179 protein-coding genes, 3 tRNA genes, 1 rRNA gene and 1 pseudogene (1 of these 184 cut by a window edge) are annotated in these 230686 nt (G+C 61.1%); 126 read left to right on the plus strand and 58 right to left on the minus strand.

Annotated elements, in window-relative coordinates:
- Positions 1–176: 176 nt before the first annotated feature.
- Positions 177–289 (plus strand): 5S ribosomal RNA (gene rrf / locus BLU39_RS19045).
- A 206-nt stretch (positions 290–495) separates the two neighbouring features.
- Here the strand turns inward: rrf and uraH are convergent.
- Positions 496–849: a hydroxyisourate hydrolase gene (gene uraH / locus BLU39_RS19050; protein ID WP_086140153.1), complete on the minus strand. Its 354-nt coding sequence runs from the start codon at positions 847–849 to the stop codon at positions 496–498.
- 121 nt (positions 850–970) lie between these two features.
- On the opposite strand from uraH, the gene puuE reads away from it, so the two are divergent.
- From puuE to BLU39_RS19100, 10 genes are all read left to right on the plus strand, one after another.
- Positions 971–1924 (plus strand): allantoinase PuuE, encoded by a 954-nt coding sequence (puuE, locus tag BLU39_RS19055; protein ID WP_092715793.1) that lies wholly within the window; start codon positions 971–973, stop codon positions 1922–1924.
- A gap of 99 nt (positions 1925–2023) precedes the next feature.
- A complete protein-coding gene (gene xdhA / locus BLU39_RS19060; protein ID WP_092715795.1) occupies positions 2024–3490 on the plus strand; it encodes a xanthine dehydrogenase small subunit in 1467 nt (488 codons plus the stop codon).
- A 10-nt stretch (positions 3491–3500) separates the two neighbouring features.
- A complete protein-coding gene (xdhB, locus tag BLU39_RS19065; RefSeq protein WP_092715797.1) occupies positions 3501–5846 on the plus strand; it encodes a xanthine dehydrogenase molybdopterin binding subunit in 2346 nt (781 codons plus the stop codon).
- 9 nt (positions 5847–5855) lie between these two features.
- On the plus strand, positions 5856–6923 hold the full coding sequence (xdhC, locus tag BLU39_RS19070; protein ID WP_092715799.1) for a xanthine dehydrogenase accessory protein XdhC: 1068 nt from the start codon (positions 5856–5858) through the stop codon (positions 6921–6923).
- A 9-nt stretch (positions 6924–6932) separates the two neighbouring features.
- Complete coding sequence (gene guaD / locus BLU39_RS19075) at positions 6933–8249, plus strand: guanine deaminase (protein WP_092715801.1); 1317 nt, start codon at positions 6933–6935, stop codon at positions 8247–8249.
- 43 nt (positions 8250–8292) lie between these two features.
- The gene (locus BLU39_RS19080; protein WP_092715803.1) at positions 8293–9795 is read left to right on the plus strand and encodes an adenosine deaminase family protein; all 1503 of its coding nucleotides are present in this window, start codon (positions 8293–8295) and stop codon (positions 9793–9795) included.
- A 790-nt stretch (positions 9796–10585) separates the two neighbouring features.
- Positions 10586–14020: a TonB-dependent receptor gene (locus BLU39_RS19085; RefSeq protein WP_034754504.1), complete on the plus strand. Its 3435-nt coding sequence runs from the start codon at positions 10586–10588 to the stop codon at positions 14018–14020.
- A 157-nt stretch (positions 14021–14177) separates the two neighbouring features.
- Positions 14178–15875, plus strand: a complete 1698-nt coding sequence (locus BLU39_RS19090; protein WP_254789014.1) for a bifunctional metallophosphatase/5'-nucleotidase — start codon at positions 14178–14180, stop codon at positions 15873–15875.
- 16 nt (positions 15876–15891) lie between these two features.
- On the plus strand, positions 15892–17121 hold the full coding sequence (locus BLU39_RS19095) for a phospholipase D-like domain-containing protein (RefSeq protein WP_092715805.1): 1230 nt from the start codon (positions 15892–15894) through the stop codon (positions 17119–17121).
- 8 nt (positions 17122–17129) lie between these two features.
- Positions 17130–18200: a S1/P1 nuclease gene (locus BLU39_RS19100; RefSeq protein ID WP_092716187.1), complete on the plus strand. Its 1071-nt coding sequence runs from the start codon at positions 17130–17132 to the stop codon at positions 18198–18200.
- A gap of 36 nt (positions 18201–18236) precedes the next feature.
- Here BLU39_RS19100 and BLU39_RS19105 read toward each other — a convergent pair whose 3' ends face one another.
- A complete protein-coding gene (locus BLU39_RS19105; RefSeq protein ID WP_092715807.1) occupies positions 18237–19001 on the minus strand; it encodes a DeoR/GlpR family DNA-binding transcription regulator in 765 nt (254 codons plus the stop codon).
- A 75-nt stretch (positions 19002–19076) separates the two neighbouring features.
- On the opposite strand from BLU39_RS19105, the pseudogene BLU39_RS29025 reads away from it, so the two are divergent.
- Positions 19077–19661 (plus strand): annotated as a pseudogene (locus BLU39_RS29025) (NUDIX domain-containing protein); the annotation flags it as partial.
- A gap of 420 nt (positions 19662–20081) precedes the next feature.
- Here BLU39_RS29025 and BLU39_RS19115 read toward each other — a convergent pair.
- From BLU39_RS19115 to BLU39_RS19145, 7 genes are all read right to left on the minus strand, one after another.
- A complete protein-coding gene (locus tag BLU39_RS19115) occupies positions 20082–21053 on the minus strand; it encodes an ABC transporter permease (RefSeq protein WP_034754516.1) in 972 nt (323 codons plus the stop codon).
- A gap of 4 nt (positions 21054–21057) precedes the next feature.
- A complete protein-coding gene (locus BLU39_RS19120) occupies positions 21058–22137 on the minus strand; it encodes an ABC transporter permease (RefSeq protein ID WP_046685488.1) in 1080 nt (359 codons plus the stop codon).
- Positions 22134–23663, minus strand: a complete 1530-nt coding sequence (locus BLU39_RS19125; protein ID WP_034754520.1) for an ABC transporter ATP-binding protein — start codon at positions 23661–23663, stop codon at positions 22134–22136. The genes BLU39_RS19120 and BLU39_RS19125 overlap by 4 nt, the downstream gene beginning before the upstream one ends.
- Before the next feature lie 81 nt (positions 23664–23744).
- Positions 23745–24740, minus strand: a complete 996-nt coding sequence (locus BLU39_RS19130; protein ID WP_092715811.1) for a BMP family lipoprotein — start codon at positions 24738–24740, stop codon at positions 23745–23747.
- A gap of 493 nt (positions 24741–25233) precedes the next feature.
- Complete coding sequence (locus BLU39_RS19135; protein ID WP_092715813.1) at positions 25234–26136, minus strand: LysR family transcriptional regulator; 903 nt, start codon at positions 26134–26136, stop codon at positions 25234–25236.
- 79 nt (positions 26137–26215) lie between these two features.
- Positions 26216–27145, minus strand: coding sequence for a pseudouridine-5'-phosphate glycosidase (locus BLU39_RS19140; RefSeq protein WP_092715816.1), 930 nt, complete (start codon positions 27143–27145; stop codon positions 26216–26218).
- A 1-nt stretch (position 27146) separates the two neighbouring features.
- Positions 27147–28304 carry a carbohydrate kinase gene (locus tag BLU39_RS19145; protein ID WP_092715818.1) on the minus strand — a complete coding sequence of 386 codons (1158 nt, stop codon included), beginning with the start codon at positions 28302–28304 and terminating at the stop codon, positions 27147–27149.
- Positions 28305–28667: 363 nt separating this feature from the next.
- Here BLU39_RS19145 and xapA point away from each other — a divergent pair, with 363 nt between their 5' ends.
- The 7 genes from xapA to BLU39_RS19180 all read left to right on the plus strand — a co-directional run bounded on the left by xapA (position 28668) and on the right by BLU39_RS19180 (position 37376).
- Positions 28668–29507 (plus strand): xanthosine phosphorylase, encoded by an 840-nt coding sequence (gene xapA / locus BLU39_RS19150; protein ID WP_046685483.1) that lies wholly within the window; start codon positions 28668–28670, stop codon positions 29505–29507.
- 118 nt (positions 29508–29625) lie between these two features.
- Entirely contained in the window at positions 29626–30819 is a 1194-nt protein-coding gene (locus BLU39_RS19155) for a phosphopentomutase (protein ID WP_092715820.1), read from the plus strand.
- On the plus strand, positions 30816–31775 hold the full coding sequence (gene deoC, locus BLU39_RS19160; RefSeq protein WP_092715822.1) for a deoxyribose-phosphate aldolase: 960 nt from the start codon (positions 30816–30818) through the stop codon (positions 31773–31775). The genes BLU39_RS19155 and deoC overlap by 4 nt, the downstream gene beginning before the upstream one ends.
- Positions 31776–31817: 42 nt before the next feature.
- Positions 31818–34169: an aldehyde dehydrogenase family protein gene (locus tag BLU39_RS19165; protein ID WP_092715824.1), complete on the plus strand. Its 2352-nt coding sequence runs from the start codon at positions 31818–31820 to the stop codon at positions 34167–34169.
- Between the two features lie 170 nt (positions 34170–34339).
- A complete protein-coding gene (gene deoA / locus BLU39_RS19170) occupies positions 34340–35662 on the plus strand; it encodes a thymidine phosphorylase (protein ID WP_092715826.1) in 1323 nt (440 codons plus the stop codon).
- Positions 35663–36154, plus strand: a complete 492-nt coding sequence (locus BLU39_RS19175) for a cytidine deaminase (protein WP_269800064.1) — start codon at positions 35663–35665, stop codon at positions 36152–36154.
- Positions 36155–36158: 4 nt separating this feature from the next.
- Positions 36159–37376, plus strand: a complete 1218-nt coding sequence (locus tag BLU39_RS19180) for a nucleoside deaminase (RefSeq protein ID WP_175539369.1) — start codon at positions 36159–36161, stop codon at positions 37374–37376.
- Here BLU39_RS19180 and BLU39_RS19185 read toward each other — a convergent pair.
- The 4 genes from BLU39_RS19185 to BLU39_RS19200 all read right to left on the minus strand — a co-directional run bounded on the left by BLU39_RS19185 (position 37373) and on the right by BLU39_RS19200 (position 40025).
- Entirely contained in the window at positions 37373–38536 is a 1164-nt protein-coding gene (locus BLU39_RS19185; RefSeq protein ID WP_092715830.1) for a dipeptidase, read from the minus strand. The two genes, BLU39_RS19180 and BLU39_RS19185, sit on opposite strands and share 4 nt — an antisense overlap.
- An 11-nt stretch (positions 38537–38547) precedes the next feature.
- Positions 38548–38970 (minus strand): VOC family protein, encoded by a 423-nt coding sequence (locus tag BLU39_RS19190; RefSeq protein WP_092715832.1) that lies wholly within the window; start codon positions 38968–38970, stop codon positions 38548–38550.
- Positions 38971–39130: 160 nt separating this feature from the next.
- The gene (locus BLU39_RS19195; RefSeq protein ID WP_092715834.1) at positions 39131–39400 is read right to left on the minus strand and encodes a hypothetical protein; all 270 of its coding nucleotides are present in this window, start codon (positions 39398–39400) and stop codon (positions 39131–39133) included.
- Positions 39401–39542: 142 nt separating this feature from the next.
- Positions 39543–40025: a hypothetical protein gene (locus tag BLU39_RS19200; RefSeq protein ID WP_092715836.1), complete on the minus strand. Its 483-nt coding sequence runs from the start codon at positions 40023–40025 to the stop codon at positions 39543–39545.
- 310 nt (positions 40026–40335) lie between these two features.
- On the opposite strand from BLU39_RS19200, the gene BLU39_RS19205 reads away from it, so the two are divergent.
- Positions 40336–41271, plus strand: a complete 936-nt coding sequence (locus BLU39_RS19205) for a choice-of-anchor A family protein (protein ID WP_175539362.1) — start codon at positions 40336–40338, stop codon at positions 41269–41271.
- A gap of 26 nt (positions 41272–41297) precedes the next feature.
- Here the strand turns inward: BLU39_RS19205 and BLU39_RS19210 are convergent, their stop codons facing one another.
- Both BLU39_RS19210 and BLU39_RS19215 read right to left on the minus strand, forming a co-directional pair.
- On the minus strand, positions 41298–41981 hold the full coding sequence (locus BLU39_RS19210) for a TetR/AcrR family transcriptional regulator (RefSeq protein WP_092715840.1): 684 nt from the start codon (positions 41979–41981) through the stop codon (positions 41298–41300).
- A 10-nt stretch (positions 41982–41991) separates the two neighbouring features.
- Entirely contained in the window at positions 41992–43449 is a 1458-nt protein-coding gene (locus BLU39_RS19215; protein WP_092715842.1) for an aminotransferase-like domain-containing protein, read from the minus strand.
- A 203-nt stretch (positions 43450–43652) separates the two neighbouring features.
- Here BLU39_RS19215 and BLU39_RS19220 point away from each other — a divergent pair, with 203 nt between their 5' ends.
- From BLU39_RS19220 to BLU39_RS19250, 7 genes are all read left to right on the plus strand, one after another.
- Positions 43653–44969 carry an omega-aminotransferase AptA gene (locus tag BLU39_RS19220; protein WP_092715844.1) on the plus strand — a complete coding sequence of 439 codons (1317 nt, stop codon included), beginning with the start codon at positions 43653–43655 and terminating at the stop codon, positions 44967–44969.
- Positions 44970–45093: 124 nt separating this feature from the next.
- Positions 45094–46596, plus strand: coding sequence for a CoA-acylating methylmalonate-semialdehyde dehydrogenase (locus BLU39_RS19225; RefSeq protein WP_092715846.1), 1503 nt, complete (start codon positions 45094–45096; stop codon positions 46594–46596).
- 46 nt (positions 46597–46642) lie between these two features.
- The gene (locus BLU39_RS19230) at positions 46643–48010 is read left to right on the plus strand and encodes an NAD(P)-dependent oxidoreductase (protein ID WP_092715849.1); all 1368 of its coding nucleotides are present in this window, start codon (positions 46643–46645) and stop codon (positions 48008–48010) included.
- On the plus strand, positions 48010–49290 hold the full coding sequence (preA, locus tag BLU39_RS19235) for an NAD-dependent dihydropyrimidine dehydrogenase subunit PreA (protein WP_198511254.1): 1281 nt from the start codon (positions 48010–48012) through the stop codon (positions 49288–49290). The genes BLU39_RS19230 and preA overlap by 1 nt, the downstream gene beginning before the upstream one ends.
- 122 nt (positions 49291–49412) lie before the next feature.
- A complete protein-coding gene (locus BLU39_RS19240; protein WP_092715853.1) occupies positions 49413–50897 on the plus strand; it encodes an NCS1 family nucleobase:cation symporter-1 in 1485 nt (494 codons plus the stop codon).
- A 17-nt stretch (positions 50898–50914) separates the two neighbouring features.
- A complete protein-coding gene (hydA, locus tag BLU39_RS19245) occupies positions 50915–52306 on the plus strand; it encodes a dihydropyrimidinase (protein ID WP_092715856.1) in 1392 nt (463 codons plus the stop codon).
- Positions 52307–52316: 10 nt separating this feature from the next.
- On the plus strand, positions 52317–53552 hold the full coding sequence (locus BLU39_RS19250) for a Zn-dependent hydrolase (protein WP_092715858.1): 1236 nt from the start codon (positions 52317–52319) through the stop codon (positions 53550–53552).
- A gap of 2 nt (positions 53553–53554) precedes the next feature.
- Here the strand turns inward: BLU39_RS19250 and BLU39_RS19255 are convergent, their stop codons facing one another.
- Both BLU39_RS19255 and BLU39_RS19260 read right to left on the minus strand, forming a co-directional pair.
- A complete protein-coding gene (locus BLU39_RS19255) occupies positions 53555–55309 on the minus strand; it encodes an allantoate amidohydrolase (RefSeq protein ID WP_092715860.1) in 1755 nt (584 codons plus the stop codon).
- Between the two features lie 72 nt (positions 55310–55381).
- Positions 55382–56320: a LysR family transcriptional regulator gene (locus tag BLU39_RS19260; RefSeq protein ID WP_034754583.1), complete on the minus strand. Its 939-nt coding sequence runs from the start codon at positions 56318–56320 to the stop codon at positions 55382–55384.
- A gap of 131 nt (positions 56321–56451) precedes the next feature.
- On the opposite strand from BLU39_RS19260, the gene BLU39_RS19265 reads away from it, so the two are divergent.
- The 14 genes from BLU39_RS19265 (at position 56452) to BLU39_RS19330 (ending at position 72388) form a co-directional block, all read left to right on the plus strand.
- Positions 56452–57684, plus strand: coding sequence for a urate hydroxylase PuuD (locus BLU39_RS19265; protein WP_092715862.1), 1233 nt, complete (start codon positions 56452–56454; stop codon positions 57682–57684).
- Positions 57681–58916: a M20/M25/M40 family metallo-hydrolase gene (locus tag BLU39_RS19270; protein WP_092715864.1), complete on the plus strand. Its 1236-nt coding sequence runs from the start codon at positions 57681–57683 to the stop codon at positions 58914–58916. Before BLU39_RS19265 ends, BLU39_RS19270 begins: the two co-directional genes overlap by 4 nt.
- 69 nt (positions 58917–58985) lie before the next feature.
- Positions 58986–59903: a LysR family transcriptional regulator gene (locus BLU39_RS19275; RefSeq protein ID WP_092715866.1), complete on the plus strand. Its 918-nt coding sequence runs from the start codon at positions 58986–58988 to the stop codon at positions 59901–59903.
- A 225-nt stretch (positions 59904–60128) separates the two neighbouring features.
- Positions 60129–60800 carry a DUF4286 family protein gene (locus BLU39_RS19280; protein ID WP_092715869.1) on the plus strand — a complete coding sequence of 224 codons (672 nt, stop codon included), beginning with the start codon at positions 60129–60131 and terminating at the stop codon, positions 60798–60800.
- A 108-nt stretch (positions 60801–60908) separates the two neighbouring features.
- Complete coding sequence (locus BLU39_RS19285; protein ID WP_092715871.1) at positions 60909–62237, plus strand: MFS transporter; 1329 nt, start codon at positions 60909–60911, stop codon at positions 62235–62237.
- A 4-nt stretch (positions 62238–62241) separates the two neighbouring features.
- Complete coding sequence (locus BLU39_RS19290) at positions 62242–62919, plus strand: DUF2848 domain-containing protein (protein WP_092715873.1); 678 nt, start codon at positions 62242–62244, stop codon at positions 62917–62919.
- Between the two features lie 3 nt (positions 62920–62922).
- Positions 62923–64272 carry an amidase gene (locus BLU39_RS19295; RefSeq protein ID WP_092715875.1) on the plus strand — a complete coding sequence of 450 codons (1350 nt, stop codon included), beginning with the start codon at positions 62923–62925 and terminating at the stop codon, positions 64270–64272.
- Positions 64273–64361: 89 nt separating this feature from the next.
- Entirely contained in the window at positions 64362–65693 is a 1332-nt protein-coding gene (locus tag BLU39_RS19300) for a paraquat-inducible protein A (protein ID WP_092715877.1), read from the plus strand.
- Entirely contained in the window at positions 65686–67317 is a 1632-nt protein-coding gene (locus BLU39_RS19305) for a PqiB family protein (RefSeq protein ID WP_070303398.1), read from the plus strand. The genes BLU39_RS19300 and BLU39_RS19305 overlap by 8 nt, the downstream gene beginning before the upstream one ends.
- Positions 67314–67910, plus strand: coding sequence for a PqiC family protein (locus BLU39_RS19310; protein WP_092715879.1), 597 nt, complete (start codon positions 67314–67316; stop codon positions 67908–67910). The genes BLU39_RS19305 and BLU39_RS19310 overlap by 4 nt, the downstream gene beginning before the upstream one ends.
- Before the next feature lie 47 nt (positions 67911–67957).
- Positions 67958–68365, plus strand: coding sequence for a DUF2946 domain-containing protein (locus BLU39_RS19315; RefSeq protein ID WP_254789015.1), 408 nt, complete (start codon positions 67958–67960; stop codon positions 68363–68365).
- Between the two features lie 77 nt (positions 68366–68442).
- Positions 68443–70566 carry a TonB-dependent receptor family protein gene (locus BLU39_RS19320; protein ID WP_254789016.1) on the plus strand — a complete coding sequence of 708 codons (2124 nt, stop codon included), beginning with the start codon at positions 68443–68445 and terminating at the stop codon, positions 70564–70566.
- 8 nt (positions 70567–70574) lie between these two features.
- Complete coding sequence (locus BLU39_RS19325; protein ID WP_092716192.1) at positions 70575–71906, plus strand: PepSY-associated TM helix domain-containing protein; 1332 nt, start codon at positions 70575–70577, stop codon at positions 71904–71906.
- An 89-nt stretch (positions 71907–71995) separates the two neighbouring features.
- Complete coding sequence (locus BLU39_RS19330; RefSeq protein ID WP_092715883.1) at positions 71996–72388, plus strand: hypothetical protein; 393 nt, start codon at positions 71996–71998, stop codon at positions 72386–72388.
- Positions 72389–72391: 3 nt separating this feature from the next.
- Here the strand turns inward: BLU39_RS19330 and BLU39_RS19335 are convergent, their stop codons facing one another.
- On the minus strand, positions 72392–73306 hold the full coding sequence (locus tag BLU39_RS19335; protein ID WP_092716194.1) for a LysR family transcriptional regulator: 915 nt from the start codon (positions 73304–73306) through the stop codon (positions 72392–72394).
- 102 nt (positions 73307–73408) lie between these two features.
- On the opposite strand from BLU39_RS19335, the gene BLU39_RS19340 reads away from it, so the two are divergent.
- The 4 genes from BLU39_RS19340 to BLU39_RS19355 all read left to right on the plus strand — a co-directional run bounded on the left by BLU39_RS19340 (position 73409) and on the right by BLU39_RS19355 (position 77162).
- The gene (locus BLU39_RS19340; RefSeq protein WP_092715885.1) at positions 73409–74518 is read left to right on the plus strand and encodes a muconate/chloromuconate family cycloisomerase; all 1110 of its coding nucleotides are present in this window, start codon (positions 73409–73411) and stop codon (positions 74516–74518) included.
- Between the two features lie 9 nt (positions 74519–74527).
- Positions 74528–74818 carry a muconolactone Delta-isomerase gene (catC, locus tag BLU39_RS19345; RefSeq protein ID WP_034754617.1) on the plus strand — a complete coding sequence of 97 codons (291 nt, stop codon included), beginning with the start codon at positions 74528–74530 and terminating at the stop codon, positions 74816–74818.
- Between the two features lie 11 nt (positions 74819–74829).
- Positions 74830–75633, plus strand: a complete 804-nt coding sequence (gene pcaD / locus BLU39_RS19350) for a 3-oxoadipate enol-lactonase (RefSeq protein ID WP_092715887.1) — start codon at positions 74830–74832, stop codon at positions 75631–75633.
- Between the two features lie 131 nt (positions 75634–75764).
- Positions 75765–77162 carry a sodium:solute symporter family protein gene (locus BLU39_RS19355; protein ID WP_092715889.1) on the plus strand — a complete coding sequence of 466 codons (1398 nt, stop codon included), beginning with the start codon at positions 75765–75767 and terminating at the stop codon, positions 77160–77162.
- A 2-nt stretch (positions 77163–77164) separates the two neighbouring features.
- Here the strand turns inward: BLU39_RS19355 and BLU39_RS19360 are convergent, their stop codons facing one another.
- The 4 genes from BLU39_RS19360 to BLU39_RS19375 all read right to left on the minus strand — a co-directional run bounded on the left by BLU39_RS19360 (position 77165) and on the right by BLU39_RS19375 (position 81885).
- Positions 77165–78088 (minus strand): Na/Pi cotransporter family protein, encoded by a 924-nt coding sequence (locus BLU39_RS19360; protein WP_092715891.1) that lies wholly within the window; start codon positions 78086–78088, stop codon positions 77165–77167.
- Positions 78089–78122: 34 nt separating this feature from the next.
- Positions 78123–79517: a GntP family permease gene (locus BLU39_RS19365; protein ID WP_092715894.1), complete on the minus strand. Its 1395-nt coding sequence runs from the start codon at positions 79515–79517 to the stop codon at positions 78123–78125.
- Positions 79518–79643: 126 nt separating this feature from the next.
- Positions 79644–79720, minus strand: a tRNA-Pro gene (locus tag BLU39_RS19370).
- Positions 79721–79833: 113 nt separating this feature from the next.
- The gene (locus BLU39_RS19375; RefSeq protein ID WP_092715896.1) at positions 79834–81885 is read right to left on the minus strand and encodes an AsmA family protein; all 2052 of its coding nucleotides are present in this window, start codon (positions 81883–81885) and stop codon (positions 79834–79836) included.
- A gap of 133 nt (positions 81886–82018) precedes the next feature.
- Here BLU39_RS19375 and BLU39_RS19380 point away from each other — a divergent pair, with 133 nt between their 5' ends.
- Together BLU39_RS19380 and arsC are read left to right on the plus strand one after the other, a co-directional pair.
- The gene (locus BLU39_RS19380) at positions 82019–82372 is read left to right on the plus strand and encodes an ArsR/SmtB family transcription factor (protein ID WP_175539363.1); all 354 of its coding nucleotides are present in this window, start codon (positions 82019–82021) and stop codon (positions 82370–82372) included.
- Positions 82373–82385: 13 nt separating this feature from the next.
- Positions 82386–82808, plus strand: a complete 423-nt coding sequence (gene arsC / locus BLU39_RS19385) for an arsenate reductase (glutaredoxin) (RefSeq protein WP_092715898.1) — start codon at positions 82386–82388, stop codon at positions 82806–82808.
- Between the two features lie 49 nt (positions 82809–82857).
- Here the strand turns inward: arsC and ispB are convergent, their stop codons facing one another.
- Positions 82858–83847: an octaprenyl diphosphate synthase gene (gene ispB, locus BLU39_RS19390; protein ID WP_092715900.1), complete on the minus strand. Its 990-nt coding sequence runs from the start codon at positions 83845–83847 to the stop codon at positions 82858–82860.
- 304 nt (positions 83848–84151) lie between these two features.
- Between ispB and rplU the strand changes: the two genes are divergently transcribed.
- The 5 genes from rplU to proB all read left to right on the plus strand — a co-directional run bounded on the left by rplU (position 84152) and on the right by proB (position 87564).
- Positions 84152–84463, plus strand: a complete 312-nt coding sequence (rplU, locus tag BLU39_RS19395) for a 50S ribosomal protein L21 (protein ID WP_034754730.1) — start codon at positions 84152–84154, stop codon at positions 84461–84463.
- A gap of 40 nt (positions 84464–84503) precedes the next feature.
- On the plus strand, positions 84504–84776 hold the full coding sequence (rpmA, locus tag BLU39_RS19400) for a 50S ribosomal protein L27 (RefSeq protein WP_070219281.1): 273 nt from the start codon (positions 84504–84506) through the stop codon (positions 84774–84776).
- Between the two features lie 108 nt (positions 84777–84884).
- Complete coding sequence (gene obgE / locus BLU39_RS19405) at positions 84885–85994, plus strand: GTPase ObgE (RefSeq protein WP_071325171.1); 1110 nt, start codon at positions 84885–84887, stop codon at positions 85992–85994.
- 13 nt (positions 85995–86007) lie between these two features.
- The gene (locus BLU39_RS19410) at positions 86008–86418 is read left to right on the plus strand and encodes a hypothetical protein (protein ID WP_092715902.1); all 411 of its coding nucleotides are present in this window, start codon (positions 86008–86010) and stop codon (positions 86416–86418) included.
- A gap of 27 nt (positions 86419–86445) precedes the next feature.
- Complete coding sequence (proB, locus tag BLU39_RS19415) at positions 86446–87564, plus strand: glutamate 5-kinase (RefSeq protein WP_092715905.1); 1119 nt, start codon at positions 86446–86448, stop codon at positions 87562–87564.
- Between the two features lie 139 nt (positions 87565–87703).
- Here the strand turns inward: proB and nth are convergent, their stop codons facing one another.
- The 3 genes from nth to BLU39_RS19430 are packed head-to-tail and all read right to left on the minus strand — an operon-like array spanning position 87704 to position 89399.
- Positions 87704–88351 carry an endonuclease III gene (gene nth, locus BLU39_RS19420; protein WP_092715907.1) on the minus strand — a complete coding sequence of 216 codons (648 nt, stop codon included), beginning with the start codon at positions 88349–88351 and terminating at the stop codon, positions 87704–87706.
- Positions 88348–89079, minus strand: a complete 732-nt coding sequence (gene rsxB, locus BLU39_RS19425) for an electron transport complex subunit RsxB (RefSeq protein WP_092715909.1) — start codon at positions 89077–89079, stop codon at positions 88348–88350. The genes nth and rsxB overlap by 4 nt, the downstream gene beginning before the upstream one ends.
- The gene (locus BLU39_RS19430) at positions 89076–89399 is read right to left on the minus strand and encodes a hypothetical protein (protein WP_139178374.1); all 324 of its coding nucleotides are present in this window, start codon (positions 89397–89399) and stop codon (positions 89076–89078) included. The genes rsxB and BLU39_RS19430 overlap by 4 nt, the downstream gene beginning before the upstream one ends.
- 43 nt (positions 89400–89442) lie before the next feature.
- On the opposite strand from BLU39_RS19430, the gene BLU39_RS19435 reads away from it, so the two are divergent.
- The 3 genes from BLU39_RS19435 to BLU39_RS19445 all read left to right on the plus strand — a co-directional run bounded on the left by BLU39_RS19435 (position 89443) and on the right by BLU39_RS19445 (position 93582).
- Positions 89443–90183 carry a substrate-binding periplasmic protein gene (locus tag BLU39_RS19435; protein ID WP_092715913.1) on the plus strand — a complete coding sequence of 247 codons (741 nt, stop codon included), beginning with the start codon at positions 89443–89445 and terminating at the stop codon, positions 90181–90183.
- Between the two features lie 126 nt (positions 90184–90309).
- Positions 90310–92856 carry a TonB-dependent receptor plug domain-containing protein gene (locus tag BLU39_RS19440; RefSeq protein WP_092715915.1) on the plus strand — a complete coding sequence of 849 codons (2547 nt, stop codon included), beginning with the start codon at positions 90310–90312 and terminating at the stop codon, positions 92854–92856.
- A gap of 42 nt (positions 92857–92898) precedes the next feature.
- Entirely contained in the window at positions 92899–93582 is a 684-nt protein-coding gene (locus BLU39_RS19445; protein ID WP_092715917.1) for a DOPA 4,5-dioxygenase family protein, read from the plus strand.
- Positions 93583–93647: 65 nt separating this feature from the next.
- Here the strand turns inward: BLU39_RS19445 and BLU39_RS19450 are convergent, their stop codons facing one another.
- The 4 genes from BLU39_RS19450 to BLU39_RS19465 form a co-directional block, all read right to left on the minus strand.
- A complete protein-coding gene (locus tag BLU39_RS19450) occupies positions 93648–94868 on the minus strand; it encodes a polyhydroxyalkanoate depolymerase (RefSeq protein ID WP_092715919.1) in 1221 nt (406 codons plus the stop codon).
- Positions 94869–95143: 275 nt separating this feature from the next.
- Positions 95144–95467, minus strand: coding sequence for a ferredoxin FdxA (gene fdxA / locus BLU39_RS19455; protein WP_010395176.1), 324 nt, complete (start codon positions 95465–95467; stop codon positions 95144–95146).
- Positions 95468–95800: 333 nt separating this feature from the next.
- Positions 95801–96088 (minus strand): protealysin inhibitor emfourin, encoded by a 288-nt coding sequence (locus BLU39_RS19460; RefSeq protein ID WP_092715921.1) that lies wholly within the window; start codon positions 96086–96088, stop codon positions 95801–95803.
- Positions 96089–96194: 106 nt separating this feature from the next.
- A complete protein-coding gene (locus tag BLU39_RS19465; RefSeq protein ID WP_092715923.1) occupies positions 96195–97592 on the minus strand; it encodes a gluzincin family metallopeptidase in 1398 nt (465 codons plus the stop codon).
- 200 nt (positions 97593–97792) lie between these two features.
- On the opposite strand from BLU39_RS19465, the gene BLU39_RS19470 reads away from it, so the two are divergent.
- The 4 genes from BLU39_RS19470 to proX all read left to right on the plus strand — a co-directional run bounded on the left by BLU39_RS19470 (position 97793) and on the right by proX (position 102061).
- A complete protein-coding gene (locus BLU39_RS19470; RefSeq protein ID WP_092715925.1) occupies positions 97793–98077 on the plus strand; it encodes a polyhydroxyalkanoic acid system family protein in 285 nt (94 codons plus the stop codon).
- A gap of 583 nt (positions 98078–98660) precedes the next feature.
- Positions 98661–99893, plus strand: coding sequence for a glycine betaine/L-proline ABC transporter ATP-binding protein ProV (proV, locus tag BLU39_RS19475; RefSeq protein WP_035828675.1), 1233 nt, complete (start codon positions 98661–98663; stop codon positions 99891–99893).
- Complete coding sequence (gene proW, locus BLU39_RS19480) at positions 99890–100993, plus strand: glycine betaine/L-proline ABC transporter permease ProW (RefSeq protein ID WP_092715927.1); 1104 nt, start codon at positions 99890–99892, stop codon at positions 100991–100993. Before proV ends, proW begins: the two co-directional genes overlap by 4 nt.
- Positions 100994–101002: 9 nt before the next feature.
- Positions 101003–102061 (plus strand): glycine betaine/L-proline ABC transporter substrate-binding protein ProX, encoded by a 1059-nt coding sequence (proX, locus tag BLU39_RS19485; RefSeq protein ID WP_092715929.1) that lies wholly within the window; start codon positions 101003–101005, stop codon positions 102059–102061.
- A 91-nt stretch (positions 102062–102152) separates the two neighbouring features.
- Here the strand turns inward: proX and BLU39_RS19490 are convergent, their stop codons facing one another.
- The 3 genes from BLU39_RS19490 to BLU39_RS19500 form a co-directional block, all read right to left on the minus strand.
- Entirely contained in the window at positions 102153–102623 is a 471-nt protein-coding gene (locus BLU39_RS19490) for a GNAT family N-acetyltransferase (RefSeq protein WP_092715930.1), read from the minus strand.
- A 46-nt stretch (positions 102624–102669) separates the two neighbouring features.
- Entirely contained in the window at positions 102670–102924 is a 255-nt protein-coding gene (locus tag BLU39_RS19495; protein ID WP_034760268.1) for an acyl-CoA-binding protein, read from the minus strand.
- A gap of 199 nt (positions 102925–103123) precedes the next feature.
- Positions 103124–103480 carry an FKBP-type peptidyl-prolyl cis-trans isomerase gene (locus tag BLU39_RS19500; RefSeq protein WP_034760263.1) on the minus strand — a complete coding sequence of 119 codons (357 nt, stop codon included), beginning with the start codon at positions 103478–103480 and terminating at the stop codon, positions 103124–103126.
- A gap of 196 nt (positions 103481–103676) precedes the next feature.
- Between BLU39_RS19500 and BLU39_RS19505 the strand changes: the two genes are divergently transcribed.
- The 6 genes from BLU39_RS19505 to BLU39_RS19530 all read left to right on the plus strand — a co-directional run bounded on the left by BLU39_RS19505 (position 103677) and on the right by BLU39_RS19530 (position 111663).
- Positions 103677–104648: a YVTN family beta-propeller repeat protein gene (locus BLU39_RS19505; protein WP_070312776.1), complete on the plus strand. Its 972-nt coding sequence runs from the start codon at positions 103677–103679 to the stop codon at positions 104646–104648.
- Positions 104649–104659: 11 nt separating this feature from the next.
- Positions 104660–105502 (plus strand): polysaccharide deacetylase family protein, encoded by an 843-nt coding sequence (locus tag BLU39_RS19510; RefSeq protein ID WP_232731310.1) that lies wholly within the window; start codon positions 104660–104662, stop codon positions 105500–105502.
- Complete coding sequence (locus tag BLU39_RS19515) at positions 105502–106539, plus strand: sterol desaturase family protein (RefSeq protein ID WP_092716201.1); 1038 nt, start codon at positions 105502–105504, stop codon at positions 106537–106539. The genes BLU39_RS19510 and BLU39_RS19515 overlap by 1 nt, the downstream gene beginning before the upstream one ends.
- Entirely contained in the window at positions 106539–107366 is an 828-nt protein-coding gene (locus BLU39_RS19520) for an EI24 domain-containing protein (protein ID WP_092715931.1), read from the plus strand. The genes BLU39_RS19515 and BLU39_RS19520 overlap by 1 nt, the downstream gene beginning before the upstream one ends.
- A 30-nt stretch (positions 107367–107396) precedes the next feature.
- The gene (locus BLU39_RS19525; RefSeq protein WP_092715933.1) at positions 107397–108182 is read left to right on the plus strand and encodes a competence/damage-inducible protein A; all 786 of its coding nucleotides are present in this window, start codon (positions 107397–107399) and stop codon (positions 108180–108182) included.
- Between the two features lie 364 nt (positions 108183–108546).
- The gene (locus BLU39_RS19530) at positions 108547–111663 is read left to right on the plus strand and encodes a transglycosylase domain-containing protein (RefSeq protein ID WP_092715935.1); all 3117 of its coding nucleotides are present in this window, start codon (positions 108547–108549) and stop codon (positions 111661–111663) included.
- A gap of 51 nt (positions 111664–111714) precedes the next feature.
- Here the strand turns inward: BLU39_RS19530 and BLU39_RS19535 are convergent, their stop codons facing one another.
- Positions 111715–112320, minus strand: coding sequence for a glutathione S-transferase family protein (locus BLU39_RS19535; RefSeq protein ID WP_092715937.1), 606 nt, complete (start codon positions 112318–112320; stop codon positions 111715–111717).
- Between the two features lie 131 nt (positions 112321–112451).
- On the opposite strand from BLU39_RS19535, the gene BLU39_RS19540 reads away from it, so the two are divergent.
- Entirely contained in the window at positions 112452–113789 is a 1338-nt protein-coding gene (locus BLU39_RS19540; RefSeq protein ID WP_092716203.1) for a TAXI family TRAP transporter solute-binding subunit, read from the plus strand.
- On the opposite strand, the gene BLU39_RS19545 is transcribed toward BLU39_RS19540, so the two are convergent.
- The 3 genes from BLU39_RS19545 to BLU39_RS19555 all read right to left on the minus strand — a co-directional run bounded on the left by BLU39_RS19545 (position 113786) and on the right by BLU39_RS19555 (position 115035).
- A complete protein-coding gene (locus BLU39_RS19545) occupies positions 113786–114070 on the minus strand; it encodes a helix-turn-helix domain-containing protein (protein ID WP_092715939.1) in 285 nt (94 codons plus the stop codon). The two genes, BLU39_RS19540 and BLU39_RS19545, sit on opposite strands and share 4 nt — an antisense overlap.
- Positions 114067–114351, minus strand: a complete 285-nt coding sequence (locus BLU39_RS19550) for a type II toxin-antitoxin system RelE/ParE family toxin (protein ID WP_232731311.1) — start codon at positions 114349–114351, stop codon at positions 114067–114069. Before BLU39_RS19550 ends, BLU39_RS19545 begins: the two co-directional genes overlap by 4 nt.
- Positions 114352–114573: 222 nt before the next feature.
- Entirely contained in the window at positions 114574–115035 is a 462-nt protein-coding gene (locus BLU39_RS19555) for a rhodanese-like domain-containing protein (RefSeq protein ID WP_092715943.1), read from the minus strand.
- Positions 115036–115420: 385 nt separating this feature from the next.
- On the opposite strand from BLU39_RS19555, the gene glnA reads away from it, so the two are divergent.
- From glnA to BLU39_RS19590, 7 genes are all read left to right on the plus strand, one after another.
- Positions 115421–116836 carry a type I glutamate--ammonia ligase gene (glnA, locus tag BLU39_RS19560; RefSeq protein WP_092715945.1) on the plus strand — a complete coding sequence of 472 codons (1416 nt, stop codon included), beginning with the start codon at positions 115421–115423 and terminating at the stop codon, positions 116834–116836.
- A 183-nt stretch (positions 116837–117019) separates the two neighbouring features.
- A complete protein-coding gene (locus tag BLU39_RS19565) occupies positions 117020–117502 on the plus strand; it encodes a DUF4124 domain-containing protein (protein WP_092716205.1) in 483 nt (160 codons plus the stop codon).
- Between the two features lie 5 nt (positions 117503–117507).
- Positions 117508–118596: a nitrogen regulation protein NR(II) gene (gene glnL / locus BLU39_RS19570; protein ID WP_034760227.1), complete on the plus strand. Its 1089-nt coding sequence runs from the start codon at positions 117508–117510 to the stop codon at positions 118594–118596.
- 48 nt (positions 118597–118644) lie between these two features.
- A complete protein-coding gene (ntrC, locus tag BLU39_RS19575) occupies positions 118645–120135 on the plus strand; it encodes a nitrogen regulation protein NR(I) (RefSeq protein ID WP_092715947.1) in 1491 nt (496 codons plus the stop codon).
- Between the two features lie 140 nt (positions 120136–120275).
- Positions 120276–121241: a magnesium/cobalt transporter CorA gene (gene corA / locus BLU39_RS19580; protein ID WP_034760218.1), complete on the plus strand. Its 966-nt coding sequence runs from the start codon at positions 120276–120278 to the stop codon at positions 121239–121241.
- Positions 121242–121375: 134 nt separating this feature from the next.
- On the plus strand, positions 121376–122749 hold the full coding sequence (locus BLU39_RS19585) for a GAF domain-containing sensor histidine kinase (protein WP_092715949.1): 1374 nt from the start codon (positions 121376–121378) through the stop codon (positions 122747–122749).
- A gap of 359 nt (positions 122750–123108) precedes the next feature.
- Positions 123109–125871 carry a TonB-dependent receptor plug domain-containing protein gene (locus BLU39_RS19590; protein ID WP_092715951.1) on the plus strand — a complete coding sequence of 921 codons (2763 nt, stop codon included), beginning with the start codon at positions 123109–123111 and terminating at the stop codon, positions 125869–125871.
- A 77-nt stretch (positions 125872–125948) separates the two neighbouring features.
- Here the strand turns inward: BLU39_RS19590 and BLU39_RS19595 are convergent, their stop codons facing one another.
- Positions 125949–127580: an NAD(P)/FAD-dependent oxidoreductase gene (locus BLU39_RS19595; RefSeq protein ID WP_092715953.1), complete on the minus strand. Its 1632-nt coding sequence runs from the start codon at positions 127578–127580 to the stop codon at positions 125949–125951.
- Between the two features lie 232 nt (positions 127581–127812).
- Positions 127813–130500 carry a TonB-dependent receptor gene (locus BLU39_RS19600; RefSeq protein WP_232731312.1) on the minus strand — a complete coding sequence of 896 codons (2688 nt, stop codon included), beginning with the start codon at positions 130498–130500 and terminating at the stop codon, positions 127813–127815.
- Positions 130501–131660: 1160 nt separating this feature from the next.
- Between BLU39_RS19600 and BLU39_RS19605 the strand changes: the two genes are divergently transcribed.
- The gene (locus tag BLU39_RS19605; RefSeq protein ID WP_232731313.1) at positions 131661–131945 is read left to right on the plus strand and encodes a TonB-dependent receptor; all 285 of its coding nucleotides are present in this window, start codon (positions 131661–131663) and stop codon (positions 131943–131945) included.
- Between the two features lie 127 nt (positions 131946–132072).
- On the opposite strand, the gene BLU39_RS19610 is transcribed toward BLU39_RS19605, so the two are convergent.
- Positions 132073–132798 (minus strand): 16S rRNA (uracil(1498)-N(3))-methyltransferase, encoded by a 726-nt coding sequence (locus BLU39_RS19610; protein ID WP_092715959.1) that lies wholly within the window; start codon positions 132796–132798, stop codon positions 132073–132075.
- 538 nt (positions 132799–133336) lie between these two features.
- Between BLU39_RS19610 and BLU39_RS19615 the strand changes: the two genes are divergently transcribed.
- The 3 genes from BLU39_RS19615 (at position 133337) to gap (ending at position 139405) form a co-directional block, all read left to right on the plus strand.
- Entirely contained in the window at positions 133337–136075 is a 2739-nt protein-coding gene (locus BLU39_RS19615; protein WP_092715961.1) for a TonB-dependent receptor, read from the plus strand.
- A 243-nt stretch (positions 136076–136318) separates the two neighbouring features.
- Positions 136319–138316, plus strand: a complete 1998-nt coding sequence (gene tkt / locus BLU39_RS19620) for a transketolase (protein WP_092715963.1) — start codon at positions 136319–136321, stop codon at positions 138314–138316.
- 78 nt (positions 138317–138394) lie between these two features.
- A complete protein-coding gene (gene gap / locus BLU39_RS19625; RefSeq protein ID WP_092715965.1) occupies positions 138395–139405 on the plus strand; it encodes a type I glyceraldehyde-3-phosphate dehydrogenase in 1011 nt (336 codons plus the stop codon).
- A gap of 195 nt (positions 139406–139600) precedes the next feature.
- Here the strand turns inward: gap and BLU39_RS19630 are convergent, their stop codons facing one another.
- Positions 139601–140365 carry a YoaK family protein gene (locus tag BLU39_RS19630; protein ID WP_092715968.1) on the minus strand — a complete coding sequence of 255 codons (765 nt, stop codon included), beginning with the start codon at positions 140363–140365 and terminating at the stop codon, positions 139601–139603.
- Positions 140366–140378: 13 nt separating this feature from the next.
- Positions 140379–143312: a bifunctional [glutamate--ammonia ligase]-adenylyl-L-tyrosine phosphorylase/[glutamate--ammonia-ligase] adenylyltransferase gene (gene glnE / locus BLU39_RS19635; RefSeq protein ID WP_368087030.1), complete on the minus strand. Its 2934-nt coding sequence runs from the start codon at positions 143310–143312 to the stop codon at positions 140379–140381.
- A gap of 79 nt (positions 143313–143391) precedes the next feature.
- Between glnE and BLU39_RS19640 the strand changes: the two genes are divergently transcribed.
- Genes BLU39_RS19640 through tldD form a run of 3 tightly spaced genes read left to right on the plus strand, consistent with a single transcriptional unit; the run spans position 143392 to position 149864 of the window.
- Complete coding sequence (locus BLU39_RS19640; RefSeq protein WP_368087031.1) at positions 143392–147552, plus strand: YhdP family protein; 4161 nt, start codon at positions 143392–143394, stop codon at positions 147550–147552.
- A 30-nt stretch (positions 147553–147582) separates the two neighbouring features.
- A complete protein-coding gene (locus tag BLU39_RS19645; protein ID WP_092715972.1) occupies positions 147583–148383 on the plus strand; it encodes a carbon-nitrogen hydrolase family protein in 801 nt (266 codons plus the stop codon).
- Between the two features lie 20 nt (positions 148384–148403).
- Positions 148404–149864: a metalloprotease TldD gene (tldD, locus tag BLU39_RS19650; protein ID WP_092715974.1), complete on the plus strand. Its 1461-nt coding sequence runs from the start codon at positions 148404–148406 to the stop codon at positions 149862–149864.
- A 140-nt stretch (positions 149865–150004) separates the two neighbouring features.
- On the opposite strand, the gene BLU39_RS19655 is transcribed toward tldD, so the two are convergent.
- The gene (locus tag BLU39_RS19655; RefSeq protein WP_092715976.1) at positions 150005–152848 is read right to left on the minus strand and encodes a TonB-dependent receptor; all 2844 of its coding nucleotides are present in this window, start codon (positions 152846–152848) and stop codon (positions 150005–150007) included.
- A 495-nt stretch (positions 152849–153343) separates the two neighbouring features.
- Here BLU39_RS19655 and aroG point away from each other — a divergent pair, with 495 nt between their 5' ends.
- Positions 153344–154408 (plus strand): 3-deoxy-7-phosphoheptulonate synthase AroG, encoded by a 1065-nt coding sequence (aroG, locus tag BLU39_RS19660; RefSeq protein WP_092715978.1) that lies wholly within the window; start codon positions 153344–153346, stop codon positions 154406–154408.
- A gap of 89 nt (positions 154409–154497) precedes the next feature.
- Here aroG and BLU39_RS19665 read toward each other — a convergent pair whose 3' ends face one another.
- The 3 genes from BLU39_RS19665 to BLU39_RS19675 all read right to left on the minus strand — a co-directional run bounded on the left by BLU39_RS19665 (position 154498) and on the right by BLU39_RS19675 (position 163494).
- On the minus strand, positions 154498–157344 hold the full coding sequence (locus BLU39_RS19665; protein WP_092715981.1) for a TonB-dependent receptor: 2847 nt from the start codon (positions 157342–157344) through the stop codon (positions 154498–154500).
- 357 nt (positions 157345–157701) lie between these two features.
- Positions 157702–160371 (minus strand): TonB-dependent receptor, encoded by a 2670-nt coding sequence (locus BLU39_RS19670; RefSeq protein ID WP_092715983.1) that lies wholly within the window; start codon positions 160369–160371, stop codon positions 157702–157704.
- Between the two features lie 342 nt (positions 160372–160713).
- Positions 160714–163494, minus strand: coding sequence for a TonB-dependent receptor (locus BLU39_RS19675; protein WP_092715985.1), 2781 nt, complete (start codon positions 163492–163494; stop codon positions 160714–160716).
- 194 nt (positions 163495–163688) lie between these two features.
- On the opposite strand from BLU39_RS19675, the gene BLU39_RS28305 reads away from it, so the two are divergent.
- The 21 genes from BLU39_RS28305 to BLU39_RS19775 all read left to right on the plus strand — a co-directional run bounded on the left by BLU39_RS28305 (position 163689) and on the right by BLU39_RS19775 (position 189737).
- Complete coding sequence (locus tag BLU39_RS28305; protein ID WP_139178380.1) at positions 163689–164009, plus strand: hypothetical protein; 321 nt, start codon at positions 163689–163691, stop codon at positions 164007–164009.
- Between the two features lie 108 nt (positions 164010–164117).
- Complete coding sequence (locus BLU39_RS19680; RefSeq protein WP_232731316.1) at positions 164118–165956, plus strand: ABC transporter substrate-binding protein; 1839 nt, start codon at positions 164118–164120, stop codon at positions 165954–165956.
- A 28-nt stretch (positions 165957–165984) separates the two neighbouring features.
- Positions 165985–166923 carry an ABC transporter permease gene (locus BLU39_RS19685; protein ID WP_070219240.1) on the plus strand — a complete coding sequence of 313 codons (939 nt, stop codon included), beginning with the start codon at positions 165985–165987 and terminating at the stop codon, positions 166921–166923.
- A gap of 9 nt (positions 166924–166932) precedes the next feature.
- On the plus strand, positions 166933–168042 hold the full coding sequence (locus tag BLU39_RS19690) for an ABC transporter permease (RefSeq protein WP_092715990.1): 1110 nt from the start codon (positions 166933–166935) through the stop codon (positions 168040–168042).
- Between the two features lie 9 nt (positions 168043–168051).
- On the plus strand, positions 168052–169743 hold the full coding sequence (locus BLU39_RS19695) for an ABC transporter ATP-binding protein (protein ID WP_092715992.1): 1692 nt from the start codon (positions 168052–168054) through the stop codon (positions 169741–169743).
- Between the two features lie 27 nt (positions 169744–169770).
- The gene (locus BLU39_RS19700) at positions 169771–170733 is read left to right on the plus strand and encodes a VTT domain-containing protein (RefSeq protein ID WP_092715994.1); all 963 of its coding nucleotides are present in this window, start codon (positions 169771–169773) and stop codon (positions 170731–170733) included.
- A gap of 376 nt (positions 170734–171109) precedes the next feature.
- Positions 171110–172129, plus strand: a complete 1020-nt coding sequence (locus BLU39_RS19705) for a glucokinase (protein WP_092715996.1) — start codon at positions 171110–171112, stop codon at positions 172127–172129.
- Positions 172130–172528: 399 nt separating this feature from the next.
- Positions 172529–173323, plus strand: coding sequence for an SMC-Scp complex subunit ScpB (gene scpB, locus BLU39_RS19710; protein ID WP_092715998.1), 795 nt, complete (start codon positions 172529–172531; stop codon positions 173321–173323).
- Positions 173316–175385, plus strand: coding sequence for a 23S rRNA pseudouridine(2605) synthase RluB (rluB, locus tag BLU39_RS19715; RefSeq protein ID WP_092716000.1), 2070 nt, complete (start codon positions 173316–173318; stop codon positions 175383–175385). The genes scpB and rluB overlap by 8 nt, the downstream gene beginning before the upstream one ends.
- A 345-nt stretch (positions 175386–175730) precedes the next feature.
- Positions 175731–176219 (plus strand): ribosome maturation factor RimP, encoded by a 489-nt coding sequence (gene rimP / locus BLU39_RS19720; protein WP_035828693.1) that lies wholly within the window; start codon positions 175731–175733, stop codon positions 176217–176219.
- The gene (nusA, locus tag BLU39_RS19725) at positions 176216–177781 is read left to right on the plus strand and encodes a transcription termination factor NusA (RefSeq protein WP_092716002.1); all 1566 of its coding nucleotides are present in this window, start codon (positions 176216–176218) and stop codon (positions 177779–177781) included. Before rimP ends, nusA begins: the two co-directional genes overlap by 4 nt.
- 46 nt (positions 177782–177827) lie before the next feature.
- Positions 177828–180686, plus strand: a complete 2859-nt coding sequence (gene infB / locus BLU39_RS19730; RefSeq protein ID WP_092716004.1) for a translation initiation factor IF-2 — start codon at positions 177828–177830, stop codon at positions 180684–180686.
- A 112-nt stretch (positions 180687–180798) separates the two neighbouring features.
- Positions 180799–181215, plus strand: a complete 417-nt coding sequence (gene rbfA, locus BLU39_RS19735; RefSeq protein ID WP_092716006.1) for a 30S ribosome-binding factor RbfA — start codon at positions 180799–180801, stop codon at positions 181213–181215.
- A gap of 2 nt (positions 181216–181217) precedes the next feature.
- The gene (truB, locus tag BLU39_RS19740) at positions 181218–182153 is read left to right on the plus strand and encodes a tRNA pseudouridine(55) synthase TruB (protein WP_092716008.1); all 936 of its coding nucleotides are present in this window, start codon (positions 181218–181220) and stop codon (positions 182151–182153) included.
- 207 nt (positions 182154–182360) lie between these two features.
- Positions 182361–184193, plus strand: a complete 1833-nt coding sequence (gene typA, locus BLU39_RS19745) for a translational GTPase TypA (protein WP_092716010.1) — start codon at positions 182361–182363, stop codon at positions 184191–184193.
- 119 nt (positions 184194–184312) lie between these two features.
- Positions 184313–185308: a tRNA dihydrouridine(20/20a) synthase DusA gene (gene dusA, locus BLU39_RS19750; protein WP_092716012.1), complete on the plus strand. Its 996-nt coding sequence runs from the start codon at positions 184313–184315 to the stop codon at positions 185306–185308.
- Positions 185308–185769, plus strand: coding sequence for a hypothetical protein (locus BLU39_RS19755; protein ID WP_092716014.1), 462 nt, complete (start codon positions 185308–185310; stop codon positions 185767–185769). Before dusA ends, BLU39_RS19755 begins: the two co-directional genes overlap by 1 nt.
- A 519-nt stretch (positions 185770–186288) precedes the next feature.
- A complete protein-coding gene (locus BLU39_RS19760; RefSeq protein WP_232731317.1) occupies positions 186289–188049 on the plus strand; it encodes a methyl-accepting chemotaxis protein in 1761 nt (586 codons plus the stop codon).
- An 81-nt stretch (positions 188050–188130) separates the two neighbouring features.
- Positions 188131–188457: an energy transducer TonB gene (locus tag BLU39_RS19765; RefSeq protein ID WP_092716018.1), complete on the plus strand. Its 327-nt coding sequence runs from the start codon at positions 188131–188133 to the stop codon at positions 188455–188457.
- Between the two features lie 168 nt (positions 188458–188625).
- Positions 188626–189198, plus strand: a complete 573-nt coding sequence (locus BLU39_RS19770; protein ID WP_092716021.1) for a hypothetical protein — start codon at positions 188626–188628, stop codon at positions 189196–189198.
- Positions 189199–189356: 158 nt separating this feature from the next.
- Positions 189357–189737: a hypothetical protein gene (locus BLU39_RS19775; protein ID WP_092716024.1), complete on the plus strand. Its 381-nt coding sequence runs from the start codon at positions 189357–189359 to the stop codon at positions 189735–189737.
- Between the two features lie 498 nt (positions 189738–190235).
- Here the strand turns inward: BLU39_RS19775 and BLU39_RS19780 are convergent, their stop codons facing one another.
- Together BLU39_RS19780 and BLU39_RS19785 are read right to left on the minus strand one after the other, a co-directional pair.
- Entirely contained in the window at positions 190236–190685 is a 450-nt protein-coding gene (locus BLU39_RS19780; RefSeq protein WP_092716026.1) for a hypothetical protein, read from the minus strand.
- A 282-nt stretch (positions 190686–190967) separates the two neighbouring features.
- Positions 190968–193073: a TonB-dependent receptor family protein gene (locus BLU39_RS19785; RefSeq protein WP_092716028.1), complete on the minus strand. Its 2106-nt coding sequence runs from the start codon at positions 193071–193073 to the stop codon at positions 190968–190970.
- Between the two features lie 288 nt (positions 193074–193361).
- Between BLU39_RS19785 and BLU39_RS19790 the strand changes: the two genes are divergently transcribed.
- On the plus strand, positions 193362–193805 hold the full coding sequence (locus BLU39_RS19790; protein WP_092716030.1) for a response regulator: 444 nt from the start codon (positions 193362–193364) through the stop codon (positions 193803–193805).
- A 9-nt stretch (positions 193806–193814) separates the two neighbouring features.
- Here BLU39_RS19790 and BLU39_RS19795 read toward each other — a convergent pair whose 3' ends face one another.
- From BLU39_RS19795 to BLU39_RS19815, 5 genes are all read right to left on the minus strand, one after another.
- Positions 193815–195173 carry a family 43 glycosylhydrolase gene (locus tag BLU39_RS19795; RefSeq protein WP_092716033.1) on the minus strand — a complete coding sequence of 453 codons (1359 nt, stop codon included), beginning with the start codon at positions 195171–195173 and terminating at the stop codon, positions 193815–193817.
- A 181-nt stretch (positions 195174–195354) separates the two neighbouring features.
- Positions 195355–195430 (minus strand) — tRNA-His (locus BLU39_RS19800).
- 133 nt (positions 195431–195563) lie between these two features.
- Complete coding sequence (murI, locus tag BLU39_RS19805; RefSeq protein ID WP_092716035.1) at positions 195564–196409, minus strand: glutamate racemase; 846 nt, start codon at positions 196407–196409, stop codon at positions 195564–195566.
- A gap of 64 nt (positions 196410–196473) precedes the next feature.
- Positions 196474–198015: a fumarate hydratase gene (locus BLU39_RS19810; protein WP_092716038.1), complete on the minus strand. Its 1542-nt coding sequence runs from the start codon at positions 198013–198015 to the stop codon at positions 196474–196476.
- 80 nt (positions 198016–198095) lie between these two features.
- The gene (locus BLU39_RS19815; RefSeq protein WP_034760097.1) at positions 198096–198716 is read right to left on the minus strand and encodes a YqhA family protein; all 621 of its coding nucleotides are present in this window, start codon (positions 198714–198716) and stop codon (positions 198096–198098) included.
- A gap of 309 nt (positions 198717–199025) precedes the next feature.
- On the opposite strand from BLU39_RS19815, the gene acs reads away from it, so the two are divergent.
- The 4 genes from acs (at position 199026) to BLU39_RS19835 (ending at position 203470) form a co-directional block, all read left to right on the plus strand.
- Positions 199026–201032: an acetate--CoA ligase gene (gene acs, locus BLU39_RS19820; RefSeq protein WP_092716040.1), complete on the plus strand. Its 2007-nt coding sequence runs from the start codon at positions 199026–199028 to the stop codon at positions 201030–201032.
- A 203-nt stretch (positions 201033–201235) separates the two neighbouring features.
- Positions 201236–201326 (plus strand) — tRNA-Ser (locus BLU39_RS19825).
- Between the two features lie 220 nt (positions 201327–201546).
- A complete protein-coding gene (locus BLU39_RS19830; RefSeq protein ID WP_092716042.1) occupies positions 201547–202836 on the plus strand; it encodes a tyrosine-type recombinase/integrase in 1290 nt (429 codons plus the stop codon).
- 10 nt (positions 202837–202846) lie between these two features.
- The gene (locus BLU39_RS19835; protein ID WP_175539367.1) at positions 202847–203470 is read left to right on the plus strand and encodes a DUF4102 domain-containing protein; all 624 of its coding nucleotides are present in this window, start codon (positions 202847–202849) and stop codon (positions 203468–203470) included.
- Positions 203471–203508: 38 nt separating this feature from the next.
- Here BLU39_RS19835 and BLU39_RS19840 read toward each other — a convergent pair whose 3' ends face one another.
- Positions 203509–203826 (minus strand): helix-turn-helix transcriptional regulator, encoded by a 318-nt coding sequence (locus BLU39_RS19840; RefSeq protein WP_217635092.1) that lies wholly within the window; start codon positions 203824–203826, stop codon positions 203509–203511.
- Between the two features lie 1241 nt (positions 203827–205067).
- On the opposite strand from BLU39_RS19840, the gene BLU39_RS19845 reads away from it, so the two are divergent.
- The 7 genes from BLU39_RS19845 to BLU39_RS19865 all read left to right on the plus strand — a co-directional run bounded on the left by BLU39_RS19845 (position 205068) and on the right by BLU39_RS19865 (position 213464).
- Complete coding sequence (locus tag BLU39_RS19845) at positions 205068–206294, plus strand: ABC-three component system protein (RefSeq protein ID WP_092716209.1); 1227 nt, start codon at positions 205068–205070, stop codon at positions 206292–206294.
- Positions 206287–206970: an ABC-three component system middle component 1 gene (locus BLU39_RS28310; protein ID WP_139178382.1), complete on the plus strand. Its 684-nt coding sequence runs from the start codon at positions 206287–206289 to the stop codon at positions 206968–206970. The genes BLU39_RS19845 and BLU39_RS28310 overlap by 8 nt, the downstream gene beginning before the upstream one ends.
- The gene (locus BLU39_RS19850; protein ID WP_092716048.1) at positions 206927–209269 is read left to right on the plus strand and encodes an AAA family ATPase; all 2343 of its coding nucleotides are present in this window, start codon (positions 206927–206929) and stop codon (positions 209267–209269) included. The genes BLU39_RS28310 and BLU39_RS19850 overlap by 44 nt, the downstream gene beginning before the upstream one ends.
- A gap of 530 nt (positions 209270–209799) precedes the next feature.
- Positions 209800–211173, plus strand: a complete 1374-nt coding sequence (locus BLU39_RS28315) for a hypothetical protein (protein WP_139178384.1) — start codon at positions 209800–209802, stop codon at positions 211171–211173.
- 509 nt (positions 211174–211682) lie between these two features.
- Complete coding sequence (locus BLU39_RS19855; protein ID WP_092716050.1) at positions 211683–212189, plus strand: hypothetical protein; 507 nt, start codon at positions 211683–211685, stop codon at positions 212187–212189.
- A 443-nt stretch (positions 212190–212632) separates the two neighbouring features.
- On the plus strand, positions 212633–213019 hold the full coding sequence (locus BLU39_RS19860; protein ID WP_092716052.1) for a BPSL0067 family protein: 387 nt from the start codon (positions 212633–212635) through the stop codon (positions 213017–213019).
- A gap of 10 nt (positions 213020–213029) precedes the next feature.
- On the plus strand, positions 213030–213464 hold the full coding sequence (locus tag BLU39_RS19865; protein ID WP_139178386.1) for an STY0301 family protein: 435 nt from the start codon (positions 213030–213032) through the stop codon (positions 213462–213464).
- Positions 213465–213509: 45 nt separating this feature from the next.
- On the opposite strand, the gene BLU39_RS19870 is transcribed toward BLU39_RS19865, so the two are convergent.
- From BLU39_RS19870 to BLU39_RS19880, 3 genes are all read right to left on the minus strand, one after another.
- Positions 213510–213695: a type II toxin-antitoxin system HicB family antitoxin gene (locus tag BLU39_RS19870; RefSeq protein ID WP_232731319.1), complete on the minus strand. Its 186-nt coding sequence runs from the start codon at positions 213693–213695 to the stop codon at positions 213510–213512.
- A gap of 351 nt (positions 213696–214046) precedes the next feature.
- Positions 214047–215627, minus strand: a complete 1581-nt coding sequence (locus BLU39_RS19875; protein WP_092716056.1) for an isocitrate lyase — start codon at positions 215625–215627, stop codon at positions 214047–214049.
- Positions 215628–215957: 330 nt separating this feature from the next.
- A complete protein-coding gene (locus BLU39_RS19880) occupies positions 215958–217262 on the minus strand; it encodes an MFS transporter (protein WP_092716058.1) in 1305 nt (434 codons plus the stop codon).
- A gap of 152 nt (positions 217263–217414) precedes the next feature.
- On the opposite strand from BLU39_RS19880, the gene BLU39_RS19885 reads away from it, so the two are divergent.
- Complete coding sequence (locus BLU39_RS19885) at positions 217415–218131, plus strand: SDR family oxidoreductase (protein ID WP_092716060.1); 717 nt, start codon at positions 217415–217417, stop codon at positions 218129–218131.
- Here BLU39_RS19885 and BLU39_RS19890 read toward each other — a convergent pair.
- Complete coding sequence (locus BLU39_RS19890) at positions 218069–218413, minus strand: DUF1993 family protein (RefSeq protein ID WP_092716062.1); 345 nt, start codon at positions 218411–218413, stop codon at positions 218069–218071. The genes BLU39_RS19885 and BLU39_RS19890 overlap by 63 nt on opposite strands.
- A 134-nt stretch (positions 218414–218547) precedes the next feature.
- Between BLU39_RS19890 and BLU39_RS19895 the strand changes: the two genes are divergently transcribed.
- From BLU39_RS19895 to BLU39_RS19945, 11 genes are all read left to right on the plus strand, one after another.
- Complete coding sequence (locus tag BLU39_RS19895) at positions 218548–218970, plus strand: hypothetical protein (RefSeq protein WP_092716064.1); 423 nt, start codon at positions 218548–218550, stop codon at positions 218968–218970.
- Between the two features lie 70 nt (positions 218971–219040).
- Complete coding sequence (locus BLU39_RS19900) at positions 219041–219997, plus strand: bifunctional helix-turn-helix transcriptional regulator/GNAT family N-acetyltransferase (protein ID WP_092716066.1); 957 nt, start codon at positions 219041–219043, stop codon at positions 219995–219997.
- A gap of 94 nt (positions 219998–220091) precedes the next feature.
- Positions 220092–220730, plus strand: a complete 639-nt coding sequence (locus BLU39_RS19905; protein ID WP_035825265.1) for a TetR/AcrR family transcriptional regulator — start codon at positions 220092–220094, stop codon at positions 220728–220730.
- A 116-nt stretch (positions 220731–220846) separates the two neighbouring features.
- Positions 220847–221668, plus strand: coding sequence for an alpha/beta fold hydrolase (locus BLU39_RS19910; protein ID WP_092716068.1), 822 nt, complete (start codon positions 220847–220849; stop codon positions 221666–221668).
- A 148-nt stretch (positions 221669–221816) separates the two neighbouring features.
- Positions 221817–224021: a TonB-dependent receptor gene (locus tag BLU39_RS19915; RefSeq protein ID WP_198511256.1), complete on the plus strand. Its 2205-nt coding sequence runs from the start codon at positions 221817–221819 to the stop codon at positions 224019–224021.
- 123 nt (positions 224022–224144) lie between these two features.
- On the plus strand, positions 224145–225140 hold the full coding sequence (locus BLU39_RS19920) for an extracellular catalytic domain type 1 short-chain-length polyhydroxyalkanoate depolymerase (RefSeq protein ID WP_092716070.1): 996 nt from the start codon (positions 224145–224147) through the stop codon (positions 225138–225140).
- A gap of 213 nt (positions 225141–225353) precedes the next feature.
- Positions 225354–228149 (plus strand): type VI secretion system Vgr family protein, encoded by a 2796-nt coding sequence (locus tag BLU39_RS19925; protein WP_092716072.1) that lies wholly within the window; start codon positions 225354–225356, stop codon positions 228147–228149.
- Between the two features lie 18 nt (positions 228150–228167).
- A complete protein-coding gene (locus BLU39_RS19930) occupies positions 228168–228656 on the plus strand; it encodes a T6SS effector phospholipase Tle3 domain-containing protein (protein ID WP_092716075.1) in 489 nt (162 codons plus the stop codon).
- An 11-nt stretch (positions 228657–228667) separates the two neighbouring features.
- Positions 228668–228817 carry an effector protein Tle3 domain-containing protein gene (locus tag BLU39_RS29265; RefSeq protein ID WP_157808890.1) on the plus strand — a complete coding sequence of 50 codons (150 nt, stop codon included), beginning with the start codon at positions 228668–228670 and terminating at the stop codon, positions 228815–228817.
- A complete protein-coding gene (locus tag BLU39_RS19940; protein WP_092716079.1) occupies positions 228818–230518 on the plus strand; it encodes a type VI lipase adapter Tla3 domain-containing protein in 1701 nt (566 codons plus the stop codon).
- A 12-nt stretch (positions 230519–230530) separates the two neighbouring features.
- Positions 230531–230686: the 5' portion of a PAAR domain-containing protein gene (locus tag BLU39_RS19945; protein WP_092716081.1), read on the plus strand. It continues 111 nt past the right edge of the window; the window shows 156 of its 267 coding nt (coding positions 1–156); its start codon is at positions 230531–230533; the stop codon falls past the right edge of the window.

Below are 230686 nucleotides of genomic sequence, written 5' to 3' on the forward strand. Positions count from 1 at the left end.
AAGCTAACCAGTACTAATTGCCCGTACGGCTTGTCCCTATAACCTTAGCAGGTACAGAGGATAAGACGGTACAACGTTGCGTGTGTGTTGATACTACCAGTCATTACCCCGATCTTTGCTTCTTCCAGATTCAGGCTTTGTCGCTCCATCGAGGACAAATGCCGGTACAAGTTATGCCTGATGACCATAGCAAGTTGGTCCCACCCCTTCCCATCCCGAACAGGACCGTGAAACAACTTTGCGCCGATGATAGTGCTGCAACCAGTGTGAAAGTAGGTTATCGTCAGGCTTGTTATTTGGAGAAACAGCCCCCGGCTGTTCCTCCTAGAAAAAAACCCGTCAAGCAATTGGCGGGTTTTTTTTCGTCTGCAGGTTTGTTGACGCCGGTGGTGTTGTCGGATTACGGCCTGCGGCCTAATCCGACCTACGCTCATGTAAAGTCCAGTAGGTCGGATTAGCGTAGCGTAATCCGACAACATTGTTGGCATCGCGGGATCAGCTACCGCGGTAAGTGGAATACGACCATGGCGACACCACCAGCGGCACGTGGTAATTCTCATCCGTATGCGCAATGCCAAATGAAAGCGTTACCAGGTCGATGAAGCGGGGCGAGGGCAGTTCCACGCCCTGGGCGGCGAAATAGTCGCCGGCATTGAACACCAGTTCATACTGGCCCGCTTTCATGCTGTCGCCTTCCAGTAAGGGCGTGCTGCAGCGGCCGTCGCTATTGGTCATATCCATCTTCAATAACACTTTGCCTTCCGGTGCGACCGAAAACAGGGCGACCTTGACGCCGGCTCCCGGCTTGCCATGGGCGATATCGAGTACATGCGTGCTGAGTTTTCCCATTTGCTATCCTGTATATAGGGTGAGTGAATGTGCTTATCGTGCAAATCATATACCGGTGACTGCGTCGGGCTATATGATTGGGCATATAGCCAACATTGTCCTCCTATAGGCGCGCCTCCGCATGAACAATTACGAACATTATCCACGCGACTTGATCGGCTATGGCCGCACGCCACCCCACCCGCAATGGCCGGGCAAGGCCCGCATCGCGCTGCAATTCGTCCTCAATTATGAAGAGGGCGCGGAAAACAGCGTGCTGCATGGCGATCCCGCCTCGGAAACGTTTTTATCGGAAATGATCGGTGCGGCCGCTTTTCCCGCGCGCCATCTGAGCATGGAGTCGATTTACGAATACGGCTCGCGTGCCGGCTTATGGCGCTTGCTGCGCATGTTCGAGGAGCGGCGCCTGCCGCTGACGGTGTTTGGCGTATCGATGGCCTTGAAACGCAATCCGGAGGCGGTGGCCGCCTTCCAGCAACTGGGACATGAAATCGCCTGCCACGGCTTGCGCTGGATTTCCTATCAAAACATGGATGAAGCGACGGAACGCGAACACATGCGCGAAGCCGTGCAGATCATCCGCGAATTGACGGGGTCCGCGCCGCAAGGCTGGTACACGGGGCGCGATTCTCCGAATACGCGCAAACTGGTGGTCGAGCATGGCGGTTTCCGCTATGACGCCGATTATTATGGCGACGACTTGCCATTCTGGGAAAAGGTGGCATGCACGGATGCCGCCGGCATGCCGGCCGTGCAGCCGCAATTGATCGTACCCTATACCCTGGACACGAACGACATGCGCTTTGCCGCCATGCAGGGCTTTAATTCGGGCACGCAGTTTTTCGATTATCTGAAGGATGCCTTCGACGTGCTGTATGCAGAAGGCGATCCGGACGGCTTGAATCAACCCAAGATGTTGTCCGTGGGCTTGCATTGTCGCCTGGTCGGGCGCCCAGGACGGGCCGCGGCACTGGCGCGCTTTCTCGACTATGTGCAGGGCCATGAGCAGGTGTGGATCACGCGCCGCATCGATATCGCCGAACACTGGCATGCGACGCATCCATTCCAGGCCTGAGTTCTATTGAAATGGGGTGATAAGTAAAATCAGTCTTTGCATATAGTTGTCCCATATGCCGGTGTTAATCTCCTATACTGGGACTATACCGAGGCCAGCATGTCAGAACCGATCCGTTTTTATTACCGTGGTGCCGTACAGGAAGTACGCGACGCCGCCCCTACGCAGACTGTGTTGCAGCACCTGCGCGAGGATTTGCATTGCACGGGCACCAAGGAAGGCTGCGCCGAAGGCGATTGCGGCGCCTGCACGGTGGTCATCGGCAGCCTGCTGGATGGCCAGGTCGAGATGAAGGCCGTCAACGCCTGCATCCAGCTCATCCCCACGCTCGATGGCAAGGCCCTGTTTTCCGTGGAAGACTTGCAACAGCCCGACGGCGCCCTGCACCCGGTGCAGCAGGCGATGGTCGAATGCCACGGTTCCCAGTGCGGTTTTTGCACACCCGGCTTTGTCATGTCCTTGTGGGGCATGTACCTGGAGAAAAACGGCGCGACGCCCACGCGCTGTGAAATCGACGACACCCTGTCCGGCAATCTGTGCCGCTGCACGGGTTACCGGCCCATCATCGATGCGGCCAGACGCATGACTGAATTACCGCACGTCACGTTTGATCGCGATACCCTGGCGCAGCAATTGCAGGCCCTGCAGCGCGGCAGCGTGACTACGTATGAACATGGCGGCCAGCACTTCCATGCGCCGCGCACTATTGACGAACTGGTGGCGCTGCGCGCGGAAAAGCCGCAAGCATGCTTGCTGGCCGGCTCCACCGACATTGGCCTGTGGGTGACCAAGCAACTGCGCGACCTGGGCGACATCATTTATCTCGGCAACGTGGCCGCACTGAAAACCATCGCCGTGGATGATGGCAAGCTGCACATTGGCGCCGGCGCCAGCCTCAACGATGCCTATGCGGCCCTGTGCCAGCATTATCCCGAAGAGCTGTCGGAACTGTGGCAGCGCTTTGCTTCCTTGCCGATCCGTAACGCGGGTACTTTGGGCGGCAATGTGGCCAATGGCTCGCCGATCGGCGATTCGATGCCATGGCTGATTGCGCTGGGCAGCGATATCGTGCTGCACGGTCCTGCCGGCCAGCGCAGCATGCCGCTGGAAGATTTTTATCTTGGATATCAAAAGAAGGATCTGCAGCCAGGCGAGTTCGTCGAAGCCGTGCGCGTGCCATTGCCCCGTGCCGACGTGCATTTCCGCACATATAAGCTAGCCAAGCGTTTCGACCAGGATATCTCTGCCGTGTGCGCCGCGTTCGCCTTCCAGCTCGACGGCGAGCGCATCATCGATGCGCGCATCGCCTTTGGCGGCATGGCGGCCACACCGCAGCGCGCCGCGCAAACGGAAGCGTTTTTGCGCGGACAGGCGTGGACGGAAGAGAACTTGCTCGTCGCCATGCGTCTGCTGGCCGACGATTACGCGCCGCTGTCGGACATGCGCGCGTCGAACACCTACCGCATGACGACGGCGCAAAACCTGTTGCGCCGCTTCTGGCTGGAAACACGCCCCGGTGCGCCGCTGCTGCGCACCGCCGTCAACGCCTACGCTTGCCGCGCCTGAAAGGACCAGCATGAACCATCCTGCCACGCCCGAACTGCAAGCGGCCGCCTGGGCCGCCGTGGGCAAGCCCAGTCCGCATGAATCGGCGCAATTGCATGTGCTGGGGCAAGCCACGTACACGGACGATATCGCCGAATTGCAAGGCACCTTGCACGCAGCCTTGGGCCTGTCGCAAAAGCCCCACGCGCGCATCACGGCCATGGACCTGTCCGCCGTGCGCGCCGCCACGGGTGTCGTCGCCGTCTACACGGCGCAAGACATTCCCGGCACCAATGATTGCGGTCCCATCATCCATGACGACCCCATCCTGACGGCGGAACTGGTGCAATACGTGGGCCAGCCCATCTTCATCGTGGTGGCCGATACGCATGACCATGCGCGCCGCGCCGCCCGCCTGGCGCAGGTATCGTACGATGAATTGCCCGCGATCATGACGCCGCAAGCGGCCAAGGCCGCGCAATCGTACGTGCTGCCGCCGATGCGGCTGACACGCGGCGATTACCAAGCCGCGTTCGAGGGCGCGCCGCACGTGGTCAAGGGCCAGCTGTATGTAGGCGGGCAGGAACAGTTTTATCTGGAAGGACAGATTTCCTACGCCATCCCGAAGGAAGCGCAGGGCATGCTGGTGCTGTGTTCGACCCAGCATCCGAGCGAGATGCAGCACGTGGTGGCGCATGCGCTGGGCGTGCACTCGCACAACATCACCGTCGAATGCCGGCGCATGGGCGGCGGTTTCGGCGGCAAGGAATCGCAGTCGGCCCTGTGGGCGGCGGCCGCATCGATTGCGGCGGCGAAACTGAAGCGCCCCGTCAAATTGCGCGCCGACCGTGACGACGATATGCTGGTAACAGGCAAGCGCCACTGTTTCTACTATGAGTACGAAGTAGGCTACGACGACGATGGCCGCATCCTTGCCGCCAAGGTCGACATGACCACGCGCGCCGGCTACTCGGCCGACCTGTCCGGCCCCGTCGCCACGCGCGCCGTCTGCCACTTCGACAATACCTATTACCTGTCCGACGTGGACATCCGCGCCGCCTGCGGCAAGACGAATACGCAGTCGAACACGGCGTTCCGGGGCTTTGGCGGGCCGCAGGGCGCCATTGCCATCGAGTACGTGATCGATGAAATTGCCCGCCATTTAAAACGCGATGCGCTCGATATCCGCCTGCTCAATTTCTATGGCCGCAACGATGCGGAAGGACGCAACGTCACGCCGTACGGGCAAAAAATCGTCGACAACGTGATCCACGAACTCGTCGCGGAACTGGAAGCGAGCAGCGATTATCGCGCGCGCCGCCGGGCAATCGATGCGTTCAACGAGGCCAGCCCCATCCTGAAGAAGGGCCTGGCGTTCACGCCGCTGAAATTCGGCATCGCCTTCAACGTCACGCATCTGAACCAGGCTGGTGCGCTAGTCCACGTGTACGTGGATGGCTCCGTGCTGGTCAACCATGGCGGCACGGAAATGGGGCAGGGCATCAATACCAAGGTCATGCAAGTGGTGGCGCATGAGCTTGGCCTGAACCTGGACAAAGTGCGCGCCACGGCCACCGATACGAGCAAGGTGGCGAACACGTCGGCCACGGCGGCGTCCACGGGCGCCGACCTGAACGGCAAGGCGGCGCAGGATGCGGCGCGCCAGATCCGTGAACGCCTGGCCGAGTACGCGGTCAAACTGTACGGCGGTGAGGCCGCTTCCGTGCGCTTCTTCGACAACCATATCCACGTCAATGGTCACGTCGTTGCGTTTGCCGAGCTGGTGCAGAAGGCGTATCTGGCTCGCGTACAACTGTGGTCGGACGGTTTTTATACCACGCCCGGGCTGTCGTGGGATGCGAAGACGATGACGGGCCATCCGTTTTCCTATTATGCGTACGGCGCGGCCGTGGCCGAAGTGGTGGTCGATACCCTGACGGGCGAATGGAAGCTGCTGCGCGCGGACGCCTTGTACGATGCGGGCCAATCTCTCAATCCTGCCATCGATCTGGGCCAGGTGGAAGGTGCATTTATCCAGGGCATGGGCTGGCTGACGACGGAGCAGTTGTGGTGGAATGCCGCAGGCAAGCTGATGACGCACGCGCCATCGACCTATAAAATTCCCGGCATTTCAGATTGTCCGGAAGATTTTCGCGTCCAGCTGTTCCAGAACCGTAACGTGGAAGACAGCATCCACCGTTCCAAGGCCGTGGGCGAGCCGCCGCTGCTGTTGCCGTTTTCCGTGTTCTTTGCCATCCGCGACGCCATTTCCAGCGTCGGTCATCACGCCGTGCAACCACCGCTGAATGCGCCTGCCACCAGCGAGGAAATCCTCAAGGCGGTGATGGCCGTGCAAGCGGCGCATGCCGGCGCATAGGGGCAGACGATGAGCGACTGGCTGACAGCAATCGAGAATGACACGCAGGCATCCGTGCTGGTGACGGTTGCGCTGGTGGAAGGTTCCGGACCGCGCGAGGCGGGTGCGAAGATGCGCGTCAGCCTCGATGGCCAAGTCGATACCATCGGTGGCGGCCACCTGGAGTTGCGCGCCGTGGAAATCGCCAAGACCATGCTGGCCACGGGTGATACCCATGCGCGGCTCGAGCGTTTCGCGCTGGGTCCCAGCCTGGGGCAATGCTGTGGCGGCGTCGTCCACCTGGCTTTTGAATACGTCGATGCCAGTTTGCAAGAATTGCTGGCCGCCTTGCGCGAACGCCGCCAGCACGACAGCTGGCGTTTGACGGCGCTCGATGGTGAACCCGCCTCGGCCCTGTTCGACGCCGCCGGTCGCTTGATCGCCGGCACTGGCGAACAGGCGCCTGACACGTTTTTGCGCGAGCGCACAACCCATGTCGCTCAGGATAGCAAAGGGCGGCGCTGGCTGGTCGACCCTTGCCTGGCGCCGCGCGCGCACCTGACCTTGTTCGGCGCCGGCCACGTGGGTGCCGCCATCGTGCGTGCGCTGGCCCACTTGCCCTGCAATATCACGTGGGTCGATGAGCGCGAGGACATGTTTCCTACGCAACTACCTGATAATGTCCGCATCGCCGCCACCGATACGCCCGAGGAATTTGTCGCCATGGCGCCGCCGGGCGGCAGTTTTCTCGTCATGACGCACAGCCATGCGCTCGATCAACGCTTGACGCAAGCCATCATGGAGCGCGAGGATGCTGGCTGGTTCGGCTTGATCGGTTCGCACACGAAACGCAAGCAGTTCGAGCACCGCCTGCGGGTGCGCGGCGTGCCGGATGAGCGCATTGCCGCCATGGTGTGTCCGATCGGCATGCCTGGCATCCGCAACAAGGCGCCGGCCGTGATCGCCGCGTCCGTTGCCTGTCAATTACTGATGGTGTGGGAAGAGGCGGCCGCTGCCGCCCTGGCCGCACCGCTGCGGCTGGTCTCTGCCAGCGCGCCGCTGCGGCGCCCAGCACGCGCCGCCATTCACCCCTTATAGAAAGAAGCCATGCCGATTGTTCCTGCCACATTGCAAGCTTACCGAGCCAGCTTGCTGCACTTCCACGCCGATCCCGCCTTCAGCGAGGAGGCGCATGCCTGGCATGCGGACGGCTTGCTGATCGTGGCCGATGGCAAGGTCGTGGCAGCCGGCGACTACGCTTCATTGCAGGCAACTCTGCCGCCCGGCACGCAGATCGTCGACTACCGCGGCAAGCTGATCGTGCCCGGTTTCATCGATACGCATCTGCACTTCCCGCAGACGGAAATGATCGCCTCGCCCGCACCCGGTTTGCTGCCGTGGCTGGAAACGTACACCTTTCCGACCGAGCGCGCGTTTGAGAATCCCGAGCATGCGCGCAACGTGGCTGAGTTTTTCCTCGATGAACTGCTGCGCTGCGGCACCACCACGGCCATGGTGTATGGCAGCGTGCATCCGCAATCGGTCGATGCCTTCTTTGGCGCCAGCGAGGCGCGCGGCATGCGCATGGTGGCGGGCAAGGTCATGATGGACCGCAATTGTCCCGAGTTCCTGCGCGACACGGCCGAGTCGGGTGCGCGCGACAGCGAGGCGCTGATCCAGCGCTGGCACAAGCACGGCCGCTCGCTGTACGCGATCACGCCCCGTTTCGTGCCCACGTCCACGAATGAACAGATGCACCTGGCGGGCGAGCTGGCCCGCGCCTATCCGGATACGTATTTGCAGACCCACGTATCGGAAAACGAGGATGAGTGCCGCTGGGTGCGCGCACTGCACCCGCAGGCGCGCAGTTACCTCGACGTGTACGACCAGTACGGCATGCTGCGCCCGCGCGCCATGTTCGGCCATTGCATCTGGCTCGACGAGCGCGACCGCGCGCGCATGGCGGAAACATCGTCGGCGGCCGCCATTTGTCCTACGTCCAACCTGTTCCTCGGTAGCGGCCTGTTCGATTTCGAGCGGGCCGATGCGGCGAAAGTGCTGCTGTCGCTGGCCACCGACGTGGGCGGCGGGACCTCGTTCTCAATGTTGCAAACAATGAACGAAGCCTATAAAGTAGCACGCTTGAAAGGCAGCTATCTGCCCGCCTTGCGCATGTTTTACCTGGCGACTCTGGGCGCCGCGCGCGCCATGCAGCTGGAAGGCACCCTGGGCAATTTCACGGCTGGCACGGAAGCGGATTTTATTGTGCTCGACAAGCAATCGACGCCGCTGCTCGAGCGCCGCACGGCCGGCTGTCAAAGCCTTGAGGAATTGCTGTTTGCCTTTGCGCTGCTGGGCGACGACCGCGCCGTGGCCGCCACCTATTCGGGCGGGCAATGCGTGCATGTGCGGGGGCAGGGCTGACCTACCCGTTGTTCAACACGAATTATCCTGAGCGAGAACGCGAATGCACAAGAAACTCACTGGCCTGGCGCTTGGCGCCGCGCTGGCATTGACCGGAACGGCGCAGGCCGCCAAGGCCGTGCCCACCCCGTCTTCCAACGAAGCGGCCACCGCGCGCCATTTTGCCGCCCTGCTTGCAGGTGCGCAGCCGAAGACAGCCGAGCTGAGCCTGTTCTTTTCCATGATGCCCAAGGGCGGCGACTTGCATCACCATTACTCGGGCGCCATTTACGCCGAGCAATTCCTCGACTGGGTCGACAAGGAAAACTATTGCGTCAACAAGACGACTTACCGCATCGAAAGCAACAAGGATGTCGTGGCGGCCGAGCGCGCCAAGCCGGCCGCGCAGCGTGGCTGCCTGTCGTCCACGGAAGTGTTTGCCGATGCGGGCTTGTATGCGGATTTGCTGCAGCGCTGGTCGACCAAGGATTTCTATAACCACGGCGCCATCCAGACGCCGCCGGACCGCACTTTTTTTGACACCTTCGGCTACTTCGGCCCTGTCGCGTCGAGCAATACGGCCGACGGCCTGAAAACCCTGAAGCAGCGCGCCATCGCGGAAAACCTCAGCTATATCGAGACGATTTTCGAATTGTCGCCATTCGTGCAAAACACGCAGTTCGACCAGCAGGTGCTGGCGCCGGGCTTGCAGCCGGCAGCGTTGCAAGCCGTGCTGGCCAACTGGTCGCAGAATCTGGAGCAGGATGCCAGCTTTCAGAAAAGCATCACCGCCTACAATGACAACGTCAACGCCAGCAGCGCCGGCATCGACGATGCGAACTTCACCATGCGCTACCAGGCATATGTGCTGCGCTTCTTGTCGCCATCGCAAGTGTTTTCCTCGATGGTGGCCGCGTTCAAGGCGGCGAGCGTGAATCCGCTGCTGGTGGGCGTGAACATCGTGGGCCAGGAAAGCGTGAATGTGTCCATGCGCGACTACAGCCTGCACATGGAAATGTTCAAGTTCCTCAAGGCCAAATATCCGAACGTCAAGATCGCCCTGCACGCCGGCGAGCTGGCGCTGGGCATGGTGCCGCCGGAAGGCATGGCATTCCATATCGCCGAAGCCGTCGATGTGGCGGGCGCCGACCGTATCGGCCACGGCATGGATATCGCGTACGAGCACAATGCGCTGGCGACCATGCAAAAGATGCGCGAGCGGGGTATCCCCGTGGAAGTGAATCTGACCAGCAACGATTACATACTCGGTATCAAGGGCCAGGCCCATCCGATCACCCTGTATCGCAAGTACGGCGTGCCGTTCGTGATCTCGACGGACGATGCGGGCGTGTCACGCAATACCCTGTCGAATGAATACGTGCTGTTTGCCAGCCAGTACAAGACCGACTATGCGGAAATCAAAAAGCTGTCCTATAACAGCCTGCGCTATTCCTTCCTGGCGGAAGCGGACAAACAGCGTTTGCTCAAAGCGCTCGATGCCCGCTTCACACGTTTTGAGGCGCAAATTGCCGCGGCCGACCAGACTGGCAAGCGTAATAAACCGTAAGTTGCGCGACGTTCGCAACCGATATTCTCTGACGGCCGGATATTCCGGCCGTTTTCCATTTCTCCCCTCAAATCCCCGCAATATCGTTTTGTTAATTTTGTGGCGGCCATGCGACACAATTAACGGCAGATACACGACTTTATCCGATTTCGTGGATGAATCAATTTCAAGTACATATTGCTCATTTATAATCTCGCGCCATAAGCCCGGACGCTGTCAGCACGATATCAATCCAGCTAGTTACCCTATGCTATTTATATTTTAAATATATAAATATGTAAAAAAAATCGTATTTGTCATCCATTTTTCGATGATGCATAGTGAGATGAAGATGATATTAAAAAGTCACAATTCATCTGAGCGATATCGTATGAAGATGGGTATTTGCAGTAAATAAAGGTGAGATGCAGAATGAAACAAACAGTCGCGCGCTTAAATGACGACATTCTTCTGTATTTTGCCGCCGTGTCACAGTCTTGAAATATTTAACAATTACACTCGCGGCTTGCCATGTTAGCCGGGTAAGCATGTGGGATGAATGACACAGGTGCTAGCGCCCTGGGTCGTACGGATCGGACGCAGTTTTTCCGCCGTTATTGTCTGGATATGAATAGTTGTGATGTGTGGAACGGCGTTTTGTGATGGTCTTGTCAGGACCGCAGCCAGTCCAGCCGGCGTAACAGTTGCAGCATCGTAAAGAGGAAATGTTGTGTTTGTGTTGCTGTGCGGCGCAGCCGGATGGTGGGCAATCCAGGATTTTCAAAAATAATAGTCTTTTCTGGGGTTAAAGATGATCAATCACAAGCGACTTCGGCTAACGCAAATCGCGTTAAGCCTGTCTATTGCACTGGCAGCGGCACCATCGTTCGCACAGAACACTACGTCTTCCATCGGCGGCCGTATCTCGGCCAATGACGGCAAGCCGGCAGCTGGTGCCACCGTTACCATCGTGCACACCGAGTCGGGTTCCGTCAGCAATGTAACGACCGATGCGGAAGGCCGTTACGTCGCGCGCGGCCTGCGTGCCGGCGGTCCATACACCATCACCATCACCAAGAATGGTGAAGTGGAAAAACGCGAAGGCGTGTACGTGCAATTGGCTGAAACGGCCAATGTGGACGCCACCCTGGGCGCACAGATGCAAACCGTGAACGTCACGGGCACGGGCGCACGCGCACAGATCTTTAACCGCAGCAATATGGGCGCCGGCACCAACATTGGTGCCAATGAGCTGGCCATGCAAGCGTCGATCCAGCGCAATCTGCAAGATTACGCCCGTTCCGATCCGCGTGTTTCGCAAACGGACAAAGAGCGCGGCGAATTGTCCGTTGCCGGTCAAAACTCGCGCTATAACTCGATGACCATCGATGGCGTGGCCGTGAACGACACCTTCGGCCTGGAATCGAACGGCAGCCCGACGGCCAAGCAGCCGATCTCGATCGATGCGATCCAGTCCGTGCAAGTGAACGTCGCCAACTACGACGTGACGCAAAAAGGCTACACGGGCGCCAACATCAACGCCGTGACCAAGTCCGGTACCAATGATGTCAAGGGCAGTGTCTATTACGTGTTCCGTAATGACAGTATGGCGGGTGACCGTTACGACAACGTCAAAGACAGCTATTACGCACCAGCACCATTCCGCGAAACGACCAAGGGCATTTCCGTTGGCGGCCCGCTGATCCAAGACAAGCTGTTCTTCTTTGCAAACAAAGAAAAGCTGGAAAGTACCCGCACGGCACCAAACTTTGGTCCGCTGGGCAGCTCGATGACGAACGTCGGCGTTACCGAATCCGCTATTGCGGGTTTACAGACGATTGCCAAAGAAAAGTACAACTTGCCAGTCGGCACCACCACCGTGCCTGCCGGTACGAAGTTGACGGTTGATGATGTCTTGCTGAAACTGGACTGGAACATCAACGACAACCATCGCGCGATGGTTCGCTATTCCAAAACCGATCAGTCCGAGCCGATGTTTACCGGCGTAACGTCAAGCGGTATCGCCTTGAACTCGGCTTGGCGTTCGCAGGAAAAGTCGATCGAAACCATCGTCGGCCAGTGGTTTGCCGACTGGACGCCAAATTTCTCGACGGAATTCAAAGTATCGTCGCGCGACTATGAAAGTCTGCCGAAGAACAATTCCACCCTGCCAACCATGTCGCTCAAGTTTACGGGGGCCTTACCGGCGGGATCGCCTGCAGGCGTGTCGACCAACGACCGTTTCCTGAACTTCGGTACCGATCAGTCGTATCAGTTTAACGTCTTGCGCACCAAGACCAAGGATGCCTACCTGGGCGCGAACTGGGCCCTGGGCGATCATGAAGTCAAGTTCGGCGGCGACTTCAGCAAGAACGATGTCTACAATGCGTTCCTGCAGAACATCAATGGCAACTACACCTTCGGCTGTATCAATAATGTCGGATACTCGTTTGTCAAACCAAACGCGGACGGCAGCACTACTTTCAATTGCAACAGTTCAGCCGCTCTTCAGGAACAAGCCGTACTGGAAAATTTCCGTACCGGACGCCCGAGCTCTTACCAAGTGCAAGTACCATTGGCAGGCGGTTCCCTGGAAAACGCCATTGCTGATTTCAGCCTGAAAAACTATGGCTTCTTCGCCCAAGACGTATGGACCGTCAACAAACAGTTGACCGTGCAGTATGGCGTGCGTGTCGACAAGGCCGCCATCAGCGACCGCCCGCTGTATAACGCTGCCGCGGCGGCACCTATGGTTGCTGGCAACCCGCAGACCGGCAAGGTACAAAGCGGTGGTTTTGGCCTGAACAATACGCAAACCATCGATGGACAGACACTGTGGCAACCACGCGTGGGCTTCAACTACAAGTTCGACAGTGCCCGTCCAACCCAATTGCGCGGTGGTTTCGGCCTGTTCCAGGGCGCGGCGGCCACGGTATGGATGTCGAACCCGTTCGCTAATCCTGGCGTGGCAACCCGTATCGTTGGTTGCGGCACCAGTGGCTTCAAGGCTTGCCCATCGGTAGGTGGCTTGTTCAATCCTGATCCGAACGCTCAGCCGACGAACTTCGCTGATGCCGCACCTGCAGCCAACGTCGACTTCCTGTCGCCTAACCTGCGCCAGCCATCGATCTGGAAGGGCAACCTGGCGTTCGAACATGAGCTGCCATGGATGGGTCTGGTTTTCGGCGCGGAATATCTGCGTACCCAAAACAAGGATGCCATTTACTACGAGCATCTGAACCTGGGTGCAGCGACGCGTACCGGTACCGATGGCCGTGAGCTGTATTACTCGAATACTGCCTACAATACGAATTGCTGGACTTCGACCGGTGGCTTGTCGTCGACCAATGCGGGTTGCTCGGGTTCCTTCGCCAAGGCACTCAAGAACCCTGCGTTCAACAACGTCATGGTTGCGCAGAAAACGGACAAAGGCGCAGGCAATCTGGTGACCCTGTCGGTCAGCCAGCCGATGACCAAAGGCTTTGGCTGGTCGGTTGCCTACACCTATACAGATGCAACGGAAGTGTCGCCGCTGACCTCGTCGGTATCGACGTCGAACTTCAACGCCCGTTCGATTTTCAATCCGAATGAAAACGTCGCCGCCAATTCCGGCTACCTGGTGAAAGACCGCTTCAATGCTGTGTTGAACTTCCAGAAGCGCTTCTTTGATAACTACAAAACCAGCTTCGGCCTGTTCTATGAAGGTCGCAAGGGTAAGCCATACAGCTGGACCTACAGCAATGACTTGAACGGTGACGGCGTCAGCGGCAACGACTTGATGTACATCCCATCGAAACCAGGTTCGGGCGAAGTGGTATTCCGTGGCGACACGGCAACCAACCACGCTAACGAAGACCGTTTCTGGTCCTTGGTCAATGCCAATGGCGACCTGCGCAGTTCGAAAGGCGGCGTGGTGAAGCGTAACGACAGCTTCTCGCCTTGGACCAACAGCTTCGACATGCGTGTCAGCCAGGAAGTCCCAGGCTTCTTCAAAGGCAACAAAGGCGTGTTCACGATGGACTTCTTCAACGTGGGCAACATGATCAACCGCAAGTGGGGCCGTATCAATGAAATGGCTTTCCGCTCGGCTGGTGGTCAAACCCGCAGCTTTGTTGATTTTGCCGGCCTCGATGCTCAAGGCCGTTATATCTACCAAGTGCGTGACAAGGTAGAGGACTACACCGTGCGTCAACAAAAGGGTGAATCCCAATGGGCGATCCAAGCTACGGTCAAGTACGAGTTCTAATCTCGGCGTCTGACTGAAGTTGCAAACGGCTGGTGGCGACACCGGCCGTTTTTTCGTTTTATGTTGTGCTTTCTTGTCATACTCTGATGGGCTTGCGGCGCACGGCGTCCCCCCGGATGAGATAGTCTTTTTGAATACTGATAACCATGTGGGGACCATGAAACATCATCTGACACCATTCGCCGCCGCAGCGGCCCTGACCTTGCTGCTGGCCGCCTGTGCCGCACCTACCGCGCCTTTCGCGAAGTCCGTCGATATCAACCTGGTCGCCCTGAACGATTTTCACGGCAACCTCGACCGCAGCAAATTCACCTATATGAGTGCCGCCGATGCCGAGCGCAAGACGGTGCAGGCCGGCGGCATCGATACCTTGTCTGGTGCATTGACGGCGTGGCGGCGCGAAGATGCGCAGCTGATTTTTGTCGGCAATGGCGACCTGGTCGGCGCCAGCCCCGCCATGTCGGCGCTGTGGGCGGACGAACCGAGCATCGTCGCCATGAACATGCTGGGCATGAGGGCCAGCTCCGTCGGCAACCATGAATTTGACCAGGGCAAGGCGGAATTGCTGCGCCAGCAGCGCGGCGGTTGCGAGTCCTCGCGCGCGGACAAGGCGTGCAAGTTCACGCCTGACTTCAAGGGCGCCAGCTATACGTATATGGCCGCCAATGTCATCGACACGCAAACGGGCAAGTCCCTGCTGCCCGCCTACCGTATTGAAGAGGCGCATGGCGTCAAGGTGGGCCTGATCGGCGCCGTGCTGAAAGATACGCCGTCCGTGGTGACGGCCGCCGGCATTGCGGGCCTGCAGTTCGGCGACGAGGCGGACGCCATCAACGCCACCTTGCCGCAGCTGCGCGCGCAGGGCGTGGGCGTGTTCGTCGTGCTGCTGCACCAGGGCGGCGAGACGAAGGAAGCCGTCGACCAGCCCGATTGCAGCCACTTGAAGGGCGAAGTGGTCGACGTGGTGAAACGCCTCGATCCGGCGATTCAGCTGGTCGTCAGCGGCCATTCGCACCAGGGCTATCTGTGCCGTGTCGATGGCCGCCTGGTGACGCAGGCGCAGATGGGCGGACATATGCTCACGCGCATCAAGCTCAAGGTCGATCCCGTCAAGAATGCGCTGATCGATGCCAGCGCGCAAAACGTCGTCATGTTGCCGGGCATGTATGAGCCGGACCCGGCCGTGGCAGCCTACCTGGAATCGGTCAAGCAGCGCAGCGCGGCGGAACTGTCGCGTCCCGTGGCCGCCATCGCCGTGCCGAACGTGGGCCGCAGCACCAAGGGCAGCGGCGCTTCCCCGCTGGGCGACCTGGTGGCCGACAGCACCCTGTTCGGCGCGCGTGCTGCCGGTGCGCAAATCGGCCTGATGAACAATGGCGGCATCCGCAAGGACCTGGAAGCGGGCGCCGATCTGATGACGAACGTGGGCCAGAATCAGGCCGTGGTGCCATTCGGCAATACCTTGATCGTCGTCAGCCTGTCCGGTGCGCAAATCCGCGCCTTGCTCGAACAGCAATGGCCGGGCGCCGAAGCGGAAGAGGGCAACTTGCTGCAAGTATCCGAAGGTTTCAGCTACCGCTGGGACAGCACGCGGCCGCAAGGCCAGCGCGTGCTGCCGGGCAGCATCATGCTCAATGGCATTCCTCTTGAAGACAATCAACAATACCGAGTCGCCGCCAACAGTTTCCTTGCTGGCGGCGGTGACCGCTTCACCGTGCTGGCGGCCGGCACGCGCCGCCTGGACACGGGCGTGCGCGACATCGACGCCTTCAGCGACTACCTGATCGCCCGCGCCCGCGCCGGCAAGCCCGCTGGCAGCGCCACGGCGGCCGGCCGCATCGTGCGCGTCAAATAATTTACAAGGAATAACCATGCGTCGCTTATTTGTTTCCGTTCTTCTCTCCACCCTGTTCGCGGGCACGGCCCACGCCGATTTCGCCATTCCCGGCTTCGAGCTGGTGCACACCTCGCCCGTGGAAACCACGTTGACGAATCCCGACTTGCGCGAGCCCGTCGCCGTATGGACCGAGCTGTTCGATGGGGCAAAAAAAGAAATCGTCATCGCCCAGTTTTATGCCGTCAGCAAGCCGGGTACGGCTTTTGAAAAAGTGCTGGCCAGCCTGACGGCGGCCGGCCAGCGCGGCGTAAAGATCCGTTTCCTGCTGGACCAGAAAGGCGTGGGCCTGTCGGAAGCGGCGACCATCGCGCAGATCAAGGCGATTCCGAACCTGGACTTGCGCCTCATCGATTTCAACAAGGTGACGGGCAACGGTATCGTGCATGCGAAATACCTGGCCGTCGATGGCCAGGTGGCGTACATTGGCAGCCAGAATTTCGACTGGCGCTCATTCGAGCACATCCATGAAACGGGCTTGAAGATCACGGAACCGGCCATGGTGAACCAGGTGCAAGCCATCTTCGAACAGGATTGGCAGGCTCAGGCCTTGACGTCGCAAGGCAGCCGCGCCACGGTGCTCAACAGCAAGGTAGTGCCCGCCAACTATGCGCAAAATGCCTTCCTGCTGGCCAGCCCGAACGCCTACAACCCGGCCGGCGTGGGCGACTCGGAAACGGGCTTGCCCGCCTTGCTGGCGCAAGCGCAAAGCGAGGTGCGCATCCAGCTGCTCGATTACGCGCCGTTGTCCTATGGCCCGAACCGCACGCGGCCGTATTACGCCGTGATCGACAACGCCGTGCGCGCGGCCGCCCAGCGCGGCGTGAAGATCAAGCTGATGGTGTCCGCCTGGAATACGGAAGCGCCCGCCATCGCCTACCTGAAGAGTCTGGCCCTGGTGCCGAACGTGGAAATCCGCATCGTGACGATTCCTGCGGCGTCGACCGGTTTCATTCCGTTCGCGCGCGTGATCCACAGCAAGACCATGACCATCGACGGCAAGCTGGCCTGGGTCGGCACGAGCAACTGGGCCGGCGGCTATTTCGACTTGTCGCGCAACCTGGAAGTGGTGCTGCGCAACGAACAGATGGCACAGCGTATTGCCGCGCTGCATGAGCAGACGTGGAGCTCGGCGTATGCGCAGCCCATCGATATCAACAAGCAGTATCCGAAGCCGGCCAAGGCCGCGCCGCAAGGCAAGGAGTAAGGGTGAACATGCAAAAACTGTTGGGCGTGCTGGCGCTGGGCGCCGCTTTTGCCTCCGGCAATGTGCTGGCCTGGGGCAACGATGGCCACCGGGCCGTAGGTGCCATCGCGGATCAATTGCTCAAGGGCAGCGCGGCGCAGGCAAAGGTGACGGCCTTGCTGCTGCCGGGCGAAAGCCTGGAAAAGATCGCCAACTGGCCCGATTGCGTGAAGGGCACGTATTGCGGTCCGCAATCGCCGGAAATGCTGAGCTATGTGGCGGCGAACCCGAAGCATGGCGAATACCACTACACGAATGTGCCGTTCCAGAATGAGCATTACCACGATCATGGCGTGGGCACGGCCGACGACGATATCGTGCAAACCTTGAAGCAGGCGATCCTCGTGTTGCAGGGCAAGGCTGATGCGGGCAGCAATCCGCACGGCTTCAGCCAGCGCGAAGCGCTGATCCTGATCACGCACCTGGTGGGCGATATCCACCAGCCGCTGCACGTGGGCAATGCTTTCGTTGGCAAGGATGGCCAGTTTTTCGCGCCCGCCACGCAGGCGCAGATCGATGACGTCGCCATCTTCAATGCACGCGGCGGCAACGATTTGCTGCTCGACGATGCGAAGATGACGGCGCTGTCCGATGCCGTGATCCCCGCGCCGCTGCCGGCCGAGGATGGTGCGGCCAAGCCGGCAAGCAGCTATCCGAAGTCGCCCACCAAGCCCCTGCATTCGTACTGGGATACGACCGTGGTCGATTACGCCATGCGCCGCCTGAGCACGCGCACGCCGCAGCAGTTCGCGCGCACCGTGATCGCCAGCGCGCCACAAGTGAGCAGCAATAGCGGCGATCCCGCCACCTGGCCGTATCAATGGGCCGATGCCGCGCTGGCGGCGTCAAAGATTGCTTTCGCGGATGTGGTGGCCGGCCCGGCCACGCAGCAGACCAGCCGCAAGGGCGAGGTCTACAACGTGTGGAATTTGAACGTGCCCGACAATTATCCCGTGCCCAGCTCGGCGCTGGCGAAGCGGCAACTGACCGAGGCGGGTTATCACCTGGCAGCCGTGCTGCAGGCGATCTGGCCGCAATAAAGACGTCATTCGAAAGCGGCCTGCGGGCCGCTTTTTTCATGCCAGGGTGACGGCAATTCCGATTTCGCGGTAGGGCGCGACCAGGGTGTCATCCACGTCGCGATGCACGATGATATCGTTGACCTGGCTCAAGGGCACGATTTGAAACGGCGAAGCCGTATTGAACTTTTCCGGCGACGCTAGCACGACGGTGCGGGCCGACGCGTCGCTCAGGGCGCGCTTCACGCACGCTTCTTCATAATCCCCCGTGGTGATGCCCGCTTGCGGATGCAGGCTGGACACGCCCATGAAATACAGGTCGGCGCGGATGCGGCCGATCGCTTCCACGGTGGCCGCGCCGAGGCCGACAATCGAGTGCTTGTACAAACGCCCGCCCAGCATCAGCACTTCGATGCCAGGATGATTCACCAGTTCGACGGCAACCGACGGGCTGTGCGTGACGATGGTGGCGCGCAAGTCGCGCGGCAGCTGGCGCGCCAGTTGCACGGCGGTCGTGCCGCCGTCGAGGAACACCACTTGCCCCGTTTGTATCATGGCGCCCGCCGCGCGGCCGATGGCAGGCTTGGCTTCCGGCGAAATCTGTTCGCGGGCCGCAAACGGCGCCAGCGCGGGCGAACTTGGCAACAAGGGCAGGGCGCCGCCGTGCACGCGCTCCAATAAGCCTTCTTTCGCCAGTTCGCGCAGGTCGCGCCGTATCGTGTCTTCCGACAAGCCCAGGCTATCGCTGACTGCCTTGGCGACGAGCTGTCCTTCGCGCTGGAGCAAGTCCAGCAGGTATTGTTTGCGTTGATGTGTAAGCATGATTTTTCTTGTATTTTCTTGATATTGCACGAGTTTGCATGATAAAGTCGATCCGTGCAAGCACAAGGAGACACTATGCGCGAAGAAAATAGCAAGCAGCAACGGGTCCGCATCCAGGGCGTGCAAACCCTGTCGCACGACTGGTATCTGCTGCAAAAAACGACGTTCGACTATCTGCGCCGCGATGGCCAGTGGCAGACGCAGACGCGGGAAACCTATGACCGTGGCGATGGGGCCACCATCCTGCTCTACAACAAAGTCAAACGCACGGTGATCCTGATCCGCCAGTTCCGCTTTCCCACCTACCGCGAAGGCCACGATGGTTTCCTGATCGAATCAGCGGCCGGATTGCTGGAAGAGGCCAGCGCGGAGCAGCGCATCCGCGCCGAGGTGGAAGAGGAAACCGGTTACCGGGTGGGGCAGGTGCAGAAGATATTCCAGGCTTTCATGAGTCCCGGCTCCGTGACGGAGCGTTTGCATTTCTTTGTCGCCGAATACGACCCGGCCAGCCGTATCGGTGATGGCGGCGGCCTGGCGCACGAAGGCGAGGATATCGAAGTGCTGGAACTGCCCCTGGCGCAGGCGCTACAAATGGTGGCGGACGGGCGCATCTGCGACGGCAAGACCATCATGCTGCTGCAGCATGCGCAGCTGCAACTGATGCCGGTGAAGCGGGGCATGCAGATCCTCGTTGCCGGCCCGTATCGCTCCGGCACGGGCGACGATCCCGCCCTGATGGCGGCGAATGTGGCAGCCATGGAAGCCGCCTGCCTGCCGCTGTATGCCAAGGGACACATGCCCGTGCTCGGTGAATGGCTGGCCTTGCCCATGCTGGCGCTGGCCGGTTCCACCCAGGTGGGCGACGCCGTGTATGAGCAGCTGTTCCACGCGCATGCGACGCGTTTATTGGGCCATTGCGATGCCGTGCTGCGCCTCGGCGGCGCATCCGAGGGCGCCGACCAGATGGTGGCGGTGGCGCGTGGCTTGGGCCTGGCTGTGTTTTTCTCGCTGGACGAGATTGCACAGGCATAAAAAAAGCGAAGCCCGCAGGCTTCGCTTTTAGTTGGCGCAGGCTGAAACTTAGCGCGATTTGACGAAGGGGATACCAATTGCTTTTGGCGCGATGGATTTCGCCATCAAGCCCGCCAGCACGATCACCGTGACGACGTACGGCACCATCTGGATCAGCGAGCCGGGGATACGGCCCACGACCGGCAAGTCCACGCCTTCGATCTGGATCTGGATGGCGGCGAAGAAGCCGAACATCAGGCAGCCGAGGAAGGTGTAGACGGGACGCCAGTTACCGAACACCATGGCCGTCAAGGCCAGGTAGCCGGCGCCGGCCGACATGTCGCGCAGGAAGAAGCCGCTTTGCACGATGGCCAGGTAGGCGCCAGAGAACGAGCACAAAATGCCGGCCACCAGCATGGCCAGGTAGCGCGTCGCTTCCACGCTCACGCCGGCCGAGTCGGCCGCATGGGGGTTTTCGCCGCAGGCGCGCAGGCGCAGGCCGAAACGCGTGTGGTACAGCAGCCAGTGCACGAGCGGAATCAGCAGGAAGGCCACGTAGACGAGGATGGAATGGCCGCCGATCAGATGTGCATATACCCAGCCGATGAACGGGATGTGCTCCACGTATTGCGTGCCCGGCAAGACGACGTCGAACAGACGCGCCGAACCGAGGTCGGGCGTGCGGCCGCCTTGCTGGAAGAAGAATTGCGCCAGCACAAACGTCAGTCCGCTCATGGCGATGTTGATCGCCATGCCGGCCACCAGCTGGTTGCCCTTTTGCGTGATGCTGACGTAGGCCTGCAGCAGGGCCAGGGCGACGCACACGAGCATGCCGGCGGCCATGCCGTAATACGGGTTTTGCGTCGTGTAGGCCACGGCGGCGGAAGCGAAGGCGCTGGCCAGGATCTTGCCTTCCAGGCCGATGTCGATCATGCCGCTGCGTTCGGCAAACAGACCGGCCATGGCGGCAAAGATCAGGACGGGCGCATTGCGCACGGTCGATACCAGGATGCTGGCGAATTGAAAGTCGTCGAGTGTCATGGTGTTAGCCTTTGGTGCGCTTGAGCAGGGCGGAAATGGCCGGTGCGTAGAAGTTTTCCATGGCGCCGCAGAACAGGATGATCAAGCCCTGGATGAAAATGAAGGTTTCCGTCGGGATATTCGGTTTTTCCAGCGACAGGTCGAAGCCGCCCTGGATCAGCGCGCCGAACAGCACGGCCGACAGGAAGATGCCGACCGGATGCTGGCGGCCCATCAGGGCGATGGCGATGCCGATGAAACCGGCGCCGCCAACGAAATTGAGCGACAGATAATGCGTCGAACCCATGATGGAATTGACGGAACCGAGGCCCGCCAGCGCGCCCGAGATCAGCATGACGATGATGATCATCTTGCTGATCGACACGCCCGCATAGTGGGCCGCGTGCTTGTTCAAGCCCGTGGCGCGCAGCTTGAAGCCCCACGACGAGCGCCAGACCATCACGCCGTAGATGACCAGCGCGGCGATTGCTAGCAGGAAACTGATGTTCAGCGGCGTGTCGCCCAAGGACGGGAACCAGGTAGAGAGGCGCGGCATTTCGCCGCTTTCCGCAAACACGCGGCTGGCCGTGTTCTGCTCGCCCGGCGGAATCAGATACTTCACGATGATGAAGTTCATCAGGCTGGCGGCGATGAAGTTGAACATGATGGTGGTCACGACGATGTGGCTGCCGCGCTTGGCTTGCAGGTAGCCGGGCAAAAAGCCCCACAGCGCGCCGAACAGGGCCGCGCCGATCATGGCCGCCGGTATCAATAACCAGGCGGGCAGGGTCTGGTCGAAGGCCAGCATGGCCACCGTCAAGCCCAGGCCGCCGATATACATCTGGCCTTCGGAACCGATATTGAACAGGCCGGCCTGCATCGCCACGGACACGGACAGGCCCGTGAAAATGAAGGTGCTGGCGTAGAACAGGGTGTAGCTCAAGCCTTCCGGATTGAGGATGGCGCTGTGGACGAGGATGGATAGCGATTCGGCCGGGTCTTCGCCCAGCATATAAATGACCAGGGCTGCGACCAGCAAGGCCGACAGCAGGTTTAACATGGGCATGACAAAGGCTGTCGCCCAGCGTGGCAAGTCGTTATTCATGATTTATGCATTCCCCCCATCAACAGACCGATGCGGGTGGTATCGAATTCTTCAATTTTCAGTTCGCCGGTGATGCGTCCGCCGCACATGACGAGGATGCGGTCGGCCAGCGCCCGCACTTCTTCCAGTTCGACGGACACCAGCAGGATCGCCACGCCCGCGTCGCGCAGGGCCAGCAATTGCGTATGGATGCTTTCGATGGTGCCGATGTCGACGCCGCGCGTGGGCTGGCCCACCAGCATCAGTTTCGGCTTGGCCAGCACTTCGCGCGCGATCACCACTTTTTGCTGGTTACCGCCCGACAGCAAGCCGATGCGCAGGTCCGGATTGGCCGGACGCACGTCGAACGTCTTCAGCAGTTCCGCGCAGCGCGCGCCGATGGCCTTGAAGTTGAACAGGCCCCAGCGGTTTTTCAGGTGGTCCTGGTAACCGAGGATGGTGTTTTGCATGACGGAGAAATTCTTTACCACGCCGTCGCGCAAGCGGTCTTCCGGAATGTGGGCGATGCCCAGGTCGCGGAAGGCCAGCGGCAAGCCGTCGGCATCGTGGCGCTTGGCAAACGGCAAGTCCTTGTCCAGGAAACGCAGCTTGCCCGACGTCGGCAAGCGCATGCCGGACAGAATTTCCAGCAGCTCGCTCTGGCCATTGCCCGACACGCCCGCGATGGCGACGATTTCGCCGGCGCGCAAGTTGAAACCTATGTCGGCCAGCAATTTGACTTGCTGATCGTCGGCCAATTGCAAGCCGTCCACTTCCAGCACCGTGGCGCCCGGATTGTACGGTGCACGGGGCAAGTGGCTCTGGATGGGGCGGCCGACCATCATGTTGGCCAGTTCCTCTTTCGAGGTGCCGGCGGTCGCCACGGCGCCCACCACCGTGCCGCCGCGCATGACGGTGACGTTGTCGGTGATTTCCAGGATCTCTTGCAGCTTGTGCGTGATCAGGATGATGGTCTTGCCCTGCTCCTTGAACAGGCGCAGGATTTCAAACAGCGAGGCCGTTTCCTGGGCCGTCAGCACGGCCGTCGGCTCATCGAGGATCAGGATATTGGCGCTGCGGTAAATCTGCTTGAGGATTTCCACGCGCTGCTGCGCGCCCACGGACAAGTCTTCGATCTTCGCCAGCGGGTCGACGTCGAGGCGGTAGCGCGCGCAAATCTCGCGCAATTTCGCTTCCGCTTCCGTGCGGTGGCTGGCCAGGCGAAAACCGCCTTCCGTGCCCAGCATGATATTGTCCAGAACGGTGAAGTTCTCGACCAGCATGAAGTGCTGGTGCACCATGCCGATGCCGAGGTTGATCGCCTCCTGGCTGTTGCGGATAGGCTGTACTTTTCCGTCGAGCAGGATTTCTCCGCCGTCGGCACGGTAGTACCCGTACAGGATGCTCATCAAGGTCGATTTGCCGGCGCCATTTTCCCCCACCAGGCCATGGATACTGCCCTTGGCGATGGAGAAACTGACGTCGGCGTTCGCCTTCACATGTCCAAAATGCTTGGAAATGCTGCGAAATTCTACTGCTGGCTGCATAGGTTCATAACTGGATAGTTTCATGGAAACGCGCCGCGCGGAGACTGGCCCCGGCGGCGCGCTAAAAGATACGGAGAAAAATTAAACCGGGCAGCTGCTGCCGACGCGGTAATCGATCACTTTGATCTTGCCATCGATAATGTCCTTACGCGCACCCAACACGCGCTTTTCGATTTCCGGCGTAATCAGCTTGCGGTTGTTCTCATCGAGAGCCCAATCCACGCCGCCTTCTTTCAAGCCTTTATAGCTGACGCCGCCCTTCCAGGTGCCGTTCTTGACTTGCATGAAGCTGTCATAGACCGTGTTGTCGACGCGCTTGACCATCGAGGTCAGGATGCTGCCTGGATACAAATGGTTCTGGTTCGAATCGACGCCAATGGCCAACTTGCCTTTTTCCTTGGCCATCTGCAGGGTACCCATGCCGCTGCCGCCAGCGACGGCGAAGACGACATCGACGCCGCGCTCGAATTGCGAGCGGGCCAGTTCGCCGCCCTTGGCCGGGTCATTCCAGGCGCCGGACGTGGTGCCGACCATGTTTTGCGTGATTTCCGTTTTCGGATTGACGGCCTTCGCGCCTTGCGCGTAGCCGCAGGCGAAGTTGCGGATCAGGGGAATATCGATGCCGCCGATGAAGCCGACCTTCTTGCTCTTGCTGGCCATGGCCGCCGCCACGCCCACCAGGTAGGAGCCTTCTTCTTCCTTGAAGACGACGGAATTGACGTTGCTGCCGGCGGCCTGGCCGTCGATCAGCACGAATTTCACGTTCGGGAATTCCTTGGCGACCTTTTGCACGGCTTGCGTTTGCGCAAAGCCGATGGCGGCGATCATGTCGAGTTTCTTGCGGGCCAGGCCGCGCATGACTTGCTCGGCTTGCGTATCGCTCGATGCCTGCACTTCGATGAAGGAAATGCCCGTGTCTTTTTTGAAGCGCGATGCGCCTTCGAAAGCGGATTGGTTGAACGACTTGTCGAACTTGCCGCCCGCGTCATACACGACACCCAGTTTTGGGGTAGCCGCGGACGCTTGAGCAGTCAACAATACGGCTGCGATCGTCAAACTAAATTGTGTAAGTTTCATGAATTGGCTCCTGGAAGATCGATATTGTATATTTTTTATAGGTGAAACATATAATTTGGGGCCGATTTAGCCTGTTTTTGATGCACGAGCTGATACTTCCTTATCAACATTGCACTGTATCGCACAAGATCATTGCTAGCCTCGTGTGCTTTTATGTTGTCAGTGTGATGCTCATGCAACAGTCGTGCCCCGTCTCTTTTATAGGTACAACATCGAATGCGGTTGCCGGAGCGGGCTGGGATGCGCCGTCAGTGGACGGGCAGGGCAAGCACGGAACCGGCGCCACGATGGGCGTCCGAATCACTATGCATCATGCCAGATATGTATGACAAATACGTTTTTGTTTAGCTATTTATATGATAGCCATATAAATTGGAATGCAAACCCAAAACGAAGGGCTGGGGTCGGACGGGGGCGCCGAGTCCCTGAGGGGCCGACCCCGGTCTTGCTGCTTTTCGGGTTAGCGTTGCTTGGTAATGCTTGAGGCTTGGCCTCAATTAGATGGGGGATTGATGATATTGAGGAAAGCCCGCACGACGGGAGCGTCGTCCAGCGTCGTGTAGCTGATGTACAGATTGGCCGAGGGCGGATTCGTCTTGATCGGCAGAAACACGACGCCGGGCCAGCCGATGCGGCTTGTCGTTTCCGGCACCAGGGTCACGCCCAGGCCCGCGCCCACCATGGCCAGCAGGGTTTGCGGCTCGCTCGCTTCCTGGAAGATCACGGGCTCGAAACCGGCGTTGATGCAGCATTGCACCAGATAGCGGGGAAACGCGGATTTGTCGAGGTTCAGGGTCAGCATCGGCTCATGGGCGATGTCGATCAGCTCGATGGCCGTGTTTTTCGCCAGCGGGTGGTGTTCATTGACGGCCACGCAGACGTTTTCGCGGAAGCACAGTTCCTGGCGCAGATTATCGTGACGCAGGTCGTCGTCGTTGAGCTTGGGTTCGCGCCAGAAGCCCACGTCGATCTGCTTGGCGCGCAAGGCTTCGTATTGCACCGTGGGACCGAATTCGTGGATGGTCCAGGTGACGCGGGGAAATTTGGTCTGGAATTCTTCCAGCAGGCTGGGGATGGGGCCCCACATGGCCGAGCCGACGATGCCTACGCGCAAGCGGCCCACTTCGCCGCGGTCGATCTGGCGGATGGTGTCGATGGTCATGCGCATCTTGGCCAGCAGGTCGGCCGCCTCGTTCATCAGCGCCTTGCCCGCCACGGTCAGCTCGAAGGTGCGCGTGGTGCGCGCAAACAGGCGTACGCCCAGTTCGCTTTCCAGTTTCATGATCTGCTGGCTCAGGGGCGGCTGCGAGATATGCAGGCGCTCCGCGGCGCGGCTGAAGCTTTTCTCCTCGGCGACGGCAAGAAAATACTTTAACTGTTTCAGATCGATGGACATGCTTTCCTTGCATTACCTGACGCTAAACGGGAACGGCGCGCAGCCCCGAAAGGCCGCGCGCTTCTTTGCAGCAGTCCTATTATCGTGCCACGACCGCCTGCATGGCAATGGCCAGTGCCGTGCCGACTTGCGCATTGTGCTTGACGAGGGCGATATTCGTCGCCAGGCTGCGGCCATCCGTCAGTTGCTTGATGCGCGACAGCAGGAATGGCGTGACCTGCTTGCCCTTCACGCCGCCCGCGTCCGCTTCCTGCAGCGCTTGCGCGGTGATGGCATCGATCTCTTCCTTCGGCATGGCTTGCGCGGCCGGCACGGGGTTGCTGACGACCACGCCGCCTTTCAAGCCCAGCTGCCATTTGGTGCCGATGAAGGCGGCTTGCTCGGCGGCCGTATCGAGGCGGAAATCGGCCTTGAAGCCGCTTTCGCGCGTGAAGAAGGCGGGGAAACCTTCCTGGCCCACGCTGATGACGGGCACGCCGTGGGTTTCCAGGTATTCCAGGGTCAGGCCGATGTCGAGGATGGATTTGACGCCCGCGCAGACGACGGCGACTGAAGTTTGCGCCAGCTCCTGCAAGTCGGCGGAAATGTCGAAGCTCGTTTCCGCGCCGCGGTGCACGCCGCCGATGCCGCCCGTGACGAACACGGAAATACCGGCCAGTTCCGCGCAGATCATGGTGGCGGCCACGGTGGTGGCGCCCAGCTTGCCTTGCGACAGTACGAACGGCAAGTCGCGGCGGCTGACCTTCATGGCGTCGGGCGAGGTGCCCAGCAATTCCAGTTGTTCGGGCGACAGGCCCACGCAGATCTTGCCGCCGATGATGGCGATGGTGGCCGGTACGGCGCCGCCGTCACGGATGATCTGTTCCACTTCGCGCGCCATTTCCACGTTTTGCGGATATGGCATGCCGTGCGAAATGATGGTCGATTCCAGCGCCACGATGGCCTTGCCGGCCGCGCGCGCGTCGAGCACTTCTTGCGAGAACAAGAGGAAATTCTGTAATTGGGTCATGTCAGTCCTGTTGAAAGAGGGTAGGGGGAGGCGGCGCCAGGTCGGCGTCGTCGATATCGTCGAGCGCGCCGGCGGAAATCTGTGGGGAAACGGTGGCGGCCGATTCCAGGGTCATGGCGGCCAGCTTCAGGCCGCGCCGGCAAGCCAGTTTCAGATCGCTGCTGTCGTGGTACAGCGACCAGCAGACGGCGGCGGAAAATGCGTCGCCGGCGCCCGTCACGTCGACGGCGTCCACTTCGCGCGCGGCCAGGTGGACGATGGGCGCATCCAGGCTGTCGCCGTCCGTGAAATACACGCCTTCGCTGCCGCAGGTGACGACCACCTGGCGCGCGCCCTGGCGCTGCACTTCGCGGCAGGCGGTGCGCAGGTCCGCTGCCGTGGGCAAGGCCCGCGCCACGCGCGTTTCCAGCTCGCCCCGGTTCAGGATCAGCAAATGCAAGCCCGTCAGGTCTTGCGGCAAATGCGCCATCTTCGGCTGCGAGACGGCGACGATGACGAGCGGCGTCGCATGGGCCCCATCCTGGCGGGCATCGTCCAGCAGGGCCTGCACGCTGTCGTGGCCCAGGTTCAGGTCGCAGACGGTGAGGGCGGCGGCGGCGCGCTGCGGCTGGCGGCTGTGCAGAAAGGCGGGAGTCAGCTGTTCGTACAGTTGCATGTTGGCCATCGCCAGCAGCATTTCGCCATGTTCGTCGAGCACGGCCGTGTAGGTGCCGCTGCTGGTGTTGCTCAGATGCAGGCTGCCGCGCATGTCGATGCCCGCGTCTTCCGCGTGCGTCTGCAGGGCGTGGCCGGCCGCATCGTCGCCCAGCGCCGTCAGCAGCGCCACGGGGATCGACAATCGGGCCAGGTTTTCCGCGATGTTGCGGCCCACGCCGCCAAACACTTCTTCCGAACGCACGGGATTCGAGGTGCCCATCTGCAAGGTGGCCAGGGTGCGCATCTTGCGGTCGAGGTTGGCGGCGCCTATGCACAGCACGGGACGGCTGTCGGGCAGCACGTAGGCGCGTCCCAGCAGGCGGCGCTCGCGTATGAGCCCGGCGATGTGGCCGGCGACGGCCGAGCGCGACAAGCCCAGCTCGCTTGCCAGGTCTTGCTGCGAGATGAAGGGGTTGTTGCGGATCAGCGTGTACAGCTGGTCTTTTTTATTGGTATCGGTCACAGGGTTTTCGCTGGGGTTTAAACATTTGTCTGTGACTGTAAACATTTGTCTTTGCAGTGTCAAGCCCGTGTCAAGTGTGCATGAAAAACCGACGTATGGAGCTTGTATGCATGCATTTTCCGGGGATGGCGGGCCTGGGCTTGCCTCGACTATAATGTCGGCCATTTATATTTGAATTGTATAAATGGGCAAGAAAAATGGTATTTGCCATACATATTCCGTTTGATGCATAGTGGCGGCAAATAGAAGCAATACGCATTTCGATATACCAGTAACACCATACATACCCGATACCTGGGCCGCAGCATCTTGCACTGCCGCGCAGGCAGCAACCCATCATCAATAGTCAATCAGAGGATAACCATGTCGAACAACACCCCTTTCCACGCCGCCGAAATCATCCGTGCCCGCGCTCCTGAAAATTTCAAGCCGCGCGTGGCGATGATCCTCGGTTCCGGCCTGGGCGTGTTGGCCGAGCAGATGACGGACGCCGTCAGCATCAGCTTTGACGAATTGCCGGGCTTCCCGATCAGCACCGTGCACGGCCATGCCGGCGAACTGGTGATCGGCACCCTGTCGGGCGTCGCCGTCGTCTGCATGAAGGGCCGTGGCCACTTCTACGAAGGCTATGGCATGGGCGTGATGACGAGCGCCATCCGTACCCTGAAACTGCTGGGCTGCGAAATGCTGTTCGTCACCAACGCCGCCGGTTCCCTGCGCCCTGAAGTGGACGCCGGCAGCCTGGTGGCCATCAGCGACCACATCAACCTGCTGCCAGGCACGCCGATGGTCGGCCCGAACGACGACCGCTTCGGCCCGCGCTTCTTCAGCATGGCCAACGCCTACGATGCGGACCTGCGCAATCTGGTCAAGGAAACGGCTGCTTCGAACGGCATCACCCTGCACGAAGGCGTGTTCGTCGCCTACCCTGGCCCGAACTTCGAGACGGCCGCTGAAATCCGCATGATGGCCCGCCTGGGCGCCGACACGGTCGGCATGTCCGTGGTGCCGGAAGTGGTGTCGGCCCGTCATTGCGACCTGAAAGTGGTGGGCGTATCGGTGATTACCAACCTGGCCGAAGGCATGTCGCCATTCGCCCTGTCGCACGAGCAAACCCTGAAGTACGCGGCCATCGGCGCCAAAGACCTGGTCAAGCTGATCCTGGCGTTCCTGGCCACCGTGGCCACCAAACCGCAAGCCTAAGCACTTTTTTACGCAGTAGCGGCGCGCCGGCCACCGGCGCTGCCGCGCGGCAGGCCGGGAAAATCCGGCCTACACTGTCCGCATCATCTTTGCATCACTCCATAAAGCGAGCCTTATCATGTCACGCGCATTTATCCTCCTGCTTGATTCCTTCGGCCTTGGCGCGACGCCAGACGCCGCCAAGTATGGCGACGCAGGTGCCAATACCTTTGGCCACATTGCCAGCACTGTCGCCAAAAGCGGCAAGACCTTGAAACTCCCGAACATGGAACGCCTGGGACTGGGCGCCGCGGCGCACCTGGCCAGCGGCGAATGGGCCACGGGCTTCGACCAGCGCGACGGTTTCACCGGCGCCTACGGCGCGGCGCGCGAGCGTTCCACCGGCAAGGACACGCAGAGCGGCCACTGGGAAATCGCCGGCGTGCCCGTCGAATTCGACTGGGGATATTTTCCCCGCACCACGCCGTCGTTCCCGGCCGACCTGACCGACAAGCTCAAGGCCATGTCCGGCGTGCCGGGCTTCCTCGGCGACTGCCACGCCTCGGGCACGGACATCATCAACAAGCATGGCGACGAGCACGTCGCCACCGGCAAGCTGATTATCTATACGTCGGGCGACTCGGTGATGCAGATCGCCGCGCACGAAGAATCGTTCGGCCTCGAGCGCCTGTACGAAGTGTGCGAAATGGCCTTCAAGCTGGTCGAACCGTACAACATCGGCCGCGTCATCGCCCGTCCGTTCACTGGCAGCAACGGCAACTACACGCGCACGTCCAACCGCCACGACTACGCCGTCGCGCCACCCGCGCCGACCCTGCTCGACCACGTCAAGAACGCGGGCGGCGAAGTCGTCGGCCTGGGCAAGATCAGCGACATTTTCGCCACCCAGGGCATCTCCAGAGTCGTCAAGGGCGTCGACAACATGGCCCTGTTCGAAGCGCTGTTGAAGACGGCCGATGAAGTCCAGGACAAGTCGCTCACCTTCGTGAACTTCGTCGATTTCGACCAGGCTTTCGGCCACCGCCGCAACACCGAGGGCTATGCCGACGCGCTGCGCGAAATGGATGCGCGCCTGCCGGAATTCATGGACAAGCTCAAGGAAGGCGACCTGGTCGTGATCACCGCCGACCATGGCTGCGACCCGACCTGGCACGGCTCCGACCACACCCGCGAACACATACCGATGATCTTCTTCGGCCCCGGCGTCGCCCCGCGCGCACTGGGTATTTCCGAGACCTTCTCCGATATTGGCCAAACCCTCGCCAAGCACCTTGGCGTACCACCACTTGCTAATGGAACCAGCTTGTTATGACACTCATGCACCCCGAATTCAAGCGTAACGAGGCCGTTGGCCTCGACCTGGGCTGGATCAACCAGATCCGCGTCAACCGCGCCGCGACAGACCGCCGCGCGGCCAGCCTGGCGAACCGCCGTACGGTGAAAAAGGAATACCAAGCCGCCTGGCTGGTGAAAGCCATCCAGATGATCGACCTGACCACCCTGGGCGGCGACGATACGCCGGGCAGAGTCGAACGCCTGTGCATGAAGGCCATGCGCCCGTTGCGCGCCGACCTGATGGCAGCGTTGGGCCTGACCGACTTGAGCACCGGCGCCGTGTGCGTGTACCACGAGATGATTCAGCCGGCCGTGAAAGTCATCCAGGGCCGCTTGCCCATCGCCGCCGTGTCGACGGGCTTCCCGGCCGGCCTGACGAGCATGGAAACGAAGCTGCGCGAGATCGAACTGTCGGTCGCCGCCGGCGCTTCCGAGATCGATATCGTCATCACGCGCCAGCACGTCCTGAACGGCAACTGGCAAGTGCTGTACGACGAAATGCTCGCTTACCGCAAGGCGTGCGGCGAAGCGCACGTGAAGGCGATTCTCGCCACGGGCGACTTGCTGACCATGGAAAACGTGGCCAAGGCGTCGTGGGTCTGCATGATGGCCGGCGCCGATTTCATCAAGACCTCCACCGGTAAAGAGGGCGTGAACGCCACTATTCCCGTGGCCCTGACGATGGTGCGCACGATCCGCGAATACCACGAGCAGACGGGCTTCAAGGTGGGCTTCAAGCCGGCCGGCGGCGTCAGCTCGGCCAAGAGCGCGCTGCAATACCTGACCCTGATGAAGGAAGAACTGGGCAACGAATGGCTGCAGCCGCACCTGTTCCGCATCGGCGCTTCCAGCCTGCTGACCGACATCGAGCGCCAGCTCGAGCACTACGTCACCGGCAGCTACTCGGCCAATCATCGTCACGCACAACCTTAAAGCACATTCGTCATGACTACAATTAACGAGATTCTCAATACTATGGACTACGGCCCTGCTCCCGAAAGTCAAAAAGAAGCGCAGGCGTGGCTCGATGGCCACCAGCGCACATTCGGTTTGTTCATCGACAATGCCTGGAGCGCGCCGGCGGAACTGTTCGCCTCGACCAATCCTGCCGACGGCACGCAGCTGGCCGAACTGACGCAAGCGAGCGACGCCGACGTGGAACGCGCCGTGGAAGCGGCGCGCCGCGCGCTGCCCGTCTGGCAAGGCATGGGCGGCCACGGCCGCGCGAAAGTCATGTACGCACTGGCCCGTTTGCTGCAAAAGCACTCGCGCCTGTTCGCCGTGCTGGAAACCCTGGACAACGGCAAGACCATCCGCGAGACGCGCGATATCGACCTGCCGCTGGCCGCGCGCCATTTCTACCATCACGCCGGCTGGGCGCAGTTGCAGTCGGAAGAATTCGCCGACTACCGCGCCGTGGGCGTGGTAGGCCAGATCGTGCCGTGGAATTTCCCCCTGCTGATGCTGTCGTGGAAAATCGCCCCGGCCCTGGCGGCCGGTAACACGGTGGTCTTCAAGCCGGCAGAATTCACGTCGCTGACCGCCATGCTGTTCGCCGAACTGTGCGTGCAGGCAGGCGTGCCGGCCGGCGTCGTCAACATCGTCACCGGCGACGGACGCGTGGGCTCGGCCATCGTCAACCATCCTGGCGTCGACAAGATCGCCTTTACGGGTTCGACGGAAGTGGGCCGTTTGATCCGCGAGGCGACGGCCGGCAGCGGCAAGAAGCTCTCCTTGGAATTGGGCGGCAAGTCGCCGTTCATCGTCTTTGAAGACGCGGACCTCGATGGCGCCGTGGAAGGCCTGGTCGATTCGATCTGGTTCAACCAGGGACAAGTCTGCTGCGCCGGATCGCGCCTGCTGGTGCAGGAATCGGTCCAGGAGCGCTTCCTGAACAAGGTACGCGCCCGCATGGAAAACCTGCGTCTGGGCTCGCCGCTGGACAAATCGATGGACGTGGGCGCGCTGGTCGATCCGGTACAGCGCCAGCGCATCGCCGCGCTCGTCGATTCGGCCCGTGCCGAAGGCTGCGACGTGTGGCAACCGGCGTGCGAATTGCCGGCCGACGGTTCGTGGTTCCCGCCGACCCTGATCACGGGCGCGTCGACGTCGGCCGCCGTGGCGCAGGCAGAAATCTTCGGCCCCGTGCTGGTGGCCATGAGCTTCCGCACGCCGCCAGAAGCGGTGCAACTGGCGAACAACACGGTGTACGGCCTGGCCGCCAGCGTGTGGACCGAGTCGATCAGCCTGGCGCTGGACATTGCGCCCGCCATCAAGGCTGGCGTGGTATGGATCAACAGCGCCAACCAGTTCGATGCGGCCTGCGGCTTCGGCGGCTACCGCGAATCGGGATTTGGCCGTGAAGGCGGCCGCGAAGGCATGCTGGAATACATGACGGCCCTGGCCGAAGATGCGCGTCCGGCCCTGCCGGTGGTGGAAGCGAAAGCCAAGGCCAATGTGAAGCCGGCGCCAGCCGATCCGTTCGCCATCGACCGCACGGCCAAGATGTACATCGGCGGCAAGCAGGCGCGCCCTGACAGCGCCTACAGCGCGCCAGTGTTTGGTGCAAATGGCGCCCTGCTGGCCGAAGTGGGCGTGGGCAGCCGCAAGGACATCCGCAACGCCGTCGAAGCGGCCCACAAAGCGTCCGGCTGGACCAGCGCCACGGCGCACAACCGCGCGCAAGTGCTGTTCTACATCGCCGAAAACCTGGCAGCGCGCGCCGACGAATTCGCCGCCCGCATCGCCGCCATGACGGGCAGTAAAAATCCCGAGAAGGAAGTGCAGGCATCGATCGAACGCCTGTTCTACTACGCCGCCTGGGCCGACAAGTACGACGGCCTGGCGCACCAGCCGCCAACCAAGGGCATCACCGTGGCGCTGAACGAAGCGGTCGGCGTGATCGGCATCGTCTGCCCGAACGAAGCGCCGTTGCTGGGCTTTATTTCGCTCGTGGCCCCTGCCATCGCGCTGGGCAACCGCGTGGTGGTGGTGCCGTCGGAAGCGCACCCGCTCTCCGCGCTGGACCTGTACCAGGTCTTCGACACGTCCGACTTGCCGGGCGGCGTCGTCAACATCATCAGCGGCAATGCCGATGAACTGGCGCGCACCCTGGCCACGCACGCCGACATCGACGCCGTCTGGCGCCATGACGGATCCGCTGACGGTTGCGCGGAAGTCGAGCGCCTGTCGGCCGGCACCCTGAAGCGCACCTGGGTCGGCGGCGCCAAGGGCCGCGACTGGTACAGCGCCGCCCAAAGCGGCGGTCGCGCCGTGCTGGCGCATGCGTCGCAAGTGAAAAACGTGTGGATTCCTTACGGCGTCTAAGTTTGTAAAGCAGGATAGTGGGGCCGGTTCTTCCGCGCAGCGATGCGCCGGGGCGCCGGCCCCAAATTGCTTTCGCCAGCAAGCTGCGTAGGTCGGATTAGCCCGCAGGGCGTAATCCGACAAGGCCGCTGGATCGACATCAGCATTTGAATAGGACATCGGGAGCTATCATGTTTCTAACTCAGGAAATCATTCGCAAGAAGCGCGACAAGGGCGTATTGAGCGCCGAGGAAATCCAGTTTTTCGTGCGTGGCATCACTGACGGCAGCGTCAGCGAAGGCCAGATCGCGGCGCTGGGCATGGCCGTCTATTTCAACGACATGAACATGGACGAGCGCGTGGCGTTCACGCTGGCCATGCGCGATTCCGGCCACGTGCTGGACTGGCGCTCGCTGAACCTGCCGGGCCCCATCGTCGACAAGCATTCGACGGGCGGCGTGGGCGACGTGGTCTCCCTGCTGCTGGGCCCCATGGTCGCCGCGTGCGGCGGCTACGTGCCGATGATCTCGGGCCGCGGCCTGGGCCACACGGGCGGCACCCTCGACAAGTTCGACGCCATTCCAGGTTACTGCACCGTGCCGGACAATGAACTGTTCCGCAAGGTGGTGCAGGATATCGGCGTGGCCATCATCGGCCAGACGGCGCAGCTGGCGCCGGCCGACAAGCGTTTCTACAGCATCCGCGACGTCACCGCCACGGTGGAATCGGTGGCCATGATCACCGGCTCCATCCTGTCGAAGAAACTGTCGGCGGGGCTGGACGCGCTGGTGATGGACGTGAAAGTGGGTACGGGCGCCTTCATGCCGACCTACGACAAGTCGGTGGAACTGGCCGAGAGCATCGTCGCCGTCGGCAATGGCGCGGGCATGCAGACGTCGGCCATTCTGACGGACATGAACGAATCGCTGGCGCCGTACGCGGGCAATGCGCTGGAAGTGCGCGGCGCCATGGATTACCTGACGGGCCGTTCGCGTCCCGCGCGCCTGCATGAAGTGACCCTGGCGCTGTGCGCCGAGATGCTGGTGCTGGGCGGCCTGGCCGCGACCGAAGAGGAGGCGCGCGTGAAATTGATGGCGGCCCTCGATTCGGGCGAGGCGGCCGAGCGCTTTGCGCGCATGGTGTCGGCACTGGGCGGCCCGGCCGACCTCGTCGACAATCCGGACAAGCACCTGGAGCAGGCGCCGTTCATCGTGCCGGCGCCAGCGTTGTCGGCCGGCTTTGCCAACGTGCGCGATTGCCGCGCCATCGGCCTGGCCGTCGTGGCCCTGGGCGGTGGCCGCCGCCGTCCGACCGACAGCATCGATTTCGCCGTCGGCCTGACGGACCTCGTGGGCCTGGGCGAGCAAGTGGCCGTGGGCCAGCCGCTGGCCATGGTGCACGCGCGCACGGAAGCGGCGGCGCAGCAAGCCGTCAGGGAAATCCAGGAAGCGTATGCCATCAGCGCCGTGGCGTTGACGGCCAATCCCGTGATTTATCGTACGATACGACCTTAAATTAAACCCAGAGGCAAAGTCTGGGGTCGTACCCTCAGGGTACGACCCCGGCATCTCGCTGCTGGGGTTGAAAAGAAAAATCAAATGAACAACCAAGAACTGATCGCCGAAGCCAATGCCGGCCGTGAACTGGCCTACGCGCCATACTCGCGCTTTAAAGTGGGCGCGGCGCTGCTGTGCAAGGATGGCCGCGTCTTCCGCGGCTGTAACGTGGAAAACGCCGCCTATGGCCTGTGCAACTGCGCCGAGCGCACGGCGTTTTTCAGTGCCATCGCGCATGGCTGCAAGCCGGGCGACTTCGCCAGGCTGGCCGTCACGGGCGATACGGCCGAACCGATCTCGCCGTGCGGCGCCTGCCGCCAGGTGATCTTCGAGATGGGCGGCGCCGATTTGCCGGTGATCCTGACGAACCTGAAAAACGATGTCATGGAAGTGACGGCGGGCTGGCTGCTGCCGCACGGCTTCGGCAATTCCGACCTGGACATGAAGTAACAGGATCCGCTTGAACAAGACGATAGACATCCAGGCCGCCGTGGCGATTGCGGCGGCCGAAGCCATGGCGGCCAAGACGCAAGGTACATTTGGCGTGGGCGGCGTGCTGCTCGATGGCGCCGGCAACGTGCTGCAATCGATGCACAACAACGTCGTGCGCCAGGGTCTGGTGTTCGACCCCACGGCGCATGGCGAGCGCCAGCTGGTGGACTGGTATTTCGCCGAGCGGGCCAAGGGCGTGCCCTTGCCGCCGCCGGGGGAACTGACCATCGTCACCTCGCTCGACCCCTGCTGCATGTGCACGGGGGCGATATTGGCCGCCGGTTTCAACGTGGTGGTGGCCGCGCCCGACGTCAAGGCGGGCATCAATTATGATGGCAGCGCCACGTTCAAGGCCTTGCCGGCGCCGCTGCGGGCGCAGGCCGGCCGCAGCTTTTACTACCCGGCCGTGCGCGGCGCCACCGAATATGCGCGCCTGCCTTCCGGCGCCGCACCCAAATCTTTTTTCATCGGCAAGAGCATCCACGAGGCGACGCAGGCTCTGTGTTCGCTCGTGTTCGAGGCCACATCGGCGCAGGTGATGCAGCTGCTGAACGCGGGCGACGACGTCCCCCTGCGCGATCCGGCCGCCTTGCCGTCCGAACATGCCGTGGTGCGCGCCCTGCGCCGCCGCTATCCCGACGCCCTGACTTACCGCTGCGAGCCGCACGCGCCCGATGCGGGCCTGGCGCCCTTCCTGCAGGCGGCCATGGAGCAGGATATGCGCGATGGCGGCCAGGGCGACGCTGCCGCCTTGCTCGACTCCTTCGGCAACCTGCTGCTGTGCATGCCGGGCAAGGTGAGCCAGTCCGCCATCCGCACCCCGTTCATGGAGTGCACGCGCCAGTACGCGCAATTGCGCTTCGAGTTGATGGCGAGCGCCGATCCTGCGCTGCAGGAAGAATTCAAGAGTTACCTGGGCCACCCCAAGCACGGCACCTTCGTGCTGGCCATCGGCCCGGATGACGGCGCCGCCAGTTTCATGACCCTGGGCGCCTACGGCTCCACCATGGAAGGGGCGCTGCCGGAGAATAATCCCGCACAGCTCCAGTACGTGCGCCCGGCCATGGAGGAAGACGCGCTGCTGGCGCTGTGCGAGTCGATGCCGCCGCTGTACCGCAAGCTGATACGCATCCGCCCGCGTCAGGTGGCGAGCCAGGACTTGATCAGCGCCTTGGCCTAGGCGTCATCATCCGGCAGGTTTTTCAGCAAGAAGTCGCGCACGTTTTCACCGGCCACGCGGCGGATCTGCGCTTCCGACAGGCCCGCGTCGAGCAGCGCCTGCGTCAAGCGTGGCAAGCCGGCCGCATCGATGGCCGTGGTGACGGCGCCGTCGAAGTCCGAGCCATAGGCCACGTGTTCGGCGCCGATCAGCTTTACCGTGTACTGGATGGCGCGCGCGATGGACGCCACGTCCTTGCCGCAGACGGCCGTATTCCAGAAGCCGATGCCCACCAGGCCACCCTGGGCGGCGATGCGTTTCAGTTGTGCGTCGCTCAGGTTGCGGCCGTTGGCGCACGTGCCGCGCACGCCCGTGTGCGACACCATCACGGGGCGTTTCGCCATCGTCAACACGTCGTCGATGGTGGCCGGCGAGGCGTGCGCCAGGTCGACGATCATCTTGCGCTGCTCCATGGCGCGCAGCCATTGCTTGCCCAGCGGCGTCAGGCCGCCTTTCTTCAAGCCATGCTGGGAGCCGGAGATTTCCGTGTCGAAGAAATGCGTGGGCGCGGCCATGCGGTAGCCGGCCTGGTACAGGGTATCGAGGTTGTCCAGTTTTCCTTCCAGCGCATGCGCGCCTTCCAGGGTCAGCCAGCCGGCCAGCAAGGCGGGGTCTTTTTCGCGCGCGGCGATGAAGCTGCGCAGCTGGGCGCGGCTGCCGATGACCCGCACCTTGCCATCGCTTTTGGCCGCTTGCTGGCGCAGCTCGTCGGCCTGGTAAGTGGCGCGCGCCAGCAGGCTGTTCCAGGTGGCGGGCGGCAAGCCTTGCGCCACCACCAGCGCCGTGATGTTGTCCGTGTCGCTGCCATTGCGCTCGATATTCATCTTGCGCGGCGTCTTGGTGACGACGGAAAACGCTTGCAACGCCACGTTGGCCCGCCGCAGGCGGGGGAAGTCGACATGCCCGCGCTGGCTGTCGCGGTTCAGATTGCGTTGCCACAGCAGGCTGTCGGCGTGCAGGTCGGCGATCCACAGGCTCTCGTGCAGGGCCGTAGTGGCTGCCGATGGCGCCTTGCCGGACGGGGGATGGACGCGGTTGAGATGTTCGTCGACGAGGACGGGAGCGGACAGGAAACCGCCGATCAGCGCAAGGCTGGCGGCGGTGAGGCTACTGATAATCATTGTTCTCCGTTTTACCATGGATCGTAGGTGCCCAGACTCCAGATATGGCCTTCCGGGTCGCGGCAGGTAAAGCCCCGTCCGCCGTAATCTTCATCCTTGATGTCGAGCACGATCTCTGCGCCCGCTTCGCGCGCGCTGCGGTAGACGGCGTCGGCATCGTTGACGACCAGGTAGCAGCTTTGCGTATTGGCGCCGCCGATGTCGCCAGGCAGTTTCATCAGGCGGCCATAGTCGCTGTCGATGGCTGGCGCCACCATGACCATGCCATTGCCAAAGCTCAGTTGCGCATGGGCGACGCCACCGTTGCCATCAGGCACGATCAATTGTTTTTCAAAACCGAGCGCCTTGCATAGCCATTCGATGGCGGCGGGCGCGTCGCGGTAACGCAGGCAAGGAATGGTTGTGTTTGCTGTCGCTTTTGCTGTCGTGATCATCAGAAAACTCCTATGGCTGTGGGGGAGTAGCTTCGATCATGGATACCGTCTGGCGTTCCATATCCCTGCCATCCATGGGGATAGGCTTGATGCCCGTCAGTGCTACGCCCATCCATAGTGCCATAGAACAATCAATGCACTCTTGCCACGACGCAAATTTTTATTGCGGCGACTGCTGCGAGCCCGGTACTTTTTCGTCTGCGCCGGCATCGTCGCCGTTGCTTGCCCATTTCAGCAGCATGACGAGGGCAAACAGCATGATGGCCAGCGGCAAGATGGTGATCACGAACGCCATGCCCAGGCAGCATGCCAGCAGCATGGGCCAGGACATGGCGCGCAAGGCGGCCATGCCCTGGCGCGTGTAAGCGCACAGCTCGTTCCAGAAAGCGCTGAAGGAAGTGCTGCCCGGTGCCGAATTGATGTCTTTCATGCCGTTCTCCTGTCGTGTTGGTGCCGCTGCCGTATGCATGCTGGCGATGAAGCCACTATAGGCAAAACGGTGCTGCCAGGTATCGCGTATGCGACGAATGGCAGGAATGGCGGAGCGAACGGCGACAAAACGGGACAAGCGGTTAGTCGAATACCTTGAGTTTCAGCTGGAAACTGAGGGCGCCATACAGGCGGTCCTTGTAGGACGGCACGATGGCGATATTCACGCCCACGCGCTGGTATTCATAGCTGATGGTGGGGACCAGGGCCGGGAACCAGCCGCCATCGCGCATCTTCGGATAGCCGCTGAAGCCGCCAACGACGGCGCCCACGCGCAGCGGACCCACCTTGATGGGCTGGTAGTACACGCCCAGGTAGTTCGAGTAGGCGCGGTCGCTATTGTAGAAGCGGCCAGCCGTGACCGACGCGACCGTGGAAAAGCGGTATTCGGCGCCCAGGCCCGGATTGCTGTCGTTCAAATTCTTGTCGCGCTGAAAGTGATACGAATAGAAGCCCGCGTTGAGCCAGGTTTCGCTGAGGGGCTGGTTGTCGATCATGTTAAACACATCGGCGTGCGCGCCGCAGGCATATGCCAGCATCAGTGCGCCTAGGGACAATCGTTTCATGCGTGCTTCATCCTTATGATTTCATACTCGGTGGGCTGGCCTCGTCTGGCGCTGCCGCGATCGTATCACCAAGTTGGCTGTGCTTCTATGCAATATTGAAAGGGCGGAACAGACGGCTGTTTGCCCGTCTGTTGGCAGCGTCATCCCCATGGCTTGCGCGTTCTCGGGGCAGCGACAGGGGAGTGATTCTCATTTTGCAACTAAGTTTGCATTAATATTACAAAAGTTGTTGGTTTGAGACATGTCAAAGTCGATGGATATGATATTCTGGCGTCAAGTTAATTTTCTTTTTGGAAATAAAATGTCAATCATGCCTAAATCATCATTCGTACTCGTTCTGTCGACCGTGTTTGCCGCCAGCGCCGCGCAAGCCGGTGTTGTCGATTTGGGCATCGGTGGCGCCAATTTGTATTCCCTGAGCAACTTCAGCGCGTCCGGCAGCGATGTCGAAGGCGGCGTGCTGGTGGCCGGTAACCTGACGGCGTCGAACTATTCTGTCAATGACAAGAACAAGGACGCCTATGTCACGCACGGCAATACCGGCTATGCGCTGGTCGTTGGCGGTAACCTGAACTACAGCTCCGGTTCTATCAAGAACGGCAATTACTTTGTCGGCGGCAGCACGACGACGAGCAGCGTGGGCCTGAACACGGCGACCAGGACGACGACGTCGCCCGTATCGTTTGCCTCCACCTCGGCCCAGCTGAAAAACACCTCGACGTCGCTGGCGAACGTGGCGTCCACGGGCAGCAGTTCCGTAGCCTACGGCGGCATGACGCTCACGGGTGGCACGGGCGGCGTGCAAGTGTTCGACCTGACTTCCGCGACGCTGGGCTCGGTGAACAACTTTAAGTTCAGCAACCTGCACACGAACGACACCCTGATCCTCAATATCAGCGGCACGAACGTGAACCTGTCCGGCGGCTACGGCGATTTCAGCAAATACAATGTGCTGTACAACTTCTATGAAGCGCAGACGATCACCTTGAACGGCGTGGGCCTGTACGGCAGCATCCTGGCGCCGCTGGCGACCATGGCCGGTGGCAATGGCCAGATCAACGGCGACGTGGTGGTGGGTAACTGGGCTTCGAACATCCAGGTCAACGCCAGCCATTCTTTCAACGCCACCAACGTGGCCGGCTATGTCTCGGCCGTGCCGGAACCGGAAACCTATGCGATGCTGCTGGCAGGCCTGGGCCTGGTCGGCTTCATGGCGCGCCGCCGCAAGAGCAAGACGGCAGCGTAACGTTCCGCTGTTCTAGAAACCGCCTTTCAAGGCGGTTTTTTTTCGCCTGCCGGCGGCATGGAGACGGCCGCCAATACCATGTGCGCGATCAGGGTTTCCGCATCCTCGTAATCCTTGCGCGTGAGCTGCCTGCGCTCCAGCACCAGTGCCATCTGCGCCGAAAAATCCGCATACGATTGCGTCATGGCCCAGATGGCGAACATCAGGTGCGTGGCATTGACGGGCGCGATCCTGCCGGCCGCGATCCACGCTTCGAAGACGGCGATATCCTTGCGCAGCAGGGGCACGACTCTTTCTCGTATCTGCGCGCCGTACAGGGGCGCGCCATTGATCACTTCCAGCGCATACACGCGCGAAGCCCACGGCTGTTCGCGCGAAAAACGCAGCTTGGCGCCGATGTAGGCGCGCAGCACGTCGCGCGGCTCGTCGTGTGCATTGGCCAGCATGTCCATGCGTGCCAGCCAGTCGTCGAGCACGTCGTCGAGCACGCGCTGGTACAGCAGCTGCTTGGACGGGAAGTAATACATCAGGTTCTGCTTCGACAGGCCGGCCCGCTCGGCGATGGTGGCGATCGATGCGCCTTCGTAGCCGCTTTCCGCGAACGCGCGCACGGCTTGCTCGAGGATGTCCGCTTCCAGGCGGTCGCGGTTTTGCAGGCGCCGGCCGCCGGCATTTTTCACGGGAAGGGCTGGGGATTTGTCGCTGGCCATGGCGGGTTCTTTAGCGTGGACGGATCGATTGCAGGAATGCCTGCAGCACGGGGGTATCGGTGTAGGCCACGTTGAAGCGGAACCACACCGTCTCGGGCGCGCGCAGCATGAAAAATTCGTTCGGCGACAGCAGGATGCCCGCCTTCAAGGCCATGTCGGCGATGATCTTGCCATTCCATTCCGGCGTCTGGATAGTGGGCCAGCCGGCGCTGACGAACATGCCGCCGCGCGGACGCGCCACGGGCGCCATGCCCGCTTGCGCCAGGCAGTCGATGCTGCGCTCGCGGGCCGCATCGAGCTGCGCCACCAGCCGTTCCACCATGCGCTTGTAGGGCCGCGCGGACACGGCGTGGTAGACGGCGCGCTCGTTGATTTCCGACGTCGTCAGTCCCGCCAGCATTTTTACGCGCACCAGTTCGGCCACCAGCGACGGCGAGGCGCAGATCGAGCCCACGCGCAGCACGGGCGACAGGGTCTTGGAAAAACTGCCCACGCGGATCACGCGGCGCAAGCCATCCATGGCCGCCAGCGATGCTTCGCCGCGCGCCGCCAGTTCGCGGTAGATATCGTCTTCCACCAGCCAGAAATCGAATTGCTCGGCCAGTGCCAGCAGGCGGTGCGTTTGCGCCTGGCTGAGCGACGTGCCGAGCGGATTTTGCAGCACCGTGTTGACGAACATCAGCTTGGGCTGCGTGCGCGCGGCCTCGCTGGCCAGCGCATCGAGGTCGAGGCCCGCCTCGCCGCGTGCAATGCCCACGGGGATGCAGCCGTGGTGGCGGATCAGCGACTGCAGATTGCTGTAGCCGGGATCTTCCACCAGCACCGTGTCGCCCGGCTTGGTCAGGCTGCGCAGGATCAGATCGAAGGCGTGGGTGGCGCCATGCGTCAGCAAGACCTGGTCCGGCTCCACCTGGAACAGCTCTTCCGACAGGCTGGTGGCCAGGTGTTGGCGCAACGAAGGAAATCCGAGCGGGTGGCCATAGCCGCGCAAGCGGCTGGCGGGTATGCGCATGGCCTGGCGCACGGCGTCGAGCACGGTCGCCTCGCCATACATCTCGGGCGGCAGCCAGCCCGCACCCACGGGCAGGGCCTCGGACACGCCAGAATACAGGTCCGGCGTGAGGGCGTCGATGGCGGTGGGACTCGCATGTACGGTGCTCTGTGGCGTAGCGGCGATATCGTGGCGCGCGACAAAATAGCCGGAACCGCGGCGCGACGACAGCAGGCCCAGATTGACCAGGCGGTCGTACGATTCGACGACGGTAAACGTCGACACCCCATTGCAGCGGGCGAACTGGCGCACGGACGGCATGCGCGTGCCGATGCGCAGGGCGCGGCTGCCCACCATGACGCTGATGGCGATGACGATCTGCTCGACGAGGCCGCCCTTCTTCTGGCGGTCGATGTCCAGCACGGGCCAGCCGGTAGATTGCTCGGGGGCATCGTCTGTGCTGTCGCTGTGCTTCACGGTGGCTCCTTATGCTGCCTTGCACAAAAAAAACTGTAGTGGTTTTTCGACCTGTACGGTTGGGATACTTTGCCGTTTGTGTATCTGTGCCATTGGGGATGGCCTGTCTATTATTACATCAGCTTTTTGCCAACTGGTAAATTATTTTACGCTTCGTCAAAAACGATCCTGGCGCCGCGCCAGCCCATCCCAAGGAGAAGGTCATGAACGAAACAAGGCCGGAATCGATGTCGGCATTCTGGATGCCGTTTACGAATAACCGCGATTTCAAGGCCAACCCGCGCTTGCTCGTGTCGGCTGAAGGCATGTATTACAAGGACGTCGACGGCAACGCCATTCTCGATGGCACGGCCGGCCTGTGGTGCGTGCCCTGCGGCCATGCGCAGCCGAAGATCGTCGGCGCCATCCGCGAGATGGTGGGCCAGCTCGACTTCGCGCCCACGTTCCAGATGGGCCATCCGGCCGCCTTCGACCTGGCGGAAAAACTGATGGATTACACGGGGCATAAATTTGGCCACGTGTTTTATACGAATTCCGGTTCCGAAGCCGTCGACACGGCGTTGAAGATCGCGCTGGCCTATCACCGGGCGCGCGGCGAGGGCGCACGCACCCGATTGATCGGGCGCGAACGCGGTTATCACGGCGTGGGCTTCGGCGGCATTTCCGTGGGCGGCATCGGCGGCAACCGCAAGACCTTCGGCCCCCTGCTGCCTGGCGTGGACCACTTGCCGCACACGCATAACCTCGACAAGAATGCTTATACGGTGGGCGAGCCCGAATACGGCACCCACCTGGCCGATGAGCTGGAACGCATCGTCGCCCTGCACGACGCCTCGACGATTGCCGCCGTCATCGTCGAACCGGTGGCCGGTTCCACGGGTGTGCTGATCCCGCCAAAAGGCTATCTGAAACGCTTGCGCGAGCTGTGCACCAAGCACGGCATCCTGCTCATCTTTGATGAAGTGATCACGGGTTTCGGCCGCATGACGACGCCGTTCGCCGCCGATTATTTCGACGTCGAGCCTGACCTGATGACGACGGCCAAAGGCCTGACCAACGGCATGGTGCCGATGGGCGCCGTGTTCAGCAAAAAACATATCCACGACGCCTTCATGGACGCGCCAGCCGGCATCGAGCTATTCCACGGTTACACGTATTCCGGCCACCCGCTGGCCTGCGCCGCCTCGCTGGCAACCCTGCAAGTATTCGAGGAACAGGACATCCTTGGTCACGCGAAAAACATGCAGGCGTATTGGAGCGACGCCGTGCACTCCTTGAAAGGCTTGCCGCACGTGATCGACTTGCGCAGCATCGGCCTGATCGCCGGCATCGAGCTCGACCCCATCGCCGGCAAGCCCGGCACGCGCGCCTTCAACGCCTTCAAGCAGGCCTTCGCCGACGGCGTGCTGATACGCACGACGGGCGACATCATCGCCCTGTCGCCACCGCTGGTGCTGGAAAAACAGCATATCGACGAGCTGTTCGGCAAGCTGGCCAAGGTACTCAAAAATCTCGATTGAACTGCGACCCCAAAACAACATCCGGGGTCAGACCCGCCGGGGTTATGCGTCCCAATGGGGCGCATAACAATCTCGAAGAGACTGACCCGGCGCTTGATTCGGGTTTAACAAAAGAAAGTGCATCATGACTGATCTCGACACCATCACCCACTACATCAACGGCGCCAAAGTCGACACCCAGAGTGGCCGCTACGGCGACGTCTACAACCCCGCCCTCGGCGCACCCGTGGCCAGGGTGGCGCTGGGCACCGTGGAAGATGTCGACGCGGCCGTGCAGGCGGCCGCCGCCGCCTTCCCCTCGTGGTCCGCCACGCCGCCCTTGACGCGTGCCCGTGTCCTGTTCCGCTACCTGCAACTGTGCCAGCAGCATACGGACGAATTTGCCGCCATGCTCACGCGCGAGCATGGCAAGACCTTTGCCGATGCGCAGGGCGAGGTGGCGCGCGGCATCGAGATGGTGGAATTTGCCGTCGGCATCCCGCAGTTGCTGAAAGGCGAATTCACGGACCAGATTTCGCGCGGCATCGACGCCTGGTCCATGCGCCAGGCGCTCGGCGTGGTGGCCGGCATCACGCCATTCAACTTCCCCGTGATGGTGCCGATGTGGATGTTCCCCGTCGCCATCGCCTGCGGCAATACCTTTGTCCTGAAACCGTCCGAGCGCGATCCATCGGCCTCTTTGCTGCACGCGAAACTGCTGAAGGAAGCGGGCTTGCCCGACGGCGTCTTCAACGTGGTACAGGGCGACAAGGTCACTGTCGACGCCCTGCTCGACCATCCTGTCGTGCAGGCGGTCAGCTTTGTCGGCTCGACGCCGATTGCCGAATACATCTATGCGCGCGGCAGCGCCAGCGGCAAGCGCGTCCAAGCCTTGGGCGGCGCAAAAAATCACATGGTGGTGATGCCCGACGCGGACATGGACATGACGGTCGATGCGCTGATCGGCGCGGCCTACGGTTCGGCGGGCGAACGCTGCATGGCCATCTCCGTCGTGGTGGCCGTGGGCGACGCGGGCGACAAATTGATCGATGCACTGGCAACGCGCACGGCCGCACTGAAAGTGCGCGACGGCATGGAAAATGGTGCGGAAATGGGCCCCGTCGTGTCCTTGGCCGCCAAGCAGCGCATCGAAAAACTCATCGCCTCGGGCGTGGAGCAGGGCGCGACCCTGGTGGTCGATGGCCGCAACCACGTGGTGCCGGGCCGCGAGAACGGCTTCTTTGTCGGCGGTACCTTGTTCGACCACGTCACGCGCGACATGAGCATCTACAAGGAAGAAATTTTCGGCCCCGTGCTGTGCGTGCTGCGCTGTCCAGACGTGGTGCACGCGGTGGAACTGATCAACGCCAACGAGTATGGCAACGGCGTGGCCATCTACACGCGCGATGGCGGCGTGGCGCGCGAATTCGTGCGCCAGATCCAGGTCGGCATGGTGGGCGTCAATATCCCCTTGCCCGTGCCGATGGCCTTCAACAGTTTCGGCGGCTGGAAGCGCAGCATGTTCGGCGACCACCACGCCTATGGCCCCGAAGGCGTGCGTTTCTACACGCGCCACAAGGCCGTGATGCAGCGCTGGCCGAACACGGCAAGCGCTGGTGTGGAATTTGCTTTTCCCCAGATGAAGTAAGGGTTTCAAATCACAAGCCGGCCGCACATAACAAGAGGAATACGCGATGATCGAGTCTTTGAACTATTTGCCCCATCCCGCCCTGCCCAACGAAGAACTGGCGGGCCACTTCACGGACCTGGCGCCGCCGCTCACGGCGCGCCAGGCCGCCATCGAAAGCGCCCGCTGCCTGTATTGCTACGACGCGCCGTGCAGCCGCATCTGCCCGTCCGAAATCGACGTGGCCAGCTTCATCCGCAACATCCACGACAAGAACATCAACGGCGCCGCCGCCGGCATCCTGAAACAGAACATCCTGGGCGGCAGCTGCGCCAGGGTCTGTCCGACGGAAATCCTGTGCGAAGACGTCTGCGTGCGCAACCACGACGCGGAAGGCCAGCCCGTCAAGATCGGCCTCTTGCAGCGCTACGCCGTCGACCACATGCACTTCGCCAGCCACCCGTTCAAGCGGGCGGCCGCCACGGGCAAGACGATTGCCATCGTCGGCGCAGGGCCGGCCGGTTTGTCGTGCGCGCACCGCCTGGCCATGCTGGGCCACGATGTGGTGATCTTTGAAAAGGAAGACAAGGCGGGTGGTTTGAATGAATACGGCATCGCCAAGTACAAGCTGACGGACGACTTCGCCCAAAAGGAAATCGACTTCCTGCTCGATATCGGCGGCATCGAGATCCGATGTCGCCACGCGCTGGGCGAGAACGTGCAGCTGCGCGACTTGCACGCGCAGTACGACGCCGTCTTCCTGGGACTGGGCCTGGGCGCCAGCCGCAAGCTGGGCTTGACGGGCGAAGATGCGCCGGGCTTGCTGGCCGCCGTCGATTATATTAGCGCGCTGCGCCAGGCGGACGACCTGGCCGCGCTGCCCGTGCCGAAACGCGCGATTGTGATCGGCGCCGGCAATACGGCCATCGACATGGCCGTGCAGATTCAGCGCTTGGGCGCCGAGGAAGTCACCCTCGTCTACCGGCGCGGTTTCGACGCCATGACGGCCACCCACCATGAACAGGAAATCGCCAAGGCGAACCAGGTGCGCATGCTGACGTGGGCCCAGCCGCAGCAAGTGCTGCTCGACGCTGGCGGCAAGGTGGCCGGCATGCGTTTCGAAAAAACGGCCATGCAGGGCACGCGTCTGGCGGGCACGGGGGAAACGTTCGACGTGGCGGCCGATGCCATCTTCAAGGCCATCGGCCAGAGCCTCGACACGCAAGTGCTGATTGACCCGATGGCGTCGCTGCTGAAACGCGAAGGCGACAAGATCGCCGTAGATGGGGGCTTTCGCACGGTGCTGCCGGGGATCTATGCGGGCGGCGATTGCGTGGCGCCGGGGCAGGACTTGACGGTGCAAGCCGTCCAGCATGGCAAGCTGGCCGCACTGGCCATCCATTCCGATTTGTTCAATAAAGTGGAGGCTGCATAATGGCTGATCTCAGCATCGAATTTTGCGGCATCAAGGCGCCGAATCCCTTCTGGCTGGCGTCCGCACCGCCGACCGACAAGGCCTACAACGTGGTGCGCGCCTTCGAGGCGGGGTGGGGCGGCGTCGTGTGGAAAACCCTGGGTGAAGACCCGGCCGCCGTCAACGTTTCGTCGCGTTATTCCGCGCTGTACGGCAAGAACCGTGAAGTGGTGGGCTTCAACAATATTGAGTTGATCACCGACCGCTCTTTGGCAATCAACCTGCGCGAAATCACGCAGGTGAAAAAGGACTGGCCCGACCGCGCCATGATCGTCTCGCTGATGCTGCCCTGCGAAGAACACTACTGGGCCGATATCCTGCCCAAGGTCGAGGCGACGGGGGCGGACGGCATCGAACTCAATTTCGGTTGCCCGCACGGCATGCCGGAGCGGGGCATGGGCGCGGCCGTGGGCCAGGTGCCCGAGTACGTGCAGATGGTCACCGCCTGGTGCAAGAAGCACAGCAAGTTGCCTGTCATCGTCAAGCTCACGCCCAACATCACGGACGTGCGCATGCCGGCGCGCGCGGCCAAGGCGGGCGGCGCGGATGCCGTCTCGCTGATCAACACCATCAATTCGATTACCTCGCTGGACCTGGACCGGATGGTGGCCTTGCCTATCGTGGGCGGCGCCAGCACGCACGGCGGGTATTGCGGCGCGGCCGTCAAACCGATCGCCCTGAACATGGTGGCGGAAATCGCCCGCGATCCGCAGACGCGCGGCTTGCCCATATCCGGCATCGGCGGCATCGGAAACTGGCGCGACGCGGCCGAATTCATCGCCCTGGGCGCGGGCTGCGTGCAGGTGTGCACGGCCGCCATGCTGCATGGTTTCCGCATCGTCGAAGAGATGAAGGATGGCCTGTCGCGCTGGATGGATGAAAAGGGCTATGAACGCATCAGCGACTTTTCCGGCAAGGCCGTGGCCAACACGACGGACTGGAAATACCTGGACATGAATTACCAGGTCATCGCGCAGATCAACCAGGACGACTGCATCAAATGCGGCAAGTGCTACGTGGCTTGCGAAGACACCTCGCACCAGTCGATTGCGCAACTGATCGACTCTGCCGGCACGCGCACGTATGAGGTGATCAAGGAGGAATGCGTGGGCTGCAACCTGTGCGAAATCACCTGTCCGGTGCAGGGCTGCATCACGATGGTGCCGCAGACGACAGGCAAGCCATACATGAACTGGACGCAGGATCCGCGCAACCCTCGGGCGTTGGCGGAGTCGGCATAGGGCACGGTTATTGCGTGCGTTTTATTTGTAAACAGCGGCCGGCCTTTGCGGTAAGCTAGATCGACTTAAAGGTCGCGCCGTTTCTATAAAACCGATTCCCTCCCAACCGATGGAGCATACCTGTGAACCACGACTATTCAGGCAACACGCAACTCTGGAATGAAGACCTGGCGCCCACCACGGCGGCGCAGCGCACCTGGCGCTGGTATCACTTTGCCGCGCTGTGGGTCGGCATGGTGATGTGCATTCCCGCCTACACCCTGTCGGCCAGCCTGATCGACAGCGGCATGTCCGGTTACCAGGCCGTGCTCACGGTATTTCTCGCCAACGCCATCGTGCTCCTGCCCATGCTGCTGATCGGCCATGCGGGCACCAAGTACGGCATTCCGTATGCGGTGCTGGCGCGCGCCTCGTTCGGCACCATGGGGGCGCGCCTGCCCGCCCTGATGCGCGCCATCGTCGCCTGCGGCTGGTACGGCATCCAGACCTGGTTCGGGGGCCAGATGATCTACACCCTGATGGGCGTGCTGATGGGGCATGAGCTGGGCGGCGAGAAGATCGCGGGCCTGGGCATCAACGGCAGCCAGTTGCTGTGCTTTTTGGCTTTCTGGGCCATCCAGTTCTATTACATCCTGCATGGCATGGAATCGATCCGCAAACTGGAAACCTATACGGCGCCGCTGAAAATCCTCATTTGCTTCGTGCTGCTGTACTGGGTGCACAGCAAGGCCGGCGGCGTGGCCAGCCTGCTGGACCAGCCATCACAGTTCATCCCCGGCGGTAAAAAGGCGGGCCAGTTCTGGAGCGTCTTCTGGCCATCGTTGACGGCCATGGTGGGTTTCTGGGCCACCCTGGCATTGAACATCCCCGACTTCACGCGCTTTGCCAAGACGCAGCGCGACCAGGTGATCGGCCAGTCGATCGGCTTGCCCGTGCCCATGGGTTTGCTGGCCATGCTGGCCGTGATCGTCACGGCGGGTTCCGTTGTCATGTACGGCAAGGCCATCTGGGACCCTGTCGACCTGGCCAGCCGCATGACGGGCGCCGCCGTGCTGATCGCCCTGATCATCCTGCTGATCGATACGGTCAGCGTCAACCTGGCGGCCAACCTCGTGGGCCCGGCGTACGACTTTTCATCGCTGGCGCCGAAGCAGATTTCGTACAAGATGGGCGGCTACATCACGGCCTTCATCGCCATCGTCATGATGCCGTGGAAGGTGCTCGAGTCGACGCAGGGCTATATCTTCACGTGGCTGATCGGCTACTCGGCCCTGCTGGGGCCCATCGCCGGCATCCTCATCGTCGACTATTATTTTGTGCGCAAGACGCAGCTTGATGTGAAGCAGCTGTACCGCGACGACGGCGTCTACTCGTATGGCAATGGCTGGAACATGGCGGCGCTGATCGCCTTTGTCATCGCCGTGCTGCCGAATATCCCGGGCTTTTTGAACGCGGCTTTTCCCACGGCGTTTCCCGGCGTGGCCGAAGGCTTTAAAACCATTTACACCTACGCCTGGTTCGTGGGCGTGGCCATCGCCGCCGTCGTGTACGGCGCCATGATGAAGGGCAAGGCCGTGGCGCACGTGCAGCAGGCGCCGCAGTCGTAATCACTGAAGGAGACAAGATGACTACACTGATATGTGGCGGTACCGTCGTCAACGCCGACCGCGCGTTTCGCGCCGATGTGCTGATCGAGGGCGACACTATTGCCGCCGTCGGCGAGAACCTGGCCGTACCGGCAGGGGCTACCGTGATCGACGCGGGCGGCCTGTACGTGATGCCGGGCGGAATCGACACGCACACGCACATGAACTTGCCCTTCATGGGCACCGTGACGTCCGACGATTTTTTCACGGGCACGGCGGCGGGGCTGGCGGGCGGCACCACCACCATCATGGACTTTGTCATCCCCGCGCCGAAGCAATCCTTGATCGAGGCCTATCACCAGTGGCGCGAGTGGTCGGCCAAGGCGGCCGGCGACTATACCTTCCATGTGGCGATCACCTGGTGGAGCGAGCAGGTGCATGCAGAGATGGGCACCCTCGTGCGCGAGCATGGCGTGAACAGCTTCAAGCATTTCATGGCCTACAAAAACGCCATCATGGCCGACGATGAAACCCTGGTGAAAAGCTTTACCCGTTCGCTGGAGTTGGGCGCCCTTCCTACCGTGCATGCGGAAAATGGCGAGCTGGTTTTTCAACTGCAGCAAGCCTTGCTCAAGAAGGGGATCACCGGACCGCAGGCGCATCCGCTGTCGCGCCCACCGGCCGTGGAAGCGGAGGCGGCCAACCGCGCCATCGCGATTGCGAATGTCCTCAATACCCCCGTGTACATCGTGCACGTCTCGTGCGCCGAGTCGCTCGATGCCATCACACGGGCGCGCGCCAACGGCCAGCGCGTGTATGGCGAAGCGCTGGCGGGCCATCTGGTGATCGACGACAGCGTCTACCAGAGCGATGATTTCGATTACGTGGCCGGCCACGTCATGAGCCCGCCATTCCGCGGCAAGCACCATCAATCGGCCCTGTGGCATGGTCTGCAAAGCGGCAACCTGCACACGACGGCCACCGACCACTGTACCTTCTGCGCCGAGCAGAAGGCGGCCGGCAAGGATGATTTCACGCGCATCCCGAACGGCTGCGGTGGTGTCGAGGAACGCATGGCCGTCGTGTGGGACGCCGGTGTCAATTCCGGCATGCTGACGCCTTCCGAATTCGTCAAGGTATCGTCCACGAATGCGGCGCAGATTTTCAATATGTATCCGCGCAAGGGTGTCATCGCCGTGGGCAGCGACGCCGACATCGTGCTGTGGGACCCGCAGGGCACGCGCACCATTTCCGCCGCCACGCAGTTCGCCAAAGGGGGCTTCAATGTCTTCGAAGGGCGCACCGTGCGCGGCATCCCCAGCACCACGATTGCCGCCGGCAAGGTGGTGTTCCACCAGGGTGAACTGATGGCCGTCGAAGGGGCGGGGCGCTATATCGAACGGCCCGCTTTTTCCACCACCACCGCATAAGGAGTTGACGATGGATGCATTGCGTATCAATGGCGAACGCCTGTGGGCGGCGCTGATGGAACTGGCGCAGATCGGTGCGACAGCGAAGGGCGGCGTCAAGCGCCTGGCCCTGACGGACCTCGACAAAAAAGGCCGCGACCTCGTGGTGGGCTGGGGCCGGGAAGCGGGCATGAGCATCACGATCGACCAGATCGGCAACGTCTTCATGCGCCGCGACGGCGTGGATAACACCTTGCCGCCCGTGATGACGGGCAGCCATATCGACACGCAGCCCACGGGCGGCAAGTTCGATGGCAATTACGGCGTGCTGGCGGGCCTGGAAGTGGTGCGCACGCTGAACGATTTACAAATCAAGACGCGGGCGCCCATCGAGGTGGCGTTCTGGACCAACGAGGAAGGCTCGCGCTTCGTACCCGTGATGATGGGCTCGGGCGTGTTCTGCGGCGCCTTCTCGCTCGAAACCGCGTATGCGGCCAAGGACACGGAAGGAAAAACCGTGGGCGAGGAGCTGGCGCGCATCGGGTACAAGGGCGAGCAGGTGCCGGGCGACCATCCGATCGGCGCTTATTTTGAGACGCATATCGAGCAGGGCCCCGTGCTGGAAGACGCCGATAAAGTGATCGGCGTGGTGCCGGCCGTGATGGGCTTGTCGTGGTACGACTGCGTGGTGACGGGCATGGAAGCGCATGCGGGTCCCACGCCCATGGGACTGCGCAAGGATGCGCTGCAGGTGGCCGCCACCATCATGCAGGAAGTCGTCGCCATTGCCAACCGCTACCCGCCGTACGGGCGCGGCACGGTGGGCATGGTGCAGGTGTTCCCGAACAGTCGCAACGTGATTCCCGGTGAAGTCAAGTTCAGCATCGACCTGCGCAATGTGAACGATGAACTGCTCAACACCATGCATGGGGAGATCACGGCCTTCATCGACGCCACGCGCGACAGGACGGGCCTGGGCATTTCACTGGAACGGGTGTCCTACTACCCGCCATGCCCGTTCCACCCCGACTGTGTGGGTGCCGTGCGCAACGCCACGGAAAAACTGGGCTATTCCGTGATGGACGTGGTGTCCGGCGCCGGCCACGACGCGATCTACGCGGCCCGGCTGGCGCCGGCCGGCATGATCTTCGTGCCGTGCAAGGACGGCATCAGCCACAATGAAATCGAAGACGCCAAGCCCGAGCACCTGGAAGCTGGCTGCAACGTGCTGCTGCACGCGATGCTGGAGCGGGCCGTGGCGGTATAGTCTTACGGCTTCGGCTGGAAGTTGCGTAAAAACGCCAGCAGCGCGCGCGCCGCGATGTCGGCGTCGTCGGCCGTCATGGTTTCCAGCGGGTTGTGGCTGATGCCGCCATTGCCGCAGCGGGTAAACAGCATCGCCACGTCGGTGATGGCGGCCATGGCCATGGCGTCGTGGCCGGCGCCCGACAGCAGCGCATACGGTTCGATGCCGACTGATTCCACGGCTTGCGCCAGCTGCGCCATCAGCCATGGCGCGCACGGCGCCGCACGCGCCGACAGCAGCAGTTCCAGCTGATAGTCGATCTGGCGCCGCGCGCAGATGGAGGCGATGCCATCGAGAATATCGTCGACGGCACTCTGGCGCACGGCGTCAACAGCTGCGCGGATATCGAGCGACAGGGTGCAGGCGCCGGCGATCACGTTGACGGAACCGTTGGGCACGTGCAGCTGGCCCACGGTGCCTACCAGCGCTTCGCCCTGCCTGCAGCGCTGCTCCACCAGCAGGATGATTTCGGCGGCCGCGCTGGCCGCGTCCTTGCGCATGGTCATGGGCGTGGTGCCCGCGTGGCTGGCCACGCCGCCCAGATTGACCAGGTAGCGCGAGCTGCCTGCAATCGCCGTGACGATCCCCAGCGGCAGGTCGCGCTCGAGCAGCACGGGTCCCTGTTCGATATGCACTTCCACATAGCCAAGCAAGTCGGCGGGATCGCGCGCGATGGCGCCGATGGCGCCCGCTTCGTGGCCGGCGGCGGCCAGCGCGTCGCGCATGCTCACGCCGTCCGTGTCACGCTGCTCCAGCAGCGATACGTCGAACTTGCCCGTGACGGCCGTGCTGCCCAAAAACGTGCTCTTGAAGCGTACGCCTTCCTCTTCGGCGAAGCCGACGACCTCGAAATGAAACGGCAGCTTTTCGCCCCGTTCGTGCAGGTGGCGCACGACGGCGATCGGCAGCACGATCCCCAGGCGGCCATCGTACTTGCCGCCGTTGCGCACCGTGTCGTAATGCGATCCCGTCATCAGGGTCTTCGCGCCGGGGGTATCGGACAGATAGCGGCCGACGACATTGCCGACGGCGTCGACGTGCACCTGCATGCCGGCTTCCCGCATCCAGTCGGCCAGCTGCGCAGCCGTTTTTTGGTGCGCCGGCGTCAGGTAGGCGCAGGTCAGGTTGTAGTCGCTGTCGCTCCAGCCGGCCAGGGTTTCGGCCTGCTGCATGATGGTCGGGCCGAAGTCCAGGCGCACGTCGAACAGCTCGTTCAGGCGCAGCTCGGCGATGCGCTTGATCTGCCGCAGCGATTCGGCCAGTTCATCGGCGTGGCGGTTTTTCAGGCGGCGCGCAAACGTGGAGATGATGTCCTGGCGCGTCAAGCCTTCGCCCGTCGGGCCCTTGACGGCCAGGATGAAGGGAAAGCCGAATTTGGCGTTGTAGTCGCTATTGAGGCGCTGCAGGGTGGCGAATTCGTCGGCACTGCACAGGTTCAGGCCGGACTTGGCCTGCTCGCGCGTCGATTCCGCCGTCAGCTGCCCGGCGATGGCGGCCTTGCCGGCCAGCTCGGGGTGGGCGCGTATCAGCCCCAGCTGCTCTTCGGGCGAGGCTTGCGCCAGCACGCGCTGCAGCTCCGTCTTGAGTGCCGTCAGGCTGGCAAACGGCCGGGCGGCGGCCGCGCGCTGGGCGATCCAGGGCGAATGTTCGTAGATGCCATGCAGGCGCGCGATAAAATCGGCCGGGCTGCCGGCGTTCAGGTCTGAAAGGGTGGTCATGGTTTTCCGATCATGCAAGCGGTGATGATAGCGCCCAGTTCTGCGTCCATTATATGCGCGCGCTGATAGCGGCTATCGCTGCACCAGCGCCTTGGCGGCCGCGCTGACCTGATCGCGCAGCCATTTGTGCTCGGGCGCCTGGTGCACGCGCTGGTGCCACAGCTGGTAAAAGCGCATGGGCGGGAATTTCAGGGGCACGGTGTACGTTTTCAGCGGCAGGGTCTTTTCATAGAAGCGCATGAATTGCCGGCCCGTGGTCAGTACCAGGTCCGTCTGCGTCAGCATGTAGGGGATCAGGCCGAAATACGCCGACTCCACCACCACGTTGCGCTGCAGGTTTTGCCGCTCGAGGAAGGAATCGATCACGCCGTGGTAGCCGGGCATCATCTGCGACGGCGCCACGTGGGGCAGGCTCAGATAATCGTCGAGCGTCATGGCGTCGCTGGCCGTGCGCCGCGCATAGGCGTTTTCCGCATGCATGGCGCAGATGATGGGGTCTTCGAACAGCTTCGAGATGTGCAGGTGGGCGGGCGGCTCGTCCCAGTTGGCGATCACCAGGTCCAGGCCGCCATCGGACAGCTGGCGGATATGGTCGATGCCCGGCCCCAGGCTGTGCAGCACGACGCGGCTTTTCGGCGAGCCACGGCGCAGCAGGGCCACGACGTTGGGCAAGAACTGGCTGTCCAGGTAGTCGGGTGCGGCGATGTGGAAGGTGCGCGCCTCTTCCTGCGCCACGAACGGCGTCTTCTTGACGAACAGGCTTTCCGTCTGGTCGAGGATGCGCTTGGCGGGATTGAGCAGGCTTTCGCCATGCTGGGTGGGCACCATGCCGCGCGCACCGCGCACGAGCAGCGGGTCGCCCGTGAGTTCGCGCAGCTTGCGCAAGGAGGCGGAAATCGAGGGCTGCGGCTGGTTGAGCTTCAATGCCACGCGCGAGACATTCTTTTCCACCAGCAGCAGGTAAAGGATGCGGATCAGGTGCAGGTCGAGGTGTTGCGGCAGGCTGGACATGTGGCGGCGGCTCTGTTGTATATCGATTTGAATATGTCAAATATACGATATTTTTCATGTGATGGGCGGTAAATCCGTTTATCTTGTGTAGATTGGCACGAATATTGGTTCGGTCTGACTAGAGGAAATTTATGGAAGTATTTGCCTACCTGATCCCGTACGGCCTTGAGTGGCTGAACCTGATCGTCCGCTGGCTGCACGTCATCACGGGCATCGCCTGGATCGGTGCTTCCTTTTATTTCGTCTGGCTCGATAATTCGATCCGCCCGCCCGCGCCCGGCTCAGAGCTGGCGAAGAAGGGCGTGTCGGGAGAACTGTGGGCCGTGCATGGCGGCGGCTTCTATAACCCGCAAAAATACCTGGTGGCGCCGGCCGAACTGCCGAAGGAACTGCACTGGTTCAAGTGGGAAGCGTATTCCACGTGGCTGTCCGGCTTTGCGCTGCTGACGATTGCCTACTACTTCAATGCCCAGGCCATGATGATCGACAAGGCTGTGGCGGACATCTCCAGTGGCCAGGCCGTCGGCATCGGCATCGCCACCCTCGTCATCGGCTGGACCGTGTACGACCTGCTGTGCCGCTCGAAGCTGGCGCAATATGAACTGTGGTTCGGCGTGACGGTGTTCGCGCTGATCGTCGGCGCCGCCTACGTGCTCACGCATCTGCTCAGCGGGCGTGCCGCCTACATCCACGTGGGCGCCATGATCGGCACCATCATGGTGGCCAATGTGCTGATGCTGATCATTCCCGGCCAACGCAAGATGGTCGAGGCCATGGCCGCCGGCAAGCTGCCCGACCCGAAGCATGGCTTGAAGGCCAAGCAGCGCAGCGTGCATAACAATTATTTCACGTTGCCCGTGCTGTTCATCATGATCAGCAACCACTACGCGATGACTTACCGGAACGACCACGCGTGGCTGGTGCTGGCGCTGATCATGGCGGCCGGCGTCTTCATCCGCCATTTCTTCAACCTGCGCCACAAGGGGCGTGTCGAGTGGCGCTATCCGGCTCTCGGCGTGGCGCTGCTGCTGGCCGTGGCCGTGGCCATCGCACCGAAGGCACCAGCGCCGGTAGCTGCCGTGGCCGCGGTGGACCCGGCCGCGCAGTTCAAGGCCGTGCATGCCATCATCGCCCAGCGCTGCGCCACCTGCCATTCGGCCCAGCCCACGCAACCGGGTTTTGCCACGGCGCCGGCCGGCATGATGCTCGATAATGAAACTCAAATCCGCCAGCACGCGGCGCAAATCTACAAGCAGGCCATCGAATTGAAGGCCATGCCGATCGGGAACCTGACCAATATGACGGAGGCCGAGCGCAGCGAATTGGGCGCCTGGCTGCAACAGACCATGCAAGGAGCAAAATGACAACGCACGCAGAAAAAATCACGGCCTGGATCGACGACCACTTCGACGAAGAAATCGCCTTTTTACAGCAGGTGGTGCAGCAGCCGACGGATACGCCGCCCGGCAATAACGCGCCCCATGCGGACCTGGTGGCGCAGCTGCTGCAGGCGTATGGCTGGCAGGCCGAAAAGCACGCCGTCCCAAAGGACCAGGTCGAGGCGTACGGCATGCAGAGCATCACCAACCTGATCGTGCGCCGCCCATACGCGGCGGGCGGGCCGACCGTGGCCCTGAATGCGCATGGCGACGTGGTGCCGCCCGGCGACAACTGGACCTATCCGCCGTATGGTGGCCAGATCGACGGCGGTTATATGTATGGCCGCGCGACGGCCGTCTCGAAAGGCGATTTCGCGACCTATGTGTTTGCCGCGCGCGCGCTCGAGGCGCTGGGCATTCCGCTCAAAGGCCAGCTGGAACTACATTTTACGTATGACGAGGAATTCGGCGGCTTGCTGGGGCCGGGCTGGCTGCTGGAACAGCAGCTGACGAAGCCCGATTTCGTCATCGCCGCCGGTTTCAGCTACGGTATCGTCACGGCGCACAACGCCTGTTTGCAACTGGAAATCACCGTGCACGGCAAGTCGGGCCATGGCTCGATGCCTGAGACGGGGCACGACGCGCTGCAGGCGGCCAACAAGATCCTCAACGCCATCTACGGCCAGCTGCCGGAGCTGAAAAAAATCAAATCCAAAGTGGCCGGAATCGACTCGCCCACCATGCTGGTGGGCCGCATCGATGGCGGCACGAATACCAATGTGGTGCCGGGCAAGGTAGTCATGAAGATGGACCGCCGCATGATACCGGAAGAAGACCCGGTGGCGGTGGAAGCGCAGGTGCGCGCGCTGATCGAGGACGCCGTGCGCGGCGAGCCTGGCATCCGCATCGAGATCCGCCGCCTGCTGCTGTCGCACGCGCTGCGGCCCTTGCCCGGTTCCGAGCAGCTGGTGGGCAGCCTGCAGAAAAATGCGCAAGCGATCCTGGGCGAGACGATTCCCGCCGTCGGCACGCCTTTGTATGCGGATGCGCGCCTGTATGGCGAGCGGGGCATTCCTGCCGTGCTGTATGGCGCCGGCCCGCGCACGGTGCCTGAGTCGAATGCGAAGAAGGCCGACGAGCGCCTGGCGCTCGACGATTTGCGCAAGGCCAGCAAGATCGTCGCTCTGACCTTGCTCGACTTCCTGGGCGAGAAATAGGGGCGAGAAATAGAACGGGCGCTTTGGCTTACAATGGGGCGGACACTCAACCTGTGAAGAAGAGCCCCATTGAATACCCGTTTTCTCGAAGCGTTTGTCTGGGCTGCGCGGCTGGGCAGTTTTCGCACGGCGGCCGACAAGCTGCACATCACGCAGGCGGCCATCTCGAACCGCATCGCCTCGCTGGAGCAGGATTTCGGCACGCGTTTGTTCGACCGCGACGCGCGTGAAATCCGCCTGACCTTTGCCGGGCGCAATCTGCTCGTGTACGCCGAACGCATGCTGGAACTGTGCCGCGACATGTATGCGGCCAATTCCTCGCCCGCGCAGATCACGGGCGAAGTGCGCATCGGCGTCATCGAAACCATCGTGCATACCTGGCTGATCCCGTTCCTGCAGCGCGTGCAGGAGCGCTATCCCGGTATCGAGATTCAATTGACGTCGGAATCGACGCGCCGCCTGCACGAACAGCTGCAGCAGGGCGAGCTCGATATCGCGCTGCAGACGGACATGCTGACGGGCGACCATATCCGCAGCACGGGCAGCGGCGTCATCGCCATGGGCTGGGCCGGCAGGGCCGCCGACTGGCCCGATACGGGCGCGCCATTCAGCGTGGCGCAACTGGCGCAGCATCCGATCATCACCATGAACCGCGGTTCGCAGCCGCATTCGGCCTTGAAGGCGCTGTGCCAGGACGAGGGCGTGCAGCTGGGAAGAGTCCACTGCGTCAGTTCGATCTCCGCCATCGTGCGCCTGGTCAAAGCGGGCTTCGGTATCGCCGTGCTGCCGCTGGCGCCCCTGCGCGAGGAAATCGAGCAGGGCCACATCGCCCTGATCCCCTGCACCAGCAGCCTGGCGCCGCAGCGCATCGTCATCAGCTACAGCGAAGACATCACCACGGAAGCGATCCAATTGGTCGCCATGCTGGCGTGCGAAGAGGCGGCCAGATTCACCCTGGGATTGGGCGCGGAGTACGGTGCGGGCTGACGTCGGCTTACGCTGACGCTAAGCCGACCTACGATGCTGTGGATAGAGAGACGCTGTGACGTAGGTCGGATTAGCGCCCAGGCGCGTAATCCGACAACATTGTTGGCCTCATCCTCACCCACAAGAAAAACTTATCAGTCGCGTTCAGAATAACCCGTTTGCCAAGTGATGGCGTGCCACCTATTCTGGGTTGGCACACCATCCATAACGCAGAACGGAACCATCATGACGACGTCCCCCACCTTGCCAGGCATCCTGTTTGTCTGGACCAGCGCCGACCCCGAACACGAACGCGATTTCAACCGCTGGTACGACCGCGAGCACGTGGAAGAGCGCGTGCGCATTCCCGGCTTCGTCAGCGGCACGCGCTACCAGAGCGTGCGCGGTCCGCGCAAATACCTGGGCCTGTATCGCACCGATTCGCTGGGCGCCTTCCAGACCCCCGACTACTTCAAGGCCTTTGGCCAGCAGACGCCATGGTCGCTGACGAACTTGCAGCGCATGGTCGACCCGATGCGCCGCGTTTGCGCCATCGAGGCGGAAACGGGCATGGGCACGGGCGCCTGGCTGGCCGTGCTGCGCCTGGGCGCGCCAGCCATCGGCCAGGATGCGCAAGCCGTGGACGCCATGGCCACGCTGGGAACGAAGCTGCTGCAGATTGACGGCGTCATCGCCACGCGTCTGCTGACACCTGACGCGAACCTGTCCGGCCCCCTGCCGGCGGAGCGGAAGGAAGGCCGCGTGCTCGACCCGATTTTCCTGATCGATGCGTCCTCCGAAAGCGCCGCCGTGGCGGCCGCCAATGCCGCCAGCGCGGCGCTGGAACTGGATGTGGAACAGGCAGCCATCCTGCAACTGTCCTGGCAATTGCGCGAGGCGGACCTGCGCGCTGCCTGACACGGCCGCGCGCATCTTGCCGGCACCGATAACACGAGACACGGGCCACGGCGCAGGGCAAAGCATCCTGCGCCGGGCCTGCAATAAAACTGACGAGAGAGGTAGGCTATGACCACATATACGAACGCTGCGCATCCGGCAGCCCGGGCACCGGGCGAGAAGGCCACGACGGCCAAGACGGGCCGCCTGGCCACGGCCAGCATGGTCGGCACGACCCTGGAATGGTATGACTTCACCGTCTACAACACCATGGCCGCGCTGATCTTCAACCACCTGTTCTTTCCCTCGTTCGACCCGCTGACGGGCACCATCCTGGCCTTTTCCACGTATGCGGTCGGCTACATCTCGCGCCCCATCGGCGGCGTGATCTTCGGCCACCTGGGCGACAAGCTGGGACGGCGCTGGGTGCTGGTCGTGACCCTGATGCTGATGGGCGTGACGACGGGCCTCATGGGCCTCTTGCCGACTTACGCGACGGCGGGCATCTGGAGCCCCGTCCTGCTGGTGGCGCTGCGCTTCGTGCAAGGCATCGCTTTGGGCGGCGAATGGGCGGGCGCCGTGCTGATCTCCGTCGAACACGGGGCGCCTGACAAGCGGGGCCGCAACGCGTCGTGGACGCAGGTGGGACCGTCGTTCGGCACCTTGCTGGCCACCGGTTGCATCGGCCTGATCACCTATCTGCTGCCGCATGAAGCCTTCATGGACTGGGGCTGGCGCATGCCGTTCATCGCCAGCCTGCTGCTGGTGGCCTTCGGCATGTGGATACGCAGCGGCATCGAGGAAACCCCGCTGTTCAAGGAACTCGACCAGCAGGATGCGAAAGCGGAAGCGCCGATCGGCGACGTGCTGCGCCTCTATTGGCGCCGTCTGCTGATCGCCGGCGGCGTGCGCATCGGCTCGGACGTGCTGTATGCGCTGGTGGTGGTGTTCACCCTGACGTATGTGACGACGGTGCTGCACCTGTCGTCGACCCTGGCGCTGACCGCCATCATGATCGGCACGGCGTGCAATGCGCTGTCGGTGCCCGTGTTTGGCGCGCTGTCGGACAGGATCGGCCGCCGTCCCGTGTATGCGCTGGGCGCCATCCTGGGCCTCGTGTGGGCGTTTGCCTTCTTCACCTTGTTAGACACGGCCAGCCCGGCCGCCATCGTCACGGCCGTCGTCGTGGGCCTGGTCATCCACGCCATCATGTACGGCCCGCAGGCGGCCTTTGTCATCGAGCAATTTCCCACCAAGGTACGCTATGCGGGTTCTTCGCTGGCCTACACCCTGGCCGGCGTCATCGGCGGCGGTTTCGCCCCGCTCGTCATTGCCAGCCTGTACCGCTCGTACAACAGCACCATGGCCGTCTCGCTATACGTGGCGGCGGCCTTGCTGATCACCGGCGCCGCCGTTTTTGCGGCACGCGAAACGGGCCGCGGCCCTCTTGAGGAATAACATCATGACGACATTGCATTTTCAACTGGCAGGCCACGGCCCCGTCACCTTCGACATCGATCACCTGATCATCGCCGGCTGGACGGGGCGCGACATGGCGATGGTGGAGCACCATATCGCCGAACTGGAAGCCATCGGCGTGGCGCGCCCGAAAAGCGTGCCGACGTTTTACCGGGTCTCGGCATCGCTGCTCTCCAGCGACGGGGCCATCGAAGTGCCGGGCGGCGATTCGTCGGGCGAAGCGGAATTCGTGCTGTTCTCCACGGAATACGGCCTGCTGGTGGGCATCGGCTCGGACCACACGGACCGCAAGGTGGAAAGCTATGGCGTGACGGTGTCGAAGCAGATGTGCGGCAAGCCCGTGGGCGATACCTTGTGGCGCCATGCCGACGTGGCCGGCCACTGGGGCCAGCTGCAGATGCGCTCCTGGCGCGAGCGCGCCGGCGTGCCGGCCCTGTACCAGGATGGCCCCGTGACGCGCATGCTGTCGCCGGAAGACCTGATTCAGCGCTACACGGGGCAGGCCAGCCTGCCCGTGGGCAGCGCCATGTTTTGCGGCACGCAGCCGATCATCGGCGAGATGGGCCATGGCGACGCTTTCGCGCTGGAGCTGTATGATCCAGCCTTGCAACGCCGCCTGCGGCACCGCTATGCCGTGCAAACCCTGCCCGTGGAAGGATAAACAATGACCAAGACCATCCGTGAACTGGCGGCCGACCTGGCCGCCGGCCGCATCACCAGCGTGGCGCTGACACAGCAGATGCTGGCGCGCGCCGAGGCGCACCGGGCGCAGGGCGGCCATGCCTATGTCAGCCTCGATGGCGAACAGGCGCTGATGGAGGCGCGGGCCAGCGATGCGGCGCGCGCCGCCGGCATCGTTGCCTCGCCGCTGGCCGGCGTGCCCATCTCGATCAAGGACCTGTTCGACGTCAAAGGGCAAACCAGCAGCGCCGCCTCGCTGGCGCTGGCCGATGCACCGCCTGCCGAGGCAGACGCGGGCGCCGTGGCGCGCCTGCGCGCGGCCGGCGCCGTCCTGCTGGGCCGCACCAACATGAGCGAATTCGCGTTTTCCGGCCTGGGCCTGAATCCCCATCACGGCACGCCGCGCAATCCGCACGACGGCGGGCGCGTGGCGGGAGGCTCCACCTCGGGCGGCGCCGTGACGGTGGCGCTGGACATGGCGGCCGGAGCGCTGGGCACGGACACGGGCGGCTCGATCCGCATCCCGTCCGCCTTTTGCGGCCTGACGGGCTTCAAGCCGACGGCCGCTTCCGTGTCGCTGGCCGGCACGGTGCCCTTGTCGCGTTCCCTCGATTCGGCCGGCCCCATCGCGCACAGCGTCGACTGCTGCGCCATTTTGTACGCGGCGCTGTCGGGCCATGACGTCGACGCGCAGGCGCCGGCATTGAAAGGCTTGCGCTTCGGTTTTACCCTGGACTACGTCGGTACGCACGTGGAGCCGCAGGTGCAGCAGGCTTTCGACGCGGCGCTGGACCAGCTGCGGCAAGCGGGCGCCCTGGTGGAGCAGTTCGATTTTCCTGAGTTGCTGGAACTGCCGGGTATCAATGGCGGTGGCGGCCTGGTGGCGGCGGAAGCCTGGCACTGGCACAGGGCGCTCCTGGAAGAGAAGGGCGCGCAATACGACCAGCGCGTGGCGGCGCGCATCCGCCGCGGCCAGCAGCAGGGCGCGTTTGACTACATCGATTTGCTCGATGCGCGCGCGCGCCTGATCGCCACCGCGAAGCAGCGTCTGGCGCCATTCGACGCCTGGCTGATGCCCAGCGTGGCCATACTCGCGCCGGAAGTCGCGCCGCTGGAAGCCGATGACGCCACCTTCTTTGCCACGAATGGCCTGGTGCTGCGCAACGCCAGCGTGATCAACTTCCTCGATGGCTGCGCGCTGTCCTTGCCATGCCATGCCGAGGGCGAGCTGCCCGTGGGACTGGGCATTTGCGGTCTGGCCGGCGCCGACGATCAAGTGCTCCAAATCGGCCGCGCCGTGGAGGCGCTGCTACGGGGGAGTGCAAAAGAATAATGCCGTAGTGCAGGAAAATGCCAACTCTGTCATGATGGCTGGCATTAACATGGGAAAGTCGCGCTTCGGGCGCCGGCAAACTTCACACTGTGCACCGATACGACCTGATTAGCTGTCATGACTGCGGCGTGTTGTACCGCAAGCGTCCGCTGCGTCCACGCGACAAGGCGCGCTGCATCCGTTGCCGCTCGGTGTTGTATCGGGGCGCCCACGCGCGCGGCGCATCGGCCGAATTGAGCAAGGTGGTGGCGCTCACCCTGGGCGCCGCCTTCGTCTTCCTGATCGCCCAGTTTTTCCCCATCGTCGAACTCGACGTCAATGGCCTGACTTCCAGCGCCACCTTGCTCGGTTCCATCCGCGTGCTGTGGTACGAGCAGATGCACATCGTGGCGACGATGGTCTTCCTGTTTACCATACTCTTTCCCGCCATCGAACTCGGTTCACTGCTGTATGTGGCGCTGGGCCTGCGCTGCGGCGTCAAGGTGCCGGGCTTTAACCGCGTGCTGCGCGCCGTACAGACGGCGCGCGAATGGGGCATGACGGAGGTGCTGATGATAGGCATCCTGATCACCGTCGTCAAGATGACCAGCCTGGCCACGGTGCTGCCGCAACCGGGGCTGTTCGCGTTCGGCGCGCTGACGCTGATGCTGGCCATCGTCGTCTCGTTCGACCCCAAGGCCCTGTGGAACCTGGGCGACGACCTGACCCGCCAGGCGCTGCCCGGCATGCGCTACAAGGCTTTCGCTCCGGGCGAGAAGGTTGTTCCCTGCCATGCCTGCGGCCTGGTGGCGCCGCCCCTGCGCAAGGGCAGGCACCTGGCCTGCGTGCGTTGCGGCACGGCCCTGCACGTGCGCAAACCGGACAGCATCAACCGCACCTGGGCCTTGCTGATCGCCGCCATGATCCTCTACATTCCCGCCAACCTGCTGCCCGTGATGGTGACGCAATCGCTGTTCGGCGCGCAGGACGACACCATCATGAGCGGCGTCGTGCTGTTCTGGACCAGCGGCTCGAAGGGCCTGGCCATCATCATCTTCATCGCCAGCGTGGTCGTGCCGATGCTGAAACTGGGCGTGCTGGCGCTGCTGGCGTTCACGGCGCAGCGGCGTTCGCGCTGGCGGCCGCGCCAGCGCACCATTTTGTACCGCATGGTTGAATTCATCGGCCGCTGGTCCATGCTCGACATCTTTGTCGTCACCCTGACGGTGGCGCTGGTGCGCTTCAAGTCGCTGGCCGTGATTACGGCCGGACCCGGCGCGCTGGCCTTTGGCGCCGTGGTGGTGCTGACCATGCTGGCGGCGATGCAGTTCGACCCGCGCCTGATCTGGGACCCTGTCGACGACAAGGCGGCCGAGGATGAAAAACGCAGCAGTGCGGCAAATACCGGAAACAATACAGTGATTGGAGAACAGCATGGCTGACAAAGAAACGGGCGACCTTGCCGAAACCGGCGCACGGCCTCTGCCCGAACCCGACGTGGACCCGGCCAGCCGCTGGCTGCCGTCGCTGGTGTGGCTCATTCCGCTGCTGGCCGCGCTGATCGGCGCCGGCCTGGCCGCCAAGTCCATCCTCGACCAGGGACCCACGGTGACGGTCAGCTTCAAGAGCGCCGAAGGCCTGGAGCCGGGCAAGACCAAGGTCAAATACAAGGATGTCGATATCGGCCAGGTGCGCGCCATCACCCTGGGCGACGACTTGAGCAAGGTGCTGGTGACGATCGACATGAGCAAGGAAGCGCGCCGCTTCGCCACCGCCGATTCGCGCTTCTGGGTGGTGCGCCCGCAGATCGGCGCCAGCGGCGTGACGGGCCTGGGCACCTTGCTGTCGGGCGCCTACATCGGCGTTGACACGGGAAAGTCGGAAGCCAAAAAAGAGAACTTCATCGGCATGGAAAGCCCGCCCGCCGTGGCGGGAGACCAGAAGGGCAAGCTGTACACCCTGCATGCGGACAGCCTTGGCTCCGTCGACGTGGGCTCGCCCCTGTTCTTCCACCGCCTGCGCGTGGGCAAGGTGGTCAGCTTCGCGCTGGACAAGGATGGCAACGGCATCACCATGTCGGTCTTCGTCAATGCACCGTACGACCAGTTTGTCGGCAAGGATGCGCGCTGGTGGCATGCCAGCGGCGTCGACGTGCGCCTCGATTCGAACGGCTTCAAATTGAATACGCAATCGCTGGCCGCCATGCTGGTGGGCGGTATCGCCTTCGAGGCGGAAAACGGCCGCAAACCCGTCGAACCGGCGCCGGCCGGCACCAACTACCGCCTGGCGGCCGACGAGGCCAGCGCCATGCGCGAGCCCGATGGCGAGGCGATCACCACCGTGTTCTATTTCGACCAGTCCCTGCGCGGCTTGCAGCCCGGCGCCACGGTGGACTTCCGCGGCATCGTGCTGGGCGAAGTGCGTTCGGTGGGCATCGAGTTCGATCCCGTGAAGAAGAACTTCCGCATGCCCGTCACCGTCAACCTGTACCCGGCCCGCCTGGGCATGCGTTTCAAGGCCGCCGTCGACGATGAGGAAGGCTCTGCCGGCCACCAGCTGCTCGAACGCATGGTCAGCCGTGGTTTGCGCGCCCAGCTACGCACGGGCAATCTGCTGACCAGCCAGCTGTACATCGCGCTCGACTTCTTCCCGAAAGCGCCGAAGGTGGCGCTCGATCCGAACCGGTATCCGCTGGAAGTGCCGACCGTGCCGAATACCCTCGACGAATTGCAGACGCAGATCGCCAGCATCGCCCGCAAGCTCGATCAGGTGCCGTACGCCGAGATCGGCAACAACCTGAACGCCACCATCAAGCAGGCCAATACCTTGTTCAAGCAGCTCGATGGCCAGGTGGTGCCGGAAATGCGCGATACCTTGACGGCGGCGAAACAGACTTTTGGTTCGGCCGAACAGGTGCTGCAAAAGGATTCGCCGCTGCAGTCGGACGTGCGCCAGGCCTTGCAGCAGTTGACGCAAACCCTGCAGTCGCTCAATGCCCTGTCGGATTACCTGGAACGTCATCCCGAGTCCCTGATCCGCGGTAAAAAAGGAGATGAAAAAAAATGATGAAAGCGATTTTTTCCGCGCTGCTGGCGGCCAGCCTGCTGGGCGCCTGCTCCACGCCCCAGCCCGAGCATTTCTATACGCTCAGCGGCGGCGCCGACGCGCAGCCGGCCAAGCCCGTCAAATACTATGTCGAGGTGCTGGCCGTCAGCGTGCCGCAGCAGGTGAGCCGCAACCAGTTCGTCGTGACGGCGCCGTCGGGCCGCATCGAATTGCTGGAGCAGCAGCGCTGGGCGGGGCCGCTGGCCGGCGAGATCGGCCAGGCCCTGTCGACGGCCGTGACGAACGACCTGGGCGCCATCGACGTGTTCCGCACGCCATACCCGGACAAGCTGCCCGTGTACCGCATCAGCACCAATGTGCAGCGTTTCGAGTCCGTGATGGGCCAGTATGCGCTGATCGACGCCGTGTGGAGCGTACGCCAGCTGGCCAGCAACAAGGTGGTTACTTGCCGCACGATCGCCAATGAAAAGGTGGGCGCCGGCTACGATGAACTGGTGCTCGGCCATCGCCGCGCCGTGAACCGCATCGCCGCCGATACGGCAAGCGTCGTGCGCGCTTTTGACAACGGCAACGCCGCCTGTCCGGCATCCTGAGCCGCTTTCCGCTACCCAGTCCCGGCGGCCGCTGGTAAAATGCGGCCATGGGAATGACCTTGTTCACGCGCCGCTTTGCCGCCTGGATCGCCTGTTTCGCGATCCTGCTGGCGGCGCTCGCGCCATCGATTTCCCGGGCCGTCGCCAATGCCAAGCAGGAGTCCGGCTCCGGCTGGGCGGAAATCTGCTCGGTGGCCGGCATCCGTTTTGTCCAGCTTGTGCAGGCCGATGACGGCGCCGCCGATGAGAAATCCGGCGGCAAGGCCATGCAGATGGAGCATTGCGCCTTCTGCTCCACGCATGCGGGTTCCGTCGGCCTGCCGCCCGCCAGCCCCGTGCTGCCGCTGCCCGTCGCCCTGGGCTCGGCCATTTTCCCGTCCCTGTACTACCAGTCTCCATCCCCACTGTTCATCTGGTCCACGGCGCAATCGCGCGCGCCGCCCGCTCTCGTCTGAGTTTTTGCATTTTCAATGCTGGCGCCGTCCACCTTGCGGTGTGATGCGCCGCATCCGCACACTTAGACGAGAATCACATGAACAAGAAATTATTGGTGCTGGCCGCGGCCATCACCGTGGCTTACCCGTGCGCACAGGCGCAGCAACCTGACCAAACCGACCACGCCATCGACACCGTCGTCGTTTCCGGCTCGCGCGCGCAATCGTGGCTGTCCGAAACGCCGCAGGCGATTGGCGTCGTCAATGCCAAAACGCTGGAACGCGACAAGCCCAGGACCATGGGCGATATCCTCAATCGCATCGCCGGCGTGTACTGGAATGACCTGGGCAATGAACAGCACAGCATGAGCATCCGCCAGCCCATCGGCACGAACGCCGTCTACCAGTACCTGGAAGACGGCATTCCCATCCGTCCGCTGGGCGTCTTCAACCACAATTCTCTCAACGAGATGAACATGGCGGGCGCCGGCGGGGTGGAAGTGGTGAAGGGCGCCGCCTCGTCGCTGTACGGCAGCAATGCCGTCGGCGGCGCCGTCAATTTCCTCACGGCCGGCGCCAGCGCGACACCGACGGCAAGCGTGGGCGTGCGGCGCGATAACGTGGGCGGATTCATCCGCTACGACACGGCCGCCAGCGATACCTGGGGCCCGCTGGGACTGCGCTTTTCCCATTACAGCTCGCGCCGTTCGCGCGACAACTGGCAAGAGTACAGCTATGGCGACAAGGATTCGTTCTCGCTGCGCGCCGACTATGCGCTCAGTCCCACGTCCCAGCTGCGCGCCACTATCGTCCATACGGATCTCGATGCGGCCATGACGGGCAGCTTGTTCGAGAACGATTACCGCCGCAATCCCGGCAAGAGCCTGAACACGTTCACCTACCGCAAGGACAAGACCACGCGCGTGAATCTGGCGTGGGAAGGACAGACGACGGCCAATGGCACGAGCACCGTCACCGTGTTTACGCGCAAGAACGATCATGGGCAGCTTCCCGCGTACTCCATCGGCAGTTGCGCGGGACTGTTGTGCAAGGGCGTCATCAACAACAACCACGTCGATTCGCTGGGACTGGACGTGAAGCACCAGCAGGAGTTCGCCTGGCTGCGCTCGCGCCTGGTCGCCGGCGTCTACGTGGACAAGAGCGACAACCCTTTCGTCAGCGACAACCTGTCCATCGTGCGCGATGCGGCCACGGGCCGCTACCTGCGCTATACCCTGGCCAATGCGAGCAATCCGCAGGGCGTGCGCGACTACCAGACGGACATCCTCAACACGGCCGTCTTCGCGCAATGGGAATTTACGCCGCTGGCGGGCACGCGCGTGGTGCTGGGCGGCCGCTCGGACGCCATCCGCTACGACTACCATAACAATCTGGCGCCAGGCGGCAGCGCCAATTACGGCGCGCCCGACGAGTCGCGCAGCTTTTCGCATGTGAGCCCGAAGCTGGGCGCCACCTACGCCATCGCTCCTGCGGGCAGCGTGTATGCGAACGTCAGCCAGGGTTTCACGCCGCCCGAAGTGAGCCAGCTGTATGGCAAGACGGGCATCGCCGACCTGCAACCGTCCGTCTACAACAATTATGAACTGGGCTTGCGCTGGGCTTTTTTGCAGGGCCGCTTGAAACTCGACACGGCCCTGTACCGGCTCGACGGGCGCGACACCATCGTCAGCTATACCGTGTCACCGGGGAATAGCGAAAACCGCAATGCGGGGCGCACGCGCAGCGAAGGGCTGGAGCTGGGCCTGAACTACGACAGCGGCCCGTTCGACGCGCGCTTCGCCACGGCCATCGCGCGCCACCGCTACCTGCGCTACCAGGTGTCCTCCACCCTCGATTACAGCGGCCGCGCCATGCCGCAGGCGCCGCGCGACATCACCTCGTTCGAGATCGGCTACAAGCCCGTGGCGGGCGCGCGCATCGCGCTCGAAGCCGTGCACCAGGGCCGCTACTGGATGAACAACGCCAACACGGTGGAGTACAAGGGCCATGCGCTGCTGAATGTGCGCGCCAGCTACCTGATCGCGCGCGGGCTGGAAGCCTGGGCGCAGGTGCGCAACCTCGCCGACAAGCGCTATGCCGATTCGGCCAGCAGCAGTTACTCGGGCACAGGCAGCTACGCGGCCAATACGCAGAACCAGTACACGCCCGGCGCGCCGCGCAGCGTGATGCTGGGCCTGTCCTATACCTACAGCGCACTGTGAGGATGGCCATGGACGACGCAACTTTTCTCATCGCACGGCGCAAAAGCCTGTACTGGCGCATCCACTTCTGGGCCGCGCTGATCGCTTCGCCCTTCGCGCTGGTGGCCACCCTGACGGGCATCCTGTACGTGTTCACGCCGCAGATCGAAACAAGGCTGTACCAGCACCTCGACCACGTGGCGCCGCAAGCGTCCATGCTGCCGCTGGACGCCGCCGTGGCGGCCGCCGAACGGGCCGCGCCGCGTGGCTGGACGGTGCAGCACGTGGTGCCGCCGTTCCAGGCGAACGACGCGGTGCAGGTGGCGTTCGCGCCGCCCGGCGGCGCGCACGATGAACATGCTGGACATGGGATGCCGGTGAAAGCCAGGCCGAAGTTCGGCCTGCCCGCGCAAGCCATCGTCGTCTACGTGAACCCTTACGATGCGCGCGTGCTGGGCAGCCTGGCCAGCAGCGAGCGCTTTGGCAACTGGGCCAAGAAACTGCATTCGCGCCTGCTGCAAAACGATGGCTGGCGCTGGATGATCGAGCTGGCGGCCAGCTGGCTGATGGTGATGCTGGTGACGGGCGTGGTGCTGTGGTGGCCGCGCGGCGCGCAATCGGGCTTGCCGAAGCGAGGCGCGCGGGGCCGCAACGGCTGGCGCCAGTGGCATGCGTTTCTTGGCGTGGCGCTCGGCATCGTCAGCGTCGTGATCCTGACGACGGGACTGACGTGGAGCCAGCAGGCAGGCGGCCGCATCCGCGCGCTGCGCGACGTCAGCGGCCAGGCGCCGCCGCCCGTGCCGCGCGGCCTGCATTCGCGCGAGGAGGGCGCTCCGCTCGACTGGCAGGATGCGTGGCAGGTGGCGCGCAGCCATGCGCCCGCCATCGCCGTGCAGCTGACGGCGCCGGCCAGCCAGGACGACGTGTGGCGCGCCACCATGGCCGACCGCAGCCAGCCCAGCTTGCGCTTCGACCTGCAGTTCGACGCCTACAGCGGCAAGCCCCTGTATTACGCGGGGTGGGAGGCGCAGACGGCGTTCGGCAAGGCGACCGCCATCGGCATCCCGTTCCATCGCGGCGAATTCGGCTGGTGGAACCAGGCCTTGCTGCTGCTGTTCGGCGCCAGCGTGCTGTTCTCGCTGGTGTCGGGCTGGGTGATGTTTTTCAAACGGCGCTTGCCAGGCTCGCTGGGCTTGCCCAAGCTGCTGCCGGGCGCCTGGACGTCGCCTTCCATGCTGGCCTGGCTGACGGCGGCCGCCATGTGTGCGCTGATGCCCTTGCTGCTCGTTTCCGGCGGCATGCTGATGCTGCTCGAACTGGGGCTGGCACGGGCCATGCGCTGGCGCCGGGCTGCGCGATGAAGGCATACATGGCCAGGCGCTTGCTGGGCTAGAATGAGGGGGCGCGGCCAGGCTCGTTGCCATGGGCCGCACCTTTGCAATGGCCGAACATGATATTCATCGATTTCCCCGCCTTGTCCGCACTGGCCGCCACGTCGGCGCTGGTGACAAAAAAATGCAGCTGCTGCGCCGTGCCGCTCGATGCCTGGCAGCGCCTGCCCACTTCGCTGGAACTGGACCGCTTTGAAGAAATCGGCACCCTGCGCGAAGACCCGTACGAGGAACCGACGTTTGCCGAGCATCACCCGTACGGCACGCGCTACGACAGCGTCGATGCGCCCATCGCGCCGCGCTACTATCCCGCGAACCTGAGCCAGGTGGCCCGCTGCCTGGACTGCGGCCGCCACTACCTGCGCTACAACGAGGCGGGCGGCTATTTCACGGAACTGCGCATCCGCGCGTTGCGCCCGGAATTGCTGGCCGACGCGCCGCTGTCAACGTGAGGGCTACAGGCTTTCCTTGACGTGCGCGATGCCGTGTTCATCGTAGATCGAGTACACGGCAGCGAGGATGTTTTCCAGCTCGGGCGAGCGGTCCCTATGCCGCATGCTGAATAAGATGGGCGAGAACGCATGCTTGTCGTCCAGCTTGCGGTACACGACGTTCCGGTGATGCATGGCCTGCACGCTTTCGGGCACGATGGAAATGCCCTGGCCGGCGGCCACCAGTCCCATGGAAATTTGCAGTTCGCGCACTTCCGTCACGGGGCCGGGCGTGACATTGCCTTCGCTGAACATGGCCAGCACCTGGTCGGCAAAGCTGGGGCGGGGCGCTTTCGGATACACGAGCAGGGTTTCGTGGATCAGGTCAATCAGGCGCAAGCCGCCTTCGCCCTTGGCCAGCCGGTGGCCGGGCGGCAGGGCCACCACCAGCCGCTCCTCGCGCAGCAGGATGCGGCGGATGCTGGGGTCTTCACTTTTCAGGCGTCCGAAACCCACGTCGATGCGGCCTTCCTTCAGGGCCTTCAACTGCTGCACCGTCGTCATCTCATGCAGGGTCACGTCGACCTCGGGATGGCGCTCGCAAAAGCGGTGCACGATGTCGGGCAATTCTCCATACAGGGTCGAGGCGACGAAGCCGATCGACAGCGTGCGTTCCAGCTTGCCCACGCGCTGCGTCATCGCCTGCAGGTCGCGCACCTGGTCGAGCAGGGGGCGCGCATGGGCGAGAAAAAACTCGCCCGCTTCCGTCAGCCGCAAGGGGCGCGACCCTTTTTCGATCAGCGCCACGCCCAAGGTTTCTTCCAGCTGCTGCATCTGCCGGCTCAGCGGCGGCTGCGCGATGTGCAGGCGCGCGGCGGCCCGCGTGAAGTTCCTTTCCTCTGCGACCGCAACGAAGTAGCGCAAGTGCCGTAATTCCATCTTCATACCTTTCAGGTATAGGTTTGATACCAACTCGGTGTTGGACGTGGGGATATTTGGGGAATATCGTGTCACCACTCCACAGAATTATACGGAATAAATATGATTCAAAATATCGAGACCTACCTGGTCGATGTGCCTACCATCCGTCCTCACCGCATGTCGGTCGCCACCATGAATACGCAAACCCTGGTGCTGGTGCGGCTGCGCTGCGCCGACGGCATCACGGGCTGGGGCGAAGCGACCACCATCGGCGGCCTGGGCTACGGCGGCGAAAGCCCGGAAAGCATCAAGACGAATATCGACACCTATATCGCGCCGCTGCTGGTCGGCATGGAAGCGAGTGCAGTGGCCAAGGCCATGGCCAGGGTGCGCAAGCTTATCCAGGGCAACCGCTTCGCCAAGTGCGCGATCGAGACGGCCCTGCTGGACGCGCAGGCGCGCCGCCTGGGCGTGCCGCTGTCGGAATTGCTGGGCGGGCGCGTGCGCGATGCGCTGCCCGTGGCCTGGGTACTGGCCAGCGGCGACACGGCGCGCGATATCGCCGAAGGGGAAAAAATGCTGGACTTGCGCCGCCACCGCATCTTCAAGCTGAAGATCGGTTTGCGCGACGTGATGGACGACGTGGCCCACGTGCTGGAAATCAAGCGGGCGCTGGGCGAACGGGCCAGCGTGCGCGTCGACGTCAACCAGGCCTGGAGCGAGACGGACGCCGTGCGCGGCATCGCCGCACTGGAAGCGGGCGGCGTCGACCTGATCGAGCAACCGGTCAAGGCCGGCAACCGCGCCGCGCTGGCGCGCCTGAAGCAGCGCTTCGACGTGGCCATCATGGCCGACGAAGCCCTGCATGGCCCGGCCGACGCGCTGGCGCTGGCGCAAGCCGATGCGGCCGACGTGTACGCGGTAAAAATCACGCAGTCGGGCGGATTGATGCCGGCGCTGGAAGTGGCCACCGTCGCGCGCCTGGCGGGCGTGGGCCTGTACGGCGGCACCATGCTCGAAGGCGGCGTCGGCACGGCCGCCACGGCCCACGTGTGCTCCACGTTCGCGGAGCTGGCCTGGGGCACGGAGCTGTTCGGGCCACTGCTGCTGACGCAGGAAGTCTTGCGCGAGCCGCTCGTCTACCGCGACTTCATGCTGCAGGTGCCGACAGGCCCGGGCCTGGGCGTCGAGATCGATATGGACAAGCTGCGTTCCATGCAGCGTCAATAAGGAGAAACCATGTTATTCCATGTACGCATGAACGTGAACCTGCCCTTGAGCATGCCCGCCGAACAGGCGGCGCAGCTCAAGCAAACGGAAAAGGAACTGGCGCAGCGCCTGCAGCACGAGGGCAAGTGGCGCCACCTGTGGCGCATCGCCGGCCAGTACGCCAACGTCAGCGTCTTCGACGTGGACAGCGTGGACGAGCTGCATCATTTGCTCACTTCCCTGCCGCTGTTTCCCTACATGCAGATCGACGTGATGCCGCTGTGCCGCCATCCCTCGTCGGTGCGCGACGACGATTCCTGAGGAGGCATGCCATGACGCAGATAGGCAATGACACCGTCGGGCAGACGTGCGACGTGGACGGTATCGGCCTGCATTACCGCACGGATGGCGCGCGCCGCAAGCCTTGCCTGGTCCTGTCGAATTCCCTGGGCACGGATTTGTCCATGTGGGACGCGCAAGCGTCCGCGCTGGCCGGCGACTTTTTCGTCGTGCGCTACGACACGCGCGGCCATGGCCAGTCGGCCAGCGGTAGCGCGCCGTTCGGCATCGAGCGGCTGGGGCTGGACGTGGTGGCGCTGCTCGACCACCTCGATGTGGAGCGCGCCGCCTTCTGCGGCATTTCCATGGGCGGCTTGACGGGCCAATGGCTGGGCATACACCAGCCGCGGCGTTTGACGCACCTTGTGCTGGCGAATACGGCGGCGCGCATCGGCGGCGCCGCGCCGTGGCAGCTGCGGGCGGAGCAGGTGCGCCGCGACGGCATGGCTGCCGTGGCCGAGAGCGCCGCCACGCGCTGGTTCACGCCGCGGTTCATCGCGCGCGAAGCGGACACGGTGGCGCGCCTGGCCGGCATTTTGCGCGGCCAGGATGCGGGCGGCTATGCGGCCTGCTGCGACATGCTGGCCCAGGCGGACTTGCACACCGGCGTCGGCACGATCACCGCGCCGACCCTGATCATCGCGGGCGAGCACGATCCCGTGACCACCGTCGACGACGGGCGCTGGCTGCAACAGCAGATCGCGGGCGCCCGCCTGGCAAGCCTGCCGGCCTCGCATATCTCGAACATCGAGGCGGCGGACATGTTTACGGCGCAGTTGCGGACTTTTTTAGTGTGAGGCTTGCTGTACCGTATCGGTATGGCGGGAATGCGGCTTTCTCCTGAGCACCGCCGCCGGCTGGTCCGGCATGCGGCAGGGGAAGCTTTCTTGAAAAATAATAATAAGAAAAGCAGACTTGGAGTAGACGGATGGAAAACAGATTGATCATCATCGCAGCGGTCACGGTGGGCTATTTCGCCCTCATGTCGTACATTACCTATAGCGTGCGCAAGCATGCCAACAGTGCCGAGGGCATGACGGCGGGCGGGCGCAATTATCCCGCCTTCCTGATCGGCGCCTTGCTGCTGTCGGAATTCATCGGCAGTTCCGTCAGCATCGGCACGGCCCAGAAGGGCTATGAACTGGGCATTTCCGCCGCGTGGAACCTGGTGGCGCTGTCGCTGGGCTTTTTCCTGCTGGCCATCGTGCTGGTGAAAAAATACAAGGAAAGCGGGCAGTCGACGATTTCCGGCATCCTCGCGCAAACGTATGGCGAGCCCGTGCGCTATGCGGCGTCCATCCTCACCATCGTCGCGCTGAGCATCGTTGCCGTGGCCCTGTATGCGAGCGGCGGCGCCGTGCTGGCGGCCGTGCTGCACATCAACAAGACGGTGGCCATCTTGCTGGTGGGCGCCATCACCGTGATCTACGTCAGCCTGGGCGGCATGCGCTCGGTCGTGTACACCAATTTCGCCCATTCCATCGTCAAATACCTGGGCGTGATCCTGGCGCTGGCGTATGCGCTGGAAGCAACGGGCGGCATCGGCGCGCTGCAGGCGCAGCTGCCGGCCAAGATGTTCAACTGGGTCGAGATCGGCTGGGGCCAGATCATCGCCTGGATGATCGGCGGCATCGGTTCCATCTTTGCCACGCAATACGTGATCCAGGCCCTGGTCAGCACGGACAACCCGGCCGTGGCCAAGCGCGCCTGCTATTACGTGTCGTCGCTGATGATCCCGTTCGGCCTGATGGCGGCCTTGATCGGCATGTGCAGCGCCGTGCTGTATCCGGGCATGAAGTCGATCGACGCCTTCCCCACCCTGATCGCCCACATGCCGGCGTTTTCCGCCAGCATCATGATCGTGGGACTGGCCGGCGCCCTGTTCGGCGGCATTTCCGCCACCACGCTGGCATCGGCCACCCTGGCCATGAAGGATTTTTATGATCCCTGGTACAACAAGGCGAAGAACGACGCGAAATCGCTGATGTTCCTGCGCATCGCCATCGTCGTGGCCGGCCTGCTGCCGCTGGTGCTGGCGCTGTATGCGGAAAAACTGCTGATGATCGCCTTCCTCGGCAAGGCCCTGCGCGCCACCCTGGCCGTGCTGGTGCTGATGGCCTTCTATGCGCCGAAATTCGGCACGCCGCGCGGCGCCTTTGTCGGCGTGATCGTTTCCGTGATCGCCACCATCGGCTGGTTCCTGGCGGGTAATCCGTATGGCGTGGACAGTTCCTACCTGGCGCTGGCCGGTCCGCTGCTGACCATGGGCATCAGCCATGTGTTCAAGCCGGCGCAGCCGGTGGGTACCGCGCCGGCCGTGAAATAGCATCAGGCTGGCGCGGCCTTCAGCCAGCGCATCAGGCGTGGCTGGAGGTAGGGCAGGAACACGAGGAAACACAGGCCCACACACAGGTTGAAAATCAGGTGGGCGGCCGCCACGGCCGTGCCGGCCAGAGGCAGCAAAGCGTCCGACAGGGCGGGGATGAAAGGGAAGAAGGCCAGCGCGCCAGCCAGGTTGAACAGGAAGTTGGCCTTGGCCGTGGCTTGCGCGTTGGCGCTCATCTGCAGGCTCGACAGCAGCGCCGTCGAGGTGGAGCCGACATTCGCGCCCACCACGATGGCGATGGCCGCCTCGGCCGGGATCAACTGGTGCTGCGTCAGCACGATGGCCAGGCCGGTGGAGACGCTGCTCGATTGCACCAGCGCCGTAAATAGCGCACCCATCAGCAAGGCGATCCACGGTTCGCGCGCCTGCGCCAAGGTATCGACAAACCACGGCTGCGCCTGCAGCGGCTTGAGTTCGCTTGAAATCAGGTCCAGAGCGAAAAAGATCAGGCCAAAGTAAAACACCGCCTTGCCCAGCGCCTGTATCTTGCTGGGCAGGCTGGAGACGAGGGCGCCGGCGATGATGAACAGGGGGCCGATGCCCGTTAGCTTCATCGACACCAGCCAGGCCGTGGCCGTCGTGCCGACATTCGCACCCAGGAGGATTGCCAGGCTGCCCGCAAAGCTGATCACTTGCGCGTCGACGAGGGCCACGGCCAGCGCCGTCGTGGCGCTGCTCGACTGCACCAGCGCCGTGGCGATGGCACCGACGAGAAAGCCATACCAGCGGTTGGTAGTGACCCGGGCCAGCCAGGCTTGCATGCCGGCGCCGCCCATCGCTTGCAGCTCGCGGCTGAAGGCTTGCAAGCTGTACAAAAACAGCACCACGGCCGAGACGGCCGCGATCAATACCTGGAAATGATTCATGGAGCGGTGCGAGTGAGCGTCGGGGAAGACGCGATCATACCAGTCCCGTCAGGTAGTAAATGCCGATCACTAAAAACACGGCCACCGTCTTGATGACGGTGATGCCGAAAATGTCGCGGTAGGACTGGCGGTGCGTGAGGCCCGTGACGGCCAGCAGGGTGATCACGGCGCCGTTGTGCGGCAAGGTATCCATGCCGCCGCTGGCCATGGCCACCACGCGATGCATGACTTCGAGCGGAATATGGGCCTGCTGCGCGGCCTGGATGAAACTGTCCGACATGGCCGCTAGTGCGATGCTCATGCCGCCCGAGGCCGAGCCCGTGATGCCGGCCAGGGTCGTCACGGATACGGCCGCGTTGACGAGCGGATCGGGCACGCTGCGCAAGGTATTGCTGACGGCAAGAAAACCGGGCATGGCCGCGATGACGCCGCCAAAACCATATTCGGACGCCGTGTTCATGGCCGCCAGCAAGGCGCCGCCCACGGCCGCCTTGGTGCCGTCGGCAAAGGCGGCGCGGATGCGCCCGAAGGCCGTCACGCAGACGAGCAAAATTCCCAGCAACAAGGCGCCTTCCACGGCCCAGATACCGGTTACGGAACCTATCGACGTCGACACGGGCGCATGCAGGCCGGGCAGGGCCTCGGCGGTGAGCACGTAACTGGCGCCATACCAGTGCGGAATCAGCTTGGTCAGCGCAAAGTTGGCCACGCCCACCAGCACCAAAGGCGCCACCGACAGCAACGGATGGGGCAGGTCGCCCACGCCGGCCGTGGCCTTGTCGGCCTCGGCGCCATAACCTTCGCCCGTCGCCATGACGGAACGGCGGCGCCATTCGAGGAAGGCCAGTCCCATGATCACCGTCAGCACGGCGCCGATGGTGCCCAGCCACGGCGCGGCCCAGCCGGTGGTGTTGAAAAAAGTGGTCGGAATGATGTTCTGGATCTGCGGCGTGCCCGGCAAAGTATCCATGGTGAAGGAAAACGCGCCCAGGGCGATGGCGCCCGGCATCAGCCGCTTGGGAATATTACTCTGGCGGTACAGCTCGGCCGCAAACGGGTAGACGGCAAACACCACGACGAACAGCGACACGCCGCCGTACGTCAGCGCCGCGCACACGGCAACGATCACGGCATTGGCGCGCGCACTGCCGATATAGCGAATGGCGGCCACGACGATGGACTGGGAAAAGCCGGACAGCTCGATCAGCTTGCCGAACACGGCGCCAAGCAAAAAGACGGGAAAATACAGCTTGATAAAGCCCACCATCTTTTCCATGAAGATGCCGCTGAACACGGCCGGCACGGCCGACGGATCGGTCAGCAGCACGGCGCCGAGCGCAGCGACGGGTGCAAACAGGATCACGCTGTAGCCGCGGTAGGCGGCCAGCATCAGGAAGGCCAGAGCGGCCAGAACTATCAGGAAAGACATCGGTCAGGCCCTTGCGAGAGAAGTGGTTAAGATGTTAATGGCGAAATTAATATCATACTTCCCGGCGGCACACCAACGCGCAGGTCAAGGTGCAAGCAGTTCAAGCTGGCGCGTGAGGGGCGAGGCTGGTCGGGGTGAGAGGATTCGAACCTCCGGCCTCTGCGTCCCGAACGCAGCGCTCTACCAGGCTGAGCCACACCCCGCTTTTCTTCATTACAGCAGATGGCGGGGCGGGTTTCAAGCGGCTGCATCAAGCCTGTTTGCTGCAAGCCTGCTTATTTCTTTTCTTGCTGGGCCTTCTTGATTTCCGCTTCGCTCACTTTTTTCGCTGGCGCATTCGTTGCCGGTGCGGTGGGGTTCTTGCGGGTGCGTTGGCTTGGGCCATGACGGCGGCGCAGTCCGTGTCTGGCGCTTTGTCGACGTTGACCAGCGGCAGCAGGGCGGCCAACGGCGTGACGGCGGTGGCCAGGGCCACGGCGGCGCCGGCTTTCAGGGCCAATGGGCCTTTTTGCGGACCCACGTCCGGGTTCTTGAACGTGCCTTTTGCGTACAGTGGCGTGCGCAGGGTGATGATGCGGGCGCCTTTGGTACGGGGGCGCACGTCCAGGTCCAGGGTTTCGGTGGCCAGGTTGACGTTGCCCGTGACATTTACCACGGCCGTGTCCGTGTCGAGCACGAAGCGGCGCACGTCGGCCTGGCCATTCGTGACGGCGAAGTCGCTGGCCAGGCAGTTCAGGTGGACTTGCTTGTCGCCAAAGATTTTCACGAAGACGGCATTGGCCAGGTTCAGGCCCGCCAGTTCCAGCATGAACTGGCTGACGGAGCCTTCGCTGACGGTGGCCGCCAGTTCGCCATTCGCGCTGGCCAGCATGGCCGAGACGGAATTGCCGTGGCCCGTGAGTGCCGCGTCGCCATACACTTCGCCGAAACTCGCTTGCATCGATTGCAGCTTGGGAAACAGCTCGCGTATCTTGAGGTGGCGCGCCGCCACCTTGGCTTGCGCGGCGATGGTCTTTTGACGGCCGTCGAGCGTGATGTTCGAAGTGATGTCGCCGCCCGCCATGCCGAAGTTGAGCGGCGTCAAACTCAGCACCTTGTCTTTCATGCGGATGTTGGCGACGATGTCGTTGAGCGGGATATCATGCGTGCGCACCAGTTTCTTGCCCGTGAACTTCACGTCGGCGTCGAGCGCATCCCATTTGGCCGTATTGAACTGTTCCACGGGCAAGGCTTTGTTGTCGGGCTGCACGGGCGCCTTGCCGCGCGCCTGTTTCCGCGCATTGCTGTCGGCGCCGATGGTGGGGCCCAGGTCTTCCAGGCGTAATTGCTGCGACGTCACTTCGCCGCGCAGCAGGGCGCGCGGTTGGCGCGGCAGGTATTGCAGGGTGCCGGCCAGGTCGCTCTGGCCCACCGTGCCCTTGAAGTTTTGATAGGTCCAGTTCCAGCTGGCGCCGTCCTTCTTGCCCAGCAGGCGGCCCTTGGTGGCGTAGTCCGGTGTTTCCGGCAGCAGCACGCCCGTCAGCGGATACAGGTCGGCCATGCTGGCGCCGGCCAGGCTCAGCTGCAAATCGATGCCGGATAGCGAGCGCGGATCCGTCAGGGTGCCATCGATGCTGGCCTTGTTCTTGCCCAGCACGGCATGCGCCTGCACGGGATACACGGTGTTGTTGTCGGTCAATGACAGCACGGCGCCCGCCTTGCCGCCGCCCGTGACGGGCGCCTTGCGGTAGCTGCCGCCCAGGGTGAAGGCGATGCCGTATTTTTGCATGGGCGCGCTGCCTGGCGCATCGCCGGGCGTGGCGTCGGGCGCCGTCGAGCTGACCTTGGCGTGCACGTCGAGGGCGATGCCCTCGTCCAGATAACGGATGGCGCCGTCGCCGAAGGCCATGCGCTGGATTTCCACGTCCCATGCCGAAGGGCCGTTGTCTTTCAGTGTCCAGCTGTTGCTGCCGTCGGCGCGGCGCTGCAGGGCAATGTTGGGCGCCTCGAGCGCCAGGTCCGTCAGCACCACGCGATGCTGCAACAGGGGCAAGGGATGGATGGCCACGTCGATGCGTTTCGCGCTGGCCAGTTGCGGGCCGGCCGTCGCCCAGTCCGGGTTGCTCATGCGCACGTCCTGCGCGCTGATGACGGGGCGCGGCACGTAGCGGCGCCAGCCCGGCTCCGTCTTCCGCCCTTGCTGCCATTTCACCTGCAAATCGCCGCCGATGACGAAGCTGCGACCCGTGCTTTCCGACACCTTCTCGTTGATGTAGGGGCGGGCGCGGTTCCAGTCGAAGGTCAGCACGAAGATGACGACGATGGCGATCAGGGCCAGCAGGGCGGCCAGGCTCCAGCCGAGGATTTTGAGCGGGGTTGAGCGTGTCATGGTAAGCCAGTCGCAATGATTTTTTCATCAAGGTAGACCGATAGGCCATGACAGTCGGTGCGCTGGGTTACGTAAAATATGTAGCCAAGGCGTGTCGCTTGAAATGATTCAATAATTCGACTATTATTGAATTATGGAAAATGAAAACCCAAATACGGCGCAAGCCGGGCCGCTGACGAGTACGGCCGCCATCGCAGCCCTGGCCGCTTTGGCGCAGGAATCGCGGCTGGCCGTGTTCCGCCTGCTGGTGCAAGCGGGGCCGGACGGCATGGCCGCGACGAAAATCGCCGAAGCGCTGGCGATTGCGCCCTCGTCGCTGTCGTTTCACCTGAAAGAACTGGCGCATGCCAATCTGGTGACGGCAAGCAAGGCGGGGCGCTCCATCATCTATGCCGCCAATTATGCGGGCATGAACGGCTTGCTGGCTTTTTTGACCGAAAACTGCTGCGCGGGCGCGCCTTGCTGCGTCAGCGAACCCACCAACTGAAGGACATCACGACATGACGATCACGATTTATCACAACACGGCGTGCGGCACGTCGCGCAATACCCTGGCCCTGATCCGCAACACGGGCGTCGAGCCCGTCATCATCGATTACGTCAAGCATCCGCCTTCGCGCGAAGCGCTGGTCGACCTGATCAAGCGCGCGGGCCTGTCCGTGCGCGCCGTCATGCGCGACAAGGGCGACCTGTACGATGAGCTGGGCCTGGCCAATCCCGAGCTCAGCGATGCGGCCCTGCTGGACGCCATGCAAGCCCATCCTATTTTGATCAACCGCCCCATCGTCGTCACGGAACTGGGCGTGCGCCTGTGCCGGCCGTCGGAAAAGGTGCTGGAAATCCTGCCGCTGCCGCAGCAAGGGGCATTTGCAAAGGAAGATGGCCAGGCCGTGATCGGCGCCGACGGCAAGCCGGTGAAATAAAAAAACGGCGCCAGTGGCGCCGTTTTGTATGATTGAGAGTGAAACGCGATCAGTGATTGCGGTCCACGGCAAACGAGCACAGTTGCAGCATCGATTGCTTGTAGACGCTGTCGGGCCAGCCGGCGATGGCATCGGCGGCGCGCTGGCCGGCGATTTCCGCCTGCTTGCGCGTGTAGTCGAGGGCGCCGCTGCTGGTGATGGCCGTCAGGACGGTATCGAAATGCTGTTCGTCGCCTTGCTCGATGCAGCTGCGCACCAGTTCGCGCTGTTCCGGCGTGCCGTTTTCCATCAGCCAGATCAGCGGCATCGTCGGTTTGCCTTCGCGCAGGTCGTCGCCCACGTTCTTGCCGATTTCGGCGGCGTCGCCCGCATAGTCGAGCACGTCGTCGATCAGCTGGAAAGCCGTGCCCAGCGAGCGGCCGTATTCGGCGGCCGCTTCGATATCGTCTTCGCTGGCGCCGGCGATCAGGGCGCCCAGTTGCGCCGACGCTTCGAACAGCTTGGCTGTCTTCGAGCGGATGACGTTCAAATAGCTCTCTTGCGTCACGTCAGGATCGTGCATGTTCAGCAACTGCAGCACTTCGCCTTCGGCGATCACGTTGGTGGCGTCGGACAGGATTTGCATGACGCGCATATTATTGAGCGACACCATCAGCTGGAACGAGCGCGAGTGCAGGAAGTCGCCCACCAGCACCGACGCGGAATTGCCGAACAGGGCATTGGCCGTCTGGCGTCCGCGGCGCATCGACGATTCGTCGACGACGTCGTCGTGCAGCAGGGTGGCGGTGTGGATGAATTCGACCACGGCGGCCAGTTCATGGTGCGCCGTGCCGCGATAGGCGTGGGCATTGGCCACCAGCAAAATCAGCACGGGACGGATGCGCTTGCCCCCTGCGCTGATGATGTATTCAGCGATCTGGTTGATCAGAATCACATCGGAGTGCAACTTTTGGCGGATCACCGTATTGACTGCGTCCATATCGGCGGCAATCGTTTGCACGATGGTGTTTTGGTTAACGTGTTTGTTAGCGTCAGACAAGGCGAACCTGCATTAGATTGTGGGTGCCGCGATTATACGACAAGGCTTGCGCGTGCGTGACGTTTGCCTATGACTGTAGGGCAATTGATTGATCTTGTTGGCACTGCCGCGCGTTTTCCTGTCCCCCTGGCGCAAGCCTGACATGATGGTCGGGTTGTCGACATACCACGAACATTCGCCTTTGTGAATAGTTTTTGACGCAATTTCTCAGTCCGTGTATAATCGCTGGTTCCCCCTGTTGTGTACGGCTTGCTTTGCACGGCAATGGGACAAATTCTTTCAACATTTGATGAGGTTTCAAATCATGTACGCGGTCATAAAAACCGGTGGCAAACAATACAAAGTTGTCGCTGGCGAAAAACTTAAAGTAGAACAGATACCGGCAGACATTGGTTCCGAAATCACCATCGATCAAGTTCTCGCAGTAGGCGCGGGCGACAGCATCAAGTTTGGTGCTCCATTGGTCGAAGGTGCAACGGTACTGGTTACGGTTGTGGCGCATGGTCGCCATGATAAGGTCAAAATTTTCAAGATGCGTCGTCGTAAGCACTACCAAAAGCATCAAGGCCATCGCCAGAATTTTACCGAAATCCAAATCGTTTCGATCAACGGCTAATCGCCGCTGTTTGAATTAATCAGCTATCAAGGAGTCTTAAATGGCACATAAAAAAGGCGGCGGCACAACGCGAAACGGCCGTGATTCAGAATCAAAACGTCTGGGCGTTAAAGTCTACGGCGGCCAAGCTATCAATGCTGGCGGCATCATCATTCGTCAACGCGGCACCCCAGTGCGCGCCGGCGAAGGCGTAGGCATGGGCAAGGACCACACGCTGTTCGCGCTGATCGCGGGCAAAGTGAAGTTCGTTGTCAAAGGTGCTGGCTCGAAGCAATTCGTGACCGTTGTACCAAACGAAGCAGTACCAGCGTAATTCATCGCGGAGCGCGTGCTCCGCATGATCGCATGATGTAAGGCGCAAGCCTTCAATCGAAAGGCTCTGCCCAAGGTAGAGCCTTTTTAGTTTTATGGCGGCAAAATTATGAAGTTTATCGACGAAGCAAAAATCGAAGTCATCGCGGGCGATGGCGGCAACGGCTGCGCATCTTTCTGCCGTGAAAAATTCCGGCCTTTCGGCGGCCCCGATGGCGGCGATGGCGGCAAGGGCGGGTCCATCTGGGCCGTGGCCGACCGCAATATCAACACGCTCGTCGATTTCCGCTTTTCCAAAATGCACAAGGCTCGCAATGGCGAGCCTGGCCGTGGCGCAGATTGCTATGGCAAGGGCGCCGATGACATCCATCTGCGCATGCCGGTCGGCACCTTGATCATCGACAACGCGAGCGGCGAAATCCTGGCCGACCTGACCGAACACGGCCAGATCGAACTGCTGGCCAAGGGCGGCGAAGGCGGCTGGGGCAACATCCACTTCAAGTCCTCGACCAACCGCGCGCCACGCCAAAAAGGCGAGGGCAAGGAAGGCGAACGCCGCGAACTGCGCCTGGAACTGAAAGTGCTGGCTGACGTTGGCCTGCTGGGCATGCCGAACGCCGGCAAATCGACCTTCATTTCGGCTGTCTCGAACGCGCGTCCGAAAATCGCCGATTACCCATTTACCACTCTGCACCCGAACCTGGGCGTGGTGCGCGTGTCGCACGAGAAGAGCTTTGTGATCGCCGACATTCCGGGCTTGATCGAAGGCGCTTCCGAAGGCGCGGGCCTGGGCCATCAATTCCTGCGTCACTTGCAGCGCACGGGTCTGCTGTTGCACATCGTCGACCTGGCGCCGTTTGAAACCAACGTCGATCCTGTCAAGGAAGCCAAGGCGCTGGTCAAGGAATTGAAGAAGTACGACGAGTCGCTGGTCGACAAGCCGCGCTGGCTGGTGTTGAACAAGCTCGACATGGTGCCGGAAGAAGAGCGCAAGAAGATCGTCAAGGACTTCCTCAAGCGTTTCGCCTGGAAAGGTCCCGTGTTCGAGATCTCCGCGCTGAACCATCAAGGTTGCCCGGAACTGGTGAATGCGATTTACCAGCATCTGGAAGAGAAGAAACACAGCGAAAGCCGTGCCGAAGAAACGCAGATGACCGAAGAAGCGCGTGGTATCTCGTCGATCGACCCGGATGATCCGCGTTTCAAGATCCTCGACTAAGAGCCTTGCCCTGATGTCGGTACGGATGGCTGCTGCCGCGCCCGCACGCAAGCAAGCGTGGCAGCGCCGAGTATTGCATCTGATCGCGTATGCTTACGGGCTGAGCGCGGTCGCCTGTCTGCTGTTCGCCGATGACATGGCGGCCGGCATGGGCATCTTCCTCAATGGCGTCAACGGCTACAGCCAGTTCTACGCTACTCATGTCGGTGTCTGGGGCGCTACCGCGCTCCTGGCGCTGTTCGCGGCACGGCAGGGCGAACCGCCTGTCCTCGGCGATATCACTGCAATGTTGGTCCTGGCGCAGCCCGCCGGCCGTCTGTTCGCGGCCATCAGCTTCGGCTTGCCCCAGGGTTTTGTGTTGTTCTTGTGCGCAATGGAGCTGACGGCGGGGCTGGTCTTGCTGCTGCTGCGTCCTGCGCGCTGACGTCTATTAAGTGAAGAGCGCCGCCCCATGGATTCCGTGATTCAAAAAGCTACCCGCATCATCATCAAAGTCGGCTCCTCGCTGGTCACCAACGATGGCCGCGGACTCGACCATGCCGCCATCGCGCGCTGGGCCGCGCAGATTTCCGGCTTGCGCGCCCTGGGCAAGGAAGTCGTGCTCGTCAGCTCCGGCGCCATCGCCGAAGGCATGCTGCGCCTCGGTTTCGAGCAGCGCCCCACCGATATCCACGAATTGCAGGCGTGCGCCGCCGTCGGCCAGATGGGCCTGGCGCAAATCTATGAAAGCAGCTTCCGCGCCCACAGCCTGGGCACGGCGCAAGTGCTGCTCACGCACGCCGACCTGGCCGACCGCGAACGCTATCTCAACGCCCGCTCCACCCTGACGACCCTGCTGCGCCTGGGCGTGGTGCCGATCATCAATGAAAACGACACGGTCGTCACCGATGAAATCAAGTTCGGCGACAACGACACCCTGGGCGCCCTGGTCGCCAACCTGATCGAAGCCGATGCGCTCGTCATCCTGACGGACCAGCACGGTCTGTTCTCGGCCGACCCGCGCAAGGACCCGAACGCCTACCTGATCACGCAAGGCATCGCCGGCGATCCGGCCCTGGAAGCGATGGCGGGCGGCGCCGGCAGCAGCCTGGGACGCGGCGGCATGCTGACGAAAATCCTCGCCGCCAAGCGCGCCGCCAAGTCCGGCGCGCATACGATCATCGCCTGGGGCCGCGACAGCGACGTGCTCAGCCGTCTCGCCCAGGGCGAAGCGATCGGCACGCAGTTGCGGGCGCAAACAGGGCAATTGACGGCGCGCAAGCAGTGGATGGCCGATCACTTGCACACGGCCGGCGCCGTCGTGCTGGACGCGGGCGCCGTGCAAAAGCTGCGCCAGGAAGGCAAATCATTGTTGCCGATCGGCGTGACGGGCGTGAACGGCGAATTCGGCCGCGGCGCCGTCATCACCTGCGTCGACGCGGACGGCGCGCCCGTGGCGCGCGGCCTGTCGAACTACACGAGCGGCGAAGCGCGCCGCATCATGCGCAAGCCGTCCACCGAGATCGAGTCCATCCTCGGCTACGTGGAAGGCCACGAGCTGATTCACCGCGACAATATGGTGTTGCTGTAGGTCGGATTAGGTGGAGCCGCCGAGGCCCGAAGGGCCGTAATCCGACAACATTGTTGTCGCGTCCTGTCGGATTACGCGCTGCGCGCTAATCCGACCTACGCAACAACGACAGCGGCCCTTTCGGGCCGTTTTTTTTGGGCTACACCACGGCCGGCATCGGCGACTTGTCCTTGTAGTCGCACAGGTCGGCGATCATGCAATTCCAGCACTGCGGCTTGCGTGCCGTGCACGTGTAGCGGCCGTGCAGGATGAGCCAGTGGTGGGCGTCGTGCAGGAATTCTTTCGGTACGAACTTCAATAACTTTTGCTCGACGATATCGACATTCTTGCCTGGCGCGATGCCGGTGCGGTTCGAGACGCGGAAGATGTGCGTGTCGACGGCCATGGTCGGTTCGCCAAACGCCGTGTTCATGACCACGTTGGCCGTCTTGCGGCCCACGCCGGGCAAGGCTTCCAGCGAGGCGCGGTCGCGCGGCACTTCGCCGCCGTGCTGATCGAGCAGGATCTGGCAGGTGGCGATGACGTTCTTGGCCTTGGTGCGGAACAGGCCGATGGTGCGGATGTAGCTGCTCAGTTCATCGACGCCCAGCGCCAGTATCTTGGCCGGCGTATTGGCGACCGGATACAGCAAACGGGTCGCCTTGTTGACGGACACGTCCGTCGCCTGCGCCGACAGCAGTACGGCGATCAGCAGCTCGAACGGTGTCGTGTATTCGAGTTCCGTTTTCGGGGAAGGATTGGCGGCGCGAAAGCGCGTAAAGATTTCCAGGCGTTTGGCGGCGTTCATGCGTCTTTTTTCGGGCTAGTGGGGGCTGGCGGGGCGGTATCCGTGCTGGCGGCCGCGGCCTTGGCGCGCGCGCGCTCCATGGCGGCGGCGATGATGGCGCGCTTGCGCTCTTTTTCCGCCTGTTCATCTGGCGTCACAGGCACTTCCTGCGTCACTTCGCGCATCTTGGCGACCGCCTTGGCGGCCAGGCGCGCTTCGTTTTCTTCCGTTTCGCGGCGCAAGCGCTGCGTGCGGAAGTCGTGGCGCGCGCGCGCGTCGTCGGCCTCTGCCTGGCTCCAGGCATTCCAGCCCGTGGCGTCGCCGCTGACGGGGTACATGACGATGCAGTCGACGGGGCAGGGCGCCACGCACAGGTCGCAGCCCGTACACAGATCAGTGACCACCGTATGCATCTGCTTGGCGGCGCCGACGATGGCGTCCACCGGGCAGGCCTGGATGCACAGGGTACAGCCGATACACAGCGATTCGTCGATATAGGCGACAGATCGCGGACGTTCGAGGCCGTTGACGGGATTGAGCGGAATGACTTTTTTTCCCAGCAAGCCGGCCAGGCGCGCGATGCCTTGCGCGCCGCCCGGCGGGCACTGGTTGATGTCGGCGCTGCCCGCGGCTATCGCTTCCGCATACGGGCGGCAGCCGTTGTAGCCGCATTTGGTGCATTGCGTTTGCGGCAGCAAGTCTTCGATCTGGTCGGCAAGTGAGGGAGAGGCGGGATGCGGCACGGTCATCTTCGATACGGTAAAACGCCATTATCGGCCATCTGGGGCGCGCACAAGTAAAAACCTGTTTCGTGAGAGGGATTAGATGTGTCGTGGCCGCTTGTTGCAGGCGTGCCGCAATCGTATTTTATTTCCTTTGGGAATGTCAAAGTGCAAATAAACAACTTTGCAATTTCTTTTTTTTGTGGGAGCATGATTTTATCAAGCTCGTTATCAAAAAAAGCCGACCGCCAGTCCTGTTGCCGCATCTGCATTGCAATGCGCGCCAGGCCATAGGAGCCAAACATGCGTTTCCTCCGGACAGTTGGTTTGCCCTTCTGTTTGTTCATGCACGCTGCGCTTGCCCTTGCACACGGGCAGGCGACGTCCCCCATGGCGGCGCCGGGCGCTGCCAGCTCGCGCATCGTCCGCTTCGCGGCGGAAGACTGGCCGCCCTTCATTACCCGCAGCCTGCCTGCCGACGGCATGTCGGGCGCCATGGTCAGCACCGTCTTCGAGCGCCTCGGCTATACGGTCAGGTATGAATATTTTCCCTGGAAGCGCGCCATGCAGTTTGGCCTGGCCAGTCCCCGCTACGCCGGGCTGCTGGCCGTCTGGCGCACGCCCGAACGGGAAAAACTCTGCCACTTTTCTGTGCCGGTTGGTAACACGCAAGGGGTGCTGGCCTACTTGAAGGAAGACGGCGTGCCCGGCGCCACCCTGGCCGAACTGGGCAAGTTGCGCATCGGTACCGTGGCCGGCTATTCGAATGGGGAACAATTCGATGGCATGGTGGCGCGCGGCGAGCTGAAGACGGAAGAGGGCTTGAACGATGCGACGAACCTGAAGAAACTGTTAATCAAGCGCTACCGCGTGATCGTCATCGAGCGCCATGTCCTGCAGCATTTGCTGATGGGGCATAATTTCAGCAAGGCGGAACGGGAACGCATCGGCATCATCGATTCCGTCTTCAAGGAGCGGTCCGTGCATGTGTGCTTCCAGCGCGATGCCGAGGGCGCGCTATGGCAAAAGCGTTTCAACGAGGCAGCACGGGATATTGACACGGCCCGGCTCGAACGCGATTACTGGAAGCGGCTCGACCAGAGCCTGGCGACAGGCCCGGTCCATCCCTGACCTGCCGCGCCGCTGTTGTTCGTTGCCAAAACGAAATATCTAAACACGAAACCATTCGTTCTTGTTTGTTTGTCCATCCTTTAGTCTGCAGCCACTGTGTTGACGACTTTGAAAGGATGTTTTCGTATGCCGCAACTGATGCACAAGCAAGACCCCGCCCCCCGTTTGCGGCAGCTGGCGCACGCCGTCTTGGTAGCCGTGCTCGTGCTGGGAGCGCCCGGCGTGGCCCATGCGCAAGCCACGCCGGCCACCGCCCCGCTCGACACCGTCATCGTCACGGGCGCGCGCGGCACGGGCCGCACGGTGGCCAACAGCGCCGCGCCGATCGACGTGATCAGCGCGCAGCAATTGCAGGCCACGGGCAAGTTGAATTTGCTCGACGCGCTCGATACGGCCTTGCCATCGTTTAACTTGCCGGCCCGCGTGCAGCCTGACCTGGGCAGCATCGTGCGCGCCGGGCAGCTGCGCAACCTCGATCCCTCGCATACCCTGGTGCTGGTCAATGGCAAGCGACGCCATACGACGGCCATCGTCAACGAGGACGGCTTTCCCGGTTCCGTCGCCACCGACCTGGCCCTGATCCCCACGGGCGCCATTGCCCGCGTGGAAATCCTGCGCGACGGCGCTTCGGCCATCTACGGTTCCGACGCCATCGCCGGCGTCATCAACATCATCCTGAAAGCGGACGACAAGGGCAGCTTCGGCACGCAGCTCGGTTCCACCTACGAGGGTGATGGCACGAACGGTTCCGCACGCATCGATGGCGGCACGCGCCTTGGCGAACACGGCTTCGCCCACTTCGGCGCCGAGGTCCAGCGCCAGGGCATCGCCGTGCGCAATTTTGGACTCAATCCCGCTTATCTGTCGTATCCGGCCGTGCGCAACAGCGATGGCCAGCTGGTGAAATTGGGACCGAACAACAGCTTGCCAACCGGTGCGTCGCCGAACCCGGCCGAAGCGAAGCGCAACAGCAATCCGTGGCGCAATACGGGCGTGCCGCAAAGCACGACCGCCTCGCTCAGCGCCAACCTCGGCTATGACCTGTCGAACGAGGTGCAGCTGTACGGCTTTGGCACGTATGCGCACCGCAATGCCCGCTCGGCGCAGAATTTCCGCCTGCCCAATACCATTTTCAATAACAACAAAGGCTTGCTGGCCGTGTATCCGGACGGCTTCACGCCATATGAAACGACGAGCGAAAACGATTTCTCCTTGAGCGGTGGCATCAAGGGCGAGACGGCAGGCTGGAGCTGGGACCTGAGCACGACCTATGGCCGCGATGATATCGACGTGGGCGTGGAGCACTCGGCCAACTACTCGCTCACTTATCCCGGCGGCAAGACCGATTTCGACATCGGCAATCAGCGCTACAGCCGCTCGACGACGAATGCCGACGTGCGCCGTCCCGTGCCGCTGGGCTTGAGCGAGCCGGTGGACCTGAGCCTGGGCCTCGAGTATTCGCATGAAACGCAGCAGCGCCGCGCCGGCGAGCCCGCTTCCTGGCAGGGCAGCGGCTCGTCGGCCCTGGCTGGCTACTTGCCCGTCGACGCGTCCGACACGGCGCGCCACAGCTATGCCGCGTACATCGGCCTGGGCGCGAAATTGACGCCGCAATGGCTGCTCGACACGGCCTTGCGCGCCGAGAAATATTCCGATTTCGGCAGTAAGACGACGGGCCGCCTGTCCGCCCGCTATGACCTCACGCCCGCAGTCGCCGTGCGCGGCACGGTCAGCAACGGTTTCCACGCGCCCAGCCTCGTGACGCAATCGTATTCGAACACCTCCGACCATGCGGGCGTGCCCTATACCCTGGCGCAACCGAATTCCGCCGCCGCAAGGGCCCTGGGCGCGCAAGCGTTAAAACCGGAAAAATCGACGAATCTGTCGGCCGGGCTGACCTTCAATCCCTCGTCCACCCTGCGCCTGGCCGTTGACGCGTATCAAATCAAGGTCAGCGACCGCCTGGGCGTGTCGTCGAATATCGGCATCGACCGCAGCTCGGGCGTGGCGCTCGACGGCAGTGGCCGGCCACTGACGGCGGCGCAAGCGAACGTCATTGAAAACCTGCTGCGCTCGGCGGGGCTGACGGTGGGCAATGGCCTCGTCGCGCATTACTTTGCCAACGTGGGCGACACGCGCACGCGCGGCGTCGATGTCACCGCCGAGGATGTCTTGCGCCTGGCCGATGGCAAGCTGCGCTGGACGGCGGCCGCGAATATCAACCACACGAGCCTGGTTGGCAAGGCGGAACTCCCCGTCGTGCTGCAAGGCTTGCCGAACATCGGCACCCTGAGCAAGTCGGCCGAGTACGATTTGCTCTACCGCGCGCCGCGCGACAAGGAAATCGTCACCCTCGCGTATGAAAAAGCCGGCTGGACATTCAACCTGCGCGAGACGCGTTACGGCAAGCTCAGGCGCCTGAACGTCATCACGGGTGGCGACTACCAGCTGAAAGCCGCTTTCGTGACGGACGTGAGTGTGGGTTACGACATCAGCAAGCGCATCAACGTGACGGTGGGCGCCAACAATGTCTTCAACCAGAAACCGGGCCAGGTGCCGCGCGAGGCGCGCAGCGCCCCGAATCTGGCGCAGTACACGGGCGCCTACGACAACTCTGGCCCATTGGGCGTACTGGGCGGCTATTACTACGCCCGCGCTACCGTCTCATTCTGATTTGCCGTATCCCTCTATCGATCATCAAGAACAGGAAAACCTATGTCTGACAACAATCAACACGCGGCCATCGATCTGGAATGGGCCAATCTTCTTTCGCCGCAACGCCGCACGGTCTTGCGCGGCGGCGGCCTGGTGGCGGCGCTGGCCGCTTCCGGCCTGGCTGGTTCGGCCTTGGCGCAGGAAGCCAAACCGTCGCGTGTAAAACCTGCACCCGGCAAGAGTCCATGGGGCGAGCATACGGACACGGCGCCCACGCCGCGCCCCGTCAGCGTGCGGCCCGGCGAGGAAACCTTGCCGTCGACACCGCGCGCCTACACGGATATCGAGAGCTATCACGCGCACATCTATTTTGACGAAGACAGCTACCTGAAGGCGGCGCTGATACGCAAGTGGGCGGCCGAACGCTTCCAGATCGAACTGGGCGACTGGAACCTGGAGCCGCGCGGCCCGCACGTGACGCCGTCGTTTTATTTCGGTTTCACCAATGACTTGCTGCCCGTGATCGTGCCGTGGCTGCAATTGAACAGCCTGGGGCTGACGATACTGATCCACCCGAACACGGAAGACCCGCGCGCCGATCATCTGTATTACGCGCTGTGGGTGAACCGCTCGCAGCCTGTGAATGGCTATGCGATGAAGAAGCCGGGGCCGGGCGAGCCGCGGGTCGAGCAGATTTTTGTCAATACGCGCCCGACGGTGAAAATCGAAACGTCGCGCGCATGAGGCGGGCATAAAAAAACGCCACGCCGGTGTGAGCCGGCGTGGCGTGTTGGATGGAACTATCCGGATCAGGAATGCTTCTGGATGAATTCACCGATTTTCGGGCAAATGATTTCGCGCCAGCGGCGGCCCGAGAAGATGCCGTAGTGGCCGCATTTCGGCGCCACGAAGTCTTGCTGCATGTCGGCAGGGATGCCGGAGCACAGGTCGTGCGCCGCCTGCGTCTGGCCGGCGCCGGAAATGTCGTCCAGCTCGCCTTCCACCGTGAACAGTGCCACGTTCGTGATGTCTTGCGGACGCACCAGCTGGCCGCCCACTTTCCACGTGCCCTTGGGCAGGCTGAATTCCTGGAATACCGTTTTAATCGTTTCCAGGTAGTACTCGGCCGGCATGTCCAGCACGGCGTTGTACTCGTTGTAGAACTGGCGATGGCCTTCCGCCGGTTCGTCGTCGCCCGTCACCAGGTGCATATAGAACTCGCGGTGGCTTTGCGCGTGGCGGCCCGGGTTCATGGCGATGAAGCCGGCGTGCTGCAGGAAGCCCGGATAGACCTTGCGGCCAAAGCCCGGATAGTTTGGCGGCACCGCGTAGATCACGGTGTTTTCAAACCACGAGAATTTCTTTTCCGTCGCCAGGTTGTTCACTTGCGTGGGCGAGCGGCGCGGGTCGATCGGACCACCCATCATCGTCATGGTTTTCGGCATGTGCGGATCCTTTGCCGTCGCCATCAGCGAGATGGCGGCCAGCACGGGCACGGTCGGTTGACAGACGGAAATCACGTGCAAGTCAGGCGCCAGCAGGCGGATGAATTCCTGCACATAATAAATGTAGTCATCGAGGTGGAACGGGCCTTCCGTCAGCGGTACCATGCGCGCGTCCGTCCAGTCGGTGATGTAGACATCGTGCTCGGCCAGCAAGCCGCGCACGGTGTCGCGCAGCAGGGTCGAGTGGTGACCGGACAGGGGGGCAACCAGCAAAATTTTGGGCTGTTGCAAGCCAGTGCTTTCTTTTTTGAAGTGAATCAGGCGGCAAAACGGTTTTGTCACGACAACGTGTTCGCGGATGTCGACGCTCTCGCCTTGGACGAGAACGGATTTGATGTCGAATTGTGGTTTTTCGTAGTCTTTGCCAAGGCGGTACATCAGCTCGTAGCCGGCTGCGATGCGTTGCGAAAACGGGGTGTGGGCCAGTGGAGAAACCGGGTTGGTAAATAACTTGGAGGACATGTCTGCCCATTGCATCACCGGAGTGAGGAAAGAGCGTTGCAGTTCGTGCAGTTGGTAAAGCATATAGAGTCCTTGTTTGATTCCAAGCGCCAATATCGGCTCAAATATCATAATCCAATTTTACGATATTTGTTGAGGACAAAATGTGCTTTACCGCGCATAGATTCACAGTTTGCGCATAGTTGTGACAGCGCGCCACACTTGCGTGGATAGACCTGCAACGATGCCTTAAAAGCAAAAAAAGCAGCGTTTCCGCTGCTTTCTGTGTATTTTTTTGCCGCCACGCCGCTGCAGGGAAGTATCTCCCCGCAAGAAGCGCCGCCGCAGCTGCCGTGCGCTTAGCGCACCAGCATGTCCAGCTTGTCCTTGACGTCCTTGTATTGCTCGGCTTCCGGCAAGGCAGCCTTCGTCTTGGTGATCGAAGGCCAGTTACGGGCCAGATCGACGTTGATCTTGATGAAGGCTTGCTGGTCGCCCGGCACGTCTTCTTCCGCGAAAATCGCGTTCACCGGGCACTCTGCCACGCAGACGGCGCAGTCAATACATTCGTCCGGATCGATCGCCAGGAAGTTCGGGCCTTCCCGGAAACAATCTACCGGGCAGACATCGACGCAGTCGGTATAGCGACAGGCGATGCAGGATTCGGTGACAACGTGGGTCATAACAGTCCTATCAATTTTTGGGGGAGGTGCTGTAGCGCCTGCAGGAACCTCGACGGCGCATACTAAAGCAAAGCATTGTATTTTAAGGCAATTCGCTATTTCTCACAAATCCCGCTTATATACAATACATATAAGCAAATTCATTTTTTGGCAGTGCCGTTGCCGCGCAGAGCGGGCAATTCAGCGACTATCGGGGACGTTGCCATGAAGAACGCGGCAAGAAAGCGACAGTCGCCCGATGCGGCAAGGGCAGGGCGGGCGGCGTGCCGGCTTGCCGTGTGGTGTTTTTGTTTTACCCAAATCAAGATCGGCACACAATATGTGCCGGAACCGTCAGGCGCTGGCGCGTATCTGCGTCAGCAGTTGCTGCCAACGTGCATTTTCAGGGCTGCCATCCTCGGCGAACGTGATGGTGCGCCGCGCGGTGGGCGCGTCGACGGTGATCTGCCAGTGGGGAATATCGGCACCCACCTGTTCTCCTGTGGCCTGCGGCTGCGTGAAAAAGCCACTGCTGGCCAGTGCCGCTTCCAGTCGGGAGCCAGCCGGATGGGCTTGCGTATCGATCTCATACTGTTCGCTCAGGCCGGCAAAGCCGCCGCTGCTGCGGGCTGAAATTTTCATGTTGCTCCTTGCTGTGGGTGGTGGTGGGACGCGCCACGGCCTGCCGCAGCTGCGGCTGGCATGACGCGGGCGCGCTGGTGCGCTGTTGTATTCGCCGCTGTATTGTTTAGCGGGGACCGTAATCGCGGCACCAGGCGGCCAGCGCTTCGCGCTCCGCTTCGAGCAATTGATCCGACTCGCTGTATTCCGCATGGTTCATGGTACCGCAGCAGGCACGCCTGTCTTGTACGGCGTCGTCTGCGTCGACGACATCGGGGGCGAATGTCATTTGTCCATCTTCCGTCATGGCATTGGCTTTCAATACTTCGCGCACGGTAAAGCTGTTGCGGATGAAGTCCAGGTAGGCGCCGTTGCCGTCAGCCTGGGCGATCGTCAGCATGTGGCCGGCTACGTCGGCATAGGTGGCGGCCTGGTCGGGCGATGCCACCAGGGCGCGCAGGACGAGGCTGCGCAGGTAGTCGCCGCAGCGGTGCAGCACGGCCGCGTCGTCTTCCAGCTGCGGCTGGCGTTCGCGGGCAAAGATGTCGGCCAGGATGTCGTAGATGGCGCCCGTAAACACTTGCGAGATGGCGTGCACTTCCGTGCCCGCTTCCGATAATTTGATGTCGTTGTCGGCATTGCGCAAGCCGTTGGGACGGCCCAGGGCGAGGCCGAACTGTTCGGCCAGGTCGGCCAGGAACGTTTTATCGTGCAAGTCGGATTTCGTTTGCGCGATCACCGCTTCCACCTGGTCCAGCTGCGACAGGGCCAGGAAGATGGCCGTCAGGTCGCCGAACGATTCGTGCAGGCCGCCCGTTTGTGGCGGGTTGTTGCTGAGCAGCCAATTCGGCTTCAAGCCATCGAGCACGGCGTGCCCCGTTTCATGCGAGACGATGTCGAGCGAGCGGCAGGTATAGACGCGCTCGGTGGCGCCGCTGGGGATGAAGTCGCCGAATTTCAGGGCCTTGTCGCTGCGGCTGTAATAGGCATTCATGACATTGGGCAAGCCGTGCGGGAACACGCGCAGCGGTGCCGTGTTGCTGGCGCTGTTCCATTGCCAGGGCAGGGGCGGCGCCGTGTCGTTGCTGGCCAGCGCGCGCTGGTACATGGTGAGCGTCATGCGCACGATGGCGAACGTGTGCACGGCGTCGAACTGGTCGGTGTTGGGCGAAACGATGAAGTCGCCGAAGGCGTTCGGGCTGACCTGCGCGATGCCCGGTTCGCCAAACGTGATGCGCGCGTCGCGCGGACCTTGCAAGATCAGCCCGGGCAAAAAGCTCTTGCGCGTGCCCAGTTCGCTGACGGACGGGTCTTGCTTCCAGATCAGCACGCGCGAACCGACGGGCACGGCGGCCACGTTGCGCACCGTGGCCTCGGTCAGGCGGGGCGGGCCCGGCTGCAGGGTCAGTTGCGCATTCTTGCGGTGCAAACGGTACGGCGCCGAAGGGGTAGGGACATAGCCGACGGGCAGGGACACGCATTTGGTCAGTACGGCTTCGACCGGCACGATGACTTTCTGGTCCATGGTGGTTCTCCAAGACACGCGCAGCTGGAATTGGAATAGTCGTCCCGCTTCGGCGCATCCGGTTTGATACGGCGCAAGCGATGCGTGGAAAGGACGGGCTTTTTTAGCCGTCTGGCGCTCGCTGCCGCCGTGCCAGCCGCATGGCGGCTGGTATGATGCTGGCCGTATTGCACCCGTTTTTATAATAAAAGGATCGTTTGATGGCGGATATAAATATAGTTCAGCAACATAAGCTGACAGCAGCAAGGGCGCGCGAAGCGGCGCAGCAAGTGGCCGACAAGCTGGCCCAGGAATATGACCTGGCGTGCGCCTGGGATGGCGATGTGCTGCGCTTCGAGCGCAGCGGCGTCGATGGGTCGCTGACCCTGGAAAAAGAGCAGGCGCAACTGCAAATCAAGCTGGGTTTCATGCTCAGCGCCTTCGCTTCCACCATCGAAGGCAAGATTGCCGAGAAGATGCGCAAGGTGTTTGCCGAGCCAGCCTGATGGCGTTTTATCCGCTTGTCTGGCGCTCCATTTGGTGGTAAAAAATGAAGCTGCGGCGGAAGGCGAAAAGACGACGAAAACACGTCGCTTTTCGCCTTTTTACCATCTGACTGTACGCTGGCGAACATTGCTAGCACATTTCTATTTGGAAAGCCATTGGACTTTGCTGGCTTTTTGCGTTATACTTGAGTCATATTTACAACAGCTACACCGCGTTTCACCTTCTGCTTCGCAGTACTCCCCACTCGCTGAGTGGTGAATAATTCTTCGGGTTTTACACCCGCATCCAGTTAAAGTAGCTTGGTCGATTTTTTCTTCGGTCAAATACATTTGGTGCCATGTATTTGCATGGCGCTAGCGTTGTTAAAAGTCCTGAACCACAGCCTCTTTTAGCACGCACACGGCACCCCGGCACCGGCCTTGGCCATCCGCTGGTCACACGCGTGTCACCCCCTGTTTCCTGTCGCTCCCGTGCGCTTGTGCGCCGTGGCGTAGCCGACGCAACAGGGTTTGTCGATTCCCGCCGCAAGCTGGCAGCTTGCTGGGTTTCATTCCATTCGTCAAATCGAGGGAGAACCACATCGTGGCAAAACAAATCATTATCGACCATGTGTTCAAAGTGTTCGGCGACAAGCCAGAAGAAGCACTTGAACTCGTTCATCAAGGCGCCAGCAAGCAGGACATCCTGGCCAAGACCGATTGCACCATCGGCGTTTTCGACGCCACCTTTACCATTGAAGCGGGCGAAATCTTCGTCATCATGGGCCTGTCCGGTTCGGGCAAGTCGACCCTGGTGCGCATGCTGAACCGTTTGATCGAGCCGACCGCCGGCCGCATCCTGATCGACGGCAACGACATCAATACCTTGCCGGACGCCCAGCTGCGCGCCCTGCGCCGCAAGGACATCAGCATGGTGTTCCAGTCGTTCGCGCTGCTGCCGCAAATTACCGTGCTCGACAACACTGCCTTCGGCATGGAACTGGCCGGCATGCCAAAAGCCGAGCGCCATGCGCTGGCCCAGCAAGCGCTGGAGCAGGTTGGCCTGGACGGCTACGGCGCCAGCTATCCCGACGAATTGTCGGGCGGCATGCAGCAGCGCGTGGGCCTGGCCCGTGCGCTGGCTTGCGATCCATCGATTTTGCTGATGGACGAAGCGTTTTCCGCGCTCGATCCGATTATCCGTACGGAAATGCAATCGGAACTGCTGCGCCTGCAGCAAATCAAGCGCCGCACCATCGTCTTCATTTCGCATGACCTCGACGAAGCCATGCGCATCGGCGACCGCGTCGCCATCATGAAAGACGGCCACGTGGTGCAAGTGGGCACGCCGGAAGAAATCCTGCGCAAACCGGCCAACGATTACGTGCGCAACTTCGTGCGCGGCGTCGATGCGGCGGCCGTGTTCAAGGCCAGCGATATTGCCCGCAAGAGCCAGATCGTCGTGTCCGAGTCGCCGAGCCGCGGCTCGCGCGCCGCGCTGTCGATGCTGGAAGAGCAGGATCGCGCGTTTGCCTATGTCGTCAATCCGCAGCGCAAGTTCCTCGGCGTCGTGTCGGCCGATTCGCTGCGCAGCGCGCTCGACGGCCATGTTGGTCCGCTGGGCCTGGCGCATGCCTACCTGCCCGACGTGCAGACCATCAATGCGGACGAACCGGTCGCCGGCCTGTTCGGCCAGGTGGCGCAGCTGCCTTACGCCGTCCCCGTGGTGGCCGATGACGGCAGCTTCCGCGGCGCCATCAGCAAGACAACCTTGCTGAAGTTCCTCGACCGCGATACGCCAGCCATTGCCGAACAACAACAGAAAGGACAAGCATGAATCCAAGCACCGTTTCCACAGTAGAAGCTGTTGTTGAACAGCCGGCCGCGCAAATCAATCCCTGGGCGCTGACGCCGCCGGGCGACACGTCCTGGCTGGATGCGGCCGGACCGGCCGTGCAGCCCGAACACGCGGCCTCCGGTTTTCACCTGACGCAGATTTTCGATGGCTCGCTGCCGCTGGAAAGCTGGATCAACCAGGGCCTGGGCTGGGTTGTCGCCCATTTCCGCCCATTCTTCCAGGCCGTGCGCGCGCCGATCGACAGCGTGCTGTCCGGCGTGGAAGGCTTGCTGCTGGCGGCCCCGTCGCTGACGGTCATCGCCATCATCGGCTTGCTGGCGTGGCAATTTACCAGCCGCACCTTGGCCATCGGCACCGTGCTGGCGCTGCTGCTCGTATCGATGCTGGGCATCTGGCCGGAAGCCATGACGACCTTGTCGCTGGTATTGACGTCGCTCGCGTTCTGCCTGGCCATCGGTTTGCCGCTCGGTATTTTCCTTGCCAGCAGCGACCGCGCGCAGAATATCCTGCGTCCCTTGCTCGACGCCATGCAGACGACGCCTGCGTTTGTTTATCTGGTGCCGGTGGTGATGCTGTTTGGTATCGGTAATGCGCCAGGCGTGATCGTGACGATCATCTTTGCCTTGCCGCCGCTCGTGCGTTTGACCAACCTCGGTATCCGCCAGGTGCGTCCCGACCTGATCGAAGCGGCCCGCGCGTATGGCGCCTCGCCGTGGCAGTTGCTGACCCGCGTGCAGTTTCCGCTGGCCATGCCGTCCATCATGGCTGGTATCAACCAGTCGCTGATGCTGTCGCTGTCGATGGTTGTGATCGCCTCGATGATCGCCGTTGGCGGCCTGGGCCAGATGGTATTGCGCGGCATCGGCCGCCTGGACATGGGCCTGGCAACCGTCGGTGGCCTCGGTATCGTGCTGCTGGCCATCACCCTGGACCGCTTGACGCAAGCGATGGGCCAGCCACGCCGCGGCGTGCGCCATTGGTACCAGACGGGGCCTGCCGGTTTCGTGCTGCGCCTGGTGCGCGGCAATACGGAGAAAAATAATGTTGAACAGCAAGCTACGCTGGCCAACGCACAATAAAGGAACCACATGCATCAAATTGACAATTTTAAAGTGACGCAAAAATCGCAACGCAAGTTCCAGCTGTTTTCCGCCCTGGCAATCGCCGCCATGGCCCTGACCACGAGCCTGGCCATGGCGCAGACGTCGGCCGCGTCCGCCGATGCGCTGCCCGGCAAGGGCATCAAGGTGCAGCCGCTGCAAAGCTCGATCGCGGAAGAAACCTTCCAGACCATGCTGGTCGACAAGGCCCTGGAAAAGCTCGGCTACGAAGTGCAGCCGATCAAGGAAGTGGAATATCCGACCGCGCATATCGCGATCGCCAACGGCGACGCCACCTTCATGGCCGTGCATTGGGATCCGATGCACAAGGATTTCTATAACAACGCGGGCGGCGACGCCAAGCTGTTGCGCACGGGCCAGTATGCCGGTCCTGCCGCACAAGGTTATCTGATCGACAAAGCGACGGCCGAGAAGTACAACATCACGAATATCGACCAGTTGCGCGACCCGAACCTGGCCAAGCTGTTCGATCACGATGGCGACGGCAAGGCCGACTTGACGGGCTGCAACCCTGGCTGGGGCTGCGAAGCGCTGATCGAAAACCACATGGATGCGTATAAATTGCGCGAAACGGTAACGCACGTGCAGGGCAGCTATGCGGCCCTGATCGCCGACACCCTGGGCCGCTACAAGCGCGGCGAACCGATTTTGTACTACACGTGGACGCCGTACTGGGTCAGCGGCGTGCTGGTGCCGGGCAAGGACGTGGTCTGGCTGAAAGTGCCGTTCTCGGCCAATCCGGAGAAAGTAAACACGCGTCTGGACAATGGCAGCGATTACGGCTTTGCCGTCAACACGGCGCGCATCGTGTCGAACAAGGCCTGGGCCGAGAAAAACCCGGCGGCAGCCAAGCTGTTCGAAGTGATGCAGCTGCCCGTGGCCGACATCAATGCGCAGAACGAGCGCATGCGCCGCGGCGAAAACACGCAAGCCGATATCGCACGCCATACGGCTGGCTGGATCAAGTTCCACCAGCAAAAGTTTGACGGCTGGATCGCGCAAGCGCTGGCGGCGGCGAAAAAGTAAGTTCTAGCACCGTTTCAACATGAAAAAGTGGCTACCATTTTGGTAGCCACTTTTGCGTTAACGGCCTGTTTTGGTGGTTTTTGGTGAGTTTTTAGCCGTTTTCGGCCAGTTTCAGGTGCAAAATGGGGAAAGGCTGGCCGAACGGGTCGCGTTCGGAGCGGCTTTCCCCGATAAAGCCCAGGTGGCTGTAAAAGCCATGCGCTTGCGTGTTGTGTTCATTGACGTCGACGGCCGTGGCGCCCAGGGCGGCGATGGCGTGCCGTACCAGCGCGCGGCCGGCGCCGCTGCCGCGCTGGTCGGGATGCACGAACAGCATCTCGATCCTGGCGTGTTCGACGCACAGGAAGGCATAGGCGACGCCGTCATCGGCGCGCAGCACGTGCAGCAGGCGTTCGGCCATCACCCTGGCCAGCTCGTCGCGGACGAAGGGCTCCAGGAAGGCGATATCGCTATCGGCGAGGAAATCGTGGGTGGCGCGTACGGACAGGTGCCAGACATCGAACAAGCGGGGCAGGTCGGTGGCATGGGCCACGGAAACCAGGGAATTCGGTGATGGTGTCATGCAGAAATTATACTGCCCCGGAAGGCGCCGGGGCAGGGAGGGACGATCAGTCCTTCAAGTCTTCGATCAGGTCGATGTATTGTTGCTGCGCATCTTCCTTCGAAGTGCCGGCCAGGGCCGCCCAGGCGTCGAACTTGGCGCGATTGACGAAGTCGGTCATGCCAGGACGCTCGCCCGTGGCGTCACCGCTCGACGCTTGCTTGAACAAGGCGTAGATTTTCAACAAGGTCATATTGTCCGGACGCTCGGACAGGGTCTTGGAATCGAGCTGCGCTTGTTCGAATTGCTCTTGTAAACTCATGATGGCTCCTGTGTGCTGATGGAATCGCTGGAAAAGTGCGGCAGGCCCGGCGGAGTGGCCACCGTGCGTGCTGCAGTGCCTGACATCATAGTGAAAAAAGGGCGCCGTGCATTAGAGGACACCCTCAAAACAAAAACGCCGCCGCTGAGTGAACAGGGGCGGCGCCTGGCGCGGTCGTTGGAGCGCAGCCTTCAGCTTCTTATACGCCCAGCAGTTCGACGTCGAAAATCAGGGTGGCGTTCGGTGGAATCACGCCGCCGGCGCCGCGCGCGCCATAGCCCAGTGCCGCAGGGATGATCAGCTGGCGCTTGCCGCCCACTTTCATGCCCTGCACGCCTTCGTCCCAACCCTGGATGACGCGGCCGGCGCCCAGCGGGAATTCGAATGGATCGTTGCGGTCCTTGCTCGAGTCAAATTTTGAACCGGCGCTGCCGTCGTCGTTTTGCAGCCAGCCCGTGTAATGCACGACAACATTGTTGCCGGCTTGCGCTTCAGCGCCTTCGCCAACGACGGTATCGATGTATTGCAGGCCGGAAGCGGTAGTGGTGGTGGTCATGATAATCCTTGTGTAGGCGATGAAAGCTTCAGATTGTAGAGCAATGAGTTGCAAAGCGCCATTCCAGGCCCGGTGCGGGAAAAAGGGATAATTTCGGCGATGTGTGGCTGCCGCTCGCATTTAAGGGGGGATTTCACACAATAAATACAGTGTTCCACGTAAAATGCATGTTTTGTATTTAACAGTGATTTCTTCCATGTTCCGCAGTCTACGCCGCCTTGTTTTTTCCTCGCTGTGCCTGGTTTCCGCAATATCGACGGCGCAAGCCGAAGTGGTGGTGGTGCTCAATTCCCGTGATGCTACGGTGCAACTGCTGGACCAGAAAACCTATGCTCCCCTGTCCACCTTTGCCGTCGGCAAGGAACCGCACCATCTGATGGAAACGCCCGATGGCAAGTCGCTGATCGTCGCCAGTTCCGTCGGCAATGAGCTGATTTTCCTCGACCCCGTGTCGGGCCAGATCCAGCGCCGCATCAGCAACATCCTCGACCCGTACCAGATCGGCTTTTCGCCGGACCAGAAGTGGTTCATCTCGAATTCGCTGCGCCTGGACCGCATCGACCTGTACCGCTACGACGGCAAGAACCTGACCCTGGCCAAGCGCATCGCGCTGCCGAAACTGCCCAGCCACATGGCGTTCACGGCCGACAGCACCATGGCTTTCATTACGCAGCAGGGCAGCAACCAGGTCAGCGCCATCGACCTGGCCACGCAAACCGTCAAATGGACGATGCCCGTCGGCCCCGCGCCGGCCGGCATCACGATGACGCCCGATGGCAAGCATTTGCTCGTCGGTATCATGGGCAGCGATTACGTGGAAGTGATCGACTGGCGCACGCAAAAGACCGTCAAGCGCATCAAGGCGGGCGCCGGCACGCACAATTTCCGCGCGCTCGGAGACAACCGCATGACGTTCGTCTCGAACCGCGTGTCGAACACGATCAACATCATCGACCAGCAAACCCTGGAAAACGTGGGCACCATCAATGTGCCGGGCGGCCCCGATTGCATGGAAATCACGCCGGACGGCAAGACCATGTGGGTGACCCTGCGCTGGATCAAGAAAGTGGCCGTGATCGACCTGACCACGCGCAAGGTCATCAAGACGATACCGGTGGGCCGCTCGCCCCATGGCGTGTATTTCGCCACCCACTCGCCGCGCATGTAATGGCGGGTGTGATGATGAAACGCTTCATTTTCGCGGGCCATGCGCCCGCCATGCTGCTGTGCGCCAGCGCCATGCTGTCGCCCGCGCATGCCGCCGCGCCGGCACCGGCAGCACAGCCCCCAACCGCATCTTCCGCCCCGGCCGCCTGCAAGGGCACCATCTACATGACCTTCGACACGGGCAGCCAGTCGCAAGCGCAACTGATCGCCGACGTGCTCAATCGACGCCATGTGAAGGCGACCTTCTTCCTGGCCAACGAAAAGACGACGCGCGGCGACTATTCGCTCGACCCCTCTTGGGCGCAGTACTGGAAAGCCCGGGTCGCCGAAGGCCATGCGTTCGGCACGCATACGTTCGACCACGTGTACTGGAAGAAGGATCTGGCCAACGGCTTGATCCAGGTCAAGCCCCAGTTCGGCAAGGATGGCGGCAAGCTGGCCTCGTTTAGCGATAAACAGTTCTGCGAGGAATTGCGCCGCGTCGATACGCGCTTCCAGGAGCTGACCGGCCGCAAGCTCGACCCATTCTGGCGCGCGCCGGGCGGCTACACGTCGCCGCGCACCCTGGCGGCCGGCAGCGCTTGCGGCTACCAGCACGCGGGCTGGGCGCCAGCGGGCTACTCGGGTGATGAGCTGCCCAGCGACAAGTATCCGAACGCCATGCTGCTGAGAAAAGCGCTGGCGAACTTGCGCAGCGGCGACATTTTCATTTCGCACATGGGCATCTGGTCGCGCAAGGATGCGTGGGCACCGGCCAACCTCGATGCCTTGATTTCCGGCTTGCAAGACAAAGGATTCTGCTTTGCCACCCTGCGCGAGCATCCTGCCTACGCGCAAAAGAAGGGCCAGCCATGATGGCCGCCGACATCCTCGGCTTCGTCACGCCCGTGATCGATGCCGTGGTCGACGCCTTTGGCGTGGCGCAAGGCTGGCTGTTCCAGACTATCGTCAATCCGCTCGTGTATCACCTGGGCTTTGGCGAATTCACGGAAGAAGCGTTCGAGGGCACGGAATGGCTGCTGATCGGCTTGTGCGAACTGGTGCTGCTGTTTCTCGTACTGCGCCCGCTCGAGGCCCTGATTCCCGCGCAAAAGATCACGGATCCGCGCGCCCGCTGGAACGATTTCATTTACACGGTGCTGCACCGGATCGGCCTGTTTTCCGTGCTGGTGTTTTTCACGCTCGATCCGCTGATGGATGCGCTGGCGGGCGCCTTGCGTTTCGATGACATCCATCCCTTGAACCTGGAATCGCTGTTGCCCGGCATCAGCCCCTTGCTCAGTTTTATCATTTATTTTGTGATACTGGACTTCGTCGATTATTGCTACCATCGGGCTTCGCACCACTTCGGCTGGTGGTGGGGCTTGCACAGCCTGCACCACAGTCAGCAAAACATGAATCTGTGGAGCGACGACCGCAACCACCTGCTCGACGACTTTCTGCGCGACGTGGTGATGGCCCTGGTGGCGCTCGGCATCGGCGTGCCGCCGGGCCAGTACGTGTTGCTGGTGTCGATTTCGCGCATCCTGCAAAGCTTGCAGCATGCGAATGTGAGGATACACTTCGGCCGCATCGGCGAGCGGCTGTTGATCTCGCCCCGTTTCCACCGCACGCACCATGCGATCGGCGTGGGGCACGAATCGAAAGGCAAGGGCAGCATGGGCGGTTGCAACTTCGGCGTCGTCTTGCCGATTTGGGATATGCTGCTGGGCACCGCGAATTTCTCGGCCGGCTATGCGCGCACGGGCGTGCGCGACCAGCTGGCCCGCATCGACAGCAAGGGCATGGGCCGGCCGGGACGCAACTATGGCCGCGGCTTCTGGCAGCAGCAATGGCTGGGCCTGCGCCGCATGGTGGAATTTGCAAGAATCAAACGAAAAGGACGCCGTTGATGCGTAATGTGTTGAATTCGTATGGCCGCGCCTTGCTGTCGCAATTGCATGGCCGGATATTGCTGCTGAGCGTGGCGCCATTCATCCTGTCGCTGGTGCTGTGGGGCGGCCTGTTGTACGTGGGCCTGCAGCCGCTGATCGACAGCCTGCATGCGCTGTTCACGCAATACGATTTCTTCCGCACCAGCGGCCAGGTGCTGTCCACCTTTGGCCTGGGCACGCTGAAGGCCGTCATCGTGCCGCTGATCGCCATGTTCATGCTGCTGCCGCTGATGATCCTGACGGCGCTGATCTTCATGGGCCTGTTTGCTATGCCGGCCATCGCCCGCCACGTGGGCGGGCGGCACTATCCGCAACTGGACAAGAAGCATGGCGGCAGCCTGCTCGGCAGCGTCGGCACCTCGCTGGCCACCTTTTTGCTGTTTATTATCGCCTGGGTCATCCTGCTGCCCCTGTACGCGTTTCCGCCTGCCGCCCTGGTGGGGCAAGCCGTGCTGTGGGGCTGGCTGACCTATCGCGTAATGGCGTATGACGCCATGGCCGACTACGCCAGCGCGGAAGAGCGCCACGCCATCATGCGCGAACAGCGCTGGCCCCTGCTGGCCATCGGCATGGTGTCCGGCGTGGCTGGCGCCGTGCCGGGCATGCTGTGGATGGGCGGCGTCATGGCCGTGGTGTTCTTTCCCTTCCTGGCGGCGTTCGCCATCTGGCTGTATGTGCTGATCTTTATTTTTACGGGTCTGTGGTTCCAGTATTACTGCCTGGAAGCACTGTCGCGTTTGCGGGGCGTACGCGGCATGACCGACGTGGCGCCAGCGGACGCTTGAGTATTTTATCGAATTCTACGAGGGAGCTTCATGGCTATCGGATTGATTATCATCGGCGACGAAATCCTGTCGGGCAAGCGCACGGACCAGCATTTCCCGAAAGTGGTAAGCATGCTCAAGGCGCGGGGCTTGCAGCTGAGCTGGGCGGAATACGTGGGCGACGAACCGGCCCGCCTGGTGGCCTTGCTCAAGCGCAGCTTTGCCAGCGGCGACATCGTCTTCAGCTTTGGCGGCATCGGCGCCACGCCGGACGACCATACGCGCCAGGCGGCGGCCGATGCGCTGGGCTTGCCGCTGGTGCTGCATCCGCAGGGCAAGCTCAATATCCAGCAGCGCATCACGGAAATGGGCGAGGAAGCTGGCGTGCCGGCCGATTTGAACTCGCCGGAAAACCTGCACCGCCTGAAAATGGCGGAATTTGTCGAAGGTGCCGAGCTGATTCCGAATCCGTACAACAAGATTGCCGGCTTTGCCGTGCGCGAGCATTATTTCGTGCCCGGCTTTCCCGTCATGTCCTGGCCCATGATCGAATGGGTGCTCGACACGCATTATGCCCACCTGTTCAACCAGGTGCCGCATGCGGAACATGCCTTGCTCGTGTATGAAACGGCCGAATCCCTGCTGACGCCGCTGATGGTGCGCCTGGAAGCGGAGTTTCCGCTGATCAAAGTGTTCAGCCTGCCCAGCGTGGGCGATGCGCAGACGCGCCGGCATATCGAACTGGGCGTCAAGGGCGAGCCTGAGCAGGCGGCAGCCGCCTTCGCGCAGATGTGCGCCGCACTCGATACCTTGCGGGCGGAATACACCACCATCTGAGATGCGGCCAGCCCGGCGCCGGCAGCATTTTTGCTGGCGTCCAGCCCGCCTTGCGCCTATGTACGCAAGCGCACACTCCAAGACGTTGTTTTTTTGCGAAAATCTTCAATGAAGCAAGATTTTTGTGCGCGCTCGTCAGTCGTTTTCATGCCGATGTGGTGGAATGGTGAACAGGGGCCTTGCGTGTCGAACGCGGGGCCGCCTGCCTGTGCAGCAACGTGTTTTTTTGATTCACCGGTATGGACATCATGTTAAGCAAGCTTTGTTGTGACCGGCCCTGGCTGGCCCTCGTCTTATCCCGCGCGGAGCGGTATCGCTGCCGCATTTTCCGCGCCGTCCAAACCCAACCTTACCCCAGCATCCCATGAAAGACACAGGCGTCAATCTGGCCGCGCAAGAGCGGCCCCCCTCTGATCCAGCCCCCGAGGCGCCGCCGCCGACGAGCCCGCCGAAGAAGCGCCGTTCGCGCATCTGGCCCATCTTTGCCATCATCGTGCTGGCGCTGATTGCCGGCGTGGCCTGGTTCGTCATGCGCGAAGTGCGCACGTCGGCCCTGCAGGCGGAATTCTTCACGCGCCTGGACCGCCAACTGACGTACAAGGTCGAGCCTGGCCCGGCACCGGCCGGCGCCATCCGCTATCCGCAGCACGGCCCGTATGACGAGCGCCTTGGCTATGCCAGCTTGCCGGATTTTATTAGCAAGCTCAATGCGCGCGACTATGCCGTCACGGCGCAGGCGCGCATGTCGCCGAAGATGGTGCAACTGGTCGACCGGGGTATCTTTGCCACGTATCACGAGAAAAACCGCGCGGGATTGTCCATCCTCGATTGCCGCGCCGCACCCCTGTTCGCGGCCAGCTACCCCGAGCGCATGTTCGACGGCTTCGCCGAAGCGCCGCCCGCGCTCGTGCAAAGCCTGCTGTTCATTGAAAACCGCGAATTGCTCGACCCGGGCACGCCCGAGCGCAATCCGGCCGTGGAATGGGACCGCCTGAGCAAAGCCGTCCTCGACAAGGCGCTGAACCTGTTCGGCGGCCACCGCGGCGGTGGCGGCAGCACCCTGGCCACGCAGATCGAAAAATACCGGCATTCGGAAGACGGCCGCACCAGCTCCATGCAGGACAAGCTGCTGCAGATGATTTCGGCCAGCCTGCGCTCCTACCAGGATGGCGAAAACACCATGGAAGCGCGGCGCAAGATCGTCGTCAATTACCTGAATACCGTGCCGCTGTCGGCCAAGAGCGGTTTTGGCGAAGTCAACGGCATCGGCGACGGCATGTGGGTCTGGTATGGCCGCCCATTTTCCGAAGTGAAAACTTTGCTCAAAGGTAAGATGGACCAGCCGGGCAGTGCCCTGGCCTACAAGCAGGCGCTGAGCCTGCTGATCGCACAGCGCCGTCCCTCGCATTACCTGGTGGCCGGCGGCGCAGACCTGGAAGCGCTGGCGAACAGCCATCTGCGCCTGCTGGCGCAGGCGGGCGTGATTTCGCCGCAGCTGCGCGATGCGGCCATCGCCGAAAAGCTGCGCCCATCGACGGCCTCGGGCGTGCAATCGGAAGCGTCGACCTCGTTCGTCACGCGCAAGGCCTCGAATGCCGTGCGCAACCACCTGGCCAGCATGCTCGGTGATCCGCGCTTGTACAACCTCGACCGCCTCGACCTGAAAGTGGTCAGCACGCTCGATGCGCAGGCGCAAAACGCCGTCACCAAGGTCTTGCGCGAGCTGCGCGACCCGGAAGTGGCGAAGGCGGCCGGCTTGACGGGCAAGGGCATGCTGGGCAATGGCGACCCCGCCAACGTGGTCTACAGCTTTACCTTGCTGCAAAAGGGCGAGCAAGCCAACTTGCTGCGCGTGCAGACGGACAATTTCGACCAGCCGCTCGACATCAACGAAGGCGCCAAGCTGGACTTGGGTTCCACGGCCAAGCTGCGCACGCTGGTGACGTATATGGACATCATCGACCAGCTGCACCAGCGCTACAGTGGCATGGGCGCCGCCGAGCTGGGCAAGGCGGCCGTCGATCCCAAGGACATGCTGTCGCAGTGGGCAATTGCCTATCTGCAGCCATTGCCACTCGGCGAGGCGCGCAACCTGCCAGCCATGCTGGCGGCCGCCATGGAACGCAAGTATTCGGGCAACCCGGCGGAAGGCTTCTTCACGGGTGGCGGCTTGCACCATTTCGGCAACTTCTCCAAGCTTGACGACAGCCGCATCATGACGGTCCAGCAGGCGCTGCGCCAGTCGACCAACCTGGTGTTCGTGCGCCTGATGCGCGACGTGGCCCGCTACTACATGTTCTCGCGCCCGGATTCCTCGGCTTCCTTGCTGGCGGATGCGGACGATCCGCGCCGCGCCCAGTACCTGAGCCGTTTTGCCGACAAGGAAGGGCGCGAGTTCCTGCACCGCTTCTACCAGAAGTATCGCGGCAAGAGCGTCGACGAGCAGGAGAAGATCCTGCTGGCCAGCATCCGCCCGACGCCAGTGCGCCTGGCCAATATCTTCCGCACCGTCAATCCGAAGGGGACCGTGGCGGAATTCGGCGATTTCCTCAACGCCAACTTGACGTCGCAAAACGAAGTGCCGCCCGAGCGCGTGGCCAAGATGTATCAGCAATATGCGATGGAAAACTGGTCCTTGGCCGACCGTGGCTATCTGGCCAATGTGCATCCGCTGGAACTGTGGATGGTGGCATATCTGCGCCAGCACGAAGGTTCCACCCTGTCGCAGATGGTGGCGGCCAGCGAAAAGGAACGCCAGGAAGTCTATAAATGGCTGTTCAATACGCACCGCAAGCATGCGCAGGACCGCCGCATCGCCAACTTGCTGGAAGTGGAAGGTTTCCTGGAAATCCACCGCCAGTGGAAGAAGATGGGCTATCCATTCGACTCGCTCGTGCCGTCCTATGCGACGACCCTGGGCGCGTCGGCCGACCGTCCCGCCGCGCTGGCCGAGTTGATGGGCATCATCATTAACGATGGCGTGCGCAAGCCGAGCGTGCGCATCGATTCCATGCATTTCGCGGCCAACACGCCATACGACACCATGGTCAAGCGGGGCAGCAAGGTGGAAGCGGAGCAAGTGCTGTCGCCGGACGTGGCGAAAGCGGTCGCCAAGGCCATCCGCGAAGTGGTGTCGGACGGCACGGCCAAGCGGGCGAAGACGGCATTCGTCGGCGCCGACGGCGTGCCCATCCCGATGGGCGGCAAGACGGGTACGGGCGACCAGCGCTTCGACGTGTATGGCGCCGGTGGCCGCCTGATCGAGTCGCGCTATGTGAACCGTTCGGCCACGTTCGTGTTCAATATCGGCGAGCGCTTCTATGGCAGCATGACGGCGTACGTGCGGGGACCGGAATCGAAAAACTACGATTTCACGAGCGCCTTGCCCGTGCAATTGCTGGTCTCGCTGGCGCCTAGCCTGATGCCGTTGATCGAGCCGCCTGCGCCGGCCGACGGCGTGGCCAAGCAGTGCAGTAATTAGCAGCTGGCAGGCAGTTGTGGCAAAACGCCGGCGTTCACGCCGGCGTTTTTTTTAACCGGCAAACACGGCCGTCTTGTCCGCCAGCCGCGCATGGTAGGCGGCGATGGCCGGATACGCGGGACGTTGCATGGGCGCCATCAGCCAGCGCTTGACGGACAGGCCCAGCACGATATCGGCCAAGGTAAATTGTTCGCCGCAGACGAAGGCGCCCGTGCGCTGCAGTTGCTGTTCCAGCACGCCCATCATCTTGTTCCATCCGGCAATGCCGGCCGCCAGTTGCGCCGCGTCCTGATGCGCCGGGCTCTGGCGCACGAGCGACATGAAGGCGTAGCGCCAGCTGTTGTTCAAATCGCCCATTTGCCAGTCCATCCATTTTTCCACTTCCGCGCGGGCGCGGGGCGTGCTTGGCAGCAAGTCGTCGCGGCCCGCCTGGGCGCACAGGTAGCGGCAAATCGTGTTCGATTCCCACAGCACCAGGTCGCCATCGAGCAGCACGGGCACCATGGCGTTCGGGTTCAAGGCCAGGAAGGCGGGGTCGTCGGTGCTGCGAAAGCCGCTGCCCCAGTCTTCGCGTTCGTAGGGCAGGTCGATTTCCTCGCACGTCCACAGGACTTTGCGGACATTGATCGAGGCGGCTTTTCCAAGAATTTTCAGCATGCGGGGCTCCGGAGGGCAGGTGGTTGATCTGCCACTGTAGCGGATTTGGCCACGCCGCGCTTGCGAAAGTGCCTTGCATAGTTGAGCTTTTCTTGGCATCGTAGCCACCCATGAAACCTATGCGCCACCACATGTCCAAAATCCTCGCGTTCAGCCGCTTTTCCGTGCGCGATTTCCTCGCCACCGCCGGTCCCACCTTGCTGCTGGTCGGCGCCGTTTGCGCGCTCGCTTACTGGCTGGTCGACCCGGCGCCGCCGCGCCAGGTGAGCCTGTCGACGGGGCAGGACAATAGCGCCTATGAAGAGTTCGGTAAAAAATATGCGGCCACCTTGGCCAAGCACGGCATCAAGGTGACCTTGCAGCCATCGCTGGGGTCGCAGGAAAACCTGCAGCGCCTGAACGCGGGCAAGACCGATATCGCCTTCGTGCAAAGCGGCTCGACGGAACACGCCGATGCCGAGCGGCATGGCCTGATTTCGCTGGGCAGCCTGTTTACGGAACCCGTCTGGCTGTTCATGCGCGAAGACAAGATGGTGACGGAAATGACGCAGTTGAAGGGCATGAAGATCAACCTGGGGCCGGAAGGCACGGGCGTGCCCAGCCTGTTCCGACAGTTGCTGTCCGTCAATGGCGTGGAAGCGAAGGACTTGACGGTGAGCGACCTGCAAAATACGCCCGCCACGGTGGAGCTGCTGGAAGGACGCATCGACGGCCTCGTGTTCAGCTCGGCGCCGGAAGCGCCGCTGATCCAGATGCTGCTGCAAACGCCGGGTATCAAGCTGTTTGATTTTTCGCAGGCGGAAGCCTACACGCGGCGCCTGCCTTTCCTCACGCACGTCGTCTTGCCGCGCGGCATAGTCGACCTGGGGCAGAACATTCCCGCGCAGGATTATCATTTGATCGCGCCGACGGCCACCCTGGTTGCGCGCGAAGACTTGCATCCGGCCCTCGTCGACCTGTTCGTGCAGGCAGCGGCCCGCATCCACGGCGGCACCGGCTGGTTCCAGCAGCAGGGGCAATTCCCGTCCGCGCGCTACACGGAAATTCCCGTGGCGCCCGAAGCGTTGAAATTCTACAAGGATGGCGCACCCGTGCTGCAGCGCTACATGAGCTTCTGGCTGGCCAATTTCTTTGACCGCATGTGGGTGCTGGTGGTGGCGCTCGGTGCCTTGATCTTGCCCCTGTCGCGCGTCGTGCCGCCGCTCTACGTGTGGCGTATCCGCTCGCGCGTGTACCGCTGGTATGGCCAGTTGCGCACGGTGGAGCAGGCGCTGGAAGACGTGCCGCCAGAGCAGCGCGCGCAAGTGTATGCGGAACAACTGAAGCGGCTGGACCAGATCGAGGAGATGGTCAACCAGATCTCGATTCCATTGTCGTTTGCCGATGGTTTATATGGCTTGCGCAGCCATATCAATTTCGTGCGCAAGCGCATCCTGACCCTGATGGGCGAACACCCCGAGGTGGCTTAAACGAGGGTAACGGACAGCTTGCGCCCCAGCAGCGCCGCTGCCCGCTCCAGCGTGGACAGTGTTACGTCGCTGCCGGGATCAAGCAGGCGGTCGAGCTGCGAGCGGCTCGTCTGCAGCAGAGCCGCCATGCGCGTCTTCGACATCGATTGTTCCTGCATCGCCTGCGTCAGTTGCCAGGCGATCACTTCCTTGATGGCGCGGTTTTGCGTTTGCTCGAAAATGCCTTCTTCCTTGAGGAAGTCGTCGAGACTGCTGCCTAGGTGCGAAGCGGTGGCGTTCATGTCAATTCCTTGTAGCGTTTGCGGGCCAGCGCCAGGTCATCGTCGGGCGTGGCGCGGGTTTTCTTGATAAAGCCGTGCAGCGCCACCAGGCAGTCGCCGTGATGGCAGATCAGCACGCGCGCGATGCGGTTGCCGGGCAGGCTGCTGCGTACCTCCGACAAGCCTTGCCCCAGATGGCGGCACAAGGGCATGCCCACGGGCCAGCGCCATTGCGCATGCATCAAGTCTTGTCCGATCACATGGCGCTCTTCGATGGGCAACGATTTGAGCCAGTCGCGCACGGGTTCGCCGCCATTGCCGTTCGCATAGAACGCAGGGTAATCTGCCGCAAGCCGGAAGCATCCATGACGCACCTCTGCGTTGTACTATATAAGGTACATATTCGCAAGGAGAATTTGCGCCGCAATTGAAAAAATCGGGCGCGCATGGATGGTTGTAGCCGATGGCGGACCGCAGGGTGGTCCGCCAGATCAAACACGGTTCAGATAATCAGGCTGCCAGCGTCAGGCGCCCAGCCACGGCAGCCCCGCCTTGCACCAGCCGCCGATCTGCTTGCGGTGGCCGTCGGCATCCTTGTCGCCTTCAAAACCTTCGAGGATGTCGAAGCAGTTCAGGTAGCCGTGCTCGGTCGCCAGCTTGGCCGCGTGGCGCGAACGCACGCCGGAGCGGCACAGGAACAGCAGCACCTCGTTCTTGCCGGCCTGGGCGGCCAGCTGCGCGAGGAAGTCGGGATTGGGCACGCCACCCGGATAGGTGGCCCATTGCACCGCGCCATGCTGGGTATCGGCGATATCGACCCGGCCGACCCAGTCGCGCTCGGCATTCGTGCGCACATCGATGAGCTTGACGGCGGGATCGCCCTGCAGCAAGTCATACGCTTCCTGCGGCGTGACGGCGCCGGCATACGGCGTACCTTCATTGGCCCGGCTGCGGGCGGTGGTCAGGATGTCGGCGGCGGTGGTCATGGCGTCCTCGATGAAAGTGGGCAGGTATGGTCGATTATAGTGCGCCGTCCGCGCCCCGCAAACGGGAAACCACGGTGCGCGGCACATGCACCACAACGAGGCGTTTTTCAGGAATGCGCATAAAATGCACGATAATGGTGCGTTATTCGTTTTTTGCACTTGCATAGTGCATTCTTGATTTGACGCAAACGCAGCAGGAAAATCGCAGGCATGAAAACTTACACTGGGATGGCCGGGTTTTGACCTTGGAGTCCACATCCCTCCAGAAGCTGGCATGGAATCTGCTATGATCCTTATGAGTTTTGGTGGCACGCAATGTTTGCTTCGCTTCATCAGCCCAGACGCACTAAGGTCGGCTCACCCCACATTCATTTAGGAGATACGCATGGCAATGACAGCCGCAGAAGTCTTGAAGATGGTAGAAGAAAACGAAGTCAAATTCGTTGATTTCCGCTTTGCTGATACCCGTGGTAAAGAGCAGCACGTGACGGTACCCGTGTCGCACTTCGACATGGACAAATTCGAGTCGGGCCACGCCTTTGACGGTTCTTCGATCGCTGGCTGGAAAGGTATCGAAGCGTCCGACATGATCTTGCTGCCGGATCCAAACACGGCCAATATCGACCCGTTCATGGAAGAAACGACCTTGTTCATGCAGTGCGACGTGATCGAACCGTCGGACGGCAAGGGCTACGACCGCGACCCGCGCTCGATCGCGAAACGCGCCGAAGCCTACCTGAAATCGTCGGGCATGGGCGACACCGCCTACTTCGGCCCTGAGCCAGAATTCTTCATCTTCGACAACGTGCGCTGGAAGATCGACATGTCGGGCTGCTTCGTCAAGATCGGTTCGGACGAAGGTTCGTGGTCGACCGGCAAGGACATCGAAGGCGGCAACAGCGGCCACCGTCCTACCGTCAAGGGCGGCTACTTCCCCGTGCCACCAGTGGACAGCTTCCAGGACATGCGTTCGGAAATGTGCCTGATCCTGGAATCGCTGGGCATCCCGGTTGAGGTACATCACCACGAAGTGGCCGGCGCCGGCCAGAATGAAATCGGCACCAAGTTCTCGACCCTGGTCGAGCGCGCCGACTGGACGCAAAACCTGAAATACGTGGTGTGGAACGTGGCGCACAGCTACGGCAAGACCGCCACCTTCATGCCGAAACCTATCGTTGGCGACAACGGTTCGGGCATGCACGTGCATCAATCCGTATGGAAAGATGGCAAAAACCTGTTCGCCGGCGACGGCTATGCCGGCCTGTCCGATTTCGCCCTGTACTACATCGGCGGCATCATCAAGCACGCAAAGGCATTGAACGCGATCACCAACCCGGGCACCAACTCGTACAAGCGTCTGGTACCAGGCTACGAAGCGCCGGTGAAACTGGCGTACTCGGCGAAAAACCGTTCCGCCTCGATCCGTATCCCGCACGTGGCCAATCCAAAAGGCCGCCGCGTCGAAGCGCGCTTCCCGGATCCACTGGCAAACCCGTACCTGTGCTTCGCCGCACTGCTGATGGCTGGCCTGGACGGCGTTGCCAACAAGATCCATCCGGGCGAAGCCGCCTCGAAAGATCTGTACCATCTGCCACCGGAAGAAGACGCACTGATCCCGACCGTGTGCGCTTCGCTGGAAGAAGCACTGGACGCCCTGGACAAGGACCGCGAGTTCCTGACCCGCGGCGGCGTGTTCAGCGATTCCATGATCGATGCTTACCTGGAACTGAAAATGCAGGACGTACAGCGCATGCGCATGACCACGCATCCTGCCGAGTTCGACATGTACTACTCGCTGTAATGGCGCCACGCCGGCAATGTGCCGGTAGTGAATAAGAAACGCGGGTGAGGCGATGGTCTTGCCCGCGTTTTTTTATGCCATGCGCCAATGCGGTGATACTGCGGTGTTGTATAGTCGGCCCAGGAACGATGCGGCACGCGCCGACAGGAGTGAAGATTGACCAAGCATTACAGAATGGCGCTGATGGCAGGATTGCTGGGCGCGGCGGCACAGGCGCACGGGCAGTTGTATGTGTGCGCCGATGCGCAAGGACACAAGACGTACACGGACAAGCGGGCTGGCGCGCATTGCCAGCTGCTCGATTTGCCTGGCGCCATGACGGAGCCGCCACGCAAGACGGCGCCGCTGGCCGGCACACCGGCCCGACCGGCCACGCAGGCTGCGGCCACGGCGGGGCCTGCCGCCGGCGCATTTCCCAAGGTCGATGGCGCCGAGCAGCGCGCGCGCGACCTGGACCGGCGCCAGATCCTGCAGGACGAATTGCGCAGCGAAGAACAGAAGCTGGCGGCGCAGCGCCTGGAATTCAATGGCGGCCAGCCCGAGCGCCTGGGCAACGAGCGCAATTACGCGAAATACCAGGAAAGAGTGGCGCAGTTGAAGGACAACATTAGCCGGACACAGCAGAACGTCGAGGCCCTGAAACGCGAGATCGCGAATATTCGATAAAGCATATGACACTAGACAACCATTCCAGCCGTCCCGCCCACCTGGCCGGCCTTGATTTGCTCGCTTCGGCCGTGATCCTGCTCGACGGCGACGGCCGCATCAGCTATGCCAACGCGGCGGCGGAAAACCTGCTGGAAAGCTCATTGAAGGCCCTGTCGCGGCAAAAGCTGACGGCGCTATTCCTCAATCCCGACGAGCTGGCCGGCATTTGCGCGCAGGCGCTCGAACATAAATTTTCCGACTTGCGCCAGGACCTGACTCTGGAGCGCCTGGGGCGCGAGCCGCTGCGCGTGCACAGCATCATCAGCGCGCTCGACGCGCCGCGTGACGGCGTGCTGATCGAGTTGCGCGAAAACGTGCAGCAGCTCAAACTCGACCGCGAGGAGCGCATCCTCGACCAGAGCCAGGTCAACAAGGAGCTGATCCGCAACCTGGCGCATGAAATCAAGAATCCGCTGGGCGGCATCCGCGGCGCGGCCCAGCTGCTGGAGCTGGAATTGCCGGCCCTGCACCTGAGCGAGCTGCGCGAGTACACGCAAGTGATCATCAAGGAGGCGGACCGCCTGCAAACCCTGGTCGACCGGCTGCTGGCGCCGCACCGCCGCCCGCACATCGTGGGCGACGTGAATATCCATGAAGTGTGCGAACGGGTGCGCAGCCTGATCCTGGCCGAGTTTCCCAGCGGCCTGACCATCTCACGCGATTACGATGCGTCGATTCCCGAGTTTCGCGGCGACAAGGAGCAACTGATACAGACCGTGCTCAACATCGCGCACAATGCGGCGCAGGCGCTGGCCGAGCGCATCGAGGCGGGCGATGCGGAGCTCATTTTCAAGACCCGCGTGGCGCGCCAGGTGACTTTGGCCAAGGTCCGCTACAACCTGGCATTAGACTTGCATATCATTGACAATGGACCGGGCATCGCACCCCAGATCCGCGACCGGATTTTCTACCCGCTGGTGTCGGGCAGGGAAGGCGGCAGCGGACTGGGACTGACCTTGGCGCAAACCTTCGTGCAACAGCACCTGGGCGTGATCGAGTGCGAAAGCCGGCCTGGATACACCGATTTCAGGATCGTTCTACCCTTGCCATAAGCGAGGCGGTATCCCACCCATGAAATCCATTGCGGGACGCACACACTAATGAAGCCAATCTGGATAGTTGACGACGACGAATCAATCCGCTGGGTGCTGGAAAAAGCCCTGGCGCGGGAAAATCTCGCCACCAAGAGTTTTGCCAATGCGCGCGACGCCATCGCCGCGCTGGAATTTGACACGCCGCAAGTGCTCGTGTCCGATATCCGCATGCCGGGCGCGTCCGGCCTGGAATTGCTGCAGACGGTCAAGTCGCGCTTTCCCGGCTTGCCAGTCATCATCATCACGGCCTTTTCCGACCTCGATTCGGCCGTCGCGGCCTTCCAGGGCGGCGCCTTCGAATACCTGGCCAAGCCTTTCGACATCGACAAAGCTGTCGAGCTGATCCGCCGCGCGCTGGAAGAAAGCCTGCGCGAGACGAGCGTCGAGTCGGGCCCGTCGGAAACGCCGGAAATCCTCGGCCAGGCGCCGGCCATGCAGGAAGTCTTCCGCGCCATCGGCCGTTTGTCGCAATCGAACGTGACGGTGCTGATCACGGGCGAATCCGGTTCCGGCAAGGAACTCGTGGCGCGCGCGCTGCACAAACACAGCCCGCGCGCGGCGCAGCCTTTCATTGCGCTGAATACGGCGGCGATCCCGAAGGATTTGCTCGAATCCGAACTGTTCGGCCATGAACGCGGTGCGTTTACGGGCGCGCAAACGACGCGCCGGGGCCGCTTCGAGCAAGCCGAGAACGGCACTTTGTTCCTCGATGAAATCGGCGACATGCCGTTCGACTTGCAGACGCGCTTGCTGCGCGTGCTGTCCGACGGCCATTTCTATCGCGTCGGCGGCCATCAGCCCATGAAGGCGAACGTGCGCGTCATTACGGCCACGCACCAGAACCTCGAACAGCGCGTACGCGACGGCCTGTTCCGCGAAGACTTGTACCACCGCCTGAACGTGATCCGGCTGCGCCTGCCCAGTTTGAGGGAGCGGCGCGAGGATATTCCCATCCTGGTGCGCCACTTCCTGGTGCAAAGCGCGCGCCAGCTGGGCGTGGAAGCCAAGCGCATGAGCGAACCGACGATGCAGTTCTTGAGCAGCCTCGACTTGCCCGGCAATGTGCGCCAGCTGGAAAACCTGTGCAACTGGATTACCGTCATGGCGCCGGGCCAGACGGTGGAAATCAAGGATTTGCCGCTGGAATTGACGCAGGGGCAGGGCGATGGCGCGGCCACGGCGGCGGCGAGCGAGGCTGCGCCGGCGGCCGTTGCCCAGCCGCACGGCGGCCAGGTCTTCGAAGCGGCCGCGCCCGCCAACGGCGCGCCGCCGGGCTGGATCGGCTTGCTGGAACTGCAGGCGGCCGGCATGCTGGGCGCGGGGCAGCAGGAAGTCATGGCCGTGCTGGGTCGGCAATTCGAGTCGGCCCTGATCAAGACGGCGCTCAAGCATACGCATGGGCGCAAGAACGACGCCGCCGTGCGCCTGGGCATCGGCCGCAACACCATCACCCGCAAGATATCGGAACTGGGCATCGACGGCGCCAAGGACGACTGATTCGCGTCCGGACGGGGCTTGGTCCCGTCCGCTTCCCCTCCTGGCGTTTCTCGCACGCCACACCACCCACAGCAGGCGATAAGGTAAGCTAGCGCCTGCCGGACTGTTTCGTCCGGTGTTAACTTGAACTGTGGAATAGCATGCTCATAAACTGCGTGGCCTACCAGGATGGCAAAAAACTGGCCGACTTGCCGATCGACGATATCAGCGATTATGTCGAACGCCCCGATTGTTTCGTCTGGGTGGCCCTGCTCGACGCCACGCCGGACGAGCTGAAACAGATGCAGCACGAGTTTTGCCTGCACGAATTGGCTGTCGAGGATGCCCAGCGGGGCCACCAGCGCCCGAAGATCGAGGAATATGGCGATTCCCTGTTTGCCGTCGTGAAAACCGTGGAAATGGTCGAGAACGAACTGGTGCTGGGCGAAGTCGACATTTTTGTCGGCGCCAATTACGTGCTTTCGTCGCGCAGCAACAGCTCGCAAGGCTTCCTCGGCGTGCGCGCGCGTGCCGAGCGCGAACCGCATCTGCTGCGCCAGGGCTCGGCCTTCGTGCTGTACGCGCTGATGGACGCCGTCGTCGACCGCTACTTCCCCGTGCTCGACGCGCTCGAATCGGAACTGGAATTGATCGAGGACCGCATCTTCGACCGTGGCACCGAGCGCGACAATATCGAACGGCTGTATCAATTGAAACGCAAGGTCATGGTCTTGCGCCACGTGGTGGCACCCCTGATGGAAGCGGTGGGCAAGCTGCACGGCGGGCGGGTGCCGCCGCTGTGCCACGATACCCAGGAGTATTTCCGCGACGTGCACGACCACCTGGCGCGCATCAACGGCACGCTCGACACCATCCGCGACACGATCAGCACGGCCATCCAGGTCAATCTGTCGATGGTGGCCATCGACGAGAGCGAAGTGAACAAGCAACTGGCGGCCTGGGCCGCCATCTTCGCCGTGTTCACGGCGTTTGCCGGCATCTGGGGCATGAACTTCAAGTTCATGCCGGAATTGGACTGGCATTATGGCTATCCGGCCGCCGTGGCAGTGATGAGCTGTGTCTGCGGCTATATGTATTACTTGTTCAAGCGTTCCGGCTGGCTATAAAAAATTCCTGTGTATCTGTATTATTAAACAATAGCCAGGGGTACAATCGCGGCAAGTCCGTTAACCCGGACCTTTGCTGAGGATCGCCGCGCCGGCAGCCGTGCCTGCGCTTTCCGTGCCGCGCAGGAGCATTCATGAGTATTCCGTTGTTTGATGTGAATTCGCAAGAACCCCTGTTCGATGCCGAGCAGCGTCGCACCCTGGCGGAGGCGGCCCTGCGCTCGATCACCGCCTCGACGGCGCACGCCCGCGGCGACGACTTCCTGCGCATCCTCGTCAAGGACCTGGCCGAAGCGCTCGACGTGCACTATGTGATCGCCGGGCGGCTGGTGCGCATGGACGATGGCAGCGAAGGCATCCGCACCCTGGCCCTGTGGGGCGGCGGCGACTACCAGCCGAATATCGAATACAGCCTGCAGCACACGCCTTGCCAGGACGTGACCTGCCAGAGCATGTGTTTTCACGGCAGCGATATCCAGCGTCGCTTTCCATTCGATAGCCTCCTCGTCGACATGCAGGCGGAAAGTTATGTCGGCATGCCGCTGATCGATACCGATGGCAAGACCCTGGGCATCCTGTCGGCCATCGACACGCGGCCCATCGATGAAAACAAGCGCTTGCTGGCGCTGTTGCTTCTGTCGATCTTCTCGGCCCGCGGCGCAGCCGAGCTGCAGCACCAGGAGCGTACCCAGCAGCTGGAAGAGATCGTGCGCGTGCGCACCGAGTCGCTGCTGGCGGCGCAGGCCAACCTGATCGAGCAGGAGCAGATGGCGGCCCTCGGTTCGCTCGTGGCCGGTGTCTCGCATGAAGTCAATACACCCATCGGCGTGGCGCTGACGGCGGCGTCGAGCATGGGCAGCTATGCAGACCAGCTGGTGCAACTGCTGGGCGGCGCCAAGGTCAGCCGCGCCGAACTGGTCGACATTGCCGAATCCTTGAAAGGCGCGGCCGCCCTGATCGAACGCAACCTGGCGCGCGCCGCCGACCTGATCGGCAACTTCAAGCAGCTGGCCGTAGACCAGGTCAGCGAATACGTGGCCGATCTGGCGTTGCACGACTATGTGCACGGCCTGGTATCGGCGCACAGCCCGGAACTGCGCAAGGCGGCGCTGGGCGTGGAACTCGATATCGCGCCCGATTGCCAGGTGCGCCTGGCGGCCGGCAAGCTGTCGCAGATCCTCTCGAACCTCTTGATGAACAGTGCTCGCCACGGCTATCCGCAGGGCGGACCAGGGCGCATCACGATACGCGCGCGCATCGAGGCGGATGGCGATGACGCGCAAGCGCGCTGGCTGCTGCTGGATTTTGCCGACGACGGCATCGGCCTGGCACCGGCCGTGCGCGAACACATGTTTGAACCGTTTTTCACCACCAAGCGTGGCCAGGGCGGCTCCGGCCTGGGCATGCACATCGTCTACACCATCGTGCAGCAACTGGGCGGCCAGGTGTGCGCCATCGACTGCACTCCCGGCTGTCATATACAGATCAGGTTGCCGCTGGCGCATTGATCTCACCTGCTGCTGCACAATATTTGGTGGAATACCTACCTGGATTTATCTTTTTATTTTCACAATGTTGTATGGACGCCATACACCTCGTGAGTTCTGTTGACACCTGGAATGTCCCCGTGATTCTATGCAGTTGTCTAGCTAACTTTCAGTTAGCTGGCATCCGTCTTTTTTGCCATGCGACCATTGCAATGTCATTTCTGGATTCTCGACCTTAAAACCTGCAGTGCAACACCTTGATTGAATGATTGAAGTCCGGATAGTTGATCCGATACTTAATAAATTACAACTTAAAAGGGTTCACTATGCTTAAAGAAACCGTCATCTCCCGTGCCGTTCGCGTTGTCTGTGCCGGCGGCATGGCAGCGGCCTTGTCCGTCGCTTCGCAGTCCGCAGTGGCACAAGATGCACAAGATGCGCAGATACAGCGCGTGGAAGTGACTGGCTCGTCGATCAAGCGCATCGCCGCCGAAGGTGCCTTGCCTGTCACCGTGCTGACAGCCGAAGCCATCCGCACTTCGGGCGCCACATCGGTCACCGATCTGGTCAAAAAACTGTCTTCCGCCCAGGGGGCCACGACGGAAAGTTCTTCAGTTGGCGGTAGCACCTTTGGTTTTTCCGGTATTTCTGTGCACAACGTGGGTGAGACGCGCACTTTGGTCTTGCTGAACGGCAAGCGCCTGGCCCAGTTCGGCGGACAGACGCTGACGGGTTTTGCGGCCGGCTTCGATTTGAATTCCATTCCCATCTCGGCCATCGAACGTGTGGAACTGTTGACCGACGGCGCCTCCGCCCTGTACGGCGCCGATGCCATCGCTGGCGTGGTCAACTTCATTACCAAACACGATACGACAATGGGCGATGTGACCATCGGCTATTCCGCGCCGAAAAATGGTGCACGCGAGAAACGCCTCAGCGCCACCAAGGGCTTCGGCAACCTGGAAGACGATGGCTACAACGTGGTGCTGACCTTTGGTCACGATGAGCGTGACAAGCTGAGCTCGGTTGACCGCTCGTTCGCCAGTACGGGCCAGGTACAGTTCTCGGCCAACGGCAAACGCTATCAGAAGCAGCAGTCCTCGGTCAGCCCGATTCCCGCCAACGCCGTCGATGACAATGGCCAGCTGATCAGTCCATATCAAAAAACCACCGGCTCCTGCCCCGCCAAGACTTTCCGCGTGCTGGAACCGTATGCAGACCCGGATGGCACCCCGCGGTTGAATGACTACTGCGGTTATGATTTTGTAAAAGACTTGGAGATCTATCCGGAACGCAAGCGCGACAATTTCATGGCATCGGGCACGTTCAAGATCGCCGGACAGGAAGTGTATGCCGACGTTCTGTTGTCGCGCACCAAGCAGACTTCGCGTATCGCCCCCGTGCCGGGCGAGATATCCATCGATAAGGGGACGCCGCTGCATGACAAATATTTGTTGCCAATCGGTATTGCCGATAACAGCGTGGCGACCTATCGCCTGTTCGACATGGGACAGCGCACCTCGAAGGATACGGCCGACTTCGCCAGCGTGGTGGTGGGGACGCGCGGCATGGCTGCCGGTTGGGATTACAACGCATCCTACAACTTTTCGGAAAGCCGCGTAAAAGGCAGTATTTCCGGTTATCCTGGCGCGCTCGCCGTCAGCAACCTCACGGCGAGCGGTTTGCTCGATCCCTTCGTCGGTCCGGGCAAGCAGTCCACCGCGGCGCAGGACGCCATCAAGGCGGCCACGTTTACCGGCTATTGGGACGGCGGCACGTCGCGCCTGCAAACGATTAACCTGAATGGCTCGACGGAACTGCGGCGCCTGGCGGGCGGTGCGATGATGTTGGGCATGGGCGCGAACATCAACCGCGAGGAATTCTCCTCGAAACCGAGTCCGTTTGCGCAAGGCATCCTGGCAGACCCTGTGAAGGGCACCTTGTGCGGCGGCACGACGGGGCTGGAGTGTGATCAGCGTTTCGGCGACGCGGCCAGCAGCAAGCCGTACAGCGCCAGCCGCACCTCGAAGGGCATCTTTGGCGAAGTCATCGCGCCCGTGTTGAAGGAACTGGAACTGGGTGCGGCCCTGCGTTTCGACGAGTTCTCGGACTTCGGCGGCGCCACCACGGCCAAGGCCAGCTTCAAGTGGACGCCAGCGTCTACCTTGCTGATCCGCGGCTCCGTCGGCAATGGTTTCCATGCACCAACGGTGCCACAGGTCAATGCCCTGCAACGCGGCTATGGCGTCACCAGCGACAATTACACGTGTACGCCAGCCCTGCAAGCCATCGCCACGCGCCTCAATGCGCAATGCCAGCCTGGCAACCACCAGTACGACCAGCTGGCCGGCGGTAACCGCAACCTGCAGCCGGAAAAGTCGAAACAGGCCACACTGGGTTTCCGCTATGAGCCGATCAGCGCTATCACCCTGGGCGCCGACCTGTGGCATGTGCAGATCCGCGATTCCTTCGGCCAGTTAACCGAGCAGCTGGTGTTCGCCAATCCCGCCGCATATCCGAAATCGTGGGGGGTCAATACGGACGTCGGCACGGGCAAGACGTATCTGGCCTTCCTGGCCGATAACCAGAACTTGGGCAAGTCGTTCGCCACCGGTGTCGATATCGATATCAGCGCCCGTTACCGCTCGGGCATCGGACTGTTCACTTCGCAGCTGAACGCGACGCAGATGCTGCGCGAAGATATACAGCTGGAGCGCGGTGGTCAGTATTATTCTGCGCTGGGTAACTTCGCCGAGCTCGGTACTGTCACCTTCCGCACGCGCGGCCAGTGGACGAATACCCTGAAAACGGACAACTGGGCCAATTCGCTGACGGTCAACTTCCTGTCCGGCTACAAGGACCAGGAAACGACGGTCGACGTGCTTGATGCTTCCGGCGCCGTGACGGGCCAGGAAGATATCCGCATGCGTGTCGGCTTCTATTCAACGCTCGACTGGCAGACGGTATGGACGCCGAGCAAGAGCTGGGTTCTTACCGCAGGCGTGCTGAACCTGACCGACAAGAGTCCGCCATTCGTACCATCGACATCCGGTGCGAACCGCGGCCAGCAATTCGGCTATGACGATCGCTACTACGATCCGCGCGGCCGTACCGGCTACCTGAACGCTTCGTACAAGTTTTAAGCGCAGCGCAGGCGTAAAAAAACCGGCACGGAGTGCCGGTTTTTTTACGTTCCGCCGCAGGGCGAGGAGCGCCAGGCCTATCGCCGTGCCGCCATCGACAGGGCCACCGCCTCGGCCACCTTGATGCCGTCGACGGCCGCCGACAGGATGCCGCCCGCATAGCCGGCGCCTTCGCCGGCGGGGAATAGTCCCCGCGTATTCAGGCTTTGCAGGTCGTCGTCGCGGCGCTTGATGCGGATCGGCGACGAAGTGCGCGTTTCCACGCCCGTCAGCACGGCATCGGCCTTGTAGTAGCCCTTGATTTGCTTGTTGAACGCCGGAAATGCTTCGCGCAAAGCCGTGATCGCGTATTCGGGCAAGGATGGCGCCAGGTCCGTCAGGTGCACGGCCGGTTTGTACGACGGCACCACGCTGCCAAATTCCGTCGAGGCGCGGCCGGCCACGAAGTCGCCGACCAATTGTCCTGGGGCATCGTAGTTGCCGCCACCCAAGGCAAATGCGCGCTCTTCCAGTTCGCGCTGCAGGGCGATGCCGGCCAGCGGGTCGCCCGGGTAGTCGGCCGGCGTGATGCCGACGACGATGGCGCTGTTGGCGTTGCGCTCGTTGCGCGAGTACTGGCTCATGCCGTTCGTCACCAGGCGGCCCGGTTCCGAGGCGGCCGCCACTACCGTGCCGCCCGGGCACATGCAGAAGCTGTACACGGAGCGGCCATTGCTGGCGTGGTGCACGAGCTTGTAGTCGGCCGCGCCCAGGATCGGGTGGCCGGCGCTGGGGCCGAAGCGGCAGCTGTCGATCAGCGATTGCGGGTGTTCCACGCGGAAGCCGATCGAGAACGGTTTCGCTTCGATGTACACGCCGCGGCGGTGCAGCATCTCGAAGGTGTCGCGCGCGCTGTGGCCGATGGCCAGCACGACGTGGTTGCTGGCGATGATTTCGCCATTGTCCAGCACCACGCCGCGCACCTGGCCGCCATCGCTGCCAGGCTCGATGTCGAGATCGACCACTTTGCTGCTGAAGCGGTATTCGCCGCCCAGCCGTTCGATATTGGCGCGCATTTCTTCCACCATCTTGACCAGGCGGAAGGTACCGATGTGTGGCTTGCTCACATACATGATTTCTTCAGGCGCGCCGGCCTTGACGAATTCCGTCAGTACCTTGCGGCCGTAGTGCTTGGGATCCTTGATTTGGCTATACAGCTTGCCGTCCGAGAAGGTGCCGGCGCCGCCTTCGCCGAATTGCACGTTCGATTCCGGGTTCAGCTCGCGCTTGCGCCAGAAGCCGAAGGTGTCGACCGTGCGTTCGCGCACCTGTTTGCCCCGCTCCAGAATGAGGGGGCGCAAGCCCATCTGCGCCAGGATCAGCGCCACGAACAGGCCGCACGGGCCGGTGCCGATGACGATGGGGCGCGGTTCATTGCTGTGGCCGGCCAGCTGTTCGCCGCCGGCAACGAATTTATAGTCGGTGTCGGGCGCGGGCATCAGGTGGATATCGTGGACCAGGCGTGCCAGCACGGCCGCTTCATTCTTGACGTCCACGTGCAGCGAGTAAATCAACACCACGGCACTGCGCTTGCGCGCGTCATAGCTGCGCTTGAAGACGGTAAAGCCGAGCAGCTCATCGGCGGCGATGCCGAGGCGGGCCAGGATGGCGGCCGGCAGGGCGGCATCGTCGTGTTCGAGGGGGAGTTTTACTTCGTTGAGTCGCAACATGGTGTGTATTTTCAAAAATTGCCGGGCTCCGTATCTAGCGGAGAGTATGTGGTGCCGCGTGAGGGCATCAAGGCGCTATTTTACCTGCATGTCCGGCTGCGGGCCATCTGCAGGGTATCGGCGAGGGAGAGGGGGCGCCACAGGAAAGAGGCGGCTGAAAAGAAAAAATCCGGCGGCCAATACATGGCCGCCGGATTTTCTTGCTAACTAGCTGTTATATCTTGCCTGGCGATTAGAACGTGTAGCGGCCGCCCAGCGTGAAGTAACGGCCCACAGCGCCCGACTGGTGCAGCGATGGGTTGTAGTTGATGCGGCCGTAGGTTTGCACGTCCAGCGGTGCCATCTTGTCGAACAGATTCGTGATCGACGCGGTGAGTTCCCATTGTTTCGTGACATTCCACTTGGCAAACAGATCCGTCGTGGTGAACGAAGCGATGCGGCAGTTTTTGTACGGCACCTCGTTGGCATCGACGTCCAGGCAATCGCCGTTGACTTCGTTCTTGTTGCTGATGCTGCTGACGTAGTTCATGTTGGCCGTGACGTTGACCGGACCTTGATCCCAGCCCAGCGTCAGGCGGACTTTGGTCTTCGGCGTACCGCCGTTACCGGACAGGTTGACGTCACCGTGGGTGCCTGCAAATTGCAGTACCGTGCCATCGGCATTGGTACGGGTGAATTCCTTCATGTACGTCACCGTCACGCCCGAGTTGAAGCGGCCGTATTCGCCGGCGTTGTACTTGCCGCGCAGATCCAGGTCGATACCGGAGGTCTTGGTCTTGCCTGCGTTCAGGTAAGGCGCTTTGACCATCAGGATAGGACCAGCCAGGCCTGGGAAGTTGCTCGTAGGTTCGCCACGAACGATTTCCGCATCTGGGTAGCCAGCTGGATTGGCGACCACTGCGCCAGGATCGGAGCCGTTGATTTCGCCATCGCGGACGATTTTCCACCAGTCGATCGACAGGCTGATGTTCTTGATCGGCTCAAGCACCATGCCCAGGCTGTAGCTCTTCGATGTTTCCGGCTTGATGTTCTTGTTGCCGATGGTGATCGCGCCAACTTGTTGCGACGAGCAATCGATAGGCAGTTTCGTCACGGCGCAACGCACTGGATCGCTGGCGATGCTGGTGAACGCCGCCACGGCGCTGTTGCCGTTTTCCGCTGCGCTAGGCGCGCGGAAACCTTCCGCATACGTACCGCGGAAAGCCACAGCCGATGCTGGCGTGAACTTGAAGCCGACTTTTGGCGTGGTCGAGCGGCCATAGTCCGAGTAATCATCGCTGCGCAGCGCGAATTGCAGTTCCAGCTCTTTCATGACTGGAGCGGCGAGCTCGGCGTACAGAGCCTTGACGTTGCGCGAACCTTGCGAAGCGGAATAGCCCAGGCCAACGATATCGTTGATGTCGGTGTATGGCGTCGACTGGCTGTTCGTTTCTTCCTTGCGGTACTCGGCGCCCAGCGCGAGGCCCATCATGCCGCCTGGCAATTGGAACAGTTCGCGCGAAGCCTTGAAGTCCAGCGAGGTGCTCTTCGTCGTGCCCGAGTTGCTCAGCGTAGGCGATACCAGTGCCAGTACTTCAGGGCTGTTGATCACGCCCTTGCCGATGCGGAAGGTGCCGTTGTTCAGCGCCGTGCGCAGGGCGCTGGTACGGTAGTAGCCCGTTTGCGTACGGTCGGTTTTGCTTTCCGCGTACATCAGGCCCGTATCGTAATCCCAGTTGGCGTACGTACCCTTGACGCCGGCCAGGACACGCGTGACGGTCGTTTCGAGGTTCGATACGCGTGGACGCGATGCGTCGACCCAGCGCGGACGTGCATCGACGCCCAGGATGTTGTCCGGGTGGTTTGCTGGCATCAGCAGCTGATCCGGGCCGGTGCCGGTGTTGTTGACACGGGCGTTGACCAGGTCAAAGCCGGCGCCGGTCAGGCCGGACGGGGTGGTGTAGGTGTCGGCCTTCGACTTGAAGATGCCCACTTCCGTGTAGCCTTGCGCATTGGCGCCCAGCGCCAGGGTGCCGCGCATGAACAGGTTGACGTTTTCGGTCTTTGGCTGGATGGTCGCGAACTGGACCGGATCCCACAGGCAACCGCCGCGCGAGTTGTCGTTCGAGCTGCCGCCAGTTGGATCGAGGTTGATCGGATCGCACGAACCTGGCAAGTTGGTTACATTGCCGAGCTTTGGCGAGATTGGACGCAGGGTGCCCAGGAAGGAGCTGCCGCCGCCGTTGCCTGCGGTCGTCTGGCCGGCACGCTGGTCGCGGCCGCCCCATGGACGCGCATCGGCTTGGCCGATCCACTTGTCGCGGTTGCTTTGCTTGATTTCGCCCGATTTTTTCGCATCGAGGGTGGCGAAGACGTTGAATTTGTCGGTGTCCATGTCACCGAAGCCGATGGCGCCGGAGATGCTGGTGACGGTGCCGTCGCCGTGGCCGCTCTGGCCGACGTTGGCGGAGATGGTCTTGCCGACATAGTTCTGGCGCAAGATGATGTTGACCACGCCGGCGATCGCGTCGGAACCATAAATGGCGGAAGCGCCGTCTTTCAGGATGTCGATGCGGTCCACGGCATCGAGGGGAATCGAGTTCAAGTCGACGAAGCTGCGCTGGCCGTCATCGCCGAAGCCGTATGGCGCCGTGCGGCGGCCATTGATCAGCACGAGGGTCGAGCTGACGCTCAAACCGCGCAGCGAAACGCCTGAGGCGCTACCGGCGAAACCGTTGGTGAAGGAGCCGCTGATACTGCCGTTGTTGTCAGCGGAGATGCTGCGCACGACGTCGGCGATCGATGCCTTACCGGTTTGCTCGATGTCCTTGCGGGTCAGCGTTTGAATGACCGAAATGGTTTCGGCTTCCGCGCGCTTGATGCTCGAACCGGTCACTTCGACCTTTTGAATGTTTTCGCCAGTGGTTTGTGCGTTGGCCATGTGCATGCCGAACGCTATGCTGCCGATAAACATCAAACGTATAGAACGCGATAATCCTGTTTCCACCATCATTGCAAAACTCCTCACTTTATGAATATGCAGCTTGTGATCGCCTTGTATTGGCAATGCCGGCCGTATATGTATCTATTATTTTATCGATCGTCTCATGGACGGTTTCTTTGAAACGTTTGAGTATTCAAAATTTCAAGACGTTAATGAAACCATCGCAGCTGCTTGGCTGTCAATTTTTATAGTGGAAATACATATAAAAAAACAACACAAGGCTCAGTTTGGCATGTCCGTTTTGCTGCAGTGCAGCGTCGCGGCTAGCCTGAAGGCCGCATGTTTGCAGGCTTGATGGGGAGGCGCAGGCGGATGATAGTGCAACAAAAGCGTTGTTTTTTTGTGCTAAGTCGGAGAACGATAGACGTAAGCGCCATCATGGTGCAATATTAGGTTTCCGCATCAAATGAGTGCGGCGCCGTACCATATTGGTGCTTAATCGTCGATGCTTGGTCGTTTTATTTATTTCTATATCTGAAAATATAATAGCGGGTCCGCCATTTTATGAATGCGCGGATTATCTTTGTTTGTTGTCTTATTTGTGATGCTTGTGCGATAAAGATGGTGCGGTGATATTCTGCATTGCGGCCAGGCCGGTATTATCGGCGGCGAATTGAGACGCGCGGCATTTTCCGCTCAATGGCAGCGCCGTGGGGCGCTGCGCCCTACCAAGACCGGCCGATGGCGCTGGCGGCCAGGGCTGCCTTTTCTTCTGTTTCTGAAATCCTCTTCCTGCCCCATCATCACGATGACCGCGTGCGGCCGCTGCTAATCCAGCGAGCGCTGCTGGCCGCTTCTTTATCCCGGGACTTGCATACACGTTCTATAGCTGCGCGGCACGATCGCTGATGGTTTCCGTGCCCCGAACATTCCAGAGACGCTGGGTAAAGTGGGCCTGACCGGTTTCTACAACCGTCAGATCGATCTTAAGCGTTGTGCCACGGCTAGCGTCCTGCGCAATGTATTGAAACCGGCAATGCCACTATATCGATGCCAATAAATACCGTCCTAACCTGATTGGCAAGCTGGGCAACCCGCACCTGGTGTCGGTACAGAGTGCCGCATGGCGCAAGAGCCCATTGAGCGCCGGCGTGTGCGTGAATTATGTCTCGAAGCAGGAACTGATCAAGAACGAGACCGCCACCGAAGCCACAAGCTTGGGCGAGGCTGGTTGCCGTGCCGCACTCAAGGGTGCCGATCTGCCATGCGAAGTGGCCAGCGATGTACGTACGGATTTGAACTTTGCATACACGGGCTTCAACAACCTGCGTTTGCTGGCAAATATCAATAACGTCTTCGATCAGCTGCGTCCTATCAACGTGCGTGACGGCTACGCCATGCGTCCACGTACCCTGAAACTGGGCGCCGAGTACACGTTCTAATAGGAAAGAACAGGGCGGCGCCGTAATGGGCCGCCTGATGATGTGCTTGTGCTTGTGCGTAGCTGCTACGCGCAAGCTCTGGCGCAGTGCGGGAAACCGCGCTGCGCTTTTTTATTGTTTTTGCGTATTACATGCCGCCCCACAATGCACTCAGCGTCGCCAGCGCCGTCAGTCCCGCCGTTTCCGTGCGCAGGATGCGCGGCCCCATGGACAGGCCGATGGCGCCAGCGGCGATGGCAGCTTTTTCTTCTGCCTCGGTAAAGCCGCCTTCCGGTCCCACCATCACCGTGATCGCCTGCGGCGGCTGGTGACGGGCCCAGTCGGCCAGCGACTGCTGCGCGCGCGGTGTCAGGATGATGCTTTTATGTAAATCTTGCTGGCCGCTCCAGCTATTGAAGTCTTGCAATGGCGCCAGCTGCGCCAGGCGGTTGCGTCCGCATTGTTCCGAGGCGGACACGATAATGCCTTGCCAATGAGCCAGTTTTTTCTCGGCCCGCTCGGCGGACAGGCGCACGACGCAGCGCTGCGCCGACAGCGGCACGATGCCGGCCGCGCCCAGTTCGATGGCTTTTTCGATGATCCAGTCCATTTTGGATGCTTCCGGCAGCGCTTGCGCCAGGGTCACGGCGTAGGGCAGTTCCGCTTCGCGCGCCGTGTGGGACTTCAGCTCGGCGTTGGCGCGTTTTTTCTCGACGTTGCACAAGACAGCCGTGTACTCGCCGCCCTCGCCGTTGAAGACGGTGATGGCCTCGCCCGGCATAAGGCGCACTACATTGACGTGGTGGGCTACGGCGTCGGGCAGAGAGATGGTGGCGCCTATGGCGAGTGGCTGGGGACAGAAAAAACGCGGCATGCAACATCCTGGCGGAGAGAAACAATGGGAGGTGCCGCGCCGCGCGCGGGTAGGGCGCGCGCGGCTGCGACTCGAGGGTGCAATTTTAGTGCCGCTGCGCGCGGCCGGGTGAAATTCTTGCCGCTGGGCCTACGCGCGGCGCATCCGGGGCGGGAAATTGCGTGGAGATAACAAGCTGGCTAAAAACGAAATGTTGTTTTTTGATTTCAGAAATCATTGCATTATTGACAGTGATACTTTTAGCGTGGTTTGATGACTATACAAGTTGTGTTGAACGGCATCAATTGTTTCCAGCAATGTCGTCCGTGATGTGATTCGGTCTGGTATGGGGAGACGCCGCACGTTTCAATGCCTGGGCCTATGACCCCGGGCGCGTTGCGGCCAGCTTAAATTGGTTGGAAAAGCATGACACTGTAGTTGTAGTTGTAGCGGGAGGGGCCTTGCAGTTTTTCGCAAGACCATGAGAGATTTAAGTGATTATAAAAATACAAACTAATCGCTTATCAAGTGATATCAGGGATCAGAAAAGGAATAAGTTATGATGTTTCGCGAAAAAAAGAGTGTGCAGGTGGTGAGATTGGCGTTGGCCGCGTTCGCCGGCGTCGCAACGATGAGCGTGCACGCGCAGGAAGCGATCGATGCGCCTGTGCCTAAGGTGCAGCGCGTCGAAATCACCGGTTCGAGTATCAAACGCATCGAAGCCGAAGGTATTTCCCCGATCACCGTGATGACGCGCGAATCGATTGCCCGTTCGGGCGCGACGTCGGTGCTGGATCTGATGCGCAACCTGACTTCTGCGGGCGGTAACGGCGGTGAGCTGGCGACGTCGGGTTCCTTCCGAAACGGCGCCACCAGCGTCTCGCTGCGCGGTCTGCCGACCCTCATCCTGTTGAACGGCTATCGCCTGCCGGCGTCCGGTTCGGACGAGTACAGCGGCCAGACCTCGGTCGATCTGAACGCCATTCCGCTGTCGGCCATCGAGCGCATCGATGTGCTCAAGGACGGCGCCTCGGCCATTTACGGCACCGATGCCGTTGGCGGCGTCATCAACTTCATCCTGCGCAAGGATTACCAGGGATTGACCCTCGACGCCAGCACCGGTTCGACCACCTATGGCGACGGGCAGAACCATAAGGTGTCCGTGTCCGGCGGTTTCGGCGACCGTGACGCTCAGAAATTCAACGTGACCTATTCGGCCTCGTACGAAAAAACCGAGGCCATCCACGGCGTCGGCCGCGATTGGGCGAACAGTACCGATTTCACTGGCCACAAGGGCGGCCTGTATCAGGGTGGCGTCTACGGCGCCAAGGGCCGCGATCCCGGCACCATATCGCTGGGTGGTTCGCAGCGCATGCCCGATCCGGAGTGCGACGCGGCCCACAGCAAGCCCTATCCGGATGCGCCGGAATGGGTGGCTGCGCCGAATCGCAGTTCCTGCATGTATTCCGCCGCTGAGTCGATAGACCTGGTGCGTCCGTCCACACGCTACGGCGGGGCGGTCACGGCGAACTGGGATTTGACGCCGGATGTGTCGCTGTTCGCCAATCTGTTTTACAACCACTTCGACACGCGCATCCAAGGTTCGCCGGCCTGGATCCAAAATGCCGACCGCTCCGGCGTGCTCCGTGTGGCGGCGAACAACCCCTTCAATACCTACGGCGTGCCGGTCAATATCCGCCGCCTCTTCCCTGCTGCCGAGGGTGGTACGGGCACCAATGTTGACACCACCTGGCTGGTTGGCGGCGCCACCGGCCGCGCAGCCAACTGGGATTGGACCGTGTCCGTGGGCCACAGCGAAGAGAAGGGCGAAACGCGCGTGTACGGCTCCTTCATGCACGATAAATTGCAGAGTTACCTGGCGCAGGGCAAATTCAACCCCTTCGGCGGCAACCATAATTCGGAGCAGATCATCAACGAACTGACGGCCGACCAGTACACCAAGACCAAGTCCTCGACGGACTTTGCCAAGGTGACCGCTTCCAGCGAATTTGGCCAACTGCCCGGCGGCAAGATCGGTGTGGCCGTCGGTGCCGAGTACAAGCGCGAGAAGCTCACCTACGATCCGTCGCAGGCCTGGCGCGATGGCGCGATCGGCATCTATTCGACCCTGCGCGGCATCGACGGCTCTGAGTCGCTCGGCGCCGTGTTCGGCGAGTTGGCCCTGCCGCTGCTGAAAAACCTGGAAGCGCAGGCGGCCGTCCGCTATGACCGCTACCAGTTGGCTGGCGGTACCACCAACCCGAAGCTTGGCCTGCGCTGGACCGCCTTGCCGACCTTGATGTTCCGCACCAGCTACAGCACCGGTTTCCGTGCGCCGACGCTGTCGCAGCGCTTTAACGAAGGCCGCGGCGGTTTCGTCGCGACCAAGGATCCGAAGCGCTGCATCGTGGGTGACGCTTATTTTGACACCGCTTGCAGCGGTTCGGCGCTATCCTTGCTGTCCGGCACGAAGGATTTGAAGCCCGAAAAATCGAAGCAGTTCAACCTGGGCGTGGTCGCCGAACCGATCAAGAACCTGACGCTGGGTTTAACCTACTGGAATATCAAGTGGAACGATCGGGTCGAGAATCTTGACAACGAAACCGTGTTGGCGGGCGAGGATGGTCAGTACAAGAACGCCGTCACGCGCTACGACGTGACGGCGGAAGACCAAGAGAAGTATAACGCGCTGAGCGCCGCCCAGCGCGCGACGCTGGGCCCGTTGGTAGGTCGCCTGAAGCAGCTGCAGGTTGGCCTGATCAACCGCAGCAAAGTCGTCACCGACGGTCTGGATGTCGACGCGTCGTACACGCTGCGCACGGCCGAGATGGGGCGTTTCAAGGTGTTCGGCGAGGCCAGCTACACGCTGTCCTACAACCGCGTGCTGCTGCCTGACGATCCGGCGATCAATTGCGGCAACAACACGGCGTGCGAGGCCGGTGAATACGGCTATCCTAAGCTGCTGGCCAAGCTGGGTGTCAACTGGGACCGCGGTGCTTGGGCGGCGACGACGAGCGCCAACTTCACCTCGCATTATCACGTGGACCGGACACCGTCGGCGACGATCAACCTTTACTACGACGAGTACGCGAGCGGCCTGATGATCCCGAGCGCGACCCTGGTTGACGCCTCGCTGTCCTACAGCGGGTTCAAGAACCTGGTGCTGCGCGGTGGCGTCAATAACGTGTTCGATCGTGCGCCGGCGTTCGATCCATCGTCGAACATCGGCTACGATACCGCCTACGGCAATCCGCGTGGCCGCTACATCTACATGTCGGCGTCGTACTCCTTCAAATGACGTGAGGGTAGACTGACGGGTGGGGCGGGCCGATTTGCGGCGCGCTCCGCAGCGGCGTACGTCGCGAAAAACCGGGCTTGGCCCGGTTTTTTTTCGTCCCTGTCGGGCGCAAGGGGCACAAGCTGCAGCGGCGGCGTTGCGCGGTTTGATTTTTCCCCTTGCTGGTCTGGTAAAATACATAGCTCTGACTGCGCCCAGCTGCGCTGCAAACGAATTCCAAACTCGCGACTGACCCACACCATCATGACAACTACGCTCCCGACTACCAAAATGGCCAATGCGATCCGCGCACTGGCAATGGACGCTGTACAAAAGGCCAATTCCGGCCATCCAGGCATGCCGATGGGCATGGCCGAGATCGCAGTTGCCCTGTGGAGTGGTCACTATCGCCACAATCCCGCGAACCCGAAATGGCAGAACCGCGACCGCTTCCTGTTGTCGAACGGCCACGGTTCGATGCTGCACTACGCGCTGCTGCACCTGACGGGCTACGAGCTGTCGATGGAGGACATCAAGGCCTTCCGCCAGATGCATTCGAAAACCCCGGGCCACCCGGAAGTCGACATCACGCCAGGCGTGGAAACGACCACCGGCCCGCTGGGCCAGGGCATCGCCAACGCCGTCGGCATGGCCCTGTCGGAGCAATTGCTGGCCGCTGAATTCAACAAGCCTGGCCACGACATCGTCAACCACTACACCTACGCTTTCGTCGGCGACGGCTGCCTGATGGAAGGCATTTCGCACGAAGTGTGCGCGCTGGCCGGCACCCTGGGCTTGAACAAGCTGATCGCCCTGTATGACGACAACGGCATTTCCATCGACGGCAAGGTCGAAGGCTGGTTCACGGACGACACCCCGGCCCGCTTCGAAGCGTATGGCTGGAACGTCATCCGCGCCGTCGACGGCCATGATGTTGCCGCCGTGGCTGCCGCCATCGCCGCCGCCAAGACCGCCAGCAAGCCCACCCTGATCTGCTGCAAGACCATCATCGGCAAGGGTTCGCCGAACCTGCAAGGCGGCGACAAGGTCCACGGCGCCGCGCTGGGCGACAAGGAAATCGCCGCCGTGCGCGAATACATCGGCTGGGATGCCGCACCGTTCGAAATGCCGGCCGACGTGTACGCGGCCTGGGATGCCAAGAAACAAGGCGCCCTGCTGGAAGCGGACTGGAACGAGCGCTTTGCCGCCTACAGCCGCGAATTCCCGCAGCAAGCCGCTGAATTGTCGCGCCGCATGCAAGGCGAACTGCCGCAGGCATTCGAAGCGGCCCTGAGCGCCGCCATCGCTTCCTGCGTCGAAAAGAAAGAAAACATCGCCACCCGCAAGGCCAGCCAGAACGCCATCCAGGCGCTGGCTTCGTCCCTGCCGGAATTCCTGGGCGGCTCGGCCGACCTGACCGGTTCGAACCTGACCAACTGGAAAGAGTGCGTGGCCGTGCGTTCGGGCCAGCCTGGCAACCACATCAACTACGGCGTGCGCGAATTCGGCATGAGCGCCATCATGAACGGCATCACCCTGCACGGCGGCTACATCCCGTTCGGTGCCACGTTCCTGACGTTCTCCGACTACAGCCGCAATGCGCTGCGCATGGCCGCCCTGATGAAGCTGCGTTCGATCTTCGTGTTTACCCACGATTCGATCGGTCTGGGCGAAGACGGCCCGACGCACCAATCGGTCGAGCACGTCTCGTCGATGCGTCTGATCCCGAACCTGGACAACTGGCGTCCATGCGACACCGTCGAGTCGGCCGCTGCCTGGGGCGCCGCCGTGCGCCGCAAGGATGGCCCGTCGACCCTGATTTTCTCGCGCCAGAACCTGCCGTACCAGGAGCGTAGCGCCGAACAGATCGAGAACATCTTCCGCGGCGGCTATGTGCTGAACGACGTGGCCGATGCCAAGGCCATCCTGATCGCCACCGGTTCCGAAGTGGAACTGGCCGTCGCCGCCGCCGGCGCGCTGGCGGCCGAAGGCATCGCCGTGCGCGTGGTGTCGATGCCGTCGACCGACGTGTATGACCGACAGGACGCCGCCTACAAGGCCAGCGTGCTGACGAAAGGCGTGCCGCGCGTGGCCATCGAAGCGGGCGTGACCAGCTTCTGGTACAAATACGTGGGCCTGGAAGGCGCCGTGGTCGGTATCGACACGTTCGGCGAATCGGCGCCGGCTGGGGTGCTGTTCAAGCACTTCGGCTTCACGGTCGAGAACGTCGTCGCCAAGGTGAAAGCCGTTATCACTGGCTAATATTGATTTTGAGCAGACCCTGGCCAATGCTGGCCGGGGTGCTGTGCTGATACCTTTTTTTTTAATCAGGAGCAGAGTATGACGATCAAAGTTGCAATCAATGGCTACGGCCGCATCGGCCGTAATGTGTTGCGCGCTTTCTACGAAGGCGGCAAGAAACAGGATATCCAGATCGTTGCCATCAACGACCTGGGCGATGCCAAATCGAACGCCCACCTGACCCGCTACGACACCGCGCACGGCAAGTTCCCGGGCACGGTCACCGTCGAAGGCGACAACATGATCGTCAATGGCGATCCGATCCGCGTATTCGCACAGCGCAATCCTGCTGAAATCCCATGGGGTGAGCTGGGCGTGGACGTCGTGCTGGAGTGCACGGGCTTCTTCACCACCAAGGAGAAAGCTTCGGCTCACCTGAAGGGCGGCGCCAAGAAAGTCATCATCTCGGCACCAGGTGGCAAGGACGTCGATGCGACCGTCGTGTTCGGCGTGAATCATCAAGTGCTGAAAGCAACGGACACCGTCATCTCGAACGCTTCGTGCACCACCAACTGCCTGGCACCGCTGGTCAAGCCGCTGAACGACGCCATCGGTATCGAAACGGGCCTGATGACCACCGTGCACGCCTACACCAACGACCAGGTGCTGTCCGACGTGATGCATGAAGACCTGCGCCGCGCCCGTTCGGCCACCATGAGCATGATCCCGACCAAGACGGGCGCCGCTGCCGCCGTGGGCCTGGTGCTGCCTGAGCTGAATGGCAAGCTGGACGGCTTCGCCATCCGCGTGCCGACCATCAACGTGTCGCTGGTCGACCTGTCGTTCATCGCCAAGCGCGACACGACCGTGGAAGAAGTCAACGCGCTGATGAAATCCGCTTCGGAAGGTGCCCTGGAAGGCATCCTGACGTACCAGACCGAACCGCTGGTCTCGATCGACTTCAACCACAACCCGGCTTCGTCGAACTTCGATTCGACCCTGACCAAAGTGTCGGGCCGCCTGGTGAAAGTATCGTCGTGGTACGACAACGAGTGGGGTTTCTCGAACCGCATGCTCGACACCACCGTTGCACTGATGGGTGCCAAGTAATTTTTTGACCACATAAGAAAAAACGCCCTTCGGGGCGTTTTTTTTCATTCGTGAATTTGCGACGCCTAACAAAACCTTAGCGAGCGGCAGTGATTTGTGGCCGAGAAGCGCAACCGTACTTTCGTACGGGGGCGCCGAGCCGGTGAGCATCGCTGGCCGCAAAGCGCGACGTGCAGTAGGTTTTGTCAGGTGGACCTACAAGCGGCGCCGGTAAAAGCGCCACAGCAGGCGCAAGTCGCGCAGCACGGGCACGCCCGACAGCAGGGTCAGCACGCCGGCCAGCAGGATGGTGGCGGCGGGAAAACCGATGTGCTTGAAGGCCAGGGCGCCGCTGACGCCGCCGATGAAGAAGCAGGCGATCAGCAGGCTGTGCGTTCTGAGCTTGCCGCGGTTGACCTTGACCATCCGGTCCGGCAAGTGGCGCCGGTTGTAATACGCCATCTTGCCCAGTTCGATGCCGATGTCGGTGGACAGGCCCGTCACGTGCGTGGTGCGGATGACGGCGCCCGAAATCTTGGTGATGATGGCGTTCTGCAAGCCCATGACAAAGCACAGCAGCAAGATGGTGACGGGGCCCAGCACGTCGGGCATGGCGGCCAGGTAATTACCCGTCAGGCCGAACAGCAGCAACAGCGCCGCTTCCAGCAGCAGGCTGGCGGCAAACTGGCTGTGCAGCCGGCGCCGCTTGCCCCAGTTCACCATGATGGCGGTCACGGCCGCGCCGCTGACGAAGGCCAGCCAGGCGCCCAGCGCGGCCAGGGCCACCGTGATATTGCCCAGCGCCAGGTCGTCCGCCATGCCGGAAACGATGCCCGTCATGTGCGAGGTATAGCCGCCGATGGCCAGAAAGCCGCCCGCATTCACGGCGCCGGCCACCAGCGCCAGCACGCAGCCCAGTTGCAGATTGGCTTGCGTATCGCGCGCCGCTCCGCTCAGGCGGGACAGGTAATGGAGTGGCATGCCTTGGCCGGCCTCAGGCGGTAGCGCCGAAAATGGCTTGCCACAGGCGCACGACGTTATCCGCATGCACGCGCACCCGTTCCGGTTCCACCCTGGCCAGGTCCTGCCCCTGCAGGCGCAACTGGTGCTGCAGCTTGCGCAGCGCGCGGTAGGCGTCGGCGACCAGGCCGGCCAGCTGCGCGTCGATCAGTCCCAGCTCGCCGCACAGGCGCAGCAGGGCGATATTGCCCGAGTTGGCCGTCAGCTGCGGATACTGCGCCGCATGCTGGAGCACCAGGTATTGCACCATGAATTCGATGTCGATCATGCCGCCCGGATCCTGCTTCAAATCGAAGCTGCCGGGGCGGGGCGGATGCGCATCGAGCATCTTCTTGCGCATGGCCACCACCTCGCCCTTGAGCGGGCCGTTTTCAGGGCGTTCCTTGCGCAGGATCGTGTCGCGGATGCGTTCGAAATGCTTGCCGATGGTGGCGTCGCCGGCGCAGAAGCGCGCGCGCGTGAGCGCTTGGTGTTCCCATACCCAGGCCGCGCTGCCCTGGTAGCGCTCGAAGGCCTGCACGCTGGAGACGAGCATGCCCGAGGCGCCGTCGGGACGCAGGGCGATGTCGATGTCGAACAAAATGCCGGCCGACGTGTGCGAAGTCATCCAGGTAATGAAGCGCTGGGCCAGCTTGGCGTACAGGCCGGGCGCGTCCTGGTCGTCATCGTCGAACAGGAAAATGACGTCGAGGTCCGAGACATAACCGAGTTCCTTGCCGCCCAGCTTGCCGTACGCGATGACGGCGAATTTCGGCACCTCGCGGTGGCGCGTCGGCAAGGTTTGCCAGACGGCTTGCACGGTGGCGGCGACGATGATGTCGGCCAGCTGCGACAGGTAGTCGGCCAGCTTTTCCACGCTGAGGTCGCCCGCCAGGTCTTGCGCCAGGCACTGGAACAGCTGCGCGTGGTGCATTTCGCGCAGGATATCCATTTGCCGCTCCGTGTCGCCGGGCGCGTCGTCGAGCTGGCGCTGCAGGTCCAGCGCCAGGGCGGCCGGGTCCGGCACCGTGTTGCGGATGCGTTCATCGAGCAGTTCGTCGAGCAGGATAGGGTGCTGCGTGAGGAAGGTGGCGGCCCAGCCGCTGGCGCACACCATGCGCACCACGCGCTCGAGCGTGTGCGGATATTCCGTCAGCAGCGACAGATAGGCCGAGCGGCGCGCAATCGCTTCCAGGAAATCGAGCAGCCGGCCCAGGGTGGCCAGCTGGCTGGCGTTGCCGTTGGACACGGAACAGTCGGTGATCAGGGGCAGGGCGGAGTTGACGAGGGCGACGAGGCGCGTGCGGCTCGCCTCGGGCAACGATTGCAGCCGCGGCGCCTGCCACGTGGCCAGCAGGCGGCGCGCGCAGGCGGCCGGCTCATGGAAACCGAGGGCGGCGAAACGCGCCTCGATGGCTTCCTGCTGGTCCGAGGCGGCGCAGTCGTTCGACGTTTGCGGGTCGATGCCCGTGTCGGCCGGCGGCGTGCCGCTGCTCTTGTCGCTGAACATTTCGTCGAACTGGCCGGCAACAAACACGCGGTGCGCTTCCAGCTGGGCCAGCAGGGTGGGCGTGTCTGGCAAGCCCATCATCTGCGCCACAGTCAGGCGGTCGGCGTCGTTGGCGGGCAAGGTGTGGGTTTGCGCATCGTCGAGATACTGCAGCCGGTGTTCGAGGTTGCGCAGGAAGGTGTAGGAGCCGAGCAGTTGTTCCACGATGGCCGGTTCCAATAGCCCCTTGTCCGCCACCGTGCGCAGGGTGGCGCGTGTGGAACGGTCGCGCAGCTCGGCGTCGCGCCCGCCCCGTATCAGCTGAAACACTTGCGCGAGGAATTCGATTTCGCGGATGCCGCCGCGGCCCAGCTTGACGTTGTTGCTGCGGTCCGGATGCAGCCGCTCCTGGCGGTTGACCTCGGCGCGGATCTGGCCGTGCATGGTGCGGATGGCATCGATGACGCCGAAATCGAGGTAGCGGCGGAAGACGAAGGGGCGCACGATGGCGTCAAGGGACGCAATATCTTCCGGCTTGCCCGTGACGGCGCGCGCCTTGACCCAGGCGTAGCGCTCCCATTCGCGGCCCTGCACGATCAGGTACTGCTCCACCATGCCCAGGCTGGCGGCCAGCGGGCCCGAATTACCGTTCGGGCGCAAGGCCATGTCCACGCGGAAAGTAAAACCGTCCTGCGTGATCTCGGCCAGGGCGGCGATCAGCTTCTTGCCCATGCGAATGAAAAACTCGTGGTTGGACAGGCTGCGCTGGCCCGGTTCGGTGACTTGCGTGTCGCCATCTTCCGGGTAGACAAAGATCAGGTCGATGTCGGACGAGACATTGAGTTCGCCACCGCCCTGCTTGCCCATCGCCAGCACCATCAAGGCCTGTTCCTCGCCCGATTCCTCGCCGACCGGCATGCCGTGCAGGGCCACCATCTCGGCCATGATGGCATCCACGTGCGTGCGGATGGCGAAATCGGCAAAGCCCGTCATGGCCGTGACGACTTCGTTCAAGTCGGCCTGGCCGCCAAGATCGCGCGCGATCAGGCCGCAGACGAGCAGGTTGCGCAGGCGGCGCATGGCCCGCTCGGGCGGCAGCGGCGGCGTGGCGGCGTTCGCCTGGGCGGCCAGCGCGGCGGCAAAGTCGAGCTTGTCCAGCGGTGCGCGCACCAGTTGGGCTACCTGCGCGGCGCGCTCGGGGGCGGCGTCCAGCCAGCGCTGGTAGAAACGGGAGGCGGAAATCAAAGGCTGTGTGCTCATGGTATCGGTAAGTGTCTCGTGGATGCGGCGTGCATGTTCTTGTTTAACTTGGCTGCGAACGGCGGGGGATGCGGTAAAATTATGCCGCCGGCCCAATACTGCCGGTAGTGCGTGCTCTTCCGGACGATGGTAAGGGAGGCTTTGCTCAGACGCAAGCGCAAGGATGCAGGCGCGCACCACGAATGCAGACGATTTTTGCCATTATTTGACGCCGGGCCAGTTTATTAGCTTATTGATGCAAAAACCGCCAGAAGCAAGCGTGACAGAACATGTGCCATTGGCTCTGCGCTGGCAGCGGCTGCGTGCCGCCTATCGCATGGCCAACCTGGCCACCCACCATGTGTTGGGTTTTACCATTAAACTGGTGCTGCTCGCGTATTTCGCCTTCGCCGTGCTGTTTTTATTCCTGCGCTACGCGATCTTGCCGAATATCGACTATTACAAAGGCGATATCGAGCGGGCGGCCAGCCGCGCGCTGGGCAACCCCGTTACCATAGCGCGTATTTATGCCTCCTGGCATGGCGTGCGCCCCAATCTTTTCCTCGGCGACGTGACCCTGCGCGACCAGGCTGGGCGTCAGGCGCTGAGCTTGCCGAGCATATCGGCCACCGTGTCGTGGTGGAGCGTGCTCGGTTCCGTGCGCTTCACCACACTGGAAATCACGCGGCCGGACCTGGACGTGCGGCGCAGCAAGGATGGCAAGCTGTACGTGGCCGGAGTGTTGATCGACAGCACGCAAGGCAGCGATGGCAAGGGCGCCGACTGGCTGCTGTCGCAGCATGACATCATCATTCGCGATGGCAAGGTGCGCTGGACGGACGAAGCGCGCGGCACGCCCGAGCTGGCTTTATCCCAGGTCAATCTGCTGCTGCGCAACCGCTGGCGCAGCCACCGCCTGGGCTTGCAGGCCACGCCGCCGGCCAGCCTGGCCGCGCCCATCGATGTGCGCGCTCACTTCACGCATCCGCCTTTCAGCACGCGCATCTCGGATATGTCGATGTGGAAGGGCGAGCTGTACGCCGACCTGAAAAACGCCGACCTGGCCGCCTGGCGCCGCTATCTCGATTACCCGTTCGAACTGAGCCAGGGCAAGGGCGCCCTGCGCGCCTGGTTGAGCCTGGACCACGCGCGCCTGGCCGGCTTTACGGCCGACGTGGGCTTGACGGATGTGCAGGCGCAGCTGGGCAAGCATATTGCGCCGCTCGATCTGCTGTCGGTCAGCGGGCGCATGTCGGCAAAAGAAGAGCTGTCGGCGCAGGTGCCCGACGGCAAACCAACCTTTGGCGCGAATGGGCACCAGGTGGAGTTGACGAATTTTGCGGTGGAAACTCGCGATGGCCTCAGCTTGCCGCCCACGACCTTGTCCGAACGCTTTGTTGCCGCCACCAAGCGCAAGCCGGCGCGCACGGAAATCACGGCCAAGTCGCTCGATCTGCAAACCCTGGCCGCGCTGGCCGACAAGCTGCCGCTGGGCGAGCAGCAGCGCCAGCGCCTCGACGCCCTGGCGCCGCGCGGGCGCCTGCAGGATTTTTCAGCGCAATGGGAAGGCGACATGGCCACGCCCGCCAGCTACCGTTTGCGCGGCAAGCTCATCGATCTGGGCCTGAACGCACAGCCGGCGCGCCTGGCCGTGGCGAAGACGGCAAGCAGCCCCGCCCAGGCGGCAGCGCCAGCCATTCCCGGCTTCGACCACCTGACCGGCAGCATCGATGCCAGCGACAAGGGCGGCACCATTGCCATCGATGCGCAGGATATGGTGCTGCAATTGCCGACTTACTTGAGCGAGCCGGCCCTGCCGTTCGAACAATTTGCCATGCAGGCGCGCTGGACGTTTGAGGCGGCCAATATGCTGCAAGTCGATCTGGACAAGCTTGACTTCAATCAGCAAGGCTTGCGCGTCGCCCTGCAAGGCACGCACCGGCTGCCGCTCGACGGCAAGAACCTGGGCCAGGTCGACTTGACGGGCACGGTCGATAATTTCCAGATCAACACCATCGGCCGCTATCTGCCCGTGCAAACGCCCGAGCACCTGCGCCACTGGCTGACGGGCGCGCTCGAAGGCGGCATGGCGCACGATGTCAGCCTGCGCCTGCGCGGCGAACTCGAGCATTTCCCGTTCAAGGCCGACACACCGGCCCAGCGCAACCGGGGCGACTTCCGCGTGGCCGGCAAGATCGAGAACGGCACCTTGAACTATGCGCCAGGCGAATTCGCGGAAAGCGGTCCGCTGGCGGGCAAGGCGCCCCTGTGGCCGCAGGCGGAAAAGATCAAGGGCAGCTTTGTGTTCGAGCGGGCGCGCATGGAAATTCGCGGCGACACGGCCACCACGGGTGGCGTGGCCCTGACGAACGTCAAGGCCGTGATTCCCGACCTGACCGTGTTCGACACCTTGCTCGATATCGAGGGCAACGCGGCCGGCCCCATGCAGGAATTCCTCAAGTACGTGACGGCCAGCCCCGTGCTGGGCTGGATCGAGAATTTCACGGATGAAACGACGGCGACGGGCAACGCCAAGCTGGCCCTCAAATTGCACTTGCCGATAGAACGCATGCTCGAGTCGACCGTGCAAGGCAGTTTGCAGCTGGCGGGCAACGACGTGGTGCTGTTCCACGACATGCCGCCCGTGCTGGGCACGCAGGGCAAGATCGAATTCAACGAAAAAGGCGTCAACCTGAATGGCTTGAATGGCAATCTGCTGGGCGGCCCGCTGGCCATCTCGGGCGGCAGCCAGCCCGACAGTTCCATCCAGGTGAAACTGGCCGGCAACATGACCATCGATGGCTTGCGCAAGACGTATCCGGTGCCCGTGCTGCAGCGCCTGGCGAAACATTTGAGCGGCGGCGCACGCTACAACGGCCTGATCACGGCGCGCGAGCACCAGGTGGTGGTCAATGTCGAGTCGCCGCTGACGGGCCTGGGCCTGGATTTCCCCGCCCCCCTGAAAAAGCCGGCCGGCGACAGCCTGCCCGTGAAATTCACCCTGACGGGCAATGCGGCCAACGGCGCCGGCCTGCGCACGGACGATATCCGCATCGCGTTGGGCTCCGGCATTGCCGCGCGCTACCAGCGCCAGAAGCAGGGCAAGGACGCCTGGCGCCTGGTGCGCGGCGGCATCGGCGTGAACGTGCCGGCGCCGGAACCCGATAGCGGCATGATGCTCAACGTCAACATGAAAACCCTGGACGTGGACAGCTGGATCGCCGCCGGCAGCGAGATCGCCGGCAGCGCCACGGCGCCCGCCGACAGCGGCGCCGTCGACGATGCGCCCGATATCGCGCAATACGTGGTGCCGGACATGATGGCGGCCCGTGCCAGCGAACTGATGCTGGGCGAGCGCAAGCTGGAAAACGTGGTGGTCGGTGCCACGCATCAAAAGGACGTGTGGCAAGCCAATATCGACGCGAAACAAGTGTCGGGCTATGTGACCTGGCTGGAAACGCCGTCGGGCCTGGGCAAGATGACGGCGCGCCTGTCGTCGCTGATCATTCCCGAATCGGCCGCCAACGATGTGAAGAATTTGCTGGAAGGAAAAAGCGGCGCCCAGTCGATTCCTTCGCTCGATATCATTGCCGAGCAATTCGAGCTGTTCAACAAGAAGATCGGCCGGCTGGAGTTGCAGGCCTATAACACCGTGGCGGCGGGCGGGCGCGAATGGCGCGTCGGCAAGCTGCAGCTGTCGAATCCCGATGGCGCCTTGAGCGGCAGCGGCAAATGGGTCATCAAGGATGGACAAAGCACGACCAGCCTGCGTTTCGGACTCGACATCGTCGACGCGGGCAAGCTGCTCGACCGTTTCGGCTTTGCCGATACGGTGCGCCGCGGCAAGGGCCGCCTGAGCGGCGACATCGCCTGGAACGGCTTGCCGTATTCGTTCGACATTCCCACCTTGTCGGGGCAGATCGAGATGAACGTGGAGTCGGGCCAGTTCCTCAAGCAGGACCCGGGCGCGGCCAAGCTGTTGGGCGTGCTCAGCCTGCAAGCCTTGCCCCGCTTGCTGAAACTCGATTTCCACGACGTGTTCTCCGAAGGCCTGGCCTTCGACGGCATCACGGCCAACGCCAGCATCAAGCGCGGCGTGGTGACCACCGACAACCTCAAGATGCACGGGGTGGCGGCCACCGTGCTGATGGATGGCATGGCCGATATCGTCAATGAGACGACGAATCTGCACGTGGTGGTGATTCCCGAGTTCAACCTGGGCACGGGCCCGCTCGTGTACGGACTGGCCGTCAATCCCGTCATCGGCCTGGGCGGCTTCCTGGCCCAGCTGTTCCTGCGCGCGCCCGTGATGAAGGCGCTCACTTACCATATGCAGATCGCCGGTCCATGGAAAGCGCCCGTCGTGACCAAGCTCGATGGTGGTAAATTGCTACCTGCAGCCGTACCTGCCGCAGCAGCGGCGGAGGCGGTGGCGAAATAGGGACGTCGTTCGAATGGAGAAGAGGTGGCAATGATGCATACAGTCGCAGCAGTACAAATGATTTCCTCGCCTTCCGTGGAAGACAATCTGGCCACGGCGCGGCGCCTGGTGGCGCAGGCCGCCGCCGGTGGCGCGCAGCTGGTGGTGCTGCCCGAATACTGGGCCATCATGGGCAAGCAGGAAACGGACAAGCTGGCCCATGCGGAACAGCCCGGCAGCGGCCCCATCCAAGACGGCATGGCGCAGATGGCGCGCCAGCACGGCATCTGGCTGATCGGCGGCACCTTGCCCCTGATTTCCGGTGAGGCGGGCAAGGTCCTCAATACAACGCTGGTGTACGACCCGCAAGGCGAGCCTGCCGGCCGCTATGACAAGATCCACCTGTTCGGTTTTACGCGCGGCACCGAGTCGTACAATGAATCGCGCACCATCGTGCCCGGTGCGCAGGTGCGCTCGATCGAGACGCCATTCGGCCGGGTCGGCCTGTCCATCTGCTACGACCTGCGCTTTCCCGAGCTGTACCGCGCCATGGGCGATTGCGCGCTGATCGTCGTGCCGGCCGCGTTTACCCACACGACGGGCAGCGCCCACTGGGAAGTGCTGCTGCGCGCGCGCGCCATCGAAAACCAGTGCTATGTGCTGGCCTCGGCGCAGGGCGGCCTGCATCCGAACGGCCGGCGCACCTGGGGCCACAGCATGCTGATCGACCCGTGGGGCGAAGTGATCGCCGTGCTGCCCGAAGGCGAGGGCGTGGTCAGCGGCGAGATCGACCTGGTGTTTTTGGCCGGCGTGCGCGAGTCCTTGCCGGCACTCACACACCGCACCATGTAAATTGAATGTTGAGAAAAGCCATGATCCCATTTGAACCCAATCTGTCCAGCCTGGCCGTGGCGCGCGAGATACTGCTCACGCCGTTCGGCCTCGATGAAGACAAGCTGCTCAACGCCCTGGGCACGATGTTTACGCACAAGGTCGACTATGCCGACCTGTATTTCCAGTCGACCAAGAGCGAAGGCTGGAGCCTGGAAGAGGGCATTGTCAAGACGGGCAGTTTTTCCATCGACCAGGGCGTCGGCGTGCGCGCCGTGTCCGGCGACAAGACGGCGTTTGCGTATTCCGACGACATTTCTGAACGGGCCCTGCTGGAAGCGGCGGCGGCCACGCGCACGATTGCGCGCGCCGGTGCCGGCAAGATCAAGATCGCGGGCCAGATGCTTGCGCAGGGCGGGCGTTCCTTGTACCTGCCCGACGATCCGCTCGCCTCGCTCGACGCCACGGCCAAGGTGCAGCTGCTCGAACGCGTGGAAAAGATGGCGCGCGCGAAAGATCCCAGGGTGGTACAAGTGATGGCGGGCCTGGCCGGCGAGTACGACGTGGTACTCGTGCTGCGCAGCGACGGCGTGCTGGCGGCCGATATCCGTCCACTGGTGCGTGTGTCGCTGACCGTGATCGCGGAACAGAATGGCCGCCGCGAAACGGGCTCGGCCGGTGGCGGCGGGCGCTTCAGCTATGACTATTTCAGCGATGCCGTGCTGGAACAATATGCGACGGACGCCGTCAATTCGGCCCTCGTGAACCTGGAAGCGCGTCCCGCGCCCGCCGGTCCCATGACCATCGTGCTGGGACCGGGCTGGCCCGGCATCCTGCTGCACGAGGCCATCGGCCATGGCCTGGAAGGCGATTTCAACCGCAAGGGTTCGTCCGCGTTTTCCGGCCGCATCGGCGAGCGCGTGGCCGCCAAGGGCGTCACCGTGGTCGACGACGGCACCCTGGCCGGTCGGCGCGGTTCCCTGAATATCGATGACGAGGGCAATCCCACGCAGTGCACGACCCTGATCGAGGACGGCATCCTGAAGGGCTACATCCAGGACACGATGAATGCGCGCCTGATGAAGATGCCCGTGACGGGCAATGCGCGCCGCGAATCGTTCGCCCACCTGCCCATGCCGCGCATGACGAATACGTATATGCTGGGCGGCGACAAGGACCCGGGCGAGATCCTCGCGTCCGTCAAAAACGGTCTGTATGCCGTCAACTTTGGCGGGGGCCAGGTCGACATCACGAACGGCAAGTTCGTCTTCTCGGCCAGCGAGGCGTACATGATCGAAAACGGCAAGCTCAGCTACCCGGTCAAGGGCGCGACCCTGATCGGCAATGGCCCGGACGTGCTCAACCGCGTCTCCATGATCGGCAACGACATGCGCCTGGACTCGGGCGTGGGCGTGTGCGGCAAGGAAGGGCAGAGCGTGCCCGTGGGCGTGGGGCAGCCGACCTTGCGGCTCGATGGCATTACGGTTGGCGGGACTGCCTGATTTTTTTCGGGCACTGCGCGGCCAACAACGGTGTCGGATTACGCGCGGCTGCGCCCCGCTAATCCGACCTACATTTCTGCCATGCTGATCGCGTAGGTCGGGTTAGCCCGAAGGGCGTAACCCGACACCACCGCTATTTCTCAGAACTTGTACTTCACCCCCGCACTGATGAACCGTCCCGCAGCGCCCGCGTAGTCGAGCGGGTTGTAGCCCGTGGCGCCATAGGTCAGCGGATCGAGCGGGGCGATCTTGTCGAACAGGTTTTGTATCGTCGCAAACACTTCCAGCTTGGGCGTGGCCAGCCAGCGGGCCGTCAGGTCCACCGTGGTGAACGAGGCGATGCGGCAGCCGCGCGGCGCGTCCGTGCCGTCGGCGAAATGCGTGGCGCAGCCGTCCGGGTCATTCTTGAACAGGATGTTGTCGAGCGGCGCGCGGTAGTTGACGTTGGCCGTGACCCGCCAGTTCTGGCGTTCCCAGGTGGCGCCCAGGTTGATGCGGTCGTCCGGCGTGCCCATGCAGTTGGATACATCGCAATTGCCATGCGTGCCGGCGAAATCGCGCTGCGTGCCATCGCGTTCCGTGCGCAGCCATTTGTACAGATGCGTCCACTTCAGGTCGAAGGTCAGGCTGCCATAGCCGTTGTCCAGGTTGAAGCGCTGGCGGGCGTCGATATCGATGCCGCGCACCGTCGTTTGCGCCGAATTCACATAGTTGGCCAGCACGGCCGTGATGGCGCCCGGATCGCCGGGAATGCCCGTGGCCGTGGACGGATCGCGCGCCACGTTGCCGGCGGCGATGGCCGCATCCGTCTGCTCCTGGTTGATTTCATTCTTGCGGCGGATTTGCCACAGGTCGACGGAAATGCTGCTGCGCGGCAGCGGGTCCCACACGGCGCCGACGGAATAGCTGCGCGAACGCTCGGGTGACAGGTTGGGATTGGGCGAGGTGATGACGGCGATCGGCGCGGGATCGCACGCCACTTCCACGCCCAGAGCGCAGCGCAGCGGATCGCTGGCGGTGGAGAACGCGGCCAGGCCGCCGACGCCGTTTTCCGCCGCGCTGGGGGCGCGGAAGCCCTTGGCGAAGGTGCCGCGCAAGGCCAGTTCGCGTATGGGCGTCCATTTCACGCCCACCTTCGGCGTGTAGGAATTGCCCACGTCGGTGAAATGGTCGGCGCGCAGGGCGCCCGACAGTTCCACGGTTTTCAGCACGGGCGCCAGCACTTCGGCATAGATGGCCGAGGCGTTGCGGCTGCCCTTGTAGGCGGAATAGCCGAGGCCGATGATATTGCCCCGCTCCGTCCCCGTGGTGGGCTTGAGTTCCGTCGATTCGTGGCGGAATTCGGCACCCACGGCCACGCCCAGGCTACCACCGTCGAGCTTGGCCACCTCGCGGCTGGCCTTGAAGTCGATCTGCGCGATATGCGTCTTGGCGTCGTTCGAGATACGCGGCGACAGTGCGCCGTACAGCTCGGGCGAATTGAGACCCGCATTTTCCGCGATGCGCCACAGGCTGCCGGCCGGCAGGGCCGCGTAGGCGGGGTTCAGGCTGGCCGCCGCCACATTCGCGGCGGTCGGGTTGAGCAGGGCGAATGCGACGTCGCGCTGCAGGTAGCCGTTCAAGTCGTTCGACACCTTGTTCTGCGAATACAGCAGGGCGCTGTCGATATCCCAGCCCGCCACGGTGCCCTTGATGCCGGCGACAAAGCGCGTGAAGGTGGAATCGACTTCGGACAGGCGCGGCCCCACGTCGGCCGCCAGGTAGCGCAGCCGCGCCGCCGTGCCGAAATACGGATTGTCGGGATGGGCGGCGCCCAGCGACACGCCCGCATTGCTGACGGGGCCGCCCGGGTAGCCGACCGAGCCGCTGACCGTCGATGGCGTGGTGGCCGAGTTCGATTCGCTGTGATACAGGTTCAATTCGGCATACGTCTGCAACGCTGGCGTCAGTTGCCAGGCGGCACGGCCGAAGAAATTGATATTCTTTTGTTTCGGCTGGATCTGGCCGTACTGCTGCGCGGCATCGGTCAGGCAGCCGCCGCCCGGGTCGCCCTGCGGATGCGTGGTGAAGTTGCCGCAGGCGGCGCCGGGGAAGGTGCGCGTAAAGCCCGCGCCGGCCAGGTTGCCGCGGTTGTAGTAGTCGAGCGTGTCGGGATTGCGCACGTTGCCGTTGACGGCGCTGCCGGCCGCGTTGTTGGTGGTGATGGCGCCCGCGCCGCTGAGCGACTCTTGCGCGCTGAAACCCAGGTCGCGCAAGTCGCTGCGGCCCACGGCGCCACGTCCGGCCCGGTCGCGGTTCCAGATGGCGGCCTTTTCGCTGTATTCGAGGTTCAGGAGCACGTTGTAGCGGTCGCTGTCGATGTCGCCGAAGCCGTGCGTGATGGCGGCGCGCGCGTCGCGCCCGTCCCACTCCTTCGTCTTGCCGTAATTGCCCTTGATGGCCGTACCCTGGTAGTCGCGCCGCAGGATCACGTTGACCACGCCGGCGATGGCGTCCGAACCGTAGATGGCCGAGGCGCCATCCTTGAGGATTTCCACCCGCTCCACCGCTTCCAGGGGAATGATGTTCAGGTCGGCAAATACTTTCTGGCCATCGTCGGCCAGGCCATACGGCGCCACCCGGCGGCCATTGAGCAGCACCAGGGTCGAGGCCGTTCCCAGGCCCCGCAGCGAGACGCCGGAGGCGCCGGCGGCAAAGCCGTTGCCGAAGGTGGTGGGCACGGAACCCTGGTTGTCGACGGCCAGGGTCTGCAGCAGTTCGGCCACGCTGGACTTGCCCGATTTTTCGATGTCGGCCGCGTTCAGGGTTTGCACGGCCGATGCCGTTTCCGCCTGCGCGCGGCGGATGTTCGAGCCGGTGATTTCCACGCGGGCAATCGGGGCGGCATCCTGGGCCAGGACGGGTAGGGCGAGCAGGGCGCTTGCCAGTGCCAGGCCCACGCGTGGCGGTGAAAAGGATGGATGGGCGGATTTTTTGTAGATCATGCGATTCTCCGGAAGGTCAGACAGAAAAAGGTGAGGTACACCTTCCAGTCTTGGCCGTGTCGCCTTGCCGGGATTCGATCTACATCAGTAGTACGCCGCTTACCCGCATCAAAACGGACTGGCGTGGCGTGCGCGCCACGGCGGCCACAGCGTTGTTAGCCAGCCGGTGCGTATCGGCAGCGCGCAACTTTTTATGCTTTTTGACGTGTTTTGCAGTGTAAAACGGCGGCGGCATGCGGCTTTGCCGACAAATATGCTTGCCAAGCCTTGCAATTTAGGTTTATAGTCGTTCATCACTTACGGATGACTCGCATGTTCGCTCGCCACTTTTTTACCGCTTATTTTTACTTTAGCAATTCCAGCCCAAAGGCGGTGGAGTAGCGGTCGGTTCACGTAGCAGCAAAACGAGATCCCAGCAAATTCTAAAAAACCGCCACTGATGGCGGTTTTTTTTTACCCAGATGTTTTACCCATCCTTAAATTTTGGAGAAAATGATGCCCCGCACCGATGATTTGCGTATTCGCGAAATGAAGGAATTGACCCCGCCGTCCCACCTGATCCGCGAATTCGCCTGCTCGGAGCAAGCCGAACAGACCGCCGCCAGCGCCCGCATCGCCCTGCACCGTATCCTGCACGGCCAGGACGACCGCCTGATGGTGGTGATCGGTCCTTGCTCCATCCACGACACCAAGGCGGCGATGGAATACGCGCGCCTGCTGGTCAAGGAGCGCGCGCGCTTCGCGGGCGAACTGGAAATCGTCATGCGCGTCTACTTCGAGAAGCCGCGCACCACGGTGGGCTGGAAGGGTCTGATCAATGACCCGTACATGGACAACAGCTTCCGCATCAACGACGGCTTGCGCATGGCGCGCGAACTGTTGCGCGATATCAATGAACTGGGCTTGCCGGCCGGCACCGAGTTCCTCGACGTGATCAGCCCGCAATACATTGCCGACCTGATCAGCTGGGGCGCCATCGGCGCGCGCACGACGGAGTCGCAGGTGCACCGCGAGCTGGCGTCGGGATTGTCCTGTCCCGTCGGCTTCAAGAATGGCACGGACGGCAATGTGAAAATCGCCGTGGAAGCCATCAAGGCCGCCTCGCAGCCGCACCATTTTCTTTCCGTCACGAAGGGCGGCCACTCGGCCATCGTCTCGACCAACGGCAACGAGGATTGCCACATCATCTTGCGCGGCGGCAAGACGCCAAACTATGACGCGGCCAGCGTGGACGACGCTTGCAAGGCCATCGCGGCGCAAGGCCTGGCGGCGCGCCTGATGATCGACGCCTCGCACGCGAACAGCTCAAAAAAACCGGAAAACCAGATTCCCGTGTGCGCCGACATCGCCAGCCAGGTGGCGGGCGGCGACGACCGCATCGTCGGCGTGATGGTGGAATCGCATCTGGTGGCAGGGCGCCAGGATTTGATCCCCGGCAAGGAATTGATCTACGGCCAATCCGTCACGGATGGCTGCATCGACTGGAGCGCCAGCGTGGCCGTGCTGGAAAACCTGGCGCAAGCCGTGAAGCAGCGCCGCCTGAAGGGCGACGCGGAATAAAGTGACGTGGCGCGCAGCATGAAAAAAAAGCCCGGAAAGCTAAGCTTTCCGGGCTTTTCAGTTTTCAGCCGAGAGCAGATGCCGTCAGCTTAGAACTTGTAGGAACCGCTCAGGTAGAACTGGCGGCCCAGGGCGCTCGAGTACGATGGGTTGTAGCCCACTTGATGCGAACCCGTGTTGCGCAGGGTGAATGGCGGATTGCGATCGAACATGTTCAGGATGCCGCCCGTGATTTCCACATTCTTCATAGGACGGTAGGCCGTCTGGAAGTCGAAGGTGGTGTAGCTCGGCACTTCCAGCTGGATGCCATAGCATTCGCCAGGGCTGCCGGCCACGATCACGGCGCAATCGTCAGCCGTCTGTTCCTTGTCCATATAGCCGTTGCGGTAGCTGGCGCTCAGCGTATGCGTGAACTTGGCCGTCTCATACGTGCTGGTGGCGCGGATGATGTTGCGGAAGCTGACCTTGTCGTTCGAACCGTAGCGATTCAGGCTGGTTTCCCATTGGTCATCGGTGCCTGGCGTCGTGTAGCGCGAACGCAGCAAATAGGTACCCATCAGGCGGCTCGTCAGACGGCCGTCCAGCAGCTTCATCTTGTGGGTGAAGTCGTAGTCGATACCGCGGTTTTCCACCTTGCCGATATTAATTGGCAGCAGTTTGATGGCCAATACGTCGAGGCCCGTCGAGCTGATGTGCTTGGTGGTGAACAGGTTGGCGTACTTGGCAGGATCGTTGAAGATCAGGCCTTCGGACACCGCGGTCACCTGGTCGCGGATTTCCACGTTCCACAGGTCGAACGACATCGACAGGCTGTCGATCGGCTCGAACACGGTACCGATGCTCCATTGCTTCGACGTTTCCGGCTTCAGGTCAGGGTTGCCGCCCTGGAAGGCTTCGAACTGCTGGCGTCCCACGCCGCTGCAGTAGCTGGCCAGCGGATGGCCGCCCATGCCGTTTGCCGCCGTCAATGGGCATTGGTAGTTACCGCCCGTGACGCCCCAGTCTTCCAGTGGGCCGGCGATTTCCTGCATGCTGGCGGCGCGGAAGCCGGTGCCGGCAGCGGCGCGGAACATCAGGCTCTTGGTGGCGGAATACTTGCCGCTGACTTTCCAGGTGGTGGCGTTTTCTTTCTTGCCTACCGTCTTGCCCGTCAGCTTGTCGTCGATGGCGCCGATCTGGTCATAACGCACCGAGCCGGTCATTTCCAGTTTTTTCGAAATCGGCATCATCAGTTCGGCATAGGCGCCGGCATTGTCGCGTGCGTAGTTACTGTCGACTTGCGCATTGTCAAACAGGATCTGCGCCTGCTTGGCGACATCCGCCTGCTGCACCTTGAACGAGGTGTTGCGGTAGTCGGCGCCCACGCCCAGCATGGCCGTGCCGCCCGGCAGCGAGAACACAGGGCGCGAAGCACGGCCGTCAATGCCCTTCATTTCTACGGTTTGCGTGTTGTACGTGCCGCTGAAGCCCGTGCCCAGCAGTGCCTGGCGCATGGCGTCCGGCATGGAACCCACAGGGTAGGCGAACGGATCGATATTGCCGGCGTCGATTTGGGCGTTGAATTTGTCGGACAGTGGGAAGCCACTGACGTAGTCCTGCGTTTGCTTGTTTTTCGAGTACGTCACGGCCGTGTTGATGTCCCAGCCGAATGCGCTGCCTTCCACGCCACCGACGAGGTGGGTGGCCTTGGTGCCATAGTCGTACACGCGGTTGCCCATTTCGGACAGGCGGTATTTGGCGACACCGCTCACGGCATTGGCCAGTTGCGATGGGCTCAACTGCGGGGCCAGATACTTGCTGAACAGTGGCGAATTCGCGGAAATGGAGAAATCTGCCGGGTATGGCGCGATGCTGGCCTTGATGCTCGCTTCGGTGTATGCGAAATCGTAGAAACCCTGCCAGCCGGTCTTGCCCAGCTTGACGCTCCCGGAACTGAACAGCGAGTCGCGCTTCGATTCCGGGTTGATTTCGATGGTCGACGGCGAGTCGAAATAGCAGTTGCCATCGCCGTAGAAGTCCATATTACTAGGTGCGCATTTGCCGCCATGGGCCAGTGCATACGGATTGGCCAGGTTGACGCTGTCGACAAATGGTTTGTTGGTTTCCGGGTTGATCACCACATTGCCGTTCGCATCGGTACGGTTGTAGTTGACGCTGGCATTGGCTGGCGCCGAGCGCGAGGAACCGTTGATGAATTGCAGTGCCTTGCCGGTCTTCGGATCATTGAAATTGATGATGCCGCTTTTTGCGAAGCTGCGCTGCGATGCTTTCAGCGATTTTTGTTCATCATGGCTGGCCGACACGAAGATGCTGTAACCGTCTTCGTCGATGTCGCCGAAGCCTTTGCTGATCGAAATCGAGTTGCTGGCGCCGCCTTTTTCTTCGGGACGCGAATACTTGGCATTGATTTCCAGCGGCGATGCGCCTTTTTTCAGGATGAAGTTGACCACGCCAGCGATGGCGTCGGCGCCATACAGTGCCGAGGCGCCGTCCGTCAACACTTCCACGCGCTCGATGGCCGACAGGGGAATCGAATTCAAGTCGATGGTGGTGCCGGAATTGGATGGCGCAATACGGCGGCCGTTCAGCAGCACCAAGGTGTAGGCTGCGCCAATATCGTGGATCGATGCCGTAGTGACGCCGCCGCCGCCGCCGCCCACCGAATCGGCGGCCACGGAGAAGCCCTGCATCGCAGGAATTTGCTGGATGAAATCGGTCACCGTGGTGACGCCGGTTTTCTTGATGTCTTTCTGATTGAATGACTGCACGGGCAGCGACGCTTCGGAGGCGATGCGCTTGATGCTCGAACCCGTAACTTCCACGCGTTGCATGGTGCCATCTGTTGTTTCTTGCGCATATGCGGCGTGCATGCCCAGGGCCAAACTGCCAGCAAACATCAGGCGCAGCGACCGCGATATTACATTTTCTATCATCATCTGAAATTCCTTGTTATTGTGATAAAGGCGGCAATTATTTTGAAATAACTTGTTGCTTACTAACAATTTATTTGCCTTTTTACAAATCCACCAATGAAAATTCTGTAAATTTTCAGGGCCCTCATCAAAACATTCACGATTCAGATTGTCAATTTCGTGCGGACTTTTTGGACGAAATGCAACATATTGCTATTTTTTTTGCATTAGTTCAGGAATAAAATATCGCCAACCCTTGTCAGGCGCACTCAGGCGCGTAAAATAAAACGGCGCACAGCATCGCTGCTGGCGCCGTCTCTGGTGCTGCAGGCAAACGCTTGTCGGCGCCGCCCCGTCGATCCCTGTTTCTGCCAATCTCCCTTAGAACGTATAGCTGCCGCGCAGGTAATAGGCGCGCCCGATCGGGTCCGTGTAGCGCGGATCATAGCCTTTCTGGAACAGGGTGCCCTGGTTCGAGAATGGCGGTTCCTTGTCGAACAAGTTTTTCACGCCAGCCGTCAGCAGCAAGCCTTTCCACAAGTAGCTGCCCGATACGTTCAGCAGGCTGTACGAGGGCACGTCGTGGCGGTACTGCGGGTCCACCTGGTTCTGATCCGTGTAGCCGGACTTGAACGATTGCGACACGGTGGCGCCCCAGTTGCCCATGCGCCAGTTCAGCGCCGCCGTATGTTTCCAGCGGAACACGGGATTGTTGTCCGCGTAGCGGCCCACATTGGCGATGAATTCGCCGCCGCGTTCGTTCTGGTAGTCGTACTTGTGGGTCCAGGTGCCATCGACGGACACGCTGAAATCGCCATACGCGCCGCGTCCCAGGCGGGCATTCAGGCTGACGTCGATGCCGTCGGTTTTCACTTCGCCGAGGTTATCGTTCAAGTCGAGGATGGCGAAGGGCGAACCGTCGGGATTGCGCAGGAACAGGGCCTTGTATTTTTCGTAGTTGCCGTAGATGGATTGCTCGGGCAACGATGAAATCTTGTCCTTCAGGTGGATGTTCCAGTAATCGAGGGCAAGCGTGACTTCCTTGACCGGTTCGAGCACGAAGCCGACGGCGAAGGTGGTGGATTTTTCCGGTTTCAGCTTTTCATTGCCGCCTTGCAGCTTGAACTGCTGCAAATCGCAATCGCGCAGGGGATTGGCGCCCGGCTGCGGCACGCCGCCCGGGCAGAGGATGGGATCGTCGTAGGAATCGTTGGTATCGTTCTTCGACGGCGGCGCATTCTTTTCAAACAAGGTGGGCGCACGGAAACCCGTGCTGGCCGATCCCCGCAGCACCAGTGCGCTGCTGGCCTGGTAGCGCAGGGCCAGCTTGGGGTTGGTGGTGCTGCCCACGTCGCTGTAATGGTCGAAGCGGGCCGCCAGCTGCACTTCCAGGTCCTTGATCAGCGGCAAGTTGACTTCGCCGAAGACGGCCTGGATCGTGCGCGAACCGCTCTTCGACAGCGAGCCGGACAAGCCGGAACTGGCAGCCTGGCCGGCGATATCGCGGTTGACGTTGAAGTCGGCTTTTTCACGTCGCAGTTCGCCGCCCAGGGCGATGGCCAGCGGGCCGCCGGCCAGCTGCATCAGGTCGCGGCTGCCCTTGATGTCGAAACCCGTGGTGGTGACCTTGGCGTTCTGTACTTCGCCGCGCAGGGCCGTGCTGTCCAGGTAAGTCTTGCCGGCCGCGTCCTGCATGCCGAAAGGATTCAGGATGCCGTTCAGTACGCCTGCGGCAAAGCTCGCATCCTGCACATAGCCACCGGTGAATTTTTCCGATGATTTGCTGATCGCGTGGCTCAGGCCCGTCTTGTAGTCCCAGCCGGCCAGTTCGCCTTCGAGGGCCAGCACCAGGCGGTCCGCCTTGCCGTCCGAATCGATCTGCCGCTGGCCCGCTTCCACGGGACGCCAGTTGACGCTCAGCGGCTGGCCCGACAAGCCCGGCTGGGCCGGCACGCCGCCCGCATTGCCTGGATAGTATTTGCTCGTGTTGGGCAGAATCAAGCCCGTTTGCGGCGGCGGCGCCGTGCGTGCCTTCACCTTGTTTTCCGAATGCAGGTATTCCACCGTGGCCAGGTGGCCGCCACCGAGCTTGAAGGCGCCCTTGCCGAAAAAGGCCACTTGTTCCTGGGCGGGCAAGTTGTCGATCTGGCGCGTGTAATCCTGGCGGCAGGTGCCGTTGGCGGCTGCCACTGACAAGGGGGGCAAACAGCCGCTGGCCGCGTAGGGATTGCCGGCCAGGCCGTCGCCGCCGTTGGCTGCTGCATCAAAATAATTGCCGGGGAAAGTCGTGCCGCTGGTAATGGACAGACCGCGCGAGGGGACGATGCCGGTCTTCGAAAAATCGCGGTCCTGCGAGGTGAGCACATTTTGCTTGTGGTAGTCGAGCACGCCGAAAATATTGTAGCCGTCCGTGTCGAGCTTGCCGAAACCCGTCGACAGGTTGACGCGGTGTTCGCCGCCGCCCTTGTGTTCGGGCGCGACGACTTCGGCGGTGATATTCGTGACGTTGACCGAGCGTTTGGTGATGAAGTTGATGACGCCGCCGATGGCATCCGTGCCATAGATGGCCGAGGCGCCGTCGCGCAGCACTTCGACACGCTCGAGGGCGGCAATCGGGATGATGTTCAGGTCGACGCTGGCGCCGTCGTACGGATGGTTGGCGATGCGCCGGCCATTGAGCAGCACCAGGGTCTTGTCGCCGCCCAGGCCGCGCAAGTCGGCGCTGGCCTGGCCACCCGTGGGCAAGCCGCTGGTGTTGCCGCCGACGGCGTTGCCGCTGCCCATGCTTGACGCATTCGAGGGTATCTTGTTGAGGACTTCCTGGGCCGTCGTCAAGCCTTGCTTGGCGAAATCTTCGGCCTTGAAGATGGAGAGCGGCGTGGCCGTTTCCGAGACGAGGCGCTTGATGGAGGAACCGGTGACTTCTACGCGCTGCATGGTGCTCGTGTCGCTGGCTTCTTGCGCCAGCGCTTGCTGGCTGAACAGGCTGGCGGCAAGGCCGCCGGTGCAGATCAAGCGGATGGAACGGGACAGGCGTGTTTCTCTGATCATGTTCAAGACTCCTGGAAAAGCGGTTGGCTAGAAGGGCGAGAACGGCCGCGCTGGTTGGCGCACCGAGAACATTGAAAAGTATTTATATCCTTTCAAGCGATCCACTGTAATGAGCTGCAAAAGTCCTTGTCAACATGGCAAACGGGTTTGTGTGCCTAAACAACGTAGTGCGCTTTTGGTACTGATTTAAAACAAAGAAGATGCATTTTGTGCCGCATTTTTAAGAAAGACGGCTGTGCCCGGCCTGAGCTTCGGGCGGGCAATAAAAAACGCCCGCTGCGGGGCAACGGGCGTTGGGGTGGCTGGCATGGCGATAGTCACGCATGCCAGCATGGCGGGTGCTTAGAAGAACTTGTAGCTGGCGCCCAGTTTGAAGTAGCGGCCGATGGCGCCGCTGGCATCCATCGGGTTGTAGCTCATGCCACCGTAGGTCAGCGGGTCGAGCGGCGCGATCTTGTCAGTCACGTTGTTGATCGAGGCAAACAATTGCAACTGCTTGTTGACGTTCCAGCGGGTCGACAGGTCGAGCGTGGTGAACGAGGCGAGCTTGCAACCGTTCGGCGCCGGTGTGCCATCGGCCAGCTTGGACGCGCACGGCTTGCCTTCAAACAAGATGTTCTTCAGATCCGAACGGTAGTTCAGCACGCCGCTGACGTTCCAGTTGCCCAGGTCCCACGAACCGGTCAGATTGATCTTGTCCTTCGGCGTGCCAGCGCAGTTGGAGGTATCGCAGTTGCCATGCGTGCCGGCGAACTGGTAGCGCACGGTGGACGACTCGGCCCGTACCCACGAGGCGATGTGGGTCCAGGTCAGGCCGAACGTGGCGCGGCCGTAGTCGCCCAGGCGCACGCGCTGCTTGACGTCCAGGTCGATACCCTTGATCTCCGTGAAGCTGGAGTTGCGGTACGGCGCCTTGGTGATCAGCAAGGTGCCCGTGTTCGGTACCACGACGCCGTTGATGGTCAGGTTGTTGTCGGCGCGAATGGCGGTCGGCAGGGCGGCCGCTTCGTTGTAAGGCAGCGGGTTGATTTCGTTTTCGCGCTTGATCTTCCAGGCATCGAGCGACAGGCTGGTATCGTTGAACGGATCCCACACCAGACCCAGGGTGTAGCCCTTGGATTTCTCGGGCTTGAGGCTGGGGTCGCCGATCTTGACGGCCGCCACTTGCAGTTCGCAGTCGCTGGCATTGGCGCCCGGCAGTTTCGTGCCGCCCGGGCAGCGCACGGGATCGCTCACGGTCGAGGTACCCGTCGATTGCGAATTGGCATTGCTTTCGGCCGGGCCCGGCGCGCGGAAGCCTTCCGAGTAGGTGCCGCGCACGGCGAAGGTTTTCAGCGGCGTCCACTTGGCGCCCAGTTTCGGCGTCGTCGACGAGAAACGGTCATATTTGTCGTAACGCAAGGCGCCCGACAGTTCCACCGTCTTGATGACGGGCGCCAGCACTTCGAGGAACACGGCCGAGACCTTGCTGTCGCCCTTGGCCGCCACGTAGCTGGAGTTGATGGAACCGTTTTCCGTACCCGACAGCGATGGATTGTCGAGCTTGTCGCGGCGGTGTTCCGCGCCGATCGCCAGGCCCATGGCGCCGCCCGGCAACTGCATCAGCTCGCGCGAGGCCTTGAAGTCGATGATGTCGAGCTTGGTGGTGGAATCGGAGGTGGCGTTCGTCACCATGGCCGCGTACAGCGAGGCGGGATTCTTGCCCGCCTGCGCGCCGATGTAGTACGGGAAATACTTGCTGTTCGGATTGCCCAGCGCATCCTTGACGACGGCCATGTTCAGCATGTTGCTGTAATCGAGGTGCAGCTTCGATTCCGAATGCGTATAGCCTGCATCGTAGTCCCAGCCCATGGCGTTGCCCTTGACGCCGAGCACGATGCGGTTGAACTCATTGTTGGCCTGGCGCGTGCTGGCGCCCACGTCGAAGGCCTGGTAGCGCACGCGCACGGGCACGCCATACGGATTTTGCGGGTGGTTGGCGGCCAGCACGATGGTGGTGCCGGCGCCGGAACCGTAGTTGACGACGCCAGTCGGGCTGGTGGCATTCGGCGGGAAGGCGATGGTCGGCGTGATCGACGGCGGTATCAGGGTAAATGCCGTATCGCGCTTCGAGTAGCCCGCTTCCGCGTAGACCTGGGTATCGGCATTGACTTGCCAAGTGCCGCGCGTGTACAGGTTGATCGATTCGATCTTCGGCTGCATCGAGCGGAACTGGTCGTGGTGCCACAGACAGCCACCCTTCGGATCTTGCGGCGAAGACACGGACAAGGTGGAGCAGCCCGGCAGGGCCACATAGTTGTTGGTGACGGGATCGCGTATCAGGCCCGTGGGCGCGGCATTCGCATCGTTGGTGCCATTGATGTAGCCGCCGGCGAACTGGGTGTTGATCGCATAGCCGTACGGACGCAGGTCGGCCTTGCCTATCCATTTGCGGCCGGCACGCTCGTTGTTCATCAACATGTCCGATTTGGTGTATTCGGCATTGACGACGAAGTTGTATTTGTCCGTATCGAGGTTGCCCTTGCCGAAGGTCAGCGAGGCGCGGTGCTGTTTGGCGTCGCTGTCGCCGGAAATGCCCGTGTCGCCTTTCAGAGTCAGGCCTTCGAAGTCCTTGCGTAGGATGATATTGACGACGCCGGCGATGGCGTCCGCGCCGTAGGTCGAGGAGGCGCCGTCTTTCAGAATTTCGATGCGCTCGACGATCTGCATCGGCACGGTGGACAGGTCGGTAAAGCTCTTCTGGCCGTCATCGGCGCGCGCGAACGGCGCCATGCGGCGGCCATTGAGCAAGACCAGGGTCGAGGTGGCGCCCAGGCCGCGCAGCGAGATGGCCGTGGAACCGGCGGCAAAGCCGTTACCGAAGCCCGTCGGCAGGGAGCCGGCGCCATCGGCGGTCAGGGTTTGCAGGTATTCGGCGACGGTCGCCTTGCCCGATTTCATCAAGTCGTCGCGGGTGATGACCTGTACCGGCGATGCGGTTTCGGCCGTGGCCCGTTTGATGCTTGAGCCTGTAATTTCCACCCGTTGCACATTGGCATCTTGCGCCATTGCCGGCGCCGCCATCATGCCCAGGCCAAGCGCTGCTACGCTACCCGAAAAAATAAGGCGTACGGAGCGGGACATCACTGTTTCCATCATCATTCTCAGAACTCCGAAAGTGTGCTCGGCCGGCCCTTGTGCGGCACAGCCTTGCCAGGGTGATAAAGATTGCTGCGTTGGCAATCGCTGTTGGTCAAACGGCATATCGTGTGAGATGCCGCCATTGATAAGACCATTTGCCGAGAAACCTTGTCAACGCGCAGATGTGACATTTCGGGATGGAAACAACAGTGTTTTTTATAAAGTTTGGATGTTTCATTATTGGCAATTATTTTAATGCTGCACTGCGCTATGCGTTTTCTGCCCGTCGACAAAAAGTGCGCTCATTCACGGACATAAGGGTTTCTACCAATGCGCTTTTGCGCGGCATTGGCCTGGCTATGTTGCGACGCGGAAAATTTCCTCGGCAATGCGCATGGCTGTTGCTGCGCACGCGAGAACTGCCGCGGCTTTTCGCCCGGCATGCAAAATATGCGTTATCGTTACGCGTTTTCCAGCGCGTCCGTGCATCGGCGCGGCTGGCTGTGAGCAAGGCATAGATCTTGCGAGGGTGGACTGGTTTTGGCGGTGGAATCCTGTATCCCAGGGGGAAGCCAGTACAAGCGCACCAATACGGTGCGACAGATAATCGAGATGAAGGGTATTACATGAAGTCACCATGGATGCGGCGCATGGCGCTGCTCGCCTGCCTGGCCACCCTGCCGCTGGCGGCCATTGCCGCAGATGCCGCGCCCGCGGCTGCGCCGGTCAAAACCTTGCGCTATATCCTGCCGGCCGCCGAGACGGGCTTCGATCCGGCCACCGCGCGCGACCTGTATTCGAACCACATCACGCAGGCCGTCTTCGACACCCTGTACACCTATGACTACCTGGCGCGCCCCGTCAAGGTGGTGCCCGGCGCTGCCGCCGCCATGCCGGAAGTATCGGCCGACGGCAAGACCTACACCATCCGCCTGAAAAAAGGTATTTATTACACGCCGGACCCGGCGTTTGGCGGCAAGCGCCGCGAACTGACGATGGCCGATTACGTGTATTCATGGAAGCGCCTGTTCGACCCTCGCCTGGCCTCGCCGCACACCTGGCTGCTCGAAGGCAAGGTGGTGGGGCTGGACGACCTGGCCAAGGACGCGGCCAAGGCGAACAAGTTTGACTACAGCAAGAAGGTGGCCGGCCTGGAAATCCTCGACCCGTACACCTTGCGTATCACGCTGACCAAGACCGATTTCAACTTCCCCATGATCCTCGCCTACGTGCCGACGGCGGCGCTGGCGCGCGAAGTGGTGGAAAAGTATGGCGACGTGAAGGGGGAAGTGGGTTCGAATCCCGTCGGCACCGGCTACTACACGCTCGGGGAATGGACGCGCGGCAACCGCATCGTCCTGAACCGCAACCCGCAGCACTTGCCGGAAACGTGGAATTTCCTGGCCGGCGACGACCCGGACGACCAGCGCATCGTGCGCCAGATGCAGGGCAAGCGCATTCCCGCCATCGACCGCATCGAAATTTCCGTGATGATCGAAGACCAGTCGCGCTGGCTGTCGTTCCAGAGCGGCGGCACGGACGTATTCTGGCTCGATGGCCCGCTGGCGCCGAAAGCGATGCTCAACGGCAAGCTGCGTCCCGAACTGGCGGAGAAGGGCGTGCAACTGTCGCGCCTGCTGGACCCGGAAATCAGCTATTACTACTGGAATATGGAAGACCCGACCCTGGGCGGTTTCAGCAAGGAAAAGATCGCGCTGCGCCGTGCCATTGCAATGGCGCACAATATCGATGAAGAAATCCGCATCATCTGGAATGGCCAGGCCAAGCGCCTCGACTATCCGATCCCTCCGGGCGTGGTGGGCTACGATCCGCACTACAAATCCCTGCTGCAATACGATCCCGTGCTGGCGAATAAATTGCTGGATAAATTCGGCTACAAGAAGGGCGCCGACGGCTGGCGTACTTTGCCGGACGGCAAGCCGCTCTTGATCCGCTACGCTTCGCGCAACGAAGCCAATGGTGTGCTGCAGGCGGAAATGTGGCGCAAGACCTACAACTCGCTGGGCATCCGCATGGAAAACGACCGCATGATCTTTTCCGACATTTTAAAGACGGAAAAGCAGTGCAAGATGCAGTCGCGCACGGCGCAATGGCTGGCCGACTATCCGGACGGCGACAACTTCATGCAGCTGTTCTACGGCCCGAACACGCACCAGAACAACAATGGCTGCTACCAGGACCCTGAATATGACAAATGGTACGCGGCCAGCCAGTCCATGCCGGCCAGCCCCGAGCGCGATGCGCTGTACCACCAGATGGCGCGCCGCCTGGAAGTGAACGCGGGCGCCCTGATCGGCTATGCGCGCTACCGCAACATGCTGGCGCAAAAGTCGGTGCTCGGCTACAAGAAGCACCCTATCCTGTTCCAGGAATGGGCGTACATGGATATCGACAGCACGGGTGCGCCAGTGGCGCCTGCCCCTGCGGCCCCGGCCAATAAATAAGCGCGGCTTATAAAGACAAGGAATCATTATGTTCGCTTATATCCTGCGCCGCCTGTGGCAGATGCTGCCGACCATGCTGGGCGTGGTCCTGTTGGTCTTCATTTTATTTAACTGGGTGGGCGGCGACCCCGCCTACATCCTGGCCGGCAAGATGTCCAGTGCGGAAAGCATCGCCAACATCCGCCGCCAGCTCGGCGTCGACCAGCCGTATTATGTGCAGCTGTGGATCTTCATCAAGCAGATCGTCACGTTTGACTTCGGCCAGAGCTGGGCGACCGGCGAGTCCGTGTCGCACATCATCACCTCGCGCCTGGGCCCGTCGATGATGGTCTTGATCCCGCTGACCGTGCTGGAAACGTTCTTTGGCGTGGCGCTGGCGCTGGCCATCGCCTTCGTGCGCGGTTCGCTGACGGACCGCATGGTGATGATCGCCTGCACGGTGGGCATGTCGATTTCCATCCTCGTCTACATCATCGTCTTCCAGTACGGCTTCGCCTACAAGCTGGGCCTGTTCCCCGTGCAGGGCTGGGGCGATAGCTTCTGGGAAAACCTGCTGCGCTATTCGACCCTGCCGATCCTGATCGGCCTGGCCGTGTCCATCGCGCCGACCCTGCGCCTGTTCCGCACCTTCGTGCTGGACGAGGCGAACCAGGATTACGTGCGCACGGCGCGCGCCAAGGGCCTCAAGGAAGGCCGCATCATGTGGGTCCACGTGCTGCGCAACGCCGGCATTCCCATCATTACCTATGTGATGTCGAACTTGCCGGCCCTGCTGATCGGCGCTTTCCTGCTCGAGCGCTTCTTCGGCATCCCCGGCATCGGGCGTGAAGTGATCCTGGCCGTCGAGCGCAGCGACTTTCCGGTGATCAAGGCGATTACCGTGTATGTTGCCGCCGCCACCATGCTCTTCAACCTGCTCACCGACCTGCTGTACCAAGCGGTCGATCCTCGCGTACAACTGAAGTAGAAAGAGACGATGTCGAAACCTCATACATCGCCCGGCCTGTGGGCCCTGGCGTGGCGCCGTTTGCGCGGCGACAAGATTGCAATGGTATCGCTGGCCGTGGTCGGCGCCTTTTTCCTGCTGGTGCTGGCGTCCGCCAGCGGCCTGGTCGCTTCGAACTGGGAAGATGAAGTGGCCGTCAGCTACGCGCCACCCACGTTTGTGGGTGCCGACAAGGACGTGGCCGCCGACGGCGCCATTCCCCTGGCCGATGAGCGCAGCGCACCGACGCCCGTCAACGTGCTCGATCCGCTGGCCGACGACATCGCGGAACTGCGCGCCCAGATGGGTAGCAATCCATCGGCCGGCGTCGATATGTACGGCGTCACCGACCCGCTGGCCGACGATTTGACGGCCTTGCGCGCCGGCGTGGGCAAGACGAAAAAGCTCGTCACGCACAAGGCGGCGACACTGCCGTTCGGCGCCGACAAGTGGGGTCACGACATCATCCAGAAAACCATCAAGGGCGGCGAAACGTCGATCGTCGTCGGCCTGGTGGCCGCCTTGCTGGCCGTCGTGCTGGGTACGCTCTTTGGCGCCGTGTCCGGCTACTTCGGCGGCATGGTCGATGACTTCTTCAACTGGTTCTACAGCATCTTCACGTCGATTCCGTCCATCCTGATGATTTTGACGGTCGCGGCCGTGCTGCAGCAGAAGGGCGTGCTGACCATCGTGCTGATCCTGGGCTTGACGGGCTGGACGGGGCCGTACCGTTTGATACGCGCCGAATACATCAAGCACAAGGCGCGCGAATATGTGATGGCGGCTGACGCGATTGGCGCTTCGCACTGGCGCAAGATGTTTTCGCACATTTTCCCCAACGTCAGCCACGTGGCGCTGGTGCAGATGTCGATCCTCGTGGTGGGCTTCATCAAGGCGGAAGTGATCCTGAGTTTCCTCGGCTTTGGCGTGCCGGTGGGCACCGTCTCGTGGGGCAGCATGCTCAACGAGGCACAAAATGAACTGATCCTGGGCAAATGGTGGCAGCTGACAGCCGCCGCCACGGCGATGGCCGTGCTGGTGACGGCGTTCTCGCTGTTTACCGATGCCTTGCGCGATGCGCTCGACCCCAAAGTGAAATAGGAGTTGCTCATGGACCAGAATAACCTGTTGGAAGTGCGCGACCTGCGCGTCACCTTCCGCCTGGACAAGAAGACCACGTTCGAAGCCGTCAAGGGTATCTCGTTCAACGTGCCGCGCAACAGCACCGTGGCCCTCGTGGGCGAATCGGGCAGCGGCAAGTCCGTCAGCTCCCTGGCCGTGATGGGCTTGCTGCCGCCGGATAACACCATCATAGCCCCCGCCTCCAGCATCCATTTTGGCGGGCGCAATCTGCTGGACCTGTCGATTGCCGAGCGGCGCACCATGTGCGGCAAGGATATTTCGATGATCTTCCAGGAGCCGATGTCGTCGCTGAACCCCGTGTTTACGGTCGGTTTCCAGATCGCGGAAGTGTTGCGCCAGCACATGGGCATGAACCGCAAGCAGGCGCGGGCGCGCACCCTGGCGCTGCTCGAGGAAGTGGGCATTCCCGATCCGGCCACCAAGATCGACGCCTACCCGAGCCAGATGTCGGGCGGCCAGCAGCAGCGCGTGATGATCGCCATGGCGATCGCCTGCGAACCGAAACTGCTGATCGCGGACGAACCGACGACGGCGCTGGACGTGACGATCCAGAAGCAGATCATGGACCTCATCGCGGCGCTGCAAAAGAAACACCAGATGTCCGTGCTCTTCATTACCCACGACCTGGGCCTGGTGGGAGAGATCGCCGACCAGGTGATCGTCATGCGCCACGGCGAAGTACGCGAGACGGGCGAGGTGCGCCAGGTCTTCGAAGCGCCGCAAGACAGTTATACGAAAGCCCTGCTGCATTGCCGGCCCTCGCTCGACGAGCGCCCATGGCGCCTGCCCGTCATTGCCGACTATATGGAAGGCAAGGCGGGCCCCGGCGTGGAAGTCAAACAACGCACGCGCGGCTACACGCCGGGCGACGAGCCCGTGCTGGTGGTGAATAACTTGAGCAAAAGTTTTTATACGCGCGAAGGCCTGTTCGGCAAGCGCGAATTCCAGGCCGTCAAGGATGTGTCGTTCACTTTGCCGCGTGGCAAGACCTTGGGCGTGGTGGGCGAATCCGGTTCCGGCAAGACGACGGTGGGCTTGACCCTGCTGCGCCTGCACCAGGCAACGGGCGGCACGGCCATGTTCCACGGCAAGGATTTGATTGCCATGCCGAACAGGGAATACCTGCCGTATAAACGCCGTATCCAGATCATCTTCCAGAATCCGTATGCGTCGCTGAATCCCCGCTTTACGGTGGGGCAGATCTTGCTCGAGCCGATGCGCATCCACAACATCGGCGCCGACGACAAGGAACGCATCGCCAAGGCCTATTGGCTGCTCGACAAGGTCGGCTTGCCGGAACAGGCTTTCCACCGCTATCCGCACGAGTTTTCGGGCGGCCAGCGCCAGCGCATCGCCATTGCCCGCTGCCTGACCATGCAGCCGGAAATCCTCGTCTGCGACGAATCCGTCTCGGCGCTGGACGTGTCCGTGCAGGCGCAGGTGCTCAATCTGTTGCAGGACTTGCAGGATGAATTCGGCCTGTCCTACATCTTCATTTCGCACGATTTATCGGTGGTGAAATACATCGCCGACCAGGTGATGGTGATGCACAAGGGGCAAGTGGTGGAGCTGGCCGATTCGGATGAGCTGTACCGCAATCCCGTGCACCCGTACACGCGCACCTTGCTCAGCGCCATACCGAAGGGCGTGCAGTTGTAAGGCACTTTTTACGGTAAGATAGCGGCCATGCCCAACCTCATTTATCTGCTCGAACATTACGGTGTCCTGATCGTCTTTGGCATCGTGCTGGTGGAGCAGCTCGGCCTGCCGATTCCCGCCTTTCCCATCCTCGTGGTGGCGGGGGCGCTGGCCGTCGATGGCGACATGAATGGAGCGCTGGTGCTGGCCGCCGCGCTGGGCGCCTGCCTGATCAGCGACTTCACGTGGTTCCGCGCGGGCCGCCATTTTGGCAAGCGCATCCTGCGGCTGCTGTGCCGCATCTCGCTGTCGCCCGATTACTGCGTCAGCCAGACGGAAGACAAATTCAAGCGCTGGGGGCCGAAAGCCCTCGTCGTCTCCAAGTTCGTGCCGGGTTTCAATACCGTGGCCGCGCCCATGTCGGGCGCGCTGGGCACGCCGCCTCGCCTGTTTTTCCTGTACGCGGGCCTGGGCGGCTTGCTGTGGAGCGGCACGGGCATCGCCGTCGGCGTGATCTTCCATTCCAGCGTGCAGCAGGTGCTCGACTTGCTCAGCACCATGGGCAGCACGGCCTTGCTGATGCTGGCCGCCTTGCTGGGACTGTTCCTGCTGTACAAATTTCTCGAACGCCGGCGTTTCCGCCAGGCCTTGCAGATCGAGCGCATCGGCATCGATGAATTGCTCGAACTGATAGAGCAGGGCGAAGAGCCGCTGATGGTCGACGCGCGCAGCGCCACGGCGCAGGCGCTGGAGCCGGCCGTGCCGGGCGCCTTGTTCTTCAATGGCAAGGAACCGGTGCCCGCCCTGATCGCCATGGACAAGGACCGCCACATCATCGTGTATTGCAGCTGTCCCAACGACGTGACGGCCGCGCAAGTGGCCAAGCTGCTGCACCAGCACGGCTTTCACCGGGCCAAACCCCTGCATGGCGGCCTGGACGCGTGGAATGCCGCCTACCGTTCCGACCAGCCGGCGCCCGCCAGCCTGCTGGGTGAAGGTTTGCCTTCCTGATCCGCGCTGCCTGCCGCATGGCAGGCAGGACCTAAAACCGGTAGTAATAATACGAAAACCGCTGTGCGGTGCCGCCCGGACGGCAGTGCCGCGCCCGCGCCGCCGCGTACAAAGCGGCTTTGCGCAAACTGCGGCATACTGTGTTTTCATGGCCGTTCCTGCTGCTGTGCAGCATGCTTTTCGTGCGTTTCCCGAGTGCGAGTACTTACTATAAATTATTGTTTCTAAGCAATTTTGGCGCTGCCTGTTGCATTTGGAGTGGAACTACCAATAAAGGCTTGTTTTGATGTACTTAAACTACAAACTTTGCTTGCCTCCGGGCGCATTCATCCTTTAAGCTTGGCGTCCCATGCGTCCCACTTCATCATTTAAAATCATGAGCGCTTCGTCTTCACCCGTACTGCCGACTTCCGCCTTCGCCGATGGACCGCGCCTGCTGGCCGACGTGGGCGGCACCAATGCCCGTTTCGCCCTGGAAGTGGCCGCTGGCCACATCACCCTGGTGGAAGTGCTGCCCTGTGCCGATTACCCGAGCCTGTCCGCCGCCCTGCAAGCCTACCTGGCCCTGCCGCACATCGCCGCCGCCGGCGGGCAAGCCGTGCGCCATGCCGTGATCGCCATCGCCAACCCGGTCGACGGCGATTTCCTCAGCATGACGAACCACCACTGGTCGTTCTCGATCCGCGCCATGCGCGACGAGTGCGGTTTCACGACCCTGGACGTGGTCAACGATTTCACGGCCCTGGCGCGCGCCTTGCCGCTGCTGTCGAACGAGCAAAAGCACCAGGTGGGCGCGGGCACGGCCCGTCCGAACACGGCCATCGGCCTGATCGGCGCCGGCACGGGCCTGGGTGTGTCGGGCCTGATTCCGTCGCACGGCGGCTGGATCGCCCTGCAAAGCGAAGGCGGCCACGTCAGCTTTGCGCCGTTCAATGAAACGGAAGTGAGCATCCTGCAATTCGCCTGGCGCGAATACGAGCACGTCTCGGCCGAACGCCTGATTTCCGGCGATGGCCTGGAACTGATCTACCGCGCCCTGGCCGACCGCGCCGGCGTGCCGGCCGAAGACTTGACGGCGGCGGAAATCACGCGCCGCGCGCTGGCCGGTGAATCGCAGCTGTGCGACGACGTCATCGAAGCGTTCTGCTGCATGCTGGGCACCGTGGCCGGCAACGTCGCCGTCACCCTGGGCGCGCTGGGCGGCATCTATATCGGCGGCGGCATCGTGCCGCGCCTGGGCGCGCGCTTCGACCGCTCGGGCTTCCGCGCCCGCTTCGAGCGCAAGGGCCGCTTCGCCAACTACGTCTCGCAAGTGCCGACCTTCGTCATCACGGCCCAGTACCCAGCTTTCCTGGGCGCATCGGCCATTCTCTCGGAGAAACTCGCCTCCCTGTGACGCGGGCAAGCGGGCGATATGTCGCGCCAGGGCCGGGTAAAACGCGTGTTTTGCCCGGTTTTGCGCTTTTCCGCTTTTTATCAGGTACAATTGGCATCGTTGGATGAAACGACGACTGTCGCTCTCCCGTCTGGCTGGTTCGCCGCCACGGGAAAAGCAGCTGCTCCGGAGTTCGTTTCATTGCTGGTTATTTAAGGCCAGCACCATGGATGGCAGGACTTTCACTGCATCCGCTTTAGTCCCGCTTTGCGCGCATCGGCCAAGGCGTCGGAAAAACAGCCTCAACTAGTAACCCAGCACGGCGTCATCATCGATGTCTGCCATCTGTTACGTTGAAATGAACGTTTTTGATTTCTTTCTCTGCATACGAATTGCAACACACATCCGCACAGAATTGCTATGAATACAATTGAGGCTAAAAAAGTCCTCGAAACCGCGTTGCTGTGCGCTCGTGAATCGCTGACGATCCACAGCTTGAAGAAGCTGTTCGTCGATGCGGACGAGAACGGTCGCGTGCGCGGTGTCGGCGTTGGCGCCGACACGATCAAGCAATTGCTCGAAGAGTTGCGCGATGAGTGGCAGGGGCGCGGCATCGAGATCGTCAGCCTTGCCTCGGGCTGGCGCTTTCAAAGCCGCCCTGAAATGAAGATGTATCTCGATCGTTTGACGCCCGAGCGGCCGCCCAAGTATTCGCGGGCGACCCTGGAAACCTTGGCCATCATCGCCTACCGCCAGCCGGTGACGCGCGGCGATATCGAGGAAATCCGTGGCGTTGCCGTCAATTCGCAGACGATCAAGATGCTGGAAGACCGTGGCTGGGTCGATGCCATCGGCTACCGCGACGTGGTGGGACGGCCGGCTTTGCTGGCTACCACCAAGCAGTTTTTGGATGACCTGGGTTTGCAATCGCTGTCCCAGCTGCCGCCTTTGCAGCAAATCAGCGAGATGCAGGGCAATGGGCTCGAAGCCCTGGAAGCGGCCCTGCAGGAAAATTTTGACAAGGCAAGCAATGAGCTTGTCCCCCAGCTTGGTGCAGGTAGCAATACGGCTGTGACAGATGTAGATGTGACAGCAAGCCTTGATGCCGGCCCCGATGCTTCGCCCACGGACGAAGCCTACACTCACGACCCTGCGCCAGAACTAACGGTTGACGCTGCGCCAGGTCAGCACAGCCAAGAAACGAAGAATGAATAATCCGAACACACCCGAGACAGTAACCGCCAGCGACGAAGCCATCGTTGCCAAGCCCAAGCGCCGCACCAAGGCCCAGATCGAAGCTGATGCGGCTGCCGCTGCCGTTGCAGGCGACGCTGTCGCCGCCAAGCCGAAGCGCCGCACCAAAGCCGACGTGGCTACCGACTCAGTTGCTGAATCCTCCGTCGCCGCTGTTGAAGCAGGCGCCGCGCCAGCCGTCAAGAAAACCCGCGCCAAGCCGGCCCTGAAGGTCGTGGCCGACGCCGCCGAAGCGGCTGCCGAAGCCGTTGCCGCCCCTGCGCCGCGTCCGCCGCGCGCCCGCGCCGCCGCCAAGGCTGCCGCCGCCGTCGCTGAAACGGCGCCGGAAGCCGTCGCTGACAAGCCGGCCGAAGCACGCCCGACCCGCGGTCCGCGCCAGATGCGCGGCGTGCAGGCCGAGCGCGCACTGCGCCAGCCGCCGCGTGCCGAAGCGTCGCAGGCAGCCGAAGCTGCGCCTGTCGCCGAGCAAGCCGCCGCGCCTGTCGCCGACGTGTTCGATGCCGAAGGCAACCTCGTTTCCGGCCCGCGCCTGCCGCGCGGTCCGCGCAACGACGTGCCGGGCGCCGGCAAGAATGCCGGCAAGAGCCGTAAAAAAGGCAAGGGCCGCCAGGCTGCGCCGGGCAAGGTCAGCGATGCAGATGCTGTCTTCTCGTTCGTTACCTCCGACGCTTTCGACAGCGAAGACGGCGGCACGGGCCGCGCGCAGAAAGTGGCCGTGCGCCGCGACCTGACGTCCGACGACGATGCGCCGAAGCTGCACAAGGTGCTGGCCGAAGCCGGTCTCGGTTCGCGCCGCGACATGGAAGACCTGATCATTTCGGGCCGTGTGTCCGTCAACGGCGAGCCGGCCCACATCGGCCAGCGCATCCTGCCGAGCGACCACGTGCGCATCAACGGCAAATTGATCCAGCGCCGCGTCAGCAAGAAGCCGCCGCGCGTTCTGGTGTACCACAAGCCGGCCGGCGAAATCGTCAGCCACAACGACCCGGACGGCCGTCCATCCGTGTTCGACCGCCTGCCGACCATGAAGGCGGGCAAATGGCTGGCCGTTGGCCGCCTCGACTTCAACACGGAAGGCTTGCTGCTGTTTACCACCTCCGGTGACCTGGCCAACCGCCTGATGCACCCACGCTACGGCATCGACCGCGAGTACGCGGTGCGTACCCTGGGTGAACTGGAAGAGGGCATGCGCCAGAAACTGCTGGCCGGCGTCGAGCTGGAAGACGGCCTGGCGCAGTTCTCGAAGATCGCCGATGGCGGCGGTGAGGGCATCAACAAATGGTACCGCGTGGTGATCGGCGAAGGCCGTAACCGCGAAGTGCGCCGCATGTTCGAAGCGATCGGCCTGACCGTGTCGCGCCTGATCCGTACCCGCTACGGCGCCATGACCCTGCCAAGCGGCCTGAAACGCGGCCGCTGGGAAGAGATGGATGAAAACACCGTGCGCGACCTGCTGGCCGCCTACGGCATCGAAAAGAAAATGCCGCCTTCGGGCGATCCGCGCGCCGCTGGCGCCGCCAAGGGCCGCGAAGCGCGCAAGGCGAGCCGCGATGACGAGCCGAATGGCAACCGCATCGATGTGAGCAACCGCAACGCCGACCCGTTCCCGGTCGCGCCGCGCCGTGGCCAGCCGCAAGGCCAGTTCGCCCGTCCGCAAGGCCAGGGCCGCCCAGGCGGCGCCGGCCGTCCAGGCGAAGCGCGTGGTCCGGGCCGTGGTCAGCCGCAAGGTCCATTTCAGGGTGGTCAACCCCGTTCGTCGGCATCGTTCGAAGGTGCGCCGCAAGGCCGCTCGCCACGCGCCGCAGGCCAGGGCCAGGGTCGTCCAGGTGGCGAAGGCCGCGCGCCGCAGCGCGGTCCGCGCCAGCCCGATCCACTGCAAACGGCATTCGGCTTCGCCAACACGGGTCCGCGCCGCAATGCCGGTGGTGGTGCCGGTGGCCAGGCGCGTTCCGGCGGCCAGCCGCGTGGCGGCATGGACCGTGGCGGCATGGATGGCATGCCGCGCCGCCGCAGCAAAGGTTAATCGGGAAGAGTTTCTTCTTGCGCGCCCGCCGATCTGCTGCGGGTGCGCGCTCTTGTAACTGTTGTAAGCCGGGCCGCTCCTCGTGTGCGGCATTGCGGCGAAGTTAATAAGAGGTTATAATCTGCAGCCTAATAAAAGTTCTCCGCAGGGTTGTTTGGTGGGGAGTGCTTTCATCTGGTTGGGGAAATACAAGAAGATGGGCAGATGCCCATTTTTTTTTTGTTGAACCGTTTGTAATGGCGCCAACAAGGGCCCATATATGACTTGTGCGTGTTCTTTTGCATGCCGCCGGCGCTGTTTTTCGTGCCGCGATGCGGAAAAGCAGGCCTTTTTCTGGAGAATTTCTTGCAGCAGTTGGGATTAATTGAAAAGACGGTTACAGGTCTGGGCTATGAGCTCGTTGATGTCGAACGTGCCGAGCGCGGACTGCTGCGCGTCTTTATTGATTTCAGCGCCGCCGATGCCGCTGAAAAAGGTCCGATCACGGTCGAAGACTGTGCCACGGTCAGTCACCAGTTATCGCATGTGTTGACGGTCGAGAACGTTCCTTACGAGCGTCTCGAGATTTCATCCCCGGGTCTCGATCGTCCGGTGCGCAAGCTGGAAGACTTTGTCCGTTTCGCAGGTCAGGAAATCATCGTCAAGCTGATGGTGGCGATGCCGGGTACGAACAACCGGAAATCGTTCCAGGGGATTCTGCAAGAACCCGTGGGCGATAAATTGTCGTTGGAATTTGAAGGTAAGGATGGTCCGGCGATGTTGGAGTTTACGCTCGCCGATGTGGATAAGGCACGCTTGGTGCCGCAGGTGGTTTTTAAGGGACGCAAAGCATGAGCCGCGAAGTTTTATTATTGGTTGACGCGCTGGCGCGCGAAAAAAACGTCGATAAAGATGTCGTCTTCGGCGCCCTCGAATTCGCGTTGGCGCAAGCCACGAAGAAACGGTATGAGGGTGAGGTAGACATCCGCGTTTCTATCGACCGCGAAACGGGCGAATTCGAATCGTTCCGCCGCTGGCACGTGGTGCCCGATGAAGCGGGCCTGCAATTGCCGGATCAGGAGATCCTGCATTTCGAGGCAAAAGAACAGATTCCCGATATCGAAGTCGATGACCACATCGAAGAACCGATCGAGTCCGTCGAATTCGGCCGCCGTTTCGCCCAGGATACCAAACAGGTCGTCCTGCAGCGCGTGCGTGACGCCGAGCGCGAACAGATCCTGGTCGACTTCCTGGAACGCGGCGATTCGCTCGTCACCGGCACCATCAAGCGCATGGAGCGCGGCGACGCCATCGTCGAATCGGGCAAGATCGAAGCGCGTCTGCCACGCGACCAGATGATCCCGAAAGAGAATCTGCGTATCGGCGACCGTGTGCGTGCTTTCATCTTGCGCATCGACCGCAACATGCGCGGCCCGCAAGTGATTCTGTCGCGCACCGCGCCGGAATTCATCATGAAGCTGTTCGAACTGGAAGTGCCGGAAATCGAACAAGGCATGCTGGAAATTAAATCCGCAGCCCGCGATGCCGGCGTGCGCGCCAAGATCGCCGTCTACACGGCCGACAAGCGCATCGACCCGATCGGTACTTGCGTCGGCATGCGCGGTTCGCGCGTGCAGGCCGTCACCGGTGAACTCGGCGGCGAACGTGTCGACATCGTGCTGTGGTCGGAAGATCCGGCGCAGTTCGTCATCGGCGCCCTGGCGCCGGCGAACGTGTCGTCGATCATGGTCGACGAAGAAAAACACGCGATGGATGTCGTCGTGGACGAAGAAAACCTGGCAATCGCGATCGGCCGTTCCGGCCAGAACGTGCGCCTGGCCTCGGACCTGACCGGCTGGAAGATCAACATCATGACGGCCGAAGAATCGGCTGACAAAGCTGCCCAGGAAACGGCTGCCGTGCGCATCCTGTTCATGGAAAAGCTCGATGTCGACCAGGAAGTGGCCGATATTCTGGTGGAAGAAGGTTTCGCCAGTCTGGAAGAAATCGCTTACGTGCCAATTTCCGAAATGCTGGAAATCGAATCGTTTGACGAAGATACCGTCAATGAACTCCGTACCCGTGCGCGTGATGCGCTGGTTACCGAAGCGATTGCTTCGGAAGAGGGTCTGGAAGGCATGGACGAGGCGTTGGTGGGTCTGGACGGCATGGACCGCATTACCGCCGGCAAGCTGGGTCTGGCTGGTATCAAGACCGTTGAAGCATTTGCAGCACTGGCATACGACGAATTTGGCGCAATCCTGGCCTTGTCTGCGGACCGTGCGCGTGAACTGATTACAAGTGAATTTAAAGATGTGACCGACGATGAGATGAAGTTGGTTGACTCGAAATACGACGATCGTGCCAAGGCGCTGCAAGCCAAGGCATGGAGTCTGGCCGAATCCGCAAAGGCTTAATTTGAGTATCTTTATCATCTCCGCGACACATAGAAAAGAGGACTGAATGGCGAGTAACAACGTAGCCCAATTTGCCACCGAACTGAAGATGCCTGCAGATTTGCTGCTGACGCAGCTGCGTTCTGCCGGCGTCGAGAAAAGTTCGACGTCAGATCCATTGTCGAAAGATGATAAGGACAAGCTTTTGGATCATCTGCGCCGCACACACGGCGCAGCGGCTGACACAGAAAAGAAAAAAATCACCGTGACCCGCAAGGAAACGACTGAGATCAAGCAAGCTGACGCCACCGGCAAGTCGCGCACCATCCAGGTGGAAGTGCGCAAGAAACGTACTTTCGTCCAGCGTGACGAAGCTGCGCCGGTCGCGGCTGAACCGGCTGCGCCTGCCGCACCGGTGATCGATCCCGCCGACGTGGCGCGCCGTGAAGAAGAAGCCCGTAAACAGGCTGAACTGATCGCCCGCCAGGAAGCCGATCTGCGCGAAAAGCAAGAACGTCTGGCCAAGCTCGACGCGGAAAAAGAAGCCCAGGCGAAAGCCACGCAACAGGCTGAACTGGCTGCGAAGAAAGAAGCGGAAGCGGAAGCGAAGAAAGCGGCCGCCAAGGCTGCCGCCGCGCCTGCCGCCAGCGCCGCTGCGCCTGTCGTTGACGACGCCGCCGCCGAAGCGAAAAAAGCTGCTGCCGCTGAAGAAGCGAAGAAGAAAGCCGCTGCCGCTGCTGTTGCCGCCAAGGAGGCCGCTGACAAAGCGGAAGCCACCGAGCGCGCACGCAAGGCCGTTGCCGACGAAGTTGCCCAGATCAAGGCCATGATGAACGCGCCACGCCGCGCCATCAAGGCACCGGAACCCGTACCGGTTCCCGTCAAGCCGAAGGCGCCGGAAGGCACCTTGCACAAGCCTGCTGACAAGAAACCTGGCGACAAGCCGGGCGACAAGAAGCCTGCTGTTGCAGACAAGAAATCGATCAAGTCGGCCAATGTGTCGTCCACCTGGTCCGATGACGCGAAAAAACGCGGCACCACCGGTGGTCCGAAACCACGCGGCAATAGCGGCCCAGGCGGCCGTGACAGCTGGCGCGGTGGCGCGAAGGGCCGTCGCCCGACGCACCATGACGACCGTGAATCGAACTTCCAGGCTCCTACGGAAGCCGTCGTCAAGGACGTGCACGTACCGGAAACGATCACCGTGGCCGAACTGGCGCACAAAATGTCCGTCAAGGCATCCGAAGTCATCAAGCATTTGATGAAATTGGGCCAGATGTGCACGATCAACCAGGTGCTGGACCAGGAAACCGCCATGATTCTGGTGGAAGAAATGGGCCACAAGGCGTTCGCCGCCGAACTGGACGATCCGGAAGCGCTGCTGGCCGATGTGGGCGAACACGCGCACTTCGAAACCAAGCCACGCGCACCGGTGGTCACCGTCATGGGTCACGTCGACCATGGTAAAACCTCGTTGCTCGATTACATCCGTCGCGCCAAGGTTGCATCCGGCGAAGCCGGTGGCATTACGCAGCATATCGGCGCTTACCACGTCGATACGCCACGCGGCATGATCACCTTCCTCGACACCCCGGGCCACGAAGCGTTTACCGCGATGCGTGCCCGTGGCGCCAAGGCAACCGACATCGTCATTCTGGTGGTTGCCGCCGACGATGGCGTGATGCCGCAAACGAAAGAAGCGATTGCCCATGCGAAAGCAGCTGGCGTACCGCTGGTGGTGGCGATCAACAAGGTCGACAAACCAGGTGGCAACGTCGACCGCGTGACGCAAGAACTGGTCGCCGAGCAAGTCGTGCCGGAAGAATACGGTGGCGAATCGCCATTCGTGCCGGTGTCGGCCAAAACGGGTCAGGGCATCGACGACCTGCTGGAGCAAGTGCTGCTGCAAGCCGAAGTGCTGGAACTGACGGCGCCGGTGGAAGCACCTGCGCGCGGTCTGGTGGTCGAGGCGCGTCTGGACAAGGGCCGCGGTCCTGTCGCGACGATCCTCGTGCAGTCCGGTACCTTGCGTCGCGGCGACGTGATTCTGGCTGGCTCGTCGTATGGCCGTGTTCGCGCCATGCTGGACGAGAACGGCAAGCCGATCGCCGAAGCAGGTCCTTCGATCCCGGTCGAAATCCAGGGCTTGACGGAAGTGCCGGTTGCCGGTGAAGAAGTCGTCGTCATGGCTGACGAGCGCAAGGCGCGTGAAATCGGTCTGTTCCGTCAAGGTAAGTTCCGCGACGTGAAACTGGCGAAGCAGCAAGCTGCGAAACTGGAAAACATGTTCGACCAGATGGCCGAAGGCGAAGTGAAAAACTTGCCATTGATCATCAAAACCGACGTGCAAGGTTCGCAAGAAGCGCTGGTCGGTTCGCTGCAGAAACTGTCGACCTCCGAAGTGCGCGTGCAAGTTGTCCACGCAGCTGTCGGCGGCATCACGGAATCGGACGTCAACCTGGCGGTCGCCTCGAAAGCGGTCATCATCGGCTTTAACGCCCGTGCTGATGCCCAGGCACGCAAGCTGGCCGAGTCGAATGGCGTGGACATTCGCTACTACAACATCATTTACGATGCGATCGACGAGATCAAATCGGCGTTGTCGGGCATGTTGGCACCAGAGAAACGCGAAACCGTCATCGGCCAGGTCGAGATCCGCCAGGTTATCCTGGTCTCGAAAGTGGGCGCGATTGCCGGTTGCCTGGTCACCGATGGCGTGGTCAAGCGTGCTTCTTCCGTCCGCCTGTTGCGCAACAACATCGTGGTATGGAGCGGCGAGATCGACTCCCTGAAACGCTTCAAGGACGATGCGAAAGAAGTTCGCGCCGGTCTGGAGTGCGGCCTGTCGCTGAAGAACTACAACGACATTCAGGTTGGCGACACACTGGAAGTATTCGAAGTCCAGGAAATCGCTCGTACCCTGTAATCACAGCAGTAATGGCGCGGACATAGTGATGTCCGCGCAAACACGTGGGGCGCATTGGTCAACGGGCAACCGTTTGACCCATGCGCCCTGCGGCACTTAGGACAGCATAATCATGGCTAAACATAGCAAAACCATGCCGGCGCGCGGCTTGCGCGTGGCAGACCAGATCCAGCGCGATCTGGCCGAAATCATCGCCTACGAATTGAAAGACCCGCGCGTGGGCACGATGATCACCGTGACCGAAGTACAGATCACGCCCGACTACGCGCACGCCAAGGTGTTTTTCACGATGTTGAAAGACAGCAAGGAAGCCATCAAGAACACCACCGAAGGCCTGATGGCCGCGTCCGGCTTCATCCGTGGCTTGCTGGGCAAGCGCCTGCACATCCACACCCTGCCGATGCTGCATTTCGTGCACGACAGCTCGACCTCGCGCGGCATGGAAATGTCGCTGCTGATCGACAAGGCCAACGCCACGCGCGCGGCCGATGCCGAGCCGGATGTCAAACCAGAAGCGGACGAGCAATAACAGTGGCGGGTCCGAAGAAACCGCCCGGCATCAAGCGGGTGCGCGACCTGGTCGATGGCGTCTTGCTGCTCGATAAGCCCGTGGGCTGGTCCAGCAACGATGCCCTGATCAAGGCCAAGCGCGTGCTGAACGCGAAAAAGGCGGGCCATACGGGCACCCTGGATCCATTCGCCACGGGCTTGCTGCCGCTGTGTTTTGGCGAAGCGACCAAGTTCTCGCAGGACTTGCTGGAAGCCGATAAAACCTACGAAACGCTGGTGCACCTGGGGCAGACGACGGATACGGGCGACACGGAAGGCGAAGTGCTGGAAACGCGCGACGTCAACGTCACGCAGGAGCAGATCGACGCCGTGCTGGCGCGGTTCCGCGGGCCTATCCTGCAGACGCCGCCCATGTACTCGGCCTTGAAAAGAGACGGCAAGCCCTTATATGAGTATGCAAGGGCAGGCATCACCCTCGAGCGCGAAGCGCGCCCGGTGACCATCCACAAGCTCGAGTTCCTCGGCTACGAAGCCCCGTTCCTGAAATTGTCCGTGATGTGCAGCAAGGGCACGTATATCCGCGTGCTGGGCGAGGACATCGGCCATGCCCTCGGCTGTGGCGCGCATCTGAACGCCTTGCGCCGCACGCAGGTAGGCAACCTGACGCTTGACGGCGTCGTCACGCTCGATGAGCTGACGGCGCACGTCGAACCGCTGAGCTTGCTGGCTCCCGTCGACGCCTTGCTGTCGAGTTTCCCGGCCGTCCAGCTGACGGAAGAATTGGCCAAGCGCTTCCTGCATGGCCAGCGCATCGCGCTGGGCAAGGAAGACGTCGCCGTACCAGGCGAGCCGGGCCGTGTGCGCGTGTATCACGACAGCAAACTGCTGGGCACGGGCCAGTTGCAGGAATACAGCATCCTGGCGCCGGAACGCTTGATTGCGACAGCCCACCAATAAGTCACGGCAACGTCACATTACCCAGCGACACTCTTGAACCAGTGTCGCTTTTTTTAACAAATCGTCCCCGACTGCAAGAGCCGCCAGCATTTTTAGATAGCGTTGCAACGCAACATGCTATACTACGCGGTTCCGGAAATAGATTAGCATTCGGGTATCTCGTACATCTTGTACGCACTCCGCAGTTTTTCAGTAACTACTACGACCATGTCAAATACAAAACGCGCAATTCGTAATATCGCCATTATCGCCCACGTTGACCACGGCAAAACCACGCTGGTGGACCAGCTGCTGCGCCAGTCCGGCACCTTCCGTGAAAACCAAGCGGTCGACACCCGAGTCATGGACTCGAACGACCTGGAAAAGGAGCGCGGCATTACGATTCTGTCGAAGAACTGCGCCGTTGAGTACGAAGGCACCCACATCAATATCGTCGACACCCCAGGCCACGCCGACTTCGGCGGCGAAGTGGAACGTGTTCTGTCGATGGTGGACTCGGTTCTGCTGCTGATCGATGCGCAGGAAGGCCCGATGCCACAAACCCGTTTCGTCACGCGCAAGGCGCTGGCACTGGGTCTGAAGCCTATCGTTATCGTCAACAAGATCGACCGTCCAGGCGCACGTCCTGACTGGGCCATCAACCAGACGTTCGAACTGTTCGACAAACTGGGCGCTACCGACGAACAACTGGACTTCCCTATCGTTTACGCTTCGGGCCTGAACGGCTATGCCGGCCTGACCGAAGACGTGCGCGGCGGCGACATGAAGCCGATGTTCGACGCCATCCTGGAACACGTTCCAGTACGTGACGACAATCCGGAAGGCCCGCTGCAAATGCAGATCACCTCGCTGGACTACTCGTCGTACGTCGGCAAGATCGGCATTGGCCGCGTCAACCGCGGTACCGTCAAAGTTGGTCAGGACGTGCTGGTCATCAATGGCCCAGGCGCTACGCCAATCAAAGGCCGCATCAACCAGGTGCTGAACTTCAAGGGTCTGGAGCGCGTGCTGGTGGACGAAGCCGTCGCCGGCGACATCTGCCTGATCAACGGTATCGACGAAATCGGCATCGGTTCGACCCTGTGCGCACTGGACACGCCTGAAGCGCTGCCGATGCTGACCGTCGACGAGCCAACCCTGACGATGAACTTCATGGTCAACAACTCGCCACTGGCTGGCCGCGAAGGCAAGTTCGTGACCTCGCGTCAGCTGCGTGACCGTCTGGAAAAAGAATTGAAAGCCAACGTTGCTCTGCGCGTGGCGCCAACCGACGACGACACGATCTTCGAAGTATCGGGCCGCGGCGAGCTGCACCTGACGATTCTGATCGAAAACATGCGTCGCGAAGGCTTCGAGCTGGCCGTATCGCGTCCACGCGTGGTGTTCAAGATGGTCGATGGCGTGCGCCACGAGCCGTTTGAAAACCTGTCCGTCGACGTTGAAGAAGCCAACCAGGGCGGCGTCATGGAAGAACTGGGCCGTCGTCGCGGCGACCTGCAAAACATGGAATCGGATGGCAAGGGCCGCGTACGTCTCGAGTACCTGATCCCGGCGCGTGGCCTGATCGGCTTCCAGGGCGAATTCATGACCCTGACCCGCGGCACCGGCCTGATGAGCCACGTATTCCACGAATACGCGCCTGTCGACAACACCCGTGGCGAAATGGCCGGCCGTCGTAACGGCGTGCTGATCTCGCAAGACGACGGCGCCGCTGTTGCCTACGCTATCTGGAAACTGCAAGACCGCGGCCGCATGTTTGTGTCGCACAACGATCCAGTGTACGAAGGCATGGTCATCGGTATCCACTCGCGCGACAACGACCTGGTCGTCAACCCGATCAAGGGCAAGCAGCTGACCAACGTGCGTTCGTCGGGTACCGACGAAGCGGTGCGCCTGGTACCGCCAATCCAGATGTCGCTGGAATACGCAGTCGAATTCATCGAGGACGACGAACTGGTGGAAATCACGCCTAAATCGATCCGTCTGCGCAAGCGCTTCCTGAAAGAGCACGAGCGTAAAAAAGCGTCGCGCGATTCGTAATCTGTTGTAGAGCATGGCCTGCGGGCCATGCCGCGCTCAAGCCCGTTGCTCCGCCTTTCCTTCACCGGTGAGGCGCGCAGCGGGTTTGTCATTTGCAGCCCCTGTTTTTTGTAGATACCATGACTTCCTCTTCTTTGCCTTCCCGCCGCCTGTCCGTCGCTCCGATGATGGACTGGACCGACCGCCATTGCCGCAAGTTCCACCGCGAAATCACGCGCCATACCTGGCTCTACACCGAGATGGTGACGACGGGCGCGCTGGTCTATGGCGACGTGGAGCGCCATTTGCGCTTCAACGAGGAAGAGCATCCGGTGGCGCTGCAGCTGGGCGGCAGCGATCCGAAGGACCTGGCCACCAGCGCCAAACTGGGCGAGCAGTGGGGCTACGACGAGGTCAACCTGAACTGCGGCTGCCCGTCCGAGCGCGTGCAGAAGGGCGCGTTCGGCGCCTGCCTGATGGCCGAGCCGCAACTGGTGGCCGACTGCGTGAAAGCCATGCGCGACGTGGTCGACATCGACGTCACCGTCAAGCACCGCATTGGCATCGATGACAGCAAGTCGTACGATTTCGTGCGCGATTTCGTCGGCACCGTGGCCGACGCCGGCTGCAAGACGTTTATCGTGCATGCGCGCAACGCCATCCTGAAAGGCCTGAGCCCGAAGGAAAACCGCGAAGTGCCGCCCCTGAAATACGATTACGCGTATCGATTGAAACGCGATTTTCCCCAGTTCGAGTTCATCATTAACGGCGGCATCAAGACGCTCGATGAAATCGACCTGCACCTGCAGCACCTGGACGGCGTGATGCTGGGCCGTGAGGCGTATCACAACCCCTACGTGATGGCGCAGTTCGACCAGCGCTATTACGGCGACGACGCGCCCGTCAAAACGCGCGAGCAGGTGCTCGAAGCGATGATTCCGTATATCAGTGCGCAGCTGGAAAAAGAAGCGGGGAGATTAAAACTGAACAGCGTCACGCGCCACATGCTGGGCCTGATGCAAAATCTGCCCGGCGCGCGCGGCTTCCGCCAGACCCTGTCCGATTCCAAGAAGCTGGCGTCGGGCGATCCGCGTTTGCTGCTGGAAGCGGCGGCGCGCTTGTCCTTGCCTGCGTAATGGACGATTTCCACGGCCATGCGCGCCACATCGACGGCTATCTGCAAGCCGTCAGCGCGCTCAAGGATGACGGCAGCGACTTGCTCTGCACGTATCTGGGACCCGCCGCGCCGCAGGCATCGTTCGATGCCCTGTGCCGCGCGCTGGATGTGTCGCCGGACGGCTTGCGTCTGCAGCCGCTCGAGAGCGTTGCGTGCAGCGGCGTCGCGTGCACGCCGCGCCAGTGGCTGCTCGAACGCGTTCGCCCGGCGAGCGAGGCCGACCGCCAGCCGCTCGACACCCGTTTATATGACGGTTTCGAGCGCGAACTGGCCGAACTGCTGGGCGCCGAGCCCCGCTGGTATCAACTGGTATCGTCTGGCCAGCGCAGCCTGGCCGGTCAATTGGGCGCCATCTGGAGCGTCTTTGTCTTCGGCACAGAGTGTCACGCCTATATGATGCATTGCAGCTGGGACAGCTGAGCCAACTTGTCTATACCGGTGCTGCTGTGCGCTGGTATTGTCCGCACTTCCCCTTCCTCTGAGTCCCCCTCCCAAAACGATGCAATATGGCTATGCCATGTGTTGTAAATGCGCTGTTTCAGCGCATGCCCGCACTGTCGTGGGGCATTTCTAAGAGGCAAGAAACGGCGTTGTTGCCATTTCCCCGAAGAAAGTTAATCAGCCATTTATTCGGGTACATATTGCTTGCTTTGAGGCAAAATTTACACCTATAATTGATTATAGACAAATATTTCTCATATGAATGTTTGATGTTGATCTCACATCAACGGTGTCAAAAATTCAGCGTGTGGAACAAGTTTGCATTCGCAGTCACTGGCGTTTCCAGGGCTGCTGAAAGACCAGGAAGTACCCCGGGCTGCGTGCGGCCGGATACCGCCAGCATACCAATGGGTAAGGGCGGATCCGGTGCTGCGCAGCCTTCGTCTTGTCGTGCCGGGCAAAAATCCTTATCAATAGTTTCATTTACGAAGAGCCGAAATGAATTTAGCAAAAATGAAGGTTGGTACCCGCCTGGGCCTGGGTTTCGCCCTGGTACTGGTTCTGCTGGTGGCCGTGACCGTCCTCGGCATCGCGCGCATGGCGCAAATCCAGGAACGTCTCGATCACGTGATCAATGTCAACAACGTCGTCACCCGCCTGGTGATCGACATGCGTGGCAACGTCAGCGACCGCATCACCTCGCTGCGCATCCTCACCCTGATGACTGACGCGGGCGATATGGAGCCGGAAATGGCGCGTATCAAGACGCAGACGAGCACCTATCAGGAAACGCAGAAGAAGCTCGAAGAGAAGTTCGCCGTCGAGTCGACTCCTGAAGAAAAAGCCCTGCTGAGCTCGATCAAGGAATACGAAGCGGCCGCCATGCCGGCCATCGCCAAGGCGTCCGCGCTGTGGATGGCCAATGACGCGGAAGGCGCCACGCGCGTGATGATCAAGGAAATCCGCCCGGTACAGAAAAAATGGATGGAAGCGCTGGAGCAGCTGGCCGTGCTGGAAGACAAGCTCAACGAGCAGATGCAGGCCGATGCCCGCAAGGCCTTCGACAGCGCGCGCCTGTTCATGATCATCCTCGGCGTACTGGCCGTGGCGATGGGCGTGGCGGCGGCACTGGTAATTACCCGCGGCTTGCTGAAACAGCTGGGCGGCGAACCGGACTACACGGCATCGATCGCCGGCAGCATCGCCAATGGCGACCTGTCGATCGGCATCCACACGCAACCGTCGGACAATTCCAGCCTGCTGGCGGAAATGAAGGAAATGCGCAACAGCCTGGTGGGCATCGTTGGCCAGGTGCGCGTCGGTACGGAAACCATCGGCACGGCCTCGCGTGAAATTGCCGACGGCAATATCGACCTGTCGTCGCGCACGGAAATGCAAGCCAGCGCGCTGGAAAAAACGGCGTCGGCCATGGAAGAGCTGACTTCGACCGTGAAACAGAATGCGGACAATGCGCGCGAAGCCAACAAGCTGGCCGCCACGGCTTCGGACGTGGCCCTGAAGGGCGGTTCCGTCGTGTCGCAAGTGGTCGACACCATGAGCTCGATCAATGAATCGGCGAAGAAGATTGTCGACATCATTGGCGTGATCGACGGCATCGCTTTCCAGACCAACATCCTGGCGCTGAACGCGGCCGTGGAAGCGGCACGCGCCGGCGAACAAGGCCGCGGCTTTGCCGTGGTGGCGTCGGAAGTGCGCAACCTGGCCCAGCGCTCCGCTGGCGCCGCCAAGGAAATCAAGATCCTCATCGACGATTCGGCCGAGAAGACGGAACGCGGCACGCGCCTGGTCGGCCAGGCCGGCGTGACGATGGGCGAAGTGGTCGACAGCGTGCGCCGCGTGACCGACATCATGAGCGAGATCGCCAGTGCCAGCCAGGAGCAAAGCGCCGGCATCGAACAGGTCAACCTGTCGATCATCGAGATGGATGGCATGACGCAGCAAAATGCGGCCTTGGTGGAGCAGGCAGCCGCTGCGGCGCAAAGCTTGCAGGACCAGGCGGCCGAACTGGCCCACGTGGTCAGCATCTTCAAACTGGTCGAAGGCGAAGAGAAGCCGGCCGCGTATGTGCCGGCCCCTGCGGCCGCCGCACCGGTGGCCGTACGCAAGCCGGCGCCGGCATTGCGTCCGGTGAAATCGCTGACCCGCAAGACGGAAGCGGCCGCTCCCGTGGCTGCTGCGGCGCCACGCAAGGCGGCAGCGGCCAGCAGTACCAGTAATGACGAGTGGGAAGAGTTTTAAGCGCGGCCAACAGCGCACAGAAAGTAGTCAATACCGTATCTGATAATCATGGGGAAGCACATGTTTGAGAATAAGCGTTTTATGAGTGTTGCAGCAGCCTTGCTGGTGTCCGTTTCTTCCACGGCCTTCGCTGCCGAGGTACCGGCGTCGTTCGATGCCAAGAACTGCAAGGCCGACTATCCGAAAGCGTCGCTGATGAACGAAGAGCAGGGCACCGTGTCGATGTCTTTCCTCGTCAATGCCGATGGTAGCGTTGCCGATTCGAAAGTCGAGAAGAGCAGCGGCTTCAAGAACCTGGACAAGGCCGCCATCAAGGCCCTGTCCGCGTGCAAGTTCAAGCCGGGCACCAAGGATGGCGCCGCGGCGCAAACCTGGACCAAGGTCGATTACGCCTGGAAGCTGGACTGATCCACGTCGCCGGGAGCCACGCTCCCGGCATGGCCGTATCCGCTATACGGGCGGCGCCTGCAAGGGTGCCGCCCGTAGTGTTATGTGCGCCAGCCAACGGCACTGTTGCCGCCGATTCTGTTACCCTCGAAACATACCTTCGGGATCTCCCACCACAAGAGGCCTACCATGCAGCGCATCCTGACACTTTCTTCCCTGGCCGCCACCGGCTTGCTGCTTTCCGCCTGCGCCACGCTGGGCACGCCCGTGGGCTTGCAGGAGGGGCAGACCGTGGCCGTCGTCAATAGCCTGAGCTGGGACAATCCCCTGACGGGCAAGCGCGACGGCGTGCGCACCAGTTGGCCCATCAAGAATGGCAAGATTGCCCCCGAATATTTTCCGCTGGCACAGCTGAAGCAATGCGAGGCCGGCGCCAAGCCTTGCGCCTGGGGCGTGATGCGGGCGCAGCGCGGGTCTCCCACGCTCAGCTATGTGGACGGCGGCGTCGACCTGGCCGTGAATGTGTCGATCGACGTGGCGCGGCGTCAGGATGCGCGCCAGGGCGAGATGCAGACGGCGATGGCGATTCCTCAGGATGTGGCCGCGCTGGCTGGGCGGCAACAGGTGCAGCCCAGCTGGAAATTGAAGTATGGCAAGGTCGAGCAAGTCGAGCTCGATTATGGCGTACGCTACCAGGTGTGCGTGCAGCGCTACGATGCGGCCGGCAAGGCCATCGATACCTGCGCGATTCCATTTATTTGAGGAAACATGCCGCGCGGGCCGCTTGTGGCGGCTTTGCCACATATCATGTTGCGGCGTGCTTCGGGGTGTAACAATCGGTAAAAGCGCAGCAAAGCCCGGCGTAATTTCTTATAGTACTTAATTAGATGCAGTAATAGTACTGGTTGAGGAGAATGACGATGAAAACCCTGTTGGCAGTAATTTCGCTGGCCGCCCTGGGTGGCTGCGCCGTGGCGCCGCCCGGCCCCGCGTATTACGGGTCGCGCGCGCCACAAGGGGCCTACAATCCCTATGAATGGCATACGGTCTCGTCCGAGCCGGTGCAGTCGGGCCGCGTGATGAGCGAACCGCGCGTGGAATATACGAATGAACCCGTGTATGTGCAGCAGCCGGTGTACGTGCAGCAGCCCGTGTATGTGCCGGCGCCCGTGTACGCGCCGCAACCGTATTATTACAATCCGCCCGTGACGATCGGGCTCGATTTCATGTTTGGCTTTGGACGTTACGGTGGACACCGCGGCGGCTGGGGCGGGCATGGACGTTACCACGGCCGCCGCTAGTCTGTTGCGGTGGCATGCAGGACAAAGCCGGACAAGCATTGCTTGCCCGGCTTTGTCATTTTACTAGTGGAAATACACCGAACCCTGGTGCAACACGTCCGCCGAGCACAGGATGTACATCGCCGCCGCTGCCAGACCTATTTGCAAGGCGCCAAAGCTGATCGGAATGAGGCGGGACATGTCGTACTCCTGAGTGGATGAGGTGTGTTGTCAGGCTTTCATCATAGGATGAGATGATGCCTTTGGGCATCGGATGAATGTCCGCCACGATGTAGGACAACACCTCGTGCGTGAGGCCCCGCCTTGCTCTCCAGGCGTCTGAGTAACCCCCAATAAATTATTGCGATTTCTGACTTCCATAACCTGCGCTCTGCGGCGTTGCCCACTGCTAGCAGTGCTCGCACTGCGTCGCAGCGGGCGCCTTGCATAGCATCAGGTTCTGTTCGTCATAACTTCACAATAATTTCCTGAGGATTACTTAGCGGTTTTTCCAGCGACTTAGCGGTTTTTCCAGCGCACTACCGGCTCTTCCGGCGCCGTGTCCGGCACGTTCGAGATCGCCAGCCAGTGCGTCAGGCGTTCCGGGTGCTTGAGATTGATGCCCATGCCATCGATGATGCCCACCTGTTCCAGCATGCGCGCATCGATCTTCGCCTTCGACACCGTGGGCGCGCCCATGACCATGCGGTCGTAGGCCTTGCGCGCCTTGTGTTCCCACTTGTGCAGATTGCTTTCGTCGAAGCGGTTCGCTTCGAAATACACGGTCAGGGTGCCATCGAGATTGCCGAAGCCGACAATGCCCGCACCCTTGCGGATGGTGGTGGTGTTGTCGATGTCGAATTCCGCCGTGGGCACGAAAATGCCGGCGCGGCCATCGATGTCGGGACGTCCCACGGGCGTTTCCTTGCCGTAGGAACTTGTTTCGCTAATGGTTTTTTCTGCGGACATGGTGCGTGTGCGGTGGCCGTGCCAGGCGCGGAGATGGCGCCGGCGTTGCCAGCCTTCCTGTTCAATAAATGCGTGCTGATGATCAAGGCGGGGTAGGGGCCTTGGCGGAGCGATGCTGGGCATTGCTTGATACCCTGCTATTGTAGCGCCAATTTAATTCTTTATGGCAACATTTATTGATGTGGTGCACTTATTTTTTTCATGAAAAATGCCGCCCGGCCACGCGCCGGGACGGCTTGTGTGCGACTGCTCCGCTTCGACGGGAGCAGCTGCGCAAGGGGATCAGAACGCCAGGCGCCCTTGCAGGTAGACCATGCGCGGTGCACCCACCAGCTTGCCCAGGTTGCCGTCCGAGGTGCGCGTGAAATAACGCTTGTCGGCCAGGTTGTTGACGCCGGCGACCAGCTCCAGGCCATTCTGGCCCGGTACTTTCCATTTCACTTGCGTGTTCCAGGTACGGAAGCCGGGAATCACGCCCAAGTTGCCAGCCGCGTTTTCCGCCACGGTGTTGGCTTCGTCGGCGAACTGGCGGCTCTGGTGGTTGCTGGACAGGTCGAAGCCCCAGGCGCCCAGCTGGTAGTGGGCGCCGATGGTGTCCGTGGTGCGCGAATAGAAGGGCACGTCGTTGCCCGCGTTCACGCCATCCTGCAGGGTCGCCTTGGTATAGGTGTAGGTGGCGTAGGCGTTCAAGCCGGCCAGCGGGCCGGACTTGTCGAAGTGGTAGTCGACGGCCGATTCCAGGCCCCGGTGGTGCGTGGCGCCCACGTTGTAGAAGACGACGTTTTCGCCGCTGCCGATGGACTGGATCTGGTTGTCGAACTTGATGTTGAACAAGGTCGCTTCGGCCGACAACTGGCCGCTCTTCCAGCGCGCGCCCAGCTCGGCCGTTTTCGCCAGCTCCGGCTGCAGCGGGTTCTTGCTCGATTGCGCATTGAGCTGCGTATTTTGCACGGCGCCAAACGAGCTGTTGTAGTTGCCGAACAGGGTCACATTGTTGTTGAGCAAGTAGGCCACGTTCAGCGAGGGCAGGGCCTTGTTGTTAAGCAGATCGATCTTCTGGTCGGTCGGCAAGTGGTTGTAGCGTTCCGTCTTGATGTGCTCGTAGCGCACGCCCGGCGTGATGCGCCACGCGTCGATGGCGATCTTGTCGTCGATATACACGGCTTGCGCATCGGTCGAGTTGTCGGCGAAGCGCGTCGGCGCCTGCCGCACGCCGCTGGCGATGACGACGTTATAGATGCTCTCGTCGGCCCGTTCGGCCAGGTAGCGGTAGCCGACGGTGACGTCCTGCGATACCTTGCCCGTGATGAAACGTTGCGTGTAGCGGGGCTCGATGGCCGTCGTTTCATAGTTGCGCGGCTGGTGGCCCAGGTTTTTTCCGCTGATCAGGGTGCTTTCGCGCGAGCTCTTGTTGTAATAGGCGCGCACCTCGAATTCCTGCGTGTTCGACATGGCATTCAGGTAGCCGATGTCGAAGGCCTTGCGCTCGCCGCTCCAGAAGTCGGTCGGGCGCGTGTTCTGGAACGGGTCCTGCTTGTATTGCGCGGCGGTCAGGCCGCCTGGCGTGCGCGACGTCACGTCGTAGTAGGACAGCTTGGCGTACACCTCGGCCGTCGGGCTCAGGTCGTAGCGGAATTTGAGGGCGAAGTCGTTGACTTTTTCATCGCTGCCCACGCGCCAGTCGCTGCCGCGGATGCCCGAATACAGCACCGCCAGGCCCAGGCCACTGTCGAGCTGGGTGCCGGCAAAGACGCTCGCCTGCGTGTTGTGGCCCACTTCGCTGTACGCGTTGTAGCGCACGGTGGCGTCGCCCGTGATGCCTGGCGTGGTGGGCACGCGGCGGGTCTTGAAGTTGATGATGCCACCCACGTTTTGCGGGCCGAAGCGCACGGCGCCGCCGCCGCGCACCACGTCGACCGTCTCGACATTGGCCAGGCTGACGGGCGCGAACGACAGTTGCGGCTGGCCATACGGCGCCACCGACATCGGAATGCCGTCCAGCAAGACCGTGCTGCGCGGCGAATAGCGTCCAGCCAGGCCGCGCACGCCGATATTGAGGGAAATGGCGCTGCCGGCGCTGCCCGAGTTGTCGCTGATCTGCACGCCGGGAATGCGGCGCATCACGTCGCTGAGGCTGGTCGCGCCCGAGTTTTCGATGTCGTCCTTTTGCACCACCGTGCGGGCGCCCGCGAAATTCTTCGTGCTGGCGGCCATGCTGGTGCCCAGCAGGTTGCTGCTGACCTGGATCGATTCCAGGATGGGCCCGGCGTTATCGGCGGTATTGGCTTGCTGTGCCTGCGCGGCGATGGGCGCGTTCAGGCAGGCGAGGGCGATGGCCAGCGCGCACGGGCGCAGCGAAAAGGGCAGTGTGGAAAATGTGGCGGCCATGCATGGATCTCCGTAGTGACAATGTTTGCGCGGGCAATCGGGCGGCGCGACAACATCGTGGCGTGGACATCCGGCGCAAGGGGATAAGAATGATAATGATTCTCATTTTATCCGTCAATTGCGAATGTTGCGTAGTGGCTATATGCCTGCCTGTGGGATGGGGAAGTGTTGCTGGCGCGGTACGGTGGGCGGTTTGGATTGCCGCTTGGCACCATTGCTCGGGTGCGGCGGCATTGCGAAGGCTTCTTGTATACTCCCGCTTTTGCAGCCGTCAGACGTGAACGTACAATGAGCCAGACAACTGAAACGACACCAGGCATTTCCTCCGTTGACCGCCGGCAGGCCGAGCGGCCTGCCGCCGCCCGCAAGCTCAATCTCCTGGTGGTCGACGACAACCAGGAAGTGGGCGAATCGCTGGCCATGCTGCTTGAAGCGCTGGGCCACCACGCCGTGGTGGTGCGCAACTGGCAGATGGCCGTCGAGCAAGTCAAGCTGTGCGTGCCCGACGCCGTCTACCTCGACATCGAAATGCCCGGCATCAGCGGCATCGAAATCGGCCGCCGCCTGCACCACAATCCCGAAACGGCCAACGCCGTGCTGATCGCCGTCACCGGCCACAGCCTGCCCATGTACATGGACGACGCGCTGGCCGTGGGCTTCCGCCACTTCCTCGTCAAACCCGTGCGCCTGGAAGACCTGGCGACGACGGTACAGTCGGTGCTGGCGGGCTAGGCCTCCGTCCTAAGGCCTGCTCAGCGACCACTGCTGGTTGTTCGCATTGGTCAGATTCCACTGGATGATCTGCGCGTTTTCCGCCGTGCTCAGATTCAATACGTCCAGGGTCAGGTTGCTGTAGCGGTTGCTGATCGTCTGGTAGCCGGCTGCGGGGCTGGCGAAGCGCCATTGCTGGCCCAGTCCGCCCCAGTAATTCCATTGCGCGATATTCGTGCCGGCCGTGGTCGAATTGTTGTAGTCGTCCAGGCCCAGCAGGCTGTTCGCATTGATCAGGCTATAGTAGCCGTCGCCATGTCCCACCACATACCATTGCTGGTGTTTTGCTCCCGTATACGTTTGCTGCTGCACCAGCGCGCCATTCGCCGTGCCGGCGCCCGCCACGGCCAGCGCCTTGCCGCTCAGGCGCGAGCGCAGCACCGTGGGTCCGTCCGAGATGCCGCCGCAGCTGGCGACCGTGAAATTGCGCGTCAGGCTGGGCCAGCCGCCCTCATACGTCATTTTTAAGATATCGAGCTTGGCCGTCCCGTTGTCGTTGACGTCGTAATAGTGGATCGACGTGTAGTTGCAGCCATCCTGCTTGAGCACGCCCATATGGCCCGGTCCTTTGTATTTGCCGTCGAGGTTGGGCAGCACCGTGCGCGTGCCGCTGTACGGCCCCGTCACGCTGCTGGCGCGCTGCACTTCCACGTAATACGTGCTGGCGGCGCCCTGGCAGCATTTGCCGCGGTTGGCGAACAGATAGTAGTACTCGCCGTCGCGCGTGATATAGGGCGCTTCGATATCCTTGCCGCCGCCACCGAGGATGGTGGTGACGTTGCCGCTTGTCTTGCCCGTGGCCTGGTTGATTTCCGTCACGCCGATGCCGCCGAAAAACGAGCCATACGACATGTAGACCTTGCCATCGTAATCGCGGAACAGGGCCGGGTCGATGGCATTGATTTCCGCGCCGCCTCCATACGATTGCACGACGATGCCCAGATCCGTCCAGCTCGGGTTTTTCAGCGAGGCCGAGCGGGCCACGCCGATGGCCGACACGGACGTGCCGAAGGTGGAGACCGAGTAATACAAATAGTAGTAGCCGTTCATGTGGATCACGTCCGGCGCCCAGTACGAGCCGCTGAAGTTGGGGATTTTGTTGGCGATCCAGGCCGGCGGCATGCTGAACACGGGCGCGGGGCCGGCCGACCATTTCAGCAAGTCCGTCGAGGTGGAATACCAGATGCCGTCGCCCGTCGTGAAATTGAAATACGTGTCGCCGTCGCGCGTGAGGGTGCCGGGGTCGTGCGCGTTCGGCACGCCCGTCAGGTTGATTGCTTGCGCATGGGCGCAGAACATCAGGCACAGTGCTGCCAGGATTTGCTTCATCGTTGTCTCCGTACTGTTTTTATGGGGCGGTCCAGGCCGCACCCCAGAGTAGGGCGATGGTCAAATTTGCACTAATGAATTTTTTACAGGAAGCGATACCGGGGCGGGTATCGGGGAGGAAGTAAAAGCGGTTCTGGAATAGAAAAAGCCCGATTCGAAAACCGGGCTCTTCTTTATTCTGTGGGGTGGCTGATGGGGCTCGAACCCACGACAACAGGAATCACAATCCTGGACTCTACCAACTGAGCTACAGCCACCACTGTCTTACTTACCTGTTTAGCTGTTTTGCTGAACAGGTGCCGAATTATACAAAGAACTCGGCAAAGTGGCAAATCTAAATGCAGTCTTTTTTAAAGAATCGAAAGATTGCATGAAAACGCCTGTTTTCCCTCATACGGACAGGTGTTCGACGGGCGGGTGCAAGTCCAGCAAACCGGCGAAGGCTTGCGCCAGGGCTTCGACCTTGGCCGTCGTGTAGCCCTGCAGTCGTGGGGCGTCGTTGCCGCCGCGGCGCAGGCTGGCGGCGTCGAGCAGGCGGGTCAGCTGGCGCGCGACGGCTTCCCCGGTGTCGACCAGGGTGACGGGTTCCGCCGTATGCGCGCGCACCGTGCGTTCGATGGCGTCCTGCACGAACGGGTAGTGGGTGCAGCCGAGCACGAGGGTATCGACGCCTTGTGCCAGCAGGGGCGCGATATAGCGCTCGAGCATGGCGCTGGTGGCGTCGAGCGGGTCGCTGCCCATCGCGGACTGTTCGATGCGTTCGACCAGGCCCACGCAGGGCTGCAAGATGAATGTGGCGCCGGTCGCGCTGCTGACTTGTTCGCGCAAGGCCAGCAGCTTGTCGCCGCGCAAGGTGCGCTCGGTGGCCAGCACGCCGATCTTGCCGTTGCGGCTGATGGCGGCCGCCGGTTTCAGGCCCGGTTCGACGCCGACGATGGGCAGGTCCGGGTAGCGCGCGCGCAGCGCCTTGATGGCGGCGATCGTGGCCGTGTTGCAGGCGACGACCAGTGCCTTGGCGCCTTGCTGCAGCAGGTAGCCGGCCACTGCCAGCGAACGGTCGATCACCTGCTGCTCCGTCTTGTCGCCATATGGCGCATGGCCGGAATCGGCAAAGTAAATCAGGTCTTCCTGCGGCAGCTGCGCGCGGATATGGCGCAGCACCGACAGGCCACCCACGCCGGAGTCGAAGATGCCGATGGGCGCGTCAGGGTGGGCATTGCTTGCAATAGAAGTCATGGGGAACCGGGAAGATAAAAAAACGCCGCGCTGATTGCCGCGCGGCGTTAATGGTAGAGCTTGTTTAAGCAACCGTCACGGGAATCTTGCTCACGCTATTGAGTTGCTCGATCTTCGCCTGCCATTCCTTCGGACCCGTGTTGTGCACCGATGTGCCTTTCGAGTCCACAGCCACCGTGACCGGCATGTCGACGACGTCGAATTCGTAGATCGCTTCCATGCCCATGTCGGCAAAGCCCAGCACTTTCGCGCCCTTGATGGCTTTCGACACCAGGTAGGCGGAACCGCCCACGGCCATCAAATAGGCCGACTGGTGCTTCTGGATCGATTCGATGGCGACAGGTCCCCGCTCGGCCTTGCCGATCATGGCGATCAGGCCGGTTTTTTCCAGCATCATGTCGGTGAACTTGTCCATGCGCGTGGCCGTCGTCGGGCCGGCAGGGCCGACCACTTCGTCGCGCACGGGGTCGACCGGGCCGACGTAGTAGATCACGCGGTTTTTAAAATCGACAGGCAATTCCTCGCCCTTGGCCAGCATGTCCTGGATGCGCTTGTGTGCGGCGTCGCGGCCCGTCAGCATCTTGCCGTTCAACAGCAAGGTCTGGCCCGGCGTCCACGAAGCGACTTCTTCTTTCGTCAGGGTGTTCAGGTCGACGCGCTTGGATTTTTCCGTATCCGGCGTCCAGTGCACTTCCGGCCACGACGACAGCGATGGCGGTTCCATGTAGGCAGGGCCCGAGCCATCCAGCACGAAGTGGCCGTGGCGCGTGGCGGCGCAGTTCGGGATCATGGCGACAGGCTTCGACGCGGCGTGCGTCGGGTGCATCATGATTTTCACGTCGAGCACGGTCGTCAGGCCACCCAGGCCCTGCGCGCCGATGCCCAGCGAGTTGATCTTGTCGCACAGCTCGATACGCAGTTCTTCCAGCTTGTTTTGCGGGCCGCGTTGTTTCAGCTCAAACATGTCGATGTCTTCCATCAACACCTCTTTTGCCATCAGCATGGCTTTTTCGGCCGTGCCGCCGATACCGATGCCCAGCATGCCTGGCGGGCACCAGCCGGCGCCCATGGTCGGCACGGTTTTCATGACCCAGTCGACCAGCGAATCGGACGGGTTCATCATGATCATCTTCGACTTGTTTTCCGAACCACCGCCCTTGGCAGCCACTTTCACGTCGACGGTATTGCCTTCGACCAGTTCCATGTGCACCACGGCTGGCGTGTTGTCCTTGGTGTTCTTGCGGTCGAAATGCGGGTCGGCCACGATGGAAGCGCGCAGCTTGTTGTCGTCGAAGTTGTACGCGCGGCGCACGCCTTCGTTGACGGCGTCGGTGACGGTGCCGCTGAAACCTTCGAAGCGCACGCCCATGCCGATTTTCAGGAAGACGTTGACGATACCCGTGTCCTGGCAGATAGGACGCTTGCCTTCCGCGCACATGCGCGAGTTGGTCAGGATTTGCGCGATCGCATCTTTCGCCGCCGGGCTTTGCTCGGCCTCATAGGCGCGCGCCAGGTGTTCGATGTAATCAGCAGGGTGGTAGTAGCTAATGTACTGCAACGCTGCGGCGACGGATTCGATCAGGTCTTCTTGCTTTATGACAGTCATGGTGTTCTCGCGGTGGATAAGAAGGGTAAGACTCTTTGCTGAAAGCCCATGGCCGCCGCTGGCAGCCATGGGCTTCGGGTTTAATGCGGTCGTGCCTGGTTCTGCGTCACCGTCATGATGCGGTCGGTGTACGCGATCGCCATGGCGGACAGGATGAAGACCATGTGGATCACCGTTTGCGCGATGACCACGTTCGGTTCCTTGGCATACGCGGTGGCGTTGATAAAGGTCTTCAGCAGGTGGATGGACGAGATGCCGATGATGGCCATCGCCAATTTCGTTTTCAGCACGGAAGCATTTACGTGCGACAACCATTCCGGCTGGTCTGGGTGGTCATCGAGGTGCATGCGCGAAACGAAGGTTTCGTAGCCGCCGATAATGACCATGATCAGCAGGTTCGAAATCATCACCACGTCGATCAGGCCTAATACCACCAGCATGATGGTCGCTTCGTTCAGCTTCACGGGAGGCGGCACGCCAGGCACGGTCACGGCGCTGATGACGTGCTGCAGGGCCGCATCATTGCCGAACACGGCGCCGATCAGGTCGGACAATTCCACCCAGAAATGGAAGACATATACGCATTGTGCGAGGATCAGGCCCAGGTACAGCGGCAACTGCAGCCAGCGCGACATGAAGATGAAGGCGGACAGCGGATGCAGCTTGGTATGTTTGGTGGTCGGTGGTAGGTGGTCGATCATGTAGGGGTTTCCTGGGGGAGTAAATACCAATTTTTGGCATGCCCGACATTTTACACTTGCTGTTGATTACTGCGCATGGCCTTGCTTCTGATTATGCAGTTTGATGAAACACCAAGTGGTATTGAACCTGCGGCGCACCGTGCATTTTCCCAGCGAAAATACTGTACGGCGTCCCCTTGACTCCTGTTGCCGAAGGCGCTTATGGTTAGCCTTGATAGGGGTAAAACGCTGCATAAACGCGACATGTAAGGCGTCCGTAAGACATGGGGCTTATCGTGTTAGCAAACAATTACTACACTGGAGACAAGCATGAGCGCTACAGAGAACCAAGGGCAGGGCACACAGCAGCAGGGACCAGAAGAGTCACGCGTATTTGAACCGTCGGCAGCATTTGCCGCACAGGCAACGATTTCCGGCATGGACGCTTACCGCGCCATGGTGGCCGAGGCCGAACGCGACTACGAAGGCTTCTGGGCCAAGCTGGCGCGCGAGAACCTGAGCTGGAAAAAGCCATTTACCCGCACCTTGAACGAAGACAACGCCCCATTCTACAAATGGTTCGAAGACGGCCAGCTGAACGTGTCGTACAACTGCCTGGACCGCAACATCGAAAACGGCCTGGGCGACAAGACGGCCATCATCTTCGAAGCGGACGACGGCACCGTCACCAAGGCAACATATAAAGAACTGCACGAAAAAGTCTGCAAGTTCGCCAATGGCCTGAAATCCAAGGGCATCGCCAAGGGCGACCGCGTCATTATCTATATGTCGATGTCCGTCGAAGGCGTGGCCGCCATGCAGGCGTGCGCGCGCATCGGTGCCACCCACTCCGTCGTCTTCGGTGGCTTCTCGGCCAAATCGCTGCAGGAGCGCATCATCGACGCGGGTGCCGTGGCCGTTATCACGGGCGACGAGCAATTGCGCGGTGGCAAGAAACTGCCACTGAAATCCATCGTTGACGAAGCGCTGGCGCTGGGCGGCTGCGAGTCCGTGAAAAACGTCATCGTCTACCAACGCACGGGCAGCGACCTGCCGATGGTGGCTGGCCGCGACACATGGCTGCACGAGCTGGTCGAAGGCCAGAGCGCGCAATGCGAACCGGAATGGGTCGATGCCGAGCATCCATTGTTTATTCTCTACACCTCCGGCTCGACGGGCACGCCGAAGGGCGTGCAGCACTCGAGCGGCGGCTACCTGCTGTGGGCCGCGCTGACGATGAAGTGGAGTTTCGACATCAAACCGAACGATGTGTTCTGGTGCACGGCCGATATCGGCTGGGTGACGGGCCACAGCTACATCGCGTATGGCCCGATGGCCGTGGGCGCCACGCAAGTGGTGTTCGAAGGCATCCCGACCTACCCGAACGCGGGCCGTTTCTGGGAAACCATCAAGAAGCACAACGTCAGCATCTTCTATACGGCGCCAACGGCCATCCGTTCGCTGATCAAGGCGGCCGACGTGGACCCGAAAGTCCATCCAGGCAACTACGACCTGACGAGCTTGCGCCTGCTGGGCACGGTCGGCGAGCCGATCAATCCAGAAGCGTGGATGTGGTACTACAAAAACATCGGCGGCGAGAAATGCCCGATTGTCGATACCTTCTGGCAAACGGAAACGGGCGGCCACATGATCACCCCGTTGCCGGGTGCGACGCCGATGGTCCCCGGTTCCTGCACCTTGCCATTGCCGGGCATCATGGCCGCCATCGTCGATGAAGCGGGCCAGGACGTGCCGAACGGCCAGGGCGGTATTCTGGTGGTAAAGCGCCCATGGCCATCGATGATCCGCACGATCTGGAACAACCCCGAGCGTTTCAAGTCCAGCTATTTCCCGGAAGAACTGGGCGGCAAGATGTACCTGGCAGGCGACGGCGCCATCCGCAACAAGGACACCGGCTACTTCACGATCACGGGCCGCATCGATGACGTCTTGAACGTGTCGGGCCACCGCATGGGCACGATGGAAATCGAATCGGCCCTGGTCGCCAACCCGCTGGTGGCCGAGGCGGCAGTGGTGGGCCGTCCGGACGACACGACAGGCGAATCGATCTGCGCCTTCGTGGTGCTCAAGCAAGCGCGTCCGACCGGCGAGGAAGCGAAGAAGCTGGCCCTGGAGCTGCGCAACTGGGTAGGCAAGGAAATCGGCCCGATCGCCAAACCGAAGGAAATCCGTTTCGGCGACAACCTGCCGAAAACCCGCTCGGGCAAAATCATGCGCCGCCTGCTGCGCGTGCTGGCCAAGGGCGAGACGATTACGCAGGACGTGTCGACCCTGGAGAATCCGGCGATTCTGGAGCAACTCAAAGAAGCGTCCTGATGTTGCTTGGGTAGCCAAAACCCAAACCAACATCCGGGGTCGGACCCGCCGGGTCCGACCCCAGCCCTTACGAGGTTACTGTAGAAGCGCTACTTTTACCCCACGGTAAATAACTTTGGCAGTCCGTAGATTCTTTGCTATAATCTGCGGCTTCGCGACAAGCGAGAAATAGTACGCAATGTAAGTAAGACGCATTGCCTGCAGGAGAGGTGGATGAGTGGTTGAAGTCGCACGCCTGGAAAGCGTGTATAGGTTCATAGCCTATCGGGGGTTCGAATCCCCCTCTCTCCGCCAAGGATACAAATTGGCCAGTTCAAGGAAGTCCAAGAACGTCCAGAAAAAACCGTTTTAGCCCGTGCTAAAGCGGTTTTTTTGTATTCTGGCGTCCAGTACTGTCCAGCTGCAGCCAGCAAAAATCGGAGCTAGATACAGATCAGCTTACCCCAAGTCTGGCAACCAAGCCCTCATTCGCCGGTCTAAAGTGATTTCTGACGCATATGCTGAGGAGACAGCCATGGCCAAGATTATCCCTCCCCTGACCGAGTTCCAGGTCAAAAATGCCAAGCCCAGGCAAAAGTCATACAAGCTGTTCGATGGTGGCGGCCTGTACGTTGAAGTGATGCCCAGCGGTTCGCGGATCTGGCGGATGAAATTCCGTCAATCGAATGGCAAGGAAAATACGCTGACCTTCGGACCTTATCCGGAAATTTCGATCATGGTGGCGCGTGAAAAGCGCACGGAGGCGCGCCGCTTGCAGCTGCAGGGAATCGATCCCGGCAAGCACCGCGACGACGCCAGGCGGCTCGCCGCCGAAAAGGCATCCAATACCTTCGAGAAAATCGCCCGCGAGTGGTACGCGAACAAGGTGCCGACGTGGAGCGAGCGCACTGCACGGAACATGCTGCAGCGCCTGGAAGCCGATATTTTCCCAAGTATCGGCGACCGGCCGATTACGGAAATCCGGCACCGCGAATTGATTGCCACGCTGCGCAAGATCGAGGCGCGTGGCGCCACCGAGATCGCGCATCGCCTGAAGGCCGTCTGCTCGCAGATATTCAGCTATGCCATCCAGTGCGGCCTGGCCGACCGTAACTTGGTGGTGGACATGAAAGACGTCCTGAAGACCAAGCGCGTTTCGCACTTCGCCGCCATTGATGCCGATGAATTGCCCGTTTTCCTGGACACGCTGGCGCGTAACGAGGCGCGGATGTTCGAGCCGACGCGCATCGCGCTGCGCCTGATGCTGCTGATCTTCGTGCGCACCAGCGAACTGATAGAAACGCCATGGAGCGAAGTCGATTTGGAGAACGGCGAGTGGATCATTCCCTGGCAGCGCATGAAGCGCGGCAAGCTGACCGTCAACCCCGACACGACCAATCACCACGTCTGCCTTTCGCGCCAGGCGCTGGCCTTGCTGCGCCAGCTGCACACCATCACCGGCCGCGGCATGTACCTGTTTCCCAACCAGCGCGACCACGACAAGCCGCTGAGCAACAACACGCTGCTGGTGGCGCTGGCCCGCATGGGCTACAAAGGCCGCATGACCGGCCACGGCTTCCGGGCGCTGGCCATGAGCACCATCAAGGAGCGCCTGGGCTACCGCCATGAAGTGGTGGACCGCCAGCTGGCGCACGCGCCCAAGGACAAGGTGGCCAGCGCCTACGACCGCGCCCAGTTCCTGGCGGAGCGCCGCAAGATGATGCAGGAGTGGGCCGACTACCTGGAAGCCGTGGAACGCGGTGATACGCCGAAGCCAGGCCATCATGGATCGCTGGAACTGGTGTGGCCAGCGCCGCGTCGTTAAGGAGACAGCCATGCCAAGACGAATTGAACCTCTGACAGAGCAACAGCTGATACAGGCCGAGCCTGGGGACAAACCATTCAGGTTATTCGACGGCTACGGCCTGTATGTTGAAGTCATGCCGACTGGCTCGAAGGTCTGGCGCATGAAATTTCGCCAGAAGGACGGCAAGGAAAATGCCCTGACATTCGGCCACTATCCGGAAGTCTCGTCGGCGCTTGCTCGATGCCGCCGCGCAGTCGCCCGCCAGATGCTGCATGACGGGCTGGATCCGCGCACAGAGTTCGACGCGGCCCATATGCGTCCACCGAAGCCCGTCAGGCGGCATTGCCTGCTTCCAGTTGCCATGGATGATAGAAAGGTAGAGCGCTGCGTAAGCCAGGTTGGCAGGCAAGCGCTGGAGCGGTTGCACGGCCTTGTATTCCCGGCGCTGAGCCGCGTCGAGGCCGACGAAACCGTGCGAAGCGACATGCAGGTCATGCTGGAGAAAATCCAGAAGGAGCGCAGCGCAGAGGTGATTGATTTGCTGTACGACTACTGTGCCGACAGCATCTTTGGCTGCCTTGGATTGGGCATTGATGAAGATGATTTGAATGAGGCCATGAGGGATGCCAGGGTGGCGCAGCGTCGGAAGTGAACGGCGCTATGCCGCAGGTATCCCGGTATCTCCCGGCTTCATTCGGCTCTGGTCCCTTTGTTGCCGATTGGCCTGGTGCTTGATGAAGTGTCGATTATCGAGCATACCGTGTCTGCAGGTCTGCGGGCCTCGATACACGCTTGCATCCAGCGTAGCACCTCGCTCCTGAGCCATGCAGAGGAGCGTCCCTGCAGCTTGACGGGGGCAGGGAAGGTGCCTTCCTTGATGCCCGCATAAACGCTGCTGCGCGACTTGCCGCAGGTTGCCAGCACTTCGCCCAGGCGGATGAAGCGCTCTTCGCCCATGCGAGGTTCAACGCGGCGCTCTTTCAGGTATTCTGCTGTCGCTGCTTTCATGGCGTCCCCCTTCGTGAATCAAAAATGCCAGCGGCAGCACCGGGGCGAATGGCATATGCCGCAGGCCTTGCCCTGCGACCGATTCGTCCTTCGTCTAAACGCGCTCGCAATCATTATTCCGAAAAAGCGATTCCAGTATCGAATGCTGGAATCACTGGTGCAACAAGAATCGGTCTGCCATGCCACTTAGATCAAGCCTGCCGCGCACTATGCGTGAGATCAAGGCTGGACACAGGAGCCGGTTCGTGGAAGCTTTAGCAGCTAAAAATTGGGCAATCGACGGCGTATTCTTCATGCGATAGATGCATTGTCATCGACTGGATTTCATTTTCCCTTTTGCAGTACAGTCGCCACATGCGTATGCGACTGCTTGAATCCAGCGTCATCAATAACTTCCAGCAATCGTTTTGACTGACCTCCAGGGAAGATGTTTTTCTGTCCGTGCAGACAGGCGCAGTCATTGGATGAGAAACGCGCTATTGCCGTGTAGTACTCGTACAGCAGACTATGAAAATTTGTTGCTGACATTGATCAAGGTCGGCCCAGATGCATGTCAAATGTTCCCACTTGGACGCTGCCTATTGCCGCTGATCAACCGTGCTACTTTCGGCATACATTCCTGCTAAATCTGCTCTCGTACCTGCAAAAAAATGGTTCGACCGAGGTATTACCCGGTGATTTAAGGGTTTCAGTCGCTGTAAAGGGCGGAACTACCGTGCTAGTTTCGGCATACATTCCTGCTAAATTTGCTTTCGTACCTGTAAAAAAATGGTTTGGTCGAAGTTGTGTCCGACGATTTTTGTGGTTTAGTCGCTGCGCGAAGCGGGGCAGGATAGGTGAAGTTAGCTAACCTTCGGTTAGCTAACTTCCCACCTGCTTATTCGCACCTACGGTGCTTAACGTAACACTCAAAATTAGACTTTCGAATGAGCATGTATCACTTCACCTTTGCGTGAGTCCGTGTCCGAATGGCAGATCTGACCCTTGCGGCGGCCCTGTTTGTCATTCAATGGAGTGGTAGCCAGACTCTCGGGGCGTTAGAGGCAGGTGCTCTTGGTGGCCCTTTAGAAGAGCTAGCAGAGTCCAACGAACACTCGCTGTGCGAGCCGAAATATTGCATTTTCAGTAATATCTCACAGTATCAACTTCACCACACGCGATTTTTTGCATTTTAGATACTTTTCAACCTTAATCTTGAGGTATATTTCCACAAGGAATTTAACTATAAATTGGGAGTCGAAGTGACTATTGCTTTGCCAGAGAGCGCTATATCTTCGTGGGGAGGTTTTGCGTACCAGGGGAAAGTTGCCCTGTATCACTCAATTTGCTTACTCTGCGACAAGTCTTTTCTTGGAGTTCCACTCGTGAACTTCCACCTTCAGCTAGATAGCACCGACGATTTCGCTATTTATCATCAAGGTAACGCGGTCTCCGTGCATCAAGTAAAAGCGAAAATCTCCTCCTATCGCTCGGCATTCGAGAAGGCGTTGAGCAAGTCTAGCAAGATAGATACTGACTGCAACGCAGCTACGCAACGTTATTTTCATATCGCGAACGAAATAGATGATACCAGTAATTACACTAATTCAGCGGGTGGCGTTGTAAAATTTTATCAATATGGTTCGGAATCTCATTGCAAGTTAGAGGATATCGAAAAATTTACTAGAAGAAAAATAGAAGAGTATCTAATAAAAAATTCTTTGCCTTGTACCGAAATTTTGCTTGATCGTAAATACTGCCATCTTTCTGAATTGATTACCTCAAAGGTTGTTGAGATTCATGCCGCAATCCACAGTGGCGATACTCAAAATAACGCGGCTTATACAAAAATAATACCAAGCAGTGATTTGGAAGACATAGTTCTGACCGATTTTAATGCGTCGAGTGATATTCCTTACCTACTAATTAAATTAAGGATGACAGTTTCCTATGCATTCGAATGGTACGTTGCCAACAATACCGGCTATTTTTCATTGGAGCAAATTAAAGATTGCGGGGCCGTTTATCGATTCATCTACGGTATGCATGACGATGATCTTCAGTTGGTAATGCACTCGTTGAGGCCGAATGGCAACGAGTCCGATATATTCAGGCCAGATGATATTCGTGCATACATAGATATAATCATAGAGATTACCAGGAAAATATCGTTAAATGGATTGCCTCATTATGTAAAAGACCTGAAAAGATATTTGCCGACTTCCGTCACGCTCAAGGATAGATGGGCACCAAGTTTTAAAAAAGAATTGCTTGAGCGAATTCGTGAAAATCCCAAGTTGGCAAGTGTATTGTATGAATATAATACGCTAATTACTGGCTCGGATCCACATGGCGAAATTGCAATGGTCGGCGAATCTGATAAGATTACTTCTATTCATCAACGCCAAAAGCTTGCGGCTAATATAATCCGAGAGATCCCAGTTTCAATAATATCGACAGAAACTGCAAAGAAAGAGTTAAATGCTTAAAAATATCTTGGTAGAAGCGGCTATTTCTCAGTCTTTTACGGTCGTTTCGGAACTCGATAATTCGATTTTCCTTGCGAGGAAGGATGGGCGGGCTGAACGGTATCTGATAATTAAGAAAATTTCCGCTTTGGACTCCATAGACAAAATTCATGAGCAAATTATGTTGGGGTTGCCGGAATCTCTTCGTGTTGAACCATCATTTAATAAAAATTGTGATCTGGTTTTGATACACAAACTTGAGAGTTTATCCGACTTTAAAAAAATTGAAGATAGCGCCTTAGAGTACGAAGAAGATCCATATCATTTTAAGAAATACTTTCTATATTTTTCAGATGCTGAGGAAAAGGCGATTTGCGGTAAGGATTTTGCAAATTTTTCAGAAATAATACTTAATATGGCCGAGTTTGCTGATTATAAGAAAAATCCATTAAAACCATCGTTTTATAGTATTGCTGCCCGAACTTTCATTAAACTACCATTTTTGGCTGTTCCACGCTCTACGAAAATATTACAAGCGCTGACCGACAGTGTCTTTGCACGTCTAGCAGAGGATGGGTTGTCCGGCACCTTAAGCACAGTAGTGAAGGTCTCGAACCGTTACGATGTCGAATTAATCGCACAGGAACTTATAAATGAAGAACTGGAAAATATCAAAGCTGCAAATTCAAGCATTTAAAGCATTTTCATTTGTAAATTTTGATTTTGAAGCCTGTTCGTTATTAACGTTGGATGGCCCCAATGGCTACGGAAAAACGACTGTTTTTGATGCTGTTGAGTTGTTATTGACTGGGAAAATTTCACGCATTTCTGAACTTTATGGCGTGGTAATGACTGCGGGGAAAAAAAATTACAAAGACAACCTATACTGGAATAATAAGCTCGGTGATAAAGATTTGGAAATAAGGAGCGAAATAGTCGATATTGATACTGGCGAAAAAATGTATTTTTCCAGGGTGGCAAAAGTGAGTGAGTTAAAAAAGCCACCAAATAATAAAGCGGATAACTTTAGCATATTTAAACTTCATAAAATTGATGGTATCGACGCCGCAGAACTTGGCGTTGAACTTTCGAGTAATTATTTTGATGAACACTTTGGAGAGAATTTTTGCGCTAACTATGCTATGTTGAACTATCTTCAGCAGGGTCAAAGTCGGTTTATTTTTTCGCAAAAAATTACTGAGCGCAAGCAAGCCCTAGAGCTTCTCCTTAAAACGAAAGATACTAAAGACCAAATCGAATTGTGTTCGAGGGTTGAGCGACGCCTTGCGTCATCTTGTTCTCCAACTGAGCGTGCCGCTATTGATGAGCTTCAAAGAAAAATTAACGAGCTATCGGTAGCAAATCAGTCATCAGGTCAGGGTGTCGAATATAAGAAAATTAGTTCAAGGGAACCCGCGCCAGGGTGGGACTTGACCGAGCCTTTCAGCCAATTAGATGTTCAGCAGTACCAGAACTATACGTCCGAGCTCGAAATCCTTACTGCGTTAGTATCCCAGAAAGATGAAATTCGTATTCGTGTAAACAATTCTAGAATTGAACGTTACATTGTCGAAAACGATGCGCTTCTTTTAGCGGCGGTTGCGGTGGGGAAACACATAGCTCAGTATCAATCTTTAACTGCGCAAAGCCAGCGGCTCGCGTTACTAACTAAAGGCGGAACAGCTCTTTCTAAATCACCTGATACTATAAATGTCACTGATTTAGAGTCCGTGAGAGCAATAGGCCTATCGGTTGCTGAAGAAATTGTGGCGGCTATCGCAAATCGTGACGCGCTCACAAGCCAATTAAATGGCCGCGCTGCTCAGATTGTAAAGCTTAACGAGATTCGTAATACATTAGTAGTTGGTCATCGGCAGGCCTTCGGCGAGGAAGAAGCTCACTGCGCTTTATGTGGAGCAGATTGGGAAACAGTAAAAAATCTCACAAAGGCAATCAATGATACGACAGAGATTTATAATGGTGAGGTAGGAGTGTTAGCCAGTCAAGTTCAAGCGGTACATGCGCAAATTTCAGCATTTATCGTGCCAATGAATACAATTATTGGAGCTGAGGTTGAAGGTATAGAAAAGATTTTTCAAAAGGATTTATTTGTCGAACTTGGGAGAAACTTAAACAGTTTTGAGCAGATTGCCGTCTTGAATAAATCACTCGCAACTCAAAATATAGATTATAGCGCTGTGTTCACCATCGACTTGGCTGAACTTTTGGCTAGGAAAGACGATCTTATAGCGAAGATGAGAGCCCAAAAGAAAGCGGAAGGAGTTGCACCACCCGTTGGTTGGGATAGTGTCATCCGCGATACCTTTTCTAAATTCGATGATTTTTATGGTCTTGATCTTGGGGCGGTCGTTCAAAAAAATGATTATGTAATTTCTAAACATCGGATGAAGCAAAATGTTGCGCTTGAAGCCTATAAGCAAAGCTTTGTGATGAAGAAAAATAATTACGATGCTGCGGCTGCTGCAAAAGACCGAATTTCTCGTCTCAAAACTTCCTTAACTGAAGTGGAGCGAGATTACGCTGCTAGAACAATTTCTAATATTGAGCTAATTTTCCATATTTATAGTGGTCGCTTAATACAAAACTATCAACGTGGACTAGGTCTATTTATCGACTACGGCGATGGAAAACAATTGCAATTTTGCACCGCGGAACATTCAGAGCATGACGCAACATTGTCAATGAGTTCTGGGCAGCTCTCAGCTTTGAGTTTGTCTTTCTTCTTGTCTCTGAATCGTGTCTATTCAGAGAACGCCTTTGTGTTGATTGATGACCCAGCTCAGTCTCTTGATGAAATTAATATTGCATCACTAACTGATTTGTTACGATCTGAGCTGCGGGATAGACAGCTAATAATTTCGTCACACGAGGACGACATCGCTGGCTATATACGATACCGCTTTGACAGAGCAGGGCTGAGCCAAAAATTATTCCATATGCAGTCGCACGCGGCAGAAACCTTGCTTGCTAGCTAAGCGCTTTTCGATTTAAAACGTATAAAAGGAAAGTTGCATGGTCTTTATCATCGTATATACTGGTAAATTGTCATGTGGTTGATCGAAATTAATTCGTGGGAGTGCAAAAATACAGTCTGTATGCTGATTTTTCGTTCTAACCGATTGGTCGAGGGTATTCGGCGTGTCTGTTACTCCCCATTATCTATCCCACGAGCGGCAGGGACGAGGGGCAGGTCCGCCATTTGGACATGGGCTGATGCGTTGAGCACTGCAGAAGCCCTGTCAATTAGAGTAACGAACATACGTCCTCGGCACGCGATGCTGTCGACAAAGACCGAAGGTCTTCTACTCCAACCACTGCACCAATCCGTGTCCAAATGGTGGATATGACCCCGCGCGCGGCCCGCCAGCGGCGTCTCACTTCTTGCCTTCGTCGCCATGGGGTAGCTATCTGTCGCCTTGGTCAGCCCGTGACTATTTAGAAAGACTTCATCCTTTCCTTGCCTCAATAATTTTAATATTATTAATAAATAAAAAAAATATTTAAAATGAAAAAATCAAGATTTTTAAACAGGGCAGAATTCGAAGCTAGAACCGCTAAACGAAATCATTTTTCGGCTGTGGATGTTTTGGGATCATTTGACTTTTCAACCGCAGTAATCTACTTAAAATCTCTGAAAATTCGTGACATCGAAAATGCGGGAATGGTTGCTGCAAAATTTGAGCCGAAATGGAATAATGGAAATCCGAATCTTCTTAGTGCGAGTCAGTATGCGTCGTTGGCAAAAGTAAATCCACTTGCAATTCATGAATATACTCACTTTGTTGACTCAACGTCGACACTATGGGGGTTGCGTCATTTGAAATTGATGAGTGAAGCATATAGCTCATTAAGCGAGCCTGAAGCGGGTTATTACAAGGCAAAAATATTTTTCGATCACACTAAAAGTATTCGCTTGCCTTCTTATTACACAGTAATAAATAAGGTCCCTCATGGACGTCAGCCGTGGAGAGCCGTCCCTACAATCGGTAGGATATTTGATAAGAGCGGAAATATTTCCGGACGCAGCGTGCTGTTTTCTCGATTTCTCAATTCCGAGGGTGAATTGATGGCTCGCTCACCCTTGTCCGCTGTATCTATATTGGAAGCATCAGCGATGGCGCAAGAAACACTTGCATCCATTGACTTGTTGAAGCTGACTACTCCTGATTTTAAGATGGTAGAAGAAAGAGAATTTTCGAAAAAGCATATTGATTTCCTTTATTCGCGTGAAGTCACTGAATATTCAGTATGCGTTCATCTTCTTGCGAATAAGATTAATTGCGCAGACGCTGGTATGGCATTTAGTATGTGCGCGCGATTGACTCGTGTCGCTTTAAATTTTCCCAAAGTACTGTTCGAGAAGCTTGCCGAGCAATGCCAGATCTCCAAAATTCTAGGAGTTCCCGATGGGCACGATTTTGTTGTCGCGGCAAGCGATGGCCTTCGTAGTTATGATTTAGGGATAATTTATTTTTTGCTCTGCAATGGACTGCCTGCTGGAGTGAATGAAAGTGAGGAAAAATTTAAAGAGGGATTAAATATTGCAATTTGTTCCCTTGGTGTGAGTGTTGAAGAATATGTGGCCGCCATGAATGCAGAAGGTGAAAGTCTAATTGAAACTATTAGCGCTAGTCCAATCGAGAAAGTAAGAATAATTGCCAGTGCGGGATATGAGAATTTTAGGCGCATTAATTACATAGAAGAGAGACTGGATTTTTCAAAATTGAATGTGCCACCGGCTCTGTTAGGCGATGATAACGTCGTCGCAATTTTTAATAAGGAAACAAATTCATTAAGGGGATTTGATGTTGAGTCATGTTTCTTTGAGCTTGATGACGGCATGTCATGGGTAAATAGGTTCGCGGAGGCATGCCTATGAGTTGTTAAGATGGTAATTCAGGCTGCCCTCTGGATAAAAATCCGGCAAGTTGCCACAGTTATTCCTTGCCGTGGGCCTTACTCAGGCTGCTTCAAACTGTCCAGTTTGGAGCAGAATCAGTGTCCAGTGTGCTGTGAAATGGGTGTCCAGGTTGGCGCGGAAAACGCACGCATGGGACGCGAGCACGGCCTCTTACCTTGAAAAATTGGGTTGGCGGGGCCTTATCATGTGGGAGTACGAGGTCGCGAATCCTGGCATAGCACAAGGGACGGGCGAAAAGATCGCTTAGCTCATCCATCAAGCAAGGTGAGACGCTTTGGACGAGGGACCTATGAATTTATTACGTTATTTATTGAACACGGCACCGGACGAAGTTACATTAGGGGGCGGCGGGGATCTTACACCTTTGGCTTCAAAAGGCTTTACTCTAGGATGCGCCACTACGTACACGCTGGGGAGAACGGTTTGCCCCGGAATCGAGCCGCTGATTCTTAACTTTGATTGATAACATGACGAGAGTACCCAAGGCGCGCCTCGTACTTCAGGACGCGATGTTTGTGCGTGAGAAGTTGGAGAATGAATTAGGCCACATTGAGTGGCGGCTATATTGGGTGCTTGCGGTCGTTCTATTGCGTGCTGTAGGTCACGTTCTGGACAAGGTTGACGGGAGCAATGATCCAGCGGTCAAGTTGGAGGCGAATGCCCTGCACAAGTCGTGGCGTTCAGGAGACGAGAATGCTATTTTCCGCGACTTTATTGAACGTGAACGGAATAGCATCCTTAAAGAGTATGAATCTGAGATCACTGAAGGGCCGGTGCCGATCATGGCCTATTTGCAGCAGCATGATGGATTTGATGTCATCAGGCAGTTTCTCCTTGAAGAGAATATATATCGGCCAATGGGCGCTGGAGCATTCGAAGGCGAGGACGGTCGCACACTTTTGGACGAAGCGATAGCCTGGTGGGCGCGACAACTTGAAGCGGTGGACCGTCGCACAACAACGTCGTCAAGGTGACGGGGGCGAACAGTTTAGAAATGGACCGGACGCGAGAACTGCGAATTCCACAAACGAAAATGCCAACAGGTAATGGTTGGCGTTGCGTGAACGATGTTCTTTGTAACCCAGCGTGGACTCGAACCACCAACACAAGGATTTTCAATCCTTTGCTCGAATGGATATTTTTTTGCACTAATTCATGGTGCTGATAGGTAACTTTTTGATAAGGGCATAGTTTGGGGTATTTTTCAATTCACCATTCGTCGGAATCGGCTATCTTTGCGGCCTGCCAGCCATGATTCAAATCCCCCTCTCCCCATTTTTGAGCAGTACTCGGCATCTGCGGAGCATCCCAGCCCCCCCCCGAACGCCCCAAGCCCCCGCAAACTTTGCCCTTCCTCAACCCCCCCACAGTTTCCCCAATGTATCGTAAGCCTCGCCCACCAACCCCGGAGAGCCCCATGCCCTACACCTACACCAAAGTCGACGACCTGGAAAAAACCACCATGGTGGGCAATCATCAATGCGTCGCGCTGGTCCGCCGCTACGCGGGCGCGCCAGCCACATTGGCCTGGAAGCAAGGGGAGGCCGTGCTGGGAAATCGGCTACTGCGCAAGGGCACGGCCATTGCCACGTTCATCAACGGCAAGTATGCGAATCATCCGCAAGGCAATCACGCGGCCCTGTATATGGGGCAGACCCTGGACGGTATCCTCGTCATGGATCAGTGGACAGGCAAGCGCTTGGGCATCGTGACTTCTCGAACCTTGCGCTCCAAAGGCCAGTACAAGAATGGCTTGCTTATCGATCCCAGCAACAACGCCGACGCTTTTTTCGTCATCGAATAGGGGCGCATCCATGCTACATAAACGTTTTGTGATCAGCGCCGCCTGCTGTATTTTTCCTTGGTTCGCGCAGGGTGCGGTGGTCGCTTCGCTCGCCTGCCCGACGAGCGTGCCTGCTACATCGATCAGCCTGGCTGCCGTACCGTCCGGCTGGACACCGTACATCGACGGCCCCCTTTATCTGAGTGCCGCAGCGCCGATCGATGGTGCACCGGAGCGCAGGGGGCAACTGGTGCCCAGCGGGGAGCGCAAGAGGAAAGGGAAAACGACGCTCAGCTACCGTCTGGATGGCCGCTATCCGGACGGCAAGTGGCTGCAATGCAGCTACGGCGTGCATGGTGAAGTAACGCTGTCGAGGAGACTGGACGACAGTGTCAGCGTTTGCGAATTCACCTACAGGAAAGGCAGCAAGGCCGGGCAGAACGAGATCGATATTGATTGTCGTTAAGTGATTTTGGTACCGGCCTATCGTTTGGCGCAGCTGCAGGCTTCCTCACGATTTACTGTCGAGTGTTTCAAGGTCGAGGTGCACCAATGCCCACATCCCTCCCGCATGCTCGGGATTTGCCTGCAGGGCTACAATCTTGCTTTGCGTGATTTCCATGGGCTCGCCCAATTCCAGCAATGTCTCGATGTGGCTGGTGATGGCGGTCAGGACGTTGCTGAGCGCGTCTTCCACGCTATCTCCCACGAGTGGACGCCTTGGATGTCGGGGACGTTCACGCCGTACACGCTACCGGTATCTTTGAAAATGGCAAGGGGGATATGCATGGCTGCTCCCGGTGATTGAGTTGAGCGTGTATTTCAGCATAGTCAGTGCGATACACGAGTTAAAAATGCAAAAAAGTCGTGGAAGCGTTTTTTTGCACTCAATAGGCAACCCTACCAATCAGGGCTTGTGGCCATGCATGTCGGCTTACGCGTTCCGCTAAGCCGACCTACAAAACAACGGAACCGCTGTCTGCCGGTAGCGCAGACGCAAAAAAGCCCGCCGAAGCGGGCTTTGTCAATGTACAGTCAAGCCAAAAGCTCAGAACTGGTTCATGGTGTTGTCTTTGCCAGCCGCCTTCAGCGCCGCTTCGCCGCTGAAGTAATCCTTGTGATCGTCGCCGATGTCCGAGCCGGACATGTTTTGATGTTTCACGCAGGCGATGCCCTGGCGGATTTCCTTGCGCTGCACGCCGGCCACGTAGCCCAGCATGCCCTGGTCGCCGAAGTATTCCTTGGCCAGGTTGTCCGTCGACAAGGCTGCCGTGTGGTAGGTCGGCAGGGTGATCAGGTGGTGGAAGATGCCGGCTTCGCGGGCCGAGTCGGCCTGGAAGGTGCGGATCTTCTCGTCGGCGGCGATCGCCAGTTCCGTCTGGTCGTATTCCACGCTCATCAGCTGGCTGCGCTCATAGGCCGAGACGTCCTTGCCTGCCGCTTTCATGCCGTCGAAGATTTGCTGGCGGAAGTTCAGGGTCCAGTTGAACGACGGGCTGTTGTTGTACACCAGCTTGGCGTTCGGGATGACCTTGCGGATTTCGCTGACCATGCCGCCGATTTGCGCGATATGCGGTTTTTCCGTTTCGATCCACAGCAGGTCGGCGCCGTTTTGCAAGGAGGTGATGCAGTCGAGCACGCAACGCTCTTCGCCGGAACCGGCGCGGAACTGGAACAGGTTGCTTGCAAGGCGTTTAGGACGCAGCAGCTTGCCTTCGCGCTTGATGATGACGTCGCCATTGCCCAGCGCGTCGGCCGATACTTCTTCGCAGTCGAGGAAGGAGTTGTATTGGTCGCCCAGGTCGCCTGGTTCATTGGTGACGGCGATCTGCTTGGTCAGGCCGGCGCCCAGCGAATCGGTGCGGGCGACGATGATGCCGTCGTCCACGCCCAGTTCCAGGAAGGCGTAGCGGATGGCGCGGATCTTGGCCAGGAAGTCTTCGTGTGGCACCGTGACCTTACCGTCCTGGTGGCCGCATTGTTTTTCGTCGGACACCTGGTTCTCGATCTGGATGCAGCAGGCGCCCGCTTCGATGAACTGTTTTGCCAGCAGGTAAGTTGCTTCGGCGTTGCCGAAACCGGCGTCGATGTCGGCGATGATGGGCACGACGTGGGTGACGTGGCCGTCGATCTTGGCCTGGATGGCTTGCTTCTCAGCACCTTGAGCCGCGTCCAGCTGGCGGAACAGGCCGCCCAGTTCGCGGGCATCGGCCTGGCGCAGGAAGGTGTAGAGTTCGCGGATCAAGCTGGAGACGGCGGTTTTTTCATGCATCGACTGGTCTGGCAGCGGGCCGAACTCGGAGCGCAGGGCGGCGACCATCCAGCCGGACAGGTAGAGGTAGCGGCGGTCGGTGCTGTTGAAGTGCTTCTTGATCGAGATCATCTTCTGTTGACCGATGAAACCGTGCCAGCAACCGAGCGATTGGGTGTACTTGGATGGGTCCGCATCGTAGGCGGCCATGTCGTTGCGCATGATCTTCGCCGTGTACTTGGCGATGTCCAGGCCCGTCTTGAATTTGTTCTGGGCGCGCATGCGGGCGGCGGACTCGGGATTGATGGCGTTCCAGGCGCTACCTTGTTGGTCTTTCAAACCGGCAACAGCCTTGATGTCGTCTTGATATTGGGACATGTGTATCTCCTAAAGAAAAACTAAGTTTGAGAAAATCGTCGAGTGCGCCGCTGTGTCGATGCGAACTGCATGACTAAATAGTAGGCTTATCCGTGTCGATGTTCAAGTCTTATATAAGACATATAACTTAAATTTATTCCTTGTTTTTCAATGGCTTAATTATGTATTTTCATGATATGAAATGAATTTTCAAAAAGTGAGAGGATTTGTGGCTGAGTCTGCTGTCTGAAGTTTCGCGATGTGAAACGCCTTTTCAGATTTTGGTGCAGCGCGACAAATCGGGGCCAAAAAAAAGCCACCCGAAGGTGGCTTGACCGGCAGGCGGCTGATCTAACGTCCCACGGTCTGTCGCTGATCCTTGATGAACAGCGCCGTCAGCATGCCCACCACGCACACGCCGATCACATAATAGGCGGGGCCCAGCACGTTGTTTTTCAGCATCAGGGTCACGACCACGGGCGTCAGGCCACCGAAAATCGCGTACGACAAGTTATAGGAAAACGACAGCCCGGAGAAGCGTACCTGGGCCGGGAACGCTTGCACCAGCACGTAGGGCACGGCGCCGACGACGCCGACGAACAGGCCCGTCATCGCGTACAGGGGCAGCAGCAGGTCGGGGCGGCTGCCGACGGTGGTGTAGAAGATATACGTACTGATGGCCAGCAGCACGGAGCCGACGAAGATCACGCGCTTGCCGCCCAGGCGGTCGGCCAGCATGCCGGCGATGATGCAGCCGAAAGCCAGGCACAGCGTCGCCACGGTATTGGCGACCAGGGTGGTGCGCGGCGCGATGTGGTGGATCTTTTGCAGCAGGGCAGGCGTCATCAAAATGACGACGACGATGCCGGCCGACAGCATCCAGGTCAGCAGCATCGATACGACGACGGCGCCGCGGTGGCTGCGCAGCACGGATTTCAAGGGCATTTCCGTGGCCAGGGCCTTGCGCTGCTGCATTTCCGCAAACACCGGCGTTTCATGCAGCCAGCGGCGCAGATACATGGCGCCGAAGCCGAAGATGCCGCCCAGCAGGAATGGATAGCGCCAGGCGCCATCGGTGATTTCTGCCGGCGTGTAGACGGTGTTCAAGCCCGTCGCGACGAGCGAGCCGAGCAGGATGCCGACCGTCAGGCCGGCCGTCAGCACGCCGCAGGCAAAGCCCGTGTAGCGGCTCGGCACGTGTTCGGACACAAACACCCAGGCGCCCGGCACTTCGCCGCCCACGGCCGCGCCCTGGAAGATGCGCATCAAGAGCAACAGCAGCGGGGCGGCCAGGCCGATGGTGGCATACGTTGGCAGCAGGCCGATCAGCAATGTCGGCACGGCCATCATCAGGATGGAGAGAGTAAACATGCGCTTTCGGCCCAGCAAGTCGCCGAAGTGGGCCATGACGATGCCGCCCAGCGGACGCACGACGTAGCCGGCGGCAAAGATGCCGAAGGTTTGCAGCAAGCGCAGCCATTCCGGCATTTCCGGCGGGAAGAACAACTGGCCGATGGCGTTGGCAAAGAAGACGAAGATGATGAAGTCGTAGAATTCCAGCGCGCCACCCAAGGCGGCCAGCGACAGGGTTTTGTAGTCTTGTTGGGTGAGGGGACGGCTAGCGGCGTTGATTGCGGCGGTGTTGGAAGTAGGCATGTGTCTCGTTCTTGTGTGTTATCGGAGATTGCCAGAGCTAGCATACGCATTTCCGTCGCGTGAGTAAATGCGGCACGTAGGGGGAGCAGCCTCAGCTGTGCTTAATACAACGCCGCTATCATCGGCGTTGACTTCATTGGAAAGGACACAGTATGCACATCATGATCGTGGGCGCCAGCCGGGGCTTGGGACGCGCGCTGGTGGACGGTTTGCTCGCGGACGGACATGCCGTCATCGGCGTATCGCGCCAGCAACCCGCCGACTTGCCTGCCGGCCAGGGCACGCAGCTGCAATGGATCGCAGCGGACCTGGCGGTACCCGCCGAGGCCGTCGAACGCATCGCGCGCGAAGCGCCTGCCGCGCTGGACGCCGTGATCTACAACCTCGGAGTGTGGGAAGAAAAGGCCTTCAGCGACGAGTATGCTTTCTTGGGCGATGCGGACGACGCCATCGTCGACATGGTCAATACCAACATCACGGCGACGATATTGCTGCTCAAGCGTCTGGTGCCCCGCTTGCTGACCAGCAGCAAGCCGCAGCTGATACTCACGGGCTCCACGTCAGGCCTGCGCCAGAGCGGCCGCCCGGAAGTGACGTTCAGCGCGTCTAAATTCGCGCTGAACGGCATCGCCGACGCCTTGCGCGAAGGTTTCCGCGAACAGGGACTGGCCGTGACGGCGTTGCAGCTGGGCTATTTGAATACCTATGATGGCTTGGCAGTGCCGCTGGCGGACGCTGCCGCGCGGGGTGAAGGCGAGCTGATTCCCGTGCATGACGTCGTCGCCGTTGTGCGCATGCTGCTGAGTTTATCGAATGCCTCGTTTGTGCGCGAACTGGTGATGCCGGCGCTGCACGACGAGCGCTTTTAGGCTTTTCGCCGGAAACAGTGCCCTGGCTTGCCGCAGGTTGGCGGGCGTGGCGAGCAGGGGCAGCGCTTGCCGCGTCAGCCGGCACGCGGCTTCCTGCGCCTGGGTACGCGTGAATTCCACCTGCCGCGCCAGGGTGTGCATGTCGGGCGCCAGGCGCGCGTCGAGCAGGTTTTGCGCATCGAAACCCAGTGCCTGGGCGCGTTCTTGGCTTTTAGTTAACAGCATCGTCAGGGAGCGCGGCATCTGTGCAAAGCAGGCGATGGTGATGGCGTAGACCGACATGGATTTTCTCAGGTAAAGGGGCGAGAGCGATGCCGGCAGTATGCCCGGCCCAGCCGCGTTTCAGCGTGCCGCTTGAACATGCTACAGTCCGCCTTTGCCGCCGGCATGGAGCGGCTTTGCCTGGATCAAGATTGATGCCCACCTGGACTTCCCCGCCGCAACTCGTCGCCCTGGCCGCCTTCTATGCGCAGGCGCAAGCCCATCCTGAAACAATCAGTGACGCTGCCTTCCTGGACAAGGTGAAAAACGCCCACTGGCCCACCAATTGCTGGAGCTATGTGGAAGCGTCGTTCGCCATCATCGCACCCGCCTGCCTGCTGCGTCCGCATTTGACTGCCGAGCTGATCGCCATGCCCATCGACGCCATGGTCGCTGGTGGCCTGGACGATGCGGGGCAAGTCATCGCAATCGGCCTGGCCTGCGCCACGCGCGACGCGCCGTATGTGGCGGTGAGCGAGGAGGGCAGGCGCTGGCTGATGCAGGTATGGCCGGGACTGGGCGAACTGGCCGAGGCGGTATTCCAGGCCAGACTGCAAGCGGCGCTGGAAGAGGACTAAGCCAGCGCTTGACCTGCAAGACAGGTTTACGTTACGGTATACGTAACTACTTACATATATCTTGCTAATCATGTCCTCCACTCTGCAAACCTACGGCTCCCTGATGCTGGCCAGCCGCCTGCGCCGTCTTTCCGATCAACTGTATGCCGGTGTCGATACCAGTTATGTGGCCGCCGGCGTCGAACTGACGTCACGCTGTTTCCCCTTGTTATTGCTGTTGCGCGACAACGGCCCCACGTCGATCACGGCCCTGGCCGCGCAGATCGGGCAGACGCATCCGGTGGTGGTGCAGCTGGGACGCAAGCTGCTCGATGCCGGCGTGGTGGCGGAGATGCCGGACGCCAAGGACGAGCGCCGCCGCCTGCTGGCGCTGTCCGATGCCGGGCTAGCCTTGTTGCGCGACATGGCGCCGCTGTGGGACGACGTGCGCGCGGCCGTCGATGCCGTGTTCGAACAGGGCACGCCGCAGCTGATGGCCAGCCTGGACCGGGCCGAAGCACGCTTGCAGGCGCAAGGCTTTGGAGAGACCATCGCCGCTTGCCGGCGCCAGCGCGAGCGGGCCGCCGTGGAAATCATCGATTACGCCCCCGATTATGCGCCCGATTTCAAGCGCCTGAATATCGCCTGGCTGGAACGCTATTTCTATGTCGAGGCACTCGATGACAAGGTGCTGTCCGATCCGCAAAGTTCTATTCTCGACGCTGGCGGGCAGATTTTCCTCGCGCGCCTGGACGGCAAGATCGTTGGAACGTGCGCCCTGATCCGCGCCGGCGATGGCAGCATCGAGTTGTCGAAGATGGCCGTCACGCCCGAATGCCAGGGTCTGGGCATCGCGCGCCGGCTGATCGAACGGGCTTTCGACGCCTTCGAGGCCAGCGGCGCGCAACTGCTGTTCCTGGAATCGAACAGCAAGCTGGCGCCCGCCATCCGCCTGTATGAAAGCAGCGGTTTTACCCACGTGGCGCGGCCGGCCGGCGACGCCCATTACCAGCGCGCCGATGTCTACATGGAGTGGCAGGGCAGGTAGCACATTTGAACGCACCCATCGGCCGTCTCCCGCGTTACAATACGCGCACCCATAACGGAACCACGGTTCCACTATCGAGAGACGCCGACGCCGCATGCCTTCCTTTCCGATGCCCTTCCCGCAGATGATCGTTCCCCCTGAGCCCACCCAGGCGCGCAGCAAGCAGGCGTTCGAGCGCCTGCTGCAGGTCGGTGAACAGTTACTGGCGGAAAACCGTTTCGATGAAATCGGCGTGGCCGACCTGGCCAAGCTGGCGGAAACCTCGGTGGGCACGTTTTACCGTTTATTGGGCGACAAGGACACCTTGAGCCGTTTGTTGCTGCAGCGCTTTTTTTCCGACATGGTGGAAAAGGTCGAGACGCTGACGGAGCTGCGCCAGTGGGAAGGGCGCAGCCTGGAAGAGTTCATCCGCGCCATGGTGGCCATGTTCGTGGCCGTGAATGGTGGGCGCAGCGGCGTCTTGCGCGCCTTGATCACGCGCGCGTCGCAGGATGCGCAATTTCGCGACAGGGTGCATCAGATCAATCATTTGATCTCGCAACGCACGGTGGCCGTGCTGGCCAGCAAGTCGTCGAGCATCCGCCACCCGAACCCGACACAGGCGATGATGGTGGTGCCGCCCGTGCTGCTGGGCATCCTGAACCAGCACACCCTGACGGGCTCGCTGTCCTTTTTGTCAGGCGCGGCGCTCGAGGATGAACTGGTGCGTGTTGCTTTAAATTACCTGACTTGAACTATTTAGCGATTTAACTTGAAATCGGAATTCGGATTCCGTATTATGTTTTCCAACAGCGGGAAAACATATTCCTGCACCTGAACACAAAGCATGTTCAACAGCAAGGAGACAGAATGCGGCGTCACACGACATCCGATGTTCCATTGCATTACCTCGACCTGGGTCTCGGCACTGAGACGGGGCAGGGCGAGCCCGCGCAGTCAGAGCCCGTTTTCTTGCTGCACGGCCTCGGTTCCTGCGCCGAAGACTGGCGCCCGCAAATCGACGCTCTCGGCTGCAGCTATCGCCTGATCGTGCCCGACCTGCGCGGCCATGGCGCCAGTCCCACGCCCAACGGCGACTGGCAGATCGGCGACTTCGCCAATGACCTTTTCAACTTGATGGACCAGCTCGACGTGCCGCGCGCGCACATCGTCGGCTTTTCCCTGGGCGGCATGGTGGGCCTGGAAATGGCCAACCGCGCCCCCGGACGAGTGGCCAGTTTGTGCCTGATCAATTCCCAACCGTTCCAGGGCAGCAAACCGGTCGCGCTGCTGTTCGCGTACTGGCTGCGCCGCACGGTGATCGCCACTTTCGGCCTGAAAACCATGGGCAAGATCATCGGCAAGAAACTGTTTCCCGATGCTGCCCAGCAAGCGCTCGCCGAACGCTTCGCCACGCAAATGGCGGGCATGGACAAGCGCGCCTACCTGGCCGCGCTGGACGCCATTTTCCACTGGGATATCGACATTCATTTCCAGGCCCTGGCCATGCCCGTCTTCATCATGGCGGCGGACCAGGATTACACGCCCGTCGCCAGCAAGCGGGTCTTTGCCGCACAGTTTCAGCATTGCGAGATCGAGATCATCGCGAACTCGCGCCACGCCACGCCCCTGGACCAGGCGCAGCGTGTGAATACCTTGTTGCAGTCCTTCCTCACTATAAATTCAAAATAAACAGGCCACTCGCCGCACGGGCCGAGGGCCGGGAAACAGTCATCGCAGGGCAGGTGCTCGCATTGCGCGCGCGGGTACCGTTACGTCTTGCGATCCTGGCATCCGGCCGTCTTCCCTGGCGGTAAGCAAGCCTGACATTGGAGACGCTATGAAACTTGCTTTGAAATTGATGCCCGCCGCCCTCGCCGTTGCCGGCGCGTTTGCTACCCAGGCACATGCGCAGGATGGCAGCCCGGCCACCGCCGCCACAGCCCAGGAAGCCAGCGATGCGAAAGAACGCATGGAAACCGTGACGGTCTCCGCCCGCCGCCGCGAAGAACGCCTGCAGGACGTGCCGCTGGCCGTCACGGCGTTTTCCGCCAAGGCCCTGGAACGGGCGAATATCCAGAACCTGGCCGACTTGCAGGAGCGGGTGCCGAACCTGACCGTGTACGCGTCGCGCGGCACGAATACCACCTTGACGGCTTTCATTCGCGGCGTGGGCCAGGCCGATCCCGTCTGGGGCGTGGACCCGGGCGTGGGCATTTATTTCGACGACGTCTACATGGCCCGGCCGCAAGGCGCGCTGCTCGACGTGTTCGACGTGCAGCGCATCGAAGTGCTGCGCGGCCCGCAAGGGACCCTGTACGGCAAGAACACCATCGGCGGCGCCATCAAGTACATCTCGCGCCCCTTGGCGAAGGAAAATGGCGCGTCGGCGGAAGTGGGTATCGGTAACTATAACCAGCGCAATTTCAAGGCCGCCTTCAATCTGGCCAACGAGAGCGGCACCTGGCGCGCGCGCCTGGCGGCCGCCAAGCTGGACCGCGACGGTTTCGGCCGCAACACCTTCAATGGCGAGCAGGTCAGCGACCAGGACAGCACGGCCGCGCGCCTGTCCGTCGGTTACTTTCCGCAGGATATCCCTTTGACGGTCGTGCTGAGCCTGGACGCCACCGATGACAAGTCCGGCGTGCGCGGTTTCCAGCGCATGGGCGTGAGCGCTTTCGACCCGCTCAAGCGGCCGGCCAGCACGGATGCGTACGATATCCAGAGCGGCATGCCGGGCCATAACTTCACGCACAACCGGGGCGGCTCGCTGGTGGCCAACTACACGCTCTCGAACGACTGGTCCGTGAAAGTGATCGGCGCCAAGCGGCGCAGCACGTCCGAGCAAACCATCGACTTCGACGGCTTGCCGCAGCCGATTGCCGACGTGTTCGGCGACTCGCGCGACGAGCAGAAGAGTCTGGAATTGCAGGCCTCGTACAGCGGCGACTACGGCGCCGGCGTGATCGGCCTGTACCGCTTCGAAGGCACGGCCGGCGGCGGCATCTACAATAATTTCCTGGGACGCCAGTTCACGGCCGCCGTCAGCACGGTGGAGACGGACAGCACGGCGCTGTACACGGACTGGACCTGGCCGCTGGGCAAGGTGTGGAGCATCAATGCAGGCTTGCGCCACACGCGCGAGGAAAAGCGCGCCGTCGTGCTCAACCGCGCCTTTGCCGACGTGGGTTTTACGCGGCCCATCCAGACGGCGGCCGACTTCGACAAGTCGCTATCCGTCAGCAATACCTCGCCGAAACTGTCGGTGCGCTACGAAGCGTCGAAGACGACGAATTTCTACGGCAACCTGTCGCGCGGTTTCAAGTCGGGCGGCTACAACGTGCGCGCCAACAACCTGGTGGTGCCCGATTCCGCGCGGCCGTACAAGGATGAAAAACTCGATGCGCTGGAAATGGGCATGAAGTACGCGGCACCGGACGATACGTTCGACGCCAACGTGGCCCTGTTCTACAACCGCTACAAGGATATCCAGTTGTCCGTGTTTACCAGCTATGTGCAGCCGGGCGGCGTGCCGGGCTTCTATGGCGACTTCACGAACGCGGGCAAGGCGACCGTGAAAGGCGCCGAGTTCGAATTCTCGTGGCGGCCCAACCGCCAGTGGGAAGTCAACGGCTTTCTCGCCCTGCTGAACGCCAACTATGACGAGTACATGAGCGGCGGCAAGAACATCGCGGACACGCAAAAGTTCAGCAATACGCCAGCCCGGCAAGTGGGCTTGAATCTGACGCGCACGGACCGCGACGTCTTCGGCGGCGCCTTGCGCAGCATGGTCGGCTATGGCTACCGCAGCAAGGTGTATCCGACCACAGACTTGAGCGAAACCCTGGCGCAGGGCGGCTACAGCATCTGGACGGCTGGCGTCGTGTGGGAAGCGCCGAAGAACTGGACCTTCAGCCTGCACGGCAGCAACCTGGGCAACAAACGCTATCGCACGGATGGCTACAACATTCCCGCCGTGTTCATCCTCGACGGTTTCTACGGTCCGCCGCGCCAGATCATCGCCAAGGTTGGCTATAAATTTTAAAGTTCTTCACTGCCGGGGCCGGACCCGTCGGGTCGGGCCTCGCCGGTCGGAAGTGCCGGCTTGACGGGCGTCAAGCCGGTTGTTGTCGCTGTTTTCGTCGTGAATAATAATCAGGAGACTGGCATGGCACATCTGCATCAGCAACTGCGTCACTTCTTATCTGCACTCGTCGCCGCCTGCGGCTTGCTGGCCGCGCTGCCGGCTGCCGCCGGGCAGTGGGACTTCGGCCTGTACGCGAGCCTGTGGGGTTCGCGTGAATACCAGGTCTGGCTACCGAGCAATTACAATCCGAACACGCCGCTGCCCGTCGTGCTGATGCTGCACGGCTGCGGTTCCGAGCCCAACAGCATGGCCGCCGTCAGCCGCTACAATCAGCTGGCCGACAGCGAAAACTTCATCGTCGTCTATCCGCGCCAGAACGCCACGGCCAACCCCATGCGCTGCTGGAATTTCATGTTGCCCTTGAACCAGGAGCGTGGCACGGGCGAGCCGGCCGTACTGATGGGCATCTTGAACAAGGTCAAGAACCAGTATGCGGTGCAGGATAGCCGCGTGTATGTGACGGGTATCTCGGCGGGCGGCGCCATGGCGTCCATCATGGCCGCCTGTTACTCGGACGTGTTCGCTGCCGTGATGGTGCATTCGGGCGGCATGTACAAGGGTGCCATCGGCCTGGTCACGGCCGCCGACTCGCTGTTCAACGGCAGTTCATTCGATCCGAAAGTACGCGGCAAGGATGCGTGGCGCTGCTCCGGCTCGCCGCGCCGCCTGATGCCGACGATGGTATTCCACGGCACGTCCGACATCGTCGTCAATCCCGTCAACGGCGAGCAAACCATCGAGCAATTTCTGCAGACCAGCGACTACGGCGACGATGGCCTCGACAATGACAGCGTGCGCTACCGTGCCGACAGCATCGTGCGCCAGACGGTGCCGTACGGCCGCAGCTACTCCATCGACTCGTACCTGCGCAACGGCGCCGTCATCGCGCAAAAGTACACGGTCGAGGGCATGAACCACGCGTGGAGCGGCGGCCCTCCCGGCTGGCCCTTCAGCGATGAGCTGGGTCCGGACGCCACCGTGATCAGCTGGAATTTCTTCAAGAATTATCAGCGCTGATGGCGTGAGAAACTTGCAGCTTGGACCATGGGGCGCAGCGATTGCGCCCCATTGTGCTGCTCAAGGCCCGTGCTGCTGGCCAAGCGGAAAAGGTTGATGGAAGTATTGGGTATCTTGGCGGATTCTTACTAAATATCAAGTATTTCCCTGTCATCCCATGGCATTGTCGGTTCTCCAGCTTGACTAGAGGCAAGTGTGAACGAGGAGAACGCCATGGACGGTGACGAGTTGATATCGGGTGCCCAGCGTCCCTTGCGCCTGCGCCTGGGTGTTTCGCCCAAGGTGCCCGCAGATGTGTTGATACCGCAGCGCATTGCCGGCAGAGAGGCGATATGTGGCGGCCTCGAATACCGCGTGCTGTGTGTCTCGACACATGCCGACTTGCCGCTCAGTAGTTTGATTGCCTTGCCCGTCGCTATCGATATCGTCACTGACCAGGGGCAGCTGCGCAGTATCTGCGGCCTTGTCACGCAAGCGAGCGCCGGCGACAGCGACGGCGCGCTGGCCAGCTACCAGCTGGTGCTGACGGATGCCTTCGCCATCATGGAAAAGCGCTGCAATACGCGCGTCTTCCGGCGTCTGACGGATATCGAGATCGTCCAGACTTTGCTCGACGAATGGATACGCAACAATACCGTGCTGGCGCATGCGTTTCAGTATGTGTTTGCCGATTTCTTCGAAGCGCAGACATATCCGCAGCGCGAGTTTGTCATGCAGCACAATGAGTCGGATGCGGCCTTTGTGCGGCGCCTGCTCAAACGCAGCGGCGTCGCCTGGTTTTTCCGTGCGGAGGGCAATACGGATGCACATGCCGAGCCGGCGCATACCTTGGTGTTGTTCAACCATGCCGACGGCTTGCGAAAAAACATGGCGGACACCGTGCGCTATCACGCGGACCGGGCAACGGAAGAACGCGACACGCTCACCTCGTGGAGCGAAGTGCGCAAGCTACAGTCGGGCAAGGTAACGCGCCATAGCTGGAATGAAGAACACCCGCGTGCGCGGCCGTTCATGGCCGCCGATGCCTTGGGACGGGGGCAGCAGGGCATGCATGGCAATGCCATTGCCGCCACGCTTGATGATTACCGCGTGCTGCCACCGCGCGCGGGCGTGGACCATGAGGCGTTGTGCCAGCTGGGCATGCTGGCCATGCAGCAACACGATTACGAGAGTCATTGCTTTCATGCCGAAGGCAGCGTACGCGACCTGTGCCCGGGCGAATATTTTACTCTGGCCGAGCACCCCGACATTGACACCTTGCCAGCGGTAGAGCGCGATTTTGTCATCACGTCGCTGCGGGTGGCGGCGCAAAATAACTTGCCCAGGGAGCTCGCCGCCAGAGTGGCACGCTTGTTCGCGCGCAACCGTTGGCTGGACGATGAGGGCGTGCTGCAGCAGCGCGATCTGGCGGCCGAAGTGGACGGTGGCGCCCTGCGCATGCATATTGAACTGACTGCCGTGCGGCGCGGCGTGCCCATCGTTCCGGCCTACGACACACGCATCGACCTGCCGCCAGTTCCCATGCAAAGCGCCGTGGTGGTGGGGCCGGCCAATGAGGAAGTCCATTGCGATGCGATGGGCCGTGTCAAGGTGCGCTTCCCCGCTACGCGCAAGGTCGACCACGAGCATGCCGGCGGCACGGGCACTTCCGACACGGACGCCGATTCGGCCTGGGTAAGAGTCGCGTCGAGCTGGGCGGGAAGCGGAGCCGGCAGCATGCTGCAATGCGGCTATCTGGGTTTGCCCCGCGTGGGCAGCGAAGTCTTGCTGGCCTTTCTCGGTGGCGACCCGGACCGACCCATCATCGTGGGACAGTTGTACAACCACAGCGCCCAGCCGGTTGCCTTGAGCAAGGCGGGGGACCTGCCCGGCAACCGTTATTTGTCCGGCATCAAGAGCCGCGAGATCAAGGGCACGCGTGGCAATCAGCTGCGCTTTGATGATGTCCATGGGCAAATCAATGCCCAGCTTGCCAGCGATCATGGTTCCACCCAGCTCAACCTGGGCTGGCTGACGCAGGACCGGCGCAACGGCCAGAGCGACGCGCGCGGCGAGGGTGCCGAAATGCGCACCGACGAGCAGTTGGCGATGCGGGCGGGCAAGGGCATGCTGATCTCGGCCTGGAAGCGCCTGAATGGCGATGGTAGCCACATGGCGCGCAGCGAATATCTGGGCCTGATGGAAAACTGCCTGGAACTGTTTCGTTCGCTGGGCAGCTATGCCGCGACGCATCAGGCACTGGAGCAGGAAGAGCAGGCGCAGCAGGAATTGCAGCACAGCTTGAAAGGCTGGGAAGGCGGCAGCAATACGGAACCCCATGCCGAACTGGGCGGTGCGCCGGTGATCGCCGTCACGGCGCCTGCCGGCATCAGCTTTGCCAGCTCTAAAGCCATTGTCAGCTATGCCGTCAGCAATATTGATATGGTGGCGCAGCAGCACCTGCAAGCGGTGGCAGGCCAACGCTACAGCGTGAACGCGGGCAAGGGGATCTCGCTGTTTTCCCACGCGGACGGCATCCGAGCCATCGCGCACCATGGCAAGTTCCTGCTGCAAAGCCAGCATGACGACATGGAACTCAATGCAGGGAAAAACCTGAAGCTGACGGCCAGCGACGGCAAGCTGACGGGTATGGCTGACGAAATCGTACTTATCTCCAAGCACGGCGCTTTTATCCGCATCGCCGATGGCATTACCTTTGGCAGCAAGTCGCCGCTGAACTTTAATGCGCCCAACTTCGTCTTCAATGACCCGCAAAGCATGGAGGTGCAATTGCCAAGTTTTGCCGAGGGCAAGGCCGATCAGCAGTTTATCTTTCAATATGAGGGCGATGAGCATCCCGCCGATGGCGTGCCGCCAGCACCTCAACTGGCGCCGCAGGCGCACTTTGCCGTAAAGCTGGGCGATGGCTCGTCCGCCGGTGGACGCAGCGATGGAGGCGGCAAGACGGACGTGCTGGAGCGTGCAGCGATGCACCTGGCCGCCATCGAAGTGTTCAACAACAAGGATTGATGACGCCAGGAGAGTGCGATGGGCAGCTATCCGAAAATACCGTACGTCGTGGGCGAGGACGTGGCGATCCTGCATTGCGAGCGCAGCGTGTGCAAGAAGGTAAAAATACGCCGCAGCCTGCCGGGCAATATCATCGTCATCCATGGCGTCAATGACGTGGGCGTCAGCTACAAGGCGGTGGAAGATGGCCTGTGTACCGGCCTGGCCGCCAGGCTGGGACGACCATTTACGCCGGCCACCTACCGCATGCCCGTGGCGGCGGACAAGGACAAGCTGGAAGACGATCCAGACGCCGTCTTCTTCAAGCGCACGATCACCAAGGATACCAACAGCCCCGTGATTCCTTTTTACTGGGGCTACCGTGAAGTGAAGGACAAAATCGACATCGTCAATGGGCAGTTTGTTGACCGCTACAGTAACCGCCTGGACAAGGATTTATCCAAGGAAGGCGGGCCGTTTGGCAACGCCACCAGCAGCTTGCCCGACATGTGGCGTCCGGGTATCTAACCGCGTATGACGTGGCGATTGGTAGCGGCAAGGCTAGTTCGGATCCGCAGTTTTATGCGTATTTGTGTGCGGTGGCGGATTGGCGGGTGAAGGACTTGAAGAGCAACGAAAAAGGGCGCAATGGAATACTGATAATAGTGACCGAAAAAAAAGAAAAATAAATGGATTGTCGTAGCCCCACTGGTAAGAACTTGCTTGGACCGATTATTGTTTCTCCAAAATTGCAGGAAAAAAAGGTGATAGCCATGATGACGCTTCGTTGGTTGGGAATATCGATAGTTGTTGTATTTTTATTCTTTGGGTTGTTATGGCTCAGCGCTTTATCAAAGAGCCAGGCGCGTGAAATTGCCTCACAATTGCAGGAGAAACAGCCAAAGAAAGCTGTGGAACCAGGGCAAGAGTATGTATTGGAAGTGATCGGATTGGGTGTGACGCTGGATAAATACCGCCAGGGAAAATTGTGGGAAGCCTTACAAAAAGGAAGTGCTTACACCAGCATACGTGAACAGGATCCCAAGAAATACCCATGGACGGGAGACGACAAGGACGGGGAAGGCGGCGGCCGGGCCTATGATGCGCTGGAAAACGGCGTTAATTTTACGCCGCTGTATTGGGGATTACCATCGTTCTATGCAGGTACACCCATTCTCGACCCGGCAGCACAACCTAGCTTGATTGAGCCGATGGCGGGACTCGTGGCTGGCGCTGGCACGTCTGGCATGGCTTGGCACTTGTTTTCGATTGCTTCCTGGAAGCTGGATGAGCATCCTGACCAATTGCTGATTGATGTATTTGATTTTTTCGACAAGCATCCCGACGTACCCTACGTCGTTTTGCATTCCGAGGACAGTGTTGGCACGCGGGATGGCAACCGGAAGCCAGGTACGGCAAGGAAATTGGTAAACGGGTATTTCATTCCGGATATGCCTGATGCCACGGCAGTATTTATCCTGGCGCGCCGCGAACGAGTAGAACCGTTGCGCCCTTTTGTCTGGGACGACCCGGAGAATAACTTCGTCCAGGAAAAACTGCGGGGGATGTATTACGAGGTCATGCAATCGCTGCCCTCGCGCGCGAAACAGCAGCGACCTGAAGCCTTCAGCGAACGTCAACCCACCGTCGCCGAATGGCTCGCCGCCGCGGCCGCGTTCGCCCAGCGTCCCGATATTCGCGGCGTGGGCTTGCATACCTTCGATAAACTCAATCCCTGGGAAAATCGTCCTCCGCGCGACTGGAAGCCAACGCCGTGGTTTCCCATTCCGTGGAACCGGGAACAGATGGAAACCTTCGACCGCCTACCCTCGTTCGGTTTCGTGCATCGGCCCGTATTCGTCAAATTGACGGATGAAGAGGGCAAGCCCGTCACGCGGCGTGATCAGCGCCAGAAGATATTCAATGCGGGTTGGCAACAGGCGCTGCAGACCTTGCCGGAAGCCGAACGCGGCAAGGGCCCGTCGCGCATCGTGGCCAGCACAGGCAAGCAGCCCGAGCAGTTGCTGATGCTCGAAGGTATGTTGCATGACTATGCGTCACAGGGCGGTCCGGAAATCGACAGCAGCAAAAGTACGCAGTTCATCAATACCGATCATCGCCTGGGCAATACCGGCGCGGCCACCTGGTTCATGCAGATGGCCATCGGCGTGATGGGCAGCTATCGCGATGGCGGTGCCAGTGCCGCGATTAATTTGCGCGACAGCAATGAGGCCAGCATCATCTTTATTACGCCGCCATCGGACGCAACGCGCAAGCAACAGGATGCCGGTGGCGACATCTTCCGCAGCCGCGTCACGCCGTCCGTTGATCCGGCCAACTATGCGGCACCGTCGGTGGAAGCGATTCTGGAAAGCCAGGCGGGACAATAATTCGGAGGCAGCATGCGCAAAGTCATCCGTTTGGGCGACGCCACGTCGCATGGCGGCAAGGTGCTCAGTTGTGCCGCCACGCATTTTACGGTCAATGGCATTGCCGTCGCCTGCGTCGGGGACTTGTGCAGCTGCCCTATCAAGGGACATCAGGGCTGCAAGATCGCC

It is taken from the genome of Janthinobacterium sp. OK676 (assembly GCF_900103595.1).
GTDB lineage: Bacteria > Pseudomonadota > Gammaproteobacteria > Burkholderiales > Burkholderiaceae_D > Janthinobacterium.

Coding starts and splice junctions, on each gene's coding strand:
- uraH (WP_086140153.1), bottom strand. CDS start 849: ATGGGAAAACTCAGCACGCATGTACTCGATATCGCCCATGGCAAGCCG.
- puuE (WP_092715793.1), top strand. CDS start 971: ATGAACAATTACGAACATTATCCACGCGACTTGATCGGCTATGGCCGC.
- xdhA (WP_092715795.1), top strand. CDS start 2,024: ATGTCAGAACCGATCCGTTTTTATTACCGTGGTGCCGTACAGGAAGTA.
- xdhB (WP_092715797.1), top strand. CDS start 3,501: ATGAACCATCCTGCCACGCCCGAACTGCAAGCGGCCGCCTGGGCCGCC.
- xdhC (WP_092715799.1), top strand. CDS start 5,856: ATGAGCGACTGGCTGACAGCAATCGAGAATGACACGCAGGCATCCGTG.
- guaD (WP_092715801.1), top strand. CDS start 6,933: ATGCCGATTGTTCCTGCCACATTGCAAGCTTACCGAGCCAGCTTGCTG.
- BLU39_RS19080 (WP_092715803.1), top strand. CDS start 8,293: ATGCACAAGAAACTCACTGGCCTGGCGCTTGGCGCCGCGCTGGCATTG.
- BLU39_RS19085 (WP_034754504.1), top strand. CDS start 10,586: ATGATCAATCACAAGCGACTTCGGCTAACGCAAATCGCGTTAAGCCTG.
- BLU39_RS19090 (WP_254789014.1), top strand. CDS start 14,178: ATGAAACATCATCTGACACCATTCGCCGCCGCAGCGGCCCTGACCTTG.
- BLU39_RS19095 (WP_092715805.1), top strand. CDS start 15,892: ATGCGTCGCTTATTTGTTTCCGTTCTTCTCTCCACCCTGTTCGCGGGC.
- BLU39_RS19100 (WP_092716187.1), top strand. CDS start 17,130: ATGCAAAAACTGTTGGGCGTGCTGGCGCTGGGCGCCGCTTTTGCCTCC.
- BLU39_RS19105 (WP_092715807.1), bottom strand. CDS start 19,001: ATGCTTACACATCAACGCAAACAATACCTGCTGGACTTGCTCCAGCGC.
- BLU39_RS19115 (WP_034754516.1), bottom strand. CDS start 21,053: ATGACACTCGACGACTTTCAATTCGCCAGCATCCTGGTATCGACCGTG.
- BLU39_RS19120 (WP_046685488.1), bottom strand. CDS start 22,137: ATGAATAACGACTTGCCACGCTGGGCGACAGCCTTTGTCATGCCCATG.
- BLU39_RS19125 (WP_034754520.1), bottom strand. CDS start 23,663: ATGCAGCCAGCAGTAGAATTTCGCAGCATTTCCAAGCATTTTGGACAT.
- BLU39_RS19130 (WP_092715811.1), bottom strand. CDS start 24,740: ATGAAACTTACACAATTTAGTTTGACGATCGCAGCCGTATTGTTGACT.
- BLU39_RS19135 (WP_092715813.1), bottom strand. CDS start 26,136: ATGTCCATCGATCTGAAACAGTTAAAGTATTTTCTTGCCGTCGCCGAG.
- BLU39_RS19140 (WP_092715816.1), bottom strand. CDS start 27,145: ATGACCCAATTACAGAATTTCCTCTTGTTCTCGCAAGAAGTGCTCGAC.
- xapA (WP_046685483.1), top strand. CDS start 28,668: ATGTCGAACAACACCCCTTTCCACGCCGCCGAAATCATCCGTGCCCGC.
- BLU39_RS19155 (WP_092715820.1), top strand. CDS start 29,626: ATGTCACGCGCATTTATCCTCCTGCTTGATTCCTTCGGCCTTGGCGCG.
- deoC (WP_092715822.1), top strand. CDS start 30,816: ATGACACTCATGCACCCCGAATTCAAGCGTAACGAGGCCGTTGGCCTC.
- BLU39_RS19165 (WP_092715824.1), top strand. CDS start 31,818: ATGGACTACGGCCCTGCTCCCGAAAGTCAAAAAGAAGCGCAGGCGTGG.
- deoA (WP_092715826.1), top strand. CDS start 34,340: ATGTTTCTAACTCAGGAAATCATTCGCAAGAAGCGCGACAAGGGCGTA.
- BLU39_RS19185 (WP_092715830.1), bottom strand. CDS start 38,536: ATGATTATCAGTAGCCTCACCGCCGCCAGCCTTGCGCTGATCGGCGGT.
- BLU39_RS19190 (WP_092715832.1), bottom strand. CDS start 38,970: ATGATCACGACAGCAAAAGCGACAGCAAACACAACCATTCCTTGCCTG.
- BLU39_RS19195 (WP_092715834.1), bottom strand. CDS start 39,400: ATGAAAGACATCAATTCGGCACCGGGCAGCACTTCCTTCAGCGCTTTC.
- BLU39_RS19200 (WP_092715836.1), bottom strand. CDS start 40,025: ATGAAACGATTGTCCCTAGGCGCACTGATGCTGGCATATGCCTGCGGC.
- BLU39_RS19205 (WP_175539362.1), top strand. CDS start 40,336: ATGCCTAAATCATCATTCGTACTCGTTCTGTCGACCGTGTTTGCCGCC.
- BLU39_RS19210 (WP_092715840.1), bottom strand. CDS start 41,981: ATGGCCAGCGACAAATCCCCAGCCCTTCCCGTGAAAAATGCCGGCGGC.
- BLU39_RS19220 (WP_092715844.1), top strand. CDS start 43,653: ATGAACGAAACAAGGCCGGAATCGATGTCGGCATTCTGGATGCCGTTT.
- BLU39_RS19225 (WP_092715846.1), top strand. CDS start 45,094: ATGACTGATCTCGACACCATCACCCACTACATCAACGGCGCCAAAGTC.
- BLU39_RS19230 (WP_092715849.1), top strand. CDS start 46,643: ATGATCGAGTCTTTGAACTATTTGCCCCATCCCGCCCTGCCCAACGAA.
- preA (WP_198511254.1), top strand. CDS start 48,010: ATGGCTGATCTCAGCATCGAATTTTGCGGCATCAAGGCGCCGAATCCC.
- hydA (WP_092715856.1), top strand. CDS start 50,915: ATGACTACACTGATATGTGGCGGTACCGTCGTCAACGCCGACCGCGCG.
- BLU39_RS19250 (WP_092715858.1), top strand. CDS start 52,317: ATGGATGCATTGCGTATCAATGGCGAACGCCTGTGGGCGGCGCTGATG.
- BLU39_RS19255 (WP_092715860.1), bottom strand. CDS start 55,309: ATGACCACCCTTTCAGACCTGAACGCCGGCAGCCCGGCCGATTTTATC.
- BLU39_RS19260 (WP_034754583.1), bottom strand. CDS start 56,320: ATGTCCAGCCTGCCGCAACACCTCGACCTGCACCTGATCCGCATCCTT.
- BLU39_RS19265 (WP_092715862.1), top strand. CDS start 56,452: ATGGAAGTATTTGCCTACCTGATCCCGTACGGCCTTGAGTGGCTGAAC.
- BLU39_RS19270 (WP_092715864.1), top strand. CDS start 57,681: ATGACAACGCACGCAGAAAAAATCACGGCCTGGATCGACGACCACTTC.
- BLU39_RS19280 (WP_092715869.1), top strand. CDS start 60,129: ATGACGACGTCCCCCACCTTGCCAGGCATCCTGTTTGTCTGGACCAGC.
- BLU39_RS19285 (WP_092715871.1), top strand. CDS start 60,909: ATGACCACATATACGAACGCTGCGCATCCGGCAGCCCGGGCACCGGGC.
- BLU39_RS19290 (WP_092715873.1), top strand. CDS start 62,242: ATGACGACATTGCATTTTCAACTGGCAGGCCACGGCCCCGTCACCTTC.
- BLU39_RS19295 (WP_092715875.1), top strand. CDS start 62,923: ATGACCAAGACCATCCGTGAACTGGCGGCCGACCTGGCCGCCGGCCGC.
- BLU39_RS19305 (WP_070303398.1), top strand. CDS start 65,686: ATGGCTGACAAAGAAACGGGCGACCTTGCCGAAACCGGCGCACGGCCT.
- BLU39_RS19310 (WP_092715879.1), top strand. CDS start 67,314: ATGATGAAAGCGATTTTTTCCGCGCTGCTGGCGGCCAGCCTGCTGGGC.
- BLU39_RS19315 (WP_254789015.1), top strand. CDS start 67,958: ATGGGAATGACCTTGTTCACGCGCCGCTTTGCCGCCTGGATCGCCTGT.
- BLU39_RS19320 (WP_254789016.1), top strand. CDS start 68,443: ATGAACAAGAAATTATTGGTGCTGGCCGCGGCCATCACCGTGGCTTAC.
- BLU39_RS19325 (WP_092716192.1), top strand. CDS start 70,575: ATGGACGACGCAACTTTTCTCATCGCACGGCGCAAAAGCCTGTACTGG.
- BLU39_RS19330 (WP_092715883.1), top strand. CDS start 71,996: ATGATATTCATCGATTTCCCCGCCTTGTCCGCACTGGCCGCCACGTCG.
- BLU39_RS19335 (WP_092716194.1), bottom strand. CDS start 73,306: ATGGAATTACGGCACTTGCGCTACTTCGTTGCGGTCGCAGAGGAAAGG.
- BLU39_RS19340 (WP_092715885.1), top strand. CDS start 73,409: ATGATTCAAAATATCGAGACCTACCTGGTCGATGTGCCTACCATCCGT.
- catC (WP_034754617.1), top strand. CDS start 74,528: ATGTTATTCCATGTACGCATGAACGTGAACCTGCCCTTGAGCATGCCC.
- pcaD (WP_092715887.1), top strand. CDS start 74,830: ATGACGCAGATAGGCAATGACACCGTCGGGCAGACGTGCGACGTGGAC.
- BLU39_RS19355 (WP_092715889.1), top strand. CDS start 75,765: ATGGAAAACAGATTGATCATCATCGCAGCGGTCACGGTGGGCTATTTC.
- BLU39_RS19360 (WP_092715891.1), bottom strand. CDS start 78,088: ATGAATCATTTCCAGGTATTGATCGCGGCCGTCTCGGCCGTGGTGCTG.
- BLU39_RS19365 (WP_092715894.1), bottom strand. CDS start 79,517: ATGTCTTTCCTGATAGTTCTGGCCGCTCTGGCCTTCCTGATGCTGGCC.
- BLU39_RS19375 (WP_092715896.1), bottom strand. CDS start 81,885: ATGACACGCTCAACCCCGCTCAAAATCCTCGGCTGGAGCCTGGCCGCC.
- BLU39_RS19380 (WP_175539363.1), top strand. CDS start 82,019: ATGGAAAATGAAAACCCAAATACGGCGCAAGCCGGGCCGCTGACGAGT.
- arsC (WP_092715898.1), top strand. CDS start 82,386: ATGACGATCACGATTTATCACAACACGGCGTGCGGCACGTCGCGCAAT.
- rplU (WP_034754730.1), top strand. CDS start 84,152: ATGTACGCGGTCATAAAAACCGGTGGCAAACAATACAAAGTTGTCGCT.
- rpmA (WP_070219281.1), top strand. CDS start 84,504: ATGGCACATAAAAAAGGCGGCGGCACAACGCGAAACGGCCGTGATTCA.
- obgE (WP_071325171.1), top strand. CDS start 84,885: ATGAAGTTTATCGACGAAGCAAAAATCGAAGTCATCGCGGGCGATGGC.
- BLU39_RS19410 (WP_092715902.1), top strand. CDS start 86,008: ATGTCGGTACGGATGGCTGCTGCCGCGCCCGCACGCAAGCAAGCGTGG.
- proB (WP_092715905.1), top strand. CDS start 86,446: ATGGATTCCGTGATTCAAAAAGCTACCCGCATCATCATCAAAGTCGGC.
- nth (WP_092715907.1), bottom strand. CDS start 88,351: ATGAACGCCGCCAAACGCCTGGAAATCTTTACGCGCTTTCGCGCCGCC.
- rsxB (WP_092715909.1), bottom strand. CDS start 89,079: ATGACCGTGCCGCATCCCGCCTCTCCCTCACTTGCCGACCAGATCGAA.
- BLU39_RS19430 (WP_139178374.1), bottom strand. CDS start 89,399: ATGAACAAACAGAAGGGCAAACCAACTGTCCGGAGGAAACGCATGTTT.
- BLU39_RS19435 (WP_092715913.1), top strand. CDS start 89,443: ATGGCGGCGCCGGGCGCTGCCAGCTCGCGCATCGTCCGCTTCGCGGCG.
- BLU39_RS19440 (WP_092715915.1), top strand. CDS start 90,310: ATGCCGCAACTGATGCACAAGCAAGACCCCGCCCCCCGTTTGCGGCAG.
- BLU39_RS19445 (WP_092715917.1), top strand. CDS start 92,899: ATGTCTGACAACAATCAACACGCGGCCATCGATCTGGAATGGGCCAAT.
- BLU39_RS19450 (WP_092715919.1), bottom strand. CDS start 94,868: ATGCTTTACCAACTGCACGAACTGCAACGCTCTTTCCTCACTCCGGTG.
- fdxA (WP_010395176.1), bottom strand. CDS start 95,467: ATGACCCACGTTGTCACCGAATCCTGCATCGCCTGTCGCTATACCGAC.
- BLU39_RS19460 (WP_092715921.1), bottom strand. CDS start 96,088: ATGAAAATTTCAGCCCGCAGCAGCGGCGGCTTTGCCGGCCTGAGCGAA.
- BLU39_RS19465 (WP_092715923.1), bottom strand. CDS start 97,592: ATGGACCAGAAAGTCATCGTGCCGGTCGAAGCCGTACTGACCAAATGC.
- BLU39_RS19470 (WP_092715925.1), top strand. CDS start 97,793: ATGGCGGATATAAATATAGTTCAGCAACATAAGCTGACAGCAGCAAGG.
- proW (WP_092715927.1), top strand. CDS start 99,890: ATGAATCCAAGCACCGTTTCCACAGTAGAAGCTGTTGTTGAACAGCCG.
- proX (WP_092715929.1), top strand. CDS start 101,003: ATGCATCAAATTGACAATTTTAAAGTGACGCAAAAATCGCAACGCAAG.
- BLU39_RS19490 (WP_092715930.1), bottom strand. CDS start 102,623: ATGACACCATCACCGAATTCCCTGGTTTCCGTGGCCCATGCCACCGAC.
- BLU39_RS19495 (WP_034760268.1), bottom strand. CDS start 102,924: ATGAGTTTACAAGAGCAATTCGAACAAGCGCAGCTCGATTCCAAGACC.
- BLU39_RS19500 (WP_034760263.1), bottom strand. CDS start 103,480: ATGACCACCACCACTACCGCTTCCGGCCTGCAATACATCGATACCGTC.
- BLU39_RS19505 (WP_070312776.1), top strand. CDS start 103,677: ATGTTCCGCAGTCTACGCCGCCTTGTTTTTTCCTCGCTGTGCCTGGTT.
- BLU39_RS19510 (WP_232731310.1), top strand. CDS start 104,660: ATGATGAAACGCTTCATTTTCGCGGGCCATGCGCCCGCCATGCTGCTG.
- BLU39_RS19515 (WP_092716201.1), top strand. CDS start 105,502: ATGGCCGCCGACATCCTCGGCTTCGTCACGCCCGTGATCGATGCCGTG.
- BLU39_RS19520 (WP_092715931.1), top strand. CDS start 106,539: ATGCGTAATGTGTTGAATTCGTATGGCCGCGCCTTGCTGTCGCAATTG.
- BLU39_RS19525 (WP_092715933.1), top strand. CDS start 107,397: ATGGCTATCGGATTGATTATCATCGGCGACGAAATCCTGTCGGGCAAG.
- BLU39_RS19530 (WP_092715935.1), top strand. CDS start 108,547: ATGAAAGACACAGGCGTCAATCTGGCCGCGCAAGAGCGGCCCCCCTCT.
- BLU39_RS19535 (WP_092715937.1), bottom strand. CDS start 112,320: ATGCTGAAAATTCTTGGAAAAGCCGCCTCGATCAATGTCCGCAAAGTC.
- BLU39_RS19540 (WP_092716203.1), top strand. CDS start 112,452: ATGTCCAAAATCCTCGCGTTCAGCCGCTTTTCCGTGCGCGATTTCCTC.
- BLU39_RS19545 (WP_092715939.1), bottom strand. CDS start 114,070: ATGAACGCCACCGCTTCGCACCTAGGCAGCAGTCTCGACGACTTCCTC.
- BLU39_RS19555 (WP_092715943.1), bottom strand. CDS start 115,035: ATGACCACCGCCGCCGACATCCTGACCACCGCCCGCAGCCGGGCCAAT.
- glnA (WP_092715945.1), top strand. CDS start 115,421: ATGGCAATGACAGCCGCAGAAGTCTTGAAGATGGTAGAAGAAAACGAA.
- BLU39_RS19565 (WP_092716205.1), top strand. CDS start 117,020: ATGGCAGGATTGCTGGGCGCGGCGGCACAGGCGCACGGGCAGTTGTAT.
- glnL (WP_034760227.1), top strand. CDS start 117,508: ATGACACTAGACAACCATTCCAGCCGTCCCGCCCACCTGGCCGGCCTT.
- ntrC (WP_092715947.1), top strand. CDS start 118,645: ATGAAGCCAATCTGGATAGTTGACGACGACGAATCAATCCGCTGGGTG.
- corA (WP_034760218.1), top strand. CDS start 120,276: ATGCTCATAAACTGCGTGGCCTACCAGGATGGCAAAAAACTGGCCGAC.
- BLU39_RS19585 (WP_092715949.1), top strand. CDS start 121,376: ATGAGTATTCCGTTGTTTGATGTGAATTCGCAAGAACCCCTGTTCGAT.
- BLU39_RS19590 (WP_092715951.1), top strand. CDS start 123,109: ATGGCAGCGGCCTTGTCCGTCGCTTCGCAGTCCGCAGTGGCACAAGAT.
- BLU39_RS19595 (WP_092715953.1), bottom strand. CDS start 127,580: ATGTTGCGACTCAACGAAGTAAAACTCCCCCTCGAACACGACGATGCC.
- BLU39_RS19600 (WP_232731312.1), bottom strand. CDS start 130,500: ATGGCCAACGCACAAACCACTGGCGAAAACATTCAAAAGGTCGAAGTG.
- BLU39_RS19610 (WP_092715959.1), bottom strand. CDS start 132,798: ATGCCGCGTTTTTTCTGTCCCCAGCCACTCGCCATAGGCGCCACCATC.
- BLU39_RS19615 (WP_092715961.1), top strand. CDS start 133,337: ATGATGTTTCGCGAAAAAAAGAGTGTGCAGGTGGTGAGATTGGCGTTG.
- tkt (WP_092715963.1), top strand. CDS start 136,319: ATGACAACTACGCTCCCGACTACCAAAATGGCCAATGCGATCCGCGCA.
- gap (WP_092715965.1), top strand. CDS start 138,395: ATGACGATCAAAGTTGCAATCAATGGCTACGGCCGCATCGGCCGTAAT.
- BLU39_RS19630 (WP_092715968.1), bottom strand. CDS start 140,365: ATGCCACTCCATTACCTGTCCCGCCTGAGCGGAGCGGCGCGCGATACG.
- BLU39_RS19645 (WP_092715972.1), top strand. CDS start 147,583: ATGATGCATACAGTCGCAGCAGTACAAATGATTTCCTCGCCTTCCGTG.
- tldD (WP_092715974.1), top strand. CDS start 148,404: ATGATCCCATTTGAACCCAATCTGTCCAGCCTGGCCGTGGCGCGCGAG.
- BLU39_RS19655 (WP_092715976.1), bottom strand. CDS start 152,848: ATGATCTACAAAAAATCCGCCCATCCATCCTTTTCACCGCCACGCGTG.
- aroG (WP_092715978.1), top strand. CDS start 153,344: ATGCCCCGCACCGATGATTTGCGTATTCGCGAAATGAAGGAATTGACC.
- BLU39_RS19665 (WP_092715981.1), bottom strand. CDS start 157,344: ATGATGATAGAAAATGTAATATCGCGGTCGCTGCGCCTGATGTTTGCT.
- BLU39_RS19670 (WP_092715983.1), bottom strand. CDS start 160,371: ATGATCAGAGAAACACGCCTGTCCCGTTCCATCCGCTTGATCTGCACC.
- BLU39_RS19675 (WP_092715985.1), bottom strand. CDS start 163,494: ATGTCCCGCTCCGTACGCCTTATTTTTTCGGGTAGCGTAGCAGCGCTT.
- BLU39_RS28305 (WP_139178380.1), top strand. CDS start 163,689: ATGGAAACAACAGTGTTTTTTATAAAGTTTGGATGTTTCATTATTGGC.
- BLU39_RS19680 (WP_232731316.1), top strand. CDS start 164,118: ATGAAGTCACCATGGATGCGGCGCATGGCGCTGCTCGCCTGCCTGGCC.
- BLU39_RS19685 (WP_070219240.1), top strand. CDS start 165,985: ATGTTCGCTTATATCCTGCGCCGCCTGTGGCAGATGCTGCCGACCATG.
- BLU39_RS19690 (WP_092715990.1), top strand. CDS start 166,933: ATGTCGAAACCTCATACATCGCCCGGCCTGTGGGCCCTGGCGTGGCGC.
- BLU39_RS19695 (WP_092715992.1), top strand. CDS start 168,052: ATGGACCAGAATAACCTGTTGGAAGTGCGCGACCTGCGCGTCACCTTC.
- BLU39_RS19700 (WP_092715994.1), top strand. CDS start 169,771: ATGCCCAACCTCATTTATCTGCTCGAACATTACGGTGTCCTGATCGTC.
- BLU39_RS19705 (WP_092715996.1), top strand. CDS start 171,110: ATGAGCGCTTCGTCTTCACCCGTACTGCCGACTTCCGCCTTCGCCGAT.
- scpB (WP_092715998.1), top strand. CDS start 172,529: ATGAATACAATTGAGGCTAAAAAAGTCCTCGAAACCGCGTTGCTGTGC.
- rluB (WP_092716000.1), top strand. CDS start 173,316: ATGAATAATCCGAACACACCCGAGACAGTAACCGCCAGCGACGAAGCC.
- nusA (WP_092716002.1), top strand. CDS start 176,216: ATGAGCCGCGAAGTTTTATTATTGGTTGACGCGCTGGCGCGCGAAAAA.
- infB (WP_092716004.1), top strand. CDS start 177,828: ATGGCGAGTAACAACGTAGCCCAATTTGCCACCGAACTGAAGATGCCT.
- rbfA (WP_092716006.1), top strand. CDS start 180,799: ATGGCTAAACATAGCAAAACCATGCCGGCGCGCGGCTTGCGCGTGGCA.
- typA (WP_092716010.1), top strand. CDS start 182,361: ATGTCAAATACAAAACGCGCAATTCGTAATATCGCCATTATCGCCCAC.
- dusA (WP_092716012.1), top strand. CDS start 184,313: ATGACTTCCTCTTCTTTGCCTTCCCGCCGCCTGTCCGTCGCTCCGATG.
- BLU39_RS19755 (WP_092716014.1), top strand. CDS start 185,308: ATGGACGATTTCCACGGCCATGCGCGCCACATCGACGGCTATCTGCAA.
- BLU39_RS19760 (WP_232731317.1), top strand. CDS start 186,289: ATGAATTTAGCAAAAATGAAGGTTGGTACCCGCCTGGGCCTGGGTTTC.
- BLU39_RS19765 (WP_092716018.1), top strand. CDS start 188,131: ATGAGTGTTGCAGCAGCCTTGCTGGTGTCCGTTTCTTCCACGGCCTTC.
- BLU39_RS19770 (WP_092716021.1), top strand. CDS start 188,626: ATGCAGCGCATCCTGACACTTTCTTCCCTGGCCGCCACCGGCTTGCTG.
- BLU39_RS19775 (WP_092716024.1), top strand. CDS start 189,357: ATGAAAACCCTGTTGGCAGTAATTTCGCTGGCCGCCCTGGGTGGCTGC.
- BLU39_RS19780 (WP_092716026.1), bottom strand. CDS start 190,685: ATGTCCGCAGAAAAAACCATTAGCGAAACAAGTTCCTACGGCAAGGAA.
- BLU39_RS19785 (WP_092716028.1), bottom strand. CDS start 193,073: ATGGCCGCCACATTTTCCACACTGCCCTTTTCGCTGCGCCCGTGCGCG.
- BLU39_RS19790 (WP_092716030.1), top strand. CDS start 193,362: ATGAGCCAGACAACTGAAACGACACCAGGCATTTCCTCCGTTGACCGC.
- BLU39_RS19795 (WP_092716033.1), bottom strand. CDS start 195,173: ATGAAGCAAATCCTGGCAGCACTGTGCCTGATGTTCTGCGCCCATGCG.
- murI (WP_092716035.1), bottom strand. CDS start 196,409: ATGACTTCTATTGCAAGCAATGCCCACCCTGACGCGCCCATCGGCATC.
- BLU39_RS19810 (WP_092716038.1), bottom strand. CDS start 198,015: ATGACTGTCATAAAGCAAGAAGACCTGATCGAATCCGTCGCCGCAGCG.
- BLU39_RS19815 (WP_034760097.1), bottom strand. CDS start 198,716: ATGATCGACCACCTACCACCGACCACCAAACATACCAAGCTGCATCCG.
- acs (WP_092716040.1), top strand. CDS start 199,026: ATGAGCGCTACAGAGAACCAAGGGCAGGGCACACAGCAGCAGGGACCA.
- BLU39_RS19830 (WP_092716042.1), top strand. CDS start 201,547: ATGGCCAAGATTATCCCTCCCCTGACCGAGTTCCAGGTCAAAAATGCC.
- BLU39_RS19835 (WP_175539367.1), top strand. CDS start 202,847: ATGCCAAGACGAATTGAACCTCTGACAGAGCAACAGCTGATACAGGCC.
- BLU39_RS19840 (WP_217635092.1), bottom strand. CDS start 203,826: ATGAAAGCAGCGACAGCAGAATACCTGAAAGAGCGCCGCGTTGAACCT.
- BLU39_RS28310 (WP_139178382.1), top strand. CDS start 206,287: ATGCTTAAAAATATCTTGGTAGAAGCGGCTATTTCTCAGTCTTTTACG.
- BLU39_RS19850 (WP_092716048.1), top strand. CDS start 206,927: ATGAAGAACTGGAAAATATCAAAGCTGCAAATTCAAGCATTTAAAGCA.
- BLU39_RS28315 (WP_139178384.1), top strand. CDS start 209,800: ATGAAAAAATCAAGATTTTTAAACAGGGCAGAATTCGAAGCTAGAACC.
- BLU39_RS19855 (WP_092716050.1), top strand. CDS start 211,683: ATGACGAGAGTACCCAAGGCGCGCCTCGTACTTCAGGACGCGATGTTT.
- BLU39_RS19860 (WP_092716052.1), top strand. CDS start 212,633: ATGCCCTACACCTACACCAAAGTCGACGACCTGGAAAAAACCACCATG.
- BLU39_RS19865 (WP_139178386.1), top strand. CDS start 213,030: ATGCTACATAAACGTTTTGTGATCAGCGCCGCCTGCTGTATTTTTCCT.
- BLU39_RS19875 (WP_092716056.1), bottom strand. CDS start 215,627: ATGTCCCAATATCAAGACGACATCAAGGCTGTTGCCGGTTTGAAAGAC.
- BLU39_RS19880 (WP_092716058.1), bottom strand. CDS start 217,262: ATGCCTACTTCCAACACCGCCGCAATCAACGCCGCTAGCCGTCCCCTC.
- BLU39_RS19885 (WP_092716060.1), top strand. CDS start 217,415: ATGCACATCATGATCGTGGGCGCCAGCCGGGGCTTGGGACGCGCGCTG.
- BLU39_RS19890 (WP_092716062.1), bottom strand. CDS start 218,413: ATGTCGGTCTACGCCATCACCATCGCCTGCTTTGCACAGATGCCGCGC.
- BLU39_RS19895 (WP_092716064.1), top strand. CDS start 218,548: ATGCCCACCTGGACTTCCCCGCCGCAACTCGTCGCCCTGGCCGCCTTC.
- BLU39_RS19900 (WP_092716066.1), top strand. CDS start 219,041: ATGTCCTCCACTCTGCAAACCTACGGCTCCCTGATGCTGGCCAGCCGC.
- BLU39_RS19905 (WP_035825265.1), top strand. CDS start 220,092: ATGCCTTCCTTTCCGATGCCCTTCCCGCAGATGATCGTTCCCCCTGAG.
- BLU39_RS19910 (WP_092716068.1), top strand. CDS start 220,847: ATGCGGCGTCACACGACATCCGATGTTCCATTGCATTACCTCGACCTG.
- BLU39_RS19915 (WP_198511256.1), top strand. CDS start 221,817: ATGAAACTTGCTTTGAAATTGATGCCCGCCGCCCTCGCCGTTGCCGGC.
- BLU39_RS19920 (WP_092716070.1), top strand. CDS start 224,145: ATGGCACATCTGCATCAGCAACTGCGTCACTTCTTATCTGCACTCGTC.
- BLU39_RS19925 (WP_092716072.1), top strand. CDS start 225,354: ATGGACGGTGACGAGTTGATATCGGGTGCCCAGCGTCCCTTGCGCCTG.
- BLU39_RS19930 (WP_092716075.1), top strand. CDS start 228,168: ATGGGCAGCTATCCGAAAATACCGTACGTCGTGGGCGAGGACGTGGCG.
- BLU39_RS19940 (WP_092716079.1), top strand. CDS start 228,818: ATGGATTGTCGTAGCCCCACTGGTAAGAACTTGCTTGGACCGATTATT.